Raw genomic sequence first — 225,026 nt, forward strand, 5'->3', positions numbered from 1 at the left:
TCGGCTTCTACACCGAGCTGTACTACGTCGACGGCGAGCTGAACGAACGCATGGCGGCGTTGCGCCGCGGCGAGAACGTCAGCATCACCTCGTGACCGGCAAGGGGTGGCGCGCCGCCCCGCACTCACCTTTCTAGGAGCAAGCGAACATGAACATCATCGGTCCCGACGCCCTGGTTCTCGCCGTCGACGACACCGAGGCCGCAGTCAGATACATGACCGACTTCGGCCTGCGTGAAGCCGGCCTGGTCCGTGGCGGCCGACTCTTCGAAACCCTCGATGGCACTGGCGTCATCCTCTGCGAGGCCGGCGACCCGGCACTGCCGCCGCCGTTGAGCCCGAACAACAAGCTGCGCAAGATCGTCTACGGCGTGGCCGACCAGCACAGCCTGGACGAGATCGCTGTCGAGCTAGGCAAGGACCGCGAGGTCAAGCGCCTGGAGGACGGTGCCCTGGAGGCCCTGGACGACATGGGCATCCCCCTGGTCTTCCAACTGACCATGCGCCGCGAGATCGCACTGCCAGCCGAGGCCGTCAACGCCCCCGGCGCGCCCCTGCAGCGCCCGGTGAACTGCGTCGGCGTCGATCCCGGGCAGGTGCCGCTGCCGCGTACCCTGGGGCACTTCGCGCTGTTCGTGCCGGACGTACCAGCGGCGGAGAAGTTCTATGCCGAACGTCTGCAGTTCCGCGTCAACGACCGCCTCGGTGGCGGGCCTTTCATGCGTAGCAAGGGGACCCAGGAGCATCACACCATGTTCCTCATCCAGACGCCACCGATGCTCAAGGGTGTGGAGCACATGGCTTTCCATCTGGCGGGCCCGAGCGAGGTGATGCAGGCCGGGCTGCGCTTCCGTGACCTTGGCCACCCGAGCTTCTGGGGGCCGGGCCGGCACAGTTTCGGCTCCAACTGGTTCTGGTATTTCGACGGCCCGCTGGGCTGCCGCTTCGAGTACGACGCCGACATGGACAAGCACGATGATGACTGGGTGCCGCGCGAGAAACCGCTGCACGCCGACAACGCCCAGGCCTACCTGCTGGAGATGCTCGAGCAGAACTGGGCGCCCTTCGACGGCCCGCGCCGTCGCCCGGATGCCGGGGACGCCGTGGCCTGACGCCCCCGCAGCAGACCGGCGCGCGCCGTGCTGGACATGGCGCGGCGCAGCGCCGGCCGTCGGCACGCCGAAGCGCCCCGGTCGGGGTGGCGGAAGGGACGCGAAGGCGGTTCGCACAGCCAGGGTGCAAGCCCTGGCTTTTTTTCGTCGTGGTCGAAGCCCGCGTCTATTGTCCCACGCGAGACCGTAGGAGATTCACCCGCGATCCCGCCAGCAAGGCTGGCGCACGGGCCATCGCGGACTGAGTCTGCCCCTACAAAGGCGTGCCCGGCTGACACCATTCCTCACATCCACGCCGAACGGCCCCCTCTCCCGCTTGCGGGAGAGGGCTGGGGAGAGGATTGCGAGCCCAATCCCAGGCACCGCGCCAACCGGAAACCCCGTTCGCGAGCGAGCTCGCTCCTACAAGGGCGTACCCGGCTGACACCGAATCCCACATCCACACTGCATGTCCACCATCGCGCGCAGGGCGTGCTTCTGCAGTGAGCATTCAGGCAATCCCCACGCTTGGCCACAATCCCGCCGACGCCTTGCAAATCCTGCATATCTGCATTGAAGGATGCGGCGTGGCTCCACTTCGAAGGCGTTCATAAGATGCTTCCCAATGGTTGTCCAGGTCGTTGTCCGCGCATGCCGAGCCAGGTTATGGCGGTGGTCGCGCGAGGGCTGGCAACCATCCGAATGCCGCAGGTTCGCTCCAGTGCAGATCACGTGGCGGGCGAGTCATTAGAAGAACAACAGGAAACCATCATGGCCGCGAAGAATCGTTTTCGCCTAACCGGTGTGGAGTGTGTCAGGTTCGCCGTCGAGCATCTCGACGAAGCCTGTCGGTTCGCCTCCGACTGGGGGCTCACCTATGTGGTCTCGTCCGACCCGGAAGTGAAGCTCTTCCGTGCGGTGGACGGCTCCGAAGTGCAGATATGCGCGGCCGATCCGTCGCGCCCCGGGCGCATGCCGATCGGTAGCCCCAGTGGCCTTTGCGAACTGGTCTGGGGCGTCGAGGACCGCGAGGCGCTGCAGGCCCTGGCCGAAGAACTGGGCAGGGACCGTCGCGCCGAGTTCGATGCCGATGGCGTGTTGCACAGCGTCGACGACCTGGGCATCAACCTTGGCTTCCGTGTTGCCCAGCGCCGCCCGGTGCCCTATGAGGTGACCCGCTACAACGCTCCAGGCAGCGCCGAGCGCATCAACCGGCGTGCTCCTGCCTACAAGGCGGCCAAGCCGCGGGAAATCAGCCACGTGGCCATTGGCGTCGACGATGCCGGCCAGGCCGTGCAGTTCTATATCCAGCGCCTGGGCTTCATCGTTTCCGATCGCTACGCCAACCGCGGCATCTTCATGCGCTGCTCGCCCACCGGCAACCACCACCACGTGTTCTTCATGAATGGCAAGCAGCCGGGCACCCGCTTCAACCACCTGGCCTTCAAGGTGCGTGACATCCACGAGGTGATCGGTGGCGGCCAGCACCTGGACTCCCTGGGCTGGAAGACCTTCGCCGGGCCTGGCCGCCACACCATCTCCTCGGCCTGCTTCTGGTACTTCCAGAGCCCGTTCGGCGGTGCCTGGGAATATGCCGCCGACGAAGACATCGTCACCCCCGAGTGGGAGCCGCAGGACTTCGCCGCCATTGCCCACATCTTCTCCGAGTGGACCTTCGGCCTGGAGAAGTCCGACGGCACCCTCAAGGGGCCGATCTCGGCCAGCAAGGAAAAGGCGCTCTAGCGCCGGACCGCTCCGCCGGCCCACCGATGGCCCGGCGCGAGCGACTCGATGCCACGTTCACAAGGAAACCTTCCGTGTCCGCTCCGAACCCCTACTGGATCGAACTGTTGGACTGCCAGGTGCGCCAGGTCCAGGGCAAGTACCGCACCCGCATCATCGAGGCCGGCAGCGGTCCGCTGCTGCTCCTCCTGCATGGCACGGGTGGTCATGCCGAGAACTATGCCCTGAACATTGCCGAGCTGGCCAGGCGTTTCCATGTCGTAGCCCTGGACTTCCTCTGGCATGGCAAGTCGCAGACCGAAGGCTATGACCCGCGGATCATCCCCTGCCTGGTGGACCAGGTCGTGGACGTCATGGACCAGCTGGGCGTCGCCAGCGCCTTCGTCGAGGGCCAATCCCTCGGCGGTTGGGTGGCCATGCAGTTGGCGCTGCGTCATCCATGGCGGGTGAGGGCGCTGGTGCTCACCACCACCATGGGCTACACGCCGGATGCCGGCGCCATTCCCGGCTACGTCGAACCGGACTGGTCGAGCAACCTGGCCAGTTCCCTGGAGGTGCTGCGCAACCCCTGCTTCGAGAACGTGCGCAGCCGCATGGAGCGCATCCTCGCCAAGCCCGAACGGCTTACCGACGAGGCGGTGCTGGTGCGCCAGGCGCTCTACCGGCAGCCGGCCCTGGCCGCCGTGCAGCAGCGGTTCATCGCCGAGTACCTGGCCGGCGAGAGCATTCGCCAGTATATCGTCACTGATGCCCTGGCCCGCCAGATAACCCAGCCCACCCTGGTTTACTGGGGCGAGGCCAACCGCACCCCGCCGGCCCTCGGCGAGCACCTGGCGCGCCAGGTGCGCAACGGGCGTTTCCACTGTGCCGCCGACACCGGGCACTGGGCGCAGTTCGAGAGCGCCGCCGAACACAACGAAGTGGTGGCCGCTTTCCTCACCGAGCAACTGCAGGAGAACCGCATGACCCCCCTGGACCCCGTCGGACGATGGGAAATCCTCGCCTGGGAGCAACTCTTCGACGATGGCCGCCGCGAGCTGCCCATGGGCGAGGGCCTGGAGGGCTTCATCCAGTACACCGCCGACGGCCACATGGCCTGCATGATCGCCCGCGCCGAGCGGCCGAACTTCGAGACCGGTGGCCAATGGAACGCCAGCGACGCGGAGAAGGCCGGCGCCTACAACAGCATGCTCGCCTATGGAGGCCGCTACGAGGTGAATGGCGACGTCATCACCCACCACGTCGACATCAGCCTGTTCCCCAACTGGCGCGGCGGCGCGCAGAAGCGTCGCGTCGAGGTCAACGCCGACGGCACCCTGACCCTCAGTGCGCGTCTGGAAGAAGGCACTCCGCAAGCCCGCACCGCGCGCCTGGTCTGGCGCCGCGACGGTATCTGAGAAGGGAGAAGTAGATGAATAGCCCCGTGAACCCGGAGATCGGCCGTAGCATCGCCACCGGCTCCATCACCACCAACTACCACGACGTCGGCAGCGGCGAGCCCGTACTGCTGCTGCACGGCTCCGGCCCTGGCGTCAGCGCCTGGGCCAACTGGCGCCTGCCGATCCAGCAGTTGCAGGGGCGGTTCCGCCTGCTCGCGCCGGATCTCGCTGGCTTCGGCTATACCCAGGTGCCCGAGGGCATCGAATACTCCCGCCAGCTGTGGTTGGAGCAGATGGTCGCCTTCCTCGACGCCTTGGGTCTGGAGCGCGTCGATGTAATCGGCAACTCCTTCGGCGGCTCCATGGCTCTGGCCCTGGCCATCCATCATCCCGAACGGGTTCGTCGGCTGATCCTGATGGGTAGTGTCGGTGTGCCTTTCGAACTCACCCCGGGCCTGGACGCGGTGTGGGGCTACGAGCCCTCCGAAGACAACATGCGCGCGATCATGCGCATCTTCGCCTACGACCAGAAGCTGGTCGGCGACGACCTGGTGCGCATGCGCTACGAGGCCAGCAAGCGAGCCGGCGTGCACGAGGCCTATTCGAGCATGTTCCCCGCGCCGCGCCAGCGCTGGGTGGACGCCATGGCCCACGGCGAGACGGAAATCCGCGGTATCCGCCAGCCGACCCTGATGGTCCACGGGCGCGACGACAAGGTCATCCCGCTGGCCACCTCGCAGACACTGCTGCGGTGGATCGACGACAGCCAACTGCACGTCTTCGGCCGTTGCGGCCACTGGACCCAGATCGAACACGCCAGCGCCTTCTGCCAACTGGTGGCGAACTTCCTCTCGGCCGCGTGACGCGGCCGCATTCGAACAAGAACAAGGAACACCCGTCATGACCCTAGCAGCAAGCAAAGCCCTGATCGTCGGCGCCGGCACCGCCGGCATGTCCGCCGCCATCACCCTGCGCCGCCTCGGCCTGGATGTCGATGTCATCGACATCAACCCACAGTGGGGCGCCCTGGGCGCCGGACTGACCATCACCGGGCCGACCCTGCGCGCCCTGTACCAACTCGGCGTCTACCCGGACATGGCCGAGGAGGCCTACGTCGGCGAAGGCATCCAGGTCTGCGACACCCAGGGCCAGCCGCTGCGCCTGCTGGCCACGCCGATGCCAGCGGACTGCCCGGTGCAGGGCAGCGGCGGGATCATGCGCCCGACCCTGCACGGCATCCTCGCCCGCCAGGTGCGCGCCGGCGGCACCGACATCCGCCTGGGCCTCACGGTGGAAGCGCTGCAGCAGGATGCCGACGGCGTCGACGTGACCTTCAGCGACGGCAGCCAGGGCCGCTACGACCTGGTGCTGGGTTCCGACGGGGTGTTCTCGCGCATTCGCGCGCTGCTGTTCGCCGACGCGCCGCGCCCCGAATACACCGGGCAGAGCTGCTGGCGCCTGTTCCTCGAGCGGCCGGCCAGCGTCGAACGGCGCACCTATTTCCTCGGCGGCCCGCACAAGGTCGGTTTCACCCCGGTCTCGGCCACGCACATGTACATGTTCCTGCTGGAGCGCACGCCCCAGGTATTCATCGAGCCGCAGCTGTTCCACGGCGAGCTGGCCAGGCGCCTTGAGGGCTACGGCGGCATCCTCGCGCAGATCCGCGATTCGCTGGGCGAGAAGGACAACCCGGCGATCAACTTCCGCCCGCTGGAAATCTTCAGCCTGCCGGCGCCCTGGTACCAGGGACGCGTGCTGCTGATTGGCGATAGCGCGCACCCGACTACTCCGCAGCTGGCCTCTGGTGCCGGCATGGGCATCGAGGATGCCCTGGTACTGGCAGAGGAACTGGCCGGCTCGCACAGCATCGCCGAGACCTTCGAGCGCTTCATGCGCCGCCGCGAGGCGCGTTGCCGCCTGGTCACCGACAGCTCCATGGAACTGGGCCGGCTGGAGCAGGCGAGGGCACCGGTGGAAGCGCAGACGGCAGTGGTCGAGCTCGCCCTGCGCCAGCTCGCCGAAGCCATCTGAGGAGGACGCCATGAGCAGCAACCCGATCCACCAGCAGATCGCCGCCGAGCTGTACCGGGCCCAGCGCCAGGCCGAGGCCGTGGAGCCGCTGACCGCGCGCTATCCGCAACTGAGCGTCGAGGATGCCTACGCCATCCAGCAACTGCTGATGACACGGCGCCTTGAAGATGGCGAGCGGGTGGTGGGCAAGAAGATTGGAGTGACCAGCCAGGCGGTGATGGGCCTTCTGGGTGTGGACCAGCCGGACTTCGGCATCCTCACCGATGCCATGACCTTCAACGGCGGCGCGGCCATTCCCGCCGCCGGGCTGATCCAGCCGAAGGCCGAGGGCGAGATCGCCTTCGTCCTCAAGCACGACCTGCAGGGCCCGGGCGTGACCGTGGCCGACGTGCTGCGCGCCACCGAGGGCGTGATGGCCTGCTTCGAGATCGTCGACTCGCGCATCCGCGACTGGAAGATCCGCATCCAGGACACCGTGGCCGACAACGCCTCCTGCGGCGTGTTCGTCCTCAGCGACCGCCTGGTGCCGCTGAGCGAGGTGGACCTGACCCACTGCGGCATGGTGCTGGAGAAGAACGGCGAGATCGTCGCCACCGGCGCCGGCGCCGCGACCATGGGCTCGCCGGCGGTGGCCGTGGCCTGGCTGGCCAACACCCTTGGCCGCCTGGGCGTAGGGCTGAAGGCCGGCGAGGTGATTCTTTCCGGCTCGCTCGGGCCGATGATCCCGGTGGCGGTGGGGGACAACCTGCGGGTGTCCATCGGCGGCATCGGCGCCTGCTCGGTGCGCTTCGTCTGAGGCCTTCCAACCAGAACCACAAGAGGTGCCAAGCATGAGCTTCGAAATCAAGGAATCCATCCTCGCCGGGCTGATCGGCGGCGCCATCGCCGCCGTGCTGGCCTTCCTGGTCAACCAGTTCCTCGTGCCCTTCCCGCAAAGCGTACTGGACAACGCCCTGGGCAACGGCATCAGCGGTTTCGTCAGCGGCCTGCTCAGCGGCTTCGTCGGCGTCTACCTCGTGCTGCGCAAGGTGCGCGTCCCCAAGCCGGCCTGATCCTTTTCGCAAACACCGCGCGCCAGCAGGCGCGCGGCCGGAGTTCCCCATGAGCAAACGCAAAGTCGCCATCATCGGTTCCGGCAATATCGGCACCGATTTGATGATCAAAGTCCTGCGCAATGCGCAGCATTTGGAAATGGCCGCCATGGTCGGTATCGACCCGGCCTCCGACGGTCTGGCCCGCGCATCACGAATGGGCGTGGCCACCACCCACGAAGGCGTCGAGGGCCTGACCCGCCTGCCGATCTTCAACGAGATCGACTTCGTCTTCGATGCCACTTCAGCCGGCGCCCACGTGAAGAACGACGCGTTTCTGCGGGGCCACAAGCCCGGTCTTCGCGTGATCGACCTGACCCCGGCCGCAATCGGTCCCTATTGCGTGCCGGTGGTCAATCTGGAGCAGCACCTGCAGGCGTTGAACGTGAATATGGTGACCTGCGGTGGGCAGGCGACCATTCCGATGGTGGCGGCCGTTTCGCGGGTGGCCAAGGTCCATTACGCCGAGATCATTGCCTCCATCGCTTCGAAGTCGGCCGGTCCCGGTACTCGCGCCAATATCGACGAGTTCACCGAAACCACCTCGAAAGCCATCGAGGTGATCGGCGGCGCGGCGAAGGGCAAGGCGATCATCATCATGAATCCGGCGGAGCCGCCGCTGATCATGCGCGATACCGTCTACGTCCTTTCTGAAGCCGTGGACCAGGCCAAGGTCGAGGCCAGCATCGAGGAAATGGCCGCCGCCGTGCAGGCCTACGTCCCCGGCTATCGCCTGAAGCAGAAGGTGCAGTTCGACGAAGTCTGTGAGCTGAACATTCCTGGCCATGGCCGCTTCTCCGGCCTGAAGACCTCGGTGTTCCTCGAAGTGGAAGGCGCCGCCCACTACCTGCCGGCCTACGCCGGCAACCTCGACATCATGACCTCCGCCGCGCTGGCTACTGCCGAGCGCATGGCGCAAGCAATGGGGGCTTCGGCATGAGCCAGAAACTCTATATCTCCGACGTGACCCTGCGTGACGGCATGCACGCCATCCGCCATCAGTATTCGCTGGAGGATGTGCGCGCGATTGCCAGCGCCCTCGACCTGGCCAAGGTTGACTCCATCGAAGTGGCCCATGGCGATGGTCTGCAAGGCTCGTCCTTCAACTACGGCTTCGGCGCCCACACCGATCTGGAGTGGATCGAAGCGGCGGCCGACGTGGTGAAGCACGCCAAGATCGCCACCTTGCTGCTACCCGGTATCGGCACCATCCACGACCTGAAGAACGCCTACAACGCCGGCGCTCGCGTCGTAAGGGTGGCCACCCACTGCACCGAAGCGGATGTCTCCAAGCAGCACATCGAATACGCCCGCGAGCTGGGCATGGATACGGTCGGCTTCCTGATGATGAGCCACATGCAGACACCCGAAGGTCTCGCTCAGCAGGCGAAGCTGATGGAGAGCTACGGCGCCACCTGCATCTACGTCGTCGATTCCGGCGGCGCGATGAATATGGACGATATCCGCGCGCGCTTCCGCGCCGTGAAAGCGGTCCTGAAGCCCGAAACCGAAACCGGCATCCACGCCCACCACAACCTCAGCCTCGGTGTGGCGAATTCCATCGCCGCGGTGGAGGAGGGCTGCAACCGCATTGATGCCAGCCTGGCGGGCATGGGTGCGGGAGCGGGCAACGCGCCGCTGGAGGTGTTCATCGCCGCTGCCGACAAGCTCGGTTGGCACCATGGCACCGACCTGTATGCGCTGATGGACGCGGCGGACGATCTGGTGCGCCCGCTGCAGGACCGCCCGGTACGCGTCGATCGCGAAACCCTCGCGCTCGGCTATGCCGGTGTCTATTCGAGCTTCCTGCGCCACGCCGAGGTGGCCTCGGCCAAGTACGGCATCAAGGCCGTGGACATCCTCGTCGAACTGGGCAAGCGGCGGATGGTCGGCGGCCAGGAAGACATGATCGTCGACGTCGCCCTGGATCTGCTGGCTAGCCGGTAGCGGCCGGAGTCGCTGGGCTCCCGCGTTCGCGGGAGTGACGGGGGAAGGGATGCGCGCTTCCCCCATCCGTCATCCCCGCGAACGCGGGGACCCAGCGCCTTCAGCGCCGAAATCGCGGATAAATCCGTTCCTACGAAAAGCCACAGCCCGTGGCCTCGCGCGCCACGCACATGCATCACCTCCGGCGGCCCTCCACCAGGTCGCCGTTCCACGCCCGCCCCGGAGGCGGGCTTTTTCTTTCCGGCCCCGGGAGTTCCCGCCTTGAACCACTCCGCATCCGCCGTACGCCCCGTTCCCGCTTCGCTCATGGTCCTGCTCGGCAGCCTGGCGGCCATCGCACCGCTGTCCACCGACATGTACCTGCCGGCCTTCGGCACCATTCGCCAGGAGCTCGGCCTGGCTGCCGGCCAGGTGGAACTGAGCTTCTCCTCCTACTTCATTGGCATGTTGATCGGCATGCTCTGCTACGGCCCGCTGAGCGACCTGCTCGGACGCAAGCGTCCGCTGCTGGTGGGCCTGGCCCTGTACGTGCTGGCCGGTGCCGCCATCACCCAGGTCGAGCACCTGGCCGGGCTGATCGGCTGGCGCTTCCTCCAGGGCCTGGGCGGCTGTGCCGGGGCGGTGCTGACCTTCGCCATCATCCGTGACCGCTGCGACATGCGGCAGAGCGCGCAGAACATCTCGCTGCTGATCCTGATCATGGGCGCCGCGCCGGTCATCGCGCCGCTGCTGGGCGGCTGGGTGCAGGCGCTGGCCGGCTGGCGCAGCGTGTTCGTCAGCCTGACTCTGTTCGGCGTGCTGTGCTTCGCCTATGCCCTGGCCTTCCTGCAGGACGTGCCGAGCCAGCACCCCGGCGACACTAGCCTGGCCGGGGTACTGCGCGACTACGGCGAACTGCTCGTCAGCGGACGCTTCATGACCCTGGCGCTGACCCAGGCCCTGGTGATGGGCGCGATGTTCACCTACATCGTCGGCTCGCCTTTCGTACTGATGGATATCCACGGCATATCGGCCAGTCACTTCGGCTACTTCTTCGGCGCCAATGCCGTCGGTGTGATGCTGATGGGGCAACTGAACCGTGCGTTGCTGCGCAGCCTGGATCCGGTACGCATCCTGCGCCCGGCGCTATGGTTGCCGCTGCTGGGCGGTGTGCTGCTGCTGATCGACGCGCAACTGGCAGCGAGCACGTTGTGGCTGGTGCTGCCGGGCTTCTTCCTGGCGGTGTGCAGCGTAGGCTTCGTCAACCCCAACGCCACCGCGCTGGCCATGGCCGAACAGGGCCGCCGCGCCGGCAAGGCATCGGCCATCCTCAACAGCGGCGTGTTCGGCTTCGGCATGCTGGCCGGGGTGTTGCTCAACCTGTTCTACAACGGCGGCGTGGCGCCGGTGGCCTGGCTGATCTTTAGCGCCGGCCTGCTGGCGGTGCTGATCGGCCGGCGCGTTTGAGCCACTCCGGAGCAAGGTTGGGGCGCGGTCTTGCCGGCTGCGCCGTGGCGCTCTTCGTAGGATGGGTTGAGCCTGCGATACCCATCGGGCGTATCGCTTCGCTCAACACCATCCTACGACGTGGCAGTTCCGCCCGGCGTTGCGGCGAGGTTATCCAGCGCTGCCGCTGAACCCCGCCACCGCCGCGTTCAGATCTTCGCCCACTCTTGCCAGTTCGCGCACCGAGCCTTCCAGCTCGCTGCCCGCCGCGCGGCTCTGCCCGGCGATGCCGCGCACCCGCTCCATGTTCCGTCCGACCTCTTCGGCCACCTGGCTCTGCTGCTCGGCAGCGGCGGCTATCTGCTCGTTCATGCGTTCAACCGTGGTCACCGCTGTGGCGATTGCGCGTAGCGCCTGGGACGTCTGCGCGGCCAATTCGACACTGCCGTGGGTCAGCGTGCGGCTGTCGAGCAGGCGCGTGGCGGCACGTTCGCTGACCTCGCGCAGGCGCGCCAACATGGCGGCGATCTCCTCGGTGGAAACCTGGGTACGTTGCGCCAGGTTGCGCACCTCGTCGGCCACTACCGCGAAACCCCGGCCGTGCTCGCCGGCCCGCGCCGCCTCGATGGCGGCGTTGAGCGCCAGCAGGTTGGTCTGCTCGGCCAGGGTGTCGATCACCTGCAGTACCCGGCCGACGCCTTCGCTTTCTTCCAGCAGGTGCTGCATGGCCTCGGCGCAGCCCTCCATTTCGCCTGCCAACCGTTCGATGCGCGCGGTAGCCTGGCCCATCAGCTCGTCGCCCTGGCGTGCTGCTTCACTGGCCTGTCGCACGGCGCTGAAGGTATCGCTCGCATAACGCGCCACCTCCTGGGCGCTGCCGGTCATCTGGCGCATGGCGGTGGCGGCCTGCTCGGTCTCGTGGTTCTGCCGGTCGACCTGCTGGCGGGTGCCCTCGGCCACCTGTACCACGCTGCCGGAGACACTGTTGAGCTGGCCCACACCACGGCCGATGCGGCCTACCAGATCACGCAGGTTGACGAGCATGGTGGCGCTGCTATCCAGCAGCTGCCCCAGCTCGTCGCGCCGGCCGCCAGCGCCCAGCTGTGCGCCCAGGTCACCCCTGGCGATGCGCTGAGTCGCCTGTACCACCTGTCGCAGCGGTTGCAGGATCAACTGGCGGATCAGGGCGATGGCGCCCACGCCGATGACCAGGGCCAGCGCCAGAATGCCCGCCAGCAGACGCATGACGCGCTGGTTGAGCGCGCTCCAGGCAGCTTCCTGTTCGGTGCTGGCGGCACTGAGCTGGGTGCTCACCTGGTCGGCGGCGCGGGCCATTTCGGCTTGGGATACGGCGGCGCGCTGTCGGCTGGCGACGAAGCCGAGGAAGGCCTGGCGGTACTCCTCCAGGGCCTGGCGTGCCTGGCCCAGGGTGTCGCCCTCGGTGCCTCGCAGCTGGCGAGCGAGGCTGTCGAGGTAGGTAAACATTTCGGTCAGCCGGGTTTCCCAGTCGTCGCGGGCGCGGGCGTTGCCGTCGAAGCTGAAGTGCAATTCGCTGTCGCGCAGGTTGGCCAGCTTGTCGGCGAGCATCGCCGCCTGCTCCAGCAGCATCAGGCGTTCCTCGTCGGCGGCCTGGCCTCGCTCGGCCAACTGCCCCAGGGCATCGAGCTGGTCGAGAAGGACGGCGGCGAAACGCTCGCCGGCAGCCTGGGCGAGCGCCTGCATGCGCAGGCGCGCGGCGCGTTCGTCCTCACGCGCCTGGACATAGTCGTGGAACTGCTTGCGGTAGGCATCGGCCGCCTGCCGGGTGTGGGTGTCGCCGGCCAGGCGCGTGCCCAGATCGCCGAGCAATGCGCCGACCCTGCCGGCGGTCTCGGACGAGGGCGCCAGACCGTAGCTCTTCTCGGCTTCCCGGGCCTGTTGCATGAGCGCCCGGGTGATACCCAACTCGCGGATGTGCTCGCCGCGCAGTTGCAACTGCTGCAGGGCGTGGAAGGCGGTGACGGCCACCGCCAGGGTCGACAGCAGGACCAGGCCGAAGCCCAGGGTGAGCTTGTGGCCCACCGACAGATTGCCCAGTACGCGGGTGAACATGCGGAACATCCTTCCTGGCAGGTGAGGGATGCGGGCGCGCGGCGGGCTGGGGACCAGGTCCGCCGCTGCGCCGGCGGCGGGGTACGGAGCGGCTAGCGGCGGCCGTGGTCCGAAGGTGGGTGGGGCATGGCGTTTCTTCTTGTGGTTACCGCGAAGTGCGGGTCCTGGTTGGCCTCAGCCGAGCAGGCTTTTGAGTTCCACACTGGTATTGGCTACCGCCGCCTTGTCCGGCGAGAGGCCGGCGGCGAGCAGCTTGCGGCTCGTGATGTGGTCCAGTGGCTGGTTGATGGAGTCCACGCCGATCAGCTCGTCGCCGCGGTAATGGAACACCGAGAAACGGCCACTGGCCGGCTCACCGCGCACTACGCAGTCGGTGCGATCGGCGCTGAGGCCAATCATCTGCAGCTTGATCTCGCCCTGGTCGGACCAGAACCAGGGCACCGTGTGATAGCGCGCGCAGGCATCGCCGTGGATCACCTGGGCCACCACCCGCGCCTGGTCGTTGGCGTTCTGGATCGACTCCAGGCGGATGCGCGCGTTGCCGGCGTACGGGTTCTCGTGGGCCGCGCAGTCGCCGATGGCGAATACGTCCGGTGCCGAAGTGCGCATCTGGCCATCGACGAGGATGCCATTGCCACAGGCGATGCCGGCGGCCTCGGCCAACTCGCTGTTGGGCTGGGCGCCGGCGCCGACGATCACCAGGTCCGCCGGCCATTCGCCGTTCTCGCCCAGCACTGCGCATACCTGGCCGCCGTCGCCACGGAAGGCGCTGACACGGCAGCCGGTTTCGATGCGGATGCCCTTGCCGGCGTGACGCTGCGCGACGTACTCGGATACCAGCGGCGCCACCGAGCGCTCCATGATCCGCGAGGCGTTCTCCAGCACCGTCACCTGCTTGCCCAGCGCGGCGGCAGTGGCCGCCAGTTCCAGGCCAATGAAGCCTCCACCGACCACCACTACGCGCTGGCTTGTGGCCAGGCGTTGGCGGATGCGCCGGGCATCCTCCAGGGTGCGCAGGGTCTGGATGCCCTGCAGTTCGGCACCGGGCAGCGGCAGGCGCCGCGCTCGGGCGCCGGTGGCGAGGACCAGATGGCCGTATTCCAGCCGTTCGCCGTTCCGCAGCAACAGGCCATGGCTGGCTGGCTCGATGCTCTCGACCGGGCTGTCCAGCAGCAGATCGATGCCTTTTTCGGCATAGAACTCGGCACTTTCCAGCTGCAGGCGGCGCTCGCTTTCGGCGTCATCGCCGGCGGCCATGAACGCCTTGGACAGCGGCGGGCGGTGGTAGGGCAGGTCGGCCTCGTCGCTGAGCAGCGCCAGGCTGCCGGCGAAGCCGAGGTTGCGCAGGGCGAAGGCCAGGCTCACGCCCGCGTGCCCGGCGCCGACTATGGCCACGTCTTTTTTCATTGTCGTTGTCTCCGTGTCGCAGCGTTGGCATCAGCCGGCGAAGAAGTCGTCCAGCAGGCGCTGTACCTGTCGAGGTGCTTCGTGATTGACGATGTGCCCGGCGCCTTCCAGCACCGCCAGGCGGGTGTGCGGGTTGCAGGCGGCCATCTCGCGCATGGCTTCCACCGGGCCGCCGCCGTGGTCGTGCTCGGCTGCCACCAGTAGGGTCGGCACCGCCAGTTCGGCGAAGCGCGCGCTGAAATCCATCTCGATGAAGGCCTCGACGTAGGCGAGGTAGCCAGCCAGGCTGGTGGCTTTCATCATCCGCCGCAGGCGCTCGTCCACTTCCGGGTGGGCCAGGCGGAATTCCGGGCGCAGCCAGCGGTCGACGGTGACGTCCGCCAGCCTGGCGATGCCCTGGTCGCGGGCGGCCTGGCAGCGCGCACGCCAGAAATCGCGCCGATCGTCCGGCTGGCGCGGGCGGCAGCAGAAGGCGGCGATGCGCCCGATGCGCCGCGGATGGTCCAGGCCCAGGGCCAGGGCCTGCGAACCGCCGAAGCCCAGGCCCACCACGTGTGAGCGTGGGATGTCCAGCTCGTCCCATAGCTGAACGATGCCGGCGAGAATGTCGGCGAAGCGGCAGGCCTCCGGTGGTTGCGGGCTGCGGCCGTGGCCCCAGGGATCGAAACGCAGCACGCGGAAGCGACTGGCCAGGACGTGCGCCTGCTCCTCCCAGAAACTCGCGTCGTTGCCGATGCCGGGAATGAAGGTCAGCCAGGGCGCGCCTTCAGGCCCCTCGACCAGGTAATGGAATGTGGGCAGTCTGTTCATGCGATGGCTCCTCTGACTGTCGCGCAGGGTACGAAGCGCCCGGCGCCGGAGATAGCCGATAGGCGGCATGGCTGCTATCCGGGGAATGCATGGCTGGACGTCCGCTGTGCGGAAAACAGAAAGCTGAGTTGCCGGCGACGGTGCTGAATGTGGCGGCGTTCGCCGTTACCCTGCAGCGAGGCCGTACGCTCGGCCCGCACCTCGAATCGACAACAACAACGCATGGCCACGGGAAGCGCCCGTGGACCTGGGGAACCGCAATGACGACTCTCGTTCGCAGTGTCCTGGTAGTAGGTGGTGGCTTTTCCGGCATGTCGGCGGCCATCGAACTGCGCAAGCGCGGCATCGCCGTGGACCTGGTGGAAATCGACCCGGACTGGCGCAACTACGGCGCCGGCATCAGCATCGGTGGGCCGACCCTGCGCGCCTTTGGCACCCTCGGCGTGCTCGAGCGCTTCCTGGCCGAAGGCTACGCTTGCGATGGCCTGGACGTGTTCGACGCCGCTGGCAACCTGCTGACCCAGGTGCCTACCCCGCGCATTGCCGGTGACGACGTGCCTGGCAGCGGCGCCGTGATGCGCCCGGTGCTGGCGAAGATACTCGCCGATGCCACCCGTGCCAGCGGCACAAGCGTACGCCTGGGCTGTACCGTGCTCGACCTGCGCCAGGATGCCAATGGCGTGGAGGTGGATTTCAGCGACGGCAGACAGCATCGCTACGATCTGGTGATCGGCGCCGACGGCCTCTACTCGACGATGCGCGAGCGCCTCATCCCCGAGGCGCCCAGGCCCCGCTACAGCGGCCAGGGCGTATGGCGAGCGGTGCTGCCACGCCCACAGCACATTACCCACACGCTGCTGTGGGTCGGCCCGAACCTCAAGGTCGGGCTCAACCCTGTCTCGCAGCAGGAGATGTACCTGTTCGTCAACGAGGATCGCCCGCTGAATGACTACGTGCCGCCGGAGCGCTTCCTGCCGCTGCTGCGCGGCCTGCTGGAGCGTTTCGACGCGCCGGAGGTACGCCACGCGGCCAGCCAGCTCAACGAGCATTCGCTGGTGGTGTTCCGCCCACTGGAGGGCTTGCTGGTGCCGCAGCCTTGGTACCGTGGGCGGGTGGTATTGATCGGCGACACCGTGCATGCCACCACGCCGCACCTGGCTTCCGGCGCCTGCATCGGCATCGAGGACGCCATCGTCCTGGCCGAGGAACTGGCGTGTGGCACCAGCCTGGAGGGTGCCCTGGCGGCCTTCCAGCAGCGCCGCTGGGAGCGCTGCCGGTTGGTGGTGGAGAACTCCGCGCGGCTCGGCGAGATCGAGATCGGCGGCGGCGACAAGCAGGAGCACGCGCGGATCATGCACGAATCCTTCCATGCCCTGGCGCAACCCATCTGAGGATGTCTCATATGCGAATGCTTGACGACCACGTGGTGCTGGTCACCGGCGGCGGTTCCGGCCTGGGCCTGGGCGTGGCCCGGTACTGCCTGGCGGAAGGTGCGCGGCTGGCGATCTTCGAGATTTCCCCGGACAAGGTGCAGGCGTTGCGCGAGGAGTTCGGCCAGGCGGTGCTGGTGGTGCAGGGCGACGTCAGCCGCCTCGACGACCTGCGTCGCTGCCGCGCGCAGGTGCTGGAGCGCCATGGCCGGCTCGATGCGCTGATCGGCTGCCAGGGCATCTTCGATGGCAAGCTGCCGTTGGCGGAGACGCCGGAGGAGCGCCTGGATGCGCTATTCGACGAAGTCCTGCGGGTCAACGTGAAGGGTTACGCGCTGTCCGCGCGAGTCTTCCTCGACGACCTCAAGGCCAGCCAGGGCGCCATGGTGCTGACCACCTCCACTGCGGCCTACGCTGCGGATGGCGGCGGCCTGGCCTATACGGCGAGCAAGGGCGCGGTGCGTAGCCTGGTGGGCCAACTGGCCTTCGAACTGGCACCGCATGTGCGCGTCAATGGCGTGGCCCCGGCGGGCATCGCCAACAGCCAGTTGGGTGGGCCGAGCGCATTGGGGCTGGACGGGCAGAAACAGTCGGACATTCCGAAGGACGCCTTCCTGGCGATGTTCCGCTCGCTGAGCCTGCTGCAGGAATTGCCGACCCCGGAGGACCATGGTCCGCTGTACGCCTTCCTCGCCTCGCGGCACAACCGCATCATGACCGGGCAGACCGTGGTCGCCGACCAGGGCCTGCTCAACCGCGCAGTGCTCAGCCGCTGAAATCGATGGGTCTCGCTGCGCTCAACGCCATCCTGCGGTCGTGCTCCACGTAGGAGGGGGGGAGCTCAGCGAGACCCATGCCGTCAGCCGCGGTTTTTCAGCAGCAGCGGGGCTTCCTGCTCGATGAGCTTCTGCACCGTGCGCGTGGCCAGGGTGCTGGGCCGGCGCAGCGAGCTGGCCAGCACCACGCTGCGCAGCAGTTCCGGCTTGATGATGCGCGCCGCGGCGAAGCGCGGATCGTCGATATGCTCGAACATCCCCGAGGTGATGGCGTAGCCGGCGCCGGCGGCGACCATTTCCCATTGCAGGCGTATGGAGTCGGCTTCCACCGAGCACTCGAAGTGCATGTCGTGGGACTTGGACAATTTTTCCAGGCGCAGGCGCAACGGGTGGGGCCGGCTCGGCAGCACCAGCGGCAGGTGCTGCACCGCCTCGAGCTCGATGGTCGCTTGCGCCACGGCTGGGTCGCTGGCGCGGCCCACCAGCATCAGCTTGGGTTGTACGAGCACCGACTCCTCGATGCTCGAGGCATCGCCCTCACGCAACAGGACAGCCATGTCGATGCGGCCTTCGTTGATGAGTTCTTCCAGGTGCGTGCTGCTGCCTTCGCTGAAGTGCAGCTTGATGCGCGGGAAGCGCTCGCGCACCAGTGTGTACAGCGGCCCGGCCAGCTGCGCCACGGAGGAGGGCAGCAGCCCCACCCGAACCTCGCCGATGGGCACGCCGCCGGAAGTGCGGATCACGTCGGTGATTTCCTCGGCCTCGTCGGTCAGCGCCTCGATGCGCGGCAGTAGCTGGCGGCCGAACTCGGTTAGGGTGACGCCGCGTCCGGTGCGGTTGAACAGGCGCACGCCGCAGGCCATCTCCAGCTGCGAGATATGCCGGCTGATCATCGACTGCGGTACGTCCAGGGCGACGGCGGCCTGGGTCAGGCTACCGAGCTTGGCGACCTTGATGAAGTGCTGCCATTTGGGATCTACGATCAATTCACGATCCTCTTGTTGATGAAGGAGCGCAGGCATAGTGGCCTTCAGCGCCGCTGGATTATTCCATCACGGCTGGATGGGCGCCATGCGCTTGACTGCGCCAGGCCTGTCAGCGGCTTCGTGGTTTATCCGAAGTCGCCGGCCGGCCTTACCCGTCGAGCCCGGCTTCATCCCTGAATTCGCGGAGCACCTCCAGGAAGCTGCGCAGTACCGGCGACTGATCACCCTTGCGGTACAGGCAGATCAGTTCGATGGTCGAGTCGCCGCGGCAATTCAGCGGGCGGTAGATCACCCCCGGCAGGCGCAGGTTGACTGCTGCCCGCGGCACGATGCTCAGGCCCATGCCGCCACCGACCAGGGCGATGCTGGTGGTGACGTCGGTGACCTCGTGTGCCACCACCGGCTGGGCCCCGTAGCGCTCGAACATCTGCCGAATCTGCACCACCAAGCTGCCGCGCACGCCGCGTGGGTAGAGGATCAGGGGCTCTTCGAGGATTTCCTGCAGGTCGATGCTTTCCCGCTGCGCCAGCCGATGGCCTTCTCCCAGGGCTAGCATCAGCGGCTCCTGGCGCACCTCTTCCTGTTCGATGTCCGGCTCCGCGGGAACCAGCCGATTGAAGCCGATGGTCAGGCGGCGTTCGCGCAGGGCCTGGATCTGCGCGTCCTTGTCCATCGGGTGCAGGGCGACCCGCACCTCGGGGTGGGCGCTGGTGAACCGCTTGAGCACCTGTGGCACCAGGTCCAGGATCGATGAGCCGAATATGCCGATGGCCAGGCTGCCGCGTTGCCCGGCGGAGAGCAGCTTCGACTCCTCGGCGGCGAACTGCAGCTCGCCAAGGATGCGCAGGGCGTGGTGGTAGAAGGACTCGCCGGCGACGGTGAGCGCCACGCGCTTGGAGTTGCGCTCCAGCAGGACCGCCGAGAGGTTTTCCTCCAGCTGCTGGATCTGCCGGCTCAAGGCTGATTGCGAGATGTACAGGCGCTCGGCGGCGCGGTTGAAGTTGAGTTCCTCGGCCACGGCGACGAAGTAGCGTAGCTGCCTGATTTCCACCGGATGGCTCCTTTTGTCGGCAACGATGCATAAAAGTCATTATTCGTTGATTATACAGTATTGGACTGCATCGTTGCCTGGCCCTACCTTGATGCCACACACAAGCACAACAGGGCAGGCATGCCATGCAGTCGATTCCCCTCGAACAACTGAGCGACGAACTGTACCGCGCGCTCAAGGACAACCGGGCCATCGCCCCGCTTACCGAACGTCATCCGCAGCTGACCTTGCAGCAGGCCTACGAACTGCAGCTGGGCGTGCTTGCACGCCGCCAGCGCGAGGACGGCGAGCGCGTCATCGGCAAGAAGATCGGCGTTACCAGCCAGGTGGTGATGGAACAGCTGAAGGTGGACCAGCCGGACTTCGGTCACCTCACCTCGGCCATGCTGCGCGCCGACGGCGAGGCCATCCCGGTGTCCTCGCTGATCGCGCCCAAGGCCGAGGGCGAGATCGCCTTCGTGCTCAAGGACGACCTGTGCGGCCCCGGCCTCAGCGTCGCCGACGTGCTGCGCGCCACCGAGTACGTCATGCCGTGCTTCGAGATCGTCGACTCGCGCATCCGCGACTGGCAGATCCGCATCCAGGACACCGTGGCCGACAACGCGTCCTCGGCGCTCTTCGTGCTCGGCGACGCCGCGGTCGACCCGCGCGACCTCGACCTGGCCCTGGTCGGCATGACACTGGAGCGCAACGGCGAGATCGCCGGCACCGGCGCCGGCGCCGCGGCGCTGGGCCACCCGGCCAATGCCGTGGCGTGGCTGGCCAATACCCTCGGGCGCCTCGGCGTGCCGCTGAGGGCCGGCGAGGTGATCCTCTCCGGGGCCCTGTCGGCCATGGTCGCGGTCAAGGCCGGCGACAACCTGCGCATCAGCCTCGGCGGCATCGGCTCCGCCAGCGTGCGATTCACCTGAGCGGAGCGAAGCGAAATGGCACTGGACCCGAGCACCATCGAAGAACTGGCCCTGCACCTGGACGGCGCGGAGCGCGACGTGCGCGCCGTGCACAAGATCACCGACGACTTCCCGGACATGGACTGGGACGACGCCTACGCCATCCAGGACGCGATCCGCGAACTGAAGCAGGCGCGCGGCGTGCGCATCGCCGGCCTGAAGATGGGCCTGACCTCCCACGCGAAGATGCGCCAGATGGGCGTGGTCGAGCCGATCCACGGCTTCGTCACCGACTACGGCGCGGTGCCCGACGGCGGCGAGATCGACACCCGCGGGCTGATCCACCCGAAGGTCGAGGCGGAGATCGCCTTCGTCACCTGCCGTCCTCTCTCCGGGCCGGGCTGCCACGTCGGCGCCGTGCTGGCGGCCACCGACTTCGTGCTGCCGGCGGTGGAGGTGATCGACTCGCGCTACGAGAACTTCCGCTTCGACCTCAAGAGCGTGATCGCCGACAACACCTCGTCGGCGCGCTACGTGCTCGGCGGGCGCCAGCAGCGCCCCTCTGCGCTGGACCTGAAGCACCTCGGGGTGGTCATGGAGCGCAACGGCCGCATCGTCGCCACGGCCTCCGCCGCCGCGGTGCTGGGGCACCCGGCGCAGAGCGTGGCGATGCTCGCCAACATGCTCGGCGCGTGCGGGCGGGAAATCCCCGCCGGCACCCTGATCCTCACCGGCGGGGTGACCGAGGCGGTCGCCGTCCAGGCCGGCGACAACGTCAACGTACGCTTCCAGCACCTGGGCAGCGTGTCCATGCGCTTCGTCTGAACGCGACCCGGAGAACAGCATGCCAATCCTGCAAGTCCATCTCATCGCCGGCCGCAGCGAGGAACAGAAGGCCCGCCTGATCGAGGCCCTGTCCTGGGCCGCGGTGGAGACCCTGGGCGCGCCCATCGAGTCGGTGCGGGTGATCATCAACGAGGTGCCCAACACCGACTTCGGCATCGCCGGGCAGACCGCCAAGCAGCGCGGCCGCTAGCGCCGGGCCGCGCAATGGATCGCTTACAAGCACAATGACGGGAGATCCCATGAACGCGACAACATCACGCCGCAAGGTGGCGATCATCGGCTCGGGCAACATCGGCACCGACCTGATGATCAAGGTCCTGCGCCAGGGCCGGCACCTGGAAATGGCCGCCATGGTCGGCATCGACCCGGCTTCCGACGGCCTGGCCCGCGCCCGCCGGCTGGGCGTGCCGACCACTGATGGCGGCATCGAGGGGCTGCTGGCGCTGCCCGGCTTCGAGGACATCGGCATCGTCTTCGACGCCACCTCGGCGCAGGCCCATGTCCGCCACGACGAACTGCTGCAGGCCCGGGGCGTGCAGGTCATCGACCTGACCCCGGCGGCCATCGGCCCCTACGTGATCCCGGCGATCAACCTGGATGCCGAGCTGGCCGCGCGCAACCTCAACATGGTCACCTGCGGCGGCCAGGCGACCATCCCCATCGTCAAGGCGATCGCCCAGGTCACCCCAGTGCACTACGCCGAGATAGTCGCGGCCATCGCCAGCCGCTCGGCCGGGCCGGGCACCCGTGCCAACATCGACGAATTCACCGAGACCACCAGCCGCGCCATCGAGCAGCTGGGCGGCGCCGAGCGCGGCAAGGCGATCATCATCCTCAACCCGGCCGAGCCGCCGCCGATCATGCGCGACAGCGTCTTCGTGCTCTGCGAGCCGGCGGCGCGGGCGGACATCGCCGCCAGCGTCGAGGCCATGGTGGCGCGGGTGCGCGACTACGTGCCCGGCTACCGGCTGAAGCAGCAGGTGCAGTTCGAGGACGTCGAGACGCCGCTCAACGTGCCCGGCCTGGGGCCGCGCAAGGGCCTGAAGGTCTCGGTGTTCCTTGAGGTCGAGGGTGCGGCGCACTACCTGCCGGCCTATGCCGGCAACCTCGACATCATGACCTCGGCCGCGCTGGCCTGCGCCGAACGGCTGGCCGAGGCGGCGCAGGGATGAAGCCGCGCGTCCGCGAGCGGGTCAGCGGCGCGCAGTTCGAGGTGGCGGAGGGAGTTTCGCTGCTGCAGGCCATGGAGGCCGCGCGCTGCACCGCCATCGCCGTTGGCTGCCGCAACGGCGGGTGTGGCGTGTGCAAGGTGCGGGTGCTGCGCGGCGAGTTCCGCTGCGGCCCGATGAGCGCGCGGCGGGTCACGCCGGCCGAGCGCGAACTCGGCCTGGCCCTGGCTTGCCGGCTCTACCCGCACTCCGACCTGGAGGTCGAACGTATCCTGGAACCCATTGCAAGACGACCCTGAGTCAGCCTCCTGACCCAGCCAAAACAACTACAACAAGCAAGGTGACGACATGAGAAAAGGTGTTCTGCGCCCCGGCCACGTACAGATCCGCGTGATGGACATGCAGCAGGCGCTCAAGCATTACGTCGAGCTCGTCGGGCTCATCCAGACCCACCAGGACGCCCAGGGCCGGGTCTACCTCAAGGGCTGGACCGAGACCGAGCGGTTCTCCGTGGTCCTGGTCGAGGCCGCCGAGCCGGGTATGGACTTCACCGGCTTCAAGGTGATCGACGAGCCGACCCTGGCGCGGCTGTCCCGCGACCTGGTCGCCTTCGGCTGCCAGGTGGAGCACATTCCCGCCGGCGAGCTGGACTTCTGCGGCCGCCGGGTGCGCTTCCTGGCGCCCACCGGGCACTGGATCGAACTCTACGCGGAGAAGGAGTACACCGGCCGCTGGGGCGTTCGCGAGGTCAACCCCGAGGCCTGGCCGCGCGGCCTGCGCGGCATGCGCGCGATGAGCTTCGACCATTGCCAGCTGCATGGCGGCGACCTGCTGCAGACCCGCGAGCTGTTCTGCGACGTCCTCGGCTTCCACCTCACCGAGCAGATCGTCAACGAGGAGGGCCGCAGCGTCGCCGACTGGCTGTCGCTGTCGATCAAGGCCCACGACATCGCCTTCGTCGACGACGGCAATGTCGGCGCCTTCCACCACGCCGCCTTCCTGCTCGATACCTGGGAAGCCCTGCTGCGCGCCGGCGACCTGCTGTCGATGACCGACACCTCGCTGGACGTCGGCCCGACCCGCCACGGCATCACCCACGGCCAGAGCATGTATTTCTTCGACCCCTCGGGGAACCGCAACGAGGTGTTCGCCGGCGGCGACTTCCACTACCCGGACCAGAAGCCGGTGACCTGGCTGGAGAAGGACCTGGGCAAGGCGATCTTCTACCACAGCCGGGTGCTCAACGAGCGCTTCCTCACCGTCATGACCTGAGCCGGGCGCGAGCCGCGGGAGTGAACCCATGAGCAAGAAACTCTACATCTCCGACGTGACCCTGCGCGACGGCAGCCACGCCATCCGCCACCAGTACAGCCTGGAGCAGGCGCGGGACATCGCCCGCGCCCTGGACGCCGCGCGCGTCGACTCCATCGAGGTGGCCCATGGCGACGGCCTGCAGGGCTCCAGCTTCAACTACGGCTTCGGCCGGCACAGCGACCTGGAGTACATCGAGGCGGTCGCCGGGGTCGTCGGCCACGCGCGGATCGCCACCCTGCTGCTGCCCGGCATCGGCACCGTGCATGACCTCAAGGCCGCCTACGACGCCGGGGCCCGCGTGGTGCGGGTGGCCACCCACTGCACCGAGGCGGACGTGTCGCGGCAGCACATCGAGTACGCCCGCAAGCTGGGCATGGACACCGTCGGCTTCCTGATGATGAGCCACATGCAGAGCCCCGAGGGGCTCGCGCAGCAGGCGAAGCTGATGGAGAGCTACGGCGCCACCTGCATCTACATGGCCGACTCCGGCGGAGCGATGAGCATGCAGGACGTGCGCGAGCGCATGCGCGCGTTCAAGGCAGTGCTCGCGCCCGAGACCCAGACCGGCATGCACGCGCACCACAACCTCAGCCTCGGCGTGGCGAATTCCATCGTCGCCGTGGAGGAGGGCTGCGACCGCATCGACGCCAGCCTCGCGGGGATGGGCGCGGGCGCCGGCAATGCGCCGCTGGAGGTGTTCATCGCTGCCGCCGACCGCCTCGGCTGGAACCACGGCACCGATCTCTACACGCTGATGGACGCCGCCGACGACATCGTCCGGCCGCTGCAGGACCGCCCGGTGCGGGTCGACCGCGAGACCCTCGGGCTGGGCTATGCCGGGGTCTATTCGAGCTTCCTGCGGCATGCCGAGGCGGCCTCGGCGAGGTACGGCCTGAAGACCCTCGACATCCTCGTCGAGCTGGGTCGGCGGCGCATGGTGGGCGGACAGGAGGACATGATCGTCGACGTCGCCCTGGACCTGTTGCAGAAGGCCGGTTGAGGCCAACGGGAAGCACGCACATGAACAACAAGAACAATATTGATGTGGCTGTAGTACCAACCCCCGCGCCTGCCCTGGCGGCGGGCCGCCAGCCGTGGCTCGGGCTGCTCGGGCTGGCCGCGGTGATGCTGGCGTCACTGGCGCTGATCGGCTGCTTCAGCGGCGAGACGTTCGCTACCTGGGTGACTTTCTTCGTGGTCTGCGGGGTGCCGGTGGAGATCGTCCTGTCGATGCTCTGGCGCAACCAGTACCCGGGTTGGCTGCTGTTGCTGAGGCAGCCGCTGCGGGGGCTTGCGCAGGTCGGATTGACGCTGGCCGGCGCCGCGCTGATCGCGCTGCTGGTGTTCGTCACCCAGGCGCAGCAGGTCGGCCCGCCGACACCCTTCACCCTGATGTACGTGATCTTCTGCGTGCTGCTGACCTTCTGGATGGTGATCGCCTGGGACTGCTGGCCGCTCGCGGCGGTGCTGCGTCATCCGCTGGCGCTGGGGCTGGGCACGCTGCTGCTGGCCTACCTGCTCGGCTACCGGCTGTTCACCTGGCTGTTCGACTTCTCGGCGCTGGCCGGCGCGCCCTTCTACCGCGCCAGCCTTGACCCGCACGGCTGGGTGCCGGCGTTCGACATGCTGGCCTTCGCGGTGACCACCGTCAGCGTGCTGTTTGCCTGCGTGTTGCTGGAGTTCTGGCCGCTGTCGCGCTTCCCGCTGCTGGCCCGGCAGCCGTGGGCGGGGCTGGCCCGTAGCGCGTTGGTGCTGCTGCTCAGCGCCGTGCTCTACGGCGTGGGAACCCGCTGGCTGGGCATAGAGCCGGTGCGCTTCATGGTGCATGGCGCCATCGCCCTGCTGTTCGGCGCGCTGGTGCCGCTGCTGATGTTCGAGGGTCAGCTGTTCGCCGGCTCGCCGCAGCCGCTGCGGGGCGCGCTGCAACTGGGCATCGCCGTGCTGGCGGGGGCGCTGCTGCCCTGGCTGTACTGGGCTGCGGCGCCCTGGATCAGCGGGCCCATGAGCGCCGGCGCGCCCGGCTACGCCCGGGAGTTCTGGCTGGCCTCGGCGCTGCTGGCGATGACCTTCCCGCTGCTGGTGGTGTTCAGCCAGTTCCTCGACTTCTGGCCGCTGCGCCGCCGCTGATTCCGCACCTCTTCCCGACCTTCCCTGAACGCTGCGGCCCGCCGTCGCCGGTTGGCGCGTGGGCGCGCGTTCGTCCCGAAAAAAGGATTCGCCATGTACGACAACAACCGATCCGCCGTGCTGCTGCTGTCGATCGCCCTGGGAAGCGCCGCGCCGGCGTGCTGGGCCACCGAGGGCGGCGGCTCGTCCTACCCCATGGGGGCGGAGAACTACATGTCCGGCGCGCTGCCGCCGCCGGGCTGGTACGCCCAGGTGTATGCCCAGCACTATGCGGCCAACGACCTGATGGGCAACGACGGGCACGCCCTGCCGCTGGACTTCCGCCTGCGCGCCAACGTCGTCGCCCCGCGCCTGGTCCGGGTGACCGAGCTGCAGGTGCTGGGCGGCGACCTGGCGTTCCAGGCCATCGCCCCGCTGGTCGACCTGAGCGTGACGGTCAACGGCACCAAGGACCACCGCCGCGGCCTGGGCGACATGATCTTCGGCCCGGCCCTGGGCTACCACTACAGCGACAGGTTCCACGCCGTCTACGCGCTGGACATCATCGCCCCGACCGGCAGCTACGAGCGCGACCGCCAGGCCAACATCGGGCGCAACTACTGGGCCGCCGAGCCGGTGGCAGCGTTCAGCTACGTCGACCCTGCCGGGCCCAACCTGGACCTGAAGCTGATGTACGACTTCAACGCGCGCAACCCGTCCACCGACTACCGCTCTGGGCAGGAAGCTCACGCCGACTACGCCTTCGGCTGGGGCATGGGCAATGGCTGGGTGCTGGGGTTGGGCGGCTACCTGTACCGCCAGGTGACCGACGACCGCCAGTCCGGCGAGCACGTCGAGGACAGCAAGGGCAGGGCCTTCGCCATAGGCCCGTCGATCAAGTACAGCAGCGCCTCCGGCTGGTTCCTCACGGCCAAGTGGCAGGAGGAGAGCGACGTGCGCAACCGCCCAGAAGGGAGTGCCTACTGGCTGAAGCTGACCGTGCCGCTCTGACGACCTGGGCGCGAAAAGGCGCAGTGGACGTGATGAAAAGTGGCCATGCACCCATCCGCCCAGATGCAGCAATATGGGGTATCGAAAGAGCAAAAGAGAGGACAGCGTTAATCGTGTGATCGCTTCTGCTCGATAATTGACCATGGTTCGTCTGATTAAGACGAACCATGGTCACTGGCTGCTTTTAACTTCAAAGCTCCTTAGTATTGCCTGAACTAAGGAGACGCATAGCCTTCTTTGCGTGGTGCACTAACGGGCGAGGTTCTTTATCACCGCGGAGCGGGCGGTAGTCAGTCGCTTAAGTATGTCGCGCAGTGGTTTGCTGTCGGGATAAGAGCCGGTCAGGATCGTGCGGACCTGATCAAGAGCAGCAAGCTTCTCTTCCGCTGTTCGATAACCTTTTACCGCTTCACCACTGTAATAGATATTGAGTTGGTTATTAGTGAGATTACGGTTGTCGCGAGAAGCTTCTGCAAACAGCCAGTTTTCGAGCCCTGCTCTGATGGCTTCGATATTCTTATGAGCTCTGTCAGGCGTCTGGGACGAAGCCAGGCGCTTAAGCTCATCACCTACTGCTCGGTGGTTATCTATGGTCATGGGACGATCTGGACGCCATATGGCGCCATGACCAATCATGCTCCGGTACTGAGTCGCGTTTTTGCTCCAGCCATAGATTGTGCCGGCGCGAGGTTTACGTTTCTTACCAGAGGCGGCCCTAGCTGGGCTGATGAACTGTGACCAATATTGTTCAGTGATCCAGGGCCGTAGCAGCCAGTTTCCTTCTATCAGTGGGGGCAATGCCTCGACTGCCTGCTTTACTTGCAGAAGAAGCACTGGATCAGCCGCGGCAAAATGGGGGAGCGCTTGGCCAGGAAAGTAGAGTCCGTTCCATGCTGGCCATGTCCCGTATAACCCATGAGCCTTTAGTCAGGCTTCACGGCGGTCCAATTCAGGTTGCTTCTTGGCATGCTCATAGGGCTCATCCAGATAAATCCAGTCGCCCGAGGAGTTTACCCACTCGGAGTCGTGATCGTTGTTCGGGAGCGCGTGCATGTGCTCCATGGCATTACGCTGACGTTGATTGGTGACCGGGCGTAAGCCAGTGGCTTCGATGAACTGCAGGGTGAGCGCTGCCTTGTATAGTTGCTCGCGGGCCCACGTCTGCGACTCATTGTCCGAGCGCATTTCAAGATGGTCATCGCTCTCGAGGAAGAATCCGTGCAGGTTGCGAGTCCGACCAATTTGGTTCTTCTGCAGGAACGCAAGCAGCGGTTGTGGAAGTTCGATCCTAATGATTTCGAGTCCCGCTTTCGACGGCTTGGTTGAGGTGTCACGCCAGTAGGCTGAGAGGTAGACGGGGTAGCTGCGGTTGAGGGGGAGTGGAAGTACGTTTTGCTCGATGACGTGCCGCGCGTGCTGGAAGTTCTGGAAGCCGGCTTGCTGAGCAGCTAGTTCCAGCGCATCGAAATGGCTAATCTGGTTTTGTTTGCGAATATCCTTGGCACGACGCTTGATGCCGTCAAGGGTGGATGGCTGAACTGAGTAGGGGGAATGACCCATGTCTTCTCTCCGCCCCTTTTTCGCATACGTCACCCGTCTCCGCTGCTTGGGGCCTCGAAAAGATTCATGGCCGTAGGCTTGAGTTGTTGCAGGTAGTGCCGTTTCCAGCTTTCCGACGACGGGTGGGATGCGCCTACCTTGCGCTTGATTAAGCTAACAACAGACTAGGTGTTGGGCAAGTGGTAACTTGAGTCCCGCCAAGCATTTTAATCACGCTGTTGCGTTGACCAGTTTAATTGACGGCTGGAAGCAGCCGCTGGCTGGTGGCGTTTGCTAAGGACGGATTCTATTCACCGGAAGCTTGCGAATAGATTTAATTACTCTCGCAGCTCAACGGCTTATCTCGCCATGTTTTCCAGACAGCCTCCCAGCCCTGCTGGTGATCTGGCGCAGGTGAGAGTACAACCTGACTGCAGGCGTATGGGTGTAGCCGTACCAGATAGGCGTTGGCCAGCGATGTGGGGACAACGTCGTCTGCGTCTCCCACCAGGTGTCGCTGTGGTATTGCTGCCAGTTGATCTCGATAGTCCAACGGATCCAGCGAACCATTGAGGGGCGAGAGCTCTTTCATTTGCGCCCAAAGCCGCGGGCTGAGGTTGCCAGCAACGGTCTGTACCTGCGCCACATCCTCCCGCTGGGCTGCCAGCAGAAGCGCCAGCGCTGCACCTCCCGAATACCCCACCAGCTCGAATTCCCGATTGCCATAGCGCTGCTTCAACTGGTCCAAGGCCTGACTAAGTCTGGTGACGACTTCCTGGGAAAATCGCCGATTGGTCCAGAGCGAGGGTTCACAGGCCGGTGTGGTGACGAACTGGCAAGGTCGTGCTAGGTAGGCATTCGGCGTCGGATCATCTACCGATAACTGCGCCACCAACAGATTCTGCGGACTCGGATCCAGGCTGGGTTGTGTCGCCGTCGCCCAGGCGTGGCCATCACCTTCCAGGTAGACGCGTAAACGAGTGGCTTTCGTGGTGCTCTGCGGTGGAAGCATGGCCAATGGGAACGGCTGCCCCGGCAGTATCTCCAGTTGTCGCCCATGCTCATCAGCCAACTGCTGCAGCGCCTCGCGGGGCGACTGGCAGCCGACGAGGAGGGCGCTGAGCAGCAGCGCGGGGAGAGTTCGAAGAAAACCGGCCCACAGAGGTGGGCCGGAAAGGTAGTGGCTCATCAGAAGTCGTAACGAACCTTGGCGGTGAAGGTGTCGGCGTTGAAATCGGTCTTGCCGGTGTAGTCGTAGCTGACACCAACCGTGACCGCTCCTAGATGGTAGTCCGCACCCACACCCGCTTCGTAGCTATTACGCACGGCCTTGGCGCCCTGGCTCACGAAGGGCGTGCCACCCAGCACAAAGGTCGAGGTGCTCTGGGCTTCGTCCGCGGCGAAATCATGGTAGGCCATCAGCTTGGCCTGCGGCTGCAGGTTGCCGTTGCCGACCTGGAAATCACCGGCTACACGCACGCCAGCACCGAGTTCCGCCACTTCGTAGCGTTGGCTATCCACCTTGAGTGCTGCTGACGAACCTTTCTCGTGGTAGCCATCGATATCGACACGCGCATAGCGTGCGGCCAGGCGCGGCTCGACCAGGAACCGATCATTCAGGTGATAGGTGTAGCCACCGACGATGTTGGCCCCCAGCACCTGGCTGTCGTAGTCGCTCTTGGCCGTGGTGCCGGCGATGCGGCGCTTGCTCTCGTTGTCGTTGAGGCCATAGCTCAGGTTGGCGTCGACGAAGTAGTTGCCCTGTTCGAAGCCGCCGTACAGGGTGAGGGCATTGCCATCGACATCGGTGGTGTTGCCGTTGTCGCTGTTCACGCTGGTGTGCAGGAAGCTGTAGGCCACGCCCAGGGTCAACTGGTCGGTGAGCTTGCCATCGGCGCCGATGGCGATGCCGCGGCTGTAGGCGTTGAAGCCGGCTACGCCGTCACGCAGGTCCTGGTTGGCATCGCTGTACAACGCCTGGGCCCAGACACCGGTGTTCTGCAGGACATCTCCCGAGGATGCACCGCGTAGGCTGCTGGTGCGATTGCCGGTGACGTTGCTCACCAGAGTTTGCCCACTGGTGGCGGCTTGGGTCGCACCACCGTTCACCTCGGGTGCCAACTGTTCCGTCAGCTTCTTCAGTGCCACCGGATCCTGCGAGGCATTCACATAGGCCTGGAACACCGGATCGTTGGGATTGCTCTGCGCCAGCCCGGTCACCACCTGGCTGAAGGCCGCGCCCGCACGTTGCGCGTTGGCCGAGCCACCGATCTGGCCGATAACTTCGCCGACTTCGTCCTGGCCCTTGGTGCTGACCTTGGCCAGGATTTGGTTGTCGCCGCGGCTGACGGTGTCGACGTTCAGCAGGGCCGAGCGGCTGGTCACGCTCACCCCATCATCCTGCAGGGTACCGGCCTGGATCAGGGTGTAGGTCGTGCCCTGGGCTTTGAAGTCATTGCCCTGGGCCGCCAACTGGATCTGCGAGCCCTTGGCGAACTCTGCGGTACCGGAGACCGCGACCACGGCCTTGTTCGGATCCGTGGCCGAACTCAGGTTGAGCCCCAGCGACGAGTTGCCCGCCACGTCCAGGTTGCCCTGGATAGTGGTGTGCGGCTGAGCGAATTCCAGGTGCGCCGGCATGTTGCCCGCATCGCTGCCGACATCCAGCCAACCGGCGTCCTTCAGGCGGATGTTCGCGCCATCGGTACTGGCGTCGGCGCCATTGAAGGTCACGTCGCCGTTCACTTCGATATTGGACAGGTCGATCAGGTTGCCGGTGATGCTGCCGGCATTCCACACCAGATGCACGCCGCCACTGGCCTGGGAGGCATCGATGGCCTCGTCCTTGGAAACCAGGTTGCCGCTGTTCTGGATGACCAGCGTGTTGCTGGCATTCGCGCCGTCGATGTCGAAGGCACCGACCTCGATGGCGGCATCGTCAGCCTGGATGGTGCCGGTGTTGAGGACCTGCACTGGCGCGCTGGCAAAGCTCACACCGTCGAGACGCAACGCGGTTGCATCGTCGCCACTGGCCACGATGCTGCCATGGTTCTCGATCCCGCCGAGGTCTACTCGATCCGGACTACCCATGTCATCGTCATAGGTGGCGAGAACGCCCGTCGATTCGGTACCGCTGACCTGGATCAGGCCGTTGTTGATCAGCTTGCCGCCGATGCTGCCGCCCTTGAGCTGGATGCCCGTGGCTTCCTGGCCATCGGCGAGGATCTTGCCGCTCGCAGCGTTGACCAAATCACCCTGCAGCTCGGATTGGCCGGCGAACTTGAGGCCGCGGATGCCATCACCGTCGAGCACACCGCCGGCCACCTGCAGGTGCCTTCATTGACCAGGTTGCCGTGGATAACCGCGGGATCGATCAGCAGGCCGGTGACGCCGGCGCCGTTCACCGAAATGCTGCCCTTGTTCTGCAGGTTGCCGAAGACTTCTGTCGGCGCGCCGATCGAAGAGGGATTGTCATCGTTCCCGGCGAAGGACAGGTCGACACCATTGAGGTCATCGCCGGTGGCCTGTACCTGGGCGTTGATCACCAGGTCGTGGTTGAAGGTGTCGCTGTAGAAGCGAATGGGCTGCACGTTCTGGTTGCTGAAGCTGCCGGTGACTTCGGTGCTGTCGGTATAGGTATTGCCTTCGCTATTCATGCCGCTGTTGGTCAGCGTCAGTGCCTGGGCGGCGAGGGGAAGGGTACTGGCGGAAATGGCCAGGGCGAGCAGGGTTTTACGGTATGTCGGTGTCATGGGTTCAGGTCCTTGAAAGTGTGTGGGCAGTGGTTTCTGTTTGGGGTGTTCTTGCAGTGCTTCTCCTGTTTTCAAAAAACAAAAAGGTTCCCGCTCCGCCCACGGCCAAGCGATGGCCGTGGGCGGAGTTGGAGGTTCCGAGTGGGAATGGGGAAGGCTAGGGACTAGCTGTCGAAACTGAAGTCGTAATCGCCCTCGCTGGTGGAAATGGAGACTTCAACCACCTTTTGGCAGGAAGGTGCGTCGGCCTTCAAAACCTCGCCAAAGGGAATCTTGTATGGCAGATGCTCATGGATATTGGCTTTGCAATTGCCTCGGTTGATTTTTATGTCGTTGATCGTGACGGTGTCTTGCTTGGCCGTGATATGTAGTTGTGGACCACCCCAGTAAGGGTTCCTGCCCAGTTCAACCGAAACGGGCGGTTCCGAATTGCAGCCGGAAATGGCCACCGCCATACACATGAGAGTCAGGTACTTCTTCATCAAATGATCCTGTGAAAAGTGCTCGTGGCTTCCCGGGGTAATCCACAAGGGCGTCAGGGCGCCTCTCGTAGATCGGTGTGTGTTACCAAGCGGAGCGGCAGAGGTTTTTCTTGCTGTTCAGGGGAAGGAGAACCTGCGACAGATTCTTTGTGGGTAGCTTCACCGTCTTGCCCTCCGCACTCACTTGCAGATTGTTGGCCTTGCGCAGCGCCGCCCAAAAACCTGGGAAGTTGGCACCGCAGACATGGCAGTCGGTAAAGAAGGGGTTGCTGTAGGTCGTGCCATCGACGATTACATCGAAGCCTATGTCGTCGTTGGATGAATACTGCCTGCCGGCAATCGTGGCGTAGGCGCTGACTGCGCCTTCACCATCGCCCGGACAGGCGATGTTCAACTCATTGCCATTGCCGTCATCGACGAAGTGTTCTTCTACGCCTTGGGCATAGCCGCGAGTCCACTCGTAGGTGCCGGCAAGTACGGTGTCGGCGGCCACAACGCACATGGCAAAGCTGGACAGCAGCGCGAGCGCTCTGATCTTTTTCATGGGAAATCTCTCTCGTGAATGAGGTTTAGGCCTGGTGGGCACCGATGCTGATGAAGAAGCACACGATCCAAGTAATGAAGTAGGCGAGGTTCTGGTCCAGGAGCTTGGCGCGCTGGTACAGGTAGACCGGCACCACGAACACCCAGCCTTTGAAACGGCTGACATCGTGTCCGGCCTGCTTGAGCCGTTTGGAGTCGAGCACCGACAGGGCGATGTTTAGCGCCAGCGTGACGTACCAGTAGCGGTTGTCCGCCATGGCACGTTCCCATTGGGCTTCCGTCGCGCCGAACAAGCCGGCGACGAAGGATTCCAGCAAGTAGCCAATGACTGGTGCGAACGCCAGTAGCCAGACGATCTTGTTGTTCACACCAGTACCGGTCAGAGGCGGTGGCGATACCTCTTCCAGGTGTGGGCGCAGTTCGGTCTGTTCGATCTGTGCCCACCCTGGCATTCCTTTCCTCCAGACCATCGATCCATAGGTCAGCTTGCCGCTGTGGATCAGGGCGATGATCTGTTGCTGGTCGAAACTGCCTTTGCGTTCGCCTTTCTCTTCGTAGAACCAAGAGTTTTCGAGGGGGGTGTTTGCGTCCTGCATTGCAGGCTCCTTCTGCTCATAAATGTTGATATAGGGCTTGGGAGAAGGTGCATGGCACGCTTCTCATGTGGATTCCTGTGCAACACTACCAAATCGGTAGTATTTGGTTAAGCCTAACGCTGGACGATTTCGCTCTTCAAATATTTGAAGAGCGCCATGTCCACGTTATCCAAGCGGATCAAAGAGGCTCGGCTGCGGGCGGGGCTGTCCCAGGAGCAGTTGGGGATTCAGATTGGGATTGACCCAGCATCAGCTAGCGCGCGCATGAATCGTTACGAGTTGGGCAAGCGGGTGCCCGACTTGGATTTAGTTGAGCGTTTAGCTGATGAGCTGGGCCTTCCTGCCGCGTTTTTCTACGCCAAGCATGACAGCGAGGCTGAGTTGCTTCTGAAATTCCATCGTCTTGATCAAGCGGCCCAAGTGCACATCCTCACGGCTCTTGAGGAGCTTGTTCAGAAGGTGAAGTGATCAAAGCAGGGGTTGGACTATTGGGCTTCAGCGTTGATGCCTATTAGCGGTGTATGCCCTCAGCAATGCCGTGACGGGAATGGCATAGACAGGCGCTCGTCGGGCTCCTGTCTATGCCGTCTCAGGTATCTTGCTTAAGGCGGACACCACTCCAGCAAATGAAGCGTTGAAACAGCAGTAGGGCGAGCCCGATGCTCACGAGTAATGGCCAAAAGCGCAGCATGAGTACCAGCAGCGCAACAGCCACCGCACAGCTGGCCAGCACGCCGATAAACACGAACAGCAAACCAATGAAACGCACCAGGTTCATGGCGCGATCCTCCTCGTAGGTTGAGTGGTGGGGAATGCCGCGGATGTCACTCCGCGGCGTGTTGGGCACGAGCTTCGGCGCGGGCTTTCAGCAGTGTCGACAGGGTGGGTTTCGGTGTGGTGGGTGGTTCCGCTACAGGAGCGGCCGAAGGTGGCGACTCGAGGGTCGGCTCCGGGAAAAACTCCTCGGCGATGGCACCGGTCTCCTCATCACTGTCTTCGAAGGCACCATTGGCAAATCCCAGCCGCGCTGTCGCGTCCAGCGCCACTTGGTCGAAGCCAGAGGCCTGGCGTGCTTCATCGAGTTCCCGCGCCTGCAGCAGTGCTTCTTCCATCGACAGCCCACTGCGCACCGTGATGTCGACGTAGAAGATCGGTGAGCCGTGGCTCTGTCGGGTGGACTTGCCGCGCAGACGTAGCTCTAGCGGCAGGCACGCCAGGCGGTTGCCGGAGATCGCCTGCAGATACTGCAGCCGGGCCGCCAGGGTGCGGATGCTGTTGAAGCCGGTGGTGCGGAACACGAAGCTCCCTAGCGGATCCTCATCGCCGATGGCGACGTTGAGGCGACCGTAGGGTTTGCAGGCACCACCCTTGGCCAGTGGACAGCCGTCTGGCGAAGGGCAGGGCAGCGAGGCGATGCCGTCCTGGCTGCGACGCTTGCAGGTCTCGCCGTTGCCGACACATAGCGGCCGTCCGGATTGCCGATCGAACAGGCAGTACTCGGCTCGGAAATTCAGCTCCGGCGCGTTGAAGAGCAGGCGGATCGGAATGCTGCGGATCTTACCGCCCTGCGCTTTGCGCAGCTCCTCGTCCAGGGGATGGGCCAACCAGCCGTCCCGCAGCTGGACCTGTGAGGTGAGGGTGAATTGGTCGTCCTTCTCCGGCAGGCGCTTGCCGTTCTTCTCGACGACCTTGCCGATGGAAATCCGTCCGAGCACCGGCGGGGTAATGGCCAAGCCTTTGAGCATGGTGGTTCTCCAGTGGATGAATAAAAAAGACCACCCCGGCGCAGGGGAGACGCCGAGGTGGTCAAGAGGGAAGCGAAATCAGGTGATCAGGAAGCGGCGGCTACCGACCTTGGTGGTGGGGTAGCGCGCCAGCAGGTAGGGCTTTTCCTTGAGCAGCCGCGGCACATCGAGCACCACGCTGTCCTTGGCTTTGCGCCAGGACACCGCGCCGTTGGCGAATAGCGCTCGGCTGGCATCGCCCATGGCCTGCTGCAGTTGTTGCTTCAGCTCGGCCTCGCGCTTGCCCTGAATCTCCAGGCTGGCGCGCACTGCCTGCAGCTCATCGAAGGTGGCCGACAACCGCGGATCCTGGGTGAAGTCCAGGGTGTGACCCTGGTCCTCCGGGTACAGGCAGCGCAGGGCCTGCTCCGCCGAGTCGGAGCCATCCGCCGGCGGTGGCGTATCGCGTTGCACGTAGTCCCAGAAGTCGCGTTCCAACTCGATCAACCGGGCGATGAGCTCGTCGTCGCGCTCGATGCGATGGATCTCCAGGTGCTGGCCGCCGAGCAATACGGCCACGTCGGCCGCCTGTTTACCGGTGACCGCCAACTGGTGCATCACCTGCAACTGCACGTACACCGGCACGCCTTCCTTCCACAGGCGCGCGCCGTTGATGCCGGCGGTCTTGCATTCGAGGATCTGGACGTCGCTGGCGCCGATCACCTCGCGGTCGATATTGGCCAGCATCCAATCCAGTTTCGGGTCGGGGTGCTGCAGCACGGCATTGATCCGTCGCACCCGGTTACCGGTGCGGTGGGCATAGTGGTTAGCGACGATGGGCTCGAGGATGTTGCCCCAATAGGTCGGGCTTTCCTCGTCGTTCGGATCGCTCTTGGGCAGCCCGGCATCGCGGCCGGTCTTCTCCAGCCACAGCTCCAACTGCGACTTGTAGGGATTGAGGCCGACCGCGGCCGCCGCGTCCGAACTGCCGATACCGTGCTTGCGTACCGCCAGCCAGTCGTCACGAGACAGATCCTTGGTGCCGACCAGACGCAGGGCAGGGCGCTGCCGTGGCCTACTGGGCGTGGGATGGGCATGAGTCATGAGGATTTTCTCCGGACATAAAAATGCCCGGCCGGCAAAGCCAGTCGGGCATCGAGTGAGGGAGTGGGTGGCCGTCAGGCCATTAACGGGAGGAGCGCATCCAGGCGGGGCTGGGCTCTCTCCCACTTACCGGGCTACAGCACCGGCTGTAGCGGTCGCCGACTGACGTCGCCGTGCATGATGAGCACGAACCTTCTCGCGCCAGCCGGGCGAGAGTTCCTTGGCCATGTCGAGATAGCGCAGCGGGCAGCTGTAGTAGTACGGCGCCATGGACTCGTCCATGGCTTTGTACCCCCACTCACCGCCACGGCGTTGCAGCAGATCACAGCGGATGTAGCGCATGGACTCGCCGGGAGCGAGGTCTGGGTGAACGCCTTCGGTTTTCGCCGTGACTTCGGTGACCGACCACAGCACATTGCCCCGCAGGGTGTGGGCAATGACGTGAACGCGGGCGCGAGCCTGGTCTTCAGGTTGAGTCAGGTCCCGGATCAGCTCTGCCCGGGTACGGGATGAGAACAGCCAGCCCATGAGAGAGGCCTCCAAGGAAATACCGGAGCCCACTCCATAGGAGCGGAACCCCGGCGGGCGGAAGAGAACGCCCAACGCTGCGGTATCGGCGAGCTACCGCTGTCGTCGCAGAATCGGTTGGGCAAAGAGGGATAACGAGAGGAGGGAACGGCCGTCAGGCCACCAACTGCAGGGCCGTATCCAGGGCGCGTTGCTTGATCACTGCCCCTTGACCGAACCACGCCGAGTCCATGCGATACTCATTGCTACGGGCACGGCGCTCATGGTCGACGTACTCGGTGACGGCATTGAGCAGGCCCCAGGCAGTGCCATTGGCGGCTTCCAACTGCGAGCCACGACCGCGGCCTTCGTATAGGCTTTGCACCCGACGTAGCGCGCGCTCGTTCGGTAGGGCATCCGGCAACGGGTTGTTGGGCTGGGCATCGCAGAGCACCTGCATGAAGTAGCCCATCGCTTCGTGCCACTGCACCTTGCGCTCGGCCAGGTGGCGCATGCGGTACATGAACTCGTCCCATTGCGAGACGGCGATGCCCAGTTGCTTCTTCACGGCCTGAGCGTCGAAGCGGGTGTTATGCGGCACCTTGATCGCCCGGGTAGCACCGTCGACGGCGATGGTCAGGGTGTTGTTGCACACCACCCGCACGGTGGTCGGCGTGGCCGTGGTAGCCAGGGTACCGTCGCAGGAGGTGGCCAGCAGCAGGTAGCCGTTGACCAGGTCGTTGCCCTTCAGCGAGGTGTTCTGTCCGGTGCGCGCCAGCGCCCAGAACTTGCGGCCTCCCTTGAGTACGCCAGCGGTTTCCAGCTCGTAGCCAGAGACCTGGGTGAGATCGCGGTAGAACTCCAGCACGTCCCGCGGCTGCACCACCTGGTAGCGCTGGGAGACCACCGAAAGTGGCGCTTTGGTGTCGGAGCGGTAGAGCACCTTCTGTTCGGGAAAGGAATGGATGCTGCCCAGGTGGCCGACCGCGTCGGCTTTGAAGTGGACGGGGCTTTCCTGGATCTGCCAGTCCATGCCCGCTTCACGTTGCCAGACTTCCAGCGGTTGTTTTGGGGAGAGGCGGCTACCCAGGCCATGCCAGGGGGCTTCGCCGACATACGCCATTTGTTCGATGAGATGAGCCATGATGCGTTTCCTGTGAGCAATAGCCGGCATAAAGCGCTGCGCAACGCGCAGCACCGGCGGAAGGGATGAAAGAGAAGGGGGAGATGAACGAAGCCGATCAGGTCGGCAGGTTGAAGCGATGGCCGCAGACCTGGCAGAGGTTGTTGGCGAGCACGTGACGATCCAACTGGTCGCCGAGTTGGGCCCCGAGCGCACAACCGCCGACACCGCCGGCCAGGCCGCCTAGAATGGCGCCGGACAACGAGCCGAGGGTGACGCCTAGCGGGCCTGCGATGGCGCCTACTGCTGCACCGGTTTGCCCGCCAGCAAGAGCGGCGGATGCACCACGTGCTGCGCCACCGACGGTGCCGACGAGGGCTCCGATCTTCATGGCGGGATGCAGGGATGCAATTTGGGGGGAGTTACAGCGAGGACACTGCAATGACATGGCTGGAAGGCCTCCATGGTGGGTATGTCATTGCAGTGATATAGAGCTGAAATTTTTTCGAATCGAATTGCTGTGGCGTAGAAAGCCCGAAGCTGCTGGTCGCGGCCGGCAGCAAGCGGCCAAAAGTAGACATTCATTTTCCCTGACAAAGCAGAAGCTAGGTGGCCCAGCCAAAGCTATCCCACGAATGCTCCCTTCTGCTCACTATGTCTCTGTGAGCTAGTTATGCGATAGTCTGAAGGAGTTTCAATCATGCTGCAGGGAGGCAATGAATAAGATGCATGTACATTCTCTCACCTTCAAAAATTTCCGGAGATTGAAGGCCGCACGCATCGATTTCGCCAATGACCTGACGATCTTCGTCGGGGCCAATAACAGTGGAAAGACTTCAGCCACTCACGCGATTGAGCTTTTCCTTTCGGGTGGTAAGGAAAAGTTCACGGTTCACGACTTTTGCGCGGGCTGCTGGGCTGACTTCGAGAGCTTTTCAGCCGAAGACGCAGCTGACGCGAAGGTCAAATTTCCGGCCATATCTCTTGATGTCTGGATCAGCGTAGACGCAGACAATCTCTACCGAGTGGTCGAGCTGCTGCCCCGCGCCGCCTGGGAAGGATCGCTGGTTGGACTTCGGATCGAATTCGCGGCCAAGGATGCCGCGCAGACCCTAGTGAATTTCAGGGCGAAGGCGGCCGAAGCAGCCAAGTTTGCGAAGACCAAGGAAAAAGACGGGCAGGATTACAAGCCTTGGCCGCGCAACATGCGTGACTATCTCTCCCGAGAGCTGAAGAACGAATATGGCCTGCGCTACTTCATTCTGGATGAGGCGCAGCTCAAGGCGGAAACTGCCGCCGCGGCCTATACGCCCAAAGAGATTATCGGTGATGCTGAGCGATCCGGACACACCGTTATCAACTCGCTGATCAAAGTCGACTTCCTTAGCGCGCAGCGCCACCTGAGCGACGGGAGCGCTCAGGCAAGAACGGAAGACCTCTCGAAACGGCTGAGCCGGTTCTACACCCGTAATCAGAAACAACGGGAAGAAGATCACAACGCGCTGGGAGCCCTTGCGCTCTCCGAGGACCAGCTCACCAAACACTTTGCTGACGTATTCAGCGACACATTCAAGTCGCTCCGCAAGCTTGGCTATCCGGGCCTGGCAAACCCCACCCTTGAGATCCGCGCGGCGCTCAAGCTGGAGCGCCTCATGGGCGACCAGCAGGCGAAAGTTCACTACCTCCTCGAAGAGGCGACTGCCGAAGGTGAAGCTCTCGCGCTCCCTGACAGCTATAACGGGCTTGGGTTCAAGAACCTCATCTATATGGGCGTTGAACTCCTAGACCTTCATTCGGCCTGGTCCACCACCGAGGAGGGGGAGGAAGATAAGCGACAGCCGATCCACCTCATTTTCATCGAAGAGCCGGAGGCGCATATGCATGCCCAGCTCCAGCAGGCATTCGTGCGCAAGCTCACTGACCTGATTTCCCCCACGGGTGATGACGGTTATGCGACGCAATTTGTGATCACGACACACTCGCCGCACATTCTTTATGAGCGCGGCTTCCAGCCGATCCGCTACTTTCGACGCTCGCCGGAGACCGGCGCGAAGCAGAGCTCAGCCATTTTCAACCTCTCGGCCTTTTACGATCAAAACGAGTTCGACCGAGATTTCCTCCAGCGTTACATGAAGCTGACGCATTGCGACCTCTTCTTCGCGGATGCGGCCATTCTGGTTGAAGGAAACGTTGAGCGTCTTGTCCTGCCGCTGATGATTGAGCAGGGTGCCAAGAGGCTCAGCTCGGCCTATCTGAGCATCCTTGAAGTGGGCGGCGCTTTTGCCTACCGATTCCGCAAGCTGATCGAGTTTCTCGGACTACCGACACTGATCGTGACCGACCTCGACAGCGTGCACCCAGCATCGTCGAAGAAGGAAGAAGAAACGACAGCAGGAGATGGCGCGGCCGCCGAAGCGGCACAAGTGTTGGACGATGCTGAAGAAGAGGACGACGATGGGGAGCAAGACGCACAAGCTGAGAAAAAGCCCAAGCCAAAGTCGAAATGTCCCGCCAGCACGCCCGGCGCAGTCACGGCAAATCAGACCCTGCGGCAATGGCTTCCGGGCAAGTCATTGGTCGATGAACTCCTGGCTGCACCGGCTGGCGACAGACTTCAAGCTCCCACGGCGGATGGCGGCGCGCATGTGATGGTCGCCTATCAGGGCCCCGTGAATGCAACATGGGGCAAGGATACGCTCGAGCTCAAGAGTCGTACGCTTGAGGAGGCGTTCGCATATGAAAATCTAGTCTGGTGCCAAAAGAAGGAGCATCACGAGGTCGGGCTTCGCTGGTCCAAATCGTCCACGATGTCGCTCGAAGAGCTTGCCGCGAAAATCCACAAGCGGGTGAAGGGTGAAAGCTTCAAGAAGACGAACTTCGCGCTAGGGCTTCTTGCTAGCAGCGATGCAGGCTGGGTTGTTCCAGCCTATATCCAGGAGGGCCTCGATTGGCTCACGACGCATGTCGCGATCAGTGACGACACGATCGGGCGCGCGACTGCGACTCTAGAGCCTGCTCCTGAAGCAGCCCTCAGTGCTGTTGAGGCTGAGAAATGACGAGCCGGGCGGGCAAGCCGGATACGCTGGCTGATATCGAGCTTCGGGCACTTCTTGACGCTGACGCTTCGACGGGCTTCGTCATGGTCTCGGGCGCGGGTTCGGGGAAAACCACTTCGATCGTCAAGGCACTAGATCACCTACGAAAAACACGCGGGCCCTACCTACGCCAACGGGCAAAGAAGATTGCCTGCATCACCTACACGGAGGTTGCTGTCGGTGAGATTTGGGGCGACGTCGGGAACGACACGCTCTTCCACGTTTCGACCATTCATAGTTTTCTCTGGGCTGCCCTCAAGCCTTTTCAGACAGACATCGCGAGCTGGGTAGAACGCCGGCTCGATCAGAAGATCGCTGCCACGGAAGCGAAGATCGCAGCCTTCACCAACCGGACGCAGGAAAAGACGCGGGTTCAGGCTGCGGCGGACATCGAGCGCTACCGCGAACAGAAGCTAAAGATCGTCTCTGTTGACCGTTTCACCTACGGTGTTGGGAGTGACTACCCGAAAGGGATCTTGGGGCATGATGACGTGATCAGACTGTCCACTGAGCTCATCCGTACTCAACCTCTCATCGCTAAGGTCGTCGGCCAGAAATTCCCGTTCGTTTTCGTGGACGAAAGCCAGGACACTGCTCCCGATGTGGTTGAGGCGCTGAAGGCAATTTCGGAAACTCTGGGTTCAAAGTTTTGCCTCGGCTTCATTGGCGATCCAATGCAGAAAATCTATACAGCTGGCGCTGGTGCGATTGAACCTCTCTCCGGATGGAAGACCATCGAAAAGCCGGAAAACTTCCGGTGCCCTGTGGCAGTCCTGAACGTCATCAATAACATCAGAGCCGGCGGCGACGGTCTGACCCAGACAGGCGGTAAGACTGAACTCGTTGGAGAAGAGCGAAAGCCCGTTCAGGGCACAGCAAAACTTCTCATTGTTCCCAAAGATGACCGGAGCGAGCGGTTGGCCGCTGCTCGTCAATGGCTAGCTGATCGACATGCCGACCCCCTCTGGCTTAGCGATGAGCTGGAAGCCGATGTCAAAGTGTTGGTGATCGCGCACCGCATGGCCGCCAGTCGTCTGGGCTTTGGCAGTCTCTACGAGGCCTTCCACGACAAAACATCTGAAGGGCTGAAGGATGGGTTCGATGATGGCTCGCATTGGTCGGTACAGCCCTTCCTGAAGTTTCTGATGCCGCTCGTGTTGGCCAAAGGAACTGACGATCAGTTCGAGGCGATGAATCTGTTGCGTCGCTTCGCTCCTGCACTTCAGCGCGAGCACGCACGCGCGAACGCGTTGCCGGCGATCCTCAAGGAGCTGGACGAGCGGGTGAATGCCCTCGCCGAGTCATGCAACGCGACCTCTACCGTCGCTGCGTTCGAAGCACTGAGGCATCTTCGGGATGGCAGGATGTTTAGGCTGGATGATCGCCTTCTGGCTGCGATGGCCGAATACGACCCATCCATTTCACCTACGGACCCCGGCGACGCAGCAGCTTTGCAAAAGCTGCTTCACACTCCGATGAAGGAGCTATGGGGCTACCGGACCTACATTGAGGAGCAGTCGCCCTTCGAGACGCATCAGGGGGTCAAGGGAGCCGAGTTCAGCCGAGTCCTGACAGTTCTCGATGACGAAGAGGGCCGCCACAACCAGTTCTCATACGGGAAGCTCTTCGGCATCACGCCGCCGTCCGATACGGACCGGACCAACCTGCGTGAGGGCAACGAGACAACTTTCGACCGCACACGGCGTCTGCTGTATGTATGCTGCTCACGCGCCCGAAAAGATCTGGCTGTGGTTTTCTTCGCAGACGATCCGGCGGCTGCGCATGCTGCTATTGCAGAACTTGGCCTGTTCCCGGTCGATGATGTCCATAATCTGGCTATCGATTGAGCCCGAGTACATGCTGGTATCTTGAGTTTGAATTAGAGATGTCAGACCGTCTTGAAGGAATGGCCGGCCTTTCTAGGGGGGCTAGCGGCAAAAAGCAGACGCTCCAAATATGTCTAGGAAACCCGAGGCGACTCACACGGCCCCCGATAATGGCCCTTTAGTTTTCTCACCATCACGAGTTGGTTGATGTGTAAGGAGCAGCTCTCACTGGCCAATTTGCGATATTAGGCAAGGCATGAATTAAACGAGGAGGTGTCCGTGCTAGTGAGAGATCCCGTCGAAGAACTAAAAAGTACAAGAGTCTTCTCACATCTTGTGGCGCAAAGCTTGGAGTATGCAGACCGAGCCATCCGTTTTGTACAGATGATCGCACCTATCCTCGCAACGACGGTTCAGCATTTTCCTCTGTATACCCGCCACGATGCTCATCACGGATTCCAAGTTGTCCGGCGCCTGGAAGATGTTCTACAGGCTGGTTGTCTGGAAATGGGGTCAAGTCAGTCGCTTGGTGCACCAGAGCTTTTTCTCCTCATTGCAGCAGCCTATGCCCATGACCTTGGCATGACTGTGCTTCCAGGTGAGGAGGCCACACTCAGAGCGACATTGAACCTTCCAGAGCATGATTGGAAGACTAGCGTTCCATTGACAAACTACCTGCGTCGCGAACACTCCAAGCGTGGGGGTACGTACATCCACCAAAATGCCCTGGCAATGGGGGTTCCTGAGAATCTGGTCGCTGCACTGGACTGGATCATGAAGTCGCATAACTTGAGCGTCTCGGAGCTGGAAGCAAACCTACGGAAGCCGTTCGCTGCGGAAGATCGTGTTTTAGATGTTCGGCAGCTTGCGGCCATTTTGTGTAGCGCCGATGCCATCGAATTTAGCGATACGCGTGTTCTGGATGGTGTGGTCGATCTGGCCCGCCAGACCTCCGGCTATGCAGCAGCAATCTCTTTCCGTGAAAATAGAAAGCACGACTGTATTCGTGACAGCTTGGCAGTTTCTGATGATGGCCAAGTGGTCGTCAGTGGTACGTTCGACGACGGCGACGTGCTTGCGCTGGCACACCGCACCTTCGACGACATGGAAGGTTGGATTCGCGGTTACTGCGATATTGATCGACAGTCGAAAATCTCTCGGCTGAGGATTCGGCCTGAGCCATTTGTGCGGAGACTGGACTTGCCGGGTGCAACGTTCGAACGCCTGGGCGTCCGAATGAGTAAGCGTGCGGTGATCGACTTGGTGGCGTCGAACGCGGTCTGGCGTAGGTCGGTGGGTGCGCCCATTCGCGAGTTGATTCAGAACGCGGTCGAGGCGTGTCGGTTCCGAATGCACCACTCCAGTCCTGCTGATGAATACCAACCGCAGGTCAAGGTCAAGTTTGATCGTACGAAGCACATGGTCACCGTCGTCGATAATGGCTGCGGAATGTCGCTCCGGACTATCCTCAACCACTTCCTGAGCGTAGCAAGCAGCAGAGCTAAAGAGCCTGCTTACGCAACAAAATCGTATGCCCCAATCGCACGTTTCGGAGTAGGTTTCTGGTCGGTATTCACGATCGCGACTAAAGCGGATATTCGGTCTTTAGCTTTCGAGGGTGGGAATGCTAAAGGCGTCGGACTTGAGTTCGAAGTTTCTTTGGCCGAACTCAAGGACTACACAGTTTTCCGAGAATGCCCGATGAGGCCCGGCACCTCCGTAGCTCTGTCCTTGAATGAGGACCTTGTTATCGACGACGTGTTCGAACAGTGCCGAGGTCTTCTCGTGTCTGCAGCAGTGCCTATCGAGGTGATTCTTGACGGGGTCGTGGAGCAGATCCCAAGGACGGTGCCTGGCGTTACACCTGCGCAGCTTCTAAGGCCAAAAGTGAGTGCGATGGAGGTAGATGACCTGCATACGTTCCATTGGCAAGGAGAGCGACCGGGGGTCAATGTCGCCATTGGGCTGGTGTATCGTCTGGATAGTAGAAAAGTCACGTTTCGCCTGAATCAACACACCTCGGTTATATCTAGGATCAATCACCAGTCGAGTTTATATACCACTGCAGTATGCGGATTTCTTGCACCATTGAGACCGTCCACTATATGTCTCGATCTATGGCGAGTCGGCACTGCTGTTGCAAATATTGAATCTCCACTTGGGATTGAGTACTCACTCGACCGGGGGCAGGTTCTTGAGTCGGAACAGAGTGTTAAGATGGGGAGGGCGATAACTCAATGTATCCATGACGGCTACAGGGAATTTTTGAGGGAATTCGGTGCTTATGATCCAGAGTCAATATACCGCCTGACATCGGAGTCCGAGCTCAGCGGAGGCGGTACGTTCGATCAATACACCGAACATGAGCTTCCCGTCGCAGCCGAGGACTATCCAGACTTGCTGTGTTTTCGACTTTATGAGGTTGATCCTTCGTTCACCCTCCAGCAAGCTGCTGTCCTACATTTAGATTGGCCAAGGCTAAGTAAACTCCAAGGATCTTGCTTAGTAAGCCAAACCACAGTGAGCTTTCCAGCTCCAGATGGCCAATTCCGTGGCATTTATCCAGAGCAGCAAATCGAGCTGGCGTATGACGCGGCCGTGAAAATCAAGCGTCGAGAGGAATCATCAGAACCTCTGTATTTGCTTGAGCCAAATCGGCGCGCCTCATTGCTCTTCGATGCGGATCCTTCGAGTACGGTTCAGATAGCTGTATTGGGTGACAGTAATGTTAATTTGCTCATGCAGAGATGGCGTTTGCAGAACTTGATTCTCGATCCAGCTGAACATCAGATCATTGCAAAGGTGCAAGGACGCTGGACAGGCGCTATTTATTCACGTGATTTCGAGCACCCTCTAGGGATTCCGTATCTATTCCTTGGCCGGCATCGAGTGGTCATAAAGAGAGGTTCAAAGCTGCATGAGCACTGTAGCGTGCTAGCTGAGCAAAAGCGCTTGAGTAAACTGGCAGATTTGATGGAGGAACTCCAACTGCATTCGCAAGGGTTCGAGTCTGAGGCAGCACGCACTTTCTTTGAATCCCATTTTCAACGAAGCGGACAGTGAGTTAATTGCCGGCGAAACCTTATTCGGTAGTGATGCTCATGCTAATTAGTTGATGCTAAGGCTCTGCTAAACAAGCCTGACCCAGGCATCAAAATTCTGGACAAATGTCCGCATTTGGCCAATAGCTGCCTGCCGTACGAGGCTGTCTTGGGTCGGAAGCACCCCCTCGCCAAAAGCAGTTATCGGCCAAAAGCAGTCCTTCGATGTGCCTAGGAAACTTGGGGCAACGTACGATTGCATTCATTCAATCAAGATTGGCGTCATCGCTCATCTTGCAGTCGCGTTTTAGCTAGAAATTTATTCATCAAGTAATTTAGCTTTTGGAGGTGATAAATGTCTCAAAATACCAAGTCGCTGACATCCCCTGATGATTAAGTATCGAATAGATGCTGGCAAATATTGTGTCACCCTCACTCAGATCCAGCTCTTGAATTTTTTTGATGTCTTCATCGGTCAGATCAATTGTGGTGTAAATTCCTAGCGGGATGTGATGGAGTGTGATTTCCTTGGGTGTCACTTCAAAATCTATTTCCTCTATTCGAAATAAATCTGTTTGCGTCACTTTATCTCCAGGATTGGAAATGGCGACATCTATTTTAAGCTCTTCAGCCATAAAATAGCGGAGCTTCATAGCAAACTCCTCTTGATTCAAGGTGTCGCCAAACGAAGTTTTGTAGACCTGCTGGTGAGCAAAATCCTCGATTATTTTTGTAATAATCTCTCCAGATTTGTACTGTGAGTTTGACGGTGAAAATAGTTCTTTGTAAATCGCCTTTAGGCTATTAATGCAGTTAAGCGCTTCAGCGCCTAAGGTATTTTGATCGCGGGTTTTAAAATCATCGTTGAAGTGGAGGCAGTCGTTCCGAATGATCCGTATAGCATCAAATGCCTTGTGCGTTTCCTCAGATAGCTCTCCTCGCTCTTTCAGTTTCTGGAGGCGAACGTGCTGCGTGGCGTTTTGCAGATCGATGTGGCTCGTTCTTTTTGCAAAGTATTTGCAGAGATCTTCACTCGCAATTCCAGTTAGAGCAATGGTACTATAGAATGCTCCCAGTGCGTAAGTAAGTTCCGCCTCTTTAATAAGCCGAATAAAGTCCCCTGCCTCCTCCACCACGCCGATGTTGTCGATCTGCCACTTTCGTTCAGTTATTTGTTCAATTTCATTGTTGATCCAGGTGGCGAATGAGTGTTTGTAGGCGGACTTGTCTCGTTCTACAAGAGCTGTAATATCCTCCCCTGCAACGCTCTTGTAGTCGAACCTTGTACAATCAAAATAGCGCACGTTTCTTTCCTTCCCCTAATACAAAAATTTCGAGCTATAAATAATATGGTGTTTCGGCGTTTTCGCTGGGAGTCGTATCCTGTAATGCCTCCCTCAACTCAAGTAATACGGCCTGAGACTTATCAACCATTTCGCGACTAACGACAGGCTCCGCGCCATGAATGATTGCGTTTCTAAGCGTAATCAGATCTTTCAATTGAGCGAAAAGATGATGCTTAATTCTCCTCCCTCGCCAGAGCATCTCTGCGAGGCGAGCATTAGAGGTGCGCTTGTATTTAGGCGACGACTCCAATGCTTCAATGAAGGGCTTCAGCGAGCCAGTAGCGTCAACCAAAATCCTTTCGATTTCATTATATATTCGCAAGAAATTTTCTAGGCTGCCTTCAGTGTTCTGGAGGCTATGGCCTGGGTCGATTTCATTTTGAATCGCTTGGCTGGCCGCTTCCACGTTATGCGGAGTTACCACATCTAAAACAAAAATGGAGATTGCTACAAACGAAATAGCAAAGCTTGTCTGCGCTGTGTTCATCAGCGCCGTTAGAAACAAGGTGCTCTTAGCTCCTTCTTGAACGATGACCAAATTAGTTAGAATAATGGTAAGTCCCACCAATAGCGTAATTACTATTAGCTGCTTGAGGTAGCGGCCTTCCACTTTTTCAATAGAGACTGCTCGAGTTTCATCGTTTCGAGCCTCGCGAAGTAGTTCGCTTCGGAAGAATAAGTACCCAGTGAGAGTCAATCCATAAACTGCCGCAATTACCTGGGCGGATGTCGAATACAAGTACATGATTTGATTTTCGTTGAGTTCGAACCATGCGTCACTAAGCGCCACGATGGTCGATAGAGTGCTTATCGTAATCAACGCCGTGGCGGTAAATAATGCAACGGCAGTGCTAGATATGGAATGCAAACGCATATAACTCATCCCTGATTCGGTTTCCTGGGTTGCAGGCGCTAGCCTCAGACTAGCACTCCGAGATTTCGCTGAAAAGGCATTATGCCACCATCGACCCTTTGTTGCTAAGGGGTTGTGATGTGCTTTAAAGCCGTTAGGTGCTTAGAGATCCGGACCCTGTTTGCACAATATTCCGGCTTCCTGTTCATCACGGCTTAATCCTGTGCTAGCCCTATCAAGGGATAAAGGGTAAACGATAAGATTTTCGAAGCAGACCCAAGATTGGCCGCGAAGGTGGTTTCTATCATGTGCGTTTTCTGCGCGGCATCAGGGTAAGGCTCGCAGTTTTCCCCACCAGAGATGCTGGCGCAGTCGACAGCTTAAGATCGGCGCTCAGCAAGGCCAAAGAAAACACTAGGGCGGGACTCCGACTCTGAATCACACCATCTTGGGGTCATTCGATCGTCTGCTATGGGTCGGTAGCTGCCTGTCGTCAGGGGCAGCAATTGGCCAGAAGCGGTTATCGAGTATCTTGAAAATTTAGGACGCTTCGGGCTGCCACAAGCTTGCGACGGCAATGGCGAAGTCGGTATCGCACAGCACGACATCAGCGGAATCAACTGTAATTCCGCTGGTGCAAGTCAATTAAGGGCTAACAATGACCTTGATATCCGAGCCTGAGATGCTCTTGATGTATGAGTAGCTCGTTCCCAAGACGGCTAACTGCTCCTTGGACACCTTCTTCGCTGATATTGCGGGTTGGACGATCACAAATTTGAAGATCAGCTCATGGTCGTGACATTTGTTGCGCAGTATCTCCAACTGCTGAGGCGTGCCTTTCAGGATTCTGTCGAAGTCCTTAAGTAGTGATTGCTGGTAGCGGTCCATCAGTCGGTTGAAGAACTTATCGCCGGTGTACAGCCATTTCACTGACCTCGACGCTTGGCCGCATACCTCATAGACATCGGCAACGCGCGCCCCTGGCGCGGCCACGCCATCAGTCATTGGGCAGAATTTACAGTGGTAGAGGTCAACATAGATAGCGTCCTTGCTTTCCCGGATTGCCACTAGGTCAGCGATTTCACCTTTGCCATCATCGTTGAAGACGATTGAGTAGTCGTCAACGATCTTGGCAAAGGTGAAGCCTTGTACAGAATCCTCACGTCGCTCCGCACGCATGGACTCTTGATGGATTTTCGTCGTTTCCCAATTCCAAGGCTCAAGCAAACCGGCAGGCAGTTTTACATCCATGCTGTTGAGCGAATACTGACGGTAGTTGCCCTGCACCATGGAACCGTCGACCTTGAGCAATACAAGCGGCTCTCCATCCAAGTAGGAGTCCAGTGGCATTTCGTGGGGATAAAGAATCTTCCCGCCTGGGCATGAGGTCTTGTATCCGTCTTCCAACAACTTGATGGTGATGGAAGTGAGGCGACGCTCCTCGCCATCATTACCCTCGACCAAGACGGGGATATCTAGCGTCCGCGCGTCACTGTACTCAGGCTTGCCAAGCTCAACGTCGAGAAGGTTGAAAGTCTCTCCCTGAAAATACAGCGAGATCCTTTGCTCGTTTTCGATTGCGATCGACTCAGGCCAGTCGGCGTAAAACAGGCCTTCTGGCCAGCTGTCCTTGATTTGCTCAGCACGCATGACATTTTTGAGTATGTCAGCGGGGTCGATGGTGTTGTCGTTGAGTTTGATCGACATGCGCTTGCACCACTCGACCCAGTAGTTGATCGGAGAGGAGTTCATCTCCCAGATCTTGCCTTTGTGCGAGCAGCCCACGGTAGTTCGTTCTCCATCCTCAAAACCGGTGGCGAAGATGTTGGATTTTGTCGCGTTACCTTTCTCGATATCGCTGATCACTTGATTGATATCGCGCCCCACGTGCATCGTGAACCGTAAGTCTTTCCGGGCGCGTGATAGACCAACATTCTGCAGCTTCATCAGTTTGATGTCGTGGAGCGTACGGAAGGTCGGCTCACCATTGATACGACGAGGGTCTTTGGCTACCAGGTTGAGAAAGCGAGCTGCCTGGGTGTCGTCACCTGAGGTGTGAATGAACAAGGTTTTCTGCGCCTTGTTATAGAAAGCGATGTACAGATTCCAGTTGGTATCGACGATTTCTTCGGTCTGAGCCCACCCAACCAGCGTCTCTCGCCGAGTCACGGCAATGACGGTATCGGCCTGGTCATTGATCGAGATGTACTGCAGTGTTTCTCTGCGTCCATCCAGCCCCTGCGCGCGCTGTGGTGTCCAGTCTTGGGGGGAGACGTGATAAGCCACGGCGCTGATTTTGGGGTTCGGGTTTAGCCCAAAAATCACTTGGGCATCGTCACCGTCAGCAAACTGCTCGTTGAAGTCCGCCTTCTCAATTTCCCTGCTGACCTTTTGCTCGCTCACGTTGCGAATGACTGCCCCCCAATCAGCGCTCTCCTTATAGAGATCTGCCATCTGATGGTCGGTCTTCTGGTTAGCGATATTCGCTACGAACTTGGCATCACCAAGGGCGGCATCAACCCTCGTCAACCGGCCAATGAACTGGAGCGTCACTGCAGGGCTTTGGTGTTGATCATGAATGGCGGCGATTTTGAGCTCAGGCAGATCGAAGCCTTCGCCAAGCATGTCGACGCATACGATAATCCGGTGCTTCTTCTGGACGATTTCCGCCATCACTCTGGCTTGGTTCGGAACCTTGCTGTGAATCAAGACTGGCGTGAGATCGGGGTGCTGCTTGTAAATCTCAAAAAGGTCTGCCGCCCGCTTGTGCGACTTGGCCCGAACCATCATCAAATGGTTATAGCCTGCCTTGAGGTCAGCCCGGAGCAGCTCAACAGCCTTGTCTGCGACGGCCTGGTCGGACAGCCTGAGGTTGTATTCTCGTACCGGATGGAACTCAATGCCTTTGAAATAGCCATCAAGCTGCGCATCCCGGAGAGGGTAGTTGTAGATGATCTTGCCGGCCAGAGCTAGACCATCCTCCCGGAATGGCGTCGCTGTGAACTGAATACAAGGTTTGCCCCTGAAGGCGGTTTTGATCCGGTTCCAACTGGTTGCTACGACATGGTGAGCCTCATCGATCATCAGGTGACTGCACATGTTCACCAGCGCCCCCAAGGCGGCGTCTTCGAATAGCAGCAGGGCCTGAGGGGTGGCCACAATGATGTTGGCAGTAGCCAATTCAGCAACCTGTGCTTCAGACAGCTTCGAATCTATGGCCGCAACAATGGGATTGCGCGCCGTCTCCGATACTGCCCCCACGGTGCGAAGCGTCTTCATCTCAGCGCACTTGTTCACCAATTGAGCTCTGAGGGCGTCCGAAGGTACAAGGATTAGTGTCCGACTCATTCTCGCCGCGATGATCAGCGCGAGCATTGTGTCGGTTTTCCCTGTGCCGGTGGGCATGACCACGGTGGCCGTAGCTGTGGGGTCGACCACCAGATGACCAAGGGTCGCGTAAAGCGCGGCTAGTTGCGGCTTTCGCAGGCCAGGCGTCTTGGCTTTAGGATCGTCCAGATTGAAATTGAAAAGGTGGTTTTGCCAGCTCTGGTACACATCCGAATGCGTTACTACTACGTCGTCCATGGCGATTACCTGAGAGCAGAAAGGGCTTCTTGGATACGATGCCAAAATAGTAGCACGACCTCTATTGCGTACATTGCCTTAGCGATTTAGACAAAAGTGCAATGCCGGTCGAGCCTCGGCGCAGGGTTGCTGAACTGTCGTGACCGCTTCTAGCCGATTTTTGCCCGTGACACTCGAAGTTATGTCGCTCGCTCGAGGCTTGTACAGAAGATTGCCCAATCAGCCATCAGTGCCCTGCGTTTCTCTAGAAAGTCTGAGCGAGAATAAGCTGCTTCAGTCTGGTCCCGCTCATCATGTGCGAGAGCAAGCTCACATACCTCCCGTGGGTAGTGGGTGCACTCATTGGCCCAGTCGCGGAATGTGGAGCGGAAGCCATGCCGAGTAATGTCAACGTGTCCTAGCTCGTGGAGCAGGTTGCGAATCGCGTTGGCGTGCATGACACCGCTCTTGCCTTTCCCTGGGAACACATACGGCGAATCCGTGCGAGGTAGGCTTTGCAGCATATCCACAGCCTGGGAGGGCAGGGGAATGACGAAGGGCTTTCTCATCTTCATGCGTTCGGCCGGAAGAGCCCATGTCCCTGCTGCAAAGTCCATCTCGGGCCATTGAGCGAAGCGGATCATGTGGGTGCGGGCACACGTCAGGATGAGCAGGCGTGCGGCTACGGCATCCCGGCCAGAGTCTTGGGCTAGTGTCCTCATCAGCGCAGGTAGGTCGCGCCAATGCATGGCCGGGAAGTGCTGACGCTGGCGTGCCTTTTTCTTCTCGGCCTTGCTGAGGAGGTTTTCCAGGTGACCGCGCCAGCGGGCGGGGTTGTCGCCTTCGCGGAGGCGGCGAGCCTTGGCTGCATCGAGTATTTGCTCGATTTGCCCACGAACTTCATCGGCGGTGCGGGTTTTAGTTGCCCAGATTGGGCGCAGCACGCTTAGCACATGTTCGGTCTGGATAGCGTCAGTCGAGAGCTTCCCAATGGTGGGAAACGCATAGCGTTCCAGCTTGCGTAGCCAGCCTTTGCGCCATTTTTCAGTCCAACTGCTCCCATGGGCTTCCAGGTGCTGGTGTGTAAGATCCTCGAACGATATACGGCGTGCCGCGGCCTGCTGTTCAGCTTCACGTTTCGCAGCCCGTTCGGTATCACGGGTAGCGAGAGGATCTGCGCCAGTCGCGAGAACCTTGCGCTGGTCTGCGGCAAGTTGACGGGCCTGGCTGAGGCTTACGGTCGGGAAAGAGCCGAGGCCCATTTCTCGACTTCGCCCGTCCAGCTTGTACCGAAAGATCCAGCTCGAGGAGCCACCTTTGGCCACCTGGAAGTAAAGCCCATCCCCATCATTGGTCTTTCCAGCTACGGATGCCCTGGCCAGGGACTCGACGGTTTTGGTCGTCAGCTTACCCATACAGATTCCTCGCCTCACCCACACCCTCACCCACACTTTGGCGGCGGATTCTGCCAATCTTTGGTGGATGCCTTGGGACGATGATACGTCTCAAGACCTTGATTTTCTATGGGTTGATGAACCTTGGTGGATTTCTGTGGGCATTAAAAAAGCCGGGCATTGCCCGGCGTTTTTCGTTGCGTCCGATTCAGCCGCGCTGGCGCTTGGGCAGCACGTCCTTGAGCTTGGCGTGCATGCTGCGCACGGCCTTCTCGGTGGTTTCCCAGTCGATGCAGGCGTCGGTGACGGAGACGCCGTACTGCAGCTGGCAGAGGTCCTTCGGGATCGGCTGGTTGCCCCAGCCCAGGTGGCTTTCCACCATCAGGCCGACGATGGAGTTGTTGCCCTCGACGATCTGGTTGGCGACGTTGTCCATCACCAGCGGCTGCAGGGCCGGGTCCTTGTTGGAGTTGGCGTGGCTGCAGTCGACCATCACGTTCAGCGGCACCTTGGCCTTGTTCAGCTCCTGCTCGCACAGGGCCACGCTCACCGAGTCGTAGTTCGGCTTGCCGTTGCCGCCGCGCAGCACTACGTGGCCGTAGCGGTTGCCCTTGGTGGTGACGATGGACACGCCGCCTTCCTGGTTGATGCCGAGGAAACGGTGCGGGCTGGAGACCGACTGCAGGGCGTTGATCGCCACGGTCAGGCTGCCGTCGGTGCCGTTCTTGAAGCCGACCGCGGAGGACAGGCCGGAAGCCATCTCGCGGTGGGTCTGGGATTCGGTGGTGCGCGCGCCGATGGCCGACCAGCTGATCAGGTCCTGCAGGTACTGCGGGGAGATCGGGTCGAGCGCCTCGGTGGCGGTGGGCAGGCCCATCTCGGCCAGGTCGCGCAGCAGCTGGCGGCCGATGTGCAGGCCGTCCTGGATCTTGAAGGAGTCGTCCAGGTAGGGGTCGTTGATCAGGCCTTTCCAGCCCACGGTGGTGCGCGGCTTCTCGAAGTACACGCGCATTACCAGGAACAGGGTGTCGGCGACTTCGGCGGCCAGGACCTTGAGGCGCTCGGCGTATTCGTGGGCGGCCTTGACGTCGTGGATGGAGCAGGGGCCGATCACCACGAACAGGCGGTGGTCCTTGCCATCGAGGATGTCGCGAACGACCTGGCGGCCATGGGCGACGGTCTGCCGCGCGGCTTCGGTCAGGGGGATTTCGCGCTTGAGCTGCTCCGGCGTGATCAGGGTCTCGTTGGAGGCAACGTTAAGGTCGTCGATCTGTAAATCAGCCATCGTGGTACTCAGTCAGGTCACGGGTGCCGGCCGCCAGGAACCCCCCATGCGATGGGGCGCAGGCATGAATCTCGCTAAGGGGAAGTCGAACCTTAACGCGTCGGACGCCGGCTCGACAATGGGCAGGCAGCGGGAAAATGCCCGGATGACGGGGTTTGGCGGCGTTTCAGATGGCGCAGAACAGGGGGAAGTCGGCGGCGTTGCAGGCGATCCACTCCAGCGCCGTGTCTTCCACCGGCTGCGCCTGCCCGCTTTCGCGCTCGCGCTGGCGGCGGAAGTGCTCGATCTGGCAGACCTGTTCGACCATGCGCGCGCGGAACAGGGTGTCTTCGTCGAGGAAGGCCACGCCCACCAGGTAGTCGTCGCTGAGCTTGCGGCTCCAGGCCACCACGCCGGGGTAGCGCGCGGCGTCGCCCAGCAGCGGGATGCGCAGCTCGACCGCGGTGCCGCGGCGGAAACCGCGCGGGGCGTTGCAGGCCACCCCGCCGAGGCTGATATTGTACAGGCGCTGGCGCGGCAGGAAGAGCTGCCTGCGGACCACCAGCTCCACCGGTAGATCACAGGGGTGACGCAGGAACTGTCGCATGACGGAAGGCTCCGACTGCAATCTTTTTGGCGTTGGCATTGGGCAAAGTATAGTGCCGTCGCTGGAACTCACCGACCTGGATGCCGATCACCGGTTGCTCGAGTTGCCCGGCGACTCGCTGCTGGTGTTCAGCGCCGAGGGCTGCGCTTCCTGCCGCTGGGCCCGCGCGCAGTTGCCGGGCATGGGGCTGCCGGTGCGGCGCCTGTGCTGGGTCGATGCCGGGCGCAATGGCGGCCTGGTCGAGCGTTATGAAGTCTTCCACCTGCCGGCGCTGTTCCTGGTGCGCGACGGCGCCTTCCATGGCCGCCTCGACGCGCCCCTGCGCGCCGGCCCACTGGCCCAGGCCCTGCGCGCCGCGGCCTTGCGCATTCCCGAGGAGTTGCCCTGAATGACTGTTTCCCCCGTCCGCATCGGCGTGATCGGCACTGGCGCCATCGGCGGTTTCTACGGCCTGATGCTGGCCCGCGCCGGCTTCGATGTGCACTTCCTGCTGCGCAGCGAATACGCCGCGGTGGCCGAGCACGGCCTGCGCCTGAACAGCCAGGTGCACGGCGCCCTGGGCCTGGCTCCGGTGCAGGCCTACCACGACGTCGCCGACCTGCCGCCGTGCGACTGGCTGCTGGTGGGCGCCAAGACCACCAGCAACGCCGAACTGGCGCCGCTGATCGCCCGCGCCGCGGCGCCGGGCGCCAAGGTCCTGCTGCTGCAGAACGGCCTGGCGGTGGAGGAGGGCCTGCGCCCGCTGTTGCCGGACGCGCTGCACCTGCTCGGCGGGCTCTGCTACATCTGCGTGCACCGTTCCGCGCCAGGAGTGATCGAACACCAGGCCCTGGGTGCGGTGCACCTGGGCTACCACAGCGGGCCGGCCGCCGCTGCCGTCGGCCAGGCCATCGCCGAGGAGGGCGCGGCGCTGTTCCGCCAGGCCGGGCTGGATTCCGTGGCGATGCCGGCGCTGGAGCACGCGCGCTGGCAGAAGCTGGTATGGAACGTCCCTTACAACGGCCTGTCGGTGCTGCTGGACAGCGGCACCCGGGCGCTGATGGCCAACGCCGACAGCCGCGCGCTGATCGCCGCCATCATGGACGAGGTGATGGCCGGGGCGGCCGCCTGCGGCCATGAGTTGCCGGCCGGCTACCCGGCGGCGATGCTGAGCGCGACCGAACGCATGCCCGACTACCTGCCGAGCATGTACCACGACTTCGCCCAGCGCCGGCCGCTGGAGCTGCAGGCGATCTACGACGCGCCCCTGGCCGCGGCGGCCGCCGCCGGGGTGGCGATGCCGCGCATCGAGGCGCTGCAACGGGCGCTACGCTTCATCGACGCGCGCAACCAGGCGCGCTGATCCATCACGGGGGAACGGGCAATGGGCAAGGGGCTGGGCGACAAGCTGGTGGTGGCGATCTCCTCGCGGGCGCTGTTCGACCTGGACGAGAGCCACCGCATCTACGAATCCGAAGGCGTGGAGGCCTACCGGCAGTACCAGATCGCCCACGAGGACGAGGTGCTGTCGCCCGGGGACGCCTTCGCCCTGGTGCAGAAGCTGCTGGGGCTCAACGAGATGCTCGGCCGGCAACTGGTGGAAGTGGTGCTGGTCTCGCGCAACAGCGCCGACACCGGCCTGCGGGTGTTCAACTCCATCCAGCAGCATGGCCTGGGCATCTCCCGCGCGGCCTTCGTCGGCGGGCGCAGCCCTTATCCCTACCTGGCGGCGTTCGGTTGCCACCTGTTCCTCTCCACCCACGTCGAGGATGTGCGCAGCGCCCTGGAGAACGGCTTCGCCGCGGCCACCATCCTCTCCGCCGGGGCCCGCCGCGAGACCGCCGGCGAACTGCGCTTCGCCTTCGACGGCGACGCCGTGCTGTTCTCCGACGAGGCCGAGCGGGTGTTCCAGCAGGGCGGCCTGGAGGCCTTCCAGACGCGCGAGCAGGCGTCCGCCCGCGAGCCGCTGGGCGGCGGCCCGTTCAAGCCCTTCCTGGCGGCGCTGAACCGCGTGCAGCAGGCCTTCCCCCAGGAATCCTGCCCGATCCGTACGGCGCTGGTCACCGCGCGCTCGGCGCCGGCCCACGAGCGCGTCATCCGCACCCTGCGCGAATGGGACATCCGCCTGGACGAGTCGCTGTTCCTCGGCGGCCTGGACAAGTCGGCGTTCCTCGAGGCCTTCAGCGCCGACGTGTTCTTCGACGACCAGCCCGGGCATTGCGAGCGGGCCCGGGAGGTGGTCGCCACCGGCCACGTGCCCCACGGCGTCAGCAACGAGCCGCAGACGGCCAGCTAGCGCGGCCTCGGCCGCTTGCTGCTACTCTGCTCAGAGGCCCGCCGCCGAGGCAGTAGGAGGCCGCATGATCCGATCGATTCTCTACGCTACCGACCTTGGTCTCTACGCCCCGTACGTCCTCCAGCACGCCATGTCCCTCGCCCGCGCCTACGACGCCGAGATCCACGTGGTGCACGCCGTGGAGCCGATGGGGCTGTTCGCCGACTCCGTGCTGCAGACCTACCTGGATGCCGACACCCTCGCCGAGCTGCGCAGCAGCGGTTTGAGCACCGTCATGGGCAACATCGAGCGGCGGGTGATGGAAGGCTTTCGCGACGAACTCGGCGAACTGCACGAGGAGTCGGACATGATCCGTTCGGTGCGCGTGCTGCAGGGCGACCCGCCACAGGTGATCCTCGACGAGGCGCAGCGCCTGGCCGTGGACCTGATAGTCGCCGGCAGCCACAGCCATGGCGAGGGCATGAACACGCCTCTGGGGCGTACCGCCGCACGGGTGGTGCAGCTGGCGGAAGTGCCGGTCTACCTGGTGCCCATGCTGCAGCACCGCAGCTGAAGGCGGCTGCGCGACGAACGGATGCGGCGCTCTGCCGCGCACTTTTCCCGGTGTCCGTGGGGTGCCGGGATGTTGCCAGAGGGGACGTAGTAGGCAAGCTCGAAAAAAACGTCTAACTTTATTCCTCAAACCATTAATATGGTTATAAAAGCAGAGCCCGGGTCGCGGGCCGCGACATCCATTTCGAGGAATCTCCATGAAGCTTCAGCAACTGCGCTATATCTGGGAAGTCGCGCACCACGACCTTAACGTTTCCGCCACCGCGCAGAGCCTGTACACGTCGCAGCCGGGCATCAGCAAGCAGATCCGCCTGCTGGAAGACGAACTGGGCGTGGAAGTCTTCGCCCGCAGCGGCAAGCACCTGACCCGCGTCACCCCCGCCGGCGAGCGCATCATCAACACCGCCGGCGAGATCCTGCGCAAGGTCGAGAGCATCAAGCAGATCGCCCAGGAATTCTCCAACGAGAAGAAGGGCACCCTGTCCATCGCCACTACCCACACCCAGGCGCGTTACGCGCTGCCGAGCGTGATCAGCGGCTTCATCAAGCAGTACCCGGACGTGTCCCTGCACATGCACCAGGGCACGCCGATGCAGATCGCCGAGATGGCCGCCGACGGCACCGTCGACTTCGCCATCGCCACCGAGGCCCTGGAGCTGTTCGGCGACCTGATCATGATGCCCTGCTACCGCTGGAACCGCTGCGTGATCGTGCCCCAGGGCCACCCGCTGACCAAGGTGCCGAAGCTGACCCTGGAACTGCTCGCCGAACAGCCGATCGTCACCTACGTGTTCGGCTTCACCGGCCGCTCCAAGCTGGACGAGGCCTTCAACCAGCGCGGCCTGGTGCCCAAGGTGGTGTTCACCGCGGCCGATGCCGACGTGATCAAGACCTACGTGCGCCTGGGCCTGGGCGTGGGCATCGTGGCGCACATGGCGGTGGACCCGAAGCTGGACAGCGACCTGGTGATGCTCGACGCCAGCCACCTGTTCGAATCCAGCGTGACCAAGATCGGCTTCCGCCGCGGCACCTTCCTGCGCGGTTTCATGTGCGACTTCATCGAGAAGTTCGCTCCGCACCTGACTCGCGAACTGCTGGCCAAGGCTGTGCAGTGCCACAACAAGGCTGAGCTGGATGAGCTGTTCGAGGGGATCGAGCTGCCGGTTTATTGAGGCTGGTGTGAAGCGGCTGGGGATTGGCGGGGTTTAGGTGGGGGAGGTGTTGGGTTCAAGAGCGCCCTCTCCCCAACCCTCTCCCGCAAGCGGGAGAGGGGGCTGTCCGTGCCACCGTCGACAACGGATTTAGCCGGAAGCACCGGAGCTGCCGGCTAACGCCATAACATCCAGCTCTGCCCAACGGTCCCCTCTCCCTTCAGGGAGAGGGTTAGGGAGAGGGAACGGAGTCGATCCCAAACATCTATATCGCCGGGAAACTCCCTTCGCGAGCAAGCTCGCTCCTACGAAGAGCAAAAGCACGCCCGCTCTTGCTTTTGGGACTTCCAGAGAAACCTCCGCGCACTCCGAAACGCCCCTTCAGCAGGCCGAGCGAAACCGGCGCTCAGGAGGTCATGCGACATGGATGTCGCGAGAGCCCCGATGGGCTACAGGGACGCGGGCCTCCGTGGCGGGGGAATTCGCGAGGGTAGCCCGGCTCCATCGGGCCCGTATGCGGGGCAAGCCTTTTTGGTTCCTTTTTGCGGGGGTGGCCTTCCACCGATTGACAAAAGGGACTCGCCCGAGGGGGCGAAACAAGAGACATCCGAACACTCGGAGCGGCGCGCTACACCCAAACAAGACGTCTCTGGGTTATTCCCCTTCGGGCCAGCGCAAGCGCTGTTCGCGATGAAGCCGCGTCCCGCGTTCGCGGGAATGACAAGATAGAAAGCGGCGCTCGAGGCCAGGCTCACACCGAATCCATGCCGCTCGCCAGACGCATTCAGTGACGCAGCCACCCCCGGCTGATGGCCGGCGCCAGGGCGCGTCGGTACAGTGCCTCGGCCTGGGCGGTCAACGTGCCGCCGTGGCGCTGCCAGAGCAGCCAGACCAGGCTGTTGCTCACTGCCGCCACGGCCAGCGCGCCGAGCATGTCCAGCGGGGAGTGGATGCCCAGGTAGACCCTCGCGTAGCCCACCGCCAGGCCGACGGCGCCGATCAACGCACCCAGCAGCCAGGCATCGTCGAACAGCAGGCTGAGAGCGCAGCCGGCGAAGAGGGTCAGGTGGTCGCTGGGGAAGGAGGCGTTGGCGGCGTGGGCCAGCCAGGCGTGGCCCAGGCCTATGGCGAAGGGGCGCGGGTGCGGCCAGAGCAGGCCGATCAGCAGGCTGAGCCCCAGCGCCAGCGAGGTCACGCCCAGGGCGCGCAGCAGGCGGCCGCGCAGGTCGTGGTCACCCCGGCACCACAGGTACAGCAACGCCAGCGGCAACAGGTAGAGCGGCACGGTGGCGATGAAGCGCGCGGCGTCGATCAGCCAGGCTGGCGTCTGCGCGGTGGCGTTGATGGCGAGGAACGCCTGGCGGTCGAGCGCCTCCAGCAGGCTGGGGCCGGGAGTAGGGAGCAAGGTGGGCATGGTCGATTCTTGTAAGAGGGCACGCAGGACTATAGGCGTCGGAGCCTGAAGACGGCATTAAGCCGGGACGGAGGCGATCAGAGTCGGTCGAGGTCGCTGCGCAGGGCCAGCTCGGCCAGTGCCTCGGGCGAGTCCTGCGGCGCCGGGCCGCGGCCTTCGAGTATCTCGTGGAGGAAGCTCATGAACACGGTGAACACCTGCTCGCGGCCGTCGTCGTGGCGCACCACGAAGAAGGGCGCGCTGTCCACGCCGTACTGGGCGGCGACCATCCAGCCGGCGCTGCCCGGGTTGCGTTCGTCGGCCACCAGCACGCGGTCGATGCGCGGCAGGTAGCCGCCTTTTTCCAGGCGTTGCTGCACGTCCTTGCACTTGCCGCAGTCCTCGCCGTCGGCCAGGACCTTCTTGACCATGGTGATGCGCATGGGGCTTTCCTCTTGCGGTAGGGGCAGGGCCTACCTTAAGCGCTGCGGCGCCGGCGGAAAACCCGCCGGCGACGCGCTCAACCCTTGCTGATCAGGTTGCCGGCGTGCAGGCCGCATTCCTTCTGGGTGGCTTCCTCCCACCACCAGCGGCCTTCGCGCTCGTGCTGGTTGGGCAGCACCGGGCGGGTGCAGGGCTCGCAGCCGATGCTGATGAAGCCGCGCTCGTGCAGGCTGTTGTAGGGGATCTCCAGCATGCGGATGTAGGCCCAGACTTCCTCGCTGCTCATGCTGGCCAGCGGGTTGAACTTGTACAGCGGCTTTTCCGCCGTGGAGAAGGCGCCGTCCAGTTCGACCACCGCCACCTGGCTGCGGGTGCCGGGGCTCTGGTCCTTGCGCTGGCCGGTGGCCCAGGCGCTGACGGTGGCGAGCTTGCGTTTGAGCGGCTCGATCTTGCGGATGCCGCAGCACTCGCCGTGGCCGTCCTTGTAGAAGCTGAACAGGCCCTTTTCCTTGACGAAGGGTTCCAGCAGGCGCGGATCGGGAGTCATGACCTCGATGGCGATGCCGTAGTGCTCGCGCACCTGCTCGATGAAGCGGTAGGTCTCCGGGTGCAGGCGGCCGGTGTCCAGGCTGAACACCTTGACGTTCTTGTTGATCTTCCAGGCCATGTCCAGCAGCACCACGTCCTCGGCGCCGCTGAAGGAAATCCACAGGTCATCGCCGAAGTGCTCGAAGGCGAACTTGAGGATGTCCTGGGGGGACTTGCTGGCATAGGTCGCGGCGATTTCGGCGACGTCGAACGGATGGCTCATCAGGCGGTTTTCCACTTGTACTTGCGCGGTGCGCTATAAGGCTGCCGATCTTAACAAAGGCAGGGATATGCCCCTAAATAACCATCAGGAAGGTCGACTGTGTGCTTTGAGTATAAGTGCCGCGTTGCGCCGGCCCGGGCGAGCCGCTAGAGTGCCGCCTTCTGTCCAAACCTGCGGGGAATCGTTCGTGGAAATCGCCTGTCTCGACCTGGAAGGGGTACTGGTCCCGGAAATCTGGATCGCCTTCGCTGAAAAAACCGGTATCGAAGCGCTCAAGGCGACTACCCGCGATATCCCCGACTACGACGTGCTGATGCAGCAGCGCCTGCGCATCCTCGACGAGCACGGCCTGAAGCTGGCCGACATCCAGGAAGTGATCGCCACCCTGAAGCCGCTGGAAGGCGCGGTGGAGTTCGTCGACTGGCTGCGCGAGCGCTTCCAGGTGGTGATCCTCTCCGACACCTTCTACGAGTTCTCCCAGCCGCTGATGCGCCAGCTGGGCTTCCCGACCCTGCTGTGCCACAAGCTGGTCACCGACGAGACCGACCGCGTGGTTGGCTACCAGCTACGCCAGAAGGACCCCAAGCGCCAGTCGGTGATCGCCCTGAAGAGCCTGTACTATCGCGTGATCGCCGCCGGCGACTCGTACAACGACACCACCATGCTCAGCGAAGCCCACGCTGGCATCCTGTTCCATGCGCCGGAGAACGTGATCCGCGAGTTCCCGCAGTTCCCGGCGGTGCACACCTACGAGGACCTGAAGCAGGAGTTCCTCAAGGCGTCGAACCGCCAGCTCAGCCTGTAATGCCGGCGGGCCGGTGATGGCCCGGGGTTCGAGAAAGAACGCCGTTTCCCGTCATGGGCAACGGCGTTTTTTGTGGGTTCCAGGAAAACACGGGCGGGCTTGTCGACCTGCGCCGAGGCGCTCTTCGTAGGATGGGTTGAGCTTGCGAAACCCATGCAGGCGGGGTGATGGGTATCGCTTCGCTCAACGCCATCCTACGGGTGTATGGGAGCCCGCCGATCACACCCGGAACTGCCCCATCAACCCCTGCTGGTGATTCGCCAGGTCGTTCAGCGACTGGCTGATCTGCGCCGACTCCTGGGCCTGGCCGGACAGCGATTCGGTCACGTCGCGGATACCCGCCACGTTGCGGTTGATCTCCTCGGCCACCGCGCTCTGTTCCTCGGCGGCGCTGGCGATCTGCAGGTTCATGTCGTTGATCACCCCCACCGCCTCGCCGATGCGCTGCAGCGCGGCCACCGCCTGCTCGACCTGGCTGACGCTGCCCTGGGCCTGCTGGTGGCTGCTGTGCATGGCGCTGACCACTTCGCGGGTGCCGTTCTGCAGGCCTTCGATCACCTGGCGGATTTCCTCCACCGAGTCCTGGGTGCGCTTGGCCAGGTTGCGTACTTCGTCGGCTACCACCGCGAAGCCGCGCCCGGCCTCGCCGGCGCGGGCCGCTTCGATGGCGGCGTTGAGGGCCAGCAGGTTGGTCTGCTCGGCGATGGCGCGGATCACTTCCAGCACCGAGCCGATCTGCTCGCTGCTGGCGGCCAGGCCTTCGACCTGGGTCATCGCCTGGCTCATGTCGCGGGCCAGTTCGTCGATGGCGCGGGTGGTCTGGTCGATCACCGCCAGGCCGTCGCGGGTGGCGCCGTCGGCACCGCGGGCGGCGTCGGCGGCCATGGCCGCGCTGTTGGCCACGTCGTGGGCGGTGGCGCTCATTTCCTGGGAGGCGGTGGCCACCTGCTCGATCTCGCGGAACTGCTGCTGCATGCCGGCGCTGGTCTGGGTCGACAGCGCGGCGGACTGGTCGGCGGTGGCGCGGGCGTCCTGCACCGAGGATTTCACGTCGCGGATGATCGGCTGCAGCTTGTCGAGGAAGCGGTTGAACCAGCCGGCCAGCTCGCCGAGTTCGTCCTGGCCCTGGTACTTCAGGCGCTGGGTCAGGTCGCCCTCGCCGCTGGCGATGTCGCGCAGCATGCCGGCCACGCCGAGGATCGGGCGCGTCACGCCGCGGGCGGTCAGCCATACCAGCAGCAGGCCGAGCAGGGCGGCGAGCAGGCCCAGGCCGAGTTCGACGACGGTGCCCTGGGTGCGTTGCTGGTCCAGCTCCTGCTGCAGTTTCACCGCCGGGCCCTGCAGCGCCTGCAGCGGCACGTCGATGAGCACGCCCCAGGCGTCGGCCTCGGGGATCGGGCGCAGCGGTTGCAGGGCGCGCAGTTCGCTGTCGTGTTCGAGGACCTTGTGCTGGTCGGCGCCGAGCAGTTGCAGCAGCTGCCCGCCCTGAGCGGGGTAGACCTCCTGCAGCTTCTTGCCGAGCTTGCCGGCGTCGGCGCTGTAGCCGGCGAGCAGGCCGGCGGGGCTGACGATAGCGACGCGGCTCTGGCCTTCGTAGAGTTCCTGGCTGCCTTCATGGGCGATTTCCTGCAGGCGGTCGAGGGCGATGTCCACGCCCAGCACGCCGACCAGCTTGCCGTCCACCCGCAGGGGCAGGGCGATGCTGGTCATGAGGATCTTGCGGTTGCCCACTTCGTCGACGTAGGGCTCCAGCACGCAGGTCTTGCCGGCGGCCTTCGGGCAGGTGTACCAGGCGTTGTAGGCCGCGCCGCTGGGGCCGGGGCTGGTGTCGGCGAGCATCTTCTCGTCCATCGGCTCGGCTTCCAGCTTGCCGGGGGTGGCCTGCGCCCAGTATTGCGAGAAACGCCCCTTTTCGTTGCTGCCGATCTCGGTGCGGCCTTCGGCCTGCGCGTCGTGGCCGTCGAGGGCGTCGGGCTCGAAGGCGAGGTACAGGCCGAGCAGTTCGGGGTTGGCCGCCACCGCGTCGCGCATCTGCCGGTTCAGCTCCTCACGCAGGGCCAGGGTGTCCAGGCCGCGCTGGGCGGCGAGCTGGCGCATGGCCAGGGCCTGGCGGGCGAAGCTCTGTGCGTAGCGGTAGGCGTCGCTGAAGTAGCGCTGGATGCGCATCGCCTGGATTTCCCCGCGGGCGCGCAGGCGGGCTTCGGCGGCATCGTCCAGCATGCGGGTGCTGGATTCCTTCACCAGCGCGGTGCTGTGCTGCATGCGGAAGATCGAGAGGCCGGCGAGCAGCGAGACCACGCCGAGCAGGCACAGGCCCGCGAGCAGGGTGATCTTCCACTGGATGGAGAGGCGACGGAAGGGCATGGGGGTGTCCTCTGCGGGAACCTTGGGGATGTTCGGAAATATCGGCGGCTGTGCGATTTTCTTTACAGACATTGCTACCGTCCGTCGGCTGGGCTTCTGGGGCGCCAGTCTCGCGCCGGGTTGCACTTCGCCACCCATCTGCTGACTAATGTGCAGGCCACTCTCGGCAGATGGGATTGCACATGCTCGATTCGAAACTGGAAAACCGGACGTTCCTGATACTGCTGGCGGTGGTCAGCATCGCCTTCGCCTGGCTGCTGCTGCCGTTCTACGGCGCGGTGTTCTGGGGCACCATCCTGGCCATCATCTTCACCCCGGTGCACCGCCGGCTGCAGGCGCGCCTGGGTGGGCGCAGGAACCTGGCGGCGCTGATCACATTGAGCGCCTGTATCCTCATCGTGATCCTGCCGGTGATCTTCATCGCCGGCTCGCTGGTGCAGGAAGGCGCCAACCTCTATCAGAGCCTGAAGTCCGGCCAACTGAACCTCGCCGGCCTGGTACAGCAGGCCTTCGCCGCCTTGCCGCCGTGGGCCCACCAGTGGCTGGAGCGTTTCGACCTGGGCGACCTGTCGAGCCTGCAGGAGAAGCTTTCCAGCGGCGCCATGCAGGCCAGCCAGTTCGTCGCCACCAAGGCCTTCAGCATCGGCCAGAACACCTTCGACTTCGTCGTCAGCTTCGGCGTGATGCTCTACCTGCTGTTCTTCCTGCTGCGCGACGGCCGCACCCTGGGCCGGCGGATCAAGCAGGCGGTGCCGCTGGACCACGAGCACAAGCAGCACCTGTTCACCAAGTTCACCACCGTGGTGCGCGCCACGGTGAAGGGCAACATCGCCGTGGCCGCCACCCAGGGCGCGCTGGGCGGGCTGATCTTCTGGTTCCTCGGCATCCAGGGTTCGCTGCTGTGGGGCACTCTGATGGCCTTCCTGTCGCTGCTGCCGGCGATAGGCGCGGGCCTGGTGTGGGTGCCGGTGGCGGCCTGGTTCCTGCTCACCGGGGCGATCTGGCAGGGTGTGGTGCTGATCCTCTTCTGCGTGCTGGTGATCGGCCTGGTGGACAACATCCTGCGCCCGATCCTGGTGGGCAAGGACACCAAAATGCCCGACTACGTGGTGCTGATCTCCACCCTGGGCGGTATGTCGCTGTTCGGCCTCAACGGCTTCGTCATCGGCCCGCTGATCGCCGCGCTGTTCATCGCCAGCTGGGACCTGTTCACCGGCCGCGAGGAAACCGAGGATTTGGCGGGGTAGGGGAGGGCCTGAGGATTGCGTAGGAGCAACGGTCTGCGCCGAGGTGCTTTTCGTAGGATGGGTTGAGCTTGCGAAACCCATGCGGTTGCGCTGATGGGTATCGCTTCGCTCAACACCATCCTACGAAAAGCCATGCTTGCTCATGCGGTAGGAGCGGACTCTGTCCGCGATGGCATGAACGCCGGCCTTGCCGGCGGAATCGCGGATAAGATCCGCTCCTACGGTTCCAGGGAGCACGGCGTTTCGCAGGCAATAAAAAACCCCGCCGAGGCGGGGTTTTTTATTGCCTGCGATCAGCCCGCGACGGCTACCGCCAGGCCGGAGTGCTGGAGGATGTCCAGCAGCGGCTGCGGGTAGACGCCGAGGAAGAAGGCCAGCAGGGCGATGGCCACCAGCATGATGCCGCCGGCGCGCTGGGCCCAGTCCAGGGGCGCGTCGTGGCGCTTCATGTTCGGCTCGACCAGGAACAGGGTGACCATGACGCGCAGGTAGTAGTACAGGCCGATGGCGCTGCCCAGCACCAGGGCGCCGACCAGCCACCACAGGTGCGACTCGACGCCGCTGGCGATGACGTAGAACTTGCCGATGAAGCCGGCGGTCAGCGGGATGCCGGCCAGGGACAGCATCATCACGGTCATCACCGCGGTCAGCACCGGACGGCGCCAGAACAGGCCGCGGTACTCGAACAGCGCGTCGGCGTCGCGGCCGCCGTAGGGGGTGGACATCAGGGTGACCACGCCGAAGGCGCCCAGGGTGGTGACCACGTAGGTGGTCAGGTAGACGCCGACGGTCTCCACGGCCAGGCCGTTGCTGGCCACCACGGCGATCAGCAGGTAGCCCAGGTGGGCGATGGAGGAGTAGCCGAGCAGGCGCTTGAGGTTGCTCTGGGTCAGCGCCAGCAGGTTGCCGACCAGGATCGAGATGACCGCGATGACCGCCAGGGCGACGTGCAGCACGCCGCTGTGCAGGGCCGCCGGGGCGATCTGGAACAGGCGCAGCAGCACGGCGAACACGGCGACCTTGGCGGCGGTGGCGAGGAATGCCGCCACCGGGGCCGGGGCGCCTTCGTAGACGTCCGGGGTCCACAGGTGGAAGGGCGCCAGCGACAGCTTGAAGCCCAGGCCCACCAGCATCATGCCCACGCCGATGGTCAGCAGCGGGCTGTGCACGGTGCCTTCGGCCAGGGCGCTGCCCAGGCCGGCGAAGTCCAGGGTGCCGGCTTCGGCGTAGAGCATGGCCATGCCGAACAGCAGGAAGGCCGAGCCCGCCGCGGACAGCACGGTGTACTTGATGCCGGCTTCCAGGCTGCGCTTGTTGAAGAAGGCGTAGGCCACCATGCCGTAGACCGGCACCGAGAGCAGTTCCAGGCCGATGAACAGGCCGGCCAGGTTCTGCGCCGCCACCAGCACCAGGCCGCCGGCGGTGGCCAGCAGCAGGAGCAGGTAGAGCTCCTCGCGGTTGCCCGGGTAGCTCTCCATGTAGGCATGGGCGAGGGTCGAGCAGGCGAGGGCGGCGATCAGGATCAGCGCCGAGTAGAACAGCGCGAAGTTGTCGATCAGCAGCAGCGGGGTGACGGCGATGGGCGTCGCCTTGATCGCCCAGAGGATCGACAGCAGTGCCAGGTTGAGGCCGATCATCGAGAGGGTGGCGATCAGCCGGTGATTGCGTTTCCAGGCGACCGCCAGCATCACCACCACCAGAGTGGCGCTGGTGATGAGCAGCGGCAGGAGCGCGATGAAGTGTTGGATCGTGAAGGTCATTTCGCGACTACCGTGCGGCAAGGGTGGAAAGGGCGGAATCGAACCACTGCTGGACACCGTGCATGGTGGCGGCGGAGGTATCGAGAACCGGCTGCGGGTAGATGCCGAGGATGATCAGCAGGACCGCCAGGCCCAGGACCATGCTCAGCTCGCGGGCGTTCAGGCCGGCGATCGGCGTGTCCGCCTTCGCCGGGCCGAAGTAGGCGCGGTGGATCATGATCAGCGAGTAGATCGAGGCGAACACCAGGCCGAAGGTGGCGATGACGATGACCACCGGCACGGTCTTGAAGGCGCCCAGCAGGATCAGGAACTCGCCGACGAAGTTGCCGGTGCCCGGCAGGCCCAGGGACGCGGTCGCGAAGAACAGGGCCACGGCCGGCAGGTAGGGGATGCGCGACCACAGGCCGCCCATCTTGCGCATGTCGCGGGTGTGCAGGCGCTCGTAGAGCTGGCCGCAGAGGATGAACAGCGCGGCGGCGGACAGGCCGTGGGCGATCATCTGGATCACCACGCCCTGCAGCGCCTGCGGGCTGCCGGAGTAGATGCCGATCATCACGAAGCCCATGTGCGACACGCTGGAGAAGGCCACCAGGCGCTTGATGTCGGTCTGCGCGAAGGACAGCAGGGCGCCGTAGAAGATGCCGATCAGGCCCAGGGTCATGGCGATGGGCGCGAACTCCGCCGAGGCGTTGGGGAACAGCGGCAGGGCGAAGCGGATCAGGCCGTAGGCGGCGGTCTTCAGCAGGATGCCGGCCAGGTCCACGGAACCGGCGGTGGGCGCCTGGGCGTGGGCGTCCGGCAGCCAGGAGTGCACCGGCACCACCGGCATCTTCACCGCGAAGGCGACGAAGAAGCCGAGCATCAGCAGCCACTCGACGTGCTCGCTCATCTGCGTCTTCAGCAGGTCGGCGTAGTTGAAGGTCAGCACGCCGGTGCTGTTGTAGTGCACGAACACCAGGCCGAGGATCGCCACCAGCATCACCAGGCCGCTGGCCTGGGTGAAGATGAAGAACTTGGTGGCGGCGTAGATGCGCGTCTTCTTGCCGTCGTCCGAGCTATGGCCCCAGAGCGCGATGAGGAAGTACATCGGCACCAGCATCATTTCCCAGAAGAAGAAGAACAGGAACAGGTCGACGGCGAGGAACACGCCGATCACGCCGCCGAGGATCCACAGCAGGTTCAGGTGGAAGAAGCCGATGCGGCGCTGGATCTCGTTCCACGAGCAGAGCACGGACAGCACGCCGAGCAGGCCGGTGAGGGCGACCATCAGCAGCGACAGGCCGTCGATGGCCAGGTGCACGCTGATGCCGAAACGCTCGATCCATTGCAGCTTGAATTCGGCGGTCCACTGCGGCTCGCCACCCGGCGCGGGCGCCAGGTGGAAGTCGCCGGTGTGCCACAGCCACAGGCTCAGCGCCAGGGTCAGGGTCATGGAACCCAGCGCGACCCAGCGGGGCAGGGTCTTGCTGGTGTACTCGGCGATCCAGCAGAGGAAGCCGCCGATGAAGGGGATCAGGATTAGCCAGGGCAGAATCATGACGGGCTCGATCTCTTTCGTGAATGCGTTAGGCCAGTAGCAGCGCGAGCAGCAGCACCGCGCCGCCGACCAGGGAAGCGGCGTACCAGCGCAGGCGGCCGTTCTCGGTCAGGCTCAGAAGGGTGTGCCCACCGCGGGCGGACAGCGGCACCAGGACCAGGGTCTGGTCGATGGGGTCGCGGCCGAGCAGGCGGCAGAGCAGCAGGTAGGGTTTCACGAACAGCTTGTCGTACAGCCAGTCGAAGCCCCAGGCGTGGTACCACCAGGTGCCGAAGAAGCGGCCCGGCGCGCTCTTGGCCAGGGCGCTGACGAAGCGGCGCTTGCCGAGGAACAGCAGGCCGGCCAGCAGGATACCGGCCAGGGCGATGGCGCCCGAGGCGATTTCCAGGCTGTGCTGGGCTTCGCCGCCGGCATGGCCGACGCTTTCCGGCAGCACGCCGTGCAGCGGCGGGGTGATCAGCGCGCCGACGAAGGTCGACAGCACGATCAGCACCGACAGCGGCAGCCAGTGGCTGATGCCATGGCCGGCGTGGGCCTCGGTCTTCTGCTCGCCGTGGAAGGCGATGAAGATCAGGCGGAAGGTGTAGATCGAGGTCAGGAAGGCACCCGCCAGGCCGGCGATCAGCAGGTTCTGGTGACCGCTGGCGAAGGCTTCCCAGAGGATCTCGTCCTTGGAGTAGAAGCCGGCGGTGACCAGCGGCAGGGCGGCCAGGGCCGAACCACCGACGATGAAGCTGGCGTAGGCCAGCGGCAGCTTCTTCCACAGGCCGCCCATCTTGAAGATGTTCTGCTCGTGGTGGCAGGCGACGATCACCGCACCGGAGGCGAGGAACAGCAGGGCCTTGAAGAAGGCGTGGGTCATCAGGTGGAAGATCGCCGCGTCCCAGGCGCCGACGCCCAGGGCCAGGAACATGTAGCCGATCTGGCTCATGGTCGAGTAGGCGAGGATGCGCTTGATGTCGGTCTGCACCAGGGCGGCGAAGCCGGCCAGGACCAGGGTGACCGCGCCGACCACGCCGACCAGTTCCAGCACGTTCGGCGCCAGGGTGAAGATGCCGTGGCAGCGGGCGATCAGGTAGACGCCCGCGGTGACCATGGTCGCCGCGTGGATCAGCGCCGAAACCGGGGTCGGGCCGGCCATCGCATCCGCCAGCCAGGTCTGCAGCGGCAGCTGGGCCGACTTGCCGACCGCGCCGCCGAGCAGCGCCAGGGCCGCCAGGCTCACCCACATATCGCCCTGGGCGAAGTGCTGCGGGGCCAGCACCAGCAGTTCCTGGATGTTCAGGGTGCCCAGCTGCTGGAACAGGATGAACAGGCCGAAGGCCATGAACACGTCGCCCACGCGGGTGACGATGAAGGCCTTGAGCGCCGCGTTGCCGTTCGGTACGTGGCTGTAGTAGAAGCCGATCAGCAGGTAGGAGCACAGGCCCACGCCTTCCCAGCCGAAGTACAGGAACAGCAGGTTGTCGCCCAGCACCAGGAACAGCATGCTGGCGATGAACAGGTTGGTGTAGGCGAAGAAGCGCGAGTAGCCGGCTTCACCGCGCATGTACCAACTGGCGAACAGGTGGATCAGGAAGCCGACGCCGGTGACCACGCCGAGCATGGTGACCGACAGGCCGTCCAGGTACAGGGCGAAGTTCGGCGCGAAGCCGTCGACGTTCATCCACTGCCACAGCACCAGGGTGTAGGCGCCGCCTTCCGGCGGGGCGCTGTGGAAGCTCCAGATCGCCCAGAAGGCGGACAGCGCGGCCAGGCCGACCGAGCCGACGCCGACCAGCGCGGAGAGATTTTCCGACCACTTGCCGCGGGAGAAAGACAGCAGCAGGAAGCCGACCAGGGGGAACAGGAAGGTGAGGGGCAGCAGGTTCATCCGCGCATCTCGCTGGCAGCGTCGACATCGAGGGTATGGAAGCGGCGATACAGTTGCAGCAGGATCGCCAGACCGATGCTCGCCTCGGCCGCGGCCAGGCTGAGCACCAGGATGAACATCACCTGGCCGTCGGGCTGCGCCCAGCGGCTGCCGGCGACCACGAAGGCCAGCGCGGCGGCGTTCATCATCACTTCCAGGCTCATGAGTACGAACAGGATGTTGCGCCGGACCATCAGGCCGGCCAGCCCGAGGCAGAACAGCACGCCGGAGAGTGCCAGCCCGTGTTCCAGGGGGATTGCATTCATGGTGTTATTCCTTCGCGTCGTGGCGGCCGAGGTGGTAGGCGGCGACCAGTGCCGCCAGCAGCAGCATCGAGGCCAGTTCGACGACCAGCAGGTAGGGGCCGAACAGGGCGATGCCCACGGCCTTGGCGTCCACGATGGTGTGGCCGATGCCGGCGCCGCTGGGGTTGCGCGACAGCACCAGCAGCAGCTCGACGAGCAGGACGGCGGAGAGCACGCCCGGGCCGATCCAGACCCCGGGCTTGAGCCACTTGCGCTCCTGCTCGGCGATCGCCGGGCCCAGGTTGAGCATCATCACCACGAAGACGAACAGCACCATGATCGCGCCGGCGTAGACGATGATCTCCAGGGCGCCGGCGAACGGGGCGCCGAGGCTGAAGAAGGTCATCGACACGGCGAGCAGCGAAACGATGAGATAGAGCAGGGCATGCACCGGGTTGCTGTTGGTGATGACCCGCAGGGTTGCCAGCACGGCGACGCCGGCGGCGAAGTAGAAAGCGAATTCCACGCGACGTCTCCTTACGGCAGCAGGCTCTTGACGTTGATCGGTTCGGCCTCGTTCTGCGCGCTGCCCTTGGGCTTGCCGGCGATGGCCATGCCGGCGACGCGGTAGAAGTTGTAGTCCGGGTTCTTGCCGGGGCCGGAGATCAGCAGGTCTTCCTTCTCGTACACCAGGTCCTGGCGCTTGAACTCGCCCATCTCGAAATCCGGGGTCAGCTGGATCGCGGTGGTCGGGCAGGCTTCCTCGCACAGGCCGCAGAAGATGCAGCGGGAGAAGTTGATGCGGAAGAACTCGGGGTACCAGCGGCCGTCGTCGGTCTCGGCCTTCTGCAGCGAGATGCAGCCGACCGGGCAGGCCACGGCGCACAGGTTGCAGGCTACGCAGCGTTCCTCGCCGTCGGGGTCGCGGGTGAGGACGATGCGGCCGCGGTAGCGCGGCGGCAGGTACACCTGCTCTTCCGGGTACTGCAGGGTGTCGCGCTTGCGGAAGGCATGGCCGAAGATCATCACCAGGCTGCGCAGCTGGGTGTAGGTGCCATGCACGATGTGCAGGATTTCTTTGATCATGGTGGTTCTCCTTACTGGGCCGCGGCCAGCACACAGGCGCCGGTCACCAGCAGGTTGATCAGGGTCAGCGGAAGGCAGAACTTCCAGCTGAAGGCCATCACCTGGTCATAGCGCGGACGCGGCAGCGAGGCGCGGATCAGGATGAACAGCATGATGAAGAAGCTGGTCTTCAGGGCGAACCAGATGAACGGGATCTGCGGCAGCAGGCCGAACGGGCCGTGCCAGCCACCGAAGAACAGCGTCACCAGCAGCGCCGAGATCAGCACGATGCCGATGTATTCGCCGACGAAGAACATGCCCCATTTCATCCCGGCGTACTCGATGTGGTAGCCGTCGGCCAGTTCCTGCTCCGCTTCCGGCTGGTCGAACGGGTGACGGTGGGTCACGGCGACGCCGGCGATGATGAAGGTGCAGAAGCCGAAGAACTGCGGAATGATGAACCACAGGTGCTGGGCCTGGTAGTCGACGATGTCGCGCATGTTGAACGAGCCGACCTGGGCCACGATGCCCATCAGCGACAGGGCCAGGAACACCTCGTAGGAGATGGTCTGGGCCGAGGCGCGCAGGCTGCCGAGCAGGGCGAACTTGTTGTTGCTCGACCAGCCGGCGAAGAGCACCGCGTACACGGTCAGGCCGGCCATGGCGAAGAAGAACAGGATGCCGATGTTCAGGTCCGCCACGCCCCAGCTGGGGCTGATCGGGATGATGACGAAGGCGATCAGCAGCGCGCCCATGGCGATGACCGGGGCGAGGGTGAAGATCATCTTGTCGGCGAACGGCGGCGTCCAGTCTTCCTTGAAGAACATCTTGATCATGTCCGCGCCGAGCTGGAAGGCGCCGAACGGGCCGACCCGGTTGGGACCGTAGCGGTCCTGCCAGAGGCCCAGCAGGCGACGCTCGACCCAGCTCAGCAGCGCGCCGCAGACGACCACGGCGAGCAGGATGACGATGGCCTTGATGACCTCGACGATGATGTCGACGATGGCGGGTGTCAGCCAGCTCATGCTCATCAAACTCATTGGGCAGCCTCCTGCAGACCTTCAGCGACACCGCCGAAGACACCGGCGGGGATGCCGGCCAGGCCGGCCGGCAGGGCGACCAGGCCCGCGCCCAGCTCTTCGCTGATGCGCAGCGGCAGGCGCAGCTCGTGGCCCTTGACGCTCAGGTGCAGCAGCTTGCCTTCGGCCAGGCCCAGGCGCTCGGCTTCCTCGCGGCCCAGGGCCACGTAGGTTTCCGGGATGCGCTCCTGCACCGGCTTGGCGCGGGCGCTGTTCTCCTCGCTGCCGAACAGGTGGTAGAAGGGCACCACCTTGAACTGGCTGGCCGGGGTGTGGAACGGTGCCGGCACGTCGCTGAACCACAGGGCCTCGCCCTTGGCCTCGATCAGGCGCACGCCCGGGTCGCCGGCGCGCAGGTGGCCGCCGACCTCGTCCTGGAACTTGTTCCAGGCCTGCGGCGAGTTCCAGCCCGGGGACCAGGCGAAGGGAATCTGCTGACGCGGCTCGGTGCTGCCGGAATAGCCTTCCATGGAGAAGGCGAAGGCGCTGTCGATGTCCTGCGGGGCGCGGGGCTCGCTGACGTTGATGTTGGCGCGCATGGCGGTGCGGCCGGAGTAGCGGTGCGGTTCGCGCGCCAGCTTCAGGCCCTTGATGCGGAACGCGGCGTTCGGCGCGGCGTCGCGGATGCCGGCCAGTTGCGGCTTGGCGGCGACCACGGCGTCGATCACGTGGTCCAGCTGCGTCCAGTCGACGCGCTTGCCCTCGAGGGTGCTGTGCAGGGCGTGCAGCCAGCGCCAGCCTTCGCGGACCAGGTTGTCGGCGTTGTAGTAGGTCGGGTCGAAGACCTGGAAGAAGCGCTGGGCGCGGCCTTCCTGGCTGACCAGGGTGCCGTCGCCTTCGGCGAAGCTGGCGGCCGGCAGGACGATGTGCGCCTTGGCGCTGGTCGCGGTGCTCTGGTGGTCGGCGACGATCACCAGCTTGGCGGCGGCCAGGGCGGCGTCGACCTGGGCGGCTTCGGCGCGGCGGTACAGGTCGTTCTCCAGCACCACCACGGCGTCGGCGGCGCCGGAGGTCAGTTGCTCCAGCGCGGCTTCGACGGATTCACCGCCGAACAGGGTGAGGCCCAGGCTGTTGGCTTCCGGCACCACCAGGCTCAGCGAGCCGTTCTTCTCGCGCTGCTTCAGCGCGCTGGCGATGTTCGCCGCGGCTTCGATCAGGGCGTTGCTGCGCAGCGAAACGCCGGAGACCACCAGCGGGCGCTTGGCGGCCACCAGGGCATCGGCGATGCGCTGGGCCAGGGCTTGCGCTTCCGGTTCCAGACCGGCCACGGCCGGGGCGCTCGGGTCGATCGCGTGGGCCACGGCGAAGCCCAGGCGGGCCAGGTCCTCGGGGGCGGCGTGCACGCACTCGGCGGCGACGTCGTCCAGGCGCGTCTCGGCCAGGCTGGCGATGAACAGCGGGTTCTTCTCGTGCTGGGCGATGGTCTTCACCGCGGCGTCGAGCCACGGCTGGATCTTCATCGCGGCGGCCATGTCCTCGCCCTTGCCCTTCACCGACTGGCGCAGGGCCAGGGCGATGCGGGCGGCGGTCTGGGTCAGGTCCTCGCCGAGCACGAAGACCGCGTCATGGTCTTCCATGTCGCGGATGGTGGGGGAGGGCAGCGGGCCTTCCTGCATCACCTTGAGCACCAGGCGCAGGCGCTGCAGCTCGTCGGCGGCGATGCCGCTGTAGAAGTTGCCGGCGCCGACCAGCTCGGACAGCGCGTAGTTGCTTTCCAGGCTGGCGCGCGGCGAACCGATGCCGATCACCTTGCGACCCTTGAGCAGGGCGGCGGCCTGGTCGAGGGCGCCGTCCAGGCTCAGCTTCTGCTTGCTGAGCATCAGCATCGGCTGGCGCGGACGGTCCTCGCGGTTGACGTAGCCGTAGCCGAAGCGGCCGCGGTCGCAGAGGAAGTAGTGGTTCACCGAGCCGTTGTAGCGGTTCTCGATGCGGCGGATCTCGCCGTAGCGCTCGCCGGGGCTGATGTTGCAGCCGCTGGAGCAGCCATGGCAGATGCTTGGGGCGAACTGCATGTCCCACTTGCGGTTGTAGCGCTCGGAGTGGGTCTTGTCGGTGAACACGCCGGTCGGGCAGACCTCGGTCAGGTTGCCGGAGAACTCGCTCTCCAGCACGCCGTCCTCGATGCGGCCGAAATACACGTTGTCGTGCGCGCCATAGACGCCCAGGTCGGTGCCGCCGGCGTAGTCCTTGTAGTAGCGCACGCAGCGGTAGCAGGCGATGCAGCGGTTCATCTCGTGGGCGATGAACGGGCCGAGTTCCTGGTTCTGGTGGGTGCGCTTGGTGAAGCGGTACCGGCGCTTGTTGTGGCCGGTCATCACCGTCATGTCCTGCAGGTGGCAGTGACCGCCTTCCTCGCACACCGGGCAGTCGTGCGGGTGGTTGGTCATCAGCCATTCGACGACGCTTTCGCGGAAGGCCTTGGCCTCTTCGTCCTCGATGGAGATCCAGGTGTTGTCGGTGGCGGGGGTCATGCAGGACATGACGAGGCGACCACGCTTGTCGTTCTCGTCGGTGTACTGCTTGACCGCGCACTGCCGGCAGGCGCCGACGCTACCGAGCGCCGGGTGCCAGCAGAAGTAGGGGATGTCGAGTCCGAGGGACAGGCAGGCCTGCAACAGGTTGTCCGCCCCATCGACTTCTAACGTCTTGCCGTCTACGTGGATAGTGGCCATGGTTCAAGTTCTTCGTTGGCCCGTTGTCAGCGGGCTTGGCTAAGGGAAATCACGGCTCCGTCGGGCCGGCGGCATGCCGCGGCGCTACGACGGAACATCGCCGGGCCCGCGGGCCCGGCATCCAAAGCTTTACGCGCCGACGCGTTGCGGTTGCGGCGCGGCCTGAGCCTGGCGGGAGACGCCCGCTTCGAACTCGGGACGGAAATATTTCAAGGCACTGCCCAGCGGTTCGACGGCGCCCGGTGCGTGGGCGCAGAAGGTCTTGCCCGGGCCGAGGAAGTTGACCAGTTGCTCGAGGGTCTCGAGGTCGCCGGGCTGGCCTTCGCCGCGCTCCAGCGCGCGCAGGAGCTTCACGCTCCACGGCAGGCCGTCGCGGCACGGAGTGCACCAGCCGCACGACTCGCGGGCGAAGAACTCTTCCATGTTGCGCAGCAGCGAGACCATGTTGATGCTGTCGTCCACCGCCATGGCCAGGCCGGTGCCCATGCGGGTGCCGACCTTGGCGATGCCGCCGGCGTAGAACAGGGCGTCCATGTGCTCGGGGAGCAGGAAGCCGGTGCCGGCGCCGCCGGGCTGCCAGGCCTTGAGCTTGTAGCCCTCGCGCATGCCGCCGGCGTAGTCCTCGAAGACCTCGCGCACCGGGATGCCGAACGGCAGTTCCCAGATGCCGGGGTTCTGCACCTTGCCGGAGAAGCCCATGAGCTTGGTGCCCATGTCTTCGCTGCCCGGGCGCGCCAGGCCCTTGTACCAGTCGACGCCGTTCTCGACGATCGCCGGCACGTTGCACAGTGTCTCGACGTTGTTGACGCAGGTCGGTTTGCCCCAGACGCCGACGGCGGCGGGGAAGGGCGGCTTGGAGCGCGGGTTGGCGCGGCGGCCTTCCAGGGAGTTGATCAGCGCGGTTTCTTCGCCGCAGATGTAGCGGCCGGCGCCGGTGTGGACGAACAGTTCGAAGTCGAAGCCGCTGCCGAGGATGTTCTTGCCCAGCAGGCCGGCGGCCTTGGCTTCGTCGATGGCGCGGTTGAGGTTGCGCGCCGCGTCGACGTATTCGCCGCGCAGGAAGATGTAGCCGCGATAGGCCTTCAGCGCCCGCGCGGAGATCAGCATGCCTTCCACCAGCAGGTGCGGCAGCTGCTCCATGAGCATGCGGTCCTTCCAGGTGTTGGGCTCCATCTCGTCCGCGTTGCACAGCAGGTAGCGGATGTTTAGGGATTCGTCCTTGGGCATCAGGCCCCACTTCACGCCGGTGGGGAAGCCCGCACCGCCGCGGCCCTTGAGGCCGGAGTCCTTGACGGTCTGGACGATGTCGTCGGCGGCCATCTGCGCCAGCGCCTTGCGCGCGGCGGCGTAGCCGTTCTTCGCCTGGTATTCCTCCAGCCATACCGGGGCGCCGTCGTCGCGCAGGCGCCAGGTCAGCGGGTGGGTTTCCGCGGCGCGCGCGGTGCGGTTGGGGGTGCCGTAGGAGGTGAGGAGCGTCATGCGTAGGCCTCCAGCAGTTTGGCGACCGCCGACGGCTCGAGATTGCCGTGGGTATCGTCGTCGATCATCAGCGCCGGGGCCTTGTCGCAGTTGCCCAGGCAGCACACCGGCAGCAGGGTGAAGCGGCCGTCGGCGGTGGTCTGGCCGAGGCCGATGCCCAGCTGCTTCTGGATCTCGCCGACCACCGACTCGTGGCCGCCGATGTAGCAGACCATGCTATCGCACACGCGGATGATGTGGCGGCCGACCGGCTGGCGGAAGATCTGGCTATAGAAGGTGGCCACGCCCTCGACGTCGCTGTCGGGGATGCCGAGGATCTCGGCAATTGCGCCGATGGCGCCGTCCGGCACCCAGCCGCGCTCCTTCTGGACGATCTTCAGGGCTTCGATGGACGCCGCGCGGGAGTCCTCGTAGTGGTGCAGTTCGTGCTCGATGGCCGAGCGCTCGGTTTCGCTCAGGGCGAAACGGTCAGTCTGGATGATGGTGCTCATGATCAGCGGTCCACGTCAGCCATAACGAAGTCGATGCTGCCCAGATAGGCGATCAGGTCGGCGATCATGCTGCCGTTGATGACCGACGGAATCTGTTGCAGGTGCGCGAAGCTGGGCGTGCGGATGCGCGTCCGGTAGCTCATGGTGCTGCCATCGCTCGTCAGGTAGTAGCTGTTGATACCCTTGGTCGCCTCGACCATCTGGAAGGCTTCGTTGGCCGGCATGACCGGGCCCCAGGAAACCTGCAGGAAGTGGGTGATCAGCGTCTCGATGTGCTGCAGCGTGCGCTCTTTGGGCGGCGGCGTGGTCAGCGGATGGTCGGCCTTGTACGGGCCTTCGGGCATGTTCTTCAGGCACTGCTCGATGATGCGCAGGCTCTGGCGCATCTCGCCCATCTTCACCATGCAGCGGTCGTAGGCGTCGCCGTTGTGGGCCAGCGGCACTTCGAACTCGAAGTTCTCGTAGCCGGAGTAGGGGCGGGCCTTGCGCAGGTCGAAGTCGCAACCGGTGGCGCGCAGGCCGGCGCCGGTGGTGCCCCACTCCAGGGCCTGCTTGGTGTTGTACTGCGCCACGCCGATGGTCCGGCCGCGCAGGATGCTGTTCTGCAGCGCCGCCTTTTCATACTCGTCCAGGCGCTTGGGCATCCAGTCGAGGAATTCGCGGACCAGCTTGTCCCAGCCGCGCGGCAGGTCGTGGGCGACGCCGCCGATGCGGTACCAGGCCGGGTGCAGGCGGAAGCCGGTGATGGCCTCGACCACCTTGTAGGCGCGCTGGCGGTCGGTGAAGGTGAAGAACACCGGGGTCATGGCGCCGACGTCCTGGATGTAGGTGCCCAGGTACAGCAGGTGGTTCAGGATGCGGAAGAACTCCGACATCATGATGCGGATGACGTCGACGCGCTGCGGCACCTTGATGCCGGCGAGCTTCTCCACCGAGAGCACGTACGGCAGGTTGTTCATCACCCCGCCGAGGTAGTCGATGCGGTCGGTGTAGGGGATGAAGCTGTGCCAGGACTGGCGCTCGGCCATCTTCTCGGCGCCGCGGTGGTGGTAGCCGATCTCCGGCACGCAGTCGAGGATCTCTTCGCCGTCGAGCTGCAGGATGATGCGGAAGGCACCGTGGGCGGAGGGGTGGTTCGGGCCGAGGTTGAGGAACATGAAGTCCTCGTTCTCGCCGTGGCGCTTCATGCCCCAGTCTTCGGGCTTGAAGCGCAGGGCTTCCTGTTCCAGCTCCTGCTTGGCCACGGAGAGCGAGTAGGGATCGAACTCGGTGGCGCGCGCCGGGTAGTCCTTGCGCAGCGGGTGGCCCTGCCAGGTCGGCGGCATCAGCATGCGGGCCAGGTGCGGGTGGCCGTTGAAGTGGATGCCGTACATGTCCCAGACCTCACGCTCGTACCAGTTGGCGTTGGGCCAGATACGGGTGGCGGTGGGCAGGTTGAGGTCGTTCTCGGAGAGGGCCACCTTGATCATCACGTCGCTGTTACGCTCGAGCGACATCAGGTGGTAGAACACGCTGAAGTCGGCGCCCGGCAGGCCGCGACGGTGGGTGCGCAGGCGCTCGTCGACCCCGTGGAGGTCGTAGAGCATCACGTAGGGCTTGGGTACGTTGCGCAGGAAGGTGAGGACGTCGATCAGCTTCTCGCGGCTCACCCAGAGGACCGGCATGCCGGTGCGGGTGGCCTGGACGGTGAAGGTCTCGGCGCCAAAGCGGGAATTCAGTTCGACGACTATGTCTTGGTCGTCCGCCTTATAGGGCGGGATGTACAGAGCGGAGTCTGCGGTCATGGTCTCGGTCGCTATCGGTCAACGGTGGAGTGAAGTAAGGGCCTCTCGTGGAGGTCGGCTTCACACTTCGTCGGGGCTGCGCAGGTTGGTGACCGCAATGCGCTGTTCGCGCTTGAGATCCTTCTGGGCAGGCATTTCGGCACGGTAGATGCCTTGATCGCCAACCACCCAGGACAACGGGCGACGCTCCTGGCCGATGGATTCCTGCAGCAGCATCAGGCCTTGCAGGAACGCCTCGGGGCGGGGCGGGCAGCCGGGGATGTAGACGTCCACGGGGAGGAACTTGTCGACCCCCTGGACCACCGAGTAGATGTCGTACATGCCGCCGGAATTGGCGCACGAGCCCATGGAGATCACCCACTTGGGTTCCAGCATCTGCTCGTACAGGCGCTGGATGACCGGGGCCATCTTGATGAAGCAGGTGCCGGCGATGACCATGAAGTCCGCCTGGCGCGGCGAGGCACGAATCACTTCGGCGCCGAAGCGGGCGATGTCGTGCGGCGCGGTGAACGCCGTGGTCATCTCCACGTAGCAGCAGGACAGGCCGAAGTTATAGGGCCACAGCGAGTTCTTGCGACCCCAGTTGACGGCGCCGTTGAGAACATCCTCGAGCTTGCCCATGAAGATGTTCTTGCTGACCTGCCCCTCTACCAGAGGGTCGTCTACCGTTTCGCGCTGGCCGATCGGGTACTGATCGTTGGCCGCATCGGGGTCGATCCGGGTAAGTTTGTATTGCATCGCCAAAGCCTCATTGTTTTAGCTTCGCCTGCCGCTCGCGACGTGCCGCCGGCGCCCAATCGAGCGCGCCGACCCGCCAGAGGTAGACAAGACCTGCCAACAGAATTGCAATGAAAATGGTGGCCTCGACCAGACCGGCCCAACCGCTTTCACGGACGGACACGGACCAGGCGAAGAGGAAGAGGGCTTCGACGTCGAAGATCACGAAGAGCATCGCGACCAGATAGAATTTTGCCGACAGGCGCAGGCGTGCGCTGCCGGTGGGAACGATGCCGGATTCGAAGGGCTCGTTCTTGCTGCGACCAAATGCCTTGCTGCCCAGCAGCGAGGAAACCCCTAGCATGAAGGCCAGCAGGCCGACCACGCCTAGAAGGAAGGCGGCGAGTCCCCAGTGTTGAGCTGCAAGTTCAGCTGGGTTGGGCATGCCGATACTCCTTCCTACAAAAATTAGCGGTGGTCTTGGATTCCAGGCCTTCGCCCGGCTGCATGAACCTCGGGCTCAAGATAGCGAGCTAAGGGTTCGAGTGATCTTTCCAATTTTATGCCCAAAGCCTCGGGCAAGTAAATTTTTCTAACACAAACAGATGCTTCCAAATCGGGCAAAAGGCTTTTGCATTTTTGTCCGGGCCCCGGCTGCAGGCCGCTCCACGCCTGGGCTGGCACGGTTCAGGCTTTGGTCGAATGGCACTTTTGCAGATAAGAAGAAAGTATTTCTGTCGTTCCTTAAATGATAAATATTATCATTCGCGGTGTCGTTTATCCGTAACTTTACTACATATAGGCGTCGTACTTTTTATTGTCGGCGGTTTTAAGGGTTTATGGGCGTCAATTGGTGTCGGGAATTTCCCAATGGTCTGTTTAGGGGGGCTGCTGCGTAGGGGAGCAATCGTCGGCATGGGCCGGCCTGCCGGCCGGATCGCGGATAAATCCGCTCCTACAGGTGGGTGTCAGCGCCGGAGCGCAGTGCCTCCCGGCAAATTGTAGGAGCGGGCCCTGCCCGCGATTCGCGCGCAGGGCGCGCTCCTACATGGAATGACGTGGGTGGGGCAGCGTAGGAGCGGATCTTATCCGCGAAGCGCGCCGATATGTCCGGCTATCGCGGATAAGATCCGCTCCTACAGGGTACAGGGGGCGCCGTAGGATGGTGTTGAGCGAAGCGATACCCATCGCCGTGGCCGCATGGGTTTCGCAGGCTCGACCTGTCCTACGAAGAGCGCCTCGGCGTAGCCGGCAAGCCAGTTGTTCGCTCCGCGCACTCGCAGAAGAGCGCTTTCTCCCCGGCCCTCTCCCGCAAGCGGGAGAGGGGCCGTTCGGAGTGGGTGGATGGTTCAGCGTCAGCCGGCGAGTGCGTAGGGCGCATAACCGTTCGCGGTTATCCGTCACATCTCGGCGGCGGACATGAAAAAACGCCGCTTCCCTGGGGAAGCGGCGTTTTCATTGGTGCTACACCTTTGCGGCTGGGCCGCTTCCCGGCCCCGAGGGGCCGGGCGAACCGGTTCTTAGTGGAACTGGTTCATGGTGTTGTCTTTGCCCGAGGCCTTCAGTGCGGCTTCGCCGGCGAAGTACTCTTTGTGGTTGTCGCCGATGTCGGAGCCAGCCATGTTCTGGTGCTTGACGCAGGCGATGCCCTGGCGGATTTCCTGACGCTGCACGCCCTTCACGTAGGCCAGCATGCCCTGGTCGGCGAAGTAGCCCTTGGCCAGGTTGTCGGTGGACAGGGCCGCGGTGTGGTAGGTCGGCAGGGTGATCAGGTGGTGGAAGATGCCGGCGTGGGCCGAACCGTCGCGCTGGAAGGTGCGGATCTTCTCGTCGGCGATCTGGGCCAGTTCGGTCTCGTCGTACTCGACGCTCATCAGCTTGGCGCGGTCGTAGGCGGAAACGTCCTTGCCTTCGGCGACGAACGCATCGAACACCTGCTGGCGGAAGTTCAGGGTCCAGTTGAACGACGGGCTGTTGTTGTACACCAGCTTGGCGTTCGGGATGACTTCGCGGATGCGGTCAACCATGCCCTTGATCTGGCCAACGTGCGGCTTCTCGGTTTCGATCCACAGCAGGTCGGCGCCGTTCTGCAGCGAGGTGATGCAGTCCAGGACGCAGCGGTCTTCGCCGGTGCCCTTGCGGAACTGGAACAGGTTGGACGGCAGGCGCTTGGGACGCAGCAGCTTGCCGCCGCGGTTGATCACCACGTCGCCGTTCTGCAGTTCGGCCGGGCTGATCTCGTCGCAGTCCAGGAAGGAGTTGTACTGGTCGCCCAGGTCGCCCGGTTGCTTGGTCACGGCGATCTGCTTGGTCAGGCCGGCGCCCAGGGAGTCGGTACGGGCGACGATCACGCCGTCGTCAACGCCCAGTTCGAGGAAGGCGTAGCGAACGGCGGCGATCTTGGCGAGGAAGTCTTCGTGCGGGACGGTCACTTTACCGTCCTGGTGGCCGCACTGCTTCTCGTCGGAAACCTGGTTCTCGATCTGGATGCAGCAGGCACCGGCTTCGATCATCTTCTTGGCCAGCAGGTAGGTGGCTTCCGGGTTGCCGAAGCCGGCGTCGATGTCGGCGATGATCGGCACCACGTGGGTTTCGTAGTTGTCGATCTGGTTCTGGATCTCTTCCTGCTTGGCCTTGTCGCCGGCTTCGCGGGCGGCGTCCAGGGCGGTGAACAGCAGGTCCAGTTCGCGGGCGTCAGCCTGGCGCAGGAAGGTGTACAGCTCTTCGATCAGGCTGGAGACCGCGGTCTTCTCGTGCATGGACTGGTCGGGCAGCGGGCCGAACTCGGAGCGCAGCGCAGCGACCATCCAGCCGGACAGGTAGAGGTAGCGCTTGTTGGTGGTCTTCAGGTGCTTCTTGATGGAGATCAGCTTCTGCTGACCGATGAAGCCGTGCCAGCAGCCCAGGGACTGGGTGTAGAGGGAGGAGTCGGCGTCGTATTCGGCCATGTCCTTGCGCATGATGGCCGCGGTGTACTTGGCGATATCCAGGCCAGTCTTGAAGCGGTTCTGGGCGCGCATACGGGCGACGGACTCGGGGTTGATAGCGCTCCAGCTGCTGCCGAACTTCTCTTTCAGGGCGGCAACGGCCTTGATGTCGTTCTGATATGCGGACATGGTCAACAATCCTTCAAAAAATGTGTTGGTTGAGCACCGACTTCCCACGCAGGGCTCGTGGGATCGCTCGCCGCGGATGGCGAAATGACGACTGGAAGGATTGACGCAGAGGGGGAGGGGTGGCGCGGGCGAACAGGTAGATGATCGCAGCGATGGCATCCGGGATCGCTTGCCGGCTCGTGGCTGCCGTTGGGCGAGGGCGAATGGCTGCATTCGACCATCTTGCTGATACGTTGGTTGCTTCCCCGTCCCTCAGGACAACTTCTTGCCAGTCGCAACCTCGTCATTTCGCCTTGTGGGCTGTAACAACACGGACCGGCACAGCGAGTGGGCTGCGGGCTCGATCCGGAGGCCCGGTTCAGGGCCCCTGGTTAGCGGGAGCGAGGCCATCATGCCTTTCGAACAAACGTTCGTCAAACGTTTTGTAGTGTTTTTTTTGGACTACTACACGAAGGTCTAAGGAGGACTCTCCGGTCACCTTCGGAAGGCTTAGTCGAGCACTTCGACCTTCACCCGCAGGCTGCTGTCGCTGCGGCCCTGGGTGCTGTAATTGCGCGTCAGGCCGCCCTGGCTGCCCTGGCTGTTTTCGCTGACGCCGCCCACCTCGATCCACTCGCCGAGGCGGCCGCTCAGGCGGGTGCTGGCGCCGGCCGTGTCCATGGCGCCGGGGGCGCTGCCGTTGAAGCGGTCGTTGCGGGTGTCCAGGTCGATGTGGACGATGTTGCCGCTCAAGGTGGCGGTCACGTACATGCCGCGGTTGGCGTCGCGGTACTCGGTCTGGCTGTAGACCTGGCCGTAGGGGCCGACGCCGACGTTGTACACCGGTTGGCTCTGGCCGACCTGGATCAGCGCCGGCGAGCCCTCGGTGGTCTGGATCTGCTGCACGCCGCCGCTGCGGCTGGCGGTGGAACTGTCGATGATGCGCACCTGGTCGCGGCCGTGGACCTCGCCGCGGCCGCTGTGGATCTCGACGTTGCCGACGCTGGCCGAGCCGTTCACCGAATAGCCGCTGCGGCTGCGCTGGCTGGAGTCGCTGGTGTCGACGCTGATCAGCAGGCGGTGCGGGCGGGTGTCCAGTTGCTCCAGTACCTGCTGCAGTTCGCGGATCTTCGCCGGCTCGGCGTTGACCACCAACTGGTTGCCGTAGGCTGTCACCCGGCCTTCGTTGCCGAGGACCTGCTGCGCCACCGGGAGGATTTCATCGGCGCTGCGGTAGCTCAGCGGCAGGATCTCGGTGCGCGGCGCGGCCTGGGCGGCCAGGCTGATGGCGCAGGCGAGGAGCAGGGCGGTTCGGCGATGGCTCACAGCAGGAAGCTCCGCAGGTTCGGGTCGGCGAGGCTGGTGTCCCAGGCCTGGTCGAACTGCGCCTGCAACTGGCGCACCCGGCCGGGGTCGTTGTAGTGGGCGTGGCCGGCGGGCAGAGCCGGTTCGGTTCGCAACAGCAGGCCGAGCTGGTCGGCGAGCAGGAAGGCCTGTTCAGGGCTGGGGTAGTCCGGGTTGAGCAGGCGGATGTGCAGGTTACTCGACAGGCGCCGGCTGAGGTTGAGCAGGCGGTGGCCTTCCCTGACCGGGCGGGTGCTGTCGCGCAGGAGGATACGCAGGCGGTTCTGCGGATGGCGCAGCAGCAGGCGGGTGCAGGCTTCCTGGATGCTGCTGTGGTTGTACAGCCAGGCTTCCAGGTCGGGGCTGTACAGGCACAGGCTGCGGCTGGCCTGCTGCATCAGCGCCAGGGCATGGGAGCGGGCGGCCTCCGGTTCGCCGAAGCGTTGCAGGCCGCTGGCCTCGCCGAGGCGGAAGGGCGCCGGCTCCCAGGGTTGGGAGGCCGGCAGGTCGGGCGCCGGATTGTGCACGCTGAAACGCCCCGGGGACTGGAAGTCGATGGCCGGGAGTTGGCCTTCGTGGTCCGGGGCGTCTTTCATCGCGGCTTCCTCAGGCGCTTTCGCGCACCATGTCGACGTGGGGCAGGCCGGCTTCGAGGAATTCGCCGCTGGCCACCTTGAAGCCTAGCCGCTCGTAGAAGGGAATGGCATAGACCTGGGCGGTGAGCAGCTGGCGCTTGAGCTGGCGGCGCTCGGCTTCCTCGATGGCGGCGCGCATCAGCTGGTCGCCGACCTTCAGCCCGCGCCAGTCCTTGAGTACCGAGACGCGGCCGATGTGGCCGTCGGGCAGCAGGCGCGCCGTGCCGATTGCGTAATCCCCCTCGAAGGCGAGGAAGTGCACGGCTTCCGCGTCCTCGGCATCCCACTCCAGTTCCGGCGGCACCGATTGCTCGGCGATGAAGACCGCCTCGCGGATGCGTCGCAGGTCGGCATTGTCCTTCTGCCAATCGGCCAGGCGAACCCTGATCTTGTTACTCATCGGCAAACTCCAAACTGCCCTGTTTGACCAATTCTGCCAACAGCTTACGCCCATCCTCGTCGCCCAGCCATTGGCCGAGGTTGTCGCTGTGCAGGGCGTCCGCCGAGCACACCAGCTTGAGCAGCGGCTCCATGGCCTTGGGCAGCACCACGCTCTGGCCGCTGGAGAACAGCAGCAGGCCGACGTCCACTTCGCTCCAGGCCAGGCGCGCGCTGGGGTTGCGCACCAGCACGGCGCCGTCTTCCAGGGCCTGCCGCAGGTCCGTGTCGTCGATCTCCTCGCCGGTCACCAGTTCCGGGTAGCGCGGCTCGGTCATGAACTGGCCGAACCAGGTCAGCAGCAGGCGCTCGTCGCTCATGTGTTCCTGCAGCAGGTTCTTCAGGCGGTCGAGGGCGTCGCGCTGGATCTTGTGCTGGTCCTCGCCGCTCTGCACGGCGGCCATGCCGGCGTCGCTGTAGCGTTCCTCGTCGGAGAGGAACTGGGCGAGGAAGTCGGTGAAGTGGGTCAGCACTTCGGCGGCGCTGGGCGCGCGGAAGCCCACCGAGTAGGTCATGCACTCGTCTTCGGCGATGCCGTAGTGGGCCACGCGCGGCGGCAGGTAGAGCATGTCGCCGGGCTCCAGCACCCACTCGTCGCTCTGCTGGAAGTCGGCGAGGATGCGCAGGTCGGCGTGCTGCAGCATCGGGCTGTCGGCGTCGCACAACTGGCCGACCTTCCAGCGGCGGCGGCCGTGGCCCTGCAGCAGGAACACGTCGTAGTTGTCGAAGTGCGGCCCTACACCGCCGCCGGGAGCTGCGTAGCTGATCATCACGTCGTCGATGCGCCAGCTGGGCAGGAACTTGAAGTGCTCCAGCAGTTCGGCGACTTCCGGCACGAACTGGTCGACGGCCTGCACCAGCAGGGTCCAGTCGCGCTCGGGCAGTTCCTTGTAGGTGTCCTCGCTGAAGGGGCCGCGGCGCATTTCCCAGGGGGTGTTGCCGTGTTCGAGGACGATGCGCGACTCGACGCTGTCTTCCAGGGACAGGCCGGCCAGCTCGTCGGCCTCCAGCGGGCTTTCGAAACCGGGGATGGCCTGGCGCACCAGCAGGGGTTTCTTCTGCCAGTAGTCGCGGAGGAATTCATCGGCGCTGATGCCGCCCAGGAGCTGAAGAGGAATAGCAGGATTCATATGTAAGTCCTTGAAACAAAAACGCCCGGCACAGCCGGGCGTGCAAATGTTCAGCGCATGTCAGATGCGCTTGGCCTGGGCGGCGGCGTTGCCGATGTAGTTCGCCGGGGTCAGCTTCTTCAGCTCGGCCTTGGCTTCGGCGGGCATGTCGAGGCCGTCGATGAACACCTGCAGGGCCTTGGCGCTGATGCCTTTGCCGCGGGTCAGCTCCTTGAGCTTCTCGTAGGGGTTCTCGATGCCGTAGCGGCGCATCACGGTCTGCACCGGCTCGGCCAGGACTTCCCAGCAGGCATCCAGGTCTTCGGCGATGCGCGCGGCGTTCAGCTCCAGCTTGCCGATGCCCTTGAGGCTGGCCTCGTAGGCGATGACGCTGTGGGCGAAACCGACGCCCAGGTTGCGCAGCACGGTGGAGTCGGTCAGGTCGCGCTGCCAGCGGGAGATCGGCAGCTTGCTGGCCAGGTGCTGGAAGATCGCGTTGGCGATGCCCAGGTTGCCTTCGGAGTTCTCGAAGTCGATCGGGTTGACCTTGTGCGGCATGGTCGAGGAGCCGATCTCGCCGGCCACGGTCTTCTGCTTGAAGTAGCCCAGGGAAATGTAGCCCCAGACGTCGCGGTCGAAGTCGATGAGGATGGTGTTGAAGCGGGCGATGGCGTCGAACAGCTCGGCGATGTAGTCGTGCGGCTCGATCTGGGTGGTGTAGGGGTTCCAGGCCAGGCCCAGGTCATGGACGATGAATTCACGGGCGTTGGCTTCCCAGTCCACCTGCGGGTAGGCCGACAGGTGGGCGTTGTAGTTGCCCACGGCGCCGTTGATCTTGCCCAGCAGCTCGACCGCGGCGACCTGCTTGATCTGCCGCTCCAGGCGGTAGACCACGTTGGCCAGTTCCTTGCCCAGGGTGGTCGGCGAGGCCGGCTGGCCGTGGGTGCGCGAGAGCATGGGCACGTCGGCGAACTGGACCGCCAGCTCGCGGATCGCCTCGGCGATCTGGCGCATCAGCGGCAGCAGCACCTGGTCGCGGCCTTCGCGCAACATCAGGGCGTGGGACAGGTTGTTGATGTCCTCGCTGGTGCAGGCGAAGTGGATGAACTCGCTGACCTTGGCCAGTTCCGGCAGCTTGGCCGCCTGCTCCTTGAGCAGGTACTCCACGGCTTTCACGTCGTGGTTGGTGGTGCGCTCGATTTCCTTGATGCGCTGCGCGTGCTCCAGCTGGAAGTCCTCGGCCAGCTTGTCGAGCAGGGCGTTGGCTTCGCCGGAGAAGGGCGCCACCTCGGGGATGCCGGCGTGCGCCGCGAGGCGCTGCAGCCAGCGGACCTCAACCAGGACGCGGAAACGGATCAGGCCGTACTCGCTGAAGATCGGACGCAGGGCGCTGGTCTTGCTGCCGTAACGGCCGTCGACGGGGGAAACCGCGGTGAGGGAGGAAAGCTGCATGGGGCGTTCTCGTGGCTGTCGGTCAACGAAAAGGGCGCACATCATACACGAACGAACGCGCTTTCGCCCGTACTCGCTGCCGCACGAAGACGCCCGGCGGGCGCCTCGGCGGATCAGTCGGTGCCGCGCAGGATCGGGCGCAGCTCGCCCAGCAGCTTGCGCCGGCCGAACACCATTTGCCAGCGGTTGCCGCCCAGCTGCCGCCACAGGCGCGCCGAGCGGATGCCGGCGAGCAGCAGGGCGCGGATGCGCGCGGCGTTGGCGTTGATCTGTAGGTAGCGCATGTCGCCATGCACCTGGATGCGCTGGCGGAAGGTGCTCAGGGTGTCCTGGTAGAGGCCGGCGCAGGAGGCGATGACGTTCTCGTGGACCAGGCCGAAGTGCTGCACCTGCTGCTGCACCTGGTCCAGGCGCGAGCCGATCAGGTCGAGCATGTCGTCGCGCTTGGCCAGTTGGCGCTCCAGGCCGATCAGCGACAGCGCGTAGCGCAGCGGTTCGCGCTGCAGGCTGTTGGGATCGCGCTCCAGGGCGCTGGCCAGAGCGCGCAGGCCCTCGCGCAGGTTGTGGATGTCGCCGCCGAACACGTCCAGGGTGGTCTTCGGCTCGCGCACCAGCAGGCTGCCGAGCATGCAGCCCAGCGGGGCTTCGGGAATCTGCCCGGTGCGGGCCAGGCGGTCCACCAGGGCGGCGGCTTCGAAGACGCCGGCGAGGGCGATCAGTTGGTCGCGCAACTCGCTCATGCACGCTCCTTCGCGTAGGCCGGTTCGGCCGATTCGATCACACCACCGCCCAGGCACACCTCGCCGTCGTAGAACACCACGGACTGGCCCGGGGTGACGGCGCGCTGCGGCTGGTCGAACACCGCGCGGTAGCCGTCGGCGGTGCGTTCCAGCACGCAGTCCTGGTCGGCCTGGCGGTAGCGCACCTTGGCGCGCAGGGCGCGCGGCTCGGGCAGCTCCAGCGGGTTCACCCAGAAGATGTTCGAGGCGTGCAGGGCGCGGGAGAACAGCCAGGGGTGGTCGTTGCCCTGGCCGACGATCAGCACGTTGCGCGCCAGGTCCTTCTCCAGCACGTACCAGGGGCTGTCGTCGGCGTTCTTCATGCCGCCGATGCCCAGGCCCTGGCGCTGGCCGATGGTGTGGTACATGAGCCCGGCGTGGCGGCCGATGACGGTGCCGTCGGTGGTCTCGATGTCGCCCGGCTGGGCCGGCAGGTACTGCTTGAGGAAGTCGCTGAAGCGCCGTTCGCCAATGAAGCAGATGCCGGTGGAGTCCTTCTTCTTCGCCGTGGCCAGGCCGTATTTCTCGGCGATGGCGCGAACTTCCGGCTTCTCCAGCTCGCCGACCGGGAACAGCGTCCTGGCGATCTGTTCGCCGCCCACGGCGTGGAGGAAGTAGCTCTGGTCCTTGTTCGGGTCCAGGCCCTTGAGTAGCTCGGTGCGGCCGTCGATGTCGCGGCGGCGCACGTAGTGGCCGGTGGCGATCAGGTCGGCGCCCAGGGCCAGGGCGTAGTCGAGGAAGGCTTTGAACTTGATCTCGCGGTTGCACAGGATGTCCGGGTTCGGCGTGCGCCCGGCCTGGTATTCGGCGAGGAAGTACTCGAAGACGTTGTCCCAGTACTCGGCGGCGAAGTTGGCGGTGTGCAGCTTGATGCCGATGCGGTCGCAGACGGCCTGGGCATCGGCCAGGTCGGTCATGGCGGTGCAGTATTCGGTGCCGTCGTCCTCTTCCCAGTTCTTCATGAACAGGCCTTCCACCTCGTAGCCCTGCTCCTTGAGCAGGAGGGCGGAAACCGAGGAGTCCACGCCGCCGGACATGCCGACGATGACGCGGCCCTTGCCGGGCTGGACGGGGGAGGTGGTGCTGGAATCGGACATGGCGGGCTATCGCAGGCGTCGGTGCAAAAGCGGGATTCTATCAGGCCGGGTTCGGCACGGGCAGTTCGGCGTCGCGGATCAGCGCCAGGGGGAAGCGTCCGCCGGCCAGGTAGTCGTCGATGCAGCGCGCTACCAGGTGGCTGCGCCAGCTGTCCTTGCGGGCTTGCAGCTCGTCGCGGGTCAGCCAGCACGGGCCGATGATGCCGTCGTCCAGCGGCAGTTCCGGGCGGTGCCGCAGCGGCCGCGCGGCGAAGCATACGCGCTGGTAGGTCACGCCGTTGCTGGGCGCGGTGTAGAGGTAGATGCCGGTGACCGCGGTCAGCTCGACTTCCCAGCCGGTTTCCTCGAGGGTCTCGCGCACGGCGGCCTGCAGCAGGCTTTCGTCGGCCTCAAGGTGGCCGGCGGGCTGGTTCAGCACGGTCTTGCCGTGGGAGGTTTCCTCCACCAGCAGGAAGCGGCCCTGGTCTTCGACGATGGTTGCGACTGTGATATGCGGTTGCCAGCGCATGGGTGGTCCTCCGGGGGAAATGGGCATGATAACCCTGGAAGGTGGGGTGGTGTGGGGGGGGGGGAGCGAGCTTGCTCGCGAACAGTGCCTCCCGGTTGCTTCGGTGCCAGGCTGAACTCCGCTCCCTCTCCCCAACCCTCTCCCTTCAGGGAGAGGGTTAGGGAGAGGGGATCAGGGGTGGGTTTGGCAACGGAGTCGCCGGATAGCACCATTCGCGAGCAAGCTCGCTCCTACGAAAAGCCCGGCGCAGCCCCGGAAAAGCAAAAACCCCGGCGCCAGGCCGGGGTTTTCGTCGGTCACGCTAGCCTTCGATTCAGTTCAGCGAGTCGATGGCGGCGTTGAAGGTGGCGCTGGGGCGCATCACCTGGCTGGTTTTCTCCGGGTTGGAGCGGTAGTAGCCACCGATGTCCACGGCCTTGCCCTGGGCGCCGTTCAGTTCGGCGACGATGGTTGCTTCCTGCTCGGTCAGGGTCTTGGCCAGCGGGGTGAAGTGGGCTTTCAGCTCGGCGTCTTCGTTCTGCGCGGCCAGGGCCTGGGCCCAGTACAGCGCCAGGTAGAAGTGGCTGCCGCGGTTATCGATCTCGCCGACCTTGCGCGCCGGGGACTTGTTGTTGTCCAGCAGCTTGCCGGTGGCCTCGTCGAGGGTCTTGCCCAGGACCTTGGCCTTGGCGTTGCCGGTCTTGATGCCTTCTTCTTCCAGGGACACGGCCAGGGCCAGGAACTCGCCCAGGGAATCCCAGCGCAGGTAGTTCTCTTCCACCAACTGCTGCACGTGCTTCGGAGCCGAGCCGCCGGCGCCGGTCTCGTACATGCCGCCACCGGCCATCAGCGGAACGATGGACAGCATCTTGGCCGAGGTGCCCAGTTCCATGATCGGGAACAGGTCGGTCAGGTAGTCGCGCAGGACGTTGCCGGTCACCGAGATGGTGTCCTGGCCGCGGATCATGCGCTCCATGCTGGTGCGGATGGCTTCGTTGTAGCCCTTGATGCTGATGTCCAGGCCGGTCAGGTCGTGGTCCTTCAGGTACAGCTCGACCTTCTTGCGCAGCTCGTTGTCGTGGGCGCGCTCCGGGTCCAGCCAGAAGATGGCCGGAGTGTTGGACTGGCGGGCGCGGGTGACGGCCAGCTTGACCCAGTCGCGGATCGGGGCGTCCTTGGTCTGGCAGGCGCGCCAGATGTCGCCGGCTTCGACTTCGTGCTGCATCAGCACCTTGCCGTCTTCGTCGACCACGCGCATGGTGCCGTCGGCTTCCATCTCGAAGGTCTTGTCGTGGGAGCCGTATTCCTCGGCCTTCTGCGCCATCAGGCCGACGTTCGGCACGCTGCCCATGGTGGTCGGGTCGAAGGCGCCGTTGGTCTTGCAGAAGTTGATCATCTCCTGGTAGATGCGGGCGTAGGTGCTCTCCGGCATCACCGCCTTGGTGTCCTTCTGCTTGCCGTCCTTGCCCCACATCTGACCCGAGTTGCGGATCATCGCCGGCATCGAGGCGTCGACGATCACGTCGCTGGGGATGTGCAGGTTGGTGATGCCCTTGACCGAGTCGACCATCGCCATTTCCGGACGGTGGCTGTACACCTCGTGGATGTCGTGGAGGATCTCTTCCTGCTGCGAGGCCGGCAGCGACTTGATCTTGTCGTAGACGCTGGAGATGCCGTTGTTCGGGTTCACGCCCAGCTCGTCGAACAGTTGGCCCCACTTGTCGAACACGTCCTTGTAGTAGACGGTCACGGCGTGGCCGAAGACGATCGGGTGGGAGATCTTCATCATGGTCGCCTTGACGTGCAGGGACCACATGACGCCGGTCTCCTTGCAGTCCTGCAGGGTCTTCTCGAAGAAGGCGCGCAGCTTGTTGCAGCTCATGAACATGCTGTCGAGGACTTCGCCTTCCTGCATCTTCAGGGTTTTCTTCAGCTCGACCTTGCCGTCCTTGCCGACGAACTCGATGCGAACTTCACCGGCCTTGGGAATGGTGACCGACTGCTCGCTGGAGAAGAAGTCGCCGCCACGCATGTAGTCGGCGTGGGAGCGCGAGGCCATGCTCCACTTGCCCATGCTGTGCGGGTGCTTGCGGGCATAGGCCTTGACCGCGGCGGGGGCGCGGCGGTCGGAGTTGCCTTCGCGCAGGACCGGGTTCACGGCGCTGCCCAGGACCTTGGCGTAGCGGGCGCGGGTGTCTTTCTCTTCGTCGGTCTGCGGGTCTTCCGGGAAGTCCGGGATGGCGTAGCCCAGGGCCTGCAGCTCGGCGATGGCGCCCTTGAGCTGGGGCACCGACGCGCTGATGTTCGGCAGCTTGATGATGTTGGCGTCGGGGGCGGTGGCCAGCTTGGCCAGGTAGGCCAGGTCGTCTTCGATGGCCTTGTCGCCGAGCTTGTCGGTGAAGGCGGCGAGGATGCGTCCTGCAAGAGAGATGTCGCGGGTTTCGACGTCAATGTCGGCGGAGGCGGCGAACGCCTTGACGATCGGGAGGAGCGAGTAGGTGGCGAGGGCGGGTGCTTCGTCGGTGAAGGTGTAGGTGATCTTCGAGCGGTTGGACATCTACTATGACTCTCTTCTTTGCTGGGCGCGCACAGAGTCTCGATACGCCTTGGTGGGCGCTTTCGTCCGACACGGCAAGGTGCCGGCATTCGAGAATTGCCGCGGGGATATAGGGGCGCCAGTAGAGCGTTGTACGACCGCGTCAGGGTGGCGACGTGGCCGTTGCGAGGGGAGGGGGTCTGGTCCCAGACGGCTCGGACCTCGATGACTGTGAAGTCACGGCGCGCAGTATACCACTCTCGCGGCGGGGTGACGCACCCACGGCTTTTAGACTAAGGCATAAGATTGTGGTTAGGGGCCGGCAACTGGGCTACCCTCAGGAACCCGGGCCTGTTCCCGTCACGCCGCGACGAAGCGGGGCTGGTCCCTGAGGTTCAACCACAGCACGGAGTTCAGCATGGGATACCAGAAGATCCAGGTGCCGGCCGCAGGTGAGCGCATCACCGTCAATGCCGACAATTCCCTGAAGGTACCGAACAACCCGATCATTCCCTACATCGAAGGCGACGGCATCGGCGTGGACATCAGTCCGGTCATGATCGACGTCGTCGATGCGGCAGTGGAAAAGGCCTACAGCGGACAGCGCAAGATCGCCTGGATGGAGGTCTATGCCGGCGAGAAGGCCACCCAGGTCTACGACCAGGACACCTGGCTGCCCGAAGAGACCCTGGAAGCCGTGCGCGACTACGTGGTGTCCATCAAGGGCCCGCTGACCACCCCCGTCGGCGGCGGCATCCGCTCCCTCAACGTGGCCCTGCGCCAGCAGCTCGACCTCTACGTCTGCCTGCGCCCGGTGCGCTGGTTCGAGGGCGTGCCCAGCCCGGTGAAGAAGCCCGGCGACGTGGACATGGTGATCTTCCGCGAGAACTCCGAGGACATCTACGCCGGCGTCGAGTGGAAGGCCGGTTCGCCCGAGGCCGAGAAGGTCATCAAGTTCCTCACCGAGGAGATGGGCGTCAAGAAGATTCGCTTCACCGAGAACTGCGGCATCGGCATCAAGCCGGTCTCCCGCGACGGCACCAGGCGCCTGGTGCGCAAGGCCCTGCAGTACGCCGTGGACAACGACCGCAGCTCGGTCACCCTGGTGCACAAGGGCAACATCATGAAATTCACCGAGGGCGCCTTCAAGGACTGGGGCTACGAGCTGGCCCGCGAGGAGTTCGGCGCCGAGCTGCTGGACGGCGGCCCCTGGATGCAGTTCAAGAACCCGGTGACCGGCAAGAACATCGTGGTCAAGGACGTGATCGCCGACGCCATGCTGCAGCAGATCCTGCTGCGCCCGGCCGAGTACGACGTGATCGCCACCCTGAACCTGAACGGCGACTACCTCTCCGATGCCCTGGCGGCAGAAGTGGGCGGCATCGGCATCGCGCCGGGGGCCAACCTGTCGGATTCGGTGGCCATGTTCGAGGCGACCCACGGCACCGCGCCCAAGTACGCCGGGCAGGACAAGGTCAACCCCGGCTCGCTGATCCTCTCCGCCGAGATGATGCTGCGCCACATGGGCTGGACCGAGGCGGCCGACCTGATCATCAAGGGGATGAACGGCGCCATCGCGGCCAAGACCGTGACCTACGACTTCGAGCGGCTGATGGACGGCGCCAAGCTGGTGTCCTGCTCGGAGTTCGGCGAGGCCATGATCGCCAGGATGTAACGGGCGTGAGACAACGAAAAAAGGCCGGTTCTCACCGGCCTTTCTTCATCGCTTCGCCGGAAATGGCGGGGCAGGGGGAATCAGGCTTCTGCGGTGACGCTCTGCACCTCGCTGCTGGGGCTGGCCTGGGCGGTGCTGGCCGGCGCGCCGGCGCCGATCGGCTGGATGTTCACCGCATGCAGACCCTTCGGACCTTGCAGGATCTCGAAGCTGACCGGCTGGCCGGCCTTGAGCGTCTTGTAGCCATCCATCTGGATTGCCGAGTAATGAGCGAACAGGTCCTCATCTCGGCCGTCGGCCAGGATGAATCCATAGCCCTTGGCGTTGTTGAACCACTTGACCTTACCGCTGAGCATGCTGATATCCCTCTGCAAAGGACTCCATCGCTGGAGTATCATCCACTACGATTCCGCTCCAGCCCCAGAGGTTCCAGGGCCGCAGAACGCCTGATACCCGCTGTGGGGTATCCTTTGTTTGTAACACCGTTTCGGGGTTAGTCAAGGCGCTCTCGTCCGTGCCTGAGATTCCGGTCAAACTCCACTCAGGCCTTTAATTCCCACGTTGCGAACCCATTTATTCCAGCATGCATGCAAGTAGCCAGATTCGACTAACATTCAATCAGGACCGTCCCGATCCCCTCGAGGAAGAGGGGGCCGGGCTTGCGGTCGAGGAATCCAAGCCGGCCCTGAAACCTCCGCCGATGTACAGGGTCATCATGTTCAACGATGACTACACGCCGATGGATTTCGTGGTAGAGGTACTGGAGCTGTACTTCAACATGAACCGGGAGCAGGCGACCAAGGTCATGTTGACGGTACATACTCAAGGTAAGGCGGTCTGCGGCACGTTCACCCGTGACATCGCCGAGACCAAGGCCATGCAGGTCAATCAATATGCGAGGGAGAGCCAGCATCCACTGTTGTGTGAGATTGAGAAAGAAAGCTGATGCGGATGTTTGGAGCGAGGTGAAGCCATGTTGAATCGAGAGCTCGAAGTCACCCTCAATCTCGCCTTCAAGGAAGCGCGGGCAAAACGGCATGAGTTCATGACCGTCGAGCACCTGCTGCTGGCGCTCCTGGACAACGAGGCGGCGGCCACGGTGCTGCGCGCCTGCGGGGCGAACCTGGACAAGCTGCGTCGTGATCTGCAGGAATTCATCGATTCCACCACGCCGCTGATCCCGCAGCACGACGAGGACCGCGAGACCCAGCCGACCCTGGGCTTCCAGCGCGTGCTGCAGCGCGCCGTGTTCCACGTGCAGAGCTCGGGCAAGCGCGAAGTGACCGGCGCCAACGTGCTGGTGGCGATCTTCAGCGAGCAGGAGAGCCAGGCGGTGTTCCTGCTCAAGCAGCAGAGCGTGGCCCGTATAGATGTGGTGAACTACATCGCCCACGGCATCTCCAAGGTGCCGGGCCATGCCGAGCACCCGGAAAGCGACCAGGAAATGCAGGACGAGGAGGGCGGCGAGTCCTCCACCTCCAGCCACCCGCTGGACGCCTACGCCAGCAACCTCAACGACCTGGCGCGCCAGGGCCGCATCGACCCGTTGGTCGGCCGCGAGGCCGAGGTGGAGCGCGTGGCGCAGATCCTCGCCCGGCGGCGCAAGAACAACCCACTGCTGGTGGGCGAGGCCGGCGTCGGCAAGACCGCCATCGCCGAAGGCCTGGCCAAGCGCATCGTCGACGGCCAGGTACCGGACCTGCTGGCCGACAGCGTGGTCTACTCCCTGGACCTGGGCGCGCTGCTGGCCGGCACCAAGTACCGCGGCGACTTCGAGAAGCGCTTCAAGGCGCTGCTCAACGAGCTGCGCAAGCGCCCGCACGCGGTGCTGTTCATCGACGAAATCCACACCATCATCGGCGCCGGCGCGGCGTCCGGCGGGGTGATGGACGCGTCCAACCTGCTCAAGCCGCTGCTGTCCTCCGGGGAAATCCGCTGCATCGGCTCGACCACCTTCCAGGAATTCCGCGGCATCTTCGAGAAGGACCGGGCCCTGGCGCGGCGCTTCCAGAAGGTGGACGTCACCGAGCCGTCGGTGGAAGACACCGTGGGCATCCTCAAGGGGCTGAAGCCGCGCTTCGAGCAGCACCATCACATCGAGTACAGCGACGAGGCCCTGCGCGCCGCCGCCGAACTGGCCGCGCGCTACATCAACGACCGGCACATGCCGGACAAGGCCATCGACGTCATCGACGAAGCCGGCGCCTACCAGCGCCTGCAGCCGGAAGAGAAGCGCGTGAAGCGCATCGAGGTGGCCCAGGTCGAGGACATAGTGGCGAAGATCGCGCGGATTCCGCCGAAGCACGTCACCAGCTCGGACAAGGAGCTGCTGCGCAACCTCGAGCGCGACCTCAAGCTGACGGTGTTCGGCCAGGATGTGGCCATCGAGTCGCTGTCCACCGCCATCAAGCTGTCCCGCGCGGGCCTGAAGTCGCCGGACAAGCCGGTCGGCTCCTTCCTCTTCGCCGGCCCCACCGGGGTGGGCAAGACCGAGGTCGCCCGCCAGTTGGCCAAGGCGATGGGCGTGGAGCTGGTGCGCTTCGACATGTCCGAGTACATGGAGCGGCATACCGTGTCGCGGCTGATCGGCGCCCCTCCGGGCTACGTCGGCTTCGACCAGGGCGGCCTGCTCACCGAGGCCATCACCAAGACGCCGCACTGCGTGCTGCTGCTGGACGAGATCGAGAAGGCCCACCCGGAAGTCTTCAACCTGCTGTTGCAGGTGATGGACCACGGCACCCTGACCGACAACAACGGGCGCAAGGCGGACTTCCGCAACGTCATCGTCATCATGACCACCAACGCCGGCGCGGAAACCGCGGCGCGGGCCTCCATCGGCTTCAGCCAGCAGGACCACGCCAGCGATGCCATGGAAGTGATCAAGAAGAGCTTCACGCCGGAGTTCCGCAACCGCCTGGACACCATCATCCAGTTCGGCCGGCTCAGCCACGAGACGATCAAGAGCGTGGTCGACAAGTTCCTCACCGAGCTGCAGGCGCAGCTGGAGGACAAGCGCGTCCAGCTCGAGGTCAGCGACGTGGCGCGCAACTGGCTCGCGGAGAAGGGCTACGACCCGCAGATGGGCGCGCGCCCGATGGCGCGGCTGATTCAGGACAAGATCAAGCGGCCCCTGGCCGAGCAGATCCTGTTCGGCGAACTGGCCGAGCACGGCGGCGTGGCGCACATCGACCTGAAGGACGGCGAGCTGGTCTTCGAGTACGAGGTGGTCACCGCGGAGCCGGCCTGACGGTCGGCCTCGCGGCCCAAATGCAAACGCCCGGCAATGCCGGGCGTTTTGCTATTCGTCCGGGCCGAGGCCCGGATTCACCTTGCGCTCAACGGGCGCGGTAGGTGATGCGACCCTTGCTCAGGTCGTAGGGCGTCAGTTCGACGCGAACCTTGTCGCCGGTGAGGATGCGGATGTAATTCTTGCGCATCTTACCGGAGATGTGCGCGGTAACGACGTGCCCGTTCTCCAACTCCACGCGGAACATGGTGTTGGGCAGGGTGTCGACGACAGTGCCTTCCATTTCGAAGCTGTCTTCTTTCGACATGCAGTAGAGCCCTCGGTGTCTATGAATGGCCTGGGTGGCCTGAAAAAAGGCGAGTATTGTGCCTGAAATCCGCGTCATACGCCAGAAGTGGCGTGCCGGCTTCAGCTGAGGGCTACCCAGCGCTGGTTGACGAAGAGTTCGATCGGCCGGTACTGGGTCTTGTAGTTCATCTTCCGGCAGTTCTTGATCCAGTAGCCCAGGTACACCGCGTACAGGCCCAGGCGTTCGGTCTCGGCGATCTGCCAGAGGATGGCGTAGCGTCCCAGGCTGCGGCGTTCCTCGTCGGGGGCGTAGAAGGTGTAGACCGCCGACAGGCCGTTGGGCAGCACGTCGGTGACCGCCACGGCGAGCAGGCGGCCCTGCAGGCGGAACTCGTAGAAGCAGCTGAACGGCAGGTCGCGCACCAGGAAGGTGCTGAACTGGTCGCGGCTGGGCGGGTACATGTCGCCGTCGGCGTGGCGCTGCTCGATGTAGCGCATGTACAGCGCGTAGTACTCCTCGGTGAAGGCCGGGCGGCGCTTGAGCACCTTGAGGTCGGCGTTGCGCTTGATGATGCGCTTCTGCTGGCGGTTGGGCTGGAAGCCCGCGGCGGGGATGCGCGCCGGGATGCAGGCGGTGCAGTGCTGGCAGTGCGGGCGATAGAGGTGCTCGCCGCTGCGGCGGAAACCGACTTCCGACAACGAGGCGTACAACTGCGCGTCCATGGGCTGGCTGGGATCGAGGAACAGGGTGGTGGCCTGCTCCTCGGGCAGATAGCTGCATGGATGCGGCTGCGTCGCGTAGAACTTCAGTCGGGCCAGTTCGGTCATGGTCAACCCCCGCGATAACCCTCTGGCAAGTTTATGCCAGTCCGCGCGAGTCCGCTTGCGAACGCCAGTCGCAGAGCGGCGTTTCGTCGAGATGACGGCGCAGGTGGCTGGCGAAATCGGCACGGCTGATGGCGCGGGCGCCGAAGCTGTGCAGGTGCTGGGTGGGCATCTGGCAGTCGATCAATACGAACCCGGCGGCGCGCAGATGTTGCACCAGGGTGACGAATGCCACCTTGGAGGCGTTGTCGGCGCGGCTGAACATGGACTCGCCGAAGAACAGCCGGCCCATGGCCAGGCCGTAGAGGCCGCCGACCAGTTCGTCGCCGTGCCAGCTTTCCACCGAGTGGGCGATGCCCATGCGGTGCAACTGGCGGTAGGCGTCCTGCATCGGCTGGGTGATCCAGGTGCCGTCTGCGTAGTCGCGTGGCGCGGCGCAGGCGGCGATGACCCGGTCGAAGGCGGTATCGAAGGTCACCCGGTAGCGGCCCTGGCGCAGGCACTTGGCCAGGCTGCGGGAAACGTGCAGTTCGTCGGGGAAGAGTACGGTGCGCGGGTCCGGCGACCACCAGAGGATCGGCTGGTCGTCCTGGTACCAGGGGAAGCAGCCGTGGCGGTAGGCGGCCACCAGGCGGCGCGGATCGAGGTCGCCGCCGGCCGCGAGCAGGCCGTTGGGCTCGTGCAGGGCCTGTTCGAGGGGCGGGAAGTCGAAATTGCCGCGGGAAAGCCAGCTGAGCATGGCGGGGTAGGGGAGGGCGGGGCCCTCCCCGGGCCTGTCAGTGGCTGTCGTCGAGGTATTTCTCGGCGTCCAGCGCGGCCATGCAGCCGGCGCCGGCCGAGGTGATGGCCTGGCGGTAGACGTGGTCGGCCACGTCGCCGGCGGCGAACACGCCGGGGATGCTGGTGGCGGTGGCATTGCCTTCGCCGCCGCCCTTGACCACCAGGTAGCCGTCACGCATTTCCAGCTGGCCGGTGAACAGGTCGGTGTTGGGCTTGTGGCCGATGGCGATGAACACGCCAGCCAGGTCCAGTTGGCGGGTCTCGCCGCTGTTCACGTCCTTCAGGCGCACGCCGATCACGCCCATCTCGTCGCCCAGGACCTCGTCCAGGGTGGTGTTCCAGTGCAGGCGCACGTTGCCGTTTTTGGCCTTCTCGAACAGCTTGTCCTGGAGGATCTTCTCCGAGCGCAGCTTGTCGCGGCGGTGGATCAGGTGCACTTCCTTGGCGATGTTGGCCAGGTACAGCGCTTCCTCGACCGCGGTGTTGCCGCCGCCGACCACGCAGACCACCTGGTTGCGGTAGAAGAAGCCGTCGCAGGTGGCGCAGGCGGAGACGCCCTTGCCCATGAAGGCCTCTTCCGAGCTCATGCCCAGGTACTGCGCGGAGGCACCGGTGGCGATGATCAGCGCGTCGCAGCTGTAGGTGCCGCTGTCGCCCTTGAGGATGAACGGCTTGCCCTGCAACTCGGCGGTGTGGATGTGGTCGTAGACGATCTCGGTATCGAAACGCTTGGCGTGCTGCTCCATGCGCTCCATCAGGGCCGGACCGGTCAGGCCTTCGACGTCGCCCGGCCAGTTGTCGACCTCGGTGGTGGTGGTGAGCTGGCCGCCGGGCTGGATGCCGGTGATGACAACAGGCTTGAGGTTGGCCCGCGCGGCGTACACGGCAGCGGTGTAACCCGCCGGGCCGGAGCCCAGGACGATCAGGCGCGAATGCTTGACTTCACTCATAAAAAGACTCCATAAGCCTTTGTCACGTAAGAGAATGCATGCTCCAATTGAGCAGCCGTGAAACCTTGGTGGGCTATGCTACACCGAACCTGGAAAAGGCGGCAAAAGGCGCCGCGGCGGGCCCTGTGGCATCGAGCGGCCAAAGCCGTACAATAGGCCCGTTTTGTCGCCAGATGACTCTCGGACGCGCCCAGTGCGCAGGAATAGACGCGTTTTGAAGGACTCGACCACCGCTAGCCACGCCGCAGCCTGGCGTCAGCAATTGCACATTCGCCTGAAGGAAGGGGCCCTGATCGCGCTCGGCGCGCTCTGCCTTTACCTGTGGATGGCGCTGCTCACCTACGATTCGTCCGATCCGGGCTGGAGCCATTCCAGCCACGTCGAGCAGGTGCAGAATGCCGCTGGTCGCCTGGGGGCCCTGAGCGCCGACATCCTCTTCGTCGCGCTGGGGTACTTCGCCTACCTGTTCCCGCTGCTGCTGGGGGTCAAGACCTGGCAGATCTTCCGCAAGCGCCACATGGCCTGGGAGTTCAGCGGCTGGCTGTTCTCCTGGCGGCTGATCGGCCTGGTGTTCCTGATCCTCTCCGGCTCGGCGCTGGCCTACATCCATTTCCACATCGGCGGCGGCCACCTGCCGGCCTCCGCCGGCGGCGCCGTGGGCGAAAGCCTCGGCCAGCTGGCGCTGAACGCCCTCAACGTGCAGGGCAGCACCCTGCTGTTCATCGCCCTGTTCCTGTTCGGCCTGACGGTGTTCGCCGACCTGTCCTGGTTCCAGGTGATGGATGTCACCGGGAAGATCACCCTCGACCTCTTCGAACTGATCCAGAACGCCTTCAACCGCTGGTTGAGCGCGCGCAGCGAGCGCAAGCAACTGGTCGCCCAGCTGCGCGAGGTGGACGAGCGCGTCGCCGAGGTGGCCGCGCCCGTGGTGCCGGACCGCCGCGAGCAGGCCAAGGTCAAGGAGCGCCTGATCGAGCGCGAGGAAGCCCTGGTCAAGAGCGTGCAGGAGCGCGAGAAGCGCACGGCGCCGAAGATCGACGCGCCGCCGCCGCCCAAGCCGGTCGAGCCCAGCAAGCGCGTGCTCAAGGAAAAACAGGCGCCGCTGTTCGTCGACACCGCTGTCGAGGGCACCCTGCCGCCGCTGTCGATCCTCGACCCGGCCGGCGAGAAGAAGCGCAGCTACTCCCCCGAATCCCTGGAGGCCATGTCGCGCCTGCTGGAGATCAAGCTCAAGGAGTTCGGCGTCGAGGTGGTGGTCGAGTCGGTCCATCCGGGCCCGGTGATCACCCGCTTCGAGATCCAGCCGGCGGCCGGCGTCAAGGTCAGCCGCATCTCCAACCTGGCCAAGGACCTGGCGCGCTCGCTGGCGGTGATCAGCGTGCGGGTGGTCGAGGTGATCCCCGGCAAGACCACCGTGGGCATCGAGATCCCCAACGAAGACCGGCAGATGGTGCGCTTCTCCGAAGTGCTGATGTCGCCGGAATACGACGAGCACAAGTCCACCGTGCCGCTGGCCCTGGGCCATGACATCGGCGGCAACCCGGTCATCACCGACCTGGCGCGCATGCCGCACCTGCTGGTGGCCGGTACCACCGGCTCCGGTAAGTCGGTGGGGGTGAACGCCATGCTCCTGTCGATCCTGTTCAAGTCCACGCCCCAGGACGCGCGGCTGATCATGATCGACCCGAAGATGCTCGAACTGTCGATCTACGAAGGCATCCCGCACCTGCTCTGCCCGGTGGTCACCGACATGAAGGAGGCGGCCAACGCCCTGCGCTGGAGCGTCGCCGAGATGGAGCGGCGCTACAAGCTGATGGCCGCCATGGGCGTGCGCAACCTGGCCGGCTTCAACCGCAAGGTGAAGGATGCCGAGGAAGCCGGCACGCCGCTGACCGACCCGCTGTACCGCCGCGAGAGCATGGAAGACGAGGCGCCGCTGCTGCAGACGCTGCCGACCATCGTCGTGGTGGTCGACGAATTCGCCGACATGATGATGATCGTCGGCAAGAAGGTCGAGGAACTGATCGCCCGTATCGCGCAGAAGGCGCGGGCCGCGGGCATCCACCTGATTCTCGCCACCCAGCGCCCGTCGGTGGACGTGATCACCGGCCTGATCAAGGCCAACATCCCCACGCGTATCGCCTTCCAGGTGTCGAGCAAGATCGACTCGCGGACCATCCTCGACCAGGGCGGCGCCGAACAGCTGCTCGGCCACGGCGACATGCTCTACCTGCCGCCGGGCACCGGCCTGCCGATCCGCGTGCATGGCGCTTTCGTCTCCGACGAGGAAGTGCACCGCGTGGTCGAGGCCTGGAAGCTGCGCGGCGCGCCCGACTACATCGAGGACATCCTCGCCGGCGCCGATGAAGGCGGTGGCGGCGGCTTCGACGGTGGCGGCGGCGGTGGTGGCGAAGGCGGCGAGGGCAGCGAGGACGACCCGCTGTACGACGAGGCCGTGCGCTTCGTCACCGAGAGCCGCCGCGCCTCCATCTCCGCGGTGCAGCGCAAGCTGAAGATCGGCTACAACCGCGCCGCGCGCATGATCGAGGCGATGGAAATGGCCGGTGTGGTCACCCCGATGAATACCAACGGCTCGCGCGAAGTGGTCGCGCCGGCTCCCATCCGCGACTGATCGAGGATTTCCATGCGACTGATCCGCATGCTCGTGCTTGCTGCGCTGGCCGTTGCCGGCGTCCAGGCCCACGCCGACGACGCCGCCACCCAGCGCCTGAGCGCCATGCTGAGCAAGGCCCAGACCCTGAGCGCGCGCTTCTCCCAGTTGACCCTGGACGGCAGTGGCACCCGCCTGCAGGAGACCGCCGGCAACCTGGCGCTCAAGCGCCCGGGGCTGTTCCGCTGGCACACCGACGCGCCCCAGGAGCAACTGCTGATCTCCAACGGCGAGAAGATCTGGCTGTACGACCCGGACCTGCAGCAGGTGACCATCCAGAAGCTCGACCAGCGCCTGACCCAGACCCCGGCGCTGCTGCTCTCCGGCGACATCTCGAAGATCCACGAGAGCTTCGACATCACCAGCAAGGACGGCGGCAACGTGGTCGATTTCATCCTCAAGCCGAAGGACAAGGACACCCTGTTCGACAACCTGCGGATTTCCTTCCGCAACGGGGTGGTCAACGACATGCAACTGATCGACAGCGTCGGCCAGCGCACCAACATCCTGTTCTTCGACGTGAAGATGAACCAGCCGGTGGACGCCAAGCAGTTCGTGTTCGAAGCGCCCAAGGGCGTCGACGTCATCCAGGAGTGAAGGGCCGCCGCCTGGCGCGGCGCCCATGAGGTAGCAGCGTGGACCTGTTCCGTTCCGAACCCGTAGCCCAGCCCCTGGCCGCGCGCCTGCGCGCCACCAGCCTGGACGAATACGTCGGCCAGGAGCACCTGCTCGCCCGCGGCAAGCCGCTGCGCGAGGCCCTGGAGCAGGGCGCGCTGCACTCGATGATCTTCTGGGGCCCGCCGGGCGTGGGCAAGACCACCCTGGCCAAGCTGCTGGCGCAGGTCTCCGACGCCCACTTCGAGACCATCTCCGCGGTGCTCTCGGGGGTGAAGGAAATCCGCCAGTCGGTGGAGATGGCCAAGCAGCAGGCCGCGCAGTACGGCCGCCGCACCATCCTCTTCGTCGACGAGGTGCACCGCTTCAACAAGAGCCAGCAGGATGCCTTCCTGCCCTACGTCGAAGACGGCACCCTGATCTTCATCGGCGCCACCACCGAGAACCCTTCTTTCGAGCTGAACAACGCGCTGCTCTCGCGGGCCCGCGTCTACGTGCTGAAAAGCCTGGACGAAGCCGCCCTGCGCAAGCTGGTGCAGCGCGCCCTGAGCGAGGACAAGGGCCTGGGCAAGCGCCACCTGAGCCTGCCGGAGGAGAGCTTCGCCATCCTCATGGCCGCCGCCGACGGCGACGGCCGGCGCCTGCTCAACCTGCTGGAGAACGCCTCCGACCTGGCCGAGGACGGCGGCGAGATCAGCGCCGAACTGCTGCAGAACCTGCTGGGCGACAGCCGCCGGCGCTTCGACAAGGGCGGCGAGGCCTTCTACGACCAGATCAGCGCGCTGCACAAGTCGGTGCGCGGCTCCAGCCCCGACGGCGCGCTCTACTGGTACGCGCGCATGCTCGACGGCGGCTGCGACCCGCTCTATATCGCCCGCCGCGTGGTGCGCATGGCCAGCGAGGACATCGGCAACGCCGACCCCCGCGCGCTGACCCTGTGCCTGCACGCCTGGGACGTGCAGGAGCGCCTGGGCAGCCCCGAAGGCGAGTTGGCCATCGCCCAGGCCATCGTCTACCTGGCCTGCGCGCCGAAGAGCAACGCCGTCTACAACGCCTACAACACAGCGCGCCGCGATGTGGCCGAGAACGGCTCGCTGGAAGTGCCGCTGCACCTGCGCAACGCACCGACCAAACTGATGAAGAACCTCGGCTACGGCGAGGAGTATCGTTATGCCCATGACGAGCCCGACGCCTACGCCGCCGGGGAAGACTACTTCCCCGAACAGCTCGAACCGCGCCAGTATTACCAGCCCGTGCCCCGCGGCCTGGAACTGAAGATCGGCGAGAAGCTCAAGCACCTGGCGGCCCTGGACCGGGCCAGCCCGAGAAAACGCAGAAAATCCTGAGCGGCGCCCGCACGCCGCCGACACTAGACACGAGAACAGACCATGCTCGATTCCAAACTGGTACGCACCCAGCCGCAGGAAGTGGCCGACCGCCTCGCCGCCCGTGGCTTCACCCTGGACGTGGCGCGCATCGAAGCGCTGGAGAACCAGCGCAAGGCCGTGCAGACCCGCACCGAAACCCTGCAGGCCGAGCGCAACGCGCGCTCCAAGGCGATCGGCCAGGCCATGAAGCGTGGCGAGGACGTCGAGCCGCTCAAGGCCGAGGTCAACCGCATGGCCGACGAGCTGGAAGCCGGCAAGCGCGAGCTGGATGGCATTCAGGCCGAGCTGGACGCCCTGCTGCTGACCATCCCCAACCTGCCCCATGAGTCGGTGCCGGTCGGCGCGGACGAAGAAGACAACCTGGAAGTGCGCCGCTGGGGCACCCCGCGCAGCTTCGACTTCCCCATCCAGGACCACGTCGCCCTCGGTGAGCAGCACGGCTGGCTGGACTTCGAGACCGCCGCGCGGCTGTCCGGCGCCCGCTTCGCCCTGATGCGCGGCCCGATCGCCCGACTGCACCGCGCCCTGGCGCAGTTCATGATCGACCTGCACACCCGCGAGCACGGCTACGAGGAAGCCTACACCCCGTACCTGGTGCAGGCGCCGGCGCTGCAGGGCACCGGCCAGCTGCCGAAGTTCGAGGAAGACCTGTTCAAGATCGGCCGCGACGGCGAAGCCGACCTGTACCTGATCCCCACCGCCGAAGTCTCGCTGACCAACATCGTCGCCGGGCAGATCCTCGACGCCAAGGAGCTGCCGCTGAAGTTCGTCGCCCATACCCCGTGCTTCCGCAGCGAAGCCGGCGCCTCGGGCCGCGACACCCGCGGGATGATCCGCCAGCACCAGTTCGACAAGGTCGAGATGGTGCAGATCGTCGAGCCGACGAAGTCCTGGGAAGCCCTGGAAAGCCTGGTCGGCAACGCCGAGAAGGTGCTGCAGGCCCTGGAGCTGCCGTACCGCGTGCTGGCCCTGTGCACCGGCGACATGGGCTTCAGCGCGGCCAAGACCTACGACCTGGAAGTCTGGGTGCCGAGCCAGGACAAGTACCGCGAGATTTCCTCCTGCTCCAACTGCGGCGACTTCCAGGCCCGCCGCATGCAGGCGCGCTTCCGCAACCCGGAGACCGGCAAGCCCGAGCTGCTGCACACCCTCAACGGCTCCGGCCTGGCGGTGGGCCGCACCCTGGTCGCCGTGCTGGAGAACTACCAGCAGGCCGACGGCAGCATCCGCGTGCCCGAGGTGCTCAAGCCCTACATGGGCGGCATCGAGGTGATCGGCTGAGATGGATGCGCTGCCGCTGTTCCACGTCCTGCGCGGGCGTCGCGCACTCCTGGTCGGCGGCGGTGAAGTCGCCCTGCGCAAGGCGCGCCTGCTCGACAGTGCCGGCGCCGTGTTGCGCGTGGTCGCGCCGCAGGTCCACAGCGAACTGCGCGAGCTGGTGGAGCAGGGCGGTGGCGAACTGCTGGAGCGCCGCTACGCCGAGGCCGACCTCGGCGACTGCGTGCTGGTCATCGCCGCCACCGACGACGAGCCGCTGAACGCCCAGGTGTCCCGCGATGCCCACGCCCGCGGCGTGCCGGTCAACGTGGTGGACGCGCCGGCGCTGTGCAGCGTGATCTTTCCCGCCATCGTCGACCGCTCGCCGCTGCTGCTGGCGGTCTCCAGCGGCGGCGACGCGCCGGTGCTGGCGCGCCTGCTGCGGGCCAGGCTGGAAACCTGGATTCCCGCCACCTACGGCCAGTTGGCCGGGCTGGCCAGCCGCTTCCGCGAAGCGGTCAAGCAGCGCCTGCCGGACCTGCAGCAGCGCCGCCAGTTCTGGGAGGAAGTGTTCCAGGGTCCGGTGGCCGAACGCATGCTCGCCGGGCAGCCGGCGGAAGCCGAGCGCCTGTTGGCCGACAAGCTGGAACACGGCCAGGCCGAGGCCCGCGGCGAGGTCTACCTGGTCGGCGCGGGCCCGGGCGACCCGGACCTGCTGACCTTCCGCGCCCTGCGCCTGATGCAGCAGGCCGATGTGGTGCTCTACGACCGCCTGGTGGCTCCGGCCATCCTCGAACTGTGCCGCCGCGACGCCGACCGCCTGTACGTCGGCAAGCGCCGCGCCGACCATGCCGTGCCCCAGGACGAGATCAACCGCAAGCTGGTCGAACTGGCCAAGCAGGGCAAGCGCGTGCTGCGCCTGAAGGGCGGCGATCCGTTCATCTTCGGCCGTGGCGGCGAAGAAATCGACGAACTGGCGGCCAACGGCATTCCCTTCCAGGTGGTGCCGGGTATCACCGCGGCCAGCGGCTGCGCGGCCTACGCCGGCATTCCGCTGACCCACCGTGACTACGCGCAGTCGGTGCGCTTCGTCACCGGCCACCTGAAGGATGGCAGCACCGACCTGCCGTGGAACGACCTGGTGGCGCCGGGCCAGACCCTGGTGTTCTACATGGGCCTGGTGGGCTTGCCGGTGATCTGCGAGGAACTGGTACGCCACGGCCGCGCCGCCAATACGCCCGCAGCGCTGATCCAGCAGGGCACCACCGAACACCAGCGCGTGTTCACCGGCTCCCTGGCCAACCTGCCGAAACTGGTCGCCGAGCATGAAGTGCACGCGCCGACGCTGGTGATCGTCGGCGAGGTGGTCACCCTGCGCGACAAGCTCGCCTGGTTCGAAGGTCAGCAATGAAGGCTTGGCATGCGGCGATGGCCTGGGGCGCGGTCTGCGTCCTGGCTGCCGCCGCCTTGCCGGCCGGCGCCGCCAGCTTCGACTGCAGGAAGGCCCGCCACGCCGACGAAAAGGCTATCTGCGCCGACCGCCAGCTGTCCGAGTTGGACGTGCAGATGGCCACCACCTACCGCCTGCTCAGCGGCCTGTTCGCCATGGGCATGCGCGGCAACATGGGCGATGCCCAACTCGCCTGGCTGGACCAGCGCCGCGCCTGCGGCCGCGACAAGGCCTGCCTGAAGCAGCGCTACCAGGAACGCCTGGACGCCCTGCAGAAGATCTACGACGGCATCGACAAGCCGCTCTGAGCCTCGCTCTATTCACCTGCGAATCGCGGGCAGGGCCCGCTCCTACGGGGGCGAATGCGCTGCCGTCCTTGGCTTCGATGCTCGGGCCAACGGCGTATAACCGCGAACGGTTATACGCCCTACGTTTCCGTGCTCGCGAGAAGGGCAGGGATAGAGAGGGCTTTGAGGATGACTCCGAACTCACTGTCCACTCAGGACAGCCCCCTCTCCCTTCAGGGAGAGGGTTGGGGAGAGGGTGCTCTAAACCCAGCACCTACTCCCCCGGCAAACCCCTTCGCGAGCAAGGACTAGGCGTCCCCCCTCGATCCTACGAATAGCCCGGGTCTCAACCCTTACGCGCAATCCCCTTGCCCGGCAGATGCTCGCGCCCGTGCGGCCCGCTGAAATCCTGCTGCGGCCCCAGCGGCACTATGCCGGTCGGGTTGATGGTGCGGTGGCTGCCGTAATAGTGGTTCTTGATGTGCTGGAAGTTCACCGTGCCGGCCACCCCCGGCAACTGGTACAGCTCGCGCAGCCAGCCGGACAGGTTCGGGTAGTCGGCCAGGCGCCACAGGTTGCACTTGAAGTGCCCGTGGTACACGGCATCGAAGCGGATCAGCGTGGTGAACAGGCGGATATCGGCCTCGCTCAGGTATTCGCCGGTCAGGTAGCGCCGTTCGCCCAGGCGCTTCTCCAGGCAGTCCAGTTCCTCGAACAGGGTGACGAAGGCCTCTTCGTAGGCTTCCTGGCTGGTGGCGAAGCCGGCGCGGTATACGCCGTTGTTCACCGCCGGGTAGATGCGCTCGTTCAGCGCGTCGATCTCGCCCTGCAAGGCTGTGGGATAGAGGTCCAGATCGTTGCCGGTCGGGCCGTCGAAGGCCGAGTTGAACATGCGGATGATCTCCGCCGACTCGTTGCTGACGATGCGCTTGCGCTGCTTGTCCCACAGCACCGGCACGGTGACGCGGCCGGTGTAGTGCGGATCGTCGCGGGTGTAGCGCTGGTGCAGGAACTGCAACCCATCCAGGGCATCGCCGGTGGAGCCCAGGCTGCGGTCGAAGGTCCAGCCGTTCTCCCGCATCAGCCAACTGACCACCGAAACGTCGATCAGCCCGGCCAGGCCCTTGAGCTGGCGGTAGATCAGCGTGCGGTGTGCCCAGGGGCAGGCGAGGGAAACATACAGGTGGTAGCGCCCGGCCTCGGCGCGGAAGCCGCCTTCGCCGCTGGGGCCGGGCTGGCCGTCGGCGGTGACCCAGTTGCGGCGTTGCGCGTTCTCGCGCTGGAAACGGCCATCCTTGCTGGTGTCGTACCACTGGTCTTGCCAGCGGCCATCGATGAGCTGTCCCATGACTGGCTCCTCAGGAAAGGGTATGGGGATCAGTCTACGCCCTTGCTATCGATGGATCGCTGCAAAAACAGGGTAGAAGCTATCTAACCGATCGATCTGTCCCGAGCGGCCCAGCGTTGCCGGGCCTCGGCGAAGACCGCCTCGCGGTCGCGGCCCAACCCGCGCAGGCCCAGGGCGATGGTGGCGACCACCGCCAGTTCGCCGTAGGCGTCCTCCCGTTCGCCGCGCCAGAACTCGACCAGCACCTGCGGCTCCAGGCGCTCCGGCTTGACGTGGCGCAGCGCCGAGAGGGCCGGCCATTCCTCGTCCCAGCTCTGGCCCGACTCGGTGCCGTAGAGGTGCGCCGGGCTGTCCGGGTTGATCTCGATCTCGCCGCCTTCGCCCTTGATCACGATGGCGCGGTCGCCGAGCAGGCGGCTGCCTTCGCGGTGGGTTTCCTGGTAGCCGGGGTGGAAGATGCTCTGCAGGATGCAGTGCGCGCCCAGCGGGTTGAGCAGGCGCACCAGGGAATGGATGAGCGAGCGCAGGCCGAGGGTGTTGCGCAGGTCGATCATCCGTTGCAGCAGCGGCATCCAGTCCACCAGCGGGGCGAAGGCCAGGCCGCCCCGGTCGAGCGCTTCGCCCACCGCGTTCCAGCCGCGGCACAGCGGGATGTCCAGTGTCTGCAGCAACTGTTCGGTGTACAGGCGCCCGGCGGTGTGTGCGCCGCCGCCGTGCAGGAGGATGCGCGTGCCGCTGCCGGCCAGGCACTTGGCGGCGAGCAGGTACCAGGGCAGGTGGCGCTTCTTGCCGGCATAGCTGGGCCAGTCGAGGTCGACGGCGATCCGCGGCGCATCCAGGCGCGCGCGCACGGCCTCGGTGAAGCCGGCGAGTTCCTCGGCGCTTTCCTCCTTGTGCCGCAGCAGCATCAGGAAGGCACCCAGTTGCGCCTCTTCGACCTGGCCGTCGAGGATCATGCCCAGGGCCTCGCGGGCTTCCTCGCGGGTCAGGCTGCGCGCGCCGCGCTTGCCCTTGCCGAGGATGCGCACGAACTGCGCGAAAGGGTGTTCGGCGGGTGTCTGCAGAACCAGAGGCGTGGCGGTCATAGGCAATTGGTTGGCTTCGGCAGGCCGGCGAGCTTGGCGGCAAGCTTGGCCGGGGTGCCTTTGAACAGGAGGTTGAGGTGCAGGCTGCTGCCCTTTTCCGCGCCCAGGCGCTGGGCCACGTACTTGATCAGCGGGCGGTTGGCCGGCGACAGCTGGAACTGTGCATAGAACTCGCGCAGCAGGTGGAGGATTTCCCAGTGCTCCGGCGTGAGGTGCAGGCCTTCCTGGCGGGCCAGGGCTTCGGCGGCGGCTACCGACCAGTCGTCCAGGTATTGCAGGTAGCCGTCCTTGTCCAGGGCGATGGCGCGCCCTTCCACCGTGAGGGTAGTCATAGCCAGGCGTTGACCTTGTCGTAGCGGGTGCAGAGGTCGACGAAGGCGGGGTAGTCCACGGCCTTCAGGTTGGCCGGCAGGTGTTCCTGCAGGCCGCGCGCCTGCAAGTCCTCGGCGAGGGCGTAGCAGGCGTTGGGCAGACACTCCAGGCGTTGGCGCGGGGCGCTGCCGGCGGCGAGGGCGTAGACGGCATCGCCGCTGAGCAGCAGGCCGTCGTCGTGGCACAGCAGCTGCAGGCAACTGTCGAAGCGGCCGTCGCCGAACGGGGAATGGGAAAGCAGATGCAGCGTGCTCATCAGAGGGTGATCACCTGGTCGTATTGCTGGGTCAGCTGGCGCAATGCGAGGTCGTCCAGCACCTCCACCGGCAGGCTCAGACTGGCATCGGCCAGGCCACGCTCGGTGAGGCTGCGCTCGGCGGCGTAGAGCCTTTCGACGCCGAACAGCGGCAGGGCCTGCAGGTTGGCCTGCAAATCCTTCTGTTCGAGGTTGGTGGGTTGCTGGCCCGGAGCCAACTGGAACACCCCGTCATCGAGGAAAAGGAAGGCGATGGGCAGGTCGAAGGCGCCGCCGGCCAGGGCGATGTCCAGCGCCTCGCGGGCGTCGGGGCCGCTCCACGGGGCCTGGCGGCTGACGATCAGCAGGGACTTGGCCATCAGTTTCCTCCGAAGCAGACCAGGCGGTCCGCCATCTGCGTCGCTTCATGCAACTGACCGAGGCCGGACAGCTCCCAGGGCGCCTGCAGGTTGGCCGCCGGGCGCTGGTAGCGGGCGGCTTCCTCGGCGTTGAGCACGCCGCGGCGCAGGGCGGCGGCGATGCACACCACGGCATCGAGGCGGTGCTCGCCGACGAAGCGCGTCCAGGCCGCTGCCACGTCCAGTTCGTCCTGGCCGCTCACCGGGTTGCTCGAAGCGCTGTGCACGCCGTCCTGATAGAAAAACAGGCGGACGATCTCGTGGCCGCCGGCGAGCACCGCCTCGGCGAAGCGCAGGGCGCGCCGGGCGGCGGGCGAGTGGGGCGGGGCGAAGAGGGCGATGGCGAATTTCATGGCATGGGCCGGTCGGCGGATTACAGCGCGATGATAAGGCCAGCGCGGGGATTTTGCTGCGCCGGAAAAGGAAAAAGCCCGCCAAGGCGGGCTTTTCCGGTGTTGCCGGGAAGCGTCAGTCGTCGCTGCCCATGATGCCGAAGATCTGTAGCAGGCTGAGGAACATGTTGTAGATCGACACGTACAGGCTGATGGTGGCCATGATGTAGTTGCGCTCGCCACCGTGGATGATGGCGCTGGTCTGGAACAGGATGGCCGCCGAGGAGAACAGCACGAAGCCGGCGCTGATCGCCAGTTGCAGGCCGCTGATCTGGAAGAACAGCGAGACCAGCATGGCGCCCAGCAGGACGAAGAAGCCGGCGGTGATGAAGCCGGACAGGAAGCTCATGTCCTTGCGGGTGGTCAGCACGTAGGCGGACAGGCCGAAGAACACCAGGGCGGTCATGAAGAACGCCGAGGAAATGATGCTGGCGCCGTTGGCCATGCCCAGGTACAGGTTCAGGATCGGGCCGAGGGTGTAGCCCATGAAGCCGGTGAGGGCGAAGGTGGTGACCAGGCCCCAGCCGCTGTCGCGCAGCTTGAGGGTGGCGAAGAACAGGCCGTAGAAGCCGACCAGGGTCAGCAGCAGGCCCGGGTGGGGCAGGTGCAGTTGTTGCGAGACGTAGGCGACCAGGCCGCTGAAGGCCAGGGTCATGGCCAGCAGGCCGTAGGTGTTGCGCAGGACTCCGCTGACTTCCCGTTGTTCCGCCGCGGCGGGGTTGAGATATTGCCGTTCTTGCATGGCTAGACACTCCTGTAAGCGGAATGGGATTCCGTGACCATAGTTGCAGTGATGATATCAAAGCCGCCTGTCAGACGTAGGATCAGAGTTTGACAGTGTGTTGCGATCCGGTACTATGCGCCCCCGAAAGGAAGTGTGGCCGAGTGGTTTAAGGCAGCGGTCTTGAAAACCGCCGGGTGTAACAGCCCCCAGAGTTCGAATCTCTGCGCTTCCGCCATCTCCAAGGCCCTGATTTTTCAGGGCCTTTTTCATTTTCGGCGGCCAACATTAAGGCTCGATGATGGGCTGAAAATGGACGGAGTTCCGAAATAGCACCTATTTTGCAGGCTTTGCCACTGCTCCGCGACGGATGTGGATCTTCTTGGTGGTCTCCTCCTCGGTGTGTCCGAGCAGCCGGCTCGTTTCTTTCAGGCCATTGATTTCCGTGGCCGCTCTCGGTGGGATGTCGTTGAGCTGGAAACTCCGGATGATGATGGCGCCAGATGGTGAAGATCTAAGGCAAGGTGGAGCTATTCCGCTGGTCAATTCTCCCCACTGCTGCCGTTAGATGGGCAGTTGGCTTCGGCCTCGCAGACACAGACAGAAGGTAGCGGAGTGGGCAACCTTGGAGACTGCCCCTCTGCAGGATGCGGTTGATCTGGATGAGGTGATGCCGAAGGAAGTGGCAAGGCTAAAGACCCTGAAGCATTACAGAATCGCTCTGAGTCGCTTGAGACAGCAGGCCGGCCGTCGGCTAGCATTGAGTGATCGGCCTATCCAGGCTAGGTAGGAGAAGAGGCGCTGCAGGAAGGACTTCTGTGGAGCCTTCTTCACGATGAAGACAGCCTGCTCAAATGAGCCATCATCGGTGAAGGTAATGGACTCCGCACGATCACCGATGAGTCGCTGAACCCAGCCCAGGGGAACAGCGGACCAACCGTAGAAGCTCTTATCGAGGAACCGGCTGCCAACTGCGGCATGCGTGTGTTCGCCATTCTCGTATGCGGCAATGGCCGCATGGGGGTCTTCAAACAGGCCTGCGTAGTAGAGTTCGTAGGGATTACGATCGTCGGTCTTTTCCTTGCACGCCCGGCAGATGTTCAGGAAATGCAGGTTTGTCGAGGTGAAAACCATGGTTCCGCCCGGCTTCAATACCCGCATGAGTTCATTGATCCAGTGCGAGGCGGACTTTTCAGACAGATGCGAGAAGACTGAGAAGGCATAAGCAACATCCATGGACTTGTCTGCATAGGGCAGCACTCCATCGTTGCAGATCTGCTGCAAGGCACCTTTGACGCCAGTTCTTTTGGACTCCTCAAGGATTGCCGGGTCGACGTCAACACCATGGAGATTTTGTGCTGAGACGTTCTTGTAGAAGCACCGAATAATGCGACCCCAGCCGACGCCGAAGTCAAGAACGTTGGTATCTGATTTCAGGCCACCGGCACTGTCTCGTATTACTTCGTAGAACCGGAAGGCTTCGTCGAGTGCTTTCTCTCCGGATGCGCCAACGAAGATGCTTTGCGTCTCTGAAGACGGCCACTCCGGGAGACCCTCTACCGGCTCAACCATCGAGCGCTTGAGGGTTTCCAGCCATTCCTGATCCTGAACCACGGTCATCTCGTACTCCCTCTAAAGCATCCATGAAAAGCCGACGTAGCCTACATCAAGGTTAATTTCGGCAGAAATAGTGGTACGGAAGAGCCCACATGCCCCTCACCGAGCAGCAGCTCCTGCGCATCCTCCCTAGCGCCGGCCCCAGAGCCGGCGTTTTCGTCTCTGGAGTCTGACCAATGCGTACATCCGACCGAGGCCTGAGCCTCATCAAATCGTTCGCGGGCCTGCGCCTGCAGGCGTACCAGGCGTTGACGTCTGGACCATCGGCTATGGCGTCACCCGCGGCGTGAAGGCGGGGATGGCCATCACCAAGGACCAAGCCGAGCGGTTGTTGGTGAACGACGTGCAGCGTTTCGAACCTGACCTGGATCGCCTGGTGAAGGTGCCGCTGAGCCAGAACCAGTGGGATGCCTTGATGAGCTTCGTCTACAACAACCTGAACGCGGCCAATCTCGAGTCATCGACGCTGCTGAGCCAGAAGTACTACACCGGTGCTGATTATCCGTTCCCGCGCTGAATCAGTTGGCGTATTAGAGGGTGGCCGGCCGAAATTAAATGGCCGGCCGTCCCCTATTAAGAGAAAAGGCGCTCAATGAACGATTTCTTGGGCGCCTTTTTGACAATGAATACAGCCTGTTCAAATGACCCATCATCGCGGTATTCGATAGAAGTGACGGCGTTGCCGAGGAAATTCTTTAGCCACATCTCTGGGATGGAGGCCCAGCCGTAGAAGCTTCCATCTAAGGTGGCGGATTTCCCGCCATTACCTACGAAGACGTGCTTTCCGGCCTGGAATGCCGCCATTTCCGCTGATGGATCGTCGAACAGATTTGCATAACGCTCTTCATACAAATTGCGGTCTTCAATCTTTTCCTTGCAGGCACGGCAAAGATTCAAGAAGGCTAGATTCGTGGAAGTAAAAATAAGCGTGCCACCCGGCTTGAGGACGCGCATGAGCTCGGTTATCCAGTGCTTCGCAGAATCTTCGGATAGATGCGAAAATACAGAAAACGCATATATGACATCCATTGATGAGCGGCTAAAGGGGAGGCATCCATTGTTACTTATTTGCTTTAGGTTGCCTTTTACGCCCGTCCTCTTGGCTTCCTCAAGAATTGCCGGATCAACGTCCACGCCATGGAGATTTTGTTCCGGCACATTCTTGTAGAAACATCGGATGATGCGGCCCCAGCCTACGCCAAAGTCTAGGACCCTGGTCTCAGCTGATAGGCTGCTCACGCTATCGCGAATTACCTCGTAAAAGCGGAAGGCTTCATCAAGCGCTTTTTCACCGGATGCCCCTACGAAAATGCTTTGGGTTTCCGACGAAGGCCATCCCGGTAGTCCGTCGACAGGCTCTACCATGGAGCGTTTAAGAGTATCCAACCATTCCTGATCCTGAATAGCAGTCATCTCGTATTCCTTCTAGGGCGTCCATGAAAGGCCGATGTAGCCTACCGCAAGGTGTATTTCAGTAGAAGTAGTGGCACAAAAAGCAAATAAACGGCTGCAGACTCTCCCGAACGCCAGCCGGAAAACCGGCGTTCTTGCTCCTGCGCTGAACCGCGCGATGCAGTGCTATCAGATCGACTCCGCCGTGCGCCAGGCGACGTTCTTGGTCCAGATCGGTCATGAGTCTGGCCAATTGCGGCGGATGCATGAAATCTGGGGCTGACAGCTGCCCCAGTAGGGCTATGAGGGCGGCAAGGACTTGGGCAACACCCAGCCCGGCGACGGCCGAAAATTCTTGGGCTGCAGCCTGATCCAGATCACCGGCCGAGACAATTACCGGAAGAGCCTGGGTCTACTGGTGCCTGGTCAGTTTGAACTGCTGGAGCAAGCCGAGTGGGCTATGACCTCTGCGGCCTAGTGGTGGCCGAGCCATAGGCTCAATGACCTGGTCGATGCTGGCAAATTCGAGCAGATCGTCCGGCAGCCTCAACAGGCAGGCTGATCGCTTGGTGCCGTGGGAGAAGACAACGGTGGTGCTGGTATGGGGACCTAGATATGGAAGGCCGGCGCTGGTTTGCTCGCAGTCATACTGGCGCCGCCGTCGGCAGTGCTGCGGTGACCAACTGCACGACCACCTGCGACAGCCTGCAATCTTCGGTCAATCAGCAGAACAGGCGCTGGTAGATCTACAGCGGCTGGCTTCCTCGGTCGACTCGCTGTTACTGGGATCGGTGATCGATGTGCAGATATGCGCGTTCAGGGTCGATCGGTAGCGCCGGAAGGGATACGAAGAAAGGCTGGAGGCGGCCGTGACTGCCAGCCAGTAGGATTACGCCTGTGCTGCTGCAGGGCTCATGAGTTTGTTGTGAGCCTTCTTCCCGAAGCGGATGAATGGTTCTTCAACGAGCTTGTAAGTCGCGTAGGAAAGCGGTAGGACCATAAGGATGGTGATTCCGAGACAGGAAAAATAGAACGCTGTATCGTTTTTTATGAACTGACCGATCCACTGATAAATTGGCTTGGAGAGCAATATTACCGTCCCGTGCGATAGGTAAATGGAATAACTGATCTTGCCTAAGAAACTGGTTGCCCTGTTTACGATAACCTTGATCGGGAATAAAGCGATGCCAAGCAGCAATAGTGCATAGGCAAGGCCGTGCCACATATACGGGTTCCCTGCGAAGAGCTTGTCGGTAATTATCCCGTTAGAACGCATGACGAATATCAGTGCGCAGGAGGCTATGAGTACTGAGCCAGCCAGCTTTTTTGGCTGAATTCCTTGGAAGCGTTCGCTGAAGATTATGAAGTAGCAGATGGCCCCGAAAGCAAACACCGGTATGTCTTTTGTGAATAGCCAGAACTTATACTGCCCGACGTCACTTGCAGAGAGCGGCAGATGATCAATGACCACGAGCATGCCAAGGTAGGCAGCGAAAGAGGTAACGATAAAAATTGTCGCATGGGAAAGATTGCGCACGCTGAAATAGATCAGCGGGAATATCGCGTAGAAGAGGACTTCGACGCCGATTGTCCAGCTTGCCATGGCGATTCCGGATTGCTGGCCAGGAATCAGGTTGAAGATCATCAGGAAGTTGTTGGCAATCTCCATTGGGGTATTGTGGATGCCGTGAAGAACTGGGTTTCGGATGCAGGACAGTATCAGCCAGAGATAGAAGAGTGGAACAATCCGGAAGAGTCTGTGCAGATAGAACGAAATGGTTGGGCTGCTTTCTTTCAAACGGGCCGGCATCGTGTAGAGCAACGAGAAACAGCTGATTACGAAGAACAGCATTACTCCGCTTGCGCCTTCAACAGCGAAGCCCTTGAACCAACCTGGAACTGGAACGCTCCCCACGAAAATCAAATGGAAGAGCACAACGTAGACTGCCGCCAATCCCCTCATGGCGTCCAGGTACTCGATTCGGCGCCCTGCAGGCATTCTTGCGTCAGTGGTTCCGTTCATTGCTCTGCGTTCGCCGGATGAATGAACTGTGTATTCTATTAGCGTGCCGGGGATGGTGAAAGCCTTTCGGCTCAACAGCCGAAGCGGCGAGCCGTCGCCCAGTCGCCGGCAAGCCCCGCACTGCGGGGCTTTTGCGTTTCTGGCCGGTTCCGAATGCAGGGGATTATGCTGCCGGATCATTTCCGCATGCTTAACGCCACTTCCGTATCGCAGCGCCACTTGGTTTGTTCGATCACCACACTGGGTGCCCGCGTGGAGGATTGTACATGACGCCTAAGCTTCGTTTCCTACAGCGCCTGGAGAAAGTCCAGTAGGGCCTGCAACTCCTGCGCATTCAGCCGCAACGGTTCGAGCAGCGGCGAAGTCTTCGGGAACAGCGGGTCGTTCTTCTGCTGCGCCGTCGGCAACGGGTGGAACATCCCGGCGTTGTACATGTTGAGGATGCCGCGCAGGTCGCCGAACAGGCCGTTGTGCATCCAGGGCCCGGTGCGCGCGACTTGGCGCAGCGAGGGCGTGCGGAAGGCGCCGACGTCCTCGGCGCGGCCGGTCACCCTGTAGCGGCCGAGATCCTCGTAGCGGCGGCCGTAATAGGTCAGGCCGAGGTTGTGGAAGCGGTCGTCGCTCAAGGCTTCGCCCTGGTGGCAGTTCAGGCAGCGGGCCTTGCCGCGGAACAGGTGCAGGCCGTGCAGCTGGGTATCGCTCAGGGCCTTGCTGTCGCCCAGCAGGAAGTGGTCGAGGGCGTTGCGCCGGGGCGCGAGGCTGCGCTGGTAGGTGGCCAGTGCCCGGCCCAGTTGAGCCGCGTCGATCGGTGTGTGGCCGAAGGCCTCGGCGAAGACCCGTGGATAGTCGCGGTGCGTGCGCAGGCGCTGGAGCAGCGGGTCGAGGGCGAAGGCCATCTCGGTGGGATCGACGATGGGCATCAGCGCCTGCTGCTCCAGGCTGCCGGCGCGGCCGTCCCAGAACAGGTTGGTGAAGTGGCTGGCCATGGCTACGCTGGGGGCGTTGCGGGTTCCGGCCTGGCGGTCGTGGCCGAAGGACACGCGGCGGCCGTCGGCGAAGGCCAGGTCCGGCTCGTGGCAGGAGGCGCAGGCGATCTGTCCGGAGCGCGACAGCAGCGGCTCGAAGAACAGCTGCCGGCCCAGTTCGACCTGGCGCTCGTCCAGCGCCGGGGGCGCGGACAGCGGCGCCAGTTCGCGCCAGGCCAGCCCCGGGCTGATGTCCGGGGCCGGCCAATTCGCCGAAGGCTGGCTGTAGACCTGGCGCAGGCAGGCGTAGTCCACCGGCTGCGCGTCCAGGCGCGTTGCGCAGTCGTCGGCCCGGGCCAGCCCGGCCAGCAGCAGCCCGGCGGCCAGCAGCGTCCTAGAAGCGATAACCCACCTCCACCCAGAACTGCCGGCCGACCTCGTAGGTGGGGACGCCGCTGCTGTTCACGCTGCTGACGGAAACCCTGTCGAGCACGTTGAACACGTCGAGGTTGACGAACAGCGCCTGGTCCTTGGCGGTGGGCTGCTCCCAGGCCAGGCGCAGGTCCCAGGTGAGGGCGGCGGACTGGTCTTCTTCCTCCCACACTTCCACCGGCGTGCCCTGGTAGTCCACCTCCTTGCCGGTATCGAGAATCTGCCGGTAGCCGGCGCGGTAGCGCAGGAAGTTGCTCCAGGTGAGGTTGGCCCGGGGGATTTCGGTGATGGTGGTCAGGCGCGCGGTCCAGGGCCGGTTGAAGTTGTCCGCCGGGCGTTCGGAGTAGCGCATGAACTTGCCGTCGTACTGGATGATCGGGTCGGCGAGGTCGGTTTCGCTGACGGCGGTGGCGTAGTCGACGTTGGAGCTGGTCACGTCGGTCCAGTCCAGGGCCAGTTGCAGCAGGCTGCTGGTGCCGGCGAGCTCGAAGCGGCGCTGCGGGGTGACGGTCAGGCTGAGGATGTCGCTCTCGCTGCTGCCGCCGTTGGTGTAGGTGTAGTAGCTGGTGCTCAGGTCGTCGCTGGCCGGCTGCCCGAGGTAGCGGCCCTGGGTGCGGATGATCTGGTCGTGGCCGTCGCGGTGCACGTACTTCAGCGCGAACTCGGTGCTCCAGAGCATCTGGCTGATGCCCAGGGTCCACTCGTCGTCGTAGGGGATGTCCAGTTGGTTGAAGCGCGTGTTGTTCAGGGTGCGCACCGGCGAGCCCCAGTCGGCGCCGCCGCTGGCCCGAGTCAGCTTGTACTGCAGGGCGCTGCGGCCGTCGTACAGGCGATAGGCGAACATGTTGCGCCCGTAGTAGCGGTTGGCGCCGCCGGTGAAGCGCGTGCGGCCATCGCCGAACAGGTCGTATTCGGCGGCGAAGCGCGGGGCCAGGGTCTTCTTGTCCATGTAGTCGTCGCCATCCAGGCGCAGGCCGGGGCGCAGGGTGAGGCGGCCGATGGCGATCTCGTCCTGGGCGTAGAGCGCCCAGGCAGTGGTGTCGAACTCGATCTTGCCGGCCTCGTAGACGTTCAGCTGAGTGAAGGCCTGGCCCTTGCCGGCGAAGTAGGGCGTCGGGCTCAGCGAGCACCAGTCGCTTTCGCTGCAGGTGCTGGTGGCCTTGAGCAGCGAGCCGTACCGGAACTCCTCCAGGCGGTCGTAGTAGGCGTTCTGCCGGGTCAGCTCCAGGCCGGTCTGCACCTTGTGCTGGCTGCCCAGCACCTGCCAGGGATGCCAGTCGGCGTTGAGCTTGTAGCTCCAGGTGGTCTGGCGCTGCTCGATGTCGCCGTAGTTGCCCTCGGAGCTGAGCACCGTGGCGCTGCTGGCGCCGGGGGCGCCCCAGTTCTTCTCCGGCGACCAGCGCCAGCCCTTGAAGTAGTCCTTCTCGCTGTCGCGGGAGTTGTCCATGCGCGACCAGGCGATGGTCTGGGTGACCTCGGCCAGGGAGGCGTCCCAGATCGCCCGCAGGTTGGCCTGGTAGCCGCCGGACTTGATGTCCAGCATGGAGTCGCGTCCGTTGACGATGAAGTAGCGGTTGTCCTGCGGGGCATAGGTCAGCGCCCCCTCGAAGCTCAGGTCCTCGCGGGCTTGCCAGACGCCCTTGAGGTAGTAGTTGTCGATGCGCCGGGTCTGGTCCTTGTCCATGCCCTCGGCCGGGGCATCGTAGGTGTTCGCGTTGTAGCCCTTCAGTGGAATGGTGGAACGCTTGGAGGAATAGTTGAGCAGCAGCCCGAAGTCGTCGGTCACGTGGCCTTCGAGGGTGCTGCGCAGCACCAGCTTGTCGAACTCTGGCTGGTTGGCGTAGCTGGTGGAGTCCTCGAAGTTCTGCTGGTCGCGTTCGTCGATGTGGTAGCGCGTCCACTGCGAACGGCTCACCTGCGCAGAAACCTTGCCGTGCAGCTCGCGGCTCGGCTGCCGCGTGTTGGCCTCGATCACCCCGCCATTGAAGCCGCCATAGGAGGCCGGGACGTTGCTGTCGAGCACCTTGACCTCGTCCAGCAGGTCGGTGTCCAGGGCCAGGCCCTGGCTGCGCCCGGGCACGTCGGTCATGGAGACGGCGCTGCTGGCGTCCGCTGCCGGGTCGAGGTCGTTGTTCATACCCACGCCGTCGACCAGGAACAGGTTCTGCCAGTACTTGGCGCCGTTGATGCTGACGTTGGCCGGGTCGATCTCCCCGGGCGTCTTGCTGCTGAGCTGGGCGTCGTCGAACTGTACGTTGGGGTTCATCTTCAGCAGGCTGGTGATGTCGCCGTTGCCGGCCGGCATGCGCTCGATGATCTCGCGGTCGAAGTCCATCTCGCCCTGGAAGTTCCGGATCCGCGGGGCACGCACCCACATGTCGCCGGCGGAGACGGCGTTGCTCAGGTCGACGCGGAATAGCGAGACCAGGTTGGGCTCGCCGTAGCGCCAGTGCAGGCCGCTGCCCTGCAGCAATCGGTCGAGCGCGTCCCAGGCGCTCATCCGCCCGGCAACCGCCGGGCTGCGCAGGCCTTCCAGCAGCTCGCTGTCGGCGCTGACCTGCAGGCCGCTCTGCTGGCCGAAGATGAGCAGGGCGGAAGCCAGGGATTGTGCGGGAATCTCGAAGTGCCGCTTGTGCTCCAGCGGCGCCTCGTCGTCCTGGGGCGGGGTAGCGGCCCAGGCGGGCAGGGGAGCGAGCGGGGTGAGGCAGAGCAGGCCGATGCCGCCGAGTCGGCGCAGGGGCAGGTAGAAACGGCCGCAGCCGCGGGCTACGGACTTCCCGTTGAGATTCATGGAGCGCTGTCTCCGAAAGGCGCGCGAGGCGCCAGTTGCAGTTGATAACGACTCTCAGTCGTGTTCAGCGCTCAATGACGTAACCTACGGCGATTTTTTCAATCGCCGCATGAAATTTCTTATCTCCTAGGATTTACCGACAGCCACAACGGGCCCCAGCCACCGACTTCGCCACCGAATGGCCGGACCATGGCCTGCAGCGCGCGGCGTGGGTCGCGCAGGTCGTAGATACCGGTGACGCGCTTGCCGGCGAAGGCCTTTTCGTCCACCAGCAGCACCCCCGGGTAATTGCGCCGCAGTTGCGCCAGCAGGTCGGGCAGGGGCGTGTCGTTGGCCAGCAACTGGCCTTGGCGCCAGGCGCCGATCTGTTCGGCGGGAACCTTTTCCTGGCGCGCCTGCCCACCCGGAAGTTCGACCCGCAGCCGGCCACCGGGGCCCAGCTGGCGCGGCGGCAGGTCCAGCGGCGGCTGGACGCGTACCGAGCCGCGCGCCACCGCCACTTCCCAGGCTTTGCCCTCGGCGCGGACGTCGAAGGCGGTGCCGGTCACCGTCACCTCGCCATCGCCGGCCTCGACGCTGAAGGGCCGCGCGGCGTCGTGGGCGACGTCGAAGAAGGCCTCTCCCTGCACCAGGCGGACCTGCCGTCGGTCGCTGCTGAACGCCAGTTCCAGGCGGCTGCCGGCGGCCAGGGAGACCTGGCTGCCGTCGGGCAGGCGCAGCTCGCGGTTGGCGCGGGCGCTGAAGCGGTCGGGATCGTCCGGCTGCAGGGCCCAGGCAAGCACGCCCAGCAGCAGCGAGGCGGCCAGCGCCAGTGGCCAGCGCCTACGCTGTCGAGGCCGTGGAGCCGCAGGCGCGGCCTCGGGCGCTGGCCTCGGCGTCTGCGCGCTTCCGGCAGCCATGCCGCTGAGCTGCCAGGCCCGCCCGACCTGGCGCAGCGCCTGGGCGTGGCGCGGGTCGGCCTCGGCCCAGGCGCGGCAGGCCCGGCGCAGTTCCATCGAATCCGGCGCGTCGCGCAGGCGCATCAGCCAGTCCATGGCCTGCTGCCAGACCGGATCGTCGTCCAGGGGTGTGTCTCGCTCGTCGGTCTCGCTCACGCGGTCCTGCTCATCCATGGGGGCGGAGGGGGACATTGTCGGGCGCTTGCGCCCGCGGCGCCAGGCTTCATTGTCCATCGTCGGTCAGGCTCCGCGCGCAGTGGCCAAGGGCCTGGCGCACCAGGTTGTGGACCATCCCCACGGAAAGCTCCAGCTGGTCGGCGATGGCCTGCAGGGTCAGCCCCTCCAGGCGGTACAGCTCGAAGACGCGCCGCGTGCGCTCGGGCAGTTCGTCGAGCGCGCGGTGCACGCGCTGCAGCTCCTCGCGCTGCAGGGCGATCTGCTCCGGCGAGGGACGCGGGTCGCTGAGGAAGTCGAAGAAGTCGTCGTCCGCCGCCTGCCGTTCCCCATGCAGCGGACGACGCACGAAGTCCAGCGCCAGGTTGCGCACGATGCGGTACAGGTAGGCGCTGGGCTGATGCAGCTGGGCGACGCTCAGTTCGGCGCTGGCGAAGCGCAGCCAGGCTTCCTGGACGACGTCTTCGGCGTGTGCCCTGCAACCGACAATGGGCGTGGCGTAGGTGACCAGCGCGGTACGGTGGGTAAGGAACAACTGCAGCTTGTGTTGGCCTGGGTCTGTCACGGTGCCGGGGAGTCTGAGGTCGCGGGGGAGGAGGCTTAATCGAATATGGGAATCATTATCATCTCAGTAAACGGCGGCAAGCGCCAGATAGGCCGGGGCGCGATCGACAGGCCGGCACCTGGCCTCGGCTAAAGATTCTCGGGAACGAGCAGCCCCTTTCTGCGGTAGTGCTCGATGTCGATGCCGAAGGCGCCGCTGGGGTGGACCAGGTAGAGGTAATAGGGTTTTCCCTGGTCGTCCTTCGGGTTCGTGGCCAGGTCGATGACCCGTTCCCGGCAGGGTTGCTTGTCGGCGTCCAGCACTCTCAGCAGCTTGGGTTTGAGCTTGTTGCCGGGCGGGCAGCCGATGATGATGCCGACTTCGCCATTGCTCAGCTCGGCGATCTCGCCCGGCGGGTAGATGCCGATGAGCTTGACGAAGTGCGCGACCATCTCCTCGTCGAAGTGCGTGCCGGCTGCATCGAATATTATCCGCAGCGCTTCCAGGCTGGAGCGTCCCTTGCTGTAGACCCTGTCGCTGGTGATGGCGTCATAGGCGTCGACTATCGCCACCAGCTTCGCCACTTGTGGGATCTTGTCGTGCCGCAGGCCCCGGGGATAGCCGCTGCCGTCCAGGCGCTCATGGTGGCAGTAGGCGGCATCGACGGCCGCCGGCGGGACGTCGCTGGTGCTCATGAGCAGCTTGCGGCCGCTGTCGGCATGGGTCTGCATGATCAGGTATTCGTCCGCCGACAGCCGGCCGTTCTTGGTGAGTATCGGTAGTGGAACCTTGATCTTCCCGAGGTCGTGGAGCATGCCGTACATGCCGATATCGACCAGCTCCCGTGGCAGCATGTCGAGCCGGCGGCCCAGGGAAATCGCATAGATGGCCGTCCTCAGCGAGTGCTCGGCGGTGTAGTCGTCCTTGTTCCTGATCTGGGTGAGCCAGAGCATTGCCGCGGGGTTGCGCAGGATGCTCTCGACGCACCCTTCGATGGTGCGCTTGACCCCGGGGATGTCCAGCGCCTGGCCGAGACGCACCGCGTCCAGCAGGCCCCGGGCAACCTCCAGCGCTTCGCCCCAGGTCTGCTGCGCCTGCTCTATCTCCTGCCGGAAATCCACCTTGCCAATGAGTGGCACAAGCTCCGCGCGGGTGTCCCCGGGGATGCCGTCGGGCAGGGACCGGGCCTCGACCCAGGCATGCTTGGCTACCTGCCTGATCCGTTCCAGTTCCTTGAGAGTCCTGATCTGGAAGCCACGGAACAGAAACGGGGTGTTCTCCCAGGACTCGTCGAGCTCCAGCACATACATTCCGACGGTCAGTTCACAAACATCGATCCTTACCCTGTCTTTGCCACGCAATCGTTGTTTTTTCTGTGCAGTTTTCTTTACGAATAATGTCAATATGACATCATTTTTATCGGTTTCATTGATCTGCATCAGTGGAATGGTTTTCTTGTTTTCTGTTTATGCGGGGCGCTTCAAGGATTTTTTCTGATTCTTGCGACAAGGGCGGAGCCCGGCACTATTTCGGCGCCGGGCTCCGCTCGTACGTCACTCCGTCTGCGGATCGAACTGCTTGTCGCGGATCAGCAGGGCGGGAATGATGCCGCAGACGAAGTAGGCGGCGCCCATCACCAGGAAGCCCGCGCCGATGGATACCTGGGTGGCCAGGAAGCCGATGGCCGCCGGGGCGATGGCCGCGCCGATGCGGCCGATGTTGTAGGCGCCGCCCACGGCGGTGCCGCGGTAGCGGGCGGCGAAGCTTTCGGTCATGTAGGTGGCGTTGACGCCGTAGGGGATGCCATAGAGGAAGCCGAACACCACCAGCATCCAGAGAATGGCCTCGGGGCTGTGGTAGAGCACGATCACCGGCAGGAACACCGCGGTGCCCAGGGCGCCGAAGGCGAACACCTTGCGCCGGCCCAGCCAGTCCGAGGCGACGCCGGCCAGGACCTTGCCGAGGATCATCGCCGCGTAGGTGCCCACCAGGTAGGCGGTCATGGACTTGAAGTTCATGCCCATCTCGGTTTCCAGGTAGGACGGCAGCCAGTTGTTCACGCCGTAGTAGCCGAACTGCAGGAAGCCCGCGGTCAGCGACCAGAAGATGAACATGCTGCGGGCGCGGCGGTCGCCGAAGATCATGCGGAACGCGCCGGCGGATTTCTTCTCGACGACTTCCTCCTGGCCCAGGGCCTTGCGGCGCTTGCGCTCGGCCTGGGCTTCCACCCAGGCGGCAGGCTCCGGCACCAGGCGGCGCATGGCCACCGCCAGCACCACCGGGATGATGGCGACGTAGAACAGGTAGCGCCAGCCGTAGCTCGGCAGGATCCAGCCGGCCAGCAGGGTGGCGACGATGTAGCCCACCGACCAGCCTGCCTGCAGGGTGCCCAGCACCGTGGTGCGGTACTTGGTGGGCACGTATTCGGCCATCAGGGTGTTGCAGGCGACGTAGAGCGCGCCCAGGCCGAGGGAGGCGACGAAACGCGCCGCGGCGAACTGCCAGTAGCTGTGGGTCAGGCCCAGCGCGGCGGTGCCGACGGAGAACAGCACGATGGTCCAGACCACGGTGCGCACCCGGCCGAAGCGGTCGCACGCCCAGCCGCCGTAGATGCCGCCGATGGCCATGCCGGCCAGGGTGAAGCTGCCCAGGCTGCCGGCCTGGACGTTGCTCAGGCCGAACTCGGCCTTCAGGCTGGTGAGGCTGTAGGACAGCAGCATGAGGTCGGCGCCGTCGATCAGCAGGCCGATGAAGCAGAACAGGAACACGATCACCCAGGTCTTGCTCTGGGTGGTCGCTTGGGAAGTCGAAGCAGTGGTTTCCATGGGCGAACTACCTGTTGTATTTATTCGTGGGCCGGCGCTTGCGGCCCATCGGTAAGCCTGCGGGTCGCCGCCCGGCGGGGCAGGGCGGCGAGGGCGTCGTTCAGTGCGTGGCTTCGCGGATCATGTTGCGGGCGATGACCACCTGCTGAATCTGCGTGGTGCCTTCGTAGATGCGGAACAGCCGCACGTCGCGGTAGAAGCGCTCGATGGCGTACTCGCTGACGTAGCCGGCGCCGCCGTGGATCTGCACGCAGCGGTCGGCGACGCGGCCGCACATCTCGGTGGCGAACATCTTGGCGCAGGAGGCCTCGGTGCTGACGTTGCGGCCCTCGTCGCGCTTGCGCGCGGCGTCCAGCACCATGCAGCGGGCGGCGTAGATTTCCGCCTTGCTGTCGGCGAGCATCGCCTGGATCAACTGGAACTCGGCAATCGGCTTGCCGAACTGCTTGCGCTCCAGGGCGTAGCGCAGGGCGTCGTCGAGCATGCGTTCGGCGGCGCCGACGCTCAGCGCGGCGATGTGCAGGCGGCCCTTGTCGAGCACCTTCATGGCGGTCTTGAAGCCCACGCCCTCGACGCCGCCGATCAGCTGGCTGGCCGGCACGCGCACGTTGTCGAAGATGACGTCGCTGGTGTGCGCGCCCTTCTGGCCCATCTTGTGGTCCGGCTTGCCCAGGGAGATGCCCGGGGTGCCGCGCTCGACGATGAACGCGCTGATGCCGCCGGCGCCCTTGATCTCCGGGTTGGTGCGCGCCATCACGGTGTAGATGCCGGCATGCGGGGCATTGGTGATGAAGCGCTTGGTGCCGTTGAGCACGTAGTGGTCGCCGTCGCGCACCGCGCTGGTCTTCAGCGAGGCGGCGTCGGAGCCGGCGTCCGGCTCGGTCAGGCAGAACGAGCTGAGCAGTTCGCCGCTGGCGAGCCTGGGCAGGTAGTGGCCTTTCTGCTCGGGCGTGCCGTCGATCAGGATGCCGATGGAGCCGATGCCGTTGTTGGTGCCGATGTAGGAGCGGAAGGCGGGGGAGGTGCGCCCGAGTTCGAAGGTGATGTTCACCTCTTCTTCCATGGTCACGCCCAGGCCGCCGAATTCCTCGGGAATGGTCAGGCCGAACAGGCCCATCTCGCGCATCTGCTCGACGATGTCCCGGGGAATGGCGTCGGTTTCCGCGACTTCGTTCTCGCGCGGTATCAGCACCTCGTCGACGAACTGGTGGATGGAATCCAGAAGTATCTGCAGCGTCTCTGCGTCTCGGATCATGTGCTCTCCTCAAGGGCCCGCCGGGCGGGCCTGTCTGGCAGGGCACCGTCACCCGGGCATCAGCGAGCGGCGGCGCCTATGTTGTTGACCATGTTGATCAGGCGGGGCCCGATGTCGTCCTCGAGCTTCTCGCGGGTCAGCTGGAAGCTCGGTCCGCCGCAGTTGAAGGCCAGCAGCCCATACTGCGGATGTACCAAGGGCACGGCGACGGAGTTGACGTCGCGGTGCCATTCACCGATCGACAGGCAGTAGCCGTAGTCGGTGAAGTCCCTGAAGGCGCGGTCCAGACCCTTGCGGATGGCCGGCCAGTGTTGCGGTTCGCGCTCGCGGATGTGGTCGAGCAGGAACTCCCGTTCGTTCTCCGGCATCGCCGCCAGGCAGGCGCGGCCCACCGAACTCACCGCCAGCGGCAGGTAGCTGCCGATCTGCCGGCGCATCGTCATGTTCCCCTGGCCCTGGACCACGTCCAGGTACACCATCTGCAGGCGGTCGCGGGCGGCCATGGCCACCGCCGCCTGGGCGTGGTTGGCCAGTTCCTCCATCAGCGGGTGGGCCACCGCGCGGATCGACAGGTTCGACAGCATCGCGTAGCCGAAGCCCAGCACGCCGACGTCCAGCTGGTACTTGCCCGAGTGCACCTCGCGCTTGAGGCAGCCCAGGCGCATCAGGGTGTTGGTCAGGCGCGTCACGGTCGGCTTGGGCAGGCCGGTCTTGCGCGCCAGGTCCTGGTTGCTCAGCACGTTTTCCCGTGGGTTGAAGCAGCGCAGGATTTCCAGGCCGCGAGCCAGGGCCGTGACGAACTGACCGCTGTTTTCCTCCTCGCTCAGCGCCGTGGCGGGGTCGAACATCCCCCGTTCCAGCAGGCCGATCTCACCTTCGTTTTTCGTCGGCGCAGCCGAATCCAGCTCCGTCTTGTTGCGGCGCATGGTAGAACCCCTTTTCCGAGAAAATCAATAAAATAAAATTCAGTTTCGTCAGACGAAATTATAGAGGGTTTTCCAGTCTGCGTAAAATTGTCGCTGAGATATTTACTAACTGATTGTTTTTAAAGGTAAAAATAACTGATCAGAACGGATGCCGTTTACAGCGTCGATCGAGGCTCACTATGATGAATCGTAAATACGGAATGTAGTTTCGTCAGACGAAACAATACTGAGGCAAGCACGATCATGAGCAACCAGCACCCCAGCGTGGTCCACCGAACGATCCAGGCCGACGGCGTGGCGGTGGTCCGCATCGACCGCCCCGAAGCCCGCAACGCCCTCAATGCCGCCGTGCGCCAGCAACTGGCCGAGCACTTCCGCGCGCTGGCCGACGACAGCCGGGTGCGGGCCATCGTCCTGACCGGGGGAGAGCAGTGCTTCGTGGCGGGCGCGGACATCCGCGAGTTCGCCCAGGCCAGCCCCATCGAGATGTACCGCCGGCACACCGAGCTGCTCTGGGACGCCATCGGCCGCTGCCCCAAGCCGGTGATCGCGGCGGTGAACGGTTTCGCCCTGGGCGGCGGCTGCGAGCTGGCGATGCACTGCGACATCATCGTCGCCGGCGAGTCGGCGCGCTTCGGTCAGCCGGAGGTGAAGCTCGGCCTGATGCCCGGCGCCGGCGGCACCCAGCGGCTGATCCGCGCGGTGGGCAAGTTCCAGGCGATGCGCATGGCCCTGACCGGCTGCCTGGTCAAGGCGCCGGAAGCCCTGGCGATGGGCATGGTCAGCGAGGTGGTCGGCGATGCGCAGACCTTGCCGCGCGCCCTGGAACTGGCCGCCGAGATCGCCGCGCTGCCGCCGCTGGCCGTGGCGCAGATCAAGGAAGTGATGCTCGCCGGCGCCGACCTGCCGCTGGACAGCGCGCTGACCCTGGAGCGCAAGGCCTTCCAGCTGCTGTTCGACTCCCGTGACCAGAAGGAGGGCGCCGCCGCCTTCCTCGAAAAACGCCAAGCCAGCTTCCAGGGGGAATGACCCATGACGCGTGACATCCAACGCATGGCCATCGTCGGCACCGGCGTGATGGGCAGCGGCATCGCCCAGATCGCCGCCCAGGCCGGCATCCAGGTGAAACTCTTCGACGCCCGTGACGGCGCCGCGCAATCGGCGCGTGACAACCTCGGGCGCACCCTCGGCAAGCTGGCGGAGAAGGGCAAGATCACGGCCGAGGACGCCGACGCCACCCTGGCCCGCCTGCTGGTCGCCGGCTCCCTGGCCGAACTGGCCGATTCCGAGCTGGTGGTCGAGGCCATCGTCGAACACCTGGACGCCAAGCAGGCGCTGCTGGCCGAGCTGGAAGCGGTGGTCGCCGCCGACTGCATCCTGGCGACCAACACCTCGTCGCTGTCGGTCACCAGCATCGCCCGCGGCTGCCGGCACCCCGAGCGGGTGGCGGGCTTCCACTTCTTCAACCCGGTGCCGCTGATGAAGGTGGTCGAGGTGATCGACGGCCTGGCCGGCGACCCGCAGGTGGGCGACCGCCTGCAGGCGCTGGCCGCGCGCATGGGCCACCGCGGCATCCGCGCCAAGGACACCCCCGGCTTCATCATCAACCACGCCGGGCGCGCCTACAGCACCGAGGCGCTGCAGATGCTCAAGGAAGGCATCGCCGAGCCGGCCGACATCGACCGCATCCTGCGCGAGGGCCTGGGCTTCCGCATGGGGCCGCTGGAGCTGTTCGACCTGACCGCGCTGGACGTCTCGCACCCGGTGATCGAGTCCATCTACAACCAGTTCTACCAGGAGCCGCGCTACCGGCCGGCGGCGCTCACCCGGCAGATGCTCGAGGCCGGTTTCGTGGGGCGCAAGGTGGGGCGTGGCTTCTACCGTTACGAAGACGGCAAGATGATCGATCCGCCGGCGCCGCAACCGGTGCCGAGCGTGGCCGTGTTGCCGCCGGTATGGATCGGCGCCGAGTCCGCCGAGGACCGCGAGTCGCTCGGCGCGTTGCTGGAGAAGCTGGGCGCTACCCTGGAGCAGGGCGAACAGCCGAGCAGCGAGGCCCTTTGCCTGCTGGCCCCCTACGGCATCGACGCGACCAGCGCCTGCCGGCGTTTCGGCAGCGACCCGGCGCGCACCCTGTGCATCGACCTGCTGCTCGACCTGCAGCGCCACCGCTGCCTGATGCAGAACCCGGCGACCGCCCCGGCCATGCGCGACGCCGCCCATGCGCTGCTGGCCGCCGATGGCGTCGGCGTCACCCTGATCAACGACAGCGTCGGCTTCGTCGCCCAGCGCGTGCTGGCGCTGATCGTCAACCTGGCCGGCGACATCGTCCAGCAGCGCATCGCCAGCGTCGACGACCTGGACGAAGGCGTGCGCCGCGGCCTGGGCTACCCGCAGGGGCCGCTGGCCTGGGGCGACGCCGTCGGCCCCGCGCGGCTGCTGACGATACTGGAACGCATGACCGACCTGACCGGCGATGCCCGCTACCGCCCCGGCCCGTGGCTGCGCCGCCGCGCCGCGCTGGGCCTGTCGCTGCGCCATGCCGAGCCCGCGCTGGGCTGAGGCCCGGCGCTCACCCGATCCAAGGAGACTTCCATGCTCAATGCCTTTATCTATGCCGGCCTGCGCACCCCCTTCGGCCGCCATGCCGGGGCCCTGGCGCCGGTGCGCCCGGACGACCTGGCCGCCCACGTCATCCGTGAACTGCTCGCCCGCCATGGCGTGCCGGGCGAGGCCATCGAGGACGTGATCCTCGGCAACACCAACCAGGCCGGCGAGGACAGCCGCAACGTCGCCCGCCATGCCGCGCTGCTGGCCGGGCTGCCGGTGACGGTGCCGGGCCAGACGGTGAACCGCCTGTGCGCCAGCGGCCTGGCCGCGGTCATCGATGCCGCGCGCGCCGTGACCTGTGGCGAGGGCGAGCTGTTCGTCGCCGGCGGCGTCGAGAGCATGTCCCGCGCGCCCTTCGTCATGGCCAAGGCCGAGGCCGCCTACAGCCGCGACCTGGCGGTGTTCGACAGCACCATAGGCGCGCGCTTCCCGAACCCCAGGATCGTCGCCGGGTTCGGCAACGACAGCATGCCGCAGACCGGCGATAACGTGGCCCGCGAATACGGCATCAGCCGCGAGCAGGCCGACCGCTTCGCCGCGGCGTCCCAGGCGCGCTACGAGGCGGCCCGCCAGGCCGGCTTCTTCGCCGGCGAAATCGTCCCGGTGAGCGTGCCCACCGGGCGCAAGACGCCGCCGAAGGTGGTCGAGCAGGACGAGCACCCGCGCCCGGACTCCGACGAGGCCGCGCTGGCGCGCCTGAAGCCGCTGTTCGAGGGTGGCGTGGTCACCGCCGGCAACGCCTCGGGGGTGAACGATGGCGCGGCGGCGCTGTTGATCGGCTCCGCCGCGGCCGGCGAGCGCCATGGGCTCGCGCCGCTGGCGCGAATCCTCTCCGCCGCGGCGGTGGGCGTGGAGCCGCGGATCATGGGCGTCGGCCCGGTCGAGGCGATCAACAAGGCGCTGGCGCGCGCCGGCCTGGGCCTCGCCGACATGGACATCATCGAGATCAACGAGGCCTTCGCCGCCCAGGTGCTCGGCTGCCTGAGCGGCCTGGGCGTCGCCTTCGACGATGCGCGGGTCAACCCCAACGGCGGCGCCATCGCCGTCGGCCATCCGCTGGGGGCTTCCGGCGCGCGGCTGGCGCTGAGCGCGGCGCGACAACTGCAGCGCAGTGGTCAACGCTATGCGGTGGTCAGCCTGTGCATCGGCGTGGGCCAGGGGCTCGCCATGGTTATCGAGCGCGTCTGAGCGCGCCAGTGAGGAGATGAAGATGGGCGCTTTGAGCGGATACCGCGTACTCGACCTCAGCCGTGTCCTGGCCGGCCCCTGGTGCGGCCAGATCCTGGCCGACCTGGGCGCGGAGGTGATCAAGATCGAACGGCCCGGCGCGGGCGACGACACCCGCGGCTGGGGCCCGCCCTACATGAAGGCGGCGGACGGCTCGGACAGCCCCGAGGCGTCGTACTACCAGTCGACCAACCGCAACAAGCTGTCGGTGGCGCTGAACCTGGCCAGCCCCGAGGGCCAGGCGCTGGTGCGCGCGCTGGCCGGCGAATGCGACGTGCTGATCGAGAACTACAAGGCCGGCTCGCTGGCCAAGTACGGGCTGGACTACGAAAGCCTGTCCAAGCTCAACCCGCGCCTGGTGTACTGCTCCATCACCGGTTTCGGCCAGACCGGGCCGCGCGCGGAAGAGCCCGGCTACGACTTCATCATCCAGGGCATGGGCGGGCTGATGAGCATCACCGGCGAGAAGGACGGGGTGCCCGGCGCCGGCCCGCAGAAGGTCGGCGTGGCGGTGTCCGACGTGATGACCGGGCTGTACTCGGTGGTCGCCATCCAGGCCGCGCTGCTGGCGCGGGAGAAGACCGGCCGCGGCCAGCACTGCGACATGGCCCTGCTGGACGTGCAGGTGGCCATGCTCGGCAACCAGAGCCAGAACTACCTCGCCACCGGGCGCTCGCCGGGGCGGCAGGGCAACGCCCACGTCAACATCGTGCCGTACCAGGTGTTCTCCGGCAGCGACAGGGACTTCATCATCGCCTGCGGCAACGACAGCCAGTTCGTCGCCCTGTGCGAGGCCATCGGCCTGCCGGAACTGCCCAAGGACCCCCGCTTCGCCCGCAACGCCGACCGCGTGCGCAACCGCGAGGCCATCGTCGGCCAGTTGGCCGAGCACTTCCGCAAGGACAGCGCCGACAACTGGGTGGCCCGCATCCACGCGGTCAAGGTGCCGGTCGGCGTGATCAACGACATCGGCCGCGCCCTGGAAGAGCCGCAGGTGCTGGCGCGCGACATGCTGGTGGAGATTCCCCACGCCCTCAACCCCGGTTTCAGGATGGTCGGCAGCCCGCTCAAGCTGTCCGAGACGCCGGTGCAGTACCAGCGCCCGGCGCCGATGCTCGGCGAGCACACCGACGAGGTGCTCAAGCGCCGGCTGGGGCTGGACGAGGCGCGCCTGGCGGAGCTCAAGGCCCAGGGCGTGATCGAGCAGCTCGGCGAGTGAAGCGTTCGCGAGCAAGCTCCGTAGGATGGGTTGAGCGAAGCGATACCCATCACCGGGGTCCGATGGGTATCGCAAGCTCAACCCATCCTACGAAGAGCCCTTCGGCGCGGTCGGTACGACAGGTGGGCTCGGAGGCGGACGCATCGTAGGAGCGAGCTTGCTCGCGAACCCACCCCAATTGCGGGCGGTGCTGCCGAGGTCTAGCCCGGCGCGTCGCCAAACCAAGGTCAAGCGGCGGATAACCGCGAACGGTTATTCGCCCTACGCACCTGCAACCCAGAGGAGAATCGAATGAAGGTAGTGGTCGCGGTAAAGCGCGTGGTCGATTACAACGTGAAGGTCCGGGTGAAAGCGGACAACTCCGGCGTCGATCTCGCCAACGTGAAAATGTCCATGAACCCCTTCTGCGAAATCGCCGTGGAAGAGGCCGTGCGTCTGAAGGAAAAAGGCGTCGCCAGTGAGATCGTGGTGGTTTCGGTCGGGCCTAGTGCTGCCCAGGAGCAACTGCGCACCGCCCTGGCCCTGGGCGCCGACCGCGCCCTGTTGGTCGAGTCGAACGACGAGCTGAACTCCCTGGCCGTCGCCAAGCTGCTCAAGGCCGTGGTCGACAAAGAGCAGCCGCAGCTGGTCATCCTCGGCAAGCAGGCCATCGACAGCGATAACAACCAGACCGGGCAGATGCTGGCCGCGCTGACCGGCTACGCCCAGGGCACCTTCGCCTCCAAGGTCGAGGTCGACGGCGCTCAGGTCAAGGTCACCCGCGAAATCGACGGCGGCCTGCAGACCGTCGCGCTGAACCTGCCGGCGATCGTCACCACCGACCTGCGCCTGAACGAGCCGCGCTACGCGTCGCTGCCGAACATCATGAAGGCGAAGAAGAAGCCGCTGGAGGTGATCACCCCGGACGCTCTCGGCGTTTCCACCGCTTCCACCGTCAAGACCCTCAAGGTCGAGGCGCCGGCTGCACGCAGCGCCGGCATCAAGGTCAAGTCCGTGGCCGAACTGGTCGAGAAACTGAAGAACGAGGCGAAAGTAATCTGATGGCTATCCTGGTAATCGCTGAGCACAACAACGGCGTCCTGGGCGCTGCCACCCTGAACACCGTTGCTGCCGCCCAGAAGATCGGTGGCGATATCGCCGTGCTGGTCGCCGGCCAGAACGTCGGCGCTGTGGCAGAAGCCGCCGCCAAGATCGCGGGCGTTGCCAGGGTGCTGGTCGCCGACGACGCCGCCTACGCCCACCAGCTGCCGGAGAACATCGCGCCGCTGGTGGTTTCCATCGCCCAGAACTTCACCCACCTGCTGGCCCCGGCCACCACCAACGGCAAGAACTACCTGCCGCGCGTCGCCGCGCTGCTGGACGTCGACCAGATTTCCGAGATCGTCGAGGTGCTCGGCGCCGACACCTTCAAGCGCCCGATCTATGCCGGCAACGCCATCGCCACCGTGCAGTCCTCGGCGCCGATCAAGGTCATCAGCGTGCGCACCACCGGCTTCGATGCGGTGAGCGCCGAAGGCGGCAGTGCCAGCATCGAGGCGCTGGGCGAGGTCTTCGATGCCCGCAGCTCGACTTTCATTGGCGAAGAGCTGGCCAAGTCCGACCGCCCGGAGCTGACCGCCGCGAAGATCGTGGTTTCCGGTGGCCGCGGCATGGGCAACGGCGACAACTTCAAGCTCCTCTACGCCCTGGCCGACAAGCTGGGCGCCGCCGTCGGCGCTTCCCGCGCTGCGGTCGACGCCGGCTTCGTGCCGAACGACATGCAGGTCGGCCAGACCGGCAAGATAGTCGCGCCGCAGCTCTACATCGCGGTGGGCATCTCCGGCGCCATCCAGCACCTGGCGGGCATGAAGGACTCCAAGGTCATCGTGGCCATCAACAAGGACGAAGAGGCGCCGATCTTCCAGGTCGCCGACTACGGCCTGGTGGGCGATCTGTTCGAGCTCGTCCCGGCGCTGGAAAAGGCCGTCTGAGCCCCAGCCCATCCCTTGCCGGGCCGGACTCCGCCGGCCCGGCGTTTCGCCAACACCCTGCAAAGAAACAACAACAATGACTATTCGTCGACTCCCTGTGCTGGTCTCCGGACTGGCGCTGCTGCCCCCGTTCGCCCATGCCGGGTTCCTGGCCGACAGCAAGGCCAGCCTGGAAATGCGCAACTTCTACTTCAACCGCGACTACCGCCAGAGCGGCGCCAAACAGTCCTACTCGGAGGAGTGGGCGCAGGGCTTCCTGCTGCGCTACGAGTCCGGCTACACCGACGGCACCGTCGGCGTGGGCGTCGATGCCCTCGGCCTGCTGGGCCTCAAGCTCGACTCCAGCCCCGACCGCTCCGGCTCCGGGCTGCTGCCGTATTCCGCCAGTAGCGGGCGCGCCGCCGACGACTACAGCGACCTCGGCCTGACCGCCAAGCTGCGCGTCTCCCGCAGCACCCTGAAAGTCGGCACCCTGCTGCCCAAGCTGCCGGTGGTGCAGTACAACGACACCCGCCTGCTGCCGCAGACCTTCCAGGGCGCGCTGGTGGAGTCCAAGGAACTCGACGACCTCGACCTGCAGGCCGGCCAGCTGCGCCAGGTCAAGCAGCGCGACTCGTCCAACGCCGAAGACCTCAGCGTCACCCGCGGCAACAAGCGCAACATCAGCGCCGGCAGCCACCTCAGCAGCGACCGCTTCAACCTGGCCGGCGGCACCTACCGCTGGAGCGAGCGCCTGAGCACCAGCTACCACTACGCCAATCTCGAAGACCTCTACCGCCAGCACTACCTGGGCCTGGTGCACGTTCTGCCGATCGCCGCCGGCCAGTCGCTGAAGTCCGACATCCGCTGGGCACGCTCCACCGACGACGGCGGCAGCAACGTCGACAACCGCGCGCTCAACGCGATGTTCACCTACAGGCTCGACAACCACGCCTTCGGCCTGGGCTACCAGCGCATGTCCGGCGACACCGGCTTCGCCTACCTGACCGGCACCGATCCGTACCTGGTCAACTACGTGCAGATCGGCGACTTCGCCAACAAGGACGAACGCTCCTGGCAACTGCGCTACGACTACAACTTCGCCGCCCTCGGCCTGCCCGGCCTGAGCCTGATGACGCGCTACCTGCGCGGCGACAACGTCGACCTGCTCAACGGCCAGGGCGACGGCAAGGAGTGGGAGCGCGACACCGACATCGGCTACGTGGTGCAGGACGGGGCGCTGAAGAACCTCGGCTTCAAGGTGCGCAACAGCACCTTCCGCAGCAGCTTCGGCAACGACCTGGACGAAACGCGGCTGATCGTCAGCTACACCTTGCCGCTCTGGTAGGGCAGGACCGGGGAAAGGGGAGCGCCCTTGGCGCTCCCTCTTCTGCGCCGGGCTGGCCTATCGGCAATCAACGCCGTGAGCCTGGAAGTGAACAGCCCTGGTCTTCCTGTCCTCGCCGCACAGGTTTGCGGATTTACTTCAGGAATTCTTGATACAAATCATTCTCAATGGCGTCGTTTGGTCCCTAAATGCGAGCTCGCGATTCCTCATCTGTCGAGCCAAGGAGAAGACCATGCGAATCAACCGCGCCGTTCCCGTGATACTGGCGCTCGCCGCCCCGTTCGCGGCGGCCAAGGAGTACCCCATCGGCGCGCCGCAGGCTTGCGGCGGGATGGAGATCGGCGCGGTGTACCTGCAGCCGATCGAAATGGACCCGCCCGGGATGATGCGCGCCGCCGCGCAGTCCGACGTGCACCTTGAGGCCGACATCGCCGCCACCGCCGACAACCCCAACGGCTTCCAGGAAGGCAGCTGGATTCCCTACCTGCGGGTGGCCTACGAACTACGCAAGGACGGCAGCGACCAGGTCCTCAAGGGCGACTTCCACGGCATGGTGGCCAGCGACGGCCCGCACTACGGCGACAACATCAAGCTGCTCGGCCCGGGCAAGTACCACCTGACCTACACCATCCTGCCGCCGTCGGAGGCCTCCATGTTCGGCCGCCACGTCGACAAGGAAACCGGCGTGGCGCCCTGGTTCGAGACCTGCAAGGTGGAATACGACTTCACCTACGCCGGCATCGGCAAGAAAGGCGGCTATTGATGCGCGGGCCGCACCCGTTGCGGGTGCGGCGTTACCTTCCCCGAGAGTCGCGAGGCCGTCATGTTGCGCTCGTTCTTCTGCCTGCTGGCACTGTCGTTCGCCGTTGCCGCGCAGGCAGCGCCGCTCCCCACCTATGAGCTGACCATCAACGATGGCCACTTCACCCCCCAGACCCTGGAAGTGCCCGCCGGGCAGCGCTTCAAGGTCGTGGTGCGCAACGCCGGCAGCGGGCCGGCCGAGTTCGAGAGCACGCCGCTGCGGGTGGAGAAGGTGCTCTCGCCGGGCGTCACCTCGTTCGTGGTGATCCACCCCCTGCGTCCCGGCCGCTATCCCTTCTTCGACGAATTCCACATGGACCTGCCGCAAGGCGAGATCGTGGCGCACTGATCGGGAGCCAAGCATGCTGCAATCCTTGTTCATCGTCTGGCGCGAGAGCGTCGAGGCGCTGCTGGTCGTCGGCATCCTGCATGCCTGGCTGAGCCATCGCCCGGAACCCGCGCGCGGCCTGCGCATGCTCTGGAGCGGGGTGGGGCTGGGCGTCGTGCTGGCCTGTTCGCTGGCCGCGCTGTTCATGCTCGCCGGGGAGTGGCTGGCGGGGCCGTCCGGCGAATGGTTCCAGGCCGCCATGGTGCTCTGCGCCAGCCTGCTGATCCTGCAGATGGTGGTGTGGATGCACCGCCATGGACGCGGCATGAAGCGCCAGCTGGAGCGGGACGCCGAGCGCAGCATCGCCGAGGATGGCGGCTGGGGCGTGCTGCTGCTGGCGATGCTGGCGGTGGCCCGCGAAGGCAGCGAGACGGTGGTGTTCCTCTACGGCATCGGCGCGCAGCAGGGGGCGGACTGGACCTGGTTCGCCCTGGGCGGCGTGCTCGGCTTCCTGCTGGCGCTGGCCACCTACGCCGCGCTGCAGTGGTCCTCGCGGATACTCACCTGGCGACGCTTCTTCCGCGTCAGCGAAGTCCTCCTGCTGCTGCTCGGCGGCGCCCTGCTGATGGCGGCGCTGGACCGGGTGGCGGGGCAGGTCATGGCGCTGGACCTGCCCGAGTGGTGCTACGGGCTGTTCGGCGATCCGCTCTGGGACACTTCCGCCTGGCTCAGCGACGGCCACGGCCTGGGCGCGGCCCTGGCCGGCTTCGCCGGATACCGTGTCGCGCCCTCGCTGCTGGCGGTACTGCTCCTGCCGGCCTACTGGATGCTGGCGAGCTACCTGTGCCGGCGCGGCGGGCGCCGCGTCGAGGCCCGGTTGGCATGAACGGCGCGCCTTCCCTCTGGTTGGCCCGGTCGTTGGCCCGGCTGGGGGACGGCATGCGCCGGCATGCCGGGCTGATCCGCGCCCTGCAATGGGCCGTGGTGCTGTTCTACGCGGTGCTGCTGATCGTCCCGGCCTGCCTGGACCTGCCGCCGGCCCAGGCGCGCATGCTGGACAACCTGGCGGTGTTCGCGCAGTTCGTGTTCTGGGGCATCTGGTGGCCCTTCGTGCTGCTGTCGATGCTGCTGTTCGGGCGGCTCTGGTGCGGGCTGTTCTGTCCCGAGGGCGCGCTCAGCGAATGGGCGAGCCGGCATGGCCGCGGGCGCGGCGTGCCGCGCTGGATGCGCTGGGGCGGCTGGCCGTTCCTGGCCTTCTGCCTGACCACCCTGTACGGGCAACTGGTCAGCGTCTACGACTACGCGCTGCCGGCGCTGCTGATCCTCGGCGGCTCGACCCTCGCGGCGATGCTGGTGGGCTTCCTCTACGGGCGCGGCAAGCGCGTCTGGTGCCGCTACCTGTGCCCGGTCAGCGGCGTGTTCAACCTGCTCGCGCGGCTGGCGCCGCTGCACTTCCGCGTCGACGAGGCGCGCTGGCTGGCCAATGCCGGGCCGCACCTGCCGACGCCCAACTGCGCCCCGCTGATCGACATCCGCCGCATGAGCGGCTGCGCCGACTGCCACTCCTGCGGCCGCTGCAGCGGCCAGCGCGGCGCCGTGGCCCTGAGCCCGCGCTGGCCGAACGAGGAAATCGTCGTGCACGGCCAGCGCACGGAAAGCCCCTGGCCGGCGCGCCTGCTGCTGTTCGGGGTGATCGGCCTGGCCATGGGCGCCTTCAATTGGACGCTCAGCCCCTGGTTCATCGCGCTCAAGCAGACGAGCGCGGAGTGGCTGGTGGAGCGGGGCATCCTCTGGCCGCTGGAGGCCAACGCGCCCTGGTGGGTGCTGACGCATTACCCGCAGAACAACGACGTTTTCACCTGGCTCGACGGCGGCGTGCTGGTCTTCTACGTGCTGGCCTGGGCGCTGCTCATGGGCACCTGGCTGACGGCGCTGCTGCGCCTGGCCGGCAAGCTGTCGGGGAAAGGGCGGGGGCTGCACGGGCACCTGGCCCAGGCACTGATTCCCCTGGGCGGCTGCGGGCTGTTCCTGGGGCTTTCCGCCACCACCGTGAAACTGCTGCGCTACGAAGGGCTGGCCCTCGGCTGGGTGCAGCCTGCGCGGGCCCTGCTGCTGGCGGGCGCCTGCGCCTGGACGCTGTGGCTGGGCTGGCGGATTCTCCGCCGCCGCGGCGTCGCGCCCCTGCGCCAGCCAGCCGCGCTGGCCTGCCTGGCGCTGGCCTGCGTGCCGGTGCTGGGCGGCTGGTGGTTGATGTTCTGGGGTTGGAGCTGAGGCGGCGAGGCTGAATCCTGATGTAGCTGGGGCTTCCCCTCTGCCGGGGACATGCACGCTTCGGCGATGGCGATGGAAACCTCCGGAGCGGCAACGCCCGCCGCCCCGGAGGCCCGGTTCAGAACGCCTTGGTCAGCACGGCCCGCAACAGGTAGCCCTTGAAGTCGTCGTTGACCGCGTATTCCTGGTAGGCCGCCAGGTTCAGGCCGACGCCCGCGGCCGGCCAGAAGTAGCCGCCCTCCAGGCCGGCCGCGTGTCTTTGCGCGTCGCCGTCGCCCAGTTGCCACTGGTCGTAGCCGACGAGGCCGAGTTTCAGGCCGTTGTCCAGGCGCTTGGCGAGGCCCCATTCGACCAGGAACGTGTCTTCCACGTCAGAGTCGTCCGCGGCTTCGTAGCGGCTGAGGACGCTCAGGCTGAGGTCCTTGCGCTCGGTCAGGTAGAGGTTGCCGCCCAGAGTGAGCATCAGTTCGGAATAGCCCAGCCCGGGGTCGGCCGGCCGGTCGTCCTGGCCGGTGGGCGACCAGAACCCGGCGCCCGCCACGGCGTCCCAGCGCTGGCCATGCCAGCCGATGACGCTGCCGGCGTAGATGTCGCCCACGCCCCAGGCCGAGTCGTCGACGGCTCCCGACGCCAGGTGCAGGTCGGTATGGGTCACCGGGACTATGGTCTCGAAGGTCAGGTCGCCGCCCAGGACCTTCTGCCCGGTGACCCAGACCAGGCGGTTGGCCAGGGCGTCGACGCGCACCTCGCTGTCGGGGACGGCGTCGTGCCGGTCGGCCTGGTAGTGCACGGCGTAGCCGCGGTAGTACACGCCGGGAGGCGGCACGACGGCGCCGTCGATGCCTTCGACGCCTGGGCTGTAATGGCCCCCGGCCAGGGCGGAGAGGGGCAGCAGCAGGGCCAGGATTGCGGGAGCGAGGTTCTTGTTCTTGGTAATGCTCATGGTGTCTTCCGGTAGGTCGGCAGGGTGGGTGTGGTCAACGCCGGGTTGCTTCGCGGGGGACTGCCGCTTTCACTGGCTTTCCGACTTCAGCCTGGATTGGCCGCCGACGCCGTAGTGCTGCCTGGCCATGTCGCTGAGGATGATCCGCACCGCGTCCCGCGGGACCGCCAGGGCGCGGTGGCAGGCTTCGGTGACTTCGTGGATCAGTTGCTCCTTCTGCTCGTCCGTGCGGCCTTCGACGAGGTGGATGCTGATGATGGGCATGGGGCTTTTTTCCTCTCTGGGGGTGGGTTCCGCCCTTTCTGGCGGATGAGCGAAGCCGTGGGCCCCGCCGGTATGCAGGCGGGGCCCCGGTGTGGTTTCGGGCGTCAGGCGGAGGTCAGGTCGCTTCGAGGCCGGCACCGATGCGCAGCGGCGCCGTCTCCTTGAGGCAGAGCGTCACCAGCAGCCCGCAGGCCATGGCGCCGAGCGCCAGCAGGGGCGTGTGCTGGATGCCGTGGTGGTTGGCGACGTAGCCCGCCAGGCCGGGGGCGATGCCGCCGCCGAAGATTTCGCCGATGCCGACGACGAAACCCGAGGCGGTGGACATGAGCGTCGCCGGCACCGATTCGGTGGTGGCCGGCCCCACGGTCAGGCAGATCAGCCCGAAGTCGAAGAAGACCGTGAAGAACAGGGTGAGGAACAGGCGGGAGGTATCCGCGCCGGTGTTGATCAGCAGGTACAGCGAGGCCACCCCGCAGAGCACCGACAGCACCATCACCGGCTTGCGGCCGATGCGGTCGGACAGGCTGGGCAGGACGATGGTGCCGACGGCGCCGCCGAAGCCGATGGCGGAGAGCACGTAGCCCATCTGCGCCAGGCTGAGCCCCAGGTAGTCGAGCAGGTAGTTGGGCAGGAACGCCCCCAGCACCACGAGGACGGTCAGCCAGCACATCATGCCGAGGATGTTCAGCGGCACGTTGCGGCTCTTGAAGACGTCGCGCCAGTGATGGCGGCCGGCGTCGTGGGTGCTGGTGTGTTCCGCGGCCGTGGCCGCGTCGGTGTTGCGCAGCACCTTGTACAGCAGGTAGCCGACGATCAACCCGGGGAGCATCACCATGGCGAACACCCAGTGCCAGTCGAACAGGTGCAGCAGCTGGGTGGCCAGCAGCGGGGCGAGCGCCAGGCCGAAGAGCGGCATCGCGGCCTGCTGGATGCCCAGGTTCAGGCCGTGGCGGCTGGGCCTCGAGGCCTCCAGCGTGGCGACGATGCTGGCCGGGGTGTAGGCGCCCTCGGCCGCGCCTATGACCGCGCGGATCAGCATCAGGCTGACCAGGCCGGTGGCCAGGCCGCTGCAGCCGGCCAGCAGGGAGAAGAGGATGACCGCGGGGATGATCACCGCGCGGTGGCCGAGGCGGTCGGACAGCTTGCCCATGAACAGGGACGAGCAGCCCCAGGTCACGGCCAGGATGCCGGTTATCAGGCCGAGGTCCTGATAGTCCAGGCCCAGGTCCTTCATCATGATCGGGAAGAGCGGCATGATCATGAAACGGTCGATGCTGACCAGGCCGAAGCCGAGCGCCAGCAGCAGGACGGCTTTCCACTCGTACGAGGTATCGGGGCGATTGCCCTGGGTGTCTTTCATGTTTTCGTCCACTGTTGTTCTTGTAATAGGAACGTGCCGGTACCACGGGGTGCACGCCTGGCCGGCACTCTGGGTTGGAGCCGTGTTGCCGGTCAGTCGGGGGCCAGTACGAAGTCGAACCTGGCCGTCCAGCGGGTGGCGCCGCCCGGGTTCGCCTCGAATATCTGGATGAGGGATTGCTTCACGCCGAACACCGTGTCGGAGGCCAGGTACGCGTCGCCGGACACGAAGGTGTGCGTCACCAGGCGCTGGTAGCCCTCGGCCCCCACCATGAAATGCATGTGGGCGGGACGCCAGGGGTGCCGCCCCAGGCGCGCCAGCAACTGGCCGACCGGGCCGTCGTCGGGGATCGGGTAGGGCACCGGCTTGATGCCGCGGAAGCGGTAGCGCCCGTCGGCGCCGGTGACGAAGCGGCCACGGTTGTTCCACTCCGGTTGCAGCCCGGGTTGCTGCACGTCGTAGTAGCCCTCGGCGTTGTCCGACCACACGTCCAGCACGGCGCCTGCGATGGGCTGGCCCTGCAGGTCGAGGACGCGGCCTTCGTACAGGCAGCTTTCACCTTTCTCGTCCAGGGATATGGTGTCGCCCATGGCGCGCAGGGGCGCGTTCTCCACGTGGAAGGGGCCGAACACCGTGCTCTCGGTCGCGCCGGGCGGGCGCCGGTGGTTGATGGCGTCCACCAGCATGGAGACGCCCAGGGTGTCGCTGAGCAGGATGAATTCCTGGCGGCGCTCGGAGCAGAGCTGCCCCGTCCTGGTCAGGAAGTCGATCGCCAGTTCCCATTCGGCCTCGGTCAGCTCCACCTCGCGGACGAAGCTGTGCAAGTGCTCGACCAGCGAAGCCATGACGGTACGCAGGCGCGGGTCGATGGCATCCCCCATGCGTGCGTTGACGGTCTTCGCCGACGCTGCCTCGGTAAAGTATTCGATCATCTGGTTCACCTTGATGCTTTCGTGTGGCCGCCGGGGCGGTGCGCTCATTCCGGCCGCAGGCCAGCCCAGGCCCGTTGCAGGAGCGCGCGGATGGCCTCGCGCTCGACCGGTCGGGGGTTCCAGTACGGGTTGGTCACGGCCAGGTCCGCGGCGCGGTCCAGGTCGCTTTCGCGCAGGCCCAGGTCCTTCAGCGCCAGGGGCGCGCCCAGCTGCCCGGCGAAGTCGTGGAGGCCGCCGCCGAGGTCGCCGCCGAACAGTTCGGCCGCCGGCTGCAGGGCCTCGGCCGCGGCCTGCTGGTTGTAGGCGGCGGTGTGGGGCAGCATGACCGCGTGGGTTTCGGCGTGGGGCAGGTTGAAGCTGCCGCCCAGGGTGTGGCAGAGCTTGTGGTGCAGGGCCATGCCGACGCTGCCCAGCACCGTGCCGCACAGCCAGGCGCCATACAGGGCCGAGCTGCGCGCGGCGATGTCCTCCGGCTGCCGGACCACGCCGGGCAGGGCCTGCTTCAGCGCCCGGATGCCTTCCACCGCCATCAGCGAGGTGATGGGGTTGCGGTTGCGCGCATACAGCCCCTCCACGGCGTGGGCCATGGCGTTGAGGGCGCTGGTGATGCTCATGGGCACGGGCAGCCCGAGGGTCAGCTGCGGGTCGTAGATCACCACTTCGGGGAGGATCGACGGCGCGCTCACCGTGGTCTTCACACCGTTTTCCGTCTGCCCGAGGATGGGCGTCACCTCGGAGCCGGCGTAGGTCGTCGGGATCACCACCTGGGGGGCGTCGTTGCGGTAGGCGATGGCCTTGCCCAGGCCGATGGTGGAGCCGCCGCCCAGGGCCACGACGCTGTCCGCGCCCAGCTCGGCATAGCGCGCCAGCGCCGCCTCGGTCACCTCTACGGGGGTGTGCATGGTGGCCTGGGCGAAGACGCCGACGCCCAGCCCGCCGAGGCTGTCGAGCAGCCGCTCGGCGTCTGTCTGCTGAGCGGGCGTCGAGAGCAGCAGGGCGCGCCGGCAGCCCAGGGCCTCCAGTTCCGCGGCCACGCGCAGGGAACTGCCGGCGCCGAAGACCACGCGGGCGGGGTTTTGGGTATAGAGAAATTCGTGCATCAGGATGGACTCCGTGTCGGTCAGGCGAAGGCGGCGCTCGCTTCGTGGGAAGGGGCCTGGAGGTGCGTCAGGTGAAGCTGCCCCAGCAGGTCGTCCAGCTGGCGCTGCAGCGCCTCGGCCGAGCCGGCGCTGGCGGCGACGTAGAAGTCCGGGCGAATCACCAGGTAGCGGGCGCCCAGTTCTTCCAGCCAGGCGGCATAGGTGCCTTCGGCGTCTTCCAGGTCGCAATGGCTGCCCGGGCGGCCCAGGGTGACGAAGCGCGCGCCCAGGTGTTCCAGTGCCTGCAACTGATGGGAGGGCAGGGCCTGGCGGGGCGATTGCTCGAAACCGATGACCAGCCAGCCGCGGCCGGCGAGGTCGTCGAAGCGCCCGCGCCGCTCGCCCGCGCGGACGATGCCCTGCACCGAGAGTTCGCCGGCGTGGGCCGCGTCCTTGCACCAGATGCCCGGGCCCAGCGCCGCCTTGTCGGTGGGCACCGGCGTGCGGCCGGAGGCCTCCAGTTCCGCCTTCATGCGCCGGTCGCGCTCGGCGGCTTCCTGCGGGTCGGTGATGCAGATGATGCGCCCCAGCTCCATGGAGAACTCGATGTAGTGCTTGGCATGTTCGCGGCGTTCGCTGGTGTAGCTGTCCAGCACCGCCTCGCCCAGGGTGCCGTCGAGGATGGCGTCCAGGCGCCAGGCCAGGGCGACGGCGTCGCGCAGGCCGGCGCACATGCCCTCGCCGGCGAAGGGCGGCATCAGGTGCGCGGCATCGCCGGCGATCAGGCCGCGGCCGTTGCGCCAGGACTCCGCCCAGCAGGCCTGGAAGCGGTACACGGCGCTGCGTTCCAGCGTCGCGTTGGCCGCCGTCAGGCCCCAGGGCTGCATCAGGCTCCAGGCGTTTTCCGGGCTGGCCAGCGCCTCTGCCGACTCGCCGGGCAGCGCCATGAACTCCCAGCGCAGGCGGCCGGGGCCGCCCGGCACTATGGTGGTGGGGCGCCTGGGATCGCACAGCTGCCAGTGCACCGGGTCCAGCACTTGTTCCTGGTGCGGGATCATGTCGAGGATCAGCCAGTCGTAGAAGAAGCCGCGGTCAGTGAGGCTCAGGCCCAGCGCCTTGCGCACGAAGCTGTTGGCGCCATCGGCGCCCACGACGTAGCGGGCGCGGATACGGCTGGGCGCGTCCGGCGCATCGCCAATGCCGCCCAGGCAGATGCCCTGGTCATCCTGCTGCAGTTCGTTGGCTTCCCAGCCACGGATCAGGCGGATGTTCGCGATGCCCTCGGCGATGCCCAGCAGGCGCCTTTCCAGGCCGGGCTGGTTGAACCAGTAGCGCACCCGCCAGCCGGAGGCCGAGGTGCTTTTCCAGTCGACGATCTGCAGGTCTTCGCCGGCGGCGTTGCGCCAGTAGTAGAGCTCGTCGTGGTAGTTGATCGCCGGGTCGTTGTCGGAGTCGATACCCAGGCCCGCGAGTATCCTGGCGATCTCATGGTCGAAGGTCACGGCGCGGGGGCGGTCGTAGGGTTGCGGCCAGCGCTCCACCAGGGTGACGCGGTGGCCCTTCTGGCCCAGCAGAATGGCCAGCAGGGTGCCGACGGGGCCGGCCCCGACGATGGCCACGTCCGCGTCGTAGCGCGCTTCGCCGGCGTTGTCGGCGGGTAAACCAGGCATGCTCATTGTCATTGTTCTCGCTCTCCGGATACCGGGCCGCCACGCCCGGCATCGCCATCTTGTTATCGGGTAGCCCTCCGTGGTGGGCAGGGCGCGGCGTCCCGTCCGTCCCCAGCGCGTTGCGCTTGAGAGGGCAATGGCAAGCGGCATGCCAATGGTTCGTTGATTTTGTTTTCTTCAGGATAAACAGAGGCTTAAAGGATTTTTCGGCACCTTTGGCGCCAAGGCTGGATTGCCGCGGAATTAACGTGTTTGTTAATTTCGAATTCACTAATAACAAAAATGTTGAGATGCCATGGGTGCCCGCAGCTTCCCCCAGGACCTGCTCCGTCAGTTCCGCATGCAGCCCGAAAAGGGCCAGATCTGGATCGGCCAGCAACGCGCATTCCTCATGCAGCTGTCCGCCTTCGCCGCCTTCCGCCGTGAGTTGATCGCCGAGATCGGCGTGGCCCATTCGCGCCGCCTGCTGGCCCGCATGGGCTATGCGACGGGCTCCAGCGACGCCGGGCTGGCGCGCCAGCTGCGTGGCGACGAGAGCGACCACGCCTTCATGGCGGGGCCGTTGCTGCATGCGCTGGAAGGGGTGACGCAAGTGGAGACCTTGCGCATGGAGGTGGACGTGGAGTCCGGCCACCACTACGTCGAGCAGATCTGGCACGACTCCTTCGAGGCCAGCGCCCACCTGGCGCACCTGCCGCCTTCCGCCGAGCCGGTCTGCTGGATGCAGGTCGGCCACGCCTCCGGCTTCAACAGCGCCTTCTTCGGCCGCACGGTGCTGTTCCGCGAGGTGGAGTGCCGCGGCATGGGCCACGCGCACTGCCGGATCATCGGCAAGCCGCTGGAGGAGTGGGGCCCCGACGGCGATCAGCTGGAGCTGTTCGGCTCCACCGACTACATCAACGCTTCGCTGAACGACCCCGTGCTGGACGAGGCCCTGGCGGTTTCCGACCTGATCGGCGCGGACCCGAGCTTCCTCGCCACCTGCCGGCGCATCGAGAAGATCGCCACGCGCGACGTCACCGTGCTGTTCCAGGGCGAGACCGGCGTGGGCAAGGAACGCTTCGCCCGCCTGCTGCACCAGCTCAGCCACCGCGCGGACAAGCCTTTCGTCGCCGTCAACTGCGCGGCCCTGCCGGAAACCCTCATCGAGTCGGAGCTGTTCGGCGTGGAGAAGGGCGCCTTCACCGGCGCCCACCGCAGCCGGCCAGGGCGCTTCGAGCAGGCCGACGGCGGCACCCTGTTCCTCGACGAGATCGGCACCCTGACCTCGGTGGCCCAGGAGAAGCTGCTGCGCGTGCTGCAGCAACGCGAGGTCGACCGGCTGGGCGGCGATGCGCCGCGCCCCGTCGACATACGCGTCATCGCCGCCACCAACGCGGACCTGGAGAAGGACGTCCAGCAGGGCCGTTTCCGCGAGGACCTGTACTACCGCATCAACGTCGTCCCCATCCACATCCCCGCGCTGCGCGAGCGGCGCAACGACATCCCCTTGCTGATCCGCTACTTCATCAAGCGCTTCTCCACCCAGCACCAGCGCACCATCAAGGGCCTCTCGCGCGCGGCCGTGCGGGCGCTGCTGGAGTACCACTATCCCGGCAACGTGCGCGAGCTGGAGAACATCATCGAGCGAGGCGTGGTCCTGGCCGACGACAACGAACCCATCGGCCTGAGCGACCTGTTCCTGTCCCCGGCGCGGGAGGCGGAAGCCCGGCCGGACTTCGAGGCCCCGCAGCAGCGGCAACGGATCATCGAGCAGTGGCTGGACGAGCACCCGCTGGAGGAACTGATCGAGGCTTCGGTGAAGCGTGCCCTGGGCCGGGCCGGCGGCAATGTCGCCGGCGCCGCGCGGCTTCTGGGCATCACCCGCCGGCAGTTAGAGCACCGCCTGAAGACGCGCCAGCCTGGCGACGCCGGTATGGCGGATTGATCGCCCGGCCCCCTTCGGCAACGAGGCCGAAGGGGGCCCGGGATCGCTGAATTCTGGTTGCTCTATTCAGAGAGTCGATCGAACTTTCATTCGACCGAAAACAGCAGGGTTCTTCACTTTTAAAATGCTAGGTATTTCCCGCCCGGCAATATAGCCGCTGCGCGTAAAAACACCCTCGCCAAATAGTATATGAATCCGCGATTCATAAGGGCTGCAAGGGCTATTCATGTTTCGATGGCTCATGTCTTGCCTTCGCTTGAAATCATTCTGAAATATTCAAAAAACAAGAATCGGCCCCGGTTTGGGGACAAGGTATTCGCCGGTGGCGGAGAACTTTGTGGGAACCGAATTAATTGGGTGGTAGTTGCCGCCTTTATCGGATTTCAGGAGATTCTTGATGCGTAGTATTTCTGCACTGGGCGGAATGGGGGTTTGTGCCGGGGCATTGCTCGTCCTGAGTGTTCCGGCGCATGCGGGGGTCGATGCCAGGTTGCTGGAAATGCTCAAGGCCAATGGCTCGATCAGCGCCGCCCAGTACACCGAACTCACGGCCGAGCTGGACAGGGAGAACCAGGCGGCCGCGGAGCAGGCCAAGGCCAAGAAAGAGCAGATGAGCGCCTTCGAGCAGAGCATCGCCTGGGCCGCCAGGACCCAGGTGAAGGGCGACGTCCGCGTGCGCCAGGAAACCGTGCATGCGCAGAACAGCGGCAGCAAGGGCGACCAGAACCGCCAGCGCATCCGCGCGCGGGTCGGCTTCTACAGCCAGATCAACCCGCAGGTGGACACCGGCATCCGCATCGCCACCGGCAGCGGCGACGACGCCCGCTCGACCAACCAGAGCATGGACAACTACTTCGACAAGAAGCAGCTGTGGCTGGACCAGGCCTACATCGACTTCCACCCCGCGGCGGTGAAGAACCTGCACCTGATCGGCGGCAAGATGAACCAGCCGTGGGTCAGCGCAGGCGACGTTATCTGGGACGGCGACATCAACCCCGAAGGCTTCGCCGCCACCTACAAATACCCGCTGGGCGGCAGCGCCGAGCTGTTCGGCAGCGCCGGCTACTTCAATCTGAAGGACAACGTCGACGGCGAAGGCTACGCCTTCCAGCATGACCTGCGCCTGTACAGCGGCCAGTTCGGCGCCCGCTTCGCGCCCATCGACGGCATCAAGGCGACCCTCGGGGCGAGCCTCTACGCCTACGACAACGACACCGACAGTGCCTGCGGCTCGGCCACCACGACGCCGTGCCAGCTTTCCGCCAACGGCAACACCACCAGGGACTTCCGCCTCTACGAAGGCTTCGGCCAGCTGGACTTCGGCAACCTGCCGGTTCCGCTTTCGCTATACGGCCAGTACGTGGTCAACCAGGCGACCGATAGCAACGAAGATACTGCCTGGCTGACCGGCGCGAAGACCAAGGTGGGCGACTTCAGCTTCGACTACAACTATCGCGATGTGCAGCGTAATGCGGTGGTCGGGGCATTTACCGATTCGGACTTCGCCAATGGTTACACCGCATCTCGTGGTCATAAGTTCAAAGTTGCCTACGACATCGACAAGAATTTCGCCCTGGGTGCCACTTATTTCATGGCCAGGTCGGATGCCGCCAGTGGTTCGCGTAAAGATGCGGATATCGATACGTTGCAATTGGATCTGGAGGCGAAGTTCTAGTTTTGCTGCGGATTTAAAACTTTTATATCAGTCGAAACTGCGTGTTCCATATATCGAGGGTCGCCCGTTGACTTCATTCAAACCGCCTTGAGTTCGTGAATGCCGGCTTCGGCCGTCCGATTCATTCCCCTTGGCCGCCACGACGACCCCATGCGTCGTGGCGGCTTTTTCATGGGGGATCGGAGAGCTTTGCGTAGGAGCAACTGTCTTGCGCCGAGGTGCTCTTCGTAGGATGGCGTTGAGCGAAGCGATACCCATCAGCGCAACCGCATGGGTTTCGCAAGCTCAACCCATCCTACGAAAAGCCGTGCTTCCTGGAATCGTAGGGCCCTGCCCGCGAAATCGCGCGCAGGGCGCGCTCCTACATGGGGCACGGTGCCGGGGCCGCCCGTAGCGGATCTCATCCGCGAATCGCGCTTGCGAATGGTGTGTGCCTGCGGCTTTGGGTGTTGGGCTTTGGAGCACCCTCTCCCCAGCCCTCGGCTGCGCGCCCCGCCCTGAAGGGAGAGGGGGCTTGTCCGTGCCGAGAAAGGTAATGGTTCCTGCCGGAAACTGCCGAGATTGCCGGCTAACGCCATAACATCAAACTCTGCCCAACGGTCCCCTCTCCCTTCAGGGAGAGGGTTAGGGAGAGGGGCTCTTAGACCTGTCACCGATGTTCCGGCCCGCAGCCGAAAATCGCGGACAAGGTCCGCTACATGGGCACGGTGCCGGGGCAGCTTGTCTTACCCGCCATGCGAGGCGCTTTTCGTAGGATGGGTTGAGCGAAGCGATACCCATCACCATGGCCCGATGGGTATCGCAAGCTCAACCCATCCTACGACGGCCGGAACGCCGGAGCCGGGGCCAACGGCGGATAACGCCCTGGGGCGTTATGCGCCCTACGCTGCGATGGGGGAGCGCCCGAGGGTGGGATAACTCGCCGGCGTCCATGCCTGGCCCCCTCGGGCGCTCGGTTCCACTATGTTTTCGCCGGAGGCCGGAAACGAATGACCTGGGTCAAGGCTTCCGGACTGTTTCCATGCGCGATGACCGCACCGTTCAACTGTTGTTCAGGTTTGGCCTGGCGCTTTCGAAGTGAGCCGGCCTCAACTCGTCCGCGCATAGAGCAGCAGGCCATAGCCCAGCAGCATCAGCGGCCAGGCCACGGGCGGCCCGAACAGCAGCGCCCATAGCCGGCCGCGCGGGTCGAAGCCCACGCCGTGGACGAAGCCGCCGCTCACGCCGAGCATCACCAGCATCAGCAGGCCGTGGCTGTAGCCGCCGTTGGCGTCGAGCATCAGCGCCGGGTGGATCAGCAGCACCAGCGCCAGCGGCGCCGCCAGGAGCAGCGAGACGACGCGGCTCCAGGGGCGGCGCAGGGCGCGCTCAGGACTGGCGGCGGTCATCGCTGTCCAGGTCCTGGGTGGTTTCCAGCCAGAGGGCGTTGATGATGCCGAAGCTGCAGGCCAGCAGCACACCGAGAATCCAGGTGAAGTACCACATGCTTGTCGCTCCTCAGTAGAGTCCGTGGGGGTTGGCGTCGATGTGCTCGCGGTTCAGCCGGCCCCACATGCGCGCGTAGCCCCAGAGCGTGTAGCAGAGGATCAGCGGCACGAAGATGCAGGCCACGGCGAACATGATGCCGAGGGTCTTGTGGCTGGACACCGCGTCCCACAGCGTCAGGCTGGCCGCCGGGTTCTCGCTGGAGGGGAAGACGAAGGGGAACAGGGCGAAGCCGGCGGTGCAGATAGTGCCGACGATGGCCAGGGCGCTGCCGAGGAAGGCCAGGCCGCCCCTGTTGCCGCTGGCGCTGGCCAGGGCGAGCAGCCCGCCGAGGATGCCCAGCGCCGGGGCCAGCATGGTCAGCGGTTGCTTGTGGTAGTTGGCCAGCCAGCCGGCGTTGTCCAGCGTCACCTGCTTGTGCAGCGGGTTGAGCACGGCGTTGCCGTCCACCGCCGAGGCCAGGCTGAAGCCGTGCATGCCCAGGCTGAGCCACAGCCCGGCGCCGATGAAGGCCGCCAGGTACACCAGCGCGCACAGTTGCGCGGCGCGGCGCGAGCGTTCGGCCAGTTCGCCGTCGGTGCGCAGCATCAGCCAGGCGCCGCCGTGCAGGCAGAGCATGCTCAGGCTGACCACCCCGGCGAGCAGGGCGAAGGGGTTGAGCAGGGCGAAGAACGAGCCGCTGTAGGTCGGCCGCATCATTTCGTCGAGGTTGAACGGCAGGCCCAGGAACAGGTTGCCGAAGGCCACGCCGAACACCAGCGCCGGGACGCAGCCGCCGACGAACAGCGCCCAGTCCCAGGCCGCGCGCCAGCGCGGGTTCTCCAGCTTGCTGCGGTAGTCGAAGCCCACCGGCCGGCAGAACAGCGCGAACAGCACCAGCAGCATGGCCCAGTAGAGCCCGGAGAAGGCGGTGGCGTAGACCATCGGCCAGGCGGCGAAGAGCGCGCCGCCGGCGGTGATGAACCACACCTGGTTGCCGTCCCAGTGCGGGGCGATGGTGTTGATCGCCACGCGGCGCTCGTGGTCGTCCCGGGCGACGAAGGGCAGCAGCGCCATGGCGCCCATGTCGAAGCCGTCGGTGAGGGCGAAGCCGATCAGCAGCACGCCGATCAGCACCCACCAGGTGATCTTCAGGGTTTCGTAGTCCATGGCGGGCTCCTCAGGCAATGGCCGGGCGCTGCGCGGCGCCCTGCTCGAAGTGGTAGCGGCCGGTGTGCAGGCTCGACGGGCCGAGGCGGGCGAACTTGATCATCAGGTACAGCTCCACCACCAGCAGCAGGCTGTAGAAGGCCACCAGCGCGATCAGCGAGCCCCACAGGTCGTGGGTGCCCAGGCTGGAGGCGGACAGGTGAACCGGCAGCACCTCGCCGATGGACCAGGGCTGGCGGCCGTGCTCGGCGACGTACCAGCCGGTCTGCGCGGCGATCCAGGGCAATGGCAGGCTCAGCAGCGCCCACCTCAGCAGCCAGGGCTTGCGCTCCTCGTTCTTGCGCGCCGAGGCCCAGAAGGCGCAGGCGAACAGGGCGAGCATGAGGAAGCCGCAGGCGACCATGGCGCGGAAGCTGAAGAACAGCGTGAGCACGTCGGGGATGGTGTCCAGGGTGGCCAGGCGGATCTGCTCTTCGCTGGCGTCCACCACCTTGTCGGTGTACTTCTTCAGCAGCAGGCCGTAGCCCAGGTCCTGCTTCACATCATCGAAGGCGGCGAGGGTGGCCGCGGAGGTGTCGCCGCCGCGCAGCCGCTCCAGCAGCGCGTAGGCCTGCATGCCGTTGCGGATGCGCGCCTCGTGCTGCACCAGCAGGTCCTTGATGCCGGTGACCTCCTTGTCCAGCGAGCGGGTGGCGATGATGCCCAGCGCATAGGGAATCCTGATCGCGTAATGGGTGCGCATCTGCTCCTGGTCGGGGATGCCGAACAGGGTGAAGCCGGCCGGCGCCTGCTCGGTGTTCCACTCGGCCTCGATGGCGGCCAGCTTGGTCTTCTGCACGTCGCCGATCTCGTAGCCGGACTCGTCGCCGAGGATGATCACCGAGAGGATCGAGGCCAGGCCGAAGGCCGAGGCGATGGCGAAGGAGCGGCGGGCGAAGCCCTGGTCGCGCTTCTTCAGCAGGTAGTAGCTGGAGATGGCCAGGACGAAGATCGCCCCGGTCACGTAGCCGGCGGCCACGGTGTGGACGAACTTGACCTGGGCCACCGGGTTGAACAGCAGCGCGCCGAAATCGGTCAGCTCCATGCGCATGGTCTGGAAATTGAACTCCGCGCCCACCGGGTTCTGCATCCAGCCGTTGGCGATCAGGATCCACAGCGCCGAGAGGTTCGAGCCCAGCGCCACCAGCCAGGTCACGCTCAGGTGCTGGACCTTGGACAGGCGATCCCAGCCGAAGAAGAACAGGCCGATGAAGGTGGATTCGAGGAAGAACGCCATCAGCCCCTCGATGGCCAGGGGCGCGCCGAAGATGTCGCCGACGTAGTGGGAGTAGTAGGCCCAGTTGGTGCCGAACTGGAACTCCATGGTCAGCCCGGTGGTGACGCCGAGGGCGAAGTTGATGCCGAACAGCTTGCCCCAGAACTGCGTCATGTCCTTGTACACCTGCTTGCCGGTCATCACGTAGACCGACTCCATGATCGCCAGCAGGAAGGCGAGGCCCAGCGTCAGGGGCACGAACAGGAAGTGGTACATCGCCGTCATGGCGAACTGCAGGCGTGACAGGTCGACTACGGCTTCGGAAATCATCACGGGGACTCCTTGGCGGGGGATGAGGTGGGGGTGGATACGGGGTCGGGGGTGCCCAGCAGGTGCGCGCTGACCTGCCGTTCGCCCCCGACGGGAAGGGTGGGGTGGTCGAACCAGATGGCCTTGATGGCCAGGAGCAGCACCAGCTTGATCAGCAGGATGGCCGCCAGTTCCTTCACCAGCTTCGGGTAGCGGATTGACGCACTCACTTGTGCACCTCCGGAGCGACTGTTGTAATACCCCATAGGGTATGTTGGAAATGCCCTTCCAATGAGATGGCAGATTGACGCAGCAGGCGCGCGGACCCTTGTCCGGCGCCCGACCCGGCAAGCCGGCCGCTCATCTTCACCGCGCTGGATGGCCAGCGCGGGACCTGACCAAGGAGATCGTCATGAAAGCGAATGTCGGGACCATCGATCGCGCGGTGCGCATCGTCGTGGGGCTGCTGCTGATCGGGCTGAGCCTCGCCGGCGTGATCGGCTGGTGGGGGTGGATCGGCATAGTGCCGCTGGCCACCGGCATCTTCCGTTTCTGCCCGGCCTACCCGCTGCTGGGCATCAGCACCTGCGGGAGCTGCAAGCGCTCCTGAGGCCGGGCGCGGGCCATGCCCGGCGGCTGCCCCGCCGCCGGGCTGGCTGTGCCCGCCGAACAACGCTACCCTCACGCCCGGGCGCCGGGTTGCCGTGGATGGGAACCCCATGGAGCCTTCACCTCGGGATGCGCGTTGGAAGGTACACGTGAGCAGAAAAAGCGATATCACCCCCCAGGAAGCGATGCTCAACCGCCTGGCCCGGGTCGAGGGCCAGATCCGCGGGTTGCAGGCCATGATCCGCCGGGGCGAGGAGTGCGAGACCATCGCGCTGCAGTTCCGCGCGGCGCGCAAGGCCCTGGAAAAGGCCTACCAGGAGCTGCTCGCCTGCCTGCTGGAAGAGGCGTTCGAGGACCAGGAGCAGGACGCGGCGCAGACGCTGCAGCGGGTCCGGGCGATCTTCACCAAGTACACCTGAGCGGTGCGCAGCCCGGCCGTTCATATGACGCCCAGCGCCCCCAGGCTGCGGTAGAGCATGTACAGCGCGGTGGCGCCGATCATCGCCGCCGATACCAGGTTCAGGGTGCCCTGGCTGCGCGACAGGCGCGTCGCCAGCCAGGCGCCGCACAGCCCGCCGGCCACCCCGCCGCCAATGAACACCACCGCCAGCGGCCAGTCCACCAGGCCCGAGCGCGCGTAGTTGAGCGCGGTGGTCAGGCCGAAGGCGGTCACCGCCACCAGCGAGCTGCCCACGGCGAAGAGGATCGGCATGCGCGTGGCGGCCATCAGGCCGGGGACGATGAGGAAGCCGCCGCCGATGCCGAAGAACCCCGACAGGGCGCCGGCCAGGCCGCCGAATGCCGCCAGCCGCGGGGCGTTGCCGCGGCCCAGGGCCACCGCGGCGTCGCCTTCGCTGTCGCGCCCGCGCAGCATCAGCGCCGCCACCACCAGCATCAGCAGGGCGAACAGCGCCAGCAGTTTCTGGCCGTCGAAGGCCTTGCCCAGGGACGAGCCGAAGAAGGCGCCGACCACCCCGACCAGGGCGAACAGCGAGGCGCAGGGCCACTTCACGTTACCGCGGCGGGCGTGGTTGAGCAGGTTGGCGGCGGCGTTGGCGGCCACCGCCAGGGCGCTGGTGCCGATGGCGACGTGGGGGTTGTCGACGCCGACCAGGTAGACCATCAGTGGCACGGCGAGGATCGAGCCGCCCCCGCCGACCAGGCCGAGGGTGAAGCCCACCAGCGAACCGGCGGCGGCGCCGAGCAGGTACTGCAACAGGCTGAGGGTCGGCATCGCGGCTTCCTCAGGCGGACTGTCCGGCGCGGCGCCGGCCGGGCGCGCAGAGCCACTCGCGGCCCTTGAGCATGGCGTTCCAGTAGATGCCCGGCAGCGCCTCGGACTTCAGGTGCCAGGCCAGGCGCGACGGCTTGCGGCCATCGAGCAGCCAGCGCGGGAAGGTGGGCAGCAGCTTGCCGCCGTAGCCGAACTCGGCGAGCACGATCTTGCCGCGCTCCACGGTCAGCGGGCAGGAGCCGTAGCCGTCGTAGGCCGCCGTCAGGGGCTGGCCGTCGAGGCAGGCGAGGGCGTTGTGCGCCACCACCGGGGCCTGCTTGCGCGCCGCCGCGGCGGTCTTGGCGTTGGGCGCGGCGCTGGCGTCGCCGAGGGCGAAGACGTTGGCGAAGCGCGCATGGCGCAGCGTCACCGGGTCGACGTCGATCCAGCCGCCGTCGCCGGCCAGCGGGCTGCTGCGGATGAAGTCCGGAGCGGTCTGCGGCGGGCACACGTGGAGCATGTCGAACTCGCGCACTTCCTCGTGGCGCTGGCCGTCGGCATCGGTGCGGGCGAAGGTGGCGGTGCGCGCCGGGCCGTCGACGGCCGCCAGGGTCGAGCCGAAGTTGAGCTGGGCGCGGTAGCGCTCGACGTACTCCATCAATGCCGGCACGTAGTCCGCCACGCCGAACAGCGCGGCGCCGGCTGTGTGGAACTGGATGTCGATGCCCTCCAGACGGCCGCCGCGCAGCCAGTGGTCGGCGGACAGGTACATGGCCTTCTGCGGCGCGCCGGCGCACTTGATCGGCATCGGTGGCTGGGTGAAGAGCGCGCGGCCACGGTGCAGGCCGCGCACCAGCTGCCAGGTGTAGGGCGCCAGGTCGAAGCGGTAGTTGGAGGTCACGCCGTTGCGCCCCAGGGTGTCGGCCAGGCCGGGGATGGCGTTCCAGTCCAGCTTCAGGCCGGGGGCCAGGACCAGCACGCGGTACTTCAGGCTGGCGCCGTTGGCCAGGATCACGCGGTCGTCCTGGGGCGCGAAGGCCGCCGCGGCGGAGCGTTCCCAGGCCACGCAGTCGGGGATCAGCGCCGCCATCGGGCGCACCGTGCGGTCCTGGGTGAAGACGCCGGCGCCGACCATTGTCCAGCCCGGCTGGTAGTAGTGCTCCGTGGCCGGCTCGACCATGCAGATGCTCAGGTTCTGGCGGCGCTTGAGCAGGCTGGCGCAGGTGGCCAGGCCGGCGGCGCCGGCGCCGATCACCACCAGGTCATAGGTGGGCTCGCCGCGCCCCGGGCGGGGGCTGGCGGCGGCCTGCAGGCGCGGGCGCAGCTGGCCGAGGTCGAAGCCGGCCCGGGCGGCGCGGGCGAGTATGTCGTCCAGGGGCCGTTGCCCGGCCTGGGACAGCGCCCAGAGGGTGGCCGAGCGGGTGCCGGTGCGGCAGTAGGCGAGCACCGGGCCGGGCAGCTGCTCCAGGGCGGCGGCGAAGGCGTGGACGTCGGCGTCGCCGATGGCGCCGCTGATCACCGGCAGGTAGGCGAACTCCAGGCCCTGGGCGGTGGCGGCCGCGGCCATGGCCTGGCTGCCCGGCTGGTCGTCGGCCTCGCCGTCGGGGCGGTTGCAGACCAGGCTGCGGATGCCGGCGGCGGCCAGGGCGGAAAGGTCTTCGGGGTTCAGTTGCGGGGCGACGCAAAAGCCATCGTCCAGGGGCAGACGTTGCATGGCGGATTCCTCTTCTTCTTTCGGCGGCGCAAGGCAAGGGGAGGGCGGCGGGACAGCGGCCGTCATGGCCCGCCGTCGGCGGCTCAGAGCAGGTTCAGCGGCAGCTTGAGGTAGCGCACGCCGTTGTCTTCCGGCTCCGGCAGGTGGCCGCCGCGCATGTTCACCTGCACCGAGGGCAGCATCAGGCGCGGCATCGGCAGGGTGGCGTCGCGGGCGTCGCGCATGGCGACGAACGCGGCCTCGCTCACGCCGTCGTGGACGTGGATGTTGCCGGCGCGCTGCGCGCCGATGCTGGTTTCCCAGGCGTAGTGGTCGCGGCCGGGGGCCTTGTAGTCGTGGCAGAGGAACACCCGCGCCGGCTGCGGCAGGCCGAGCAGCCGGCGGATGGAGCGGAACAGCGTGGCGCTGTCGCCGCCGGGGAAGTCGCAGCGCGCGGTGCCGTAGTCGGGCATGAACAGGGTGTCGCCGGGGAACACCGCATCGCCGATCACGTAGGCCATACAGGCCGGGGTATGCCCGGGCACGTGCAGGGCGATGGCCTGCAGGTTGCCGATGCGGAAACTTTCGCCATCCGCGAAAAGATGGTCGAACTGGCTGCCGTCGCGGGCGAAGGCGCTGCCGGCGTTGAAGATCTTGCCGAAGGTCTGCTGCACCCGGGTGATCCGCTCGCCGATCGCCAGGCGCCCGCCCAGGCGTTCCTGCAGCAGCGGCGCGGCGGACAGGTGGTCGGCATGGGCGTGGGTCTCCAGCAGCCAGGACACCCGCAGGTCGTTGGCCCGGACGAACTCCACCAGGGCCTGGGCCGACTCCTGGTGGGTGCGGCCGCTGGCCTGGTCGAAGTCGAGCACGCTGTCGATGATGGCGCAGGCGTTGCTGGTGGGGTCGCGCACCACATGGCTGACGGTGAAGGTGGCTTCGTCGAAGAACGAGGTGACCTGCGGGGTGGGGGCGCGGCCGCTGGTGGCGTCGTCGACCAGTGCGCTGGCGGCGGCCAGGGCGGCATCGGCGTGGAGGGCGGACATGGGGGGCGTCTCCTGCGACATTGACCTGAATAATGCTTACACTATTTCTTTAATAGTGCAATTATGAAAACGTCGAAGTGTCGCCGTCGACGCTACCGGGCCGGGGCGGTAGCATGACGGGCCTGTTCAGCCGAGGATCTGGATCACCGTGGAAGCCAATGCCTGTTCCGCTCCCTCCATGCCGCCGCTGCGCCAGAACGACCGTGCGCCGGAGTTCCGCGCCCGCACCACCCGCGGCGACGTCGCCCTGAGCGACTACCGCGGCCGCTGGCTGCTGCTGTTCTCCCACCCGGCGGACTTCACCCCGGTGTGCACCAGCGAGTTCATCGCCTTCGCCCGCGCCAAGCCGCGCTTCGACGCACTGGGCTGCGAGTTGCTGGCGCTGTCGGTGGACGGCCTCTACTCGCACCTGGCGTGGATACGCGACATCCACGAGCGCTTCGGCGTGGCCATCGACTTCCCGATCATCGAGGACCCCTCCATGGCCATCGCCCGCGGCTACGGCATGGTCGGCCCCGACGCGGTGGACAGCTCGACCACCCGGGTCAGCTACGTGATCGATCCGGAGGGCATCATCCGCGCCCTGAGCTGGTACCCGATGAACGTCGGCCGCTCGGTGGAGGAGTTGCTGCGCCTGGTCGCCGCGCTGCAGGCCAGCGACCGGCACGCCGCCTCCACCCCGGAGGGCTGGCAGCCCGGCGGCGCGCTGCTGGAGCCGGTGGCCCTGGATGCCCATGAGGCGTTGCAGGTCGAGCCCGGCCCGGACGAAACCTGGTACTACCGCTGGAAGAAGCCATGAAGGCGCCGGCCGACGAGGGCCTGGAAGCCCTGAAGGAGCGCGCCAACGACGCCGCCGAACTGCTGCGCCTGCTGGCCAACCCGACGCGCCTGCTGCTGCTCTGCCAGATCGCCCGTGGCGAATGCTCCGTGGCGGAACTGGAGCGCGACCTCGGCCTGCGCCAGCCCGGCCTGTCGCAGCAACTGGCGGAGCTGCGGCAGAACCAGTTGGTGAAGACCCGCCGCGAATCCCGCTCGATCTACTACAGCCTGGCCGACGCCCGCGTGCAGGTGCTGCTGGAAGCGCTGCACGAGGCGCTGTGCGGCGATCCGCAGCTGCAACAGGCGGCCCGGCTCCCCGCCAGGGCGACGCCGGCGCCCGGGGAGAGCGCGCGCTTCGCCCGTATCGAGCGTTAGGCTCGTTGCCATACCGCCGCGTGTGCTGCCGCCTTCGGAAGGGGTGACCTTCCGCCACGTGCGGCGGCGGTCGCTCCTTCCGGCTACATCCCCGCCTGCCGGCTGATTTCCGTCTTGCACACCTCCAGCGCTTCGCGGAAGTAGGCCTCGCGAGCCTGGAAGCGCGTACTGGGCGCCACCACCGACACCGCGTGCGGCCCCATGAAAGTGGGGATCAGGATGCTGAGGGCGCTGATGCCCGGTGTGTGTTCCTCGACGTCCCGGGCCATGCCGCTGCGGCGGATGGTCGGCATTTCCGCGAGCAGCGCCGGCAGGTCGCGGGTGTGAGGGGTCAGCCTGGCCGGGGAGGGGCCCAGCCACTGGGCGATGCTGTCGTCGTCCAGGGTGGACAGCAGCACCTTGCCGTCGGCCGTGGCATGCATGGGTAGCGAGTGCCCCATGGGGATCACCACGCGCAACTCGGTCTCGGCGATCACGCGGTCGATCACGTGGGTCTGGCGGGCGCGGATGCAGGACAGCGCCACGGTTTCCTGCAGGGCGTCGCAGAGTCGTTCCAGGGAGTGCCGGGCCACCGAGATGATGTCGCTGTGGGCCTGGTGGATCAGTTGCCCCAGCGCCGGGCCCAGGCGGTAGCCCGTGCCGGGGCGGATCGCCTCCACCAGCGCCTCGGCCTCCAGCGCGCCGATGATGCGCTGCACCGTCGAACGCGGCAGCCCGACGGCCTGGGCGATGGCCGCCAGGCTCAGGCCCTGGGGCTGCGCGCCCAGCGCGCGCATGATGGCGCTGGCCCGGGCGATCACCTGGATGCCGCCGCCGCGCGATTCTTCCGGCATGTCTTTCTCTTCGCTCATCTCGTTCCTCGAAGCTCTGCATCGCCGCATGCGCCGTGGCGACCGGCGGAGTGTACAGCCTTGCCGCGCGCTCGGCAGGAGCTGTGAATTCAGTTGTACCATATTGCGATACAGATAATCGTATTGTGGTACACTGCCACCTCGCCCGATCCGACCCCGCCGTTGGCGGAAGTCCTCCGCGCGGCCATTCGGGCATTGGCGGCATGTCCAAGGAGAAACCATGAAAGTCAGAGCTTTGCGGAGCCTCGGGGCCCTGTTGTCGACGGCGCTGGTGCTGGCGGCGTGCGAAAAGACCGAGCAGAAGGTGGAGGCTGCGGCCCCCGAGGTGGGCGTGGTCGAACTCAAGGCGCAGGACGTCCTGCTCAGCGGCGACCTGCCCGGGCGCACCGCGCCCTACCGCGTGGCCGAAGTGCGGCCGCAGGTCAGCGGGATCATCCAGAAGCGCCTGTTTGCCGAAGGCAGCGTGGTGAAGAAGGGCCAGCAGCTCTACCAGATCGACCCGGCGCTGTACCAGGCCGCGGTGGACAAGGCCCAGGCCACCCGCGACAGCGCGCGCAACCTGGCGCAGCGCTACCAGCGCCTGCTGGAGACCCGCGCCATCAGCCGCCAGCAGTTCGATGATGCGCAAGCGGCCTGGAAGCAGGCCGAGGCCGAGCTGAAGACCGCCCGCATCAACCTGGAGTACACCCGCGTGCTGGCGCCCATCGGCGGGCGCATCAGCCGTTCCAACGTCACCGAGGGCGCGCTGGTGAACGCCGGCCAGGCCCAGGAGCTGGCCTCGATCAACCAGCTCGACCCCATCTACGTCGACGTCAACCAGGCCGCCACCGACATGCTGCGGCTGCGCCGCGAGCTGGATTCCGGACAACTGAGCATGGCCGGCCCGGGCCAGGTGCAGGTGCACCTGAGCTTGGAGGACGGCTCGCGCTACCCGCTGCCCGGGGTGCTGAAGTTCTCCGAGGTGACGGTGGAGCCGAGCACCGGCGCGGTGACCCTGCGCGCGGTGTTCCCCAATCCGGACGGCCTCCTGCTGCCGGGCATGTTCGTCCACGGCTCCCTGGCCGAGGGCATGCGCCGCCAGGCGCTGCTGGTGCCGCAGCAGGGCATCAGCCGCGACCTCAAGGGCGAGGCCACCGCCTGGGTGGTGGGCGAGGGCGACAAGGCCGAGCTGCGCCAGGTGCGGGTGTCGCGCACCCTGGGCAACCAGTGGCTGGTGGAGTCGGGCCTGGCCGCCGGCGAGCGCGTCGTCACCGAGGGCGTGCAGCGCGTGCGTCCCGGCGCCGTGCTCAAGCCGGTGGCGGCGAACAACGTCGCGCCCGTGCAGACCCTCGCCAGTTCCCACGAATAGAACTGCCCCGGCCTAGCCGCAATCTTCCGGTAATTCCCAATGGCATCCTTCTTCATCAACCGGCCGATCTTCGCCTGGGTGATCGCGATCGTGATCATGCTGGCGGGTGGGCTTTCCATCCTCAAGCTGCCGGTCAACCAGTACCCGAACATCGCCGCGCCGGCGATCATCACCACCGTCACCTATCCCGGCGCCTCGGCGCAGACGGTGCAGGACACCGTGGTGCAACCCATCGAGCAGCAGCTGAACAACCTCGACGGGCTGCGCTACATCTCCTCGGAGAGCAACGCCGACGGCAGCACCAACATCATCGTTACCTTCGACCAGGGCACCGACCCGGACATCGCCCAGGTACAGGTGCAGAACAAGCTGCAGCTGGCCACCCCGCTGCTGCCCGAAGAGGTGCAGAAGCAGGGGCTGCGGGTGGCCAAGTACCAGATCAACTTCATGCTCATCGTCGGCCTGTATTCCGAGGACGGCAGCATGGACGACTTCGACATCGGCAACTACATCGCCTCCAACCTCAAGGACCCGATCACCCGCACCAAGGGCGTCGGCGACTTCCTGCTGCTGGGCGCGCAGTACGCCATGCGCATCTGGGTCGACCCGCAGAAGCTGCTCAGCTACCAGCTGACGCCGCAGGACGTGATCGACGCGGTGCGCGCGGAGAACGTGCAGGTATCCTCCGGCGCCCTCGGCGGCCTGCCGACGCACCAGGGCGTGCAGCTGAACGCCACCGTGCTGGGCATGTCGCGGATGACCACCGCGGCGCAGTTCCGCGAGATCCTCCTGAAGGTCAACCCGGACGGCTCCCAGGTGCGCCTGAAGGACGTGGCCGAGGTCGGCCTGGGCTCGGAGAACTTCTCCATCTCCGGCACCTACAACGGCAAGCCGGCGGCGGCCATCGCCCTGCGCCTGGCCACCGGGGCCAACCTGCTGGACACCGTCAAGCGCGTGCACGAGACCGTGGCCGAGCTGGAGCCCTATTTCCCCAAGGGCCTGAAGGTGGTCTACCCATACGACACCTCGCCCGTGGTCAGCGCCTCCATTCATGAGGTGGTCAAGACGCTGTTCGAAGGCATCCTCCTGGTGTTCCTGGTGATGTACCTGTTCATGCAGAACCTGCGCGCCACGCTGATCCCCACCCTGGCGGTGCCGGTGGTGCTGCTGGGGACCTTCGGCGTGCTGGCGGCCTGCGGCTTCACCATCAACACCCTGACCATGTTCGGCATGGTCCTGGCCATCGGCCTGCTGGTGGACGACGCCATCGTGGTGGTGGAAAACGTCGAGCGGGTGATGGTGGAGGAGGGGCTCTCGCCCCGGGAGGCCACGCGCAAGTCCATGGGACAGATCCAGGGCGCCCTGGTGGGCATCGCCATGGTGCTTTCGGCGGTGTTCGTGCCCATGGCCTTCTTCGGCGGCGCCACCGGCATCATCTACCGGCAGTTCTCGGTCACCATCGTCTCGGCCATGGCCCTGTCGGTGCTGGTGGCGATGATCTTCACCCCGGCGCTGTGCGCCACCCTGCTCAAACCGGTGCATGGCCACCACGAGAAGAAGGGCTTCTTCGGCTGGTTCAACCGCAGCTTCGACCGCGGCGCCGAGCGCTACAAGACCGGCGTGGACGCCATCGCCCGGCGCAAGGGGCTGTTCCTGGGCATCTATGGGCTGATCGTGGTCGCGCTGGTGTGGCTGTTCCCGCAGATTCCCAGCGCCTTCCTGCCCGACGAGGACCAGGGCAACATGGTGGTGCAGGTGCAGATGCCGAGCAACGCCAGCGCTGCCCGTACCCAGGTGGTGCTGGACGAGATCCGCGACTACCTGCTGCACGACGAGGCCGGGCTGATCGACTCCGCGTACACGGTGAGCGGCTTCAACTTCGCCGGTCGCGGGCAGAACTCCGGGATGCTCTTCATCGGCCTGAAGCCGTGGGAGGAGCGTAGCGGCCGCGACGACACCAGCATCTTCGCCCTGGCCCAGCGCCTGCAGGCGCGGATCGCGCAGATCAAGGACGGCACCGCCATCGCCATCGTGCCGCCGGCGATCCTGGAGATGGGCAACGCCACCGGCTTCGACCTGTTCCTCCAGGACCGCGTCGGCCTGGGCCACGAGAAGCTCATGCAGGCCCGCGACAGGTTCCTCGAACTGGCCGCCGCCGACCCGGTGCTGAAGAACGTGCGGCCCAACGGCATGAACGACGAGCCGCAGTACCAGGTGGTGATCGACAAGGAAAAGGCCCGCGCGCTGCAGGTCAGTATCAGCGACATCAACGCCACCATGAGCACCGCCTGGGGCTCGGCCTACGTCAACGACTTCGTCGACCGCGGACGGGTGAAGAAGGTCTACGTGCAGGGCGCCATCGACTCGCGCATCTCGCCCGAGGACTTCGCCAAGTGGTACGTGCGCAACGCCCGCGGCGAGATGGTCAAGTTCTCCGCCTTCGCCTCCGGCTACTGGACCTACGGCTCGCCCAAGCTGGAACGCTACAACGGCGTGCCGGCGGTGGAAATCCAGGGCGAGCCGGCCCCCGGCTACAGTTCCGGCGACGCCATGCAGGCGGTGGCGCGCATCGTCGCCCAACTGCCCGACGGCATCGGCCTGCAGTTTACCGGCATCTCCTACGAGGAACGCCTGTCCGGCTCCCAGGCGCCGGCGCTGTACGCCATCTCGGTGCTGATCGTGTTCCTCTGCCTGGCGGCCCTCTACGAAAGCTGGACGGTGCCCCTGGCGGTGATCATGGTGGTGCCGCTGGGCGTCATCGGCGCGGTGCTGGCCACCCTCGGCCGCGGCCTGGCCAACGACGTGTTCTTCCAGGTCGGCCTGCTGACCACCGTGGGCCTGTCGGCGAAGAACGCCATCCTCATCGTCGAGTTCGCCAAGGCGCTGCACGAGCAGGGCATGCCGCTGCTGAAGGCGGCTTCGGAGGCGGCGCGCCTGCGCCTGCGGCCGATCATCATGACTTCGCTGGCCTTCGTCCTCGGTGTGCTGCCGCTGGCCATCTCCCACGGGCCGGGCTCCGGCAGCCAGCACTCGATCGGCACCGGGGTGGTCGGCGGCATGCTCACTGCGACCTTCCTGGCGGTGTTCTTCGTGCCGATGTTCTACGTGCTGATCACCCGCCTGTTCAGCCGCAAGGCGAAACCACTCGACGCCCAGCAGGGAGAACACGCATGAATCAGCTGAAATGGCGGGCGATGCTCAGCGTCGCCCTGGCGGTGGGCGCGCTCGGCGGCTGCTCGCTGATCCCCGACTACCAGCGCCCGGAAAGCCCGGTCGCGCAGGATTGGGCCGCGCCCCGGGCCGGCGCGGCGCTGCTGCCCTGGCAGGGCTTCTTCAAGGACGAACAGCTCAAGGCCCTGGTCGCAGATGCCCTGGAGAACAACCGCGATCTGCGCGTGGCCGTGCTGAACATCGAGAAGGCGCGGGCGCAGTACCGCATCAGCCGCGCCGACCTGTTGCCGTCGATCGACGCCAGCGCCTCCGGCAACGGCCAGCGCACCCCGGCGGACCTGTCCAGCAGCGGCCGCACGGAGACCACCCACCGCTACGACGCCGGGGTGGGCATCGCCTCCTATGAACTGGACTTCTTCGGCCGGGTACGCAGCCTCAACGAACAGGCGCTGCAGACCTACCTGCAGACGGTGGAGGCGCAGCGCAGCGCGCGCATCGCCCTGGTCGCCGAGGTAGCCACGGCCTACTACCAGTTGCAGGCGGACCTGCAGTCCCTGGCCATCGCCCGGCAGACCCTGGAAAGCCAGCGGCAGAGCTACGCCACCATCCGCAGCAGCTACGCCGCGGAAGTCGCCACCGAGCTGGACCTGAGCCAGGCGGAAAGCACGGTGCGGGCCGCCGAGGCCAGCCAGGCGCAGTACCGGCGCCTGGTGGCGCAGGACCGCAACGCCCTGGTGCTGCTGGTGGGCAGGCCGCTGGATGCGCAGCGGCTGCGCCAGGCGGCGCCGCAGGCGTTGGCGCTGGACGAGGCGCTGCCGGTGGGCCTGCCCTCGGAGGTGCTGACCCAGCGCCCGGACATCCTCGCCGCCGAGCACGCGCTCAAGGCCGCCAACGCCAACATAGGCGCGGCGCGCGCGGCCTTCTTCCCGCGCATCGGCCTGACCGCCTCGGCCGGTTCGGCCAGCGCCGAGCTGGGCCAGCTGTTCGCCGGCGGGCAGGGCGCCTGGAGCTTCGTGCCGTCGATCAGCCTGCCGATCTTCGACGGCGGCCGCAACCGGGCCAACCTCGACGTGGCCAAGGTCCAGGCCTCCATCGAAGTGGCCAACTACCAGAAGGCCATCCAGGTGGCCTTCCGCGAGGTGGCCGACGGCCTGGCCGCGCGCGGCACCCTGCAGGAGCAGGTGCGCGCCCAGGCGCTGCTGGTGAAGGCCAACGCCCACTCCTACGACCTGGCCCGGGCCCGCTACGAGCAGGGCGTGGACACCTACCTCAACTCCCTGGACGCGCAGCGCAGCCTGTTCGCCGCGCAGCAGGAACTGGTGGCCACCGAACTGGCCCGCCAGCAGAACCTGGTGGCGCTGTACAAGGCCCTCGGCGGGGGCGACAAATGAGGGCCGCGGCGCGCGCCGCCGGGGAGTAGGGCCATGGACCTCTTGCAAGGCATGCAGGCCTTCGTGCGGGTGGTGGAGAGCGGCAGCTTCAGCCAGGCCGCCCGCGCCCTCGACATGTCGCCGTCGAAGGTCTCGCGGCTGATCGCAGGCCTGGAGGAGCAGCTGCGCGCGCGCCTGCTGCAACGCACCACCCGCAGCGTGGCGGTGACCGAGGCCGGCCGGCGCTACTTCAAGCGCTGCAAGGGCATCCTCGGCGAGATCGACGACGCCGCCGCCGAGGCCGCCGGCTCGCTGTCGCGGGCCAGCGGGCGGCTGCGCCTGCACGCGGTGACCGAGTTCGGCCTGGAGCACCTGACACCGCTGATCGCCGCGTATCGCGAGCGCTACCCGGAGGTGTCCATCGACCTGTCGCTGACCCAGGACACCCCGGCGCTGCTGGAGGAGGGCCTGGACGTGCTGGTCACCCTGTCCCGCGGGCTGCCCGACTCGGCCTTCGTCGCTCAGCGCCTGGGGCGGGTGTTCAGCGTGCTCTGCGCCGCGCCCGGGTACCTGCACCGCCACGGGGTGCCGAGGAGCCCGGAAGACCTGCGCGAACACCGCTGCCTGATGCTGGCCGACCCGCTGTTTCCCGATGGCTGGTACTTCAGCGAGCAGGCCGAGGAGGCGCCTTTCGCCTTCGAGGACGTGCTGCGCGTCAACCTCCCCGAGGCGGCCTGCCTGGCCGCCGCCTCCGGCATGGGCGTGTGCCTGCTGCCGGGCTTCGTCGCCGCCCGCGCGTTGCGCGAAGGGCGGCTGCTGCGGGTCCTGCCACAGCTGCGCCTGCACGGCCGCGACGTCTTCGCCCTGTATTCCTCGCGGCGCTTCCTCGACGCCAAGATCCGCACCTGGGTCGAGTTCCTCAAGGCGCAACTGCCACAGGCCTTCGCCAGCGACCTGGCGGTGCTCGACGACCCGCGCTACTGGGCCCGCCCGCGGCCGCGCCTGGCCGGGTGCGGCGGTGAGGCTCAGGCCCCGTTGCGACGATAGGCGAGGAACTCGCGGCCCTCGCGCGAGTTGAGGTTCAGCGACCACACCGGGCGCGGCAGGTCCAGCGCGCCGGAGCCCCAGTCTTGCAGGTAGGTCAGCGAGAAGTCCACGCCGCGCCGGCAGGTGGCCGCGTCGTAGCCGAGGCTGGCCATGGCCATGTGCACGCAGGCGTCGACGTACTCGTTGACCTTCTCCACCCCCTGCAGGATGGTCTGGATGCACAGGGCCGAGGCGCCCATGAGGAAGTCGGTGGCGGCGTCGAGGCGCTCGAAGTGCAGTTCGCCGGCGGCGCGCCCGCCCTCCAGGTCGCGGCCCATGTACTCGGCCACCAGCGCGTGGTGCGGCCAGACGTCGACGCGGGTGACGAAGCCGGCCCACTTGCGGTCCAGCAGGGCGCGCACCAGGAACACCCGGAAACCCACCGAGATGCGCTTCCACGGCTCCTGGAGGATGTCGTAGAGCGGCAGGATGTCGGTGGTCATCTGGTTGCTCAGGTCCTGGCCGAGGGCGACCAGCACCTGGTCCAGGGAGTCGAAGTAGCGGTAGAAAGTGCCGCGCGAGACCTTGGCCTCGCGGATCACGTCGTCGATCACCGGCGTGGCCGAGCCGGGCTCGGCGAATACTCGCATCGCCGCGTCGAGCAGGCGCGTGCGCATCAGCAGGCGTTTCTTCTCCGCCATCTTCGGGCGGTGGTCGGGGTTGGCCCGTCCGCGGGGGGAGGGCTGTTGGTCGTCGGACACGGACTTCATCTCCGGGAGTGACAAAATGTCATTGTTAAAAACTATGCCGATAGTCGGGCGAATAAATTTATTTGATCGCACCCCTTGTACGAGCGGGGCGTCTGTCCTACATTGCTGACCAATGTCGGAATGACAAGTATGTTCAGTCTATAACGTATTCGTCGCTCTGGCGCTTTCGTCATAAAAACAACAGGAGACGAAAAATGATCCGTAACGCCTTGCCACCCCGCCTGTCCCGCCCGCTTCCTCCGCCGCCGCGCCGCAAGCGCCCGCGCGCCTGATATTTCCCGCATCCCTAGCCACTCCGGGTAACCGTATGCCTTCGGGGCCGCCAAGGTCCTGAGCGCCGACGCCTGCCCGCGAGGAATCCGTTGCCGTCCACTGCGCCCTGGCGCCACGGCCGGCGGGATTCGTTCGCCCAGAACAAATGAATGACATTTTAGTCATTGTGACATACAAGGTCGAAGCCATGAAAGAAGCGATGAAAGTGTCCGACGTAAGCGTGCTGCCGCTGGCCGAGCAGCGTCCCTCCCTGCAGGAGCTGGTCAAGCGCGCCGAAGCGCTGCAGCCGCTGCTGCGCAAGAACGCCGCGGAGTCGGAGAGGAATCGCCGCGCCGCCGAGGAGAACATCCAGGCCATGCGCGACGCCGGGCTGTTCCGGCTGATGGTGCCCAAGCGTTTCGGCGGCCACGAAGGCACCCTGCGCTCGCACCTGGAAGTGTCCGCGGCGCTCGCCGAAGGCTGCGGCGGCACTGCCTGGGTGGCCGCGCTGACCAACGTCTGCGCCTGGTTCACCAGCCTGTTCAGCGAGCGCGCGCAGAACGAAGTGTTCGGCGCCAACCCCGACGCCCGCGTGTCCGGCGTATTCAATGCCTCGCCCAACACCCGCCGCGTCGAGGGTGGCCTGATCGTCTCCGGCAAGTGGTACTTCTCCTCCGGCAGCCTGCACGCCGACTGGGCCGCCGTGGGCGCCGAGGAGCGCGACGCCAACGGCGCGCTGGTGGCCCAGTACCTGGCGCTGATCCCGCGCGAACAGTTCTGCATCGAAGACACCTGGTTCACCACCGGCATGCGCGCCTCGGGCAGCAACTGCATCGTCGCCGAGGAGGTGTTCGTGCCCGACCACCGCCTGCTGAACATGGGCGCGGCCATCGAGGGCGACTACCCCACCGAATTCAAGGACGAGGCCAGCTACCGCCCGCTGTTCGTGCCCTTCGCCGCGCTGATCCTCAACGGCCCGCAGCTGGGCCTGGGCCGCGCCGCGCTGAAGTACGTGATCGACAACGCGCCGCGCCGCGCCATCGCCTACACCTCGTTCGAGAAGCAGACCGACTCGGTGCTGTTCCAGGCCCAGGTCGCCGAGGCCGCGCTGAAGATCGACAGCGCCGAGCTGCGCGCCTTCCGCGCCGTCGACGAGATCGACGCCGCCGCGCGCGAGGGCCGCAAGCTCGACGCCACCACCCGCGCGCGCATCCGCGCCGACGTCGGCCTGGTCAACAGCCACATCACCGACGCCATCAACATCCTGCTCACTGCCCACGGCGCCGGCAGCTTCGCCGAGAGCAGCCCGATGCAGCGCTGGTGGCGCGACTCCAACACCGCTGCGCGGCACGCCGTGGCCCTGCCGAGCATCGGCCTGGAGCTGTACGGCAAGGCGCTGCTGGGCTTGGAAAACACCGTCACCCCGCTGATCTGACCGGGAGGGCAACCCCATGGACCCCAAACTCCTGCGTACGGTGATGGGCCAGTTCGCCACCGGCGTCACCGTGATCACCTACCTCGCCGACGGCGAGCCGGCCGGCATGACCGCCAACGCCTTCATGTCGGTGTCGCTGGAGCCGCCGCTGATCCTCGTCTCGGTGCGCAACGCCTCGCGCTTCAACCAGTGGGTGAAGGAGGGCGTGCGCTACGGCGTGAACTTCCTCGCCGAGACCCAGCGCCCGCTGAGCGCGCACTTCGGCGGGCGCCCGGAGGAGGGCCTGGAGCTGCCGTTCTGCCAGCACCAGGACACCCCGCTGCTGGACGGCAGCCTGGTGCAGCTGGTGGCGCGCACGGTGGACGTGCACCCGGCCGGCGACCACCAGCTGTACATCGGCGAGGTGGAGCACCTGCGCATCGGCGAGCAGCGCAAGCCGCTGCTGTTCTACAGCGGCCGCTACCACCAGATGCACGCCCGCTCGCCGGGCGCCGAGTGGAACGGTTGCCGCGAAGGCTGGTAGGCCCGCGCACCGACGATTGACCGCGCGAACGCCACGGCGCCCCCGGCAGGGGGCGCCCGGGGGCGGCTCGCGCCTGCGAAACCCTGATCGAGCGAAGAACCATGACAGCCAGGATCACCGAATCACCCCGCGAGCGCGCCGAACAGGACAGCGACCGCCAGGAAACCCACGAATGGCTCGACGCCCTGGAGGCCGTGGCGCGCAGCGCCGGCGGCGAGCGCGTCGACTTCCTCCTGCAGCGCTTGGCCGAGCATGCCAGCCACCTGGGCGTGCGCCCCTCGGCGCACCCCTATTCGCTGTACCAGAACAGCATCCCCCTGGAGCAGCAGCCGGCCTTCCCCGGCGACCTGGCCATGGAGGAACGCATCACCTCGATCATCCGCTGGAACGCCCTGGCCATGGTGGCGCGGGCCAACAAGGCCTACGGCGAGCTGGGCGGCCACATCGCCAGCTACGCCTCGGCGGCGGAGATCTTCGAGGTCGGCTTCAACCACTTCTTCCGCGCCGACAGCGCCGCCGGCAAGGGCGACCTGGTGTACTTCCAGCCGCACTCGGCGCCCGGCGTCTACGCCCGCGCCTTCCTCGAAGGGCGCCTGGGCGAGGAACAGCTGCAGCGCTATCGCCAGGAAGTGGACGGCGGCGGCCTGTGTTCCTACCCGCACCCCTGGCTGATGCCGGACTTCTGGCAGTTCCCCACCGGCTCCATGGGCATCGGCCCGATCAGCGCCATCTACCAGGCGCGCTTCCTCCGCTACCTGGAGCACCGCGGCATCGCCGACACCGCCCAGCGCCACGTCTGGGGCGTGTTCGGCGACGGCGAGATGGACGAGCCGGAATCCCTCGCCGCGCTGTCCCTGGCCGCCCGCGAGAAGCTCGACAACCTGACCTTCGTGATCAACTGCAACCTGCAGCGCCTGGACGGCCCGGTGCGCGGCAACGGGCAGATCATCCAGGAACTGGAAGCGCTGTTCAGCGGCGCCGGCTGGAACGTGATCAAGGTGATCTGGGGCTCGGACTGGGACGCGCTGTTCGCCCGCGACCGCAACCACGTGCTGCTGCGCCGCTTCGCCCACACCGTGGATGGCCAGTACCAGACCCTCGGTGCCAACGACGGCAACTACAACCGCGCGCACTTCTTCGACCTCGACCCGGAACTGCAGGCGCTGGTCTCGCACATGAGCCCCGAGGAGATCGACGGCCTGCGCCGCGGCGGCCACGACTTCCGCAAGCTGCACGCCGCCTTCGCCGCCGCCAAGGCGCACGACGGCCGGCCGACGGTGATCCTGGCCAAGACCAAGAAGGGCTTCGGCATGGGCCAGGCCGGCGAGTCGCGCAACACCTCGCACCAGCAGAAGAAACTCGACATCGACGCGCTCAAGGCCTTCCGCGACCGCTTCGCCCTGCCGCTGGACGACGCCGCCCTGGAAGAAATGCGCTTCTACAAGCCGGCCGAGGACAGCGCCGAGCTGCGCTACCTGCGCGAGCGCCGCGAGGCCCTGGGCGGCTACCTGCCGCGCCGCGTCGGCCAGGCCGAACCCCTGGCGCTGCCGGCGCTGGAGAGCTACGCGCAGTTCGCCCTGCAACCGGACGAGCGCGAAAGCTCGACCACCACCGCGGTGGTGCGGCTGTTCTCCAACCTGCTCAAGGACAAGCAACTGGGCCCGCGCATCGTGCCGATCGTGGCCGACGAGGCGCGCACCTTCGGCATGGCCAACCTGTTCCGCCAGATCGGCATCTACTCGCCGGCCGGCCAGCTCTACGAGCCGGAAGACGCCGGGGCGATGCTCTACTACAAGGAAGCGCGCGACGGCCAGCTGCTGGAAGAAGGCATCACCGAGGCCGGGGCGATCTCCTCCTGGGTCGCGGCGGCCACCTCCTACAGCGTCAACGGCGTGGCCATGCTGCCGTTCTACATCTACTACTCGATGTTCGGCTTCCAGCGCATCGGCGACCTCATCTGGGCCGCCGCCGACCAGCGCGCCCGCGGCTTCCTGATCGGCGCCACGGCCGGGCGCACCACCCTGGCCGGCGAGGGCCTGCAGCACCAGGACGGCACCAGCCAGCTGATCGCCTCCACCGTGCCCAACTGCCGCGCCTACGACCCGGCCTTCGCCGCCGAGGCGGCGGTGATCATCGACCACGGCGGCCGGCGCATGCTCGAAGAGCAGCACGACGAGTTCTACTACCTGACGGTGACCAACGAGAACTACGTGCAGGCGCCGCTGGACGCCGCGCAGCACGCCGACGTGATCAAGGGCATGCGCCTGTTCGGCAGCCGCGGGGAGGGCGCGCCTGCGGTACGCCTGCTCGGCTCCGGAGCCATCCTGCGCGAGGTCATCGCCGCCGCCGAGCTGCTCGCCGAGGAGTGGGGCGTGGCCAGCGAGATCTGGAGCGTCACCAGCTTCTCCGAACTGGCCCGCGAGGCCCGCGAGGTCGAGCGCGAGCAACTGTTCGGCGAGCAGACCGAAGCGCGCAGCCACCTGCAAACCTGCCTGCCCGGCGCAGTGCCGGTGGTGGCCGCCAGCGACTACGTGCGCGGCTACGCGCAACTGATCGCGCCCTACCTGCGGGCGCCGTACACCGCCCTGGGCACCGACGGCTTCGGCCGCAGCGACACCCGCCCGGCGCTGCGCCGCTTCTTCGAGCTGGACCGCCAGCACATTGCCCTGGCGGCGCTGGCCGGCATCGACCGCGACAAGCATGCCCAGGCCCGCGCGCGCTACGCCATCGACGGCGCCGCCGGCGCCCCCTGGAACCGTTGAGGAGTGAACGCCATGCAACAACTGATGGTTCCCGATATCGGTGACTTCAAGGACCTGCCGGTGGTCGAGGTGCTGATCAAGGCCGGCGACGTGGTCGCCGTGGAACAGCCGCTGATCGTGCTCGAATCCGACAAGGCGGTGATGGACGTGCCCAGCACCCTGTCCTGCACCATTCGCGAAGTGCTGATCAAGCCGGGCGACAAGGTCTCCCGGGGCAGCGTGATCGCCCATATCGAGCCGGCCGGGGAGGGCGCCGCCGCGCCTGTGGTCGCCGAAGCTGCGCCTGCGATTCCCGAGGCCGCGCCCGTCGTGGCGAAAGCCGAACCGGTGGCCGCCGCTCCCGCGCCCGGCGTGCAAGCTGCGCCGGCGCCCGCCGTTGAAGAAGTCCGCAAACCGCAACTGGCCCTGGCCGGCCCGGCGGTGCGCAAGCTGGCCCGCGAACTGGCGGTGGACCTCGACCAGGTGCCGGCCAGCGGCCCCAACGGCCGGGTGCTGCGCGAGGACGTGCTGGCCTTCGTCAAGGCCCAGCGCGAGCAACCGATGGCCGCCGCCAAACTCGGCGGCGGGCTCGACCTGCTGCCCTGGCCGCAGGTGGACTTCGCCCAGTTCGGCCACGTCGAGCGTCGCACGCTGTCGCGCATCAAGCGCATCTCGGCGGCCAACCTGCACCGCAACTGGGTGAGCATCCCCCACGTCACCAACCACAGCCAGGCCGACGTCACCGAGCTGGAAGCGCTGCGCGTGCAGCTCAACGGCGAGGCGCGCGAAGGGCAGGCCAAGGTCACCCTGCTGGCCTTCCTGATCAAGGCCTGCGTGGCGGCGCTGCAACGCTTCCCGCAGTTCAACGTGAGCCTGGAGGGCGACGAAGTGGTGCAGAAGCACTACTTCCACATCGGCTTCGCCGCCGACACCCCCAACGGCCTGGTGGTGCCGGTGATCCGCGATGCCGAGCGCAAGGGCGTCGCCGCGCTGGCACAGGAAATGGCCGAGCTCTCGCAACTGGCCCGCGCCGGCAAGCTGAGCCCGGCGCAGATGCAGGGCGGCTGTTTCTCCATCTCGTCCCTGGGCGGCATCGGCGGCGGCCACTTCACCCCGATCATCAACGCGCCGGAAGTGGCGATCCTCGGCGTCGGCCGCGCCGAGCTGCAACCGCGCTGGAACGGCAGCGCCTTCGAACCGCGCCTGCAACTGCCGCTGTCGCTGTCCTGGGACCACCGCGCGGTGGACGGCGCCGAGGCCGGGCGCTTCCTCGCCTACCTGGCGACCCTGCTCGGCGACTTCCGCCGGGTGCTGGTCTGAGTACGACAACAAGGAGAACCGAGATGACTGCTTCCCAAGCCACGCCCGCCGAACGCATCGTGCCGATGAAAATGGCCCACCTGGTGTTCCGCTGCGCCGACCGCAAGGCCATGGTCGACTGGTACCGCAAGCTGTTCCAGGCCGAACTGGTGTTCGAGGACGACATCCTCACCTTCATCACCTACGACGACGAGCACCACCGCCTGGCCTTCTTCAACATGCCGCACCTGCCGCCGAAGTCCGACGAGGTCACCGGCGTGCACCACATCGCCTACAGCTACGCCAGCATCGCCGACCTGCTCAACACCTACCTGCGCCTGAAGGAAGAGGGCATCCGCCCCTACTGGTGCATCAACCACGGGCCGACCACCTCGCTGTACTTCCGCGACCCGGAAGGCAACGACATCGAGCTGCAGGTGGACAACTTCGTCGAGGCCGCCGACGCCGCGGCCTTCTTCCACAGCGAAACCTTCGCCAACGACCCCATCGGCCTGGAGTTCGACCCGGACGCCATGGTCGAGCTGTGGCGCAGCGGCGCCAGCGACGCCGAGCTCTGCCAACTGGGCACCGCCGCCACCGGCACCCGCACCGTACTGGGATAAGGAAACGACCATGAAACTCTGCACCTTCAAGACCCCCGGCGGCCTGGTGGGCGTCGGCATCGTCAGCGGCGAGGGCATCATCCGCGTCGCCGACCACCTGTCCGCCGCGCCGCGCGACATGGCCGGGCTGATCGGCGAATGGCAGCTCTGGCAGGAGCCGCTGCAGCGCCTGGCGCAGCTGCAGAAGGCGGACTTCGCCCTCGATGAGGTGACTCTCCTGGCCCCGGTGCCGCGCCCGGGCAAGATCCTCGGCATCGGCCTGAACTACGCCGACCACGTCGCCGAGTCGGGCATGGCCACGCCGGCCGACCAGCTGTGGTTCGCCATGATGAACACCGCGGCCAACGGCCCCTACGCGCCCATCGACCTGCCGCGGGTGTCGGAGCAGCTGGACTACGAGGCCGAGATGGTCTTCGTGATCGGCAAGCGCTGCCGCCACGTCAGCCGCGAGCAGGCGCGCGAAGCGATCTTCGGCTACTGCGTGGGCAACGACGTCAGCGTGCGCGACTGGCAACTGCGCACCTCGCAGTTCGTGCTCGGCAAGTCGTTCGACGGCCACGCGCCCTTCGGCCCCTGGCTGGTCACCCCGGACGAGCTGGGCAACCCGCACGAACTGGGCATCCGCTGCTTCGTCAACGACGAGAAGCGCCAGGACTCCAACACCCGCGAGCTGATCTTCGACTGCTACCAGCAGGTGGAGCACCTGTCCAAGGTGATGACCCTGGAGCCGGGCGACGTGATCTTCAGCGGCACCCCCGGCGGCGTCGGCGTGGGCTTCAAGCCGCCGCGCTGGCTGCGCGAGGGCGACCGGGTACGGGTGGAGATCGACGGCCTGGGCGCCATCGAGAACATCGTCCGCGCCGAGCGCGCGGCAGGAGGCGGCCATGCACGCTGAAGCCATCCAGCAGGAAATCCTGCGTCTAGAAAGCGAGCGCTGCCGCGCCCTGGTGCAGCGCGACCTGCAAACCCTGGCGGCGCTGATGGACGACGCCCTGGTGCACGTCCACGCCACCGGCAAGGTGGACGACAAGGAGCAGTACCTGGAAATGGTCGCCAGGCACATCGACTTCCTCAGCGTCGAGCGCAGCGACATGCGCGTGCGCGTGTTCGGCGACACCGCCATCGCCAGCGGCCGCCTGGAGCAGGCCATCGTCCTGCGCGAGAGCGGCGAGGAGCGGCTGATGAAGGCCTACGCCACCCAGGTGTGGCTGCGCGGGGAGGACGGCTGGCGCCAGTGCGCCTTCCAGGCCACCAACCTCTGACGGAGACCGATGCAAGTTCGCGGGCCGGCGACGGCCCGCGCCGGCAGGGACGCCGGAACCCACCCCACTGACAGAACAACAACAAGAGTCCACTTCCATGAACAACATCCGGGTGAAAGCGCTGGGTGCGGTGCTGGCCGCCTTCGCGATAATCGATTGCCACGCCGAGCCGGCCGGCGAGCCCGCCGAAGGCACGCTGTTCCGCAGCCTGTTCGGCGACGGCCTGCAACGCGACTACGGCATCACCACCTCCTTCCTGCTCGACATCGGCTACTCCCGCAACAACCGCTCCACCCACGACGAGCGCCGCGACGGCCTCAGCAACCTCCCCATCACCGGTTTTTCCGACGAAGGCTTCGAGCTGGGCAGCCTGCACCTGTTCGTCGACAAGCCGCTGAAGGCCAACTTCATCCCGCGCATCACCCCGCTGCCGGGCCCGGCTCCCGAGCAGGCGGATTTCGGTTTCACCTTCGAAGCCCTGTACGGGCGCAACGCCCAGTTCTCCCGGGCCTTCGGCTGGGACATGCACTGGGACGTCAATTCGCCCGGCGACGACGACACCGAGAAGGCCCGGCGCGACAGGCAGAACTTCGTCTCCATGCCCAACCTGGCCGCTACCGCCTACCTGCCCTATGGGCAGGGCTTCACCGTCATGGCGGGCATCTTCGGCCCGGCCTTCGGCTACGAGATTCCGCCGAACATCCGCCTGGCCCGCAACCCCTTCGCCAGCCGGACCTACGCCTTCGTCAGCAACCTGGTGACGGTCAGCGGCGTGATGCTGGGCACCCGCCTGCTCGACAGCCCGCATGGGCTGCTGGGGGTGGAACTCGGCGTGGCCCAGGGCTGGAGCAACCTGCGCGACAACAACGACGACAAGGCGCTGTTCGGTGCGCTGCGCTGGCGCACGCCCGACATGCAGACCTGGGTCGACTACGAGTTCATGCTGGGCAACCAGCAGAACGACAGCGTCAAGGACGTCCAGGCGCCGACCTCGCGGCTGATCTCCCCGGACGGCCAGCTCCGGCAGCAGCATTCGCTGAACGGCTGGCACCGCTTCGACGAGCGCTGGTCGATGGGCGCGGAGCTGGTCTACGGCCGCCAGGACGGCGACGGCAAGCCATCGACCGTGGACATCATCACCGGGCCGGGCTTCGATGGCGCCCATTGGTGGGGCGTCAACGCGGTGGTCACCTACCAGGTCAGGCCCGACCTGTCGTTCTCGGTGCGCGGCGAGCATTTCAGCGACCCGGACGGCTTCACGCTGTTCCCCACCAGCACCGCCCGCGGGGACTTCAACGCCATCACCAGCGGCTTCCGCTACGAAGTCAGCAAGAACCTCTCGCTGCGCCCGGAGCTGCGCTATGACTGGTTCGATGCCCGCGAACACGATCGCCCGTTCGGCAACGGCCGGGACCGCGACCAGTTGACGGCGATGGTGGAAGCGCTCCTGTACTTCTGACGATCAATGAAAGAAGCCCTGGCAGCTCGCGCTGCCAGGGCTTTTCTGCCGGCCCGGGACCTATGCGCGGGCGGCGCAGCGCCTGGCGAACGCCAGTTGCTGCAACTGGAAGGCCTCGCCCGAGCGATGGAAATCGATGCAGTGGCCGGCGTCCCTGAACAGCGCCGCATCCATCTCCGGGCAGTTGACGAAGGCATCGGCGAAACGCTGGATGGTCGCCTCGTCGACCGGCCACAGCTGTTCGAACTCGGGCTGCCGGTAGTGCACCGGCACCTTGACCTGCGCAGCCAGCCGGCCGACCTGCTTCGGCCAGTGCATGCCGATGTCGATCAGTTCGCTGCGCGGGGCAGGGGCGCTCGCCCCGTAGCTGGCCTGCGGCATGACGCCTTGCTCGTAGGTGCCCGGCGGGCCGAAGAAGAACCCGTCCATCGCCTCCGGCGGCACGCTGACCAGGGCCTGTTCCGCGGGCACCTGGTTCCACTTGTCCTTGGAGGCCGGCACCGGGTCGAGCCCGACGCCGGAGATGGCGATGCCCAGCAGCGGCCAGGACGGCTGGCGCGCGGCGATGGCGATGGTGATGGCCCCGCCGATCGAGTGGCCGACCAGGACGATGCCGCAGGCCTTGTGCGAATAGCTGTGCCACAGGCCATGGATGGCCGAGTCGAGAATCTCCGAGTTGTCCATGATGCTGGGCGCGTTGGCGGCGTAGTCCGCGCTCAGGCCGTAGCCCGGGCGGTCGATGGCGAAGATCGGCAGCTGTTGCGCCTGCGCCCGGTCCAGCAGCGAATAGCCCGCCACGTCGAAGTAGCGGGAGGAATAAGTGCCGCCGTGGATGGCGATGATCAGCGGATGCCGGTCCGGGCTTTCGGCCTCCGGTATCCGCCCGCGGCCGGACAGCGTGACGCCCAGCCCGCGGAAGACATAGTCCTGCTTGCACATGGTTTTTCGCTCCTCTTCTTGTTGTTGTGGTTTTCCGATCCTTTGGCGCCGGGCGAAGGCTAGGCGGCGAGCCAGGCCTGGGCCGCCTGCCGCATGGAGCGTTCCAGCTCGCTGCCGCGGGTGGCGAAGGTCCGGCCCAGCGGGAAGCCGCTTTTCTCCAGCAGGTAGGCCAGGGGCGCATACTCGCGCGGATAGCGCTCCAGCACCTGCGCCTCGACCGCCACCGGCCCGCGCGGGAAGCTGAAGCCGCCCATGTCGTAGATGCTCTGGCGCTTGAGCAGCTTCCACTGGCCATCGCGTTTTTCCGCCAGGTCGTAGAAGCGGTTGTGCACGCTGCAGCCCAGGCCCAGGCGCACGTTCTCGGCGACTATCACCGCGTTGGTCTCGACGATGGCGCGCTCGCCGTTCATCTCCACCACCGGGGTGCCGATCAGGTGCTTGGTGCGCAGGTCGGAGGCGCCCATGCGCCGCGAGCCTTCGATGAAGTCGGAGAAGGGGCCTTCGAACCAGGTGACCTCGATCACCCCGTCCGGGTGGAACAGCCCGGCCAGGCGCTCCCATTGGCCGAGGTCGCGGTGGATCCAGCCGGTGATCAGGTCGGTGATCTGCAGACGGTCTTCCAGGTAACTGTGCATGGCGTGTTCTCTTGCTTGTGGGAAATCGCCTCAGCATCTTCCCGCGCGGTAGCGAACTCAAATAGATTGATCTGAACGATCAATCACTAATTCTGAAGGATATGCCCATGGACCTGCGTCACCTGCGCTACTTCCTCGCCGTCGCCGAGGAAGGCCATTTCGGCCGCGCCGCCCAGCGCCTGCACATCGTGCAGTCGGCGCTGAGCATGCAGATACGCGCCCTGGAAGAGGAACTCGGCGGCCCGCTGTTCGTGCGCACCAGCCGCCGGGTGGAACTGACCGAGGCCGGCCGGATGCTGCGTGGCGAGGCCGAACGCACCCTGGCCCAGGCTGAACACGCCCAGCGCACGGTGCAGCGGGCGCTGCGCGGGGAGATGGGCACGGTGCGCATCGGCTTCGCCGGCAACGCCGTGTTCAGCGGCCGGCTGATGGCGGACGTGCGGGCCTTCCACGCTGTCTACCCGGAGGCCGAGGTGGTGCTGCGCGAACTGGCGCCGCACCTGCAGGTCGAGGCGATCCAGGCCGGCCAGCTGGATATCGGCTACGCCCCCAGCCACGGCGGGCAGATCGTCGACGACTCGCTGTGCTTCGAGCGCATCGGCACCTGGCCGCTGCTGGTGGCCATGCCCGACAGCCATCCGCTGGTCGATGCCCAGCCGCTGCAGGTGTCGATGCTCGGCGCGGAACCGCTGATCGTCTATGCCGCCCACGGCGCCGACGAGAACATGCTCGGCGGCCTGCGCCGGGCGCTGGGGCGCGAGCCCAAGGTGCACCGCACCAGCAGCACCCTCAGCGTGCTGGCGCTGGTGGCCGCCGGCATGGGCGTGGCGCTGGTGCCCGAGCCGCTGCTGCAGGTGCACATCCCGGGGGTGGCCTACCGCCGGCTCGGCGGCATGGAACCGCAGGCCGACCTGCTGCTGGTCAGCCGCAACGAGGAAACCGGCGGCGCCGTGCGCGCCTTCCTGGGCATCGCCCGCCAGGGGCTGGCCGGCGAGTGAGTCCGGGGCCGGTTAGCCCTTCAACGCCTCATGGGCCAGCACGCTGCGGGTGGTGGTCTCGTAGTGCTGCGCCAGCAGCGCGCAGGCCTTGTCCACGTCGCGCGCCAGGGCGGCGTCGAGCAGTTCGCGGTGTTCGCCGGGGACGTCGCGGCTGGCGCTGTCGTTGTAGTGCACCGCCCACGGCGACTACAACGCCCTCACCACCGGCCTGCGCTGGGACGTGACCGGCAGCCTCTCGCTGCGCCCGGAAGTCCGCTACGACTGGTTCGACCCCCGCGGCCACGACCGTCCTTACGGCAACGGCCGCGACCGCACGCGGCTGGGGACGATGGTCGAAGCGCTGTATTGCTTCTGAAGCCGATGCCCCGGCGGCGCCGGGGCATTCTATGGGCGCGCGGCAGGCTGCAGCCGTTACCGCGCGTGGAGTTCTGCGCTCACGCGGCCTTCTCGTTGAGCTCGAACAGGTCGGTTACGTAGGTGGGCAGTTCGACGTTGGCGATGGCCTTCGCCTCCGCCGGCGTCAGCCCATACATGCGCATGAAGCACTCGACGGTATTGTTCACCGTATTCGGCGCGGCCTCGCCTTCGAGCAGGCTGCGCATCGCGGCGATGAGCCCGGCAATGGTTATCTGCGCGGCGCTCTCGATGCAGTCCACGTTGAAGCGCCCCTGGGCGACCCCCTCGGCGATATCCGCTTTGGCCTGTTCGTTGAACGAGTCGCTCATGACCTTGTGGGTGCTGTGGGAGCGCACGATGAACCAGCCCCAGATTTCGTTCTGGATGGCCTTGGTGAGAAAGAGCTTCTGCACGTAGGCGATCGAAAGGGCCCTGTCCTGCTCCGCCTCGCCGATGGCGCCGATCACCTGTTCGATCTCGTGGTTCTTCTCGAGGAACAGGGCCGTGGCGATGTCTTCCTTGGAGTGGAAGTGGTTGTAGAAGGTGCCGAAGCCGACGTCGGCGCCGTTGGTGATGTCCTCGATGGTCATCTGTTCGAAACCCTTCACCGCGATCAGCCGCTGCACGGAATCAATCAGCTTCTTGCGCGTACGCATCTTCGACTTGAGCCCTCGCGGCATGCTCGCCGGCTTGGCATCTGCGGCCGCGACCTCGACGGAGGGCGCGGAGGGCGCCTTGGGATCGGCTGGGCGGTTGTCGCTTTTCTTCATGAAAACCCCGGTCTTATCGTTTCTGCGCCGCGTGCGGTTCGGAGCCTGCACAAGGCGCGCATCGGTCACATGATGCCTCGATAGCGGGGATTATGGTATCGCCGCCGAAGGCTCGCCTGGTGGCGGCCTTCAGCGGCTGGGCAGGGTGCGGGCGCTTTTCCTAGGAGGCTTGCGCCAGGCGGTGGTACTGCCTTCTGAAGTACATGAGGCTTTCGTTGTGGGCGCCGAAGCGGATGGCCTCCACCTCGCAGATGAACACGCCGTGGGTACCGACTTCGTTGACCTCGACGATCCGGCAGTCGAAGGACACCAGGCTGTCGTCGAGCGCCGGCGAGGGGGTGTGCAAGGTGCTCCAGGCGACGGCCTCGAAGCGTTCCTCCAGGGCGATCTTCAGGGCGCCGCTGAAGGTCTGCGAGATGTCCTCCTGGCGGCCGTGCAGCACGTTGACGCAGGCAACGCCATTGCTGACAAAGCGCTCGTACTGGAAGCCGCCCTTGTTCATGCAGAACAGCAGGGTCGGCGGTGAGTCGGTCACGCTGCACACGGCGGAGGCGGTGAATCCGCCGAGGCCGGCGTCTCCGCCAGTGGTGATCACGTTCACGGCCGCGCCGAGATGGGTCATGGCTTCGCGAAAGCGGATGGCATCCATCTTTACCTCCATTGGCTCCAGGCGATGGCCATGGAGCGAGTCATTGTTCTTGTTTGAGTGATGAATAAATCAATGTTGATTAAGTCATCACTTTTTAAGCTATCAGATCATTTCCGCGTTTGCCAGTACCGCTTGTGCGGTTGCGCGCGACCTCGAGCCGATGGCTCCCGGAGGGGCGCGGCAGGCTGATCCGGCCCGCTGGCGACAGGCCGCGCCGCGACAGTCCGCCTGTCCGTCGGGCGACGAATGGAAGGAACCGCGGCCTGGCGGCCCTGGCAGGCACTGCGCCGCCGAGCCTTTGAAGGAAGGCGACCGACGGTGGCTCCAGCGGCGGTGGAAGGGTGTTGACAAAAGGCATATGTGATTGCTTAATCGTAACTGATGATTAAATCAGTCGTGATTAAGTAATCACTAGACCGGCTCTGAACGCAGCGGACCGGTCGGGAGAATAAAAACAATGAGCATGCCTACTCGCCTGCCTGCCCCTTCACCGCTTTCGCTCCGCCCGATTGCGCGCACCCGCCGCGCCGGGCGGAGCCTACGAGAGCCTGCCGTTCGTTGCCCGGGCGCCATGGCCACAGCCAGTCGCCCGGCTGGCCGTTGCCGCGTCCGCCTACGCCTGCGGTCGCTGGCCAGGCCGCTTCCTCCGCCGCTTGGCTGAGCGACAGCAGCGCTTTCCGGACCGGTCCTGCCTGGCCTGAGCGGAAAGAACGCTTCCACACCTGATAGCCGTCATGCGCAAACAACCCGCGCGGGGTGCCCCTGCGCGCATGCAAAACAACAATCGAGAAAAGAGAGGCTGATATGGGAATTCTCAGAGTGGGTCATGTCGATCTGAAGGTCAGCGACATCGACCAGGCGCTACATCACTACGTGGATATCATCGGCTTGACCGAGACCTCGCGTGACCAGCAGGGGCGTGTCTACCTGAAGGCCTGGGACGAGTGGGACGCCTACTCCCTGGTGCTGTCGCCCGCCGACGGGCCGGGGCTGAACCACATCGCCTACAAGGTCGAGCACGACAGCGACCTGAACGAGCTCGCCGAGAAGATCGGCAACCGCGGCGTGGAGGTGACCTGGAACGCCGAGGGCCATCTGCATGCGTGCGGCCGCTCCATAGGCTTCGACCTGCCCAGCGGCCATCGCATGTACCTGTATGCGGCCAAGGCGTTCATCGGCAAGGCCGTCGGCGCCGTGAACCCGCATCCCTGGCCGGACGGCCTGCGCGGGGCAGGGGTGCACTGGCTCGACCACGTGATGCTCACCTGCCCGGTGGACGAGAGCAAAGGCGTGAATACGGTCGTCGAGACCACCGCCTTCCTCATGCAGGTGCTGGGCTTCAACCTGGCGGAGCAGGTGGTGACGGATGCCGAGGCGAAAAACCAGTTCGCCACCTGGCTGTTCCGCGGCACCAAGGCCCACGACCTGGCGCTGGGCGCCGGCGCGAGGGCGGGGCTGCATCATATCGCCTTCTACCTGGAGGATTGGAATGCGGTGCTGCGGGGCGCCGATATCCTCGGCAAGCACAAGGTGCCGGTGGACGTGACGCCGCAACGCCATGCCATTACCCGCGGGCAGACCACCTACTTCTTCGACCCCAGCGGCAACCGGAACGAGATGTTCGCCGGCATGGGCTACTTCGCCCAGCCCGACATGCCGACCATCACCTGGCATGCCGAGGAAATCTGGCGGGGCATCTTCTTCCATGACGGAACGCCGCGCCCGGACTTCCTCGAAAACTACACCTGAGCGGAACTTTCCAGCACTTCAGACCCGCGACCGCCTGTTGTCGTGGTGGGCGGTCTTCATCCTACGGTTGGGCTTTTCATGAACATTGCTAATTCCCCCGAACAGGGGCGGACGATCGAGGCCGGTGGCATTTCGACCAATTATCACGATATGGGCGAAGGTCATCCGACCTTGTTCATTCACGGCTCCGGGCCGGGAGTGACCGCCTGGGCAAACTGGCGCCTGGTATTGCCGGTGCTGGCCACGCAGATGAGGGTCATCGCGCCGGATATCGTGGGCTTCGGCTATACGGAGCGCCCCGCGGGGATCCGTTACGGCCGGCAGGTCTGGGTCAAGCACCTGCTGGACTTCATCGACGCGCTCGGCCTGCAGAAGGTCAACCTGGTGGGCAACTCCTTCGGCGGTGCCCTGGCCCTGGCCATGGCCGCCGAACATCCGCAGCGGGTGAACAAGCTCGTGCTCATGGGCAGCGTTGGCGTCGACTTCGAACTGACCGCCGGGCTGGACGCGGTGTGGGGCTACCAACCGTCGATAGCGAACATGAAGGCGCTGCTGGAGATATTTGCCTTCAACCATGACCTGGTCAACGACGACCTGGCGCGCATGCGCTTCGAGGCCAGTGTCCGCCCGGGTTTCCAGGAAGCCTTCGCTTCCATGTTCCCGGAGCCCAGGCAGGCCTCCATCGACAAGTTGGCGGTGCCGGTGGAGCAGTTGGCGAACATCAGGCACCGGACATTGATCCTGCACGGCCAGGAAGACCGGGTCATTCCCGTGGAGAACAGCCACAAGTTGTTCGGCCTGTTGGAGAACGCCGAACTTCACGTGTTCAGGAAGTGCGGCCACTGGGTGCAGATCGAACATGCGGAGCGATTCGCTTCGTTGTTGAAGGGCTTTTTGTGCGCCTGACACGGGGCGCCTTCGATTCCTTATCCGACGCCCGAGTGGAAGCCAATCGCTACCCGCGTCATGAAATACGGAGTTATCCATGAAAATCAGCTATTTCCAGCAAGTGCCCTATCGCTCCCTGCCGGAAGACTTCGAGTCCAAGCATGAGTCGGTGGTCACCACGCCCTATCACGACCTCGTCACGCCGGAGGGCGTGCGCAGCGCCTTCAAGGATGCCCTGGACGAGATGATGTTCGCCGCGCGCTGCGGCTTCGACGGCATCGCCATCACCGAGCATGGCCAGAGCAGCTACGACATGATGCCCAACCCCGACCTGTTCCAGGCGGCGGTGGCCTACATGACCGAGCAGGAGGGGCTGGAAACGGCGATCTATCCCCTCGGCCGCTCGCTGGGCAAGACCCGCGAGCCGCTGCGCGTGGCCGAGGAACAGGCCATGCTCGACTGCATGTCCGGCGGCCGCCTGGTCTGCGGCTTCCCGATCGGCCTGGCCTACGATGCGAACTCCAACAACGGCGTGCCGCCGATGGAAACCCGGGAGCGCTTCGACGAGAACCTGGAGCTGATCCTGCGCGCCTGGCGCGAGCGCGAGCCGTTTTCGTTCAACGGCAAGTTCACCAAGCTCAGCAACGTGAACATCTGGCCGCGGCCGCTGCAGGACGCGCCCCATCCGCCGGTGTGGATCACCGCCATCGGCAATCCCAACACCATGAAGTTCATCCTGGAAAACAACTACGGCTTCAACTACTTCGGCTGGTTCGGCCCGAAGGTGACGGGCCGGAGGATCTTCGACCGCTTCCAGCAGATCGCCGAGGAACTGGGGAAACAGGTCAACCCCTATCAGGTCGGCTTCATGCAAATGGTCGCCGTGGCCGAGACGGACGCCGAAGCCGAACGGCTGTATGCCCGCCACGCCGAATACTTCTTCCGCAAGTCCCTGGGCGGCATCGGCATGAACCGCCTGGCGCTGCCGGGCGGCATCGACATCCGCGGGCTGGAGTTCATCTTCCGCGACCCGAAGGACTTCGGCATCTACGAAAAGATGCGCACCATCACCTTCAAGGAACTGGTCGAGTGCGGCGCCATCATCTGCGGCAGCCCCAGCACCGTCCGTGAGCGGATCAAGGAGTTCGCCAGCGATTTCCGCATCGGCAACCTGCACGCCATGTTGCAGTTCGGCTCCATGCCTACCGAGTTGGCCAGATACAACATCGAGTTGTTCGCCAAAGAGGTCAAACCGCACCTTTCCCAGCTCTGGAGCGAGCAGGGCTACCAGCATCACTGGTGGCCGCAGCGCCTCGGCGGAAAGCCGGCGTGAACAACCAAATTCAGTCTTCGGAGGCAATGCAATGAGCTCGATTCAGTACGTTCAAGTCAAGGCATGGGACGGGAAGGTTTCGGTACGTGTACGGGTGGCCGGCCAAGGTCCGGCGCTCGTCTACCTGCACTCGGCCGCCGGCCCGCTGTGGGACGCTTTCCTGGAGCGCCTGGCGGAGCAGTACACCGTCTATGCGCCCGAGTTTCCCGGCACTTCGCCCGACGATCCCTATGCCGTGAAGCATCTGGACGATCTCCAGGATGTGCTGCTGGTTTACGAAGAAGTCATCAGGAAGCTGCAGCTGGATCGCCCGGTCCTGGTGGGGCAGAGCTTCGGCGGCATGCTGGCGGCCGAGCTGGCCAGCGTGTTCCCGCAACTGCCCTCGCGCCTGGTCATCCTCGATGCCGTCGGCCTGTGGCGTGACGATGCTCCGGTCGTCAACTGGAACGAGCTTCCCGCGTCCGACATGCCGGCGCTGCTGTTCCACGACCCGTCCATCGAAGTGGCCCGGAAGATGTTCGAGCTTCCGCAGGACCCCGAAGAGAAGGTCAAGGCGATGGCGGCCGGTGTCTGGGCGCTCGGCTGCACCGGCAAGTTCGTCTGGCCCATCGCGGATCGCGGTCTTTCCAAGCGCCTGCACCGCGTCGCCGCGCCGACGCTGATCGTCTGGGGCGAGCACGACCGGCTGGTTTCGGCGGTGTACGCGCAGGAGTTTGCGAAGCGGATAAGTGACAGCCGCGTCTGCATCGTCGCCGACGCGGGGCACATTCCGCAGATGGAGAACCTCGAAGCGACCCTCGGTGCAACCCTGGGTTTCCTGGCGGAGCAAGGGAAATAGCGCAGCGGGAGCAGGGAGCTCAATAGCCCCCTGGCCTGTCCATGTCCCTTTTCAACTTGCTGCAAGATGAGGTCAATCATGACGCCAAGAGATCAGTCTCTGGAACGCCTGGCCGCGGACCTGCGCCGCGCGGAACAGCAGGGCGAGGCCATCGCGCCCTTGCGTGACGCCATCGGCGCGGAAAATGGCGCGGCCGCCTACGCCATCCAGCGCCTCAACATCGCCCACGCCCTGGCCGCCGGCCGCCGCCTGGTCGGCCGCAAGGTCGGCCTGACCAACCCCAAGGTGCAGGCCCAGCTGGGCGTGGACCAGCCGGACTTCGGCTGCCTGTTCGCCGATATGGCCTACGGCGACAACGAAACCGTGCCCTTCGGCCGCGTGCTGCAACCGAAGATCGAAGCGGAAATCGCCCTGGTGCTGGAACGCGACCTGCCCAGCGCCGACACCACTTTTGCCGACGTGCTGAACGCCACCGGCTGGGTGCTGCCGGCCCTGGAAATCGTCGGCAGTCGCATCGCCAACTGGAACATCCGCTTCGCCGACACCGTGGCCGACAACGCCTCCAGCGGCTGCTTCGTGCTCGGCGGCCCGGCGCGGCGCCTGGATGGCCTGGACCTACGCGGTGCGGCCATGCGCATGACGCGCAACGGCGAGGAAGCCTCCGCCGGCAGCGGCGCCGAATGCCTGGGCCATCCGCTCAACGCGGCGGTGTGGCTGGCGCGCACCCTGGCGCGCCTGGGCGACCCGCTGAAGGCCGGCGACATCGTCCTTACCGGTGCCCTCGGGCCGATGGTGGCGGTAGCCGCGGGCGACCGTTTCGATGCCGAGATCGACGGCCTGGGCCGCGTCGGCGTGACCTTCAGCCAGAGCTAAGAGCCGAAAAAAGCGCTGGAGGCTGGAAGGCTGGACGAAAAAGCACCGATCTCCACCGTGGCAGGGACTGCTTGTCGTTCAGCCTCCAGCCTTCAGCGCTCTTAATCGAATGCTTTTCGAGGTATGCCATGAGCAACAAACGCAAAGTCGCCATCATCGGTTCCGGCAATATCGGCACCGATTTGATGATCAAAGTCCTGCGCAATGCGCAGCATCTGGAAATGGCCGCCATGGTCGGCATCGACCCGGCCTCCGACGGTCTGGCCCGCGCATCACGAATGGGCGTGGCCATCACCCACGAAGGCGTGGAGGGCCTGACCCGCCTGCCGATCTTCGACGAGATCGACTTCGTCTTCGATGCCACTTCAGCCGGCGCCCACGTGAAGAACGACGCGTTTCTGCGGGGCCACAAGCCCGGTCTTCGCGTGATCGACCTGACCCCGGCCGCAATCGGTCCGTATTGCGTGCCGGTGGTCAATCTGGAGCAGCATCTGCTGGCGTTGAACGTGAATATGGTGACCTGCGGTGGGCAGGCCACGATTCCGATGGTGGCTGCGGTGTCTCGTGTGGCGAAGGTCCACTACGCGGAAATCATCGCTTCCATCGCTTCGAAATCGGCCGGTCCCGGCACCCGCGCGAATATCGACGAGTTCACCGAGACCACCAGCAAGGCCATCGAGGTAATCGGTGGGGCGGCGAAGGGCAAGGCGATCATTATCATGAATCCGGCGGAGCCGCCGCTGATCATGCGCGACACCGTCTACGTGCTGAGCGAAGCGGTCGATCAAGCCAAGGTCGAAGCTTCGATTGAAGAGATGGCTGCTGCCGTTCAAGCCTATGTGCCGGGCTATCGCCTCAAGCAAAAGGTGCAGTTCGACGAAGTCCACGACCTGAACATTCCCGGCCACGGCAAGTTCTCCGGGCTGAAGACCTCGGTGTTCCTCGAAGTCGAAGGCGCTGCCCACTACCTGCCGGCCTACGCCGGCAACCTCGACATCATGACCTCCGCCGCGCTGGCCACTGCCGAGCGTATGGCACAGGCAATGGAGGCTTCGGCATGAGCCAGAAACTCTATATCTCCGACGTGACCCTGCGTGACGGCATGCACGCGATCCGTCACCAGTATTCGCTGGACGACGTGCGTGCGATCGCGGCCGCGTTGGATATGGCGAAAGTCGATTCCATCGAAGTGGCCCACGGCGATGGCCTGCAAGGCTCCAGCTTCAACTACGGCTTCGGCGTTCACACCGATCTGGAATGGATCGAAGCGGCGGCCGATGTGGTGAAGCACGCGAAGATCGCCACGCTGCTGCTGCCGGGCATTGGCACCATCCATGATCTGAAGAGCGCCTACAACGCCGGCGCCCGCGTGGTGCGCGTGGCGACGCATTGCACCGAAGCTGACGTCTCCAAGCAGCACATCGAATATGCCCGCGAGCTGGGCATGGACACGGTGGGCTTCCTGATGATGAGCCATATGCAGACGCCCGAAGGCCTCGCTCAGCAGGCGAAGCTGATGGAGAGCTACGGCGCCACCTGCATCTACGTCGTCGATTCCGGCGGCGCGATGAACATGGACGATATCCGCGCGCGTTTCCGTGCGGTGAAAGCCGTGCTCAAGCCTGAAACCGAAACCGGCATCCACGCCCACCACAACCTCAGCCTCGGTGTGGCGAATTCCATCGCCGCGGTGGAGGAGGGCTGCAACCGCATCGATGCCAGCCTGGCGGGCATGGGTGCGGGAGCGGGCAACGCGCCGCTGGAAGTCTTCATCGCCGCTGCGGACAAGCTCGGCTGGAACCATGGCACCGACCTCTATGCGCTGATGGACGCCGCCGACGATCTGGTGCGCCCACTGCAGGACCGCCCGGTACGCGTCGATCGCGAAACCCTGGCCCTGGGCTATGCCGGCGTCTACTCCAGCTTCCTGCGCCACGCCGAAGTGGCCTCGGCCAAGTACGGCATCAAGGCGGTGGACATCCTCGTCGAACTGGGCAAGCGGCGCATGGTCGGCGGCCAGGAAGACATGATCGTCGACGTGGCCCTGGACCTGCTGGCCGTCCGCGCCTGACCTCGACTGTAGGAGCAGGCCCTGCCTGCGATTCGCGCGCAGGGCGCGCTCCTACACGGGAACGACGTGGCGGAGGCGCAGGAGAAACACCCCCGTAGGATGGGTTGAGCGAAGCGATACCCATCGCCATGACCGCATGGGTTTCGCAGGCTCAACCCATCCTACGAAAAGCACGCCATCGAATTGGTCAGGTAGCCAGGGAGACATGATCGCCGACGTCACCCCGGGCCTGCCGGGAACCGGGCAAGCGGGTTGACTCCGCAAGCCTATAGCCAATGCTTGCCGGGATCGCCTCCCGGCAGGTGGATCGAATCATCACAGGAGGCAGCAAACATGAAAACGCATTCCGGTCGCGTGGCGATCATCACCGGCGCATCGAAAGGGATCGGACGGACGCTGGCCGTCAGCTTTGCACAGCGGGGGGCCGACCTCGTCCTGCTGGACCTGGACGATTGCGCGCAGACGCAGTCCGAGGTCGAGGCCGAGGGCGTCAAGGCGATCAGCCTGGTCTGCAACGTCGCCGTGGAGGCGGATTGGCTGAAAGCGCGCGATGCAGTCAGCCAGGCATTCGGGCGTGCCGACATCCTGGTCAACAACGCCGGTATCTATCCGTTCGCCGTTCTGGAGGACCTGACGCCGGAGATCTACCGCCGCGTGCTCTCGGTGAACCTGGAGGGGCCGTTCCTCGGCGCGCGTGCCTTCGTGCCGCTGATGCAGAAGACCGGCTGGGGCCGCATCGTCAACATCTCGTCCGACTCCATCGGCACCAACCTCTGCGGCCTGAGCCACTACATGGCGAGCAAGATGGGGGTGATTGGCTTGACCCGCGGCCTGGCCAACGAGCTCGGCGAGAAGGGCATCACCGTCAACGCTGTCGCCCCCGCGATCACCCGGACGCCAGGTAGCAGCACTGTGCCGGACGAGGTCACCAGCTCGGTCTGGAACCAGCAGGCGATCCGCCGCTTCGCGGAGCCGCAGGACATCGTCGGGCCGATCCTGTTCCTGACCTCGGAGGATGCAGGTTTCGTGACCGGCCAGACCTTGGTTGTGGACGGTGGGATGTGGAAGCTATGAGCGCAAACCGTAAAAGCCGGGCTGTTGTATTGGAACGCCCCGAATCGCTGGTGCTGCATGAACTTCCTGTCCCGTCGCCATCTCCCGGCTCGGTCGTCGCGAAAGTCGAGTATGGCGGGGTATGCGGCAGCGATGTGCACATGACCAAGGGCGAGTTTCCGCTGCCCTATGCCATCGTCCTCGGCCACGAAGGTGTGGGCGTGGTCGAAGAACTGGGGGAGGGAATGACCCATGACTATGCCGGGGTACCCTTGAAGGCGGGCGACCGCATTTACTGGTGCCCCATCGCGCCGTGTCACAAATGCTGGTATTGCACCGTCGAAAAGGATTTTTCGTCCTGTACCAATGCAGCCTGGTTTGGCCCCATCGAGAAGCCGACGTGGGGTAGCTACGCGGACTATGTGACCTTGCCCGCGGGGGCGGCATTCTTCCGTATCCCCGATGAGACACCCAGCGAGGCCGTGATCGCCTTCGGGTGTGCGCTGCCTGCCGTCCTGCAGGGCATCGAGCGAGTTGGCGGAATTAAACCCCTGGACAATGTGGTGGTTCAGGGCTGCGGCCCGATCGGCCTTGCTGCGGTCATGATGGCCAGGCTCTCGGGGGCCGCGACGGTGACGGCGATAGATGGATCACCCCTGCGTCTGGCCCTGGCCGAGAAGTTCGGCGCGACCACGGTACTGGATCTGACCGCTACCTCGGCCGAAGAGCGCCTGGAGAGCATTCGCGCATATACCGGAGGGCGGGGAGCGGACGTCGTCATCGAAGGTGCTGGGCATCGCTCGGCCTTCCGGGAAGGACTTCAGCTCTGCGCGAGAAATGCTTCGTACCTGTTGATAGGACTATGGGCGAGCCAAGGCGAGCAGCCTTTCGATCCATCCCAGATTGTCCAGCGCAATCTAAGGATCATCGGTACCCAGTATGCGCAAGGCCGCCACTACCACGACGCGATGAAGATCGCAGCGCTGCATCACCAGGAGCTTCCGTTCGAGGCGCTGATTACTCATCGCTGTGGGCTCCAGGAGGCCGGGCAGGCGCTTGACCTAGTGACCTCGGGTAAAGCGGGGAAAGTCGTCATGCGGCCCTAGTCGGCCGACCCAACAGTTTTTTCAACTCGGCTGGTTACCGACCTGGTGGGTGTCTTCGCCCGCCACGGCCTCGGCCTGCCTGTCGAAACACAGGATTGGATAATGAATAACAAGAAACAAGTCCAACTCATCGCGGCGGCCGCCGCGTTGCTACCCCTGTATGCGAGTGCCGGCGGGCACTATGTTCCCGGCGTCGAGGGCCTTCAGGCCGCCAGTGCGCCTCCGCCAGGGTTGTACTACCTGGCGTATCTGGTGGACTACGACATGGACAGCTTCCGCGCCCCCGGCGGCGGCAGCGACCTGCCGGGGCACAACCGCGGCAGTGTGACTGCCGTGGCGAACCGGCTGATCTGGATCACCGACAAGAAGGTGCTGGGAGCGGACTTCGCGCTGGAAACGGTGGTGCCCGTCCTGCACACCTCGCTCAAGCTGGACGCCGCTGGCATCTCCGATTCGCGCACGGGGGTCGGCGATATCTACGCGGGCCCCGCGCTGGCCTGGCATGGCCGGCAATGGGATGCGGTGGCGGTCGCCGGCATTTGGTTCGACAACGGCAGCACCAGCGATCCCGCGTCGCCGGGCAAGGGCTTCAAGACCACGATGCTCTCGGGCGGCGCGACCTACTACTTCGACAACGCCAAGACGATCACCGCCTCGGGCCTCATGCGTTTCGAGCGCAACGGCGAAAACGACGCGGGCTTCAGGCCCGGCAACGAGCTCACGCTCGAGTGGGGGGTGGGCAAGAACCTGGGCAGGTTCCAGGCGGGGGTGGTCGGCTACAGCCAATGGCAGGTATCGGACGACAAGGGCAGGGGCGCGAGTACCGATCGATCTTCGCGTCATGCCATCGGTCTCGAGGTCGACTACCCGATCCCGGGCGCAGGCATGATCCTGAAGGGGGCGGCGTACCAGGAGGTCAGCGCGACCGCAGGTAGCGAGGCCTATCCGAAGGGATCGCTGCTGCGGCTCACGATCGTCAAGGCTTTCTGAGGCGCCCGCGCCCCGGCGGCGCCTGTCAGGCGCGGCCGGGGCCCGGGTTCAACCCTTCAACGCCTCATGGGCCAGCACGCTGCGGGTGGTGGTCTCGTAGTGCTGCGCCAGCAGCGCGCAGGCCTTGTCCACGTCGCGCGCCAGGGCGGCGTCGAGCAGTTCGCGGTGCTCGCCGGGGACGTCGCGCTCGGCGCCGTCGTTGTAGTGCACCGAGAGCATGCGGTAGCGCGCGGTCTGGTCGCGCAGCATGTGCGACAGGCGCAGCAGCCAGGACGAGCGGCAGTTGGCGATCAGCGCCTCGTGGAAGGCCACGTGGGCGTTCTCCCATTCCGGCTTCAGCAGCCGCTCCGGGCCTTCGACGATGGGCAGGCGGTCCAGGCGGTGGTGGGTGGCGATCAGCCGGCTTTCCCACTCCAGGTCGCCGTTGCGGATGGACTCGGCCAGGGCTTGGCATTCGATGAGCAGGCGGGTGTGGGTGATGTCGCGGATTTCCTCCGCGGAGATGCGCCCGACGCTGAAGCCCTTCTGGTCCTCGGCGCTGACGAAGCCACTGGCGGCCAGGCGCGACAGCGCCTCGCGCAGGGGGATGACGCCGGCGTCGTAGTGCTCGGCCAGCTCCTTCAGGCGCAGGCGGCTGCCCGGCGCCAGGCGGCCGTTGATGATGTCTTCGCGGACCCGGGCCTCCAGTTGCGAGGCCATGGTGCGCTTCTCCGAGACTTCGGGCTGCTGCGCCCAGCGTTCGGCTCGGTTCATGGGCTTTACCACGGGTGATGACGGATGAGGCAGATGATACACAGAGCGGCCTTTTATCGATAATTCTGAAAAAATATATTTTATCGTTGACGGCATATTTTCCTCGGATTAGCTTAGGGCCCATACCGCACTGCCTGGCGGTCGTCACGAACCACAACAAGAGGTCAGCTCCATGCGCTACGTTCGCTTCACTCACCAAGGCCGCCCGGTACTGGGCGTGCGTACTGCCGAAGGCGTCAGGGTTCTCGGCGAGGAAACCCTGGAGTCGCTGCTGGAGCGCGGTGTGGACCTGGCCACCTACGGCGCCGAGGCGCAGGGGCCGCTGGTGGAGATCGGCGAGCAGGACTACCTGCCGCTGATGAAGAAGCCCGGCAAGATCGTCTGCGTTGGCCTGAACTACGCCGACCACACCAAGGAATCGCCCTACGCCCAGCCGGACTACCCGACGCTGTTCCCGCGCTTCAACAGCAGCCTCATCGCGCACAACCAGCCGCTGATCCGCCCGCGCGTCTCCGACACCCTGGACTACGAGGGCGAGATGGCCGTGGTGCTCAAGAGCGGCGGCCGGCACATTGCCAAGGAGCAGGCGCTGCAGCACGTGGCCGGCTATGCGCTGTTCAACGAGGGCTCGGTGCGCGAGTACCAGTTCAAGTCGCCGCAGTGGACCGTGGGCAAGAACTTCGACGACACCGGCGCCTTCGGCCCGGACCTGGTGACCGCCGACGAACTGCCGGCCGGCGGCAAGGGCCTGCTGCTGCAGACCCGCGTCAACGGCAAGGTGGTGCAATCGGCCAACACCGAGGACATGCTGTTCGACGTGGCCACCATCATCTCCACCCTGAGCGAGGCGGTGACCCTCGAAGCGGGCGACGTGATCGTCAGCGGCACCCCGGCCGGCGTTGGCTTCGGCATGGACCCGAAGGTCTACCTGAAGGCCGGCGACGTGGTGGAAGTGTCCATCGAAGGCATCGGCACCCTGGTCAACCCGGTGCTGGACGAAGCCTGACCCCGGGCATTCCCGGCCAGATCGAAGCCTCCCGCTCCGAGGCTTCGACGACAAGAACAACAAACGGAGGCGATCATGACTGTCACTCCCCGCAGTGTGCATTCGATCGATCATTACGCGCTGTTCGTGCCCTCGCTGGCCGAGGCGCGGACCTTCTTCGCCAGCTTCGGCCTGGACGTCGGCGAAACCGCGGACGCCCTGGAACTGCGCGCCGCCGACGGCCACCGCTGGGCGCGGATGCTGCAGGGCCCGCGCAAGAGCCTGGCCTACCTGAGCTTCAACTGCTTCGCCGAGGACTATGACGCCCTGCGTCAGCAGGCCGAGGTCGCCGGCGCGCGCTTCGAGGCCGGCGACGGCGAGGGCTTCTGGTTCCGCGACCCCGACGGCAACCTGCTGCAGGTCAGGGTCGGCGCCAAGCACATGCCCGACAGCAAGCGCGCCGCGGCGCCGGCGCAGCCCGCCGTGCGCGGCGTCGGCACCCGCGACGAAGTGGCCCGGGTACGCCCGCGGCGGCTGTCCCACGTGCTGCTGTTCAGCCCCGACGTGCCCCAGGCCGTCACCTTCTACGAGCGGGCCCTGGGCCTGCGCCTGTCCGACCATTCCCAGGACATCATCGCCTTCACCCACGCCCCGCACGGCTGCGACCACCACCTGGTGGCCTTCTGCAAGAGCGGCGCCAAGGGCTTCCACCATGCCGCCTGGGAGGTCGACGGCGTCGACGAGGTCGGCAACGGCGCCGAGCAGATGGCCAACGCCGGCTACCGCGAGGGCTGGGGCACCGGGCGGCACTGCCTGGGCTCCAACTACTTCCACTACGTCCGCGACCCCTGGGGCTCGTTCTGCGAGTACTCGGCGGACATGGACTTCATCGACGCCGGCAGCCAGTGGCCGGCCGGCGACTTCCCGCCCGAGAACTCGCTGTACCTCTGGGGCCCCAGCGTCCCCGAGTACTTCGTCCTCAACACCGAGACGGACAGCGCGCCGGCCAAAAGCTAGCGCCCCCAGCGACGCAGGCCGCGCCCTCGTCCCGAACACTTTCCTGCCGCGCAGGGAGGCGGGGAGCGGCTTGCCCAAAACCCACACGGTTTCAGGTCAGCACAGATGAACGAAAACAAGATCCATGACGTAGCCATCGTCGGTTACGGCCCGGTCGGCCAGACCCTCGCCATCCTCCTCGGCAAGATGGGCTACAGCGTCGCCGTGTACGAGCGCTGGCAGTCCCTCTACCCGCTGCCGCGCGCGGTGTTCCACGACCACGAGATCCGCCGCGTATTCCGCATGATGGGCCTGGAAGAGGAACTGCAGGAGATTTCCCAGCCCTCGGCCTGCTACCAGTGGTTCAACGCCGACTGGAAGGTGCTGGTGGAAATCGACTGGTCGGCCGAGTCGATCAGCGATGGCCCCTTCGGCTACCTGTTCAACCAGCCGGGCCTGGAGGCCATCCTCGACCGTCGGGCCAAGGCCATCGCCAACGTCGAGGTCCACCAGGGCTGGGAAGTGCTGGGGCTGAGCCAGGACGCGCAGGGTTGCGAGCTGCGCATGCAACGCACCCAGCGCGGCGACGCGGCGCAGGCCACCGAGCAGCGCAGCGTGCGCGCCCGCTACGTGATCGGCGCCGACGGCGCCAACAGCGCGGTGCGCCGCGAGTGCGGCATCGACTGGCAGGACCTGGGCTTCCAGGAAGACTGGCTGGTGGTCGACCTGCAGCCCAAGCCCGGCGTCGAGCTGGACGTGCCGGACATCGGCCAGTGGTGCAACCCGGCGCGGCCGACCACCATGGTCCCCGGCGGCCCCGGCTACCGCCGCTGGGAATTCATGCGCCTGCCCCACGAGAGCATCGAGGACCTGCAGAGCACCGAGAAGGTCTGGGAACTGCTGGCGCCCTGGGTCACCCCGGACACCGCCAGCCTGGTGCGCCACGCCGTCTACCAGTTCCGCTCGCGCATCGCCCAGACCTGGCGCCACGGCCGCGTGCTGCTGGCCGGCGACGCCGCGCACCTGATGCCGCCGTTCATGGGCCAGGGCATGTGCTCGGGCATCCGCGACGCCTGGAACCTGTCCTGGCGCCTGGACCTGATCTTCCGCGGCATCTGCTCGGAGCAACTGCTGGACAGCTACACCCTGGAGCGCAAGCCGCAGATCCGCGCGGTGATCGACGCCTCGGTGGAAATGGGCAAGGTGGTCTGCGTGGCCGACCCGCAGAAGGCCGCCGAGCGCGATGCCGCCTTCCTTTCCGGCCAGGTGCCGCCGCTGCCGCCGTTCCCCGGCCTGGTCGACGGCGTGGTGCACAAGGACGAACGCAACGGCCGCGCCCTGGGCCCGGCCGGCTGCCTGGGCGTACACGGCGAGATCGAGCGCGACGAGCGCCGCCAGCGCTACGACGACGCCTTCGGCCGCGGCTTCCACCTGCTGAGCATCGGTGACGACCCGCTGGCCGGGCTGGACGAGGCGCACAAGGCGCTGCTCGAACAGCTGGAAGTGAAGGCCGTGCGCCTGAGCGAGGACGGCGCGCCAGGCACCTGCCGCGACCTGTCCGGCAAGTACCACCAGTTCCTCCGCGCCGCCGGGCTGCAAGCCGTGCTGGTGCGCCCGGACTTCTACATCTACGGCGGCATCGGCCACGCCAGCGAACTGCCGCAACTGCTCGACGCGCTGCGCCGCGACCTGGCGTTGCAGCCAGGCCAGGGCGGCGCGCTGCGCGAGGCGCGGCGGCCGCTCGCCGCCCAGGTCTAGGTCCCTTCTGCCGCGGGGCACTCCCCGCGGCACCCCTCTGAAAACAACAACAAGAGACAGAAGCATGCTCAACATCAAGGTGAAAACGCTTGGTGCGGTCCTGGCCGCCCTGGCGATCGTCGAATGTCATGCCGCCGAGGCGCCGGCGCCGGCGCCGGGGGAGGGCGCTCTGTTCAAGGGCCTCTTCGGCGACAGCCTGGAGCGCGACTACGGCATTACGGTTTCCGGCCTGCTGGACATCGCCTACGCGCGCAACAACCGCTCCACCCACGACGAACGCGAGGACGGCCTGAGCAACCTGCCGCTCACCGGCATGTCCGACGAGGGCCTGGAGTGGGGCAGCCTGCACCTGTTCGTCGACAAGGCGCTCAAGGGCACCTTCGTGCCGCGCATCACCCCGTTGCCGGGGCCCAAGCCGGAGGACTTCGCCTTCGGTTTCACCTTCGAGGCCAACTACGGGCGCAACGCCCAGTTCGCCCGGACCTTCGGCTGGGACATGCACTGGAACATGAACGAAGACGACGCCGCCAAGGCGCAGAAGGACAAGGACCGCTTCCTCGCCATCCCCAACATCGCCGCCACCGCCTACGTGCCCTACGGCCCGGGCTTCAACTTCATGGCCGGGGTGTTCGGCCCGGCAATGGGCTACGAGATCCCGCCGAACATCCGCCAGGCCCGCAACCCCTTCGCCAGCAAGACCTACGCCTTCGTCAGCGAGCCGGGCACCGTCTCCGGGGTGCTGGTCGGCACCCGCCTGCTCAACGACGACAGCGGCATCCTCGGCCTGGAGCTGGGCGTGGTGCAGGGCTGGAACAACCTGCGCGACAACAACGACGGCAAGTCGCTGATGGGCGCCCTGCGCTGGCGCGCGCCGGACATGAACACCTGGCTCGACTACGAGTTCATCGTCGGCGACGAGCAGAACGACAGCTTCTCCGACGTGCAGGCGCCGACCGCGCGGCTGGTCGCCGACAGCGGCCAGCTCAAGCAGCAGCACTCGCTCAACGGCTGGCACAGGTTCGACGAGCGCTGGTCCATGGGCGCCGAGCTGGTCTACGGCCACCAGGCCGGCGACGGCAAGGCCTCCACCGTGGACGTGGTGAACGGCCCCGGCTTCGACGGCGCCCGCTGGTGGGGCGCCAATGCGGTAGTCACCTACCAGTACCGCCCGGACCTGTCCTTCTCCCTGCGCGGCGAGCATTTCAGCGACCCGGACGGCTTCATCCTGTTCCCCACCAGCACCGCCCGCGGCGACTACAACGCCCTCACCACCGGCCTGCGCTGGGACGTGACCGGCAACCTCTCGCTGCGCCCGGAGCTGCGCTACGACTGGTTCGACCCCCGCGACCACGACCGCCCCTACGGCAACGGCCGCGACCGCTCGCAACTCTCCACCATGGTCGAAGCGCTGTTCTACTTCTGACCGCCCGCCAACGTCCCGAGTACCCATGCCATGCACAACAACGACAACAAGTGGAATGCGCGCTACGAATACACGGCCGTGGCCATGCTCGCCCTGGGCTTCGGCCTGGTCGGCCTGGACCGCTTCATCATCCTGCCGCTGTTCCCGGTGATGATGAGCGAGCTGCACCTGGACTATCAGGACCTGGGCAACATCTCGGCGGTCCTCGCCATCGCCTGGGGGATTTCCTCGATCTTCATGGGCCGGCTGTCCGACCGCATCGGCCGGCGCAAGGTGCTGATCCCCGCGGTGCTGCTGTTCTCCCTGCTGGCCGGGCTGTCCGGGCTGGCCAACGGCGTCGCCGCGCTGCTGCTGATCCGCGCGGTGATGGGCGTCTCCGAGGGCGCCTTCACGCCCACCGCCATCGCCGCCACCGCGGAGTCCTCGCACCCGTCGCGGCGCGGGCTGAACATCGGCATCCAGCAGGCCTTCTTCCCGATCCTCGGCCTGGGCCTGGCGCCGATCCTCGCCACCCAGCTGCTGCTGGTGCTGCCGTCCTGGCGCTGGGTGTTCGTGGTGGTGTCGCTGCCCGGCTTCCTGCTCGCCTGGTTCCTGTACCGCCGCCTGCGCGAAACCCGCGCGCCGGCGGCCGCCGAGGCGCCCCAGGAACAGGGCCGCTGGCTGGATGCGCTGCGCTACCGCAACGTGCTGCTGAACATCCTCGGCATGTTCTGCATGCTCACCAGCCTGTTCGTGCTCAGCGTGATGATGCCCAACTACCTCACCGACTACCTGCACCTGGGCGTGCAGCAGATGGGCTTCGTCATGTCCGCCATCGGCCTGGGCGGCTTCATCGGCCAGCTGGTGCTGCCGGGGCTTTCCGACCGCCTGGGACGCAAGCCGGTGGTGCTGGGCAGCTTCGTCGCCACCGGCGCCTGCATCTGGCTGCTGATGCACACCGGGGCCGAGCCGCTGACGCTGTTCGCGCTGCTGTTCCTCACCACCTTCTTCAACTTCAGCATGATCTGCATGACCGTCGGCCCGCTCACCGGCGAATCGGTGCCGCTGCCCCTGGTGTCCACCGCCACCGGCCTGGTGGTGGGCATCGGCGAAGTGTTCGGCGGCGGCGTGGCGCCGGCCCTGGCCGGCTACATCGCCCAGCACCACGGCATCCAGTACACCCTCTACCTGGCCCTGGGCGGTGTGGTGCTCGGCCTTGCCGCCGCCAGCCTGCTGCGCGAGACCGCGCCGCTGCGGCGCAAGGCGCCGCTCGGGCAGGCCGGAGACGTGGCCTGAAACCGCTGGCCGTTACCGCCGACAGGATGTCGGCAGGATGGAGCCGGGCCGACCGTCCCGGCTTCGTCCGCGTCATGCGCGGGATGCGCATGCCATCGCCGGCGCCATCCGCGCCGGCCGATGTTCCTTCCCTCGCGCAGGGCCTGGGCGGCGCCGGTCACGAGCCGGCGCCGCCCGGTGCCACCTGATGTAGTATCGGCATTCCCACGCCCGCGACGACGAACCCTTCATGATCGACATCCACAACGTCACCGCCTTCCAGCAGCAGACCCGCGTGCTCGACGGCTTTTCCCTGCACATCGGCGATGGCGAGAAGGTCGCCATCCTCGGCCCCAACGGCGCCGGCAAGAGCACCCTGCTCAAGCTGATCAGCCGCGAGCTGTACCCGGTGGAGCGCGAGGGCAGCCACCTGCGGCTGTTCGGCAGCGACACCGTCAACCTCTGGGACCTGCGCAGCCGCATCGGCTTCATCTCCCAGGACCTGCAGGACGACTACACGCCCTACACCCAGGCCCTGGACGTGGTGGTCTCCGGCTTCTTCGGCTCGATCGGTGCCCACGGCCACCTGCAGCCCAGCGACGAGCAACTGGAGCAGGCCCGCGCGCTGCTGGCGGTGGTGGAGATGGCCGGCCACGAGCGGACCATGTTCCAGCGCCTGTCCACCGGGCAGAAGCGCCGCCTGCTGCTGGCCCGCGCGCTGGTCCACCGGCCGCGCGCGCTGATCCTCGACGAGCCGGCCAACGGTCTGGACATGGGCGCCAGCCTGGGCATGCTCAAGCTGCTGCGGCGCTTCTGCGGCGAGGCGCACGCCATGATCATCACCACCCACCACATCGACGAGGTCATCCCCGAGATCGAGCGCGTGGTGCTGCTGGACAAGGGCCGCATCGTCGTCGACGGGCCCAAGGCCGAGGTGCTGACCAGCGCCCGGTTGTCCGACCTCTACCAGACCGAGCTGCGCATCGACGAGCAGGACGGCTGGTACCGCTGCTGGCACGCCTGAAGCCGGCATCCCGATTCCCCTGACCCACCGGAGTAGAAACCCATGAAAGCCGCCATCGTCCATGCCTTCGACCAGCCGCCGCGCTACGGCGAGTTCGAGGCGCAGCCAGCCGCCGCCGGCGAGGTGCTGGTGCGCGTGCGCGCCGCCGCGCTCAGCCAACTGGTGCGCGCCCAGGCCAGCGGCAAGCACTACAGCAGCCCCCGGAGCCTGCCGGCGGTGCCCGGCGTCGACGGCGTGGGCCTGCTGGAAGACGGCACCCGCGTGTACTTCGCCTTCCCCCGCGCGCCCCACGGCGCCATGGCCGAGACCGTGGCGGTGGACGCGCGCTACTGCGTGGCGGTGCCCGACGGCATCGACGACATCACCGCCGCGGCCATCGCCAACCCCGGCATGTCGTCCTGGGCGGCCTTGCAGGAACGCGCGCACTTCAAGCCCGGCGAAAGCGTGCTGGTCAACGGCGCCGCCGGCACCTCCGGGCGCCTGGCCATCCAGGTGGCCAGGCACCTGGGTGCCTCGCGGGTGGTCGCCACCGCGCGCAACCCGGCGGTGGAGGCGGAGCTGCGCGCCCTGGGCGCGGACCACTTCATCCGCCTGGACCAGCCGGCCGAGCAGCTGACCGCCGAGTTGCGCGAAGAAATCCAGGGCCGCGGCATCGACGTGGTGCTGGACTACCTGTGGGGCCCGCCGGCGGCCTGCATCCTCGACGCCGCGGCCAGCCACGGCAGCGGCGAGGCCTCGCCGCGCCTGCGCTTCGTCAACATCGGCTCGCTCGCAGGGGCGAGCCTGCCGCTGAACGCCGGCGCGCTGCGCAGCTCCGGCCTGGAACTGCTCGGCAGCGGCCTGGGCAGCGTGTCCAACGAAGGCCTGGTGCAGGTGATCGGCCAGTTGCTGCGGGCCATTGAGCCGGCCGGGCTGAAGGTGGACGCCGAGGCGGTGCCGCTGAGCGAGGTCGAGTCGGCCTGGCAGCGCAGCGCCGCCGAGCGCATCGTCTTCACCCTGTGATCGGCTAGCCGCGGGGGAGGCATACCATGCTTCCCGGTAACCTGTAGGAGCGGGCCCTGCCCGCGATTTCGCGCGCAGGGCGCGCTCCTACATTGGAATGGCGAGGGTGGGCAGTGTAGGAGCGGATCTCATCCGCGAACCGCGCCGGGACGTCCGGCTATCGCGGACAAGGTCCGCTCCTACGACGGAGGTTCCCGGGAGCGTAGGGCGAATAACCGTTCGCGGTTATCCGCCGATACGCCGAGGCCATGGCTGTGTGCCCAGGCCAACCCTGGAGCGTCGGAGGATGGCGTTGAGCGAAGCGATACCCATCGCCACGGCCGCATGGGTTTCGCCAAGGCTCAACCCATCCTACGAAAAGCGTTTCGGCGCAGCCGGCAAGACAGCTGCTTCTGCGACGGAGCTTCCCGGGAGCGTAGGGCGAATAACCGTTCGCGGTTATCCGCCGATACACCGAGGCCATGGCCGTGTGCCCAGGCCAACCCTGGAGCGTCGTAGGATGGGGTGAGCGAAGCGATACCCATCGCCACGGCAGCATGGGTTTCGCCAAGGCTCAACCCATCCTACGAAAAGCGTTTCGGCGCAGCCGGCAAGACAGCTGCTTCTGCGACGGAGCTTCCCGGGAGCGTAGGGCGAATAACCGTTCGCGGTTATCCGCCGATACGTCGAGGCCATGGCCGTGTGCCCAGGTCAACCCTGGCGCGTCGTAGGATGGGTTGAGCGAAGCGATACCCATCGCCACGGCCGCATGGGTTTCGCCAAGGCTCAACCCATCCTACGAAAAGCGCCTCGGCGTAGTCGGCAAGACTGTGATCAGCGCTTCCCATCGGCAGGCACGTACACCACCCCGGCCATCAGCCGGGCGATCGCCAAGGTCGACCAGTACGACAACCGCGGCGAGCTGCGGCGGGTTTGACCTCTTGCACTTTTTAAGGTAATCACCTTAGGCGTGGGGCCCGCTGCGCCGTCCGCCGTGCCTTTGCGCATGGCCCGGGTGCGCAGCGGCGCCGTATGGCGAACGATCCTGAGGAGGATGCCGCGTTGTCGAAACTGGCCAGCTATTACAACAACAAGATCGCCGTGGTCACCGGCGCCGGCTCGGGTATCGGCCGGGCCATTGCCCAGCATCTGGGCGCGCTGGGCGCCCGGGTGTACTGCACCGACGTCGATGGCGCGGCGGCGCAGCGCGTCGCCGAGGGGTTGCCCAATGCCGCCGGCGAGGCGCTGGACGTCACCGACGCCGCGGCGCTGGCGACCTTCGCCGAGCGCGTGTATGCCCGCGAGGGCAGGGTGGACCTGCTGTTCAACAATGCCGGCGTCGGCCATGCCGGGCGGGTGGAGGACACCGAGCTGGCCGACTGGCGCTGGGTCTTCGAGGTCAACCTGATGGGCGTGGTGCACGGCATCCACGCCTTCCTGCCGCGCATGCTGGCGCAGCCCGGGCGCGGGCACATCGTCAACACCGCCTCCGGCGCCGGGCTGATCCCGATGCCGCGCACCGCGCCCTACTGCGCCTCCAAGCACGCGGTGGTCGGGCTGTCGCAGTCGCTGGCGGCGGAACTGGCCGGGCGCAACGTCGACGTCACCATCCTCTGCCCGGGCACCATCGACACCGCCATCATCCGCAACACCCGCATGCGCGGGGCCGGCGCCGAGCAGCGGCAGTCGCGGGCCGTCGAGTACTACGCGCGGCGCGGCGTGTCGCCCGACCGGGTGGCGGCGGACGTGCTCACGGACATCAGCAAGGGGCGGCTGTTCTGCGTCACCCCGCGCAGCGAGGTGGGCGTCGGCTGGCTGCTGCAGCGCCTGTCGCCGCGGCTGATGCAGCGGATCATGCGGGCGCGCATGGACAAGGTCGAGGCGGCGGACTGAGACGCCGGGCGCGGGGCCGGCGAGCGGCCCCGCGCGTCACTCGGCCTGCTCGCCGGCGGCCGCGCGGACGTCGCGCGAGCGCACCAGGTAGGGCTCGAACAGCGCCGCCATCTGGTTGTAGCCCCAGTTCAGGTGCTTGCGGGTGACGCGCACGATGCCGTGCCGCGAGTGCAGGTATTCGATCCAGTAGGTGGAGACGATCCAGGCGTTCTCCAGCAGCGCCTCCACCTGTTCCTCGCGCAGGTTCATGCGCCCGCTGCCGATCATCGCCAGCAGCTTGGCGCGGCCGTGGGCCTGGACCTCGTCGGAGAGCGTCTGCAGGCGCGGGCGCAGGCTGGGGTCGAGGGCGAACAGGGTCATGCTGTCGCGGTAGAAGAAGCGCCATTCCCACATCAGCTGGAACCACAGGTGCAGGTCGTCCTGCTGCGAGGCCACGCGCAGCTGCTCGGCGGCGAACTGCTCGAACAGCTCGCTGACGATGTCGGCCTTCTTCTTGAAGTAGTAGTACAGGTTGCCCTCGTTGATGCCCACCGCCTCGGCGATGGCCGCGGTGGTCACGGCGGCCACGCCGCTGGTGTTGAACAGCTTGCGGCACGTGACCAGGATGCGCTCCCGGGTGTTCTGGCGCTTCATGGGCTTCACCTGTTCGGCGGTTGACATTGTAAGGTGTTCACCTTAGATTCGGTTTTAAGGTGCCTACCTTAAAGCAGGCGCCTGAGTTTTTGCATCTTAGCGACGCTTCACCGCATAAAAAAGCATCGTCCGGCAGCGCCGGGGGTACGACAACAGCGTGGAGATCCAGATGTCGGTCGAGCATTTCGATGTACTGGTGGTGGGCGCCGGGCTGTCCGGCATAGGCGCCGGCTACCACCTGAAGACGCGTTGTCCGGAGCGCAGCCTGGCGATCCTGGAGGCGCGCGAATCCATCGGCGGCACCTGGGACCTGTTCCGCTACCCCGGCGTGCGCTCGGACTCGGACATGTTCACCCTCGGCTATGCCTTCCGCCCCTGGAAGGCCGGCAAGGCCATCGCCGACGGCGCCAGCATCCTCGAATACATCCGCGACACCGCGCGGGAGTTCGGCATCGACCGGCACATCCGCTTCGGCCACCGCATCGTCTCGGCGGCCTGGTCGTCGCAGCATGCGCTGTGGCAGCTGCAGGTCGAGGTGGGCGGCCAGCTGCGCGGCTTCACCTGCAACTTCCTCTACCTGTGCAGCGGCTACTACCGCTACGACGCCGGCCACCTGCCGGCGTTCCCCGGCATCGAGCGCTTCAAGGGGCGCCTGGTGCACCCCCAGCAATGGCCGCAGGACCTCGACTACCAGGGCAAGCGCATCGTCGTGGTGGGCAGCGGCGCCACCGCCGTGACCCTGGTGCCGAGCCTGGCCGGCGAGGCGGCTCACGTCACCATGCTGCAGCGCTCGCCGTCCTACGTACTGTCGCTGCCGGACGCCGACGCGCTGGCCGATGTTCTGCGCAAGCTGCTGCCGGAGAAGCTGGCGCACAAGCTGGTGCGCGCCAAGAACGTGCTGCTGAGCATGTTCCTCTACCGCCTCTGCCGGCACCGCCCGAACCTGGCCAAGCGCCTGATCCGCGGCGGCATGCGCCGCTACCTGGGCGAGGGCTTTCCCCTCGACCCGCACTTCGCGCCCAGCTACCAGCCCTGGGACCAGCGCCTGTGCCTGGTGCCCAACGGCGACCTGTTCCGCGCCCTGCGCAAGGGCAGCGCCTCCATCGTCACCGACCGCATCGAGGGTTTCAGCGAGCACGGCGTGCGCCTGGCCTCGGGCCAGGAGCTGGCGGCGGACATCCTGGTCGCCGCCACCGGCCTGGAGCTGGTGCCTTGCGGCGGCATCCGCTTCGAGGTCGACGGGCGCCCGGTCGCGGTGGGCGACACCTACAGCTACAAGGGCCTGATGATGTCCGGGCTGCCCAACGCGGCGGTCTGCGTCGGCTACACCCACCTGTCCTGGACGCTGCGCGCGGACCTCGCCTCCCTCTACGTCTGCCGCCTGCTGCGCTACATGGCGCGCAAGGGCTACAGCCACTGCGTAGCCCAGGCGGACGACCCGCGGATGCCCGCCGCGCCGCTGCTGGACCTGCAGTCCGGCTACATCCTGCGCGCCGCGCCGCTGTTCCCCAAGCAGGGCCCGGGCGCGCCCTGGCGGCAGAAGCAGAGCTATCTGGGCGACCTGCTGGACATGCGTTTCGGTCGCCTGGCCCAGCGCAACCTGAAGTTCCACCGCGCCACGCCGGCCGGGGAGGCCCTGCAACCCGGCACCTGAGCCGCGCCGCTGCAGCTTCCCGTGACGATGACCAGGGCCGGCGCCACAGCCGGGCCCGCTACCAGACTGCGAAGGAACGACCATGGCCTTTATCGAACGTGAAACCCCCGGCGCCGGCGACGCGGCTCAGATCGCCGAACTGCAGCGGCTGCTCGCCGCCCAGCGCCGCGCCTTCCTCGCCGAGCCGATGCCCAGCCTGGCCCAGCGCCTGGCGCTGCTCGGCACCCTGGCGAACATGCTGCTGGCCAACCGCACGCGCATCCAGGAGGCCATCGCCAGCGACTTCGGCAGCCACCCGAAGCAGTTCGCCGACCTGGTGGAATGCCTGGGCGTGGCGGGGCGCGCGCAGTACGCCGCCGAGCACCTGGTGAGCTGGATGAAGCCCCAGGCGCGGGCCCTGGACCCGGCCCTGTACGGCAGCGCCAACGCCTATGTGCAGCCGCAGCCCAAGGGCGTGATCGGCAACATGGCGCCGTGGAACTTCCCCTTCGACATCGGCCTGGGGCCGGTGGTGGAGATGCTCGCCGCCGGCAACCGGGTGATCGTCAAGCCTTCCGACCTGGCCCCGGCCTGCAGCGAACTGCTGCTGGAGATGCTCGCCAGCCACTTCGACGCCGAGCAGCTCACCGCCGTGGCCGGCGGCCTCGACCTGGCCCGGGCCTTCGCCGAACAGCCCTGGGACCACCTGATGTACACCGGCAGCACCGAGGTCGGCCGCCAGGTGGCGGTGGCCGCGGCGCACAGCCTGGTGCCGGTGACCCTGGAGCTGGGCGGCAAGTGCCCGGCGATCATCGCCCCCGGCGGCCTGGACGAAGCCGCGGTGGAGCAGATCGTCGGCTGCAAGACCATCAAGAACGGGCAGATGTGCGTGACCGTGGACTACGTGCTGGTCCACGAGGACGACCGCGAGCGCTTCGTCCAGATGGTCGGCGCCTTGCTGGACAGCCGCCTGCCGGGCTATGCCAGCCGCGCCGACACCACCGGCATCATCAACGCGCGGCACCTGCAGCGTCTGCTTGGCTACCTCGACGACGCCCGCGCCAGGGGCGCCAGCCTGGTGCAGTTCGGCGGCGAGGCACAGCCGCAGGCGCGGCGCCTGCCCTTCACCCTGGCCCTGGACGTGGACGACGGCATGCAGCTGATGCAGCGGGAGATCTTCGGCCCGATCCTGCCGGTGCTGACCTACCGCGAGCTGGACCAGGCCATCGCCTACGTCAACGCCCACGAGCGGCCGCTGGGCATCTACGTGTTCTCGGCCCACCCGGCCAGCGCCCACCGGGTGCTCGGCCGCACCGTTTCCGGCGGCGCCTGCATCAACTGCGCGGCGCTGCAGGCCGCGGTGCCCAGCCTGCCGTTCGGTGGCATCGGCAAGAGCGGCAGCGGGCGCCACCACGGCCATGAAGGCTTCCTCGAATTCTCCAACCTGCGCTCGGTGGTCGAGCGCGGCCAAGACGACCTGGTACGCGCCATGTTCGCCCCCTACGGCGAACTGGCCGACGCCCTGATCGCCGCTGCCACCGGCGGTTGAGGGGAGGGGTTCGCGCCGGCCCGGCGGGCCGCGCGGCACATGCCAACCCCGCCGCGGCCGGGCCGCGGCGGACGTGGATCGAGTCATCCATCAAGGAGCGCCAAATGATAAGAACAATAAGGTTCGCCGGCTTCAGCCCGAAGATACTGGCGGTGGTGGTGGGCGTCGGCGTCAGTGCCGAGGCCTCGGCGGTCAATTTCAACATCGGCGAGATCCAGGGGCAGTTCGACTCCTCGCTGTCCATCGGCGCCAGCTGGAGCACCCAGAGTCCCAAGCAGGACCTGATCGGCGCGGCCAACGGCGGCCACGGCTTCACCCAGACCAACGACGACGGCCGGCTGAACTTCAAAAAGGGCGAGACCTTCTCGAAGATCTTCAAGGGCATCCACGACCTGGAGCTGAAGTACGGCGACTTCGGCGTCTTCACCCGCGGCAAGTACTGGTACGACTTCGAGCTCAAGGACGAAAGCCGCCAGTGGAAGGACATCGACGACCACGGCCGCAAGGAGGGCGCCAAGTCCTCCGGCTTCCAGCTGCTCGACGCCTTCGGCTACTACAACTACAGCATCGCCGAGAAGCCCGGCAGCGTGCGCCTGGGCAAGCAGGTGGTGAGCTGGGGCGAGAGCACCTTCATCCTCAACTCGATCAACAGCATCAACCCCATCGACGTCGCCGCCTTCCGCCGCCCCGGCGCCGAGATCAAGGAAGGTCTGATCCCGGTGAACATGGCCTTCATCTCCCAGGGCCTGACCGACCAGCTGTCGATGGAAGCCTTCTACCAGCTGGAGTGGGACCAGACCGTCATCGACAACTGCGGCACCTTCTTCTCCACCACCGACGTGGCCGCCGACGGCTGCCGGAACAACTACAACATCCTCGACCCGGCCTCGGTCGCCGGCCTCAACGCGCCGGCGACCAAGGCCGTGCTCAACTCCCTGGGCGTCACCGTCACCCCCGAGGGCCTGATGGTGCCGCGCGGCGCCGACCGCGACGCGCGCGACTCCGGGCAGTGGGGCCTGGCCCTGCGCTGGCTGGGCGACAACACCGAGTACGGCGCCTACTTCATGAACTACCACAGCCGCACGCCCATCGTCAGCATGCAGAACGCCAACCGCGGCGACATCGGCAATGCCCTGCTGGCGCTTTCCAGCCCGGCCACCGCGGCGCTGGCCCAGCCGATCCTGCTCGGCCGCGGCAGCTACTTCCTCGAATACCCCGAGGACATCCGCCTGTACGGCCTGAGCTTCTCCACCACGCTGCCCACCGGCACCGCCTGGAGCGGCGAGATCAGCTACCGGCCGAACATGCCGCTGCAGACCAACACCACCGACCTCACCCCGCTGCTGGCCACCACCGTGGCCGGCGGCTTCGCCAGCGGCGGCGTGGCCGGCGCGCTGGGGGCGGCCGGGCAGGTCAGCCACGGCTACATCCGCAAGGAAGTCACCCAGGCGCAAACCACCTTCACCCAGTTCTTCGACCAGGTGATGGGCGCCGAGCGCCTGACCCTGGTGGGCGAGTTGGGCCTGACCTACGTCGGCGGCATGACCGACGACGTCGGCGAGCGCTACGGCCGCGACGCCGTTTACGGCGTGCCGGAGAACCCGGCGGCGGCCAGCCGCTACGGCAGCCACGGCTTCTACACCTCTTCGTCTTGGGGCTACCGCGCGCGAGCCATCTGGGACTACCCCAACGTCGTCGCCGGCATCAACCTCAAGCCCAACCTGGCCTGGTCCCACGACGTCGACGGCTACGGCCCGGTGTTCAACGAGGGCAGCAAGGCCGCCAGCATCGGCCTGGACGCCGACTACCAGAACACCTACACCGCCAGCCTTTCCTACACCAACTTCTTCGGCGGCGATTACAACACCATCAGCGACCGCGACTTCGTCGCGCTCAGCTTCGGCGTGAACTTCTGAGGAGGGAGCCTGCATGAACAAGCCCAAGATACAGTTGCACGGCATCGCCCTGGTCCTGAGCCTGCTGGCGGGCCACGCGCTGGCGGCGGCCACGCCGGACGAGCTGGCCAAGCTCGGCACTTCGCTGACGCCGCTGGGCGCGGAGAAGGCCGGCAACGCCGACGGCAGCATCCCGGCCTGGACCGGCGGCCTCAAGCCCGACGCCGCGCCGGTGACCGCCAATGGCTTCCTCGGCGACCCCTACGCCGGCGAGCAGCCGCTGTTCACCATCACCGCGAAGAACCTCGAGCAGTACCGCGCGCGCCTGTCCGAGGGGCAGCTGGCGATGTTCCAGCGCTACCCGGACAGCTACCGCATGCCGGTGTACACCAGCCACCGCTCCAACGCGGTGCCCGAGGCGATCTACGCGGCAGCGAAGGTCAGCGCCCGGAAGACCCGCCTGATCCCCAGCGGCAACGGCCTGGAAGGCTTCACCGACAGCCGCTACTACGCCTTCCCCATCCCCCACGACGGCCTGGAAGTGGTGTGGAACCACATCACCCGCTACCGCGGCGGCAACCTGCGGCGCCTGTACGTGCAGGCCGCGCCGCAGGTCAACGGCAGCTACAGCCTGGTCAACTTCGAGGACGAGGTGGCCTTCCCCGACAAGATGCCCGACCTGCCGGCGGACACCGCCGCCAACGCGCTGCTGTACTTCAAGCAGCAGATCACCGCGCCGGCGCGCCTGGCCGGCAACGTGCTGCTGGTGCACGACTTCCTCGACCAGGTGAAGCAGCCGCGCATGGCCTGGATCTACAACGCCGGCCAGCGCCGCGTGCGCCGCGCCCCGCAGGTGGCCTACGACGGCCCCGGCACCGCCGCCGACGGCCTGCGCACCTCGGACAACTTCGACATGTACAACGGCGCGCCGGACCGTTACGACTGGAAGCTGATCGGCAAGAAGGAGCTGTACATCCCCTACAACAACTTCCGCCTGGCCGCGCCGACGGTGAAGTACGCCGACATCCTCAAGGCCGGCCACACCAACCCGGAGCTGGCGCGCTACGAACTGCACCGGGTGTGGGTGGTGGAGGCGACGCTGAAGAGCGGCGAGCGCAACATCTACGCCAAGCGCCGCTTCTACCTCGACGAGGACAGCTGGCAGATCGCGATGTCCGACCTCTACGACGGCCGCGGCCAGCTGTGGCGGGTCGGCCGCGCCATGCTGATGCCCTACTACCAGCGCGAAGTGCCGGCCTACGCTTTCGAGGAACTCGACGACCTGATCGCCGGGCGCTACATCGTCACCGGCCTGAGCAACGAGGAGAAGACCTTCGTGCAGTTCGACCTCAAGGCCTCGCCGGCCGACTTCACCCCCTCGGCGCTGCGCAGCACCGGGGTGCGCTGAAACCCGGCCACCGCCCTGTGCGCGTGAGCGGGCAGGGCGGTGGCGCCTCACCCGCCAGCGTGGCGTTCAGGCCTGGCCGGCGCCAAGCTCCGCCACTACCTGGTCGACGAAGCTGCGCAGCTTCGGCGGCATGCGCCGGTCGCTGGCGTACAGCAGGTGCACCGGCCGCGCCGGCATCTGCAGCTGGGGGAACAGCCGCACCAGGCTGCCCCGGCGCAGGTCTTCGGCGAGCATCGCCTCGGCGCCGAGGAGGATGCCCAGGCCGTCGCGCGCCGCGGCTCGCTGGGCGCGCGCGTCGTTGACCTGGAAGCGGCTGCCGCGGGAGAAGTACTGCAGGCTTTCGCTGTCGAGCATCAGCCAGTCGCTGGCCGCCGCGGGCGACTGGAAGGTGAAGCCCAGGCACTGGTGCCGGGCCAGCTCGGCCGGGGCATGTGGCGTGCCGTGCTCGGCCAGGTAGGCCGGCGAGGCGCAGGCCACCAGCCGGTAGGGCGCCAGCGGCCGGGCCACCAGGCTGGAGTCGCCCAGGGTGCCAATGCGGATGACCGCCTCGAAGCCGTCGTCGATCAGGTCCACCAGGCGGTCGTTGAGCGACAGTTCCACCTGCACCTCGGGGTGCGCGCGCAGGTAGCGGCCGAGCAGCGGCAGCAGGCAGTAGGTGCCGTAGGTCACCGGAGCGCTGATGCGCAGGCGCCCGCGCGGCACCGCGCTGTGGTTCAGGACCAGGGCGTCGGCCGCTTCCGCCTCGGCCAGCACCAGCTTGCAGCGTTCGTAGTACTGCTGGCCGACCTCGGTGAGGCTCTGTCGGCGGGTGGTGCGGTTGAGCAGCTTGACGCCCAGGCGCTCCTCCAGTGCGCCGACGTGCTTGCCGACCATCTGCGAGGACATGCCCAGGGCCGCGCCGGCGGCGGAGAAGGAGCCGCTGTCGGCGGCCTTGACGAATACCGCCATGCTTTGCAGACGATCCATGATTCAAAACTCACGATTCAAAACCAATGGTTTCATAACTTGAAAGCGTAGGCCGATTTTTCCGCCTCCAGGTTTCAAATAGCATCCTGGCTTCCGGGTTGGCTGGCAAGCGCCAGCCGCCCCCCACCGAGAATGGACAACGGGAGACAGGCGATGCGTATCGGAATCATCGGGGCGGGCTTCATCGGCCGCGCCCTGGCAGAACTGGGCGTGAAGAACGGCTACGAGGTGATGCTCAGCAACTCCCGTGGCCCGCACACATTGACCAGCACCATGATCGCCCTGGGCTGCCGGATCGGCAGCGTGGAGCAGGCCGCCAGCTTCGGCGATCTGTTGCTGCTGGCGATCCCCTTCGGCCGCTACCGCGAGCTGCCGGCCCAGGCCTTCGCCGGCAAGATCGTGCTGGACGCCAACAACTACTACCCGCAACGCGACGGCCAGTTCGCCGAGCTGGACAGCCAGGCGACCACCACCAGCGAACTGCTGGCGCAGCACCTGCAAGGCGCCCGCGTGGTCAAGGCCTTCAACGCCATCCTCGAACGCGACCTGGTGGCCGACGCGCGGCCCGCCGGCGCCGCCGACCGCCGCGCGCTGCCGATCGCCGGGGACGATGCGCAGGCCAAGCAGGCGGCCGCTGAACTGCACGAGCGCTTCGGCTACGACGTGGTCGACGCCGGCCCCCTGGCCGAGGGCTGGCGTTTCGAACGCGCCCGCCCGGCCTACTGCCGGCGCCTGGACAGCGCCGGCCTGCGTGCCGCGCTGGCCGATACCGGGCCGAACCAGGCCGAAGGCGCCTGGCGCAGCTGACGCGGCGCGGGGGAGGGCTCTGGCGCGTGGGATTCTGGTTTGCCCCGAGTGACTCCGATAGTATGGGCGGCATGCCCAAGAGTCCCTCCGCACCGCCCGTCGCCAGGCCCTCCCGGCCTGTTTCGCCGCAGGAAAAGATCGCTTTCGTACCGCTGCCCAGCTGGATCCAGGCAGCGGCGCGCTGCGGTTTCGCCATCGACCCCATCCTCCGCGAGATCGGCGTGCGGGTGGATGGCATCCGCCTCAACGAGGTCAGCATCAGCCTGGCCCAGTCCAGCCGGCTGATCGAGGCCTGCGTCGCCCGCTCCGAGGCGGCCAGGGCGCGTGGCGAGCATTTCCCCTTCGTCTTCGGCGAGTCCTTCGCCTTCGGCTCGATCCCCGAGATCGAGACCTACCTGGCCACCTGCACCACGCTGCGCAAGGCGCTGCGCGCGCTGGACTGGGTCAGCGAGCTGATGAGCCAGAGCCTGCGCATGACCCTGCACGAAAGCAGCCGCTACGCCCAGCTGCGCATCGACCTGGGCGACTACCAGGCCTGGCCGGCGCCGACGCGCTACTTCACCGAGGCCTGGCTGGCCTCGATGCTGCGCTTCACCCGCACGCTGATCGGCCGCAACGCCGTGGAGCGCGTGCTGGTGCGCCATGCCGCGCCGGAGTATGGCGAACTCTATGCCCGCCACTTCGCTGCCGAAGTGCGTTTCGAACAGCCCTGCAACGCCATCGTGCTGCCCCGCGAACTGCTCGACCAGCCGCTGTTCGGCGCCTTGCCCGAGCTGCATCGGCAGGCCGAGGTGAGCATCGAGCAACGGGTTTCCCGGCTGACCTCGCAGGTGGGCATCAGCGGCCAGCTGGAACGGCTCTTCGGCGAGCGCCCGGCCTTGCTCAGCCTGGGCATCGAGGGCAGCGCCGAGGAACTCGGCATGCAGGTGCGCACCCTGCAGCGGCGCCTGCGGAGCGAGGGCGAGAGCTTCGCCGCGCTGCAGGCGCGCCTGCGCTTCCGCCAGGCCAGCAAGCTGCTGCGCGAAACCGACCTGGACCTGGACAGCATCAGCGAACGCCTCGGTTTCTCCGAACGGCGCGCCTTCACCCGGGCCTTCAGCCGCTGGGCCGGTATGTCGCCCAGCGCCTTCCGGCGTTCGCAGAAGGGCTGAGGGCCCGGCTGGCAGCGACCGCCTTCGACTGTCGTCTTCGGTCCCCTGGGCGTCGCGGGCGGTCCTAGTTGCGCCCCGGGCCTGGCCCTATCGTTCTGCCACACCCCCGCCGGCCAGGCGGGCGGTGCCAGAACAATAAGAGGCCCAGCCTCAGGAGCGCCGAATGACAAGAACAAATCGGCAGGCCAACCTTGCGTCGCAGGTACTGACCTTCTCGGTCGTACTGGGATTGGCCGCCCCCGCCCATGCCTACAACTTCACCCTCGGCGAGATCGAAGGCCAGCTCGACTCCTCGCTTTCCTTCGGCGCCAGCTGGGGGACCTCGAAAATCGACAAGAACCTGGTCGGCATCAACAATGGCGGGCGCGGCCCGACCGCCACCGGCGACGATGGCCGCCTCAACTTCAAGCGCGGCGAAACCTTCTCGAAGATCTTCAAGGGCATCCACGACCTGGAACTGAAGTACGGCGACTACGGCGCGCTGCTGCGCGGCCGCTACTGGTACGACTTCGAACTCAAGGACGAAAACCGGCTCTGGAAGGACATCGACGACCACGGCCGCGACGAGGGCGCCAAGGCCTCCGGCGGCGAAATCCTCGACGCCTTCGTCTACCGCAACTACGACATCGGCGGGCAGCCCGGCGCGGTGCGCCTGGGCAAGCAGGTGGTGAGCTGGGGCGAGAGCACCTTCATCGCCAACGGCATCAACGCCATCAACCCGGTGGACGTTTCCGCCCTGCGCCGCCCCGGCGCCGAGGTCAAGGAAGCGCTGATCCCGGTGAACATGCTCTCGCTGTCGCAGAGCCTCGGCGACTCGCTGAGCGTCGATGGCTTCTACCAGCTGGAATGGCAGAAGACCGTGGTCGACAACTGCGGCACCTTCTTCTCCAGCTCCGACGTGGTGGCCAAGGGCTGCAACGACAACAACCGCGTCGGCTCGCCGGCCATCGCGCCCCTGGAGCCCCTGGCGCGGGCCTTCGGCATCGGCTTCGACGTCGACGCCGAGGGCGTCGCCATCCCCCGCGGCAAGGACCGCGAGGCGCGCGACTCCGGGCAGTGGGGCCTGGCCCTGCGCTGGCAGACCGACAACGTCGAGTACGGCGGCTACTTCATCAACTACCACAGCCGCACGCCGTTCCTCTCCACCCGGACGCCCAGCGGCCTGCTCGCAGTGGCCGCCAACCCGGCCTTCAACGCTGCCGCAGGGCCCCTGGCCGGCGGCCTGCTGCAGAGCGCCGCGCTGGGCACCGGCCAGTATTTCCTGGAATACCCGGAAAACATCCGCCTCTACGGCCTGAGCTTCGCCACCACGCTGCCCACCGGCACCGCCTGGAGCGGCGAGATCAGCTACCGGCCCAACGCGCCGCTGCAGATCAACACCACCGACCTGCCGCGGGCGCTGCTCAACCCCATCAGCGGCGGCCTCGCCTCGCCAACCATCCCCACCAGCGAGGGTACCTACAACCAGGGCTACCGGCGCAAGGAGATCACCCAACTGCAGACCACCTTCACCCACTTCTTCGACCAGGTGATGGGCGCCGAGCGCCTGACCCTGGTGGGCGAGGTGGCCTACGACCACGTCGGCGGCCTGGAGAGCACTCACGACCTGCGCTACGGCCGCGACCCCAACTTCGGCAGCGTCGACGACCCGGCGCAGCGCGCCGAGTTCGGCACCGCAGGCTTCGTCACCCGCGACTCCTGGGGTTACCGCGTGCGCGCGCTGTGGGACTACAACAACGTGCTCGCCGGGGTGAACCTCAAGCCCAACCTGGCCTGGTCCCAGGACGTCGACGGCTACGGCCCCAACGGGCAGTTCAACCAGGGCGCCAAGGCCGCCAGCGTCGGCCTGGACGCGGACTACCTGAATACCTACACGGCCAGCCTTTCCTACACCAACTTCTTCGACGGCAAGTACAACACCCAGGGCGATCGCGACTTCCTCGCGCTCAGCTTCGGCGTGAACTTCTGAGGAGCCACAGATGCGTGCAACAACCCGATGGTTCGCTTCCCTGACCCTTTCCCTGCTGGCCACCAGCGTGCTGGCCGCGGCCACCCCCGACGAGGCCGCCAAACTCGGTAGCAGCCTCACCCCGCTGGGCGCGGAGAAGGCCGGCAACGCCGACGGCAGCATCCCGGCGTGGACCGGCGGTCTGCCGACCGATGCCGCGCCAATCGCCGCCGGCGGCTTCGTCGGCGACCCCTATGCCGGCGAGAAGCCGCTGTTCGTGATCACCGCGCAGAACCTGCAGCAGTACCGCGGCAAACTCACCGAGGGCCAGTTGGCGCTGTTCCAGCGCTACCCGGACAGCTACCGCATCCCGGTGTACAGCAGCCACCGCAGCGCGGCGCTGCCGCAGAAGATCTACGACCTGGCCAAGGTCAGCGCCCAGCGCACCAGGCTGGTGGAGGGCGGCAGCGGCCTGGCCGACTTCACCGACAGCCGCTATTACGCCTTCCCCATCCCGCACAACGGCCTGGAGGTGATCTGGAACCACATCACCCGCTACCGCGGCGGCACCTTGCGGCGCTCCATCGTGCAGGCGGCGCCGCAGACCAATGGCGAATACAGCCTGGTCAACTTCGAGGACGAGATCGCCATGCCCGACGGCCTGCCCGACCTGCCGGCGGACAAGGCGGCCAACCTGCTCTTCTACTACAAGCAGAAGGTCACCGCGCCGGCGCGCCTGGCCGGCAACGTGTCGCTGGTGGCCGAGACCATCGACCAGGTCAAGGAGCCGCGCCTGGCCTGGGTCTACAACGCCGGCCAGCGCCGCGTGCGGCGCGCCCCGCAGATCGCCTACGACGGCCCCGGCACCGCCGCCGACGGCCTGCGCACCTCGGACAACCTGGACATGTTCAACGGCGCGCCGGACCGCTACGAGTGGAAGCTGCTGGGCAAGCGGGAAATCTACATTCCCTACAACAACTACCGGCTGGCCTCGCCGCAGCTGAAATACGCCGACATCCTCAAGCCCGGGCACATCAACCAGGACCTGACGCGCTACGAGCTGCACCGCGTGTGGGTGGTGGAAGCGAGCCTGAAGAGCGGCGAGCGCAACATCTACGCCAAGCGCCGCTTCTACCTCGACGAGGACAGCTGGCAGATCGCCGAGTCGGAGCTCTACGACGGCCGCGGCCAGCTCTGGCGGGTGGGCGAGGCGCAGTTGTACCAGCAGTACGACAAGCAGATCCCGGTGTACGCCCTGGAAGCCTTGTATGACCTGATCGCCGGGCGCTACATCGCCATCGGCCTGGGCAACGAGGAAAAGGCGCCTGTGCAATACGGGATCGAGCTTTCTTCCAGTGACTTCAGCACCGCAGCACTGCGCAACGACGGCGTGCGCTAAGGGAGGCGATATGTTTCTGAGTATCCAGCAGGCCCGCGAACTGGCCGAAGCCGGCATGCGCGGTTGCGGCCACAGCGCCGAAGAGGCGAGGGTGATCGCCGACCACCTGATCGACTGCGAACTGCGCGGGCTGTCCTATGGCGGCCTGCCGCGGGCGCTGTCGATCATCGAGCGGATCGCCGCCAGCCCCACGCCGCCGCGGCCGATCCGTATCGAGCGGGAAAGCGCGGTGTCGGCGGCCATCGACGGCGGCGACCAGGTCGGCTACCTGGTCGCCCAGCGCGCCACCGACCTGGCCATCGCCAAGGCCCGCGACAGTGGCGTGGCCGTGGTCGGCGCCCGCCAGACCTGGTACACGGGGATGTTCTCCTACTACCTGGAACAGGTCACCGGCGCCGGCTTCGCCGGCATGATCGCCGGCAGCGGCGGGCACATAGTGGCGCCCCACGGCGGCACCGAAAAGCGCTTCGGCACCAACCCCATCGCCTTCGGCTTCCCCACCCCGACGGCGCCGATGATCTGGGATATCGGCACCTCCAGCGTGATGCTCGCCGAGGTGCTGCTGAAGCTGCGCCTGGGTGAGCAACTGGCGCCGGGCCTGGCCTTCGACGGGCAAGGCCTGCCGACCCGCGAACCGGCCGAAGCCCTGGCCGGCGCCTTCAGCGTCTGGGGCGGCCACAAGGGCTCGGGTCTGGCGCTGGTGGTGCAACTGCTGGGCATGCTCTGCGGCGCCGCGGCGGCCCCCGAGGGGCTGCGCGACTGCGGCTTCTTCCTGCTGGTGGTGGACCCCGGCCTGTTCGGCGAGCGCGAGGCCTTCCGCCAGCGCGTGGGCGAGTATCTGGAAAGCCTGCGTGCGACTCGTCCGCTGGAGGAGGGTAGGCCGGTGAGGGTGCCGTTCGAGCGGTCGGCGGCGGAGCGTGAGCGGCGGCTGGCGGAGGGGCGTGTCGAGGTGGAGGAGGTGGTGTATCAGGCTCTGGTGAAGGTCGCTGGGACTGGAGGGTGAGGGAAGGGGAGTATGGTTTGGCGCTGGAGCGGTGTTGACGTCCGCAACCCTCTCCCCAGCCCTCTCCCTGAAGGGAGAGGGGGCCGTTCGGTGTGTGCGGGAAGTCAGCAGTTATCCTGATACTCCTGTCGCTCTTGAAACCTCCGTTGTTCCAGGATGACACCAAGCCCCAAATCCGCTCAGGACAGCCCCCTCTCCCTGAAGGGAGAGGGAGCCGTTCGGTGTTGCTTGCAAGCTCGGAGTCATCCTGTGACTGCTTTTGTTGCTCCGATATTCCAGGATGACACCAAACCTCAAATCCGCTCAGGACAGCCCCCTCTCCCTGAAGGGAGAGGGAGCCGTTCGGTGTTGTTTGCAAGCTCGGAGTCATCCTGTGACTGCTTTTGTTGCTCCGATACTCCAGGATGACACCAAACCTCAAATCCGCTCAGGACAGCCCCCTCTCCCTGAAGGGAGAGGGAGCCGTTCGGTGTTGTTTGCAAGCTCGGAGTCATCCTGTGACTGCTTTTGTTGCTCCGATATTCCAGGATGACACCAAACCTCAAATCCGCTCAGGACAGCCCCCTCTCCCTTCAGGGAGAGGGTTGGGGAGAGGGGCGGAGTCCAGCCAACACACTGTAGCTACCGGTGAACACCATTCGCGAGCAAGCTCGCTCCTACAACTGCAGGAATACACCAACGTAGGATGGGTTGAGCGCAGCGATACCCATCGCCACGACCGCATGGGTTTCGCCAAGGCTCAACCCATCCTACGAAAAGCCCGCACGCAAACGCCGTTTCCCACCCCTGGGAAACGGCGTTTTCATTTGCCTGCCATACCCTGCATCGAGAACCTTCCAGTCTGTCGTCTTCGGTCCCCTGTCCGTCGTGGCCTGTCCTATGGAGCCCCGCGGCCGCGCCCTATAGTCGCCTCAAGCTCATCGCCGCTCCCCGTGGCGGCGATGCCCCATAACAACAACGAGGAACGGCAGCAGATGGTCAAGATATTCACCGTGGACAGTCCCTTCGAGAACAACGTCCCCAGCCCCGAGGCACTGGCGCGCCAGGCGCGCAAATGGGAGGCGGCGGAGGTCATCGACTACGTACTCTGCGGCTATTCGTCCCTGTGGCCGCACAACCTGGTGACTTCGCCGCTGCTGTTCGCCGAAAGCAGCCGCGTCAAGCTGATCGTCGCCCACCGCCCGGGGGTCATGCACCCGGCCGCCGCGGCGCGCTGCTTCGCCACCATGGACGTGATGTCCGGCGCGCGCCTGGCGATCAACTTCGTCACCGGCTCCTCGGACAAGGACGTGCACCGCGAGGGCGACTACGCCGACAAGGCCACCCGCTACGAGCGCGCCGGCGAGTACGTGGAAGTGATGAAGCGCTGCTGGAGCGAGCCGAAGTCCTTCGACTACCAGGGCGAGTTCTACCGCGCCGAGGCGGTGCGCCAGCTGCTGCGTCCGCTGAAGAACCACGTGCCGGTGTTCATGGGCGGCGACAGCGACGCGGCCATCGAATTCGGCGCCCGCCATGCCGACACCTACATGCTCTGGGGCGAGCCCCTGGCCGGCACCCGCGAGCGTATCGAGCGGGTGCTCGCCGCCGCCGAGAAGCATGGGCGCAAGCCGGAATTCTCGCTGAGCCTGCGGCTGTTCCTGGGCGACACCGACGAGGCCGCCTGGGCCGCCGCCCACGCCGCCGAGGACACCATCCTCGCCGCCCAGGGCAGCAACCGCTTCGCCCGCTCCAGCGCCGGCGACACCTCGGTGGGGCGCGAGCGCCAATTGTCGCTGACCAACGCCGACGTCCACGACGACTGCTTCTGGAGCGGGCTGGTCAAGCTGCTCGGCGGCTTCGCCAACTCGGCGGCGCTGGTCGGCACCCCGGACCGCGTCATGGCCACCCTCAAGCAGTACCACGCCCTGGGCATCGGCGCCTTCCTCTTCACCGGCGGCGCCGATGGCCTGTGGGAACCGTCGCTGAAGGACTTCCTGGTGCGCGTCAAGCAGGAGCTGCAATGAAGCCGGTGCGCCTTCGCGACATCTCGCCGCGCCTGGCCTTCCAGGCACGGCCGGCGAGCACCGCGCAGAAGATCGAGCTGGTCGACCGCCTGAGCGCGGCCGGGATGCGCGCCATCGAGGTGTCGTCCTTCGTCCACCCGAAGCTGGTGCCCGGGCTGGCCGACGCCGAGCAGGTGTTCGCCGGCGTGCAGCGCCGCGAGGGGCTGTCGCTGGAGTGCTGCGTGGGCAACCTCACCGGGCTCAAGCGCGCCATCGACGCCGGCGCCCACGTCGCCTGGTTCCTGCTGGCCGCCGACGAAGCCTTCGCCCGCGCCAACATCGGCCGCTCCATCGACGATTCCCTGCTTGAGCTTGAGAAGATGCGCGAGCTGGCCGAGGGCACCGGCACCGGCCTGGGCACCTATATCATCGCCGCCTTCGGCGGGCCCATCGGCCTGCCGCGCGGCCCGGCCAGCGTGCGGCCGCTGGCCGAGCGCCTGCTGGCCATGGGCGTCGAGCACTGGATCCTGGCCGACTCCTGCGGCTACGCGGCGCCGCCGCAGGTGCGCGCCATGGTCGAGTTCGCCGCCGGGCTCACCGGCATCGACCGGCTCAACGTGCAGGTCCACGACAGCCGCGGCATGGGCGTGGCCAACGTCGCCGAGCTGGCGCGCCTGGGCGTGGCCAACATCGACACCGCCCTGGCCGGCTCCGGCGGCCATCCGGCGGCGCCGGGGGCCTCGGTGGGTGGCGTCTGCACCGAGGACGCGGTGCAATTGCTGGAGCTGATGGGCGTGGACACCGGGCTGGACCTGGGCGCGCTGATCGACACGGCGAACTGGCTGGACGCTATCCTCGGCGCAGGCGAGAAGGGTTTCACCCGGCGCGTCGGCAAAGTACCGCTGGACCAGGCCGAGCTGGAAGCCTTCCGCAAGGCCCAGGGTACCTTCGACTGGGCCAGGCGATAGAACACAGGGCCTGCGTGCCCGGCCGCCAGGCGCCACAGAGCGCCGCCGGCCGGTAGCCCACGAAACATGCGCCCGGTATGCCGGGCCACCATAACAACAAGAGGCGAATCCATGAACGTGCATGACTTAGAGGACCTTGGCGGCGGCACCCTGACCGGCCTGCTGGCCCGGCGCGCCCGGCAGGCGCCGGACAACCCGGCGCTGCTGTTCGAGGGCCGCGAGTACAGCTATGCCGAGCTGAACCGCGAGGCCGACCGGCTCGGCTCGGCGCTGATGGCGCAGGGCCTGGGCAAGGGCGACGTGCTGGGCGTGTTCCTCGGCAACCGTCCGGAATACCTGTTCACCACCCTCGGCTCGTCCCGCGCCGGGCTGGTCAACGTGTCGATCAACAACGCCTACAAGGGCGAATTCCTGCACTACGCCCTGGAGCATTCCGGGGTGCAGATACTCATTACCGACTCGCGCCTGGCCCAGGCCGTGGCCCAGCTCGACGAACTGCCGCCGACGTTGCGCACCCTGGTCTACCTCGGCGACGAAGCGCCAGGCATCGACGCGCCGGGGCTGCGGGTGCTGTCCTGGGCCGAGCTGCTCGCCGGCGCCAGCGACGCGCCGCAGTTCCCCCGCGTGGAATACCACGACATCGGCGCCATCAGCTTCACCTCCGGCACCACCGGCAAGAGCAAGGGCGTGGTCGCGCCGCACCTGCAGGGCGTGATCATGGCGCGGGAGACCGCCCAGGCCTTCGGCCTCACCCCGCGCGACCGGCTGTACACCTGCATGCCGCTGTTCCACGGCATGGCCCAGGTGACCACCTGCGCCGCGGCCATCTACGCCGGCGCCTGCATCATCCTGTCGTCGCGCTTCAGTGTCAGCAACCTGTGGAACGAGGTGCGCGAGTCCCGCGCCACCCAGTTCAACGCCCTGGGCTCGATGCTGCACATGCTGCTGTCCACGCCGCCGTCGCCGCGCGACCGCGAGCACGACGTGCAGCTGGTGTTCGCCGCGCCCGCGCCGGCCGAGGTGCTCTACCGCTTCGAGGCGCGCTTCGGCGTGCACGTGCTCGAAGGCTACGGCCAGACCGAGATCAAGAACGTCCTGTACAACCCGCGCCACGGCCGCAAGGTCGGCTCGCTGGGCAAGCCGACCGCCTCGTCGATCCTGGAAATCCACGACGAGCAGGGCAACCGCCTGGCGCCCGGCCAGGTCGGCGAGATCGTCTACCGCCCGCGGCTGCCGCACATCATGCTCAGCCACTACCACCGCAACCCGACCGCGACCCTGGAGAAGATGGCCGGCCTGTGGTGGCACACCGGCGACCTGGGCTCAATGGACGAGGACGGCTTCTTCTACTTCCACGACCGCAAGTCCGACTCGCTGCGCCGGCGCGGCGAGAACATCTCCTCGATGGAGCTGGAGCGCGCCCTGGCGGCCTTCCCCGGGGTGGTGGATGCGGCGGCCATCGGCGTGCGCTCGGACCTGGGCGAGGACGAGGTGATGGTGGTGGTGGAGCACCATGCCCCGCAGGCGCTGGACTTCAGCGCGCTGTTCCAGCACTGCGTGCGGCAACTGCCGCGCTTCATGGTGCCGCGCTACTACCGCGTGGTGCAGGTGCTGCCGCGCACGCCCACCGGCAAGGTGCTCAAGGTCCCCCTGCGCGAAGCCGGGCTGACCGCCGACACCTGGGACCACGTCGCCGTCGGCCTCACGGTTCCGCGCTGAGCCGCGGCTTTCCTCTTCGATCTCGCGGCCGCCCGGCGCGGCCCCTTGCAGGTATGACGACATGACTCTCTCCGTCGCTCCCTTCGACCAGCGGCAACTGCGCGACGTCCTCGGAACCTTCGTCACCGGCGTCACCGTGGTCACCACCCGCGACGCCCGGGGCGTGGCCCACGGCGTCACCGCCAACTCCTTCAGCTCGGTGTCCCTCGACCCGCCGCTGGTGCTCTGGAGCCAGGCGCTGACCTCGCGCAGCTTCGAGGCCTTCCGCGACAGCCGGCATTTCGCGGTGAACATCCTGGCCCACGACCAGGTGGCGCTTTCCGGGCACTTCG

At 65.9% G+C, this 225,026-nt stretch carries 203 protein-coding genes, 1 tRNA gene and 5 pseudogenes (2 of these 209 running past the window's edge); 108 read left to right on the top strand and 101 right to left on the bottom strand.

The window, feature by feature from the left end; translation table 11 throughout:
• The 11 genes and pseudogenes from PM1_RS11205 to PM1_RS11255 all read left to right on the top strand — a co-directional run.
• Positions 1-95 carry the end of a VOC family protein gene (locus PM1_RS11205; RefSeq protein ID WP_009623368.1) on the top strand. The gene continues 445 nt to the left of window position 1, outside the view, so only the last 95 of its 540 coding nucleotides appear in the window; its start codon lies beyond the left edge, outside the window; its stop codon occupies positions 93-95.
• Positions 96-148: 53 nt separating this feature from the next.
• Positions 149-1,111 (top strand): VOC family protein, encoded by a 963-nt coding sequence (locus PM1_RS11210; protein WP_009623366.1) that lies wholly within the window; start codon positions 149-151, stop codon positions 1,109-1,111.
• Positions 1,112-1,861: 750 nt separating this feature from the next.
• Positions 1,862-2,833, top strand: a complete 972-nt coding sequence (locus tag PM1_RS11215; RefSeq protein ID WP_009623364.1) for a VOC family protein — start codon at positions 1,862-1,864, stop codon at positions 2,831-2,833.
• Positions 2,834-2,907: 74 nt separating this feature from the next.
• A complete protein-coding gene (locus tag PM1_RS11220; RefSeq protein WP_009623362.1) occupies positions 2,908-4,230 on the top strand; it encodes an alpha/beta fold hydrolase in 1,323 nt (440 codons plus the stop codon).
• Between the two features lie 14 nt (positions 4,231-4,244).
• Entirely contained in the window at positions 4,245-5,075 is an 831-nt protein-coding gene (locus PM1_RS11225; RefSeq protein ID WP_009623361.1) for an alpha/beta fold hydrolase, read from the top strand.
• Positions 5,053-6,243 (top strand): annotated as a pseudogene (locus tag PM1_RS11230) (FAD-dependent monooxygenase); the annotation flags it as partial. The gene PM1_RS11225 and the pseudogene PM1_RS11230, both read left to right, overlap by 23 nt.
• A 10-nt stretch (positions 6,244-6,253) precedes the next feature.
• The gene (gene dmpE / locus PM1_RS11235; protein WP_009623357.1) at positions 6,254-7,039 is read left to right on the top strand and encodes a 2-oxopent-4-enoate hydratase; all 786 of its coding nucleotides are present in this window, start codon (positions 6,254-6,256) and stop codon (positions 7,037-7,039) included.
• 34 nt (positions 7,040-7,073) lie between these two features.
• Entirely contained in the window at positions 7,074-7,295 is a 222-nt protein-coding gene (locus PM1_RS11240; RefSeq protein WP_009623355.1) for a hypothetical protein, read from the top strand.
• Positions 7,296-7,344: 49 nt separating this feature from the next.
• On the top strand, positions 7,345-8,274 hold the full coding sequence (locus tag PM1_RS11245; protein WP_009623353.1) for an acetaldehyde dehydrogenase (acetylating): 930 nt from the start codon (positions 7,345-7,347) through the stop codon (positions 8,272-8,274).
• Positions 8,271-9,281, top strand: a complete 1,011-nt coding sequence (gene mhpE, locus PM1_RS11250; protein ID WP_009623351.1) for a 4-hydroxy-2-oxovalerate aldolase — start codon at positions 8,271-8,273, stop codon at positions 9,279-9,281. The genes PM1_RS11245 and mhpE (PM1_RS11250) overlap by 4 nt, the downstream gene beginning before the upstream one ends.
• Before the next feature lie 306 nt (positions 9,282-9,587).
• Positions 9,588-10,727, top strand: a complete 1,140-nt coding sequence (locus PM1_RS11255) for a multidrug effflux MFS transporter (protein ID WP_009623349.1) — start codon at positions 9,588-9,590, stop codon at positions 10,725-10,727.
• 150 nt (positions 10,728-10,877) lie between these two features.
• Here PM1_RS11255 and PM1_RS31330 read toward each other — a convergent pair whose 3' ends face one another.
• The 4 genes and pseudogenes from PM1_RS31330 to PM1_RS11270 all read right to left on the bottom strand — a co-directional run bounded on the left by PM1_RS31330 (position 10,878) and on the right by PM1_RS11270 (position 15,014).
• The gene (locus tag PM1_RS31330) at positions 10,878-11,750 is read right to left on the bottom strand and encodes a methyl-accepting chemotaxis protein (RefSeq protein WP_372242279.1); all 873 of its coding nucleotides are present in this window, start codon (positions 11,748-11,750) and stop codon (positions 10,878-10,880) included.
• Positions 11,751-11,774: 24 nt separating this feature from the next.
• Positions 11,775-12,806: pseudogene (locus PM1_RS31335) on the bottom strand (methyl-accepting chemotaxis protein); the annotation flags it as partial.
• A 165-nt stretch (positions 12,807-12,971) separates the two neighbouring features.
• On the bottom strand, positions 12,972-14,204 hold the full coding sequence (locus tag PM1_RS11265) for an NAD(P)/FAD-dependent oxidoreductase (RefSeq protein ID WP_009623347.1): 1,233 nt from the start codon (positions 14,202-14,204) through the stop codon (positions 12,972-12,974).
• A gap of 30 nt (positions 14,205-14,234) precedes the next feature.
• Entirely contained in the window at positions 14,235-15,014 is a 780-nt protein-coding gene (locus tag PM1_RS11270) for an alpha/beta fold hydrolase (protein ID WP_009623346.1), read from the bottom strand.
• Between the two features lie 260 nt (positions 15,015-15,274).
• Here PM1_RS11270 and PM1_RS11275 point away from each other — a divergent pair, with 260 nt between their 5' ends.
• Together PM1_RS11275 and PM1_RS11280 are read left to right on the top strand one after the other, a co-directional pair.
• Complete coding sequence (locus PM1_RS11275; RefSeq protein WP_024128645.1) at positions 15,275-16,405, top strand: FAD-dependent oxidoreductase; 1,131 nt, start codon at positions 15,275-15,277, stop codon at positions 16,403-16,405.
• Between the two features lie 11 nt (positions 16,406-16,416).
• Positions 16,417-17,220: an SDR family oxidoreductase gene (locus PM1_RS11280; RefSeq protein WP_009623344.1), complete on the top strand. Its 804-nt coding sequence runs from the start codon at positions 16,417-16,419 to the stop codon at positions 17,218-17,220.
• Between the two features lie 83 nt (positions 17,221-17,303).
• On the opposite strand, the gene PM1_RS11285 is transcribed toward PM1_RS11280, so the two are convergent.
• Both PM1_RS11285 and PM1_RS11290 read right to left on the bottom strand, forming a co-directional pair.
• Complete coding sequence (locus PM1_RS11285) at positions 17,304-18,206, bottom strand: LysR family transcriptional regulator (RefSeq protein WP_009623343.1); 903 nt, start codon at positions 18,204-18,206, stop codon at positions 17,304-17,306.
• 148 nt (positions 18,207-18,354) lie between these two features.
• Positions 18,355-19,257 (bottom strand): LysR family transcriptional regulator, encoded by a 903-nt coding sequence (locus PM1_RS11290; RefSeq protein WP_009623341.1) that lies wholly within the window; start codon positions 19,255-19,257, stop codon positions 18,355-18,357.
• A 125-nt stretch (positions 19,258-19,382) separates the two neighbouring features.
• Between PM1_RS11290 and PM1_RS11295 the strand changes: the two genes are divergently transcribed.
• From PM1_RS11295 to PM1_RS11335, 9 genes are all read left to right on the top strand, one after another.
• Positions 19,383-20,168 carry a fumarylacetoacetate hydrolase family protein gene (locus PM1_RS11295; protein ID WP_009623340.1) on the top strand — a complete coding sequence of 262 codons (786 nt, stop codon included), beginning with the start codon at positions 19,383-19,385 and terminating at the stop codon, positions 20,166-20,168.
• 15 nt (positions 20,169-20,183) lie between these two features.
• On the top strand, positions 20,184-20,972 hold the full coding sequence (gene dmpH / locus PM1_RS11300) for a 2-oxo-3-hexenedioate decarboxylase (RefSeq protein ID WP_009623339.1): 789 nt from the start codon (positions 20,184-20,186) through the stop codon (positions 20,970-20,972).
• Between the two features lie 19 nt (positions 20,973-20,991).
• Complete coding sequence (locus tag PM1_RS11305; protein WP_009623338.1) at positions 20,992-21,183, top strand: 2-hydroxymuconate tautomerase; 192 nt, start codon at positions 20,992-20,994, stop codon at positions 21,181-21,183.
• Between the two features lie 49 nt (positions 21,184-21,232).
• On the top strand, positions 21,233-22,165 hold the full coding sequence (locus tag PM1_RS11310; RefSeq protein ID WP_009623337.1) for an acetaldehyde dehydrogenase (acetylating): 933 nt from the start codon (positions 21,233-21,235) through the stop codon (positions 22,163-22,165).
• Positions 22,162-22,461, top strand: a complete 300-nt coding sequence (locus PM1_RS11315) for a 2Fe-2S iron-sulfur cluster-binding protein (protein WP_009623335.1) — start codon at positions 22,162-22,164, stop codon at positions 22,459-22,461. The genes PM1_RS11310 and PM1_RS11315 overlap by 4 nt, the downstream gene beginning before the upstream one ends.
• Before the next feature lie 49 nt (positions 22,462-22,510).
• Positions 22,511-23,434, top strand: a complete 924-nt coding sequence (locus PM1_RS11320; protein ID WP_009623333.1) for a catechol 2,3-dioxygenase — start codon at positions 22,511-22,513, stop codon at positions 23,432-23,434.
• A gap of 28 nt (positions 23,435-23,462) precedes the next feature.
• Positions 23,463-24,476, top strand: coding sequence for a 4-hydroxy-2-oxovalerate aldolase (dmpG, locus tag PM1_RS11325; RefSeq protein ID WP_009623331.1), 1,014 nt, complete (start codon positions 23,463-23,465; stop codon positions 24,474-24,476).
• Between the two features lie 20 nt (positions 24,477-24,496).
• The gene (locus tag PM1_RS11330; protein ID WP_009623330.1) at positions 24,497-25,603 is read left to right on the top strand and encodes a hypothetical protein; all 1,107 of its coding nucleotides are present in this window, start codon (positions 24,497-24,499) and stop codon (positions 25,601-25,603) included.
• A 93-nt stretch (positions 25,604-25,696) separates the two neighbouring features.
• A complete protein-coding gene (locus PM1_RS11335; RefSeq protein WP_009623329.1) occupies positions 25,697-26,593 on the top strand; it encodes a SphA family protein in 897 nt (298 codons plus the stop codon).
• 249 nt (positions 26,594-26,842) lie between these two features.
• On the opposite strand, the gene PM1_RS11340 is transcribed toward PM1_RS11335, so the two are convergent.
• The 7 genes and pseudogenes from PM1_RS11340 to PM1_RS11375 form a co-directional block, all read right to left on the bottom strand.
• Entirely contained in the window at positions 26,843-27,229 is a 387-nt protein-coding gene (locus PM1_RS11340) for a DUF5623 domain-containing protein (RefSeq protein WP_256665712.1), read from the bottom strand.
• A 291-nt stretch (positions 27,230-27,520) separates the two neighbouring features.
• Positions 27,521-28,153 (bottom strand): hypothetical protein, encoded by a 633-nt coding sequence (locus PM1_RS11345; protein WP_009623328.1) that lies wholly within the window; start codon positions 28,151-28,153, stop codon positions 27,521-27,523.
• Positions 28,154-28,466: 313 nt separating this feature from the next.
• Entirely contained in the window at positions 28,467-29,321 is an 855-nt protein-coding gene (locus PM1_RS11350) for a hypothetical protein (protein ID WP_009623327.1), read from the bottom strand.
• Positions 29,321-31,884, bottom strand: a pseudogene (locus PM1_RS11355) (autotransporter domain-containing protein). The gene PM1_RS11350 and the pseudogene PM1_RS11355 overlap by 1 nt, the downstream one beginning before the upstream one ends.
• 164 nt (positions 31,885-32,048) lie before the next feature.
• Entirely contained in the window at positions 32,049-32,366 is a 318-nt protein-coding gene (locus PM1_RS11365) for a hypothetical protein (protein WP_009623325.1), read from the bottom strand.
• Between the two features lie 82 nt (positions 32,367-32,448).
• A complete protein-coding gene (locus tag PM1_RS11370; RefSeq protein WP_009623324.1) occupies positions 32,449-32,910 on the bottom strand; it encodes a hypothetical protein in 462 nt (153 codons plus the stop codon).
• Between the two features lie 25 nt (positions 32,911-32,935).
• Positions 32,936-33,505, bottom strand: coding sequence for a DUF4339 domain-containing protein (locus tag PM1_RS11375; protein WP_009623323.1), 570 nt, complete (start codon positions 33,503-33,505; stop codon positions 32,936-32,938).
• A 156-nt stretch (positions 33,506-33,661) separates the two neighbouring features.
• On the opposite strand from PM1_RS11375, the gene PM1_RS11380 reads away from it, so the two are divergent.
• Positions 33,662-33,973: a helix-turn-helix domain-containing protein gene (locus PM1_RS11380; protein WP_024128651.1), complete on the top strand. Its 312-nt coding sequence runs from the start codon at positions 33,662-33,664 to the stop codon at positions 33,971-33,973.
• A 121-nt stretch (positions 33,974-34,094) separates the two neighbouring features.
• On the opposite strand, the gene PM1_RS11385 is transcribed toward PM1_RS11380, so the two are convergent.
• The 6 genes from PM1_RS11385 to PM1_RS11410 form a co-directional block, all read right to left on the bottom strand.
• Positions 34,095-34,283 (bottom strand): hypothetical protein, encoded by a 189-nt coding sequence (locus tag PM1_RS11385; RefSeq protein WP_009623322.1) that lies wholly within the window; start codon positions 34,281-34,283, stop codon positions 34,095-34,097.
• Between the two features lie 46 nt (positions 34,284-34,329).
• Complete coding sequence (locus tag PM1_RS11390) at positions 34,330-35,250, bottom strand: recombination directionality factor (RefSeq protein WP_009623321.1); 921 nt, start codon at positions 35,248-35,250, stop codon at positions 34,330-34,332.
• A gap of 78 nt (positions 35,251-35,328) precedes the next feature.
• Positions 35,329-36,333: a YqaJ viral recombinase family nuclease gene (locus tag PM1_RS11395; RefSeq protein ID WP_009623320.1), complete on the bottom strand. Its 1,005-nt coding sequence runs from the start codon at positions 36,331-36,333 to the stop codon at positions 35,329-35,331.
• A 126-nt stretch (positions 36,334-36,459) separates the two neighbouring features.
• Positions 36,460-36,861 carry a hypothetical protein gene (locus PM1_RS11400; RefSeq protein ID WP_009623319.1) on the bottom strand — a complete coding sequence of 134 codons (402 nt, stop codon included), beginning with the start codon at positions 36,859-36,861 and terminating at the stop codon, positions 36,460-36,462.
• 154 nt (positions 36,862-37,015) lie between these two features.
• A complete protein-coding gene (locus tag PM1_RS11405) occupies positions 37,016-37,984 on the bottom strand; it encodes a DUF932 domain-containing protein (RefSeq protein ID WP_009623317.1) in 969 nt (322 codons plus the stop codon).
• A gap of 97 nt (positions 37,985-38,081) precedes the next feature.
• Positions 38,082-38,354, bottom strand: a complete 273-nt coding sequence (locus PM1_RS11410) for a hypothetical protein (protein WP_173427892.1) — start codon at positions 38,352-38,354, stop codon at positions 38,082-38,084.
• Positions 38,355-38,679: 325 nt separating this feature from the next.
• Between PM1_RS11410 and PM1_RS11415 the strand changes: the two genes are divergently transcribed.
• The 3 genes from PM1_RS11415 to PM1_RS11425 all read left to right on the top strand — a co-directional run bounded on the left by PM1_RS11415 (position 38,680) and on the right by PM1_RS11425 (position 45,947).
• Positions 38,680-41,019 (top strand): ATP-dependent nuclease, encoded by a 2,340-nt coding sequence (locus PM1_RS11415; RefSeq protein WP_238603231.1) that lies wholly within the window; start codon positions 38,680-38,682, stop codon positions 41,017-41,019.
• Positions 41,016-42,905 carry a UvrD-helicase domain-containing protein gene (locus PM1_RS11420; RefSeq protein ID WP_009623311.1) on the top strand — a complete coding sequence of 630 codons (1,890 nt, stop codon included), beginning with the start codon at positions 41,016-41,018 and terminating at the stop codon, positions 42,903-42,905. The genes PM1_RS11415 and PM1_RS11420 overlap by 4 nt, the downstream gene beginning before the upstream one ends.
• Before the next feature lie 258 nt (positions 42,906-43,163).
• Positions 43,164-45,947: an HD domain-containing protein gene (locus PM1_RS11425; protein WP_009623309.1), complete on the top strand. Its 2,784-nt coding sequence runs from the start codon at positions 43,164-43,166 to the stop codon at positions 45,945-45,947.
• Positions 45,948-46,260: 313 nt separating this feature from the next.
• On the opposite strand, the gene PM1_RS11430 is transcribed toward PM1_RS11425, so the two are convergent.
• The 6 genes from PM1_RS11430 to PM1_RS11455 all read right to left on the bottom strand — a co-directional run bounded on the left by PM1_RS11430 (position 46,261) and on the right by PM1_RS11455 (position 54,953).
• The gene (locus PM1_RS11430) at positions 46,261-47,229 is read right to left on the bottom strand and encodes a hypothetical protein (protein WP_009623307.1); all 969 of its coding nucleotides are present in this window, start codon (positions 47,227-47,229) and stop codon (positions 46,261-46,263) included.
• Between the two features lie 34 nt (positions 47,230-47,263).
• Positions 47,264-48,154 carry a hypothetical protein gene (locus PM1_RS11435; protein ID WP_161788517.1) on the bottom strand — a complete coding sequence of 297 codons (891 nt, stop codon included), beginning with the start codon at positions 48,152-48,154 and terminating at the stop codon, positions 47,264-47,266.
• A 615-nt stretch (positions 48,155-48,769) separates the two neighbouring features.
• A complete protein-coding gene (locus PM1_RS11440; protein ID WP_009623303.1) occupies positions 48,770-51,709 on the bottom strand; it encodes a DEAD/DEAH box helicase in 2,940 nt (979 codons plus the stop codon).
• Positions 51,710-51,888: 179 nt separating this feature from the next.
• The gene (locus PM1_RS11445; RefSeq protein ID WP_009623301.1) at positions 51,889-53,103 is read right to left on the bottom strand and encodes a tyrosine-type recombinase/integrase; all 1,215 of its coding nucleotides are present in this window, start codon (positions 53,101-53,103) and stop codon (positions 51,889-51,891) included.
• Between the two features lie 187 nt (positions 53,104-53,290).
• Complete coding sequence (locus PM1_RS11450) at positions 53,291-54,367, bottom strand: 3-deoxy-7-phosphoheptulonate synthase (RefSeq protein WP_009623300.1); 1,077 nt, start codon at positions 54,365-54,367, stop codon at positions 53,291-53,293.
• Between the two features lie 166 nt (positions 54,368-54,533).
• Positions 54,534-54,953, bottom strand: a complete 420-nt coding sequence (locus PM1_RS11455) for a PilZ domain-containing protein (RefSeq protein ID WP_024128653.1) — start codon at positions 54,951-54,953, stop codon at positions 54,534-54,536.
• Here PM1_RS11455 and PM1_RS11460 point away from each other — a divergent pair.
• The 5 genes from PM1_RS11460 to cysB all read left to right on the top strand — a co-directional run bounded on the left by PM1_RS11460 (position 54,952) and on the right by cysB (position 58,952).
• Entirely contained in the window at positions 54,952-55,341 is a 390-nt protein-coding gene (locus tag PM1_RS11460) for a thioredoxin (RefSeq protein WP_009623296.1), read from the top strand. The genes PM1_RS11455 and PM1_RS11460 overlap by 2 nt on opposite strands.
• Complete coding sequence (locus tag PM1_RS11465; RefSeq protein WP_009623294.1) at positions 55,342-56,295, top strand: putative 2-dehydropantoate 2-reductase; 954 nt, start codon at positions 55,342-55,344, stop codon at positions 56,293-56,295.
• 21 nt (positions 56,296-56,316) lie between these two features.
• The gene (locus PM1_RS11470; protein ID WP_009623291.1) at positions 56,317-57,228 is read left to right on the top strand and encodes a 5'-nucleotidase; all 912 of its coding nucleotides are present in this window, start codon (positions 56,317-56,319) and stop codon (positions 57,226-57,228) included.
• Positions 57,229-57,292: 64 nt separating this feature from the next.
• Entirely contained in the window at positions 57,293-57,781 is a 489-nt protein-coding gene (locus PM1_RS11475) for a universal stress protein (protein ID WP_009623290.1), read from the top strand.
• Between the two features lie 196 nt (positions 57,782-57,977).
• Positions 57,978-58,952: an HTH-type transcriptional regulator CysB gene (gene cysB, locus PM1_RS11480; protein ID WP_009623289.1), complete on the top strand. Its 975-nt coding sequence runs from the start codon at positions 57,978-57,980 to the stop codon at positions 58,950-58,952.
• A 763-nt stretch (positions 58,953-59,715) separates the two neighbouring features.
• Here cysB and PM1_RS11485 read toward each other — a convergent pair.
• The 3 genes from PM1_RS11485 to PM1_RS11495 form a co-directional block, all read right to left on the bottom strand.
• Entirely contained in the window at positions 59,716-60,345 is a 630-nt protein-coding gene (locus PM1_RS11485) for a phosphatase PAP2 family protein (RefSeq protein ID WP_009623288.1), read from the bottom strand.
• Between the two features lie 77 nt (positions 60,346-60,422).
• Positions 60,423-60,767: a hypothetical protein gene (locus PM1_RS11490; protein ID WP_009623287.1), complete on the bottom strand. Its 345-nt coding sequence runs from the start codon at positions 60,765-60,767 to the stop codon at positions 60,423-60,425.
• Positions 60,768-60,844: 77 nt separating this feature from the next.
• Positions 60,845-61,579, bottom strand: a complete 735-nt coding sequence (locus tag PM1_RS11495; RefSeq protein WP_009623286.1) for a phosphoadenylyl-sulfate reductase — start codon at positions 61,577-61,579, stop codon at positions 60,845-60,847.
• 187 nt (positions 61,580-61,766) lie between these two features.
• On the opposite strand from PM1_RS11495, the gene thrH reads away from it, so the two are divergent.
• Positions 61,767-62,384, top strand: a complete 618-nt coding sequence (gene thrH / locus PM1_RS11500) for a bifunctional phosphoserine phosphatase/homoserine phosphotransferase ThrH (RefSeq protein WP_009623284.1) — start codon at positions 61,767-61,769, stop codon at positions 62,382-62,384.
• Positions 62,385-62,603: 219 nt separating this feature from the next.
• Here thrH and PM1_RS31340 read toward each other — a convergent pair whose 3' ends face one another.
• Entirely contained in the window at positions 62,604-63,359 is a 756-nt protein-coding gene (locus PM1_RS31340) for a methyl-accepting chemotaxis protein (protein WP_372242280.1), read from the bottom strand.
• A gap of 102 nt (positions 63,360-63,461) precedes the next feature.
• Positions 63,462-64,886 (bottom strand): annotated as a pseudogene (locus tag PM1_RS31345) (PDC sensor domain-containing protein); the annotation flags it as partial.
• 44 nt (positions 64,887-64,930) lie between these two features.
• On the opposite strand from PM1_RS31345, the gene PM1_RS11510 reads away from it, so the two are divergent.
• Positions 64,931-65,995 carry an AI-2E family transporter gene (locus PM1_RS11510; protein WP_009623280.1) on the top strand — a complete coding sequence of 355 codons (1,065 nt, stop codon included), beginning with the start codon at positions 64,931-64,933 and terminating at the stop codon, positions 65,993-65,995.
• A 293-nt stretch (positions 65,996-66,288) separates the two neighbouring features.
• Here the strand turns inward: PM1_RS11510 and nuoN are convergent, their stop codons facing one another.
• The 23 genes from nuoN to PM1_RS11625 form a co-directional block, all read right to left on the bottom strand.
• Positions 66,289-67,755: an NADH-quinone oxidoreductase subunit NuoN gene (gene nuoN, locus PM1_RS11515; protein WP_009623278.1), complete on the bottom strand. Its 1,467-nt coding sequence runs from the start codon at positions 67,753-67,755 to the stop codon at positions 66,289-66,291.
• A gap of 7 nt (positions 67,756-67,762) precedes the next feature.
• Positions 67,763-69,292 carry an NADH-quinone oxidoreductase subunit M gene (gene nuoM / locus PM1_RS11520; RefSeq protein WP_009623276.1) on the bottom strand — a complete coding sequence of 510 codons (1,530 nt, stop codon included), beginning with the start codon at positions 69,290-69,292 and terminating at the stop codon, positions 67,763-67,765.
• 28 nt (positions 69,293-69,320) lie between these two features.
• Positions 69,321-71,165, bottom strand: coding sequence for an NADH-quinone oxidoreductase subunit L (nuoL, locus tag PM1_RS11525; protein ID WP_009623274.1), 1,845 nt, complete (start codon positions 71,163-71,165; stop codon positions 69,321-69,323).
• Positions 71,162-71,470 carry an NADH-quinone oxidoreductase subunit NuoK gene (gene nuoK, locus PM1_RS11530; RefSeq protein ID WP_009623272.1) on the bottom strand — a complete coding sequence of 103 codons (309 nt, stop codon included), beginning with the start codon at positions 71,468-71,470 and terminating at the stop codon, positions 71,162-71,164. The genes nuoL and nuoK overlap by 4 nt, the downstream gene beginning before the upstream one ends.
• 4 nt (positions 71,471-71,474) lie before the next feature.
• On the bottom strand, positions 71,475-71,975 hold the full coding sequence (gene nuoJ, locus PM1_RS11535) for an NADH-quinone oxidoreductase subunit J (protein WP_009623270.1): 501 nt from the start codon (positions 71,973-71,975) through the stop codon (positions 71,475-71,477).
• Between the two features lie 11 nt (positions 71,976-71,986).
• Positions 71,987-72,535, bottom strand: coding sequence for an NADH-quinone oxidoreductase subunit NuoI (nuoI, locus tag PM1_RS11540; protein WP_009623268.1), 549 nt, complete (start codon positions 72,533-72,535; stop codon positions 71,987-71,989).
• An 11-nt stretch (positions 72,536-72,546) separates the two neighbouring features.
• Entirely contained in the window at positions 72,547-73,539 is a 993-nt protein-coding gene (nuoH, locus tag PM1_RS11545; protein WP_024128655.1) for an NADH-quinone oxidoreductase subunit NuoH, read from the bottom strand.
• Positions 73,540-73,550: 11 nt separating this feature from the next.
• Positions 73,551-76,265 (bottom strand): NADH-quinone oxidoreductase subunit NuoG, encoded by a 2,715-nt coding sequence (gene nuoG / locus PM1_RS11550; RefSeq protein WP_009623264.1) that lies wholly within the window; start codon positions 76,263-76,265, stop codon positions 73,551-73,553.
• Between the two features lie 129 nt (positions 76,266-76,394).
• Complete coding sequence (gene nuoF / locus PM1_RS11555; protein WP_009623262.1) at positions 76,395-77,744, bottom strand: NADH-quinone oxidoreductase subunit NuoF; 1,350 nt, start codon at positions 77,742-77,744, stop codon at positions 76,395-76,397.
• Positions 77,741-78,235: an NADH-quinone oxidoreductase subunit NuoE gene (gene nuoE, locus PM1_RS11560; protein WP_009623260.1), complete on the bottom strand. Its 495-nt coding sequence runs from the start codon at positions 78,233-78,235 to the stop codon at positions 77,741-77,743. The genes nuoF and nuoE overlap by 4 nt, the downstream gene beginning before the upstream one ends.
• A gap of 2 nt (positions 78,236-78,237) precedes the next feature.
• The gene (nuoC, locus tag PM1_RS11565; RefSeq protein WP_009623258.1) at positions 78,238-80,019 is read right to left on the bottom strand and encodes an NADH-quinone oxidoreductase subunit C/D; all 1,782 of its coding nucleotides are present in this window, start codon (positions 80,017-80,019) and stop codon (positions 78,238-78,240) included.
• Between the two features lie 60 nt (positions 80,020-80,079).
• Positions 80,080-80,757 (bottom strand): NuoB/complex I 20 kDa subunit family protein, encoded by a 678-nt coding sequence (locus PM1_RS11570; protein ID WP_009623256.1) that lies wholly within the window; start codon positions 80,755-80,757, stop codon positions 80,080-80,082.
• Between the two features lie 10 nt (positions 80,758-80,767).
• Positions 80,768-81,181, bottom strand: coding sequence for an NADH-quinone oxidoreductase subunit A (locus tag PM1_RS11575; protein ID WP_009623254.1), 414 nt, complete (start codon positions 81,179-81,181; stop codon positions 80,768-80,770).
• A 1,075-nt stretch (positions 81,182-82,256) separates the two neighbouring features.
• A complete protein-coding gene (locus PM1_RS11580) occupies positions 82,257-83,852 on the bottom strand; it encodes an isocitrate lyase (RefSeq protein WP_009623252.1) in 1,596 nt (531 codons plus the stop codon).
• 489 nt (positions 83,853-84,341) lie between these two features.
• Positions 84,342-85,157 (bottom strand): secretin N-terminal domain-containing protein, encoded by an 816-nt coding sequence (locus tag PM1_RS11585; RefSeq protein WP_009623250.1) that lies wholly within the window; start codon positions 85,155-85,157, stop codon positions 84,342-84,344.
• Positions 85,154-85,771, bottom strand: coding sequence for a DUF7931 domain-containing protein (locus PM1_RS11590; protein WP_009623248.1), 618 nt, complete (start codon positions 85,769-85,771; stop codon positions 85,154-85,156). The genes PM1_RS11585 and PM1_RS11590 overlap by 4 nt, the downstream gene beginning before the upstream one ends.
• 10 nt (positions 85,772-85,781) lie before the next feature.
• Entirely contained in the window at positions 85,782-86,210 is a 429-nt protein-coding gene (locus PM1_RS11595; RefSeq protein ID WP_009623246.1) for a GNAT family N-acetyltransferase, read from the bottom strand.
• Positions 86,203-87,378 (bottom strand): ribosomal protein uL16 3-hydroxylase, encoded by a 1,176-nt coding sequence (locus PM1_RS11600; protein ID WP_009623244.1) that lies wholly within the window; start codon positions 87,376-87,378, stop codon positions 86,203-86,205. The genes PM1_RS11595 and PM1_RS11600 overlap by 8 nt, the downstream gene beginning before the upstream one ends.
• Positions 87,379-87,438: 60 nt before the next feature.
• Positions 87,439-88,809 carry an adenylosuccinate lyase gene (gene purB / locus PM1_RS11605; RefSeq protein WP_009623243.1) on the bottom strand — a complete coding sequence of 457 codons (1,371 nt, stop codon included), beginning with the start codon at positions 88,807-88,809 and terminating at the stop codon, positions 87,439-87,441.
• Positions 88,810-88,922: 113 nt separating this feature from the next.
• Positions 88,923-89,549 (bottom strand): high frequency lysogenization protein HflD, encoded by a 627-nt coding sequence (gene hflD / locus PM1_RS11610; RefSeq protein ID WP_009623241.1) that lies wholly within the window; start codon positions 89,547-89,549, stop codon positions 88,923-88,925.
• The gene (mnmA, locus tag PM1_RS11615; protein ID WP_009623239.1) at positions 89,546-90,685 is read right to left on the bottom strand and encodes a tRNA 2-thiouridine(34) synthase MnmA; all 1,140 of its coding nucleotides are present in this window, start codon (positions 90,683-90,685) and stop codon (positions 89,546-89,548) included. The genes hflD and mnmA overlap by 4 nt, the downstream gene beginning before the upstream one ends.
• A gap of 40 nt (positions 90,686-90,725) precedes the next feature.
• The gene (locus PM1_RS11620) at positions 90,726-91,193 is read right to left on the bottom strand and encodes an NUDIX hydrolase (protein ID WP_009623238.1); all 468 of its coding nucleotides are present in this window, start codon (positions 91,191-91,193) and stop codon (positions 90,726-90,728) included.
• Between the two features lie 313 nt (positions 91,194-91,506).
• A complete protein-coding gene (locus PM1_RS11625; protein ID WP_009623237.1) occupies positions 91,507-93,729 on the bottom strand; it encodes an NADP-dependent isocitrate dehydrogenase in 2,223 nt (740 codons plus the stop codon).
• Positions 93,730-94,126: 397 nt separating this feature from the next.
• Here PM1_RS11625 and icd point away from each other — a divergent pair, with 397 nt between their 5' ends.
• Positions 94,127-95,383 (top strand): NADP-dependent isocitrate dehydrogenase, encoded by a 1,257-nt coding sequence (icd, locus tag PM1_RS11630; RefSeq protein ID WP_009623236.1) that lies wholly within the window; start codon positions 94,127-94,129, stop codon positions 95,381-95,383.
• An 80-nt stretch (positions 95,384-95,463) separates the two neighbouring features.
• Here the strand turns inward: icd and cspD are convergent, their stop codons facing one another.
• Entirely contained in the window at positions 95,464-95,739 is a 276-nt protein-coding gene (gene cspD / locus PM1_RS11635) for a cold shock domain-containing protein CspD (protein WP_009623235.1), read from the bottom strand.
• Positions 95,740-95,966: 227 nt separating this feature from the next.
• Between cspD and clpS the strand changes: the two genes are divergently transcribed.
• Together clpS and clpA are read left to right on the top strand one after the other, a co-directional pair.
• Positions 95,967-96,329, top strand: a complete 363-nt coding sequence (clpS, locus tag PM1_RS11640; RefSeq protein ID WP_024128657.1) for an ATP-dependent Clp protease adapter ClpS — start codon at positions 95,967-95,969, stop codon at positions 96,327-96,329.
• Between the two features lie 27 nt (positions 96,330-96,356).
• Positions 96,357-98,630, top strand: coding sequence for an ATP-dependent Clp protease ATP-binding subunit ClpA (clpA, locus tag PM1_RS11645; protein ID WP_009623233.1), 2,274 nt, complete (start codon positions 96,357-96,359; stop codon positions 98,628-98,630).
• Positions 98,631-98,718: 88 nt separating this feature from the next.
• Here the strand turns inward: clpA and infA are convergent, their stop codons facing one another.
• The 4 genes from infA to trxB form a co-directional block, all read right to left on the bottom strand.
• Positions 98,719-98,937 (bottom strand): translation initiation factor IF-1, encoded by a 219-nt coding sequence (gene infA / locus PM1_RS11650; RefSeq protein WP_002553999.1) that lies wholly within the window; start codon positions 98,935-98,937, stop codon positions 98,719-98,721.
• Between the two features lie 101 nt (positions 98,938-99,038).
• Positions 99,039-99,746: an arginyltransferase gene (locus PM1_RS11655; RefSeq protein ID WP_009623232.1), complete on the bottom strand. Its 708-nt coding sequence runs from the start codon at positions 99,744-99,746 to the stop codon at positions 99,039-99,041.
• A 31-nt stretch (positions 99,747-99,777) separates the two neighbouring features.
• A complete protein-coding gene (gene aat, locus PM1_RS11660) occupies positions 99,778-100,482 on the bottom strand; it encodes a leucyl/phenylalanyl-tRNA--protein transferase (RefSeq protein WP_009623231.1) in 705 nt (234 codons plus the stop codon).
• 37 nt (positions 100,483-100,519) lie between these two features.
• Positions 100,520-101,473 carry a thioredoxin-disulfide reductase gene (trxB, locus tag PM1_RS11665; protein WP_009623228.1) on the bottom strand — a complete coding sequence of 318 codons (954 nt, stop codon included), beginning with the start codon at positions 101,471-101,473 and terminating at the stop codon, positions 100,520-100,522.
• A 193-nt stretch (positions 101,474-101,666) separates the two neighbouring features.
• Here trxB and ftsK point away from each other — a divergent pair, with 193 nt between their 5' ends.
• Genes ftsK through PM1_RS11695 form a run of 6 tightly spaced genes read left to right on the top strand, consistent with a single transcriptional unit; the run spans position 101,667 to position 109,162 of the window.
• Positions 101,667-104,105, top strand: a complete 2,439-nt coding sequence (gene ftsK, locus PM1_RS11670; protein WP_009623226.1) for a DNA translocase FtsK — start codon at positions 101,667-101,669, stop codon at positions 104,103-104,105.
• Positions 104,106-104,117: 12 nt separating this feature from the next.
• Positions 104,118-104,741 (top strand): outer membrane lipoprotein chaperone LolA, encoded by a 624-nt coding sequence (gene lolA / locus PM1_RS11675; protein WP_009623215.1) that lies wholly within the window; start codon positions 104,118-104,120, stop codon positions 104,739-104,741.
• A 38-nt stretch (positions 104,742-104,779) separates the two neighbouring features.
• Positions 104,780-106,105: a replication-associated recombination protein A gene (locus tag PM1_RS11680; RefSeq protein ID WP_009623214.1), complete on the top strand. Its 1,326-nt coding sequence runs from the start codon at positions 104,780-104,782 to the stop codon at positions 106,103-106,105.
• A 42-nt stretch (positions 106,106-106,147) separates the two neighbouring features.
• Positions 106,148-107,428 (top strand): serine--tRNA ligase, encoded by a 1,281-nt coding sequence (serS, locus tag PM1_RS11685; protein ID WP_009623213.1) that lies wholly within the window; start codon positions 106,148-106,150, stop codon positions 107,426-107,428.
• 1 nt (position 107,429) lies between these two features.
• A complete protein-coding gene (cysG, locus tag PM1_RS11690; protein WP_009623210.1) occupies positions 107,430-108,815 on the top strand; it encodes a siroheme synthase CysG in 1,386 nt (461 codons plus the stop codon).
• A gap of 17 nt (positions 108,816-108,832) precedes the next feature.
• Positions 108,833-109,162 (top strand): lysozyme inhibitor LprI family protein, encoded by a 330-nt coding sequence (locus tag PM1_RS11695; protein WP_024128659.1) that lies wholly within the window; start codon positions 108,833-108,835, stop codon positions 109,160-109,162.
• 325 nt (positions 109,163-109,487) lie between these two features.
• Here the strand turns inward: PM1_RS11695 and PM1_RS11700 are convergent, their stop codons facing one another.
• The 7 genes from PM1_RS11700 to PM1_RS11730 all read right to left on the bottom strand — a co-directional run bounded on the left by PM1_RS11700 (position 109,488) and on the right by PM1_RS11730 (position 113,734).
• Positions 109,488-110,489 carry a glutathione S-transferase family protein gene (locus tag PM1_RS11700; RefSeq protein WP_009623206.1) on the bottom strand — a complete coding sequence of 334 codons (1,002 nt, stop codon included), beginning with the start codon at positions 110,487-110,489 and terminating at the stop codon, positions 109,488-109,490.
• Positions 110,490-110,572: 83 nt separating this feature from the next.
• A complete protein-coding gene (locus PM1_RS11705) occupies positions 110,573-111,559 on the bottom strand; it encodes a glycosyl transferase family protein (RefSeq protein WP_161788530.1) in 987 nt (328 codons plus the stop codon).
• 11 nt (positions 111,560-111,570) lie between these two features.
• A complete protein-coding gene (locus PM1_RS11710) occupies positions 111,571-111,906 on the bottom strand; it encodes a TusE/DsrC/DsvC family sulfur relay protein (protein ID WP_009623204.1) in 336 nt (111 codons plus the stop codon).
• Positions 111,903-112,202 carry a sulfurtransferase complex subunit TusB gene (tusB, locus tag PM1_RS11715; RefSeq protein ID WP_009623203.1) on the bottom strand — a complete coding sequence of 100 codons (300 nt, stop codon included), beginning with the start codon at positions 112,200-112,202 and terminating at the stop codon, positions 111,903-111,905. The genes PM1_RS11710 and tusB overlap by 4 nt, the downstream gene beginning before the upstream one ends.
• Positions 112,202-112,561, bottom strand: coding sequence for a sulfurtransferase complex subunit TusC (gene tusC / locus PM1_RS11720; RefSeq protein WP_009623202.1), 360 nt, complete (start codon positions 112,559-112,561; stop codon positions 112,202-112,204). Before tusC ends, tusB begins: the two co-directional genes overlap by 1 nt.
• Positions 112,561-112,953: a sulfurtransferase complex subunit TusD gene (tusD, locus tag PM1_RS11725; RefSeq protein ID WP_009623201.1), complete on the bottom strand. Its 393-nt coding sequence runs from the start codon at positions 112,951-112,953 to the stop codon at positions 112,561-112,563. The genes tusC and tusD overlap by 1 nt, the downstream gene beginning before the upstream one ends.
• Before the next feature lie 115 nt (positions 112,954-113,068).
• On the bottom strand, positions 113,069-113,734 hold the full coding sequence (locus PM1_RS11730) for a Bax inhibitor-1/YccA family protein (protein ID WP_009623200.1): 666 nt from the start codon (positions 113,732-113,734) through the stop codon (positions 113,069-113,071).
• Positions 113,735-113,863: 129 nt separating this feature from the next.
• Between PM1_RS11730 and PM1_RS11735 the strand changes: the two genes are divergently transcribed.
• Positions 113,864-113,951 (top strand) — tRNA-Ser (locus PM1_RS11735).
• Positions 113,952-114,281: 330 nt separating this feature from the next.
• A complete protein-coding gene (locus PM1_RS11740) occupies positions 114,282-114,503 on the top strand; it encodes a tail fiber assembly protein (protein ID WP_084229674.1) in 222 nt (73 codons plus the stop codon).
• Here PM1_RS11740 and PM1_RS11745 read toward each other — a convergent pair.
• Positions 114,422-115,333 (bottom strand): class I SAM-dependent methyltransferase, encoded by a 912-nt coding sequence (locus tag PM1_RS11745; RefSeq protein WP_009623199.1) that lies wholly within the window; start codon positions 115,331-115,333, stop codon positions 114,422-114,424. The genes PM1_RS11740 and PM1_RS11745 overlap by 82 nt on opposite strands.
• A gap of 89 nt (positions 115,334-115,422) precedes the next feature.
• Here PM1_RS11745 and PM1_RS31225 point away from each other — a divergent pair.
• Together PM1_RS31225 and PM1_RS11750 are read left to right on the top strand one after the other, a co-directional pair.
• Positions 115,423-115,500: pseudogene (locus PM1_RS31225) on the top strand (glycoside hydrolase family 19 protein); the annotation flags it as partial.
• 128 nt (positions 115,501-115,628) lie between these two features.
• Positions 115,629-115,847, top strand: coding sequence for a glycoside hydrolase family protein (locus tag PM1_RS11750; protein ID WP_009623198.1), 219 nt, complete (start codon positions 115,629-115,631; stop codon positions 115,845-115,847).
• 56 nt (positions 115,848-115,903) lie between these two features.
• Here PM1_RS11750 and PM1_RS11755 read toward each other — a convergent pair whose 3' ends face one another.
• The 11 genes from PM1_RS11755 to PM1_RS11805 all read right to left on the bottom strand — a co-directional run bounded on the left by PM1_RS11755 (position 115,904) and on the right by PM1_RS11805 (position 129,595).
• Positions 115,904-116,743: a class I SAM-dependent methyltransferase gene (locus PM1_RS11755; protein ID WP_009623197.1), complete on the bottom strand. Its 840-nt coding sequence runs from the start codon at positions 116,741-116,743 to the stop codon at positions 115,904-115,906.
• Positions 116,744-116,801: 58 nt separating this feature from the next.
• The gene (locus PM1_RS11760; RefSeq protein WP_161788518.1) at positions 116,802-116,963 is read right to left on the bottom strand and encodes a hypothetical protein; all 162 of its coding nucleotides are present in this window, start codon (positions 116,961-116,963) and stop codon (positions 116,802-116,804) included.
• A 648-nt stretch (positions 116,964-117,611) separates the two neighbouring features.
• A complete protein-coding gene (locus PM1_RS11765; protein WP_152604484.1) occupies positions 117,612-118,964 on the bottom strand; it encodes an acyltransferase family protein in 1,353 nt (450 codons plus the stop codon).
• Between the two features lie 68 nt (positions 118,965-119,032).
• Positions 119,033-120,025 (bottom strand): cytochrome-c peroxidase, encoded by a 993-nt coding sequence (locus PM1_RS11770; protein WP_009623195.1) that lies wholly within the window; start codon positions 120,023-120,025, stop codon positions 119,033-119,035.
• Between the two features lie 79 nt (positions 120,026-120,104).
• Positions 120,105-122,933: a secretin and TonB N-terminal domain-containing protein gene (locus tag PM1_RS11775; protein WP_009623194.1), complete on the bottom strand. Its 2,829-nt coding sequence runs from the start codon at positions 122,931-122,933 to the stop codon at positions 120,105-120,107.
• A 119-nt stretch (positions 122,934-123,052) separates the two neighbouring features.
• Positions 123,053-124,063 (bottom strand): FecR family protein, encoded by a 1,011-nt coding sequence (locus PM1_RS11780; RefSeq protein ID WP_161788519.1) that lies wholly within the window; start codon positions 124,061-124,063, stop codon positions 123,053-123,055.
• Between the two features lie 31 nt (positions 124,064-124,094).
• Entirely contained in the window at positions 124,095-124,610 is a 516-nt protein-coding gene (locus PM1_RS11785) for a sigma-70 family RNA polymerase sigma factor (RefSeq protein ID WP_009623192.1), read from the bottom strand.
• A gap of 128 nt (positions 124,611-124,738) precedes the next feature.
• On the bottom strand, positions 124,739-126,028 hold the full coding sequence (locus PM1_RS11790; RefSeq protein WP_009623191.1) for an HD-GYP domain-containing protein: 1,290 nt from the start codon (positions 126,026-126,028) through the stop codon (positions 124,739-124,741).
• A 114-nt stretch (positions 126,029-126,142) separates the two neighbouring features.
• Positions 126,143-127,414: an MFS transporter gene (locus PM1_RS11795; RefSeq protein WP_009623190.1), complete on the bottom strand. Its 1,272-nt coding sequence runs from the start codon at positions 127,412-127,414 to the stop codon at positions 126,143-126,145.
• Between the two features lie 100 nt (positions 127,415-127,514).
• Positions 127,515-128,669 carry an acyl-CoA dehydrogenase family protein gene (locus tag PM1_RS11800; RefSeq protein ID WP_009623187.1) on the bottom strand — a complete coding sequence of 385 codons (1,155 nt, stop codon included), beginning with the start codon at positions 128,667-128,669 and terminating at the stop codon, positions 127,515-127,517.
• Positions 128,670-128,728: 59 nt separating this feature from the next.
• Positions 128,729-129,595, bottom strand: a complete 867-nt coding sequence (locus PM1_RS11805) for an IclR family transcriptional regulator (RefSeq protein WP_009623185.1) — start codon at positions 129,593-129,595, stop codon at positions 128,729-128,731.
• 243 nt (positions 129,596-129,838) lie between these two features.
• Between PM1_RS11805 and PM1_RS11810 the strand changes: the two genes are divergently transcribed.
• From PM1_RS11810 to PM1_RS11860, 11 genes are all read left to right on the top strand, one after another.
• Positions 129,839-130,624 (top strand): enoyl-CoA hydratase, encoded by a 786-nt coding sequence (locus PM1_RS11810; RefSeq protein ID WP_009623183.1) that lies wholly within the window; start codon positions 129,839-129,841, stop codon positions 130,622-130,624.
• 3 nt (positions 130,625-130,627) lie between these two features.
• Positions 130,628-132,157, top strand: coding sequence for a 3-hydroxyacyl-CoA dehydrogenase (locus PM1_RS11815; RefSeq protein WP_009623181.1), 1,530 nt, complete (start codon positions 130,628-130,630; stop codon positions 132,155-132,157).
• 33 nt (positions 132,158-132,190) lie between these two features.
• Positions 132,191-133,393, top strand: coding sequence for a 3-oxoadipyl-CoA thiolase (locus PM1_RS11820; protein ID WP_009623179.1), 1,203 nt, complete (start codon positions 132,191-132,193; stop codon positions 133,391-133,393).
• A gap of 22 nt (positions 133,394-133,415) precedes the next feature.
• Positions 133,416-134,651, top strand: a complete 1,236-nt coding sequence (locus PM1_RS11825) for a CaiB/BaiF CoA transferase family protein (protein WP_009623177.1) — start codon at positions 133,416-133,418, stop codon at positions 134,649-134,651.
• A 291-nt stretch (positions 134,652-134,942) separates the two neighbouring features.
• Positions 134,943-135,692, top strand: coding sequence for an electron transfer flavoprotein subunit beta/FixA family protein (locus PM1_RS11830; protein WP_009623175.1), 750 nt, complete (start codon positions 134,943-134,945; stop codon positions 135,690-135,692).
• Positions 135,692-136,621, top strand: coding sequence for an electron transfer flavoprotein subunit alpha/FixB family protein (locus PM1_RS11835; RefSeq protein ID WP_009623173.1), 930 nt, complete (start codon positions 135,692-135,694; stop codon positions 136,619-136,621). Before PM1_RS11830 ends, PM1_RS11835 begins: the two co-directional genes overlap by 1 nt.
• Before the next feature lie 76 nt (positions 136,622-136,697).
• The gene (locus tag PM1_RS11840; protein ID WP_009623171.1) at positions 136,698-137,948 is read left to right on the top strand and encodes an OprD family porin; all 1,251 of its coding nucleotides are present in this window, start codon (positions 136,698-136,700) and stop codon (positions 137,946-137,948) included.
• 232 nt (positions 137,949-138,180) lie between these two features.
• Positions 138,181-138,711, top strand: coding sequence for an iron transporter (locus PM1_RS11845; protein WP_009623170.1), 531 nt, complete (start codon positions 138,181-138,183; stop codon positions 138,709-138,711).
• Positions 138,712-138,771: 60 nt separating this feature from the next.
• On the top strand, positions 138,772-139,098 hold the full coding sequence (locus PM1_RS11850; protein WP_009623168.1) for a cupredoxin domain-containing protein: 327 nt from the start codon (positions 138,772-138,774) through the stop codon (positions 139,096-139,098).
• 13 nt (positions 139,099-139,111) lie between these two features.
• The gene (locus tag PM1_RS11855; protein ID WP_009623162.1) at positions 139,112-139,963 is read left to right on the top strand and encodes an FTR1 family iron permease; all 852 of its coding nucleotides are present in this window, start codon (positions 139,112-139,114) and stop codon (positions 139,961-139,963) included.
• A complete protein-coding gene (locus PM1_RS11860; protein WP_009623161.1) occupies positions 139,960-141,348 on the top strand; it encodes a 4Fe-4S binding protein in 1,389 nt (462 codons plus the stop codon). Before PM1_RS11855 ends, PM1_RS11860 begins: the two co-directional genes overlap by 4 nt.
• Positions 141,349-141,466: 118 nt before the next feature.
• On the opposite strand, the gene PM1_RS11865 is transcribed toward PM1_RS11860, so the two are convergent.
• The 6 genes from PM1_RS11865 to mhpA (PM1_RS11890) form a co-directional block, all read right to left on the bottom strand.
• Positions 141,467-142,291, bottom strand: a complete 825-nt coding sequence (locus PM1_RS11865) for a SphA family protein (RefSeq protein ID WP_009623160.1) — start codon at positions 142,289-142,291, stop codon at positions 141,467-141,469.
• 69 nt (positions 142,292-142,360) lie between these two features.
• On the bottom strand, positions 142,361-142,555 hold the full coding sequence (locus PM1_RS11870) for a 2-hydroxymuconate tautomerase (RefSeq protein WP_009623158.1): 195 nt from the start codon (positions 142,553-142,555) through the stop codon (positions 142,361-142,363).
• A 115-nt stretch (positions 142,556-142,670) separates the two neighbouring features.
• Entirely contained in the window at positions 142,671-143,915 is a 1,245-nt protein-coding gene (locus PM1_RS11875) for an MFS transporter (protein WP_009623156.1), read from the bottom strand.
• Positions 143,916-144,007: 92 nt separating this feature from the next.
• Complete coding sequence (locus PM1_RS11880; RefSeq protein WP_024128671.1) at positions 144,008-144,847, bottom strand: intradiol ring-cleavage dioxygenase; 840 nt, start codon at positions 144,845-144,847, stop codon at positions 144,008-144,010.
• Between the two features lie 44 nt (positions 144,848-144,891).
• The gene (locus tag PM1_RS11885; protein ID WP_009623149.1) at positions 144,892-145,947 is read right to left on the bottom strand and encodes a maleylacetate reductase; all 1,056 of its coding nucleotides are present in this window, start codon (positions 145,945-145,947) and stop codon (positions 144,892-144,894) included.
• 20 nt (positions 145,948-145,967) lie between these two features.
• The gene (gene mhpA, locus PM1_RS11890) at positions 145,968-147,596 is read right to left on the bottom strand and encodes a bifunctional 3-(3-hydroxy-phenyl)propionate/3-hydroxycinnamic acid hydroxylase MhpA (protein WP_043300381.1); all 1,629 of its coding nucleotides are present in this window, start codon (positions 147,594-147,596) and stop codon (positions 145,968-145,970) included.
• Between the two features lie 295 nt (positions 147,597-147,891).
• Between mhpA (PM1_RS11890) and PM1_RS11895 the strand changes: the two genes are divergently transcribed.
• Entirely contained in the window at positions 147,892-149,523 is a 1,632-nt protein-coding gene (locus PM1_RS11895) for a sigma-54-dependent Fis family transcriptional regulator (protein ID WP_009623145.1), read from the top strand.
• Between the two features lie 397 nt (positions 149,524-149,920).
• On the top strand, positions 149,921-151,198 hold the full coding sequence (locus PM1_RS11900; protein ID WP_009623144.1) for a putative porin: 1,278 nt from the start codon (positions 149,921-149,923) through the stop codon (positions 151,196-151,198).
• A gap of 1,088 nt (positions 151,199-152,286) precedes the next feature.
• Here PM1_RS11900 and PM1_RS11905 read toward each other — a convergent pair.
• From PM1_RS11905 to cydP, 5 genes are read right to left on the bottom strand one after another with little or no spacing between them, the layout of a single operon-like run.
• Positions 152,287-152,586, bottom strand: coding sequence for a cyd operon YbgE family protein (locus PM1_RS11905; protein WP_009623143.1), 300 nt, complete (start codon positions 152,584-152,586; stop codon positions 152,287-152,289).
• A complete protein-coding gene (gene cydX, locus PM1_RS11910; protein ID WP_009623142.1) occupies positions 152,567-152,683 on the bottom strand; it encodes a cytochrome bd-I oxidase subunit CydX in 117 nt (38 codons plus the stop codon). Before cydX ends, PM1_RS11905 begins: the two co-directional genes overlap by 20 nt.
• Positions 152,684-152,695: 12 nt before the next feature.
• Positions 152,696-153,832, bottom strand: a complete 1,137-nt coding sequence (gene cydB / locus PM1_RS11915) for a cytochrome d ubiquinol oxidase subunit II (RefSeq protein WP_009623139.1) — start codon at positions 153,830-153,832, stop codon at positions 152,696-152,698.
• Positions 153,833-153,842: 10 nt separating this feature from the next.
• A complete protein-coding gene (locus PM1_RS11920) occupies positions 153,843-155,417 on the bottom strand; it encodes a cytochrome ubiquinol oxidase subunit I (protein ID WP_009623137.1) in 1,575 nt (524 codons plus the stop codon).
• Complete coding sequence (gene cydP, locus PM1_RS11925; protein WP_009623135.1) at positions 155,417-155,626, bottom strand: cytochrome oxidase putative small subunit CydP; 210 nt, start codon at positions 155,624-155,626, stop codon at positions 155,417-155,419. Before cydP ends, PM1_RS11920 begins: the two co-directional genes overlap by 1 nt.
• A gap of 182 nt (positions 155,627-155,808) precedes the next feature.
• On the opposite strand from cydP, the gene PM1_RS11930 reads away from it, so the two are divergent.
• Positions 155,809-156,006, top strand: coding sequence for a YgaP family membrane protein (locus PM1_RS11930; protein WP_009623133.1), 198 nt, complete (start codon positions 155,809-155,811; stop codon positions 156,004-156,006).
• A gap of 184 nt (positions 156,007-156,190) precedes the next feature.
• Positions 156,191-156,424 carry a metal-sensing transcriptional repressor gene (locus PM1_RS11935; RefSeq protein ID WP_009623131.1) on the top strand — a complete coding sequence of 78 codons (234 nt, stop codon included), beginning with the start codon at positions 156,191-156,193 and terminating at the stop codon, positions 156,422-156,424.
• 20 nt (positions 156,425-156,444) lie between these two features.
• Here PM1_RS11935 and PM1_RS11940 read toward each other — a convergent pair whose 3' ends face one another.
• The 3 genes from PM1_RS11940 to PM1_RS11950 form a co-directional block, all read right to left on the bottom strand.
• Positions 156,445-157,239, bottom strand: a complete 795-nt coding sequence (locus PM1_RS11940) for a sulfite exporter TauE/SafE family protein (RefSeq protein ID WP_009623129.1) — start codon at positions 157,237-157,239, stop codon at positions 156,445-156,447.
• Positions 157,240-157,249: 10 nt separating this feature from the next.
• Positions 157,250-158,932 carry a bifunctional protein tyrosine phosphatase family protein/NAD(P)/FAD-dependent oxidoreductase gene (locus PM1_RS11945; protein ID WP_009623127.1) on the bottom strand — a complete coding sequence of 561 codons (1,683 nt, stop codon included), beginning with the start codon at positions 158,930-158,932 and terminating at the stop codon, positions 157,250-157,252.
• Positions 158,933-159,015: 83 nt separating this feature from the next.
• The gene (locus PM1_RS11950) at positions 159,016-159,954 is read right to left on the bottom strand and encodes an MBL fold metallo-hydrolase (protein ID WP_009623126.1); all 939 of its coding nucleotides are present in this window, start codon (positions 159,952-159,954) and stop codon (positions 159,016-159,018) included.
• A 178-nt stretch (positions 159,955-160,132) separates the two neighbouring features.
• Between PM1_RS11950 and PM1_RS11955 the strand changes: the two genes are divergently transcribed.
• Both PM1_RS11955 and PM1_RS11960 read left to right on the top strand, forming a co-directional pair.
• Positions 160,133-160,753, top strand: a complete 621-nt coding sequence (locus PM1_RS11955) for a peroxiredoxin (RefSeq protein WP_009623123.1) — start codon at positions 160,133-160,135, stop codon at positions 160,751-160,753.
• Complete coding sequence (locus PM1_RS11960; RefSeq protein WP_009623122.1) at positions 160,750-161,148, top strand: ArsR/SmtB family transcription factor; 399 nt, start codon at positions 160,750-160,752, stop codon at positions 161,146-161,148. Before PM1_RS11955 ends, PM1_RS11960 begins: the two co-directional genes overlap by 4 nt.
• A gap of 83 nt (positions 161,149-161,231) precedes the next feature.
• On the opposite strand, the gene PM1_RS11965 is transcribed toward PM1_RS11960, so the two are convergent.
• A complete protein-coding gene (locus PM1_RS11965; protein WP_009623121.1) occupies positions 161,232-161,999 on the bottom strand; it encodes an IclR family transcriptional regulator in 768 nt (255 codons plus the stop codon).
• Positions 162,000-162,219: 220 nt separating this feature from the next.
• Here PM1_RS11965 and PM1_RS11970 point away from each other — a divergent pair, with 220 nt between their 5' ends.
• From PM1_RS11970 to PM1_RS11985, 4 genes are read left to right on the top strand one after another with little or no spacing between them, the layout of a single operon-like run.
• Complete coding sequence (locus PM1_RS11970) at positions 162,220-163,347, top strand: efflux RND transporter periplasmic adaptor subunit (RefSeq protein ID WP_009623120.1); 1,128 nt, start codon at positions 162,220-162,222, stop codon at positions 163,345-163,347.
• 39 nt (positions 163,348-163,386) lie between these two features.
• Complete coding sequence (locus tag PM1_RS11975; RefSeq protein WP_009623119.1) at positions 163,387-166,521, top strand: efflux RND transporter permease subunit; 3,135 nt, start codon at positions 163,387-163,389, stop codon at positions 166,519-166,521.
• A complete protein-coding gene (locus tag PM1_RS11980) occupies positions 166,518-167,909 on the top strand; it encodes an efflux transporter outer membrane subunit (protein ID WP_009623117.1) in 1,392 nt (463 codons plus the stop codon). Before PM1_RS11975 ends, PM1_RS11980 begins: the two co-directional genes overlap by 4 nt.
• 33 nt (positions 167,910-167,942) lie before the next feature.
• A complete protein-coding gene (locus tag PM1_RS11985; protein WP_009623115.1) occupies positions 167,943-168,935 on the top strand; it encodes a LysR family transcriptional regulator in 993 nt (330 codons plus the stop codon).
• Here PM1_RS11985 and PM1_RS11990 read toward each other — a convergent pair.
• A complete protein-coding gene (locus PM1_RS11990) occupies positions 168,914-169,675 on the bottom strand; it encodes a TetR/AcrR family transcriptional regulator (RefSeq protein WP_009623114.1) in 762 nt (253 codons plus the stop codon). The genes PM1_RS11985 and PM1_RS11990 overlap by 22 nt on opposite strands.
• Positions 169,676-170,156: 481 nt before the next feature.
• Here PM1_RS11990 and PM1_RS11995 point away from each other — a divergent pair, with 481 nt between their 5' ends.
• The 8 genes from PM1_RS11995 (at position 170,157) to PM1_RS12030 (ending at position 179,278) form a co-directional block, all read left to right on the top strand.
• Entirely contained in the window at positions 170,157-171,371 is a 1,215-nt protein-coding gene (locus PM1_RS11995) for an acyl-CoA dehydrogenase family protein (protein WP_051879091.1), read from the top strand.
• A gap of 16 nt (positions 171,372-171,387) precedes the next feature.
• Entirely contained in the window at positions 171,388-171,894 is a 507-nt protein-coding gene (locus PM1_RS12000) for a flavin reductase family protein (protein WP_009623110.1), read from the top strand.
• Positions 171,895-171,995: 101 nt separating this feature from the next.
• A complete protein-coding gene (gene mdeB, locus PM1_RS12005) occupies positions 171,996-174,656 on the top strand; it encodes an alpha-ketoglutarate dehydrogenase (protein ID WP_009623109.1) in 2,661 nt (886 codons plus the stop codon).
• A 12-nt stretch (positions 174,657-174,668) separates the two neighbouring features.
• Positions 174,669-175,955 (top strand): 2-oxo acid dehydrogenase subunit E2, encoded by a 1,287-nt coding sequence (locus PM1_RS12010; protein WP_009623108.1) that lies wholly within the window; start codon positions 174,669-174,671, stop codon positions 175,953-175,955.
• A gap of 23 nt (positions 175,956-175,978) precedes the next feature.
• Positions 175,979-176,557, top strand: a complete 579-nt coding sequence (locus PM1_RS12015; protein ID WP_009623105.1) for a VOC family protein — start codon at positions 175,979-175,981, stop codon at positions 176,555-176,557.
• A gap of 10 nt (positions 176,558-176,567) precedes the next feature.
• Positions 176,568-177,452, top strand: coding sequence for a fumarylacetoacetate hydrolase family protein (locus PM1_RS12020; protein WP_009623102.1), 885 nt, complete (start codon positions 176,568-176,570; stop codon positions 177,450-177,452).
• Positions 177,442-177,819 (top strand): nuclear transport factor 2 family protein, encoded by a 378-nt coding sequence (locus PM1_RS12025; protein WP_009623097.1) that lies wholly within the window; start codon positions 177,442-177,444, stop codon positions 177,817-177,819. Before PM1_RS12020 ends, PM1_RS12025 begins: the two co-directional genes overlap by 11 nt.
• A 97-nt stretch (positions 177,820-177,916) precedes the next feature.
• Positions 177,917-179,278: an outer membrane beta-barrel protein gene (locus PM1_RS12030; protein ID WP_009623095.1), complete on the top strand. Its 1,362-nt coding sequence runs from the start codon at positions 177,917-177,919 to the stop codon at positions 179,276-179,278.
• 60 nt (positions 179,279-179,338) lie between these two features.
• On the opposite strand, the gene PM1_RS12035 is transcribed toward PM1_RS12030, so the two are convergent.
• Positions 179,339-180,217, bottom strand: a complete 879-nt coding sequence (locus PM1_RS12035) for an alpha/beta hydrolase (RefSeq protein ID WP_009623093.1) — start codon at positions 180,215-180,217, stop codon at positions 179,339-179,341.
• A 59-nt stretch (positions 180,218-180,276) separates the two neighbouring features.
• Complete coding sequence (locus PM1_RS12040; RefSeq protein ID WP_009623091.1) at positions 180,277-180,852, bottom strand: nuclear transport factor 2 family protein; 576 nt, start codon at positions 180,850-180,852, stop codon at positions 180,277-180,279.
• Positions 180,853-180,959: 107 nt separating this feature from the next.
• Here PM1_RS12040 and PM1_RS12045 point away from each other — a divergent pair, with 107 nt between their 5' ends.
• Positions 180,960-181,850: a LysR substrate-binding domain-containing protein gene (locus PM1_RS12045; protein WP_009623090.1), complete on the top strand. Its 891-nt coding sequence runs from the start codon at positions 180,960-180,962 to the stop codon at positions 181,848-181,850.
• A 12-nt stretch (positions 181,851-181,862) separates the two neighbouring features.
• On the opposite strand, the gene PM1_RS12050 is transcribed toward PM1_RS12045, so the two are convergent.
• A complete protein-coding gene (locus PM1_RS12050; RefSeq protein WP_009623085.1) occupies positions 181,863-182,024 on the bottom strand; it encodes an FCD domain-containing protein in 162 nt (53 codons plus the stop codon).
• A gap of 46 nt (positions 182,025-182,070) precedes the next feature.
• Between PM1_RS12050 and PM1_RS12055 the strand changes: the two genes are divergently transcribed.
• On the top strand, positions 182,071-182,205 hold the full coding sequence (locus PM1_RS12055; protein WP_024128678.1) for a hypothetical protein: 135 nt from the start codon (positions 182,071-182,073) through the stop codon (positions 182,203-182,205).
• A gap of 79 nt (positions 182,206-182,284) precedes the next feature.
• On the opposite strand, the gene PM1_RS12060 is transcribed toward PM1_RS12055, so the two are convergent.
• Both PM1_RS12060 and PM1_RS12065 read right to left on the bottom strand, forming a co-directional pair.
• Positions 182,285-183,085, bottom strand: coding sequence for a TetR/AcrR family transcriptional regulator (locus PM1_RS12060; RefSeq protein WP_152604486.1), 801 nt, complete (start codon positions 183,083-183,085; stop codon positions 182,285-182,287).
• 91 nt (positions 183,086-183,176) lie between these two features.
• On the bottom strand, positions 183,177-183,665 hold the full coding sequence (locus PM1_RS12065) for a flavin reductase (RefSeq protein ID WP_009623080.1): 489 nt from the start codon (positions 183,663-183,665) through the stop codon (positions 183,177-183,179).
• An 804-nt stretch (positions 183,666-184,469) separates the two neighbouring features.
• Between PM1_RS12065 and PM1_RS12070 the strand changes: the two genes are divergently transcribed.
• The 10 genes from PM1_RS12070 to PM1_RS12115 all read left to right on the top strand — a co-directional run bounded on the left by PM1_RS12070 (position 184,470) and on the right by PM1_RS12115 (position 194,566).
• Complete coding sequence (locus PM1_RS12070) at positions 184,470-185,414, top strand: catechol 2,3-dioxygenase (protein WP_009623078.1); 945 nt, start codon at positions 184,470-184,472, stop codon at positions 185,412-185,414.
• Between the two features lie 78 nt (positions 185,415-185,492).
• Entirely contained in the window at positions 185,493-186,320 is an 828-nt protein-coding gene (locus PM1_RS12075; protein WP_009623076.1) for an alpha/beta fold hydrolase, read from the top strand.
• A gap of 79 nt (positions 186,321-186,399) precedes the next feature.
• On the top strand, positions 186,400-187,635 hold the full coding sequence (locus tag PM1_RS12080; protein WP_009623074.1) for an LLM class flavin-dependent oxidoreductase: 1,236 nt from the start codon (positions 186,400-186,402) through the stop codon (positions 187,633-187,635).
• A 31-nt stretch (positions 187,636-187,666) separates the two neighbouring features.
• Complete coding sequence (locus tag PM1_RS12085) at positions 187,667-188,473, top strand: alpha/beta fold hydrolase (protein WP_009623073.1); 807 nt, start codon at positions 187,667-187,669, stop codon at positions 188,471-188,473.
• Positions 188,474-188,551: 78 nt separating this feature from the next.
• Positions 188,552-189,346, top strand: a complete 795-nt coding sequence (gene mhpD / locus PM1_RS12090; RefSeq protein ID WP_009623072.1) for a 2-keto-4-pentenoate hydratase — start codon at positions 188,552-188,554, stop codon at positions 189,344-189,346.
• Positions 189,347-189,474: 128 nt separating this feature from the next.
• The gene (locus PM1_RS12095; protein ID WP_009623071.1) at positions 189,475-190,407 is read left to right on the top strand and encodes an acetaldehyde dehydrogenase (acetylating); all 933 of its coding nucleotides are present in this window, start codon (positions 189,475-189,477) and stop codon (positions 190,405-190,407) included.
• Positions 190,404-191,417, top strand: a complete 1,014-nt coding sequence (gene mhpE, locus PM1_RS12100) for a 4-hydroxy-2-oxovalerate aldolase (protein ID WP_009623070.1) — start codon at positions 190,404-190,406, stop codon at positions 191,415-191,417. Before PM1_RS12095 ends, mhpE (PM1_RS12100) begins: the two co-directional genes overlap by 4 nt.
• 333 nt (positions 191,418-191,750) lie before the next feature.
• Complete coding sequence (locus PM1_RS12105) at positions 191,751-192,491, top strand: SDR family NAD(P)-dependent oxidoreductase (protein WP_009623069.1); 741 nt, start codon at positions 191,751-191,753, stop codon at positions 192,489-192,491.
• Complete coding sequence (locus PM1_RS12110) at positions 192,488-193,576, top strand: zinc-binding dehydrogenase (protein ID WP_009623062.1); 1,089 nt, start codon at positions 192,488-192,490, stop codon at positions 193,574-193,576. The genes PM1_RS12105 and PM1_RS12110 overlap by 4 nt, the downstream gene beginning before the upstream one ends.
• Positions 193,577-193,678: 102 nt before the next feature.
• On the top strand, positions 193,679-194,566 hold the full coding sequence (locus PM1_RS12115) for a SphA family protein (protein ID WP_009623060.1): 888 nt from the start codon (positions 193,679-193,681) through the stop codon (positions 194,564-194,566).
• 48 nt (positions 194,567-194,614) lie between these two features.
• Here PM1_RS12115 and PM1_RS12120 read toward each other — a convergent pair whose 3' ends face one another.
• Complete coding sequence (locus PM1_RS12120) at positions 194,615-195,319, bottom strand: GntR family transcriptional regulator (RefSeq protein ID WP_024128681.1); 705 nt, start codon at positions 195,317-195,319, stop codon at positions 194,615-194,617.
• Positions 195,320-195,491: 172 nt separating this feature from the next.
• Here PM1_RS12120 and PM1_RS12125 point away from each other — a divergent pair, with 172 nt between their 5' ends.
• The 8 genes from PM1_RS12125 to PM1_RS12160 all read left to right on the top strand — a co-directional run bounded on the left by PM1_RS12125 (position 195,492) and on the right by PM1_RS12160 (position 205,633).
• Complete coding sequence (locus tag PM1_RS12125) at positions 195,492-196,325, top strand: fumarylacetoacetate hydrolase family protein (protein WP_009623056.1); 834 nt, start codon at positions 195,492-195,494, stop codon at positions 196,323-196,325.
• 75 nt (positions 196,326-196,400) lie between these two features.
• Positions 196,401-197,321, top strand: coding sequence for a VOC family protein (locus tag PM1_RS12130; RefSeq protein ID WP_009623055.1), 921 nt, complete (start codon positions 196,401-196,403; stop codon positions 197,319-197,321).
• Between the two features lie 105 nt (positions 197,322-197,426).
• Positions 197,427-199,058, top strand: coding sequence for a bifunctional 3-(3-hydroxy-phenyl)propionate/3-hydroxycinnamic acid hydroxylase MhpA (mhpA, locus tag PM1_RS12135; RefSeq protein WP_009623054.1), 1,632 nt, complete (start codon positions 197,427-197,429; stop codon positions 199,056-199,058).
• 64 nt (positions 199,059-199,122) lie between these two features.
• Entirely contained in the window at positions 199,123-200,481 is a 1,359-nt protein-coding gene (locus PM1_RS12140) for an outer membrane beta-barrel protein (protein WP_009623052.1), read from the top strand.
• Positions 200,482-200,511: 30 nt separating this feature from the next.
• A complete protein-coding gene (locus PM1_RS12145; protein ID WP_009623050.1) occupies positions 200,512-201,756 on the top strand; it encodes an MFS transporter in 1,245 nt (414 codons plus the stop codon).
• A 229-nt stretch (positions 201,757-201,985) separates the two neighbouring features.
• Positions 201,986-202,759, top strand: a complete 774-nt coding sequence (locus PM1_RS12150) for an ABC transporter ATP-binding protein (protein WP_009623048.1) — start codon at positions 201,986-201,988, stop codon at positions 202,757-202,759.
• A gap of 42 nt (positions 202,760-202,801) precedes the next feature.
• Positions 202,802-203,761: a quinone oxidoreductase family protein gene (locus PM1_RS12155; protein ID WP_009623046.1), complete on the top strand. Its 960-nt coding sequence runs from the start codon at positions 202,802-202,804 to the stop codon at positions 203,759-203,761.
• Between the two features lie 1,011 nt (positions 203,762-204,772).
• Positions 204,773-205,633 carry an SDR family NAD(P)-dependent oxidoreductase gene (locus PM1_RS12160; protein WP_084229676.1) on the top strand — a complete coding sequence of 287 codons (861 nt, stop codon included), beginning with the start codon at positions 204,773-204,775 and terminating at the stop codon, positions 205,631-205,633.
• A gap of 36 nt (positions 205,634-205,669) precedes the next feature.
• On the opposite strand, the gene PM1_RS12165 is transcribed toward PM1_RS12160, so the two are convergent.
• A complete protein-coding gene (locus PM1_RS12165; protein ID WP_009623041.1) occupies positions 205,670-206,266 on the bottom strand; it encodes a TetR/AcrR family transcriptional regulator in 597 nt (198 codons plus the stop codon).
• Between the two features lie 169 nt (positions 206,267-206,435).
• Here PM1_RS12165 and PM1_RS12170 point away from each other — a divergent pair, with 169 nt between their 5' ends.
• The 4 genes from PM1_RS12170 (at position 206,436) to PM1_RS12185 (ending at position 212,751) form a co-directional block, all read left to right on the top strand.
• The gene (locus tag PM1_RS12170; RefSeq protein ID WP_009623040.1) at positions 206,436-207,920 is read left to right on the top strand and encodes a flavin-containing monooxygenase; all 1,485 of its coding nucleotides are present in this window, start codon (positions 206,436-206,438) and stop codon (positions 207,918-207,920) included.
• 82 nt (positions 207,921-208,002) lie between these two features.
• Complete coding sequence (locus PM1_RS12175; protein ID WP_009623039.1) at positions 208,003-209,448, top strand: aldehyde dehydrogenase family protein; 1,446 nt, start codon at positions 208,003-208,005, stop codon at positions 209,446-209,448.
• Between the two features lie 104 nt (positions 209,449-209,552).
• Positions 209,553-211,364, top strand: coding sequence for a DUF1302 domain-containing protein (locus PM1_RS12180; protein ID WP_009623038.1), 1,812 nt, complete (start codon positions 209,553-209,555; stop codon positions 211,362-211,364).
• Between the two features lie 13 nt (positions 211,365-211,377).
• Positions 211,378-212,751 carry a DUF1329 domain-containing protein gene (locus PM1_RS12185; RefSeq protein WP_009623036.1) on the top strand — a complete coding sequence of 458 codons (1,374 nt, stop codon included), beginning with the start codon at positions 211,378-211,380 and terminating at the stop codon, positions 212,749-212,751.
• Positions 212,752-212,817: 66 nt separating this feature from the next.
• Here the strand turns inward: PM1_RS12185 and PM1_RS12190 are convergent, their stop codons facing one another.
• On the bottom strand, positions 212,818-213,717 hold the full coding sequence (locus PM1_RS12190) for a LysR family transcriptional regulator (protein ID WP_009623034.1): 900 nt from the start codon (positions 213,715-213,717) through the stop codon (positions 212,818-212,820).
• A gap of 153 nt (positions 213,718-213,870) precedes the next feature.
• Here PM1_RS12190 and PM1_RS12195 point away from each other — a divergent pair, with 153 nt between their 5' ends.
• From PM1_RS12195 to PM1_RS12235, 9 genes are all read left to right on the top strand, one after another.
• Positions 213,871-214,524 (top strand): NADPH-dependent F420 reductase, encoded by a 654-nt coding sequence (locus tag PM1_RS12195; protein ID WP_009623032.1) that lies wholly within the window; start codon positions 213,871-213,873, stop codon positions 214,522-214,524.
• A 71-nt stretch (positions 214,525-214,595) separates the two neighbouring features.
• Positions 214,596-215,675 (top strand): AraC family transcriptional regulator, encoded by a 1,080-nt coding sequence (locus PM1_RS12200; protein ID WP_161788520.1) that lies wholly within the window; start codon positions 214,596-214,598, stop codon positions 215,673-215,675.
• 163 nt (positions 215,676-215,838) lie between these two features.
• On the top strand, positions 215,839-217,644 hold the full coding sequence (locus PM1_RS12205; protein ID WP_009623029.1) for a DUF1302 domain-containing protein: 1,806 nt from the start codon (positions 215,839-215,841) through the stop codon (positions 217,642-217,644).
• A 10-nt stretch (positions 217,645-217,654) separates the two neighbouring features.
• Positions 217,655-219,022 carry a DUF1329 domain-containing protein gene (locus PM1_RS12210; protein ID WP_009623028.1) on the top strand — a complete coding sequence of 456 codons (1,368 nt, stop codon included), beginning with the start codon at positions 217,655-217,657 and terminating at the stop codon, positions 219,020-219,022.
• 10 nt (positions 219,023-219,032) lie between these two features.
• Positions 219,033-220,025: an Ldh family oxidoreductase gene (locus PM1_RS12215; protein WP_009623027.1), complete on the top strand. Its 993-nt coding sequence runs from the start codon at positions 219,033-219,035 to the stop codon at positions 220,023-220,025.
• A 941-nt stretch (positions 220,026-220,966) separates the two neighbouring features.
• A complete protein-coding gene (locus tag PM1_RS12220) occupies positions 220,967-222,028 on the top strand; it encodes an LLM class flavin-dependent oxidoreductase (protein WP_197674138.1) in 1,062 nt (353 codons plus the stop codon).
• A complete protein-coding gene (locus PM1_RS12225; protein WP_009623025.1) occupies positions 222,025-222,975 on the top strand; it encodes a pyruvate carboxyltransferase in 951 nt (316 codons plus the stop codon). Before PM1_RS12220 ends, PM1_RS12225 begins: the two co-directional genes overlap by 4 nt.
• A gap of 111 nt (positions 222,976-223,086) precedes the next feature.
• Complete coding sequence (locus tag PM1_RS12230) at positions 223,087-224,694, top strand: AMP-binding protein (RefSeq protein WP_009623024.1); 1,608 nt, start codon at positions 223,087-223,089, stop codon at positions 224,692-224,694.
• A gap of 61 nt (positions 224,695-224,755) precedes the next feature.
• Positions 224,756-225,026: the beginning of a flavin reductase gene (locus PM1_RS12235; RefSeq protein ID WP_009623023.1), read on the top strand. It continues 842 nt past the right edge of the window; the window shows 271 of its 1,113 coding nt (coding positions 1-271); its start codon is at positions 224,756-224,758; its stop codon lies beyond the right edge, outside the window.

Origin of the sequence: Pseudomonas sp. M1 (assembly GCF_022760135.1) — a bacterium.
In the GTDB taxonomy this organism is placed as follows: domain Bacteria; phylum Pseudomonadota; class Gammaproteobacteria; order Pseudomonadales; family Pseudomonadaceae; genus Pseudomonas; species Pseudomonas citronellolis.

What these genes read in the sequence shown, in the direction of transcription:
- nuoG (WP_009623264.1), bottom strand. Translation starts at nt 76,265, where the DNA reads ATGGCCACTATCCACGTAGACGGCAAGACGTTAGAAGTCGATGGGGCG.
- PM1_RS11800 (WP_009623187.1), bottom strand. Translation starts at nt 128,669, where the DNA reads ATGATCCGAGACGCAGAGACGCTGCAGATACTTCTGGATTCCATCCAC.
- PM1_RS11410 (WP_173427892.1), bottom strand. Translation starts at nt 38,354, where the DNA reads ATGAAGATCGGAGCCCTCGTCGGCACCGTCGGTGGCGCAGCACGTGGT.
- PM1_RS11825 (WP_009623177.1), top strand. Translation starts at nt 133,416, where the DNA reads ATGGGCGCTTTGAGCGGATACCGCGTACTCGACCTCAGCCGTGTCCTG.
- PM1_RS11655 (WP_009623232.1), bottom strand. Translation starts at nt 99,746, where the DNA reads ATGACCGAACTGGCCCGACTGAAGTTCTACGCGACGCAGCCGCATCCA.
- PM1_RS12145 (WP_009623050.1), top strand. Translation starts at nt 200,512, where the DNA reads ATGCACAACAACGACAACAAGTGGAATGCGCGCTACGAATACACGGCC.
- PM1_RS11265 (WP_009623347.1), bottom strand. Translation starts at nt 14,204, where the DNA reads ATGAAAAAAGACGTGGCCATAGTCGGCGCCGGGCACGCGGGCGTGAGC.
- PM1_RS11435 (WP_161788517.1), bottom strand. Translation starts at nt 48,154, where the DNA reads ATGAGTTATATGCGTTTGCATTCCATATCTAGCACTGCCGTTGCATTA.
- PM1_RS11960 (WP_009623122.1), top strand. Translation starts at nt 160,750, where the DNA reads ATGAAGGCGCCGGCCGACGAGGGCCTGGAAGCCCTGAAGGAGCGCGCC.
- tusB (WP_009623203.1), bottom strand. Translation starts at nt 112,202, where the DNA reads ATGAGCACGCTGCATCTGCTTTCCCATTCCCCGTTCGGCGACGGCCGC.
- PM1_RS11375 (WP_009623323.1), bottom strand. Translation starts at nt 33,505, where the DNA reads ATGCAGGACGCAAACACCCCCCTCGAAAACTCTTGGTTCTACGAAGAG.
- PM1_RS11350 (WP_009623327.1), bottom strand. Translation starts at nt 29,321, where the DNA reads ATGAGCCACTACCTTTCCGGCCCACCTCTGTGGGCCGGTTTTCTTCGA.
- PM1_RS12030 (WP_009623095.1), top strand. Translation starts at nt 177,917, where the DNA reads ATGAACAACATCCGGGTGAAAGCGCTGGGTGCGGTGCTGGCCGCCTTC.
- PM1_RS11840 (WP_009623171.1), top strand. Translation starts at nt 136,698, where the DNA reads ATGACTATTCGTCGACTCCCTGTGCTGGTCTCCGGACTGGCGCTGCTG.
- PM1_RS11225 (WP_009623361.1), top strand. Translation starts at nt 4,245, where the DNA reads ATGAATAGCCCCGTGAACCCGGAGATCGGCCGTAGCATCGCCACCGGC.
- PM1_RS11365 (WP_009623325.1), bottom strand. Translation starts at nt 32,366, where the DNA reads ATGAAGAAGTACCTGACTCTCATGTGTATGGCGGTGGCCATTTCCGGC.
- PM1_RS11810 (WP_009623183.1), top strand. Translation starts at nt 129,839, where the DNA reads ATGAGCAACCAGCACCCCAGCGTGGTCCACCGAACGATCCAGGCCGAC.
- PM1_RS11695 (WP_024128659.1), top strand. Translation starts at nt 108,833, where the DNA reads ATGGCCTGGGGCGCGGTCTGCGTCCTGGCTGCCGCCGCCTTGCCGGCC.
- PM1_RS11795 (WP_009623190.1), bottom strand. Translation starts at nt 127,414, where the DNA reads ATGGAAACCACTGCTTCGACTTCCCAAGCGACCACCCAGAGCAAGACC.
- cydX (WP_009623142.1), bottom strand. Translation starts at nt 152,683, where the DNA reads ATGTGGTACTTCACCTGGATTCTCGGTGTGCTGCTGGCCTGCAGCTTC.
- PM1_RS11580 (WP_009623252.1), bottom strand. Translation starts at nt 83,852, where the DNA reads ATGTCCGCATATCAGAACGACATCAAGGCCGTTGCCGCCCTGAAAGAG.
- PM1_RS11860 (WP_009623161.1), top strand. Translation starts at nt 139,960, where the DNA reads ATGAACGGCGCGCCTTCCCTCTGGTTGGCCCGGTCGTTGGCCCGGCTG.
- PM1_RS12160 (WP_084229676.1), top strand. Translation starts at nt 204,773, where the DNA reads ATGGCGAACGATCCTGAGGAGGATGCCGCGTTGTCGAAACTGGCCAGC.
- PM1_RS12065 (WP_009623080.1), bottom strand. Translation starts at nt 183,665, where the DNA reads ATGGATGCCATCCGCTTTCGCGAAGCCATGACCCATCTCGGCGCGGCC.
- PM1_RS11475 (WP_009623290.1), top strand. Translation starts at nt 57,293, where the DNA reads ATGATCCGATCGATTCTCTACGCTACCGACCTTGGTCTCTACGCCCCG.
- PM1_RS11700 (WP_009623206.1), bottom strand. Translation starts at nt 110,489, where the DNA reads ATGGGACAGCTCATCGATGGCCGCTGGCAAGACCAGTGGTACGACACC.
- PM1_RS12190 (WP_009623034.1), bottom strand. Translation starts at nt 213,717, where the DNA reads ATGGATCGTCTGCAAAGCATGGCGGTATTCGTCAAGGCCGCCGACAGC.
- PM1_RS11400 (WP_009623319.1), bottom strand. Translation starts at nt 36,861, where the DNA reads ATGGGCTGGCTGTTCTCATCCCGTACCCGGGCAGAGCTGATCCGGGAC.
- PM1_RS11740 (WP_084229674.1), top strand. Translation starts at nt 114,282, where the DNA reads ATGGGCAGTTGGCTTCGGCCTCGCAGACACAGACAGAAGGTAGCGGAG.
- PM1_RS12080 (WP_009623074.1), top strand. Translation starts at nt 186,400, where the DNA reads ATGAAAATCAGCTATTTCCAGCAAGTGCCCTATCGCTCCCTGCCGGAA.
- PM1_RS12225 (WP_009623025.1), top strand. Translation starts at nt 222,025, where the DNA reads ATGAAGCCGGTGCGCCTTCGCGACATCTCGCCGCGCCTGGCCTTCCAG.
- PM1_RS12115 (WP_009623060.1), top strand. Translation starts at nt 193,679, where the DNA reads ATGAATAACAAGAAACAAGTCCAACTCATCGCGGCGGCCGCCGCGTTG.
- clpS (WP_024128657.1), top strand. Translation starts at nt 95,967, where the DNA reads ATGCATGCAAGTAGCCAGATTCGACTAACATTCAATCAGGACCGTCCC.
- PM1_RS11470 (WP_009623291.1), top strand. Translation starts at nt 56,317, where the DNA reads ATGGGCAAGGGGCTGGGCGACAAGCTGGTGGTGGCGATCTCCTCGCGG.
- tusC (WP_009623202.1), bottom strand. Translation starts at nt 112,561, where the DNA reads ATGGCCAAGTCCCTGCTGATCGTCAGCCGCCAGGCCCCGTGGAGCGGC.
- PM1_RS11820 (WP_009623179.1), top strand. Translation starts at nt 132,191, where the DNA reads ATGCTCAATGCCTTTATCTATGCCGGCCTGCGCACCCCCTTCGGCCGC.
- PM1_RS12020 (WP_009623102.1), top strand. Translation starts at nt 176,568, where the DNA reads ATGAAACTCTGCACCTTCAAGACCCCCGGCGGCCTGGTGGGCGTCGGC.
- PM1_RS11445 (WP_009623301.1), bottom strand. Translation starts at nt 53,103, where the DNA reads ATGGGTAAGCTGACGACCAAAACCGTCGAGTCCCTGGCCAGGGCATCC.
- PM1_RS11510 (WP_009623280.1), top strand. Translation starts at nt 64,931, where the DNA reads ATGCTCGATTCGAAACTGGAAAACCGGACGTTCCTGATACTGCTGGCG.
- PM1_RS11815 (WP_009623181.1), top strand. Translation starts at nt 130,628, where the DNA reads ATGACGCGTGACATCCAACGCATGGCCATCGTCGGCACCGGCGTGATG.
- PM1_RS11985 (WP_009623115.1), top strand. Translation starts at nt 167,943, where the DNA reads ATGGACCTCTTGCAAGGCATGCAGGCCTTCGTGCGGGTGGTGGAGAGC.
- PM1_RS11935 (WP_009623131.1), top strand. Translation starts at nt 156,191, where the DNA reads ATGCTCAACCGCCTGGCCCGGGTCGAGGGCCAGATCCGCGGGTTGCAG.
- PM1_RS11830 (WP_009623175.1), top strand. Translation starts at nt 134,943, where the DNA reads ATGAAGGTAGTGGTCGCGGTAAAGCGCGTGGTCGATTACAACGTGAAG.
- PM1_RS11875 (WP_009623156.1), bottom strand. Translation starts at nt 143,915, where the DNA reads ATGAAAGACACCCAGGGCAATCGCCCCGATACCTCGTACGAGTGGAAA.
- PM1_RS12125 (WP_009623056.1), top strand. Translation starts at nt 195,492, where the DNA reads ATGCGCTACGTTCGCTTCACTCACCAAGGCCGCCCGGTACTGGGCGTG.
- PM1_RS11310 (WP_009623337.1), top strand. Translation starts at nt 21,233, where the DNA reads ATGAACGCGACAACATCACGCCGCAAGGTGGCGATCATCGGCTCGGGC.
- mhpA (WP_043300381.1), bottom strand. Translation starts at nt 147,596, where the DNA reads ATGCCTGGTTTACCCGCCGACAACGCCGGCGAAGCGCGCTACGACGCG.
- PM1_RS11945 (WP_009623127.1), bottom strand. Translation starts at nt 158,932, where the DNA reads ATGCAACGTCTGCCCCTGGACGATGGCTTTTGCGTCGCCCCGCAACTG.
- PM1_RS11920 (WP_009623137.1), bottom strand. Translation starts at nt 155,417, where the DNA reads ATGATTTCCGAAGCCGTAGTCGACCTGTCACGCCTGCAGTTCGCCATG.
- nuoE (WP_009623260.1), bottom strand. Translation starts at nt 78,235, where the DNA reads ATGAGCACCATCATCCAGACTGACCGTTTCGCCCTGAGCGAAACCGAG.
- PM1_RS12195 (WP_009623032.1), top strand. Translation starts at nt 213,871, where the DNA reads ATGCGTATCGGAATCATCGGGGCGGGCTTCATCGGCCGCGCCCTGGCA.
- PM1_RS11275 (WP_024128645.1), top strand. Translation starts at nt 15,275, where the DNA reads ATGACGACTCTCGTTCGCAGTGTCCTGGTAGTAGGTGGTGGCTTTTCC.
- PM1_RS11730 (WP_009623200.1), bottom strand. Translation starts at nt 113,734, where the DNA reads ATGCAAGAACGGCAATATCTCAACCCCGCCGCGGCGGAACAACGGGAA.
- PM1_RS12165 (WP_009623041.1), bottom strand. Translation starts at nt 206,266, where the DNA reads ATGAAGCGCCAGAACACCCGGGAGCGCATCCTGGTCACGTGCCGCAAG.
- PM1_RS12130 (WP_009623055.1), top strand. Translation starts at nt 196,401, where the DNA reads ATGACTGTCACTCCCCGCAGTGTGCATTCGATCGATCATTACGCGCTG.
- PM1_RS11395 (WP_009623320.1), bottom strand. Translation starts at nt 36,333, where the DNA reads ATGACTCATGCCCATCCCACGCCCAGTAGGCCACGGCAGCGCCCTGCC.
- PM1_RS11490 (WP_009623287.1), bottom strand. Translation starts at nt 60,767, where the DNA reads ATGCGCATCACCATGGTCAAGAAGGTCCTGGCCGACGGCGAGGACTGC.
- mdeB (WP_009623109.1), top strand. Translation starts at nt 171,996, where the DNA reads ATGACAGCCAGGATCACCGAATCACCCCGCGAGCGCGCCGAACAGGAC.
- PM1_RS11420 (WP_009623311.1), top strand. Translation starts at nt 41,016, where the DNA reads ATGACGAGCCGGGCGGGCAAGCCGGATACGCTGGCTGATATCGAGCTT.
- PM1_RS11845 (WP_009623170.1), top strand. Translation starts at nt 138,181, where the DNA reads ATGCGAATCAACCGCGCCGTTCCCGTGATACTGGCGCTCGCCGCCCCG.
- lolA (WP_009623215.1), top strand. Translation starts at nt 104,118, where the DNA reads ATGCGACTGATCCGCATGCTCGTGCTTGCTGCGCTGGCCGTTGCCGGC.
- PM1_RS12075 (WP_009623076.1), top strand. Translation starts at nt 185,493, where the DNA reads ATGAACATTGCTAATTCCCCCGAACAGGGGCGGACGATCGAGGCCGGT.
- PM1_RS11575 (WP_009623254.1), bottom strand. Translation starts at nt 81,181, where the DNA reads ATGCCCAACCCAGCTGAACTTGCAGCTCAACACTGGGGACTCGCCGCC.
- mnmA (WP_009623239.1), bottom strand. Translation starts at nt 90,685, where the DNA reads ATGTCCGATTCCAGCACCACCTCCCCCGTCCAGCCCGGCAAGGGCCGC.
- PM1_RS12010 (WP_009623108.1), top strand. Translation starts at nt 174,669, where the DNA reads ATGCAACAACTGATGGTTCCCGATATCGGTGACTTCAAGGACCTGCCG.
- PM1_RS11950 (WP_009623126.1), bottom strand. Translation starts at nt 159,954, where the DNA reads ATGTCCGCCCTCCACGCCGATGCCGCCCTGGCCGCCGCCAGCGCACTG.
- PM1_RS12040 (WP_009623091.1), bottom strand. Translation starts at nt 180,852, where the DNA reads ATGCACAGTTACCTGGAAGACCGTCTGCAGATCACCGACCTGATCACC.
- PM1_RS11450 (WP_009623300.1), bottom strand. Translation starts at nt 54,367, where the DNA reads ATGGCTGATTTACAGATCGACGACCTTAACGTTGCCTCCAACGAGACC.
- PM1_RS12200 (WP_161788520.1), top strand. Translation starts at nt 214,596, where the DNA reads ATGCCCAAGAGTCCCTCCGCACCGCCCGTCGCCAGGCCCTCCCGGCCT.
- PM1_RS11345 (WP_009623328.1), bottom strand. Translation starts at nt 28,153, where the DNA reads ATGGGTCATTCCCCCTACTCAGTTCAGCCATCCACCCTTGACGGCATC.
- PM1_RS11710 (WP_009623204.1), bottom strand. Translation starts at nt 111,906, where the DNA reads ATGACTACCCTCACGGTGGAAGGGCGCGCCATCGCCCTGGACAAGGAC.
- PM1_RS12175 (WP_009623039.1), top strand. Translation starts at nt 208,003, where the DNA reads ATGGCCTTTATCGAACGTGAAACCCCCGGCGCCGGCGACGCGGCTCAG.
- PM1_RS11385 (WP_009623322.1), bottom strand. Translation starts at nt 34,283, where the DNA reads ATGAACCTGGTGCGTTTCATTGGTTTGCTGTTCGTGTTTATCGGCGTG.
- PM1_RS12205 (WP_009623029.1), top strand. Translation starts at nt 215,839, where the DNA reads ATGACAAGAACAAATCGGCAGGCCAACCTTGCGTCGCAGGTACTGACC.
- PM1_RS11570 (WP_009623256.1), bottom strand. Translation starts at nt 80,757, where the DNA reads ATGCAATACAAACTTACCCGGATCGACCCCGATGCGGCCAACGATCAG.
- PM1_RS11460 (WP_009623296.1), top strand. Translation starts at nt 54,952, where the DNA reads ATGACGGAAGGCTCCGACTGCAATCTTTTTGGCGTTGGCATTGGGCAA.
- PM1_RS12095 (WP_009623071.1), top strand. Translation starts at nt 189,475, where the DNA reads ATGAGCAACAAACGCAAAGTCGCCATCATCGGTTCCGGCAATATCGGC.
- PM1_RS11245 (WP_009623353.1), top strand. Translation starts at nt 7,345, where the DNA reads ATGAGCAAACGCAAAGTCGCCATCATCGGTTCCGGCAATATCGGCACC.
- nuoC (WP_009623258.1), bottom strand. Translation starts at nt 80,019, where the DNA reads ATGACCGCAGACTCCGCTCTGTACATCCCGCCCTATAAGGCGGACGAC.
- cspD (WP_009623235.1), bottom strand. Translation starts at nt 95,739, where the DNA reads ATGCTCAGCGGTAAGGTCAAGTGGTTCAACAACGCCAAGGGCTATGGA.
- PM1_RS11625 (WP_009623237.1), bottom strand. Translation starts at nt 93,729, where the DNA reads ATGTCCAACCGCTCGAAGATCACCTACACCTTCACCGACGAAGCACCC.
- PM1_RS11870 (WP_009623158.1), bottom strand. Translation starts at nt 142,555, where the DNA reads ATGCCCATCATCAGCATCCACCTCGTCGAAGGCCGCACGGACGAGCAG.
- PM1_RS11590 (WP_009623248.1), bottom strand. Translation starts at nt 85,771, where the DNA reads ATGAAAGACGCCCCGGACCACGAAGGCCAACTCCCGGCCATCGACTTC.
- PM1_RS11835 (WP_009623173.1), top strand. Translation starts at nt 135,692, where the DNA reads ATGGCTATCCTGGTAATCGCTGAGCACAACAACGGCGTCCTGGGCGCT.
- PM1_RS12230 (WP_009623024.1), top strand. Translation starts at nt 223,087, where the DNA reads ATGAACGTGCATGACTTAGAGGACCTTGGCGGCGGCACCCTGACCGGC.
- icd (WP_009623236.1), top strand. Translation starts at nt 94,127, where the DNA reads ATGGGATACCAGAAGATCCAGGTGCCGGCCGCAGGTGAGCGCATCACC.
- PM1_RS12150 (WP_009623048.1), top strand. Translation starts at nt 201,986, where the DNA reads ATGATCGACATCCACAACGTCACCGCCTTCCAGCAGCAGACCCGCGTG.
- mhpD (WP_009623072.1), top strand. Translation starts at nt 188,552, where the DNA reads ATGACGCCAAGAGATCAGTCTCTGGAACGCCTGGCCGCGGACCTGCGC.
- PM1_RS11600 (WP_009623244.1), bottom strand. Translation starts at nt 87,378, where the DNA reads ATGAATCCTGCTATTCCTCTTCAGCTCCTGGGCGGCATCAGCGCCGAT.
- aat (WP_009623231.1), bottom strand. Translation starts at nt 100,482, where the DNA reads ATGCTCAGCTGGCTTTCCCGCGGCAATTTCGACTTCCCGCCCCTCGAA.
- PM1_RS11995 (WP_051879091.1), top strand. Translation starts at nt 170,157, where the DNA reads ATGAAAGTGTCCGACGTAAGCGTGCTGCCGCTGGCCGAGCAGCGTCCC.
- PM1_RS11315 (WP_009623335.1), top strand. Translation starts at nt 22,162, where the DNA reads ATGAAGCCGCGCGTCCGCGAGCGGGTCAGCGGCGCGCAGTTCGAGGTG.
- nuoH (WP_024128655.1), bottom strand. Translation starts at nt 73,539, where the DNA reads ATGAGCTGGCTGACACCCGCCATCGTCGACATCATCGTCGAGGTCATC.
- PM1_RS11485 (WP_009623288.1), bottom strand. Translation starts at nt 60,345, where the DNA reads ATGCCCACCTTGCTCCCTACTCCCGGCCCCAGCCTGCTGGAGGCGCTC.
- purB (WP_009623243.1), bottom strand. Translation starts at nt 88,809, where the DNA reads ATGCAGCTTTCCTCCCTCACCGCGGTTTCCCCCGTCGACGGCCGTTAC.
- PM1_RS12180 (WP_009623038.1), top strand. Translation starts at nt 209,553, where the DNA reads ATGATAAGAACAATAAGGTTCGCCGGCTTCAGCCCGAAGATACTGGCG.
- PM1_RS11760 (WP_161788518.1), bottom strand. Translation starts at nt 116,963, where the DNA reads ATGACCGATCTGGACCAAGAACGTCGCCTGGCGCACGGCGGAGTCGAT.
- PM1_RS11850 (WP_009623168.1), top strand. Translation starts at nt 138,772, where the DNA reads ATGTTGCGCTCGTTCTTCTGCCTGCTGGCACTGTCGTTCGCCGTTGCC.
- PM1_RS31330 (WP_372242279.1), bottom strand. Translation starts at nt 11,750, where the DNA reads ATGCTCGTCAACCTGCGTGATCTGGTAGGCCGCATCGGCCGTGGTGTG.
- PM1_RS12210 (WP_009623028.1), top strand. Translation starts at nt 217,655, where the DNA reads ATGCGTGCAACAACCCGATGGTTCGCTTCCCTGACCCTTTCCCTGCTG.
- PM1_RS11955 (WP_009623123.1), top strand. Translation starts at nt 160,133, where the DNA reads ATGCCGCCGCTGCGCCAGAACGACCGTGCGCCGGAGTTCCGCGCCCGC.
- PM1_RS11880 (WP_024128671.1), bottom strand. Translation starts at nt 144,847, where the DNA reads ATGATCGAATACTTTACCGAGGCAGCGTCGGCGAAGACCGTCAACGCA.
- PM1_RS11940 (WP_009623129.1), bottom strand. Translation starts at nt 157,239, where the DNA reads ATGCCGACCCTCAGCCTGTTGCAGTACCTGCTCGGCGCCGCCGCCGGT.
- PM1_RS11380 (WP_024128651.1), top strand. Translation starts at nt 33,662, where the DNA reads ATGTCCACGTTATCCAAGCGGATCAAAGAGGCTCGGCTGCGGGCGGGG.
- PM1_RS11210 (WP_009623366.1), top strand. Translation starts at nt 149, where the DNA reads ATGAACATCATCGGTCCCGACGCCCTGGTTCTCGCCGTCGACGACACC.
- PM1_RS12170 (WP_009623040.1), top strand. Translation starts at nt 206,436, where the DNA reads ATGTCGGTCGAGCATTTCGATGTACTGGTGGTGGGCGCCGGGCTGTCC.
- PM1_RS11895 (WP_009623145.1), top strand. Translation starts at nt 147,892, where the DNA reads ATGGGTGCCCGCAGCTTCCCCCAGGACCTGCTCCGTCAGTTCCGCATG.
- PM1_RS11970 (WP_009623120.1), top strand. Translation starts at nt 162,220, where the DNA reads ATGAAAGTCAGAGCTTTGCGGAGCCTCGGGGCCCTGTTGTCGACGGCG.
- PM1_RS11595 (WP_009623246.1), bottom strand. Translation starts at nt 86,210, where the DNA reads ATGAGTAACAAGATCAGGGTTCGCCTGGCCGATTGGCAGAAGGACAAT.
- PM1_RS12000 (WP_009623110.1), top strand. Translation starts at nt 171,388, where the DNA reads ATGGACCCCAAACTCCTGCGTACGGTGATGGGCCAGTTCGCCACCGGC.
- mhpE (WP_009623070.1), top strand. Translation starts at nt 190,404, where the DNA reads ATGAGCCAGAAACTCTATATCTCCGACGTGACCCTGCGTGACGGCATG.
- trxB (WP_009623228.1), bottom strand. Translation starts at nt 101,473, where the DNA reads ATGAGTGAAGTCAAGCATTCGCGCCTGATCGTCCTGGGCTCCGGCCCG.
- PM1_RS11455 (WP_024128653.1), bottom strand. Translation starts at nt 54,953, where the DNA reads ATGCGACAGTTCCTGCGTCACCCCTGTGATCTACCGGTGGAGCTGGTG.
- PM1_RS11405 (WP_009623317.1), bottom strand. Translation starts at nt 37,984, where the DNA reads ATGGCTCATCTCATCGAACAAATGGCGTATGTCGGCGAAGCCCCCTGG.
- mhpA (WP_009623054.1), top strand. Translation starts at nt 197,427, where the DNA reads ATGAACGAAAACAAGATCCATGACGTAGCCATCGTCGGTTACGGCCCG.
- PM1_RS31340 (WP_372242280.1), bottom strand. Translation starts at nt 63,359, where the DNA reads ATGCAGCAGCAGTTCCGCGAGATCGAGCAGGTGGCCACCGCCTCCCAG.
- PM1_RS11495 (WP_009623286.1), bottom strand. Translation starts at nt 61,579, where the DNA reads ATGAGCCATCCGTTCGACGTCGCCGAAATCGCCGCGACCTATGCCAGC.
- PM1_RS11255 (WP_009623349.1), top strand. Translation starts at nt 9,588, where the DNA reads ATGGTCCTGCTCGGCAGCCTGGCGGCCATCGCACCGCTGTCCACCGAC.
- dmpG (WP_009623331.1), top strand. Translation starts at nt 23,463, where the DNA reads ATGAGCAAGAAACTCTACATCTCCGACGTGACCCTGCGCGACGGCAGC.
- PM1_RS11415 (WP_238603231.1), top strand. Translation starts at nt 38,680, where the DNA reads ATGAATAAGATGCATGTACATTCTCTCACCTTCAAAAATTTCCGGAGA.
- clpA (WP_009623233.1), top strand. Translation starts at nt 96,357, where the DNA reads ATGTTGAATCGAGAGCTCGAAGTCACCCTCAATCTCGCCTTCAAGGAA.
- PM1_RS12045 (WP_009623090.1), top strand. Translation starts at nt 180,960, where the DNA reads ATGGACCTGCGTCACCTGCGCTACTTCCTCGCCGTCGCCGAGGAAGGC.
- PM1_RS11805 (WP_009623185.1), bottom strand. Translation starts at nt 129,595, where the DNA reads ATGCGCCGCAACAAGACGGAGCTGGATTCGGCTGCGCCGACGAAAAAC.
- PM1_RS11905 (WP_009623143.1), bottom strand. Translation starts at nt 152,586, where the DNA reads ATGACCGCCGCCAGTCCTGAGCGCGCCCTGCGCCGCCCCTGGAGCCGC.
- PM1_RS11295 (WP_009623340.1), top strand. Translation starts at nt 19,383, where the DNA reads ATGCAGTCGATTCCCCTCGAACAACTGAGCGACGAACTGTACCGCGCG.
- PM1_RS12070 (WP_009623078.1), top strand. Translation starts at nt 184,470, where the DNA reads ATGGGAATTCTCAGAGTGGGTCATGTCGATCTGAAGGTCAGCGACATC.
- PM1_RS12015 (WP_009623105.1), top strand. Translation starts at nt 175,979, where the DNA reads ATGACTGCTTCCCAAGCCACGCCCGCCGAACGCATCGTGCCGATGAAA.
- nuoI (WP_009623268.1), bottom strand. Translation starts at nt 72,535, where the DNA reads ATGATCAAAGAAATCCTGCACATCGTGCATGGCACCTACACCCAGCTG.
- PM1_RS11320 (WP_009623333.1), top strand. Translation starts at nt 22,511, where the DNA reads ATGAGAAAAGGTGTTCTGCGCCCCGGCCACGTACAGATCCGCGTGATG.
- PM1_RS11745 (WP_009623199.1), bottom strand. Translation starts at nt 115,333, where the DNA reads ATGACCGTGGTTCAGGATCAGGAATGGCTGGAAACCCTCAAGCGCTCG.
- PM1_RS12105 (WP_009623069.1), top strand. Translation starts at nt 191,751, where the DNA reads ATGAAAACGCATTCCGGTCGCGTGGCGATCATCACCGGCGCATCGAAA.
- dmpE (WP_009623357.1), top strand. Translation starts at nt 6,254, where the DNA reads ATGAGCAGCAACCCGATCCACCAGCAGATCGCCGCCGAGCTGTACCGG.
- tusD (WP_009623201.1), bottom strand. Translation starts at nt 112,953, where the DNA reads ATGAAATTCGCCATCGCCCTCTTCGCCCCGCCCCACTCGCCCGCCGCC.
- PM1_RS11980 (WP_009623117.1), top strand. Translation starts at nt 166,518, where the DNA reads ATGAATCAGCTGAAATGGCGGGCGATGCTCAGCGTCGCCCTGGCGGTG.
- PM1_RS11975 (WP_009623119.1), top strand. Translation starts at nt 163,387, where the DNA reads ATGGCATCCTTCTTCATCAACCGGCCGATCTTCGCCTGGGTGATCGCG.
- PM1_RS11270 (WP_009623346.1), bottom strand. Translation starts at nt 15,014, where the DNA reads ATGAACAGACTGCCCACATTCCATTACCTGGTCGAGGGGCCTGAAGGC.
- PM1_RS12140 (WP_009623052.1), top strand. Translation starts at nt 199,123, where the DNA reads ATGCTCAACATCAAGGTGAAAACGCTTGGTGCGGTCCTGGCCGCCCTG.
- PM1_RS12025 (WP_009623097.1), top strand. Translation starts at nt 177,442, where the DNA reads ATGCACGCTGAAGCCATCCAGCAGGAAATCCTGCGTCTAGAAAGCGAG.
- PM1_RS11855 (WP_009623162.1), top strand. Translation starts at nt 139,112, where the DNA reads ATGCTGCAATCCTTGTTCATCGTCTGGCGCGAGAGCGTCGAGGCGCTG.
- cysB (WP_009623289.1), top strand. Translation starts at nt 57,978, where the DNA reads ATGAAGCTTCAGCAACTGCGCTATATCTGGGAAGTCGCGCACCACGAC.
- PM1_RS11240 (WP_009623355.1), top strand. Translation starts at nt 7,074, where the DNA reads ATGAGCTTCGAAATCAAGGAATCCATCCTCGCCGGGCTGATCGGCGGC.
- PM1_RS12085 (WP_009623073.1), top strand. Translation starts at nt 187,667, where the DNA reads ATGAGCTCGATTCAGTACGTTCAAGTCAAGGCATGGGACGGGAAGGTT.
- PM1_RS11370 (WP_009623324.1), bottom strand. Translation starts at nt 32,910, where the DNA reads ATGAAAAAGATCAGAGCGCTCGCGCTGCTGTCCAGCTTTGCCATGTGC.
- PM1_RS11930 (WP_009623133.1), top strand. Translation starts at nt 155,809, where the DNA reads ATGAAAGCGAATGTCGGGACCATCGATCGCGCGGTGCGCATCGTCGTG.
- PM1_RS11865 (WP_009623160.1), bottom strand. Translation starts at nt 142,291, where the DNA reads ATGAGCATTACCAAGAACAAGAACCTCGCTCCCGCAATCCTGGCCCTG.
- PM1_RS11340 (WP_256665712.1), bottom strand. Translation starts at nt 27,229, where the DNA reads ATGATTGGTCATGGCGCCATATGGCGTCCAGATCGTCCCATGACCATA.
- PM1_RS11335 (WP_009623329.1), top strand. Translation starts at nt 25,697, where the DNA reads ATGTACGACAACAACCGATCCGCCGTGCTGCTGCTGTCGATCGCCCTG.
- PM1_RS12120 (WP_024128681.1), bottom strand. Translation starts at nt 195,319, where the DNA reads ATGAACCGAGCCGAACGCTGGGCGCAGCAGCCCGAAGTCTCGGAGAAG.
- PM1_RS11620 (WP_009623238.1), bottom strand. Translation starts at nt 91,193, where the DNA reads ATGCGCTGGCAACCGCATATCACAGTCGCAACCATCGTCGAAGACCAG.
- PM1_RS12155 (WP_009623046.1), top strand. Translation starts at nt 202,802, where the DNA reads ATGAAAGCCGCCATCGTCCATGCCTTCGACCAGCCGCCGCGCTACGGC.
- cysG (WP_009623210.1), top strand. Translation starts at nt 107,430, where the DNA reads ATGGATGCGCTGCCGCTGTTCCACGTCCTGCGCGGGCGTCGCGCACTC.
- PM1_RS11440 (WP_009623303.1), bottom strand. Translation starts at nt 51,709, where the DNA reads ATGGACGACGTAGTAGTAACGCATTCGGATGTGTACCAGAGCTGGCAA.
- hflD (WP_009623241.1), bottom strand. Translation starts at nt 89,549, where the DNA reads ATGAGCGAGTTGCGCGACCAACTGATCGCCCTCGCCGGCGTCTTCGAA.
- PM1_RS12215 (WP_009623027.1), top strand. Translation starts at nt 219,033, where the DNA reads ATGTTTCTGAGTATCCAGCAGGCCCGCGAACTGGCCGAAGCCGGCATG.
- PM1_RS11750 (WP_009623198.1), top strand. Translation starts at nt 115,629, where the DNA reads ATGGCCATCACCAAGGACCAAGCCGAGCGGTTGTTGGTGAACGACGTG.
- nuoL (WP_009623274.1), bottom strand. Translation starts at nt 71,165, where the DNA reads ATGAACCTGCTGCCCCTCACCTTCCTGTTCCCCCTGGTCGGCTTCCTG.
- PM1_RS11330 (WP_009623330.1), top strand. Translation starts at nt 24,497, where the DNA reads ATGAACAACAAGAACAATATTGATGTGGCTGTAGTACCAACCCCCGCG.
- serS (WP_009623213.1), top strand. Translation starts at nt 106,148, where the DNA reads ATGCTCGATTCCAAACTGGTACGCACCCAGCCGCAGGAAGTGGCCGAC.
- infA (WP_002553999.1), bottom strand. Translation starts at nt 98,937, where the DNA reads ATGTCGAAAGAAGACAGCTTCGAAATGGAAGGCACTGTCGTCGACACC.
- PM1_RS12220 (WP_197674138.1), top strand. Translation starts at nt 220,967, where the DNA reads ATGCCCCATAACAACAACGAGGAACGGCAGCAGATGGTCAAGATATTC.
- cydB (WP_009623139.1), bottom strand. Translation starts at nt 153,832, where the DNA reads ATGGACTACGAAACCCTGAAGATCACCTGGTGGGTGCTGATCGGCGTG.
- PM1_RS11755 (WP_009623197.1), bottom strand. Translation starts at nt 116,743, where the DNA reads ATGACTGCTATTCAGGATCAGGAATGGTTGGATACTCTTAAACGCTCC.
- mhpE (WP_009623351.1), top strand. Translation starts at nt 8,271, where the DNA reads ATGAGCCAGAAACTCTATATCTCCGACGTGACCCTGCGTGACGGCATG.
- PM1_RS11780 (WP_161788519.1), bottom strand. Translation starts at nt 124,063, where the DNA reads ATGTCCCCCTCCGCCCCCATGGATGAGCAGGACCGCGTGAGCGAGACC.
- PM1_RS11465 (WP_009623294.1), top strand. Translation starts at nt 55,342, where the DNA reads ATGACTGTTTCCCCCGTCCGCATCGGCGTGATCGGCACTGGCGCCATC.
- nuoN (WP_009623278.1), bottom strand. Translation starts at nt 67,755, where the DNA reads ATGACCTTCACGATCCAACACTTCATCGCGCTCCTGCCGCTGCTCATC.
- PM1_RS12185 (WP_009623036.1), top strand. Translation starts at nt 211,378, where the DNA reads ATGAACAAGCCCAAGATACAGTTGCACGGCATCGCCCTGGTCCTGAGC.
- PM1_RS12035 (WP_009623093.1), bottom strand. Translation starts at nt 180,217, where the DNA reads ATGTGCAAGCAGGACTATGTCTTCCGCGGGCTGGGCGTCACGCTGTCC.
- PM1_RS11280 (WP_009623344.1), top strand. Translation starts at nt 16,417, where the DNA reads ATGCGAATGCTTGACGACCACGTGGTGCTGGTCACCGGCGGCGGTTCC.
- PM1_RS11965 (WP_009623121.1), bottom strand. Translation starts at nt 161,999, where the DNA reads ATGAGCGAAGAGAAAGACATGCCGGAAGAATCGCGCGGCGGCGGCATC.
- PM1_RS11215 (WP_009623364.1), top strand. Translation starts at nt 1,862, where the DNA reads ATGGCCGCGAAGAATCGTTTTCGCCTAACCGGTGTGGAGTGTGTCAGG.
- nuoF (WP_009623262.1), bottom strand. Translation starts at nt 77,744, where the DNA reads ATGACGCTCCTCACCTCCTACGGCACCCCCAACCGCACCGCGCGCGCC.
- PM1_RS11775 (WP_009623194.1), bottom strand. Translation starts at nt 122,933, where the DNA reads ATGAATCTCAACGGGAAGTCCGTAGCCCGCGGCTGCGGCCGTTTCTAC.
- PM1_RS11390 (WP_009623321.1), bottom strand. Translation starts at nt 35,250, where the DNA reads ATGCTCAAAGGCTTGGCCATTACCCCGCCGGTGCTCGGACGGATTTCC.
- PM1_RS11305 (WP_009623338.1), top strand. Translation starts at nt 20,992, where the DNA reads ATGCCAATCCTGCAAGTCCATCTCATCGCCGGCCGCAGCGAGGAACAG.
- nuoM (WP_009623276.1), bottom strand. Translation starts at nt 69,292, where the DNA reads ATGATTCTGCCCTGGCTAATCCTGATCCCCTTCATCGGCGGCTTCCTC.
- PM1_RS11790 (WP_009623191.1), bottom strand. Translation starts at nt 126,028, where the DNA reads ATGCAGATCAATGAAACCGATAAAAATGATGTCATATTGACATTATTC.
- PM1_RS11900 (WP_009623144.1), top strand. Translation starts at nt 149,921, where the DNA reads ATGCGTAGTATTTCTGCACTGGGCGGAATGGGGGTTTGTGCCGGGGCA.
- nuoK (WP_009623272.1), bottom strand. Translation starts at nt 71,470, where the DNA reads ATGAATGCAATCCCCCTGGAACACGGGCTGGCACTCTCCGGCGTGCTG.
- PM1_RS12110 (WP_009623062.1), top strand. Translation starts at nt 192,488, where the DNA reads ATGAGCGCAAACCGTAAAAGCCGGGCTGTTGTATTGGAACGCCCCGAA.
- dmpH (WP_009623339.1), top strand. Translation starts at nt 20,184, where the DNA reads ATGGCACTGGACCCGAGCACCATCGAAGAACTGGCCCTGCACCTGGAC.
- PM1_RS11885 (WP_009623149.1), bottom strand. Translation starts at nt 145,947, where the DNA reads ATGCACGAATTTCTCTATACCCAAAACCCCGCCCGCGTGGTCTTCGGC.